This window comes from Anabaena sp. WA102 (assembly GCF_001277295.1).
GTDB lineage: Bacteria > Cyanobacteriota > Cyanobacteriia > Cyanobacteriales > Nostocaceae > Dolichospermum > Dolichospermum heterosporum.
The window spans coordinates 4231708-4462393 of record NZ_CP011456.1 but is presented as its reverse complement, the minus strand read 5'-3'; the positions used below and the strand labels follow the sequence as shown (position 1 = coordinate 4462393).

Genomic DNA, 230686 nt, shown 5'->3' with positions numbered 1-230686 from the left:
ACTACAATTGGGAGTGCCATTTTCACCCAGGTATAAGTCTTGAATAATTTTGGCATTAGGCAGTTTTTGCCGTAACCAACGGTTAATTGTGCCAACGGAAGCTACACCACCACTGAGGACGGCTTGATTAATGGCTTCGGTGGGAATACCACGAGCTACTAATAATTTGTTAAGTTCTCGATTGAGACGACGGACAAAGGGAACAAAGACTTGACTTTCCAGGTCTCGGCGCTGTAATACCCAACATTGGTCGGCAAATTCTAGGGTAAAGGTTTCTTGGTGCTGTAAAATCAATTTCAACGCTAAGGCTGCATCTAATAAAGCTTGTCCCAGGAGGGAACTTTCTAGGCGTTGTTGGAGACGAATTCGCGCTTCTGTGTCTGGTTCACCAACTTTGGGTAATGATAAGGCTTCTAAACCCAAGTTAGAAAATTGCATTTGGTCTAAACCTGGAATCGAAGGTTGCCAATGCCAAGGATTTGTGTTGGTTGGTTCATGATGAGATTGCCCGGGTTGACGGGGTTGGCGGGATTTTGGTGGTAGTAGTAATTGACAAATAATGTCCTGTTCAATGCCTTTGCCAGAGTAGGCAAAATTGTGCAGCATGAAGTCTTTATATGTCAGTTTTTCCAGATTTGCTGGTATATCTACCAAGGTCATTTCTACTTGCGTTGCGCCAATATTAATGGCTAAAGTGTTACCTAATAGGGGATAATCACTGGTTTTTAAAGGGCGTAAACCTTGATTTTCGCTAATTTGGATAGATTGACCATTAGCACTGTCTAATTCTGGCAGCAAACTGGCGATCGCTTCCTCGACAAACAAGATTTGTTGGGGATGAGAAACAAGTTCACTGGTGACAATCGCTTCCCGCACATTAAAACGATATTGTTCATTCCAACTGGAAGGACAAGTACAGATAACACCCGCGATATTCTTAATTACTCCTGAAAAAGTCGCTGTATTCATGCCCACAGCATTAGCAATTAAAGCCGGTGTGGTACTGGTTTGAATAGACCTGAGAGTTGATAATAACTTAGAAAGCGATCGCACTACCCAAATTAACGGACCTGCGGAAAACTCGTTCAATTGCAACATCGGCTCCCATTTTTGCCGTTCTTGCTGATAGGGAACTGCTATTTGCAAATAAGGCTTTAACTGTGCTGAATAAAGATGAGGGGAAAAATCTGATTCTCCACTTTTCCCCTGATGAGAACCTGAATTAGTAGGTAAATAAACTTCTGCGGGTAACCGGAATGATTGCTGAAAACTAGAACCATCAACTTGACTTTCGGCTGACCAATAAATTGGATAAACTATCAATTGAGAGCGATTTAATAAAGCCGCAGAAATTCCCGTCGTCCCAATATCAATTCCTAAATACCAACTGGCATCCAAAGTATCATTAGAAATCAGATTATTCTCTTCTTCATGGTAAATTGATGTTTGATTATTGGTAGTTGGAGATTGCTCCTCAGTGAGTGGAGATTGCTTAACATCTTCTGGTTCAGCCTCTACATCTGTCTGAGTTGTTAAACTTAAATCTACTTCCTGACCCGAAACTATATTTACACTATCAACTTGACTGGTAGAATCTAACTTAGTTATAGATTCTCCAGCATAATTTAATGGTTGATCAAAATTAGCTAAATCTTGATCTAATTGTTGCAACTGCTTGGCATCTAAAACAATTTCTGGTATTTCCGAAACATCATTATCTAATACAGACAGCAAATTTTCCCTAGCAGAAGCAGCAACAAAGTTATTCAATACTAACTGCTGATTTTCTGTTTCTGTGTCTGCATTATCTAATTGATTGATAACTTCTGACGGTAATATTTCATTACTAGTATCCACTAATAAATCAGTTAAAACTGTAATTGTATCAACAGGATTTGGTTCTTTTTGAAGTTGTCCTACTACTTCTTTTTCTTCTGGCAAAAATGGGACTTTAATTTCTGTGGGCGCAGGAGCAATTATTGTTTGTGGCTCGTGATTCTCATCATCGTATTTTGGTTCTGCTAACATAGCAGTGTCAGCTATACTAGAAAATGTTGAACTGTTAATTTCCAGCGCTGATAAATTATTACTGACCTCTTCAGCCGCAATGGGTAAACTTTCATTTTCCCTAAATTTCAGATCAGGAGAAAAGGAGAAATTTAACGATGAGGAAATTTCAGTATTAAAGAAACTTGCATAAAGTTCATCTACTTCATCAGTATTTGTTAACTGTAAATCTTTAGCAGATTGTGATTGATTCTGTAACAATTCTGTAGCCATATTAATTGGCAATATTTCCGCCTCAGAATTTTCTATAGATATATCTTCTGAGGTTTTTGATTCTTCAATAACCGAAGATTCAGCTAATGATGGTGATGTTGCCACAAGATTTTCTATAGATATATCTTCTGAAGTTTTTGATTTCTCAACAACCGAAGATTCAGCTAATGATGGTGATGTTGCCACAAGATTTTCTATAGATATATCTTCTGAAGTTTTTGATTTCTCAACAACCGAAGATTCAGCTAATGATGGTGATGCCGATACTATTTGAGGATTTAAAGGAGAGATAGAAGACTCATTAATCAAAACTTGCTGTTGTAAATATTGAGTCAAATTATTGAGGAAATTTGCCATTAATTGTTCACCCTGTATCCCCTGATCGTGCATTTTAGCTAATGCCTGAGACAAGGAATGATAATAGGCGTTAATATTACGTTCTAGTGCTTCAAAAACACTATTGACAGTTCCATCTAAAGACAGTAAACGTTGATCTAAATTCCGAGCTAAATTTGCTAACTGTTCTATCCGTTCTGCTGATTCTAAAATCGGTTGAATACCAGAAGTAATTGCGTCTAGGTTCTGGACATTAGCGTTAATTATTAACCCAGAATTTGATTGTAAATGTGGTACTAAACGACCCATGAGGACTTCTAAAAAATCAGAAATCATCTCCTGTTGATTAGGTAACTGCTGGCTTAATGAAGAGTTTTGTAGTCGCTTTTGCTCTAGTTGTCTAATTTCCTCAATCAAATCTGCTCTTTCTGCCAATAGCCTGGATAATTCTGCTTGTAAAGGCTGAAATAAAACCGTTATTTCTTGTTTGGTTTGCGCGGTTTCATCACTACTTGTCTCTGGTGGGTGTCCAGAAGACTCTAAAATAGATGGAAGGTGCTGTTGATTAAATTGTGTCAACAGAGATGAAAATCCTGGTGTGGGAGATGATTGAGTAGTTTCTGGTAGGACATCATTCTTTGATACTTCATCTTCCTCCAATTGCACTAAAAAGCTCCGCACTCGTTGTAAAATCTCTTTTTCCTGTTGTCCTTGGTTAGAAAGGAACTTAGAAAGACCTTTAGCACTATGAGACAGTAAGTGATCAATATCTGCAATTAGTTGGTGAATTTCATCAGTATGGTAAGTCACGTTAAATTACCTTAGTTAAAAATGTACGTTGATTTGTAAGAGACTGACAATTACAAAAAAGGGAACAGGGAACAGGGAACAGGGAACAGGCAATAGGCAATAGGCAATAGGCAATAGGCAATAGGTGATAGGCAATAGGTGATAGGCAATAGGTGATAGGCAATAGGCAATAGGCAATAGGTGATAGGTTATAGGCAATAGGCAATAGGCAATAGGCAATAGGCAATAGGCAAGAGTAAAGAAGTTTTCAGCGATTTTACGTTTCTTTATAGAGTTTGGTTTTATTGTGTTCACATACTTATAGCCATATTTACTGATAAAGACAGTGAAAAAAATTGTAGAAGCAATACCTTCGCCAAATTTCAAAAAGCTTTGATTCGTAGGTCATGTTGTTTACTTTAGCGTGCCGGAGAGATTAGGCACAACCCAAAAAATGCGTATTTGTTGCGCTGTCGCTCAAACCAACCTACAAAAAATGGCGAAGGTATTGATACGATTAAGGTTTAGCTAGTTTCTCAGTGTAGGATGCAGTGAATGAGATTGCGTGATGTTGGTCATGCACTCTCGTTGAGGATACACGAAAATCAAATAATACTTCTATATTAGTCAATATTGTCAATCAGTATTTACCACAACAGTGACAACAATCTCAGAAAAAAGGTTATATTAGGGGTATATTTTTACTTTTTTACATAACATAGTTAGTCCAATTTAAGACAATCTCTGTTACAATACCTTGTTCATTTTTTGTAGGTCGGGTTAAGCGACAGCGCAACCCGACGCATTTGTTGGGTTATGGCTTCGCCACACTTCGTGAACGTACCTCAATCCAACCTACAAATCAAGACTTTTTTCGATTTGGACAAGGTATTGCTGTTAGAGATGATTTTACTATGATGATGTAGGTTTAGAATCAATTACGTTCCACAACCCAACCTACCGGATAATGACTTTTTAGGCTTAACCGAGCAGTATTGGGTTTAGAATAACGATCTTAGTGTTGTGATGATAGCAACTTTAATAAACAAGATGCCCTGATGGAAGAACGATATAATACAAATAATGCATCCCATACATGGATGATTACAGCACCATTTTTTCAAGGCTTGCCAGAACTAGGCTTAGAAAAGGTTCTAACTCATCTTGTTACTCGTACTCATCCAGCTAACCAAGTAATTTTACTAGAAAATGACTGGGGAGGTTCTGTATACTTTATTATAAATGGATGGGTAAAAATCCGTACATACAATTTAGAGGGGAAAGAAGTAACGCTAAATATTATTGGTAGAGGGGAATTATTTGGGGAAATGGCAGCGTTAGATGAAGTCCCCCGTTCTACTGATGTTATTACTCTAGCAGAGACGACGATTGCGAGTATACCTGCTCAGGATTTTGTGAATTTGCTGCAAACAGAACCTTTAGCCGGCGTGAGATTGGCTCAATTAATGGCGAGAAGGTTGCGACAGGTTAACAAAAGATTACGTCTTCGGGAATCAGATAGTCAGTCACGGGTGGCTGATACGTTGCTATTTTTGGCAGAGGGACAAGGAAAACAAGAGAATGCCGGCACGCAAATTCCTAATTTACCACACCGAGAGTTAAGTAGTTTAAGTGGATTGGCACGGGAAACTGTGACAAGAGTGCTGACAAAGCTAGAAAAAAAGGGTTTGATTGTGAGGGATCAAGATAGAATTCATATTCCAGATTGGTCAGCTTTGGAAAAAACTATAGTTTAATTTAGTTGTTTGGCATGAGTATCGTTGATTCCCTACCAGAAGAACCAGAGCAAGATTCATCTCCTGAATCTCTTTCCCAACCCCGATTACAGTACCAACCTCTGAAGGTTGAAAGTACCTTAAGGATGGTGGAAACGGCTTTTTTAGCCAGTACGGCGAGTTTAATTTGGTTTATTAATTTTTATTTTCCTTTGGGTCCAGTATTGCGGGTATTTTTCCCTATTCCTATTGCTTTGGTTTATTTACGTTGGGGTAAACGAGCAGCTTGGATGGCAGCGGTGACTTCTGGGTTGTTGTTGTCTGTGTTGATGGGTCCGGTTCGGAGTTTATTATTTGTCATGCCTTTTGCCTTGATGGGTGTGCTGTTAGGGGCGACTTGGTATCGCCGTGTACCGTGGATTGTTTCTATTGCTTTAGGGACGCTGCTGGGGACGCTGGGGGTGTTTTTTCGCCTGTGGTTTTTGTCGGTGCTATCGGGGGAAGATTTGTGGGTTTATGTGATTACTCAGGTGACGGAAATTATTGAATGGATTTTTTTAAAATTGGAATTGTTAATGACTCCCAATTTACTATTAATTCAATTGGGAGCGATCGCTCTTATTCTTCTCAATAATTTTATTTACTTGTTTATAGTTCATCTTACGGCTTGGTTACTTTTAGACCGTTTAGGCAATCCCATTCCCCGTCCACCTCATTGGGTGCAGGTGTTGATGGATTATGAATAAGTAGGTTGGTGTTGAAAATTGTCGTTATGGCAAGGCAAAAGGCAAGAGGCAAGAGGCAAGAGTGAAGAGGGTTTGGGCGATTTTACATTTCTTTACACAGTTTGGTTTTATTGTGTTCACCTACTTAGTCATAACTATGATTTTTTTGATTAATTTGATGAAGATGATTAATTATAAAAGTCATAACTATGATTAATTTGATGAAGATGATTAATTAATCAGGAAAATCAGGAAAATCAGGAAAATCAGAAAAATCACAGTTTAGATATGATTAATATTTACACCCAAGTTCCCCAGGGTGAAGCATGGCTCAATCGTTATCGCGGTAAATTACCGATATTTGCCTGTGTTTTAGGATTTACAGAAACTGGTTTGATTCCTGGGATTTCTGCCGCTGGTTTGACTCCAGATGATCGCCGATATACGGCTTGTGCTGATGCGGAATTTCTCTATTACGGCGCTGAATATCAACCTAAGTACCCTCTGCCACCTTTGACTTCGGGGGCTTCTCCTGTGCTAATTTCGCGGGCGGTGGTGGCTAATTTAAATATCCCTGTTTACTTATTTAATGCCGGATTACCACATATTCCACCTGTGCCATTAATTGAGTTGGGTGGTGCGCCGGCAAGATGTTTAAGTGGGGGTGCGGCTATGAATGTAGATACTGTTAAACATTTACTAGCTGAAGGATTACGTTGGGGTTCTCAATTAAGTTCTCAATTAAATTCTGATAGGTATTTAATTATTAGTGAGTGCGTTGTCGGTGGCACAACAACGGCTTTGGCAATTTTAACTGGTTTGGGGATTGATGCTGCTGGCAAAGTTAATAGTAGCCATCCTGTGTGTAATCATGGGCAAAAATGGGATTTGGTGCAGACTGGATTGGCAAAAATTCCTCCGTCAGTTGATCCTTTAGAACTGGTGGCGGCGGTAGGTGATCCTATGCAGGTGGTAGTAGCAGGAATGGCGATCGCTGCCAGTCGAAGTTGTGGGGTATTATTAGGTGGAGGTACACAAATGTTAGCAGTTTATGCTTTAATTCAAGCGATCGCTCACAGATATGACCTATCTTGGCAACCCGCAGAAATTGTCATTGGTACAACCCGTTGGGTAGCAGAAGATTCCACAGGCGCAACAATTGACTTAGCCCAAAGTTTCAATAAAAATAGCATCCCCCCCTTGTTAGCCACACAATTGAGTTTTGCTAATTCCCGATATCCCCAATTTCAAGCTTATGAACAGGGTTTTGTGAAAGAAGGTATTGGTGCCGGTGCGGCTTGTATTGCTGCTGCTTTAAGTCGAAATTGGCAACAAAATCAACTATTAGCAGCAATTGAAGCCCAACTTGAGCAACTTAGCACCCATCAATAAACCCTCTGTTTGAGTAACTGTTCTTCTAAGGCAGCAATCCGATGATATGCGGCAGTTAACTGAGTTGTTAGCCGTTGAATTTGAATTTCTGGTGTTATTTGTTTATCTATAGCCTGATAACTCATTTCGGGAATACTATCAAGTAAAATATCCTTATGCTTCCATTCTTTTAACTCATTTGCCGGCTGCTTTTTTTCCAAATAATGCTCTATGGCTGGTAATTGCCGTAAAGATGAATCTGACAAAGCTTGAGATAGGCGCATATCAAGCCTTTCAATCACTTCATGGATGGCATTAACCTGCTGGCTTAACGTGAGAATTTGTTTTTCTAATGATTCCATTTAATACCTGCACCAAAAAAATATTTTCTCTATGTTATTCACTTTACTGACAATCTTAGTTATACTTATGAATTATTTAACTTTTGATGACTTTCATCAAATTTTAATGCCATGTATAGAAGTAAATCAATAATATTGATAAGTTGGGCAACTTTACTTTTCCTTACATATTACTCTTATGAGAAGCCGCTCCGCGTCTACGGTTTTTTCCCGTTCACCTACTTATCATCCGTAATTATACATATAGAACTATGGACAGACGATCTTTTTTATTAAGTATAAGTACCTTAGCACTTTCTCAGGCGATCGCCGGCTGCGGAACAAACCAGCAACCACTCTTAAATGTCCAATTATTAAAAAATTCTATCCCCGGTCAGGTAGTTAATCAGTTTCGGAAAACCGTAACTCAAGAGGGTAAATTAAAATTTACCCCAATTAATCAGTTGGAGGATTTATTTAAATTATTACAAACCTGGCAACAACCACCGACTAATAATCAGCAACAATGGACTCGTTATTTACCATTCAATCAAAATCAAAAATCACCAACTGCCAATTTAATCACATTGGGAGATTATTGGTTACAAACAGCAATTGATCAAAAATTAATTCAACCATTAGCAACAGCAAATATCAAAAATCTAGTTAACCTCAATCAAAAATGGCAACAGATAATTAAGCATGACCAAGAGGGTAAAATTTGGGGCGTTCCTTATCGGTGGGGAAATACAGTAATTATTTATAATCAAGAAAAGTTTCAACAATTGGGTTGGACACCAACAGATTGGAGTGATTTATGGCGGAGTGAATTGCAAAATCGCATTTCTTTACTAAATCATCCCAGAGAAGTCATTGGTTTAGTTTTGAAGAAATTAGGAGAATCTTATAATACAGACAATATCAATCAAATCTCTGCCTTAGAAACGGAATTAAAAGCATTAAATCAACAAGTCAAATTCTATGATTCTAAAAACTATCTAGAACCACTAATTATTGGGGACACTTGGTTAGCAGTTGGTTGGTCTGATGATATTATCCCCATCATCAATCGTTATCCAAAATTTGCCGCAGTTGTCCCCAAATCGGGAACAGCAATTTGGGCTGATTTATGGGTAAGTCCCACAGGTGTTAATAATGACAGTTTAGCATACCAATGGCTAGATTTTTGTTTACAACCCAATACATCTAAACAAATTGCCCTACTAACTAAAAGCAATTCTCCCATTGACAAGACTATGGTTAATGGGGATATTCAGAAGCAGTTACAGAATTTATTATTAACTGATTCAGAAACTTTTGCCAAAAGTGAATTTTTACTGCCTTTCCCTCCAGCAGTGATGAAAGAGTACGAAGATTTATTTATGAAGATCAAAAAATCCTAATTTGACAAAGCAAAACTGAAACCGACTTGACTTCGATGATTCATCTGAAGCCGACAGGAAGCAGGACTTTGAGAAAAATTGCAGGTGTACGTTGCTAAAGCTTCTTTCTGGTAGTTAAAAATTCGGATATTGTAACCAAATTTACTAGCTAGACCACCTAAACGATTCACAAAAACATACTTACCAAAATAGTCTAATAAGCCCCAAATTCGCTGATTAACAATTAAATCTGCCCGGGGTGGTTCTGTTTGCGAGGGTGGGTAAACTATCCAATTATCTAAAAGTTGTTTTTCCGAGTTTTCCTTAGCCCACCATAAACTAGGAACTGTTAATTTTTGGGGATCAATAGTTTTAGCTGTGATGATATTATCCTTTGGTTGGGTAAGTAAATCTAGCTGCAAAGGTGCATCAGAGGGGAGAAAAATATTTTCTGCTTTTGATGGGAGAATGGGTAAAAGCGAAGCAGTAAAAAACCCCATTGCTAATAATAACAGTGGTTTTTTACGGATAAATAACTTATTGTTAGTCATAGCTTTGATACTTGATATTTATTTCCCATAATGTTCATGGTTCAATCGAGAAAATCCTGATTGAAATATAAAAATTTTATGGAGGAGGAGTTCAGAAGTCAGAAGTAGGGGGAGTGGGGGGAGTAGGGGGAGTGGGGGGAGTGGGGGGAGTGGGGGGAGTGGGGGGAGTGGGGGGAGTAGGGGGAGTAGGGGGAGTTAGGAGTCAGGAGTCAGGAGTCAGGAAGAAGAAGAAAGAAGAAGGAAGAAGGAAGACGTTGCGCTCTAGGGTTAGCTTTTCAGTTATGCTCTTAACTTGACAACAGGATATACAGCAAGTTGCGTAGTTATGAGGTATAAAATCTAAATTGAAACCTATACAAAAAGCCAGTTTTACTTCTGACTCCTAACTCCTGACTTCTGACTTTTAACTCCCCTACTCCCCCTACTCTCCCTACTCCCCCTACTCCCCCTACTCCCCCTACTCCCCCTACTCCCCCTACTCCCCCTACTCCCCCTACTCCCCCTACTCCCCCTACTCCCCCTACTCCCCCTACTCCCCCTACTTCCCCTACTTCTGACTCCTGACTCCTGAATTCTGCTGTAAAATATATGAAAATTATTTCTTGTTCTCAACAACAGTGCTACGCTTGACGGTATTCGGGGCAATGGCACGATAAAATTCTATAACGATAAAATGTAATAAAGGTCTAAATGGCAGAAACACTATTTTTCAACGCCCTGCGGGAAGCTATTGACGAAGAAATGGCACGCGATTCTAGCGTATTCGTTCTGGGTGAGGACGTGGGACACTACGGCGGTTCTTATAAAGTTACTAAAGACTTACACCAAAAGTATGGTGATCTGCGAGTTTTAGATACCCCCATTGCAGAAAATAGCTTTACAGGTATAGCTGTAGGGGCTGCTATGACTGGGTTAAGACCGATTATTGAAGGGATGAATATGGGCTTTTTGCTCCTCGCCTTCAACCAAATTTCTAACAATGCGGGTATGTTACGCTACACTTCCGGTGGTAACTTTAAAATCCCTATGGTGATTCGTGGTCCTGGGGGTGTGGGTAGACAATTGGGTGCGGAACATTCCCAACGTCTCGAAGCTTATTTTCAAGCTGTTCCTGGTTTAAAAATTGTGGCTTGTTCCACACCTTATAACGCTAAAGGATTGCTGAAAGCAGCTATCCGCGATGACAACCCTGTGTTATTTTTTGAACACGTTTTACTTTATAATTTAAAAGAAGACCTACCAGAAACAGAATATGTACTACCGCTAGATAAGGCTGAGGTTGTCCGTCAAGGTAAGGACGTGACGATTTTAACTTATTCGCGGATGCGGTATCATGTGCTGCAAGCTGTGAAAGCTTTGGAAAAACAAGGTTATGATCCAGAAGTTATTGACTTAATTTCCCTAAAACCTCTTGATTTTGAAACTATTGGCGCATCAATTCGCAAGACTCACCGGGTGATTGTTGTAGAAGAGTGTATGAGAACCGGGGGTATTGGTGCAGAATTAACCGCTTCGATTAATGACCGCTTATTTGATGAATTGGATGCACCTGTATTGCGGCTTTCTTCTCAAGATATTCCCACACCTTACAACGGTAATCTTGAGCGCCTAACTATTGTCCAACCAGAACAAATCGTAGAAGCCGTCCAGAAGATGATGGCTTTGCGAGTTTAGGTATTTGTCAGTTGTCAGTTGTTCGTTGCTGTGAACCAATAACCACTGACCACTGACTACTGACCACAAGAGGAACACGGTAGCGTTGGGAGCTTCGCGTCTTCAAACCGCAGGGGAAAACGCACACGGGCGAATTGATTGCCTTCAATATTCGTGATACAATTAAATTGTCACTAAAGACATAAAAAGCTACCGGGGGACTCTCGGAAAGTTACGCTTGTCAGAGATGATTCTGCCAGTAATGGCAAACAGGATCAGGGCAAGAACCGTACATCTAAGGTAATACCTGAAAAGCGGATATTATTCGAGCAGTTGTCTTGACAATTATTCGATTAAGAATCCCCGCGTCTTTAGACCGGGGAGTGTCAACTCAAACTTCTACTCACAACGCAATCAAAGAACGTTATTATAACCTTTGTTAGTTGTGAGTGATAGTATGCAAAAACAGCGATCGCTATTAGCGTTAATTATAGTTTTGTTCATCGCCGCTATTACGGTGATTCTGACAATTCCTGTCCCCTTGGGGTTAGATTTACGGGGTGGCTCACAGCTTACTATTCAGGTGAAACCAACGGCGGAAATTCCCCAAATCACCGAAAGAGAATTGGAAGCTGTGAAAAAAGTAGTCGAAGGGCGAATTAATGGTCTTGGTGTTTCTGAGCCATTAATTCAAACTATTGGTACGGATAAAATATCCGTACAACTACCGGGTGTAAATGACCCAGAACAAGCAGAACGAGTATTAGGTGGTACAGCGCAATTAGAGTTCCGTATCCAAAAACCGAATACAGAAACACAACTTTTTGCTTTCCAGATTACACGCAACGATCTGAAAACTAAGCGAGAAGAGTTGAAAAAATCCAAAGATCAAGCCGCGATTGATAAAAATAAGGAAGAGTTTCAAAAGAATAATCAAGCGATCGCCGAATTGTTTGAAAGTACCAACCCACCCCTCACCGGCAAATATCTCAAGGATGCCTACGGTGAACCCAATCAAGGCACTAACTGGAATGTGGCTATCCGTTTTGACCAAAAGGGTGGAGAACTCTTTGCTGGACTGACAAAAGACCTGGCTGGAACAGGTCGGAGTATCGGTATTTTTCTGGATAATGAAATGATCAGTTCACCCACCGTAGGACCAGAACACGCTGCTACTGGAATCACTGGTGGTTCTGCTATTATTACGGGTCGTTTTCAAGCCCAAGAGGCTAATGATTTAGGGGTACAATTGCGCGGTGGTGCATTACCCGTTCCTGTGGAAATTGCGGAGAGAAGAACAGTAGGCGCTACTTTAGGAAAAGATAGTATTCAAAGAAGTATCTACGCTGGTATTGGTGGTCTGACTTTAGTATTAATATTTATGGTGTGGTACTATCGCCTACCGGGAATGATAGCCAATGTTTCACTAATAATTTACTCCATACTGACTTGGGCTGCATTTTGTTTACTAAGTGTTACCCTCACTTTGCCGGGAATTGCAGGTTTTATTCTCAGTATTGGTATGGCTGTTGATGCTAACGTCTTGATTTTTGAACGCACCAGAGAAGAATTACAAGCAGGTAAATCTTTATATCGTTCTGTAGAATCTGGTTTTTACCGCGCCTTTTCCAGTATTTTAGATAGTAACGTTACTACCTGGATTGCTTGTGCTGCATTATTTTGGTTAGGTTCAGGATTAGTCAAAGGCTTTGCACTTACCTTAGCTTTAGGCGTAGGGGTGAGTATGTTTACCGCAATTACTTGTAGTCGCACATTGATGTTTTTAGTTATTTCTATTCCCTCTTTGCGGAACACACAACTTTATGCTCCTAATGTGCCAGTAGCAAATAAGACAGGAGTGGCACAATGAGACTAGATATTAACAAGGCACGGGGTACTTGGTGGACTATTTCCGCTGTGATTATCCTGGTGGGGATCATCTCCATGGTGATATCCACACTCAATCCCAGCATCAAAGCACCTCTGCGTCCCAGCTTAGATTTTATCGGCGGAACCAGGTTGCAATTCGTGCGGGACTGTGGCAAACCTGGTAACTGTGACCAACCCATAGATATTAACCTAGTTCGAGAAGTCGCCAAATCCCAAGGACTTGGAGACAGCAGCATTCAGTTAATCTCGGAAAATGGACAGGAAAATGGCATTACCATTCGCACCAAAAACCTGGAAACAGAACAGCGGAGTAATTTGCAAAATGCCTTAACTGAAAAAATTGGCACTTTCGACCCCCAAAAAAATCAAATTGACTCCGTTGGTGCAACTTTAGGGAAGGAATTATTTACTTCGGGAATCTTAGCTTTAATAGTTTCTTTTGTCGGGATAACTGTTTATATGGCTTTCCGGTTTCAGTTGGACTATGCCTTATTAGCTATTGTGGCTTTGTTTCACGACATTCTGGTAACAACTGGAGTTTTCTCAATTTTAGGGTTAGTTTTCGGCGTTGAAGTAGATAGTCTTTTCATTGTTGCTTTGCTAACTATCACAGGTTTCTCTGTCAATGATACTGTGGTAATTTATGACCGCATTCGGGAAACTATTAAACTTCATCCTGAACAACCAATTGCTGAAATTGTTGATGATGCAGTTAACCAAACTTTGTCTAGATCAATCAACACCACCTTAACAACCTTACTGACATTGACTGCTATTTTCCTATTTGGTGGGGAAACGCTGCATTATTTCTCTCTGGCGTTAATTGTGGGCTTTGTAATGGGAGCTTATTCTAGTATTTTCATTGCTAGTACACTCCTGATTTGGTGGCGAGAACGCAGTGGAAATTACTCAGTTGCAACTCCTATAAGTTCTCAAGAAAGTTAAATTTCACTCACTCCTAGCCTCTGGCTTCACTCGTTCCTAGCCTCTGGCTGGGAATGTCTCCGTTGAGGCTCTGCCTCCTTACTACACTAAACCCCTTGTATCGTAATAAGGAGAGAAAAGAGTAAAATCTTAACTCAAGCAACAGAATAGGTTTTTCGTGATTTTACAAAAGTCCATGTCCCAACCGTGTTGAGTATAACTAGCGGCAGAGCCGCAATGATGAGCATTCCCAGTCGGAGACTGGGAACGAGATTTTGAACTAGATTTTATCGGCGCACAGTATATCTTTCCTATGGATAAACCTGAAGAACCACAAATTGAACCAGAGACAGTGGAATTAGACCCGGCTTTTGCTCAACAATTACAAAAACTACATAGGCTAAGAGTATATGGCAGATGGTTATTTGCCGGTTGTTTATGGCTGACTATTGCGCCTTTTTGCTTATGGAATTTACGAACTGAAATTTCTTTGTTACGAGAATATTTTACCTGGGTAGGACTACGATATACACTGATTTTTCATCCTCTATTTACACTGGGTTTAAGTTTATGTATTGGTATGACGACTTCTGTTTTAGTTTGGCAAAGTCGTAATATTATATGGGGATTACCATTACAAGAACAGGAAAATTTAAAAAAGCAACTTTATCGGATTCGTCAACAAGGATCTTCTCATCCTTTATGGAAATGGGTTTGTTAATAATCAGGGAATAGGCACGAAGCGAAGTCATTTAGGGTGCGTAATTTACAGGAATAACTCAAATGTCATATAGTGAATTTACTCTAGACAAAGTTAGAAAAGCCTTTGCTTTAACGATTATAGATAAAATTAATATTTTTGCATCTATCCCAGAAATTGAATGTCCAGATTTACTAACAGAAGTATTAAAAGAAAATCTACCTTTAGCACTTGCTAGTAATACTGAAAAATCCCGTTCTGAAATGATAATTGCGCCGATTTTAATAGCTGCTAGAAAATATTTAAACAATCAAATCAGTTTATTTTCAGGGATTGATTTTACAGTAGACACTGAACAAGGATTAAACGGTAATTGTGATTTCATTATTAGCCGTTCACCTGAATTATTAATTATTAATGCTCCCGTTGTCACAATTGTAGAAGCTAAAAAAGAAAATATTAATGCAGGTTTAGGACAATGTGTAGCAGAAATGATAGCCGCCAGAATGTTTAATGAACGTGAAGGTAATAATATTCAAACAATTTATGGTACTGTCACCACTGGTACTAACTGGAAATTTTTAAAACTTATTAATCAAGTGGTAGAAATTGACTTGACAGATTATTATATTAATAATATCGGTAAAATTCTCGGTATTTTATCTAGTATCGTGATGGAATAGGTATTTTATATGCCTCTGGAGTCAATTACTGCTGAACAAAGAACGGTTTTATATAATATAACGTTAGCTGGGATACCTTTGAAGCCTTTGAAGCCTTGTTGAAAGATACAGGTGAGGATAGGAGAACGTTTAGCGGCCAAACTAAGAGAATTGAATATTGACCCTGACATTTTATAAAAAAATACACTTTGTGTAGGTTGGGTTGACCCAAGGAAACCCAACATTTCAATACGTAATGATCACGTTTTAAGCTTTGTGTAGGTTGGGTTGACGCAAGGAAACCCAACATTTAAAATATTCGATTAATTTTGCACTGAAGACTTAGAACTGATTATTTTTGATGAAACATCAAACTTAACCATCTCACAAAACCATTAAAATCATTCCTAATTTATGGGGCGCCTAAAATTGAATATTAATAGTATCAGAAAACCAATCATCATTAATTAACTGTTCTAAAGTATAAGGACATTGCTCAGGAAAAGTGTTTTTCTTTAATCCTGTTTTTGCTATCACATACTTAATAGCTTTTTGATAATTATTTTCTTTTTCTTCGTTTAGGTGTTTTCTTAAATTCCTAGTCATATCTGTTTCTAATTCATTGCGGAAATTAACAATTTCTGCTGCCCAACGACGACGATTTATACTTTCTGCTTCCCAATATTCAATTAATAATAAATGAATGATGATTTGTCTCAAATAACTTTCCCCACTACGTTTAGTATCTCTAACCAAATTTTCTAAAACCTCACTTAAACTATCTAAATCTAAATCATTTAATTGATCATTTTTTATTTGTTCCAAAGTCATCTCATACCAGGCTAAATAGTCTGATTTATATAATTTTTTTAAGTTATTTGTGCTTAAAGTTTGCATATTTCCACCTCAAAAAATAATATAATTTGATTATACCCCATAAAAATCCTCATGCAGAATTTCCTAATTTAAGTAGGTGAGCGTTGAAAATTGTCGTTATGGCAAGGCAAAAGGCAAGAGGCAAGAGGCAAGAGTGAAGAGGGTTTGGGCGATTTTACATTTCTTTACACAGTTTGGTTTTATTGTGTTCACCTACTTACAGTGCTTTGCGGTGCTAATTTGAGTTTTTGCAGTTCTTCCTCAAGGTTTTGCAGTCGATCTAACATCTGTTGAAATTCTTGTGCTTCCTGCACTACAACCTCAGCTTTGCCATTGACAGTCAGCACCAGTGGGGATTTTGTAGACTTAATTTTCTCTACGTAGTCTTTGGCGTTACGTTTGAAATCGGTAAGAGTTTGGATATTTTGGAGATTAATTCTAGTTTGCATCGCATCTAATAAAATGCTGAATAATACACATTATAAGATTTTTTGTAGCTATTTCTGCTATAGCTACCCAAGAGATTTAGAATATAAAAAAACTTATTTGAGTAAAGTGACTCAAAAAAACGTAAATCATCATGGGGAAGTCCCACAAAGCAGCAATACTACTTATTATTCCCTGCTAGGACTCCATCCCGGAGCATCAGTAATTGATATTCGTCGTGCTTATCGGGAACTGAGTAAACTCTATCATCCAGATACGACAGAATTACCTGCTAATATTGCTACGGCTCAATTTCAGCAAATCAACACAGCTTACGCTACCCTGAGTAATCCAGAACGGCGCTTAAACTATGATTTAAAAATTGGCTATTCTCGATTTGGTGTCATTCAAGTCCCACCAGATTTAAATCACTCCGTGCATAAACCCTACGATTTTTCCAAATCAATGTATTTGGATGCAAGCGATCGCCCCTTGTCTGCTGGAGAAATATTTGTATTATTTATTTTGGGGTTAACCATTGTTGGTTGTATGCTATTAGCTCTGGCGATCGCCATTCTCCGTGGAGAAGCAATTAGTTAAACTCAATTTCCCAACTCTAAAATCACCAATAATTCTGAATTGAACTGCTTATGCTTGCCGCTGATACACCCCTGTATAGTCACTCTTTACCACAAATCGAACAATGGCTAAAAAACCAAGGTTGTCAACAAGACGATACCCAACTACATTGTTGGCGTGTCCAAAGATCTAGTTGGGAAGCGGAACTTTGGTTAGATACTGAACAAATTACAGTTCGCTATTTTCAATCAGGAGAAAACCGTCAAGATATACAACGTTCCTTTAAATATTCCCTGAGTCGGGAAGACATTGAAGAAGCCGTTTTTTCAGGACCATAATCTGGGGGAGGTAGGGGCGCAGGGCCTGCGCCCTCTTGAATTGATTGATAATTGTCACACCTTCCCAAACCGACGTTCTCGTTGTTGATAAGCAGATAAAGCTCGATGAAACTCATGACGGTTAAAATCCGGCCAAAGAATATCAGAAATATAAATTTCACTATAAGCCATTTGCCAAAGTAGGAAATTAGATAATCGCATTTCCCCACTGGTGCGAATTAATAAATCTGGATCTGCTATTCCAGCCGTATATAAATGAGCTTCAAATACTTCTTCAGATATATCATCAGGCTGTAGTAAATCTTCTTTAACCTTTTGAGCGATCGCCCGACAAGCCTGTAAAATCTCCTGCCTACCCCCATAATTAGTCGCAATTGTAAACCGGATACTCTGATTATCCTTAGTTTGATCCATAGAATGGGAAATCTCAGCCTGAAGAGCCTGTGGTAAAGCCGATAAATTACCCACAAACTGAATTTGCACATTTTCCTCCACCATTTCCCGCAGTTCTTGGCGTAAAACGCGTTGAAATAGATTCATCAAAAATTCCACCTCCTCCTCTGGTCTTTGCCAATTCTCCGTTGAAAAAGCATAGGCAGTTAGAGCTTTAATTCCCCAGTCCTTGCAACAGCGCAGCAAATCCTTGAGAGCATCGACACCAGCCTTATGACCCATAATGCGGGGTAGACCACGACTTTTTGCCCATCGGCCATTACCATCCATAATTACCGCAACGTGCTGAGGTAGTAATTGTTGTTTTAAATCAAGAGGTAAATATTGCAATTCAGTTTGTTGTGTTTTCATTTTTTATCTTGAGAAGCGGTCGTACCCCTACGGGTAGCGTGTCGAAGGCAAGGTAAGCCAAGTAACCGGGACATTAATTTTAGTGATTGATCACCAAGTTGACGAACTAAACTTAAAAGACCAGGTGCATGAGCCTCCCGATCTACAGTCGGAGAAAATCGAGTTTCTAAAGACTCTTTGAGCTTTTTAATAGTTAGTGGTCTATATAGAGTTCCCTTTTCCGCTAAGGAAATAGAACCCGTTTCTTCTGATACAACAACACAAATACAATTTTCGACCCTTTCAGTAATTCCCATTGCCGCCCGATGGCGTGTTCCCAACTGCCGCGACGCTGTGCGTCCTGAAAGTGGTAGAATTATACCAGATGACACAATGCGCGAACCACGAATTAACGTTGCTCCATCATGTAACAAAGTTTTTGGTTGAAAAATAGTTTGGATCAGTTCTTTAGAAACTTCAGCATTTAGTTTCACTCCTGGGACTGAAAAATCCTGTTCTTCGATAGGTCCTGTGGTTTCTAAAATTAGTAAAGCGCCAATACGATTTTTTGATAACTCTTTAATTGCATCAACAATTTCATCAATTACACTATCTGACTTAGGAATTGCTCTGGCATTATTTTGAAATAATTGCCAAAATTCGCCACGTCCCAATTGTTCCAAAAAACGGCGAAATTCTGATTGCAGTGCCACAGCCATAGCCACAGCACAGCCAATCACCAATTTTTCGAGAACAAAATTTAGCAAAGGTAATCCTAACTTGCCACTGAGCGCCGAGCAAAGCATTAAGACTATAAACCCTCGCACCATCCATAATGTGCGCCGTTCACTAATAATCACCAGGATCATGTATGTCAGTGCCAGCACCAACACCATATCCAGAGTCCCAAGGAGCAAGGACTGCGACCAATCTCCCAGGTTTATCAGCCATTGCTTCCACCAATCTCTCATGACATCTGGATTCTTATAGTCATTTGTCAGTTGTCAGTTGTCAGTCGTCAGTTGTCATTTGTGATTTTTTAACCACTGACCACTGACCACTGACTACTGACTATTTAAGTCTTTCTGGTAGGCGATCTTGTCGAATCAAGTCTTGATAAGTTTCGCGTTGCAAAATTAAATTTGCTTCGCCATTTGCCACTACAACTGCTGCCGGTCGAGGGAGGCGATTGTAGTTAGATGCCATACTGTAATTGTATGCACCAGTTCCCATAACTACGAGAATATCATTTGCTTCAGTTTTTGGCAGTTGGGCATTTTTAATCAGAATATCTCCTGATTCGCAATGTTTACCCGCCAATGTCACAATTTCGGTGCAAGGATCAGATATTTTATTCGCAACCACCACCCGATAAACTGATTGATAGGTAATAGGACGCGGATTATCTGACATTCCGCCATCAATCGCCACGTAGGTGCGAATTTCAGGAACCACCTTGGTAGCACCAACCGTGTAAGCAGTAACACAAGATGTAGCAATAAGCGATCGCCCTGGCTCACAGAGTAACTTTGGTAAAGGCAAGTTTTCCGATGTACAAGCAGCTTGTACAACCTCACAAATTGCCTTAGACCATTCGGCAATGCTTGGTGGATCATCAGATTCTGTATATTTAATCCCTAAACCACCACCAACATTTAATTCTGTCACCTGCAAACCATGTTTAGCCGCATCTCTTAACCACTGCACCATTACAGCGGCTAAATCTCTATGTGGTTGACGTTCAAAAATTTGTGAACCAATATGAGCGTGTAACCCCACACAGTTTAAACTAGGCTGTTGACTCACAAAAGTAAACACCTCTTGTAAATCATGGGGATCAAAACCAAATTTACTATCTAAGTGTCCAGTGCGAATATATTCGTGAGTATGGCATTCTATCCCAGGAGTTAAGCGTAGCATGATCCGAATGGGCGAAAGAAAAGAATTTTCCGTTTTCTCCCCTGCTATTTTCACCAGCATATCTAATTCATGCCAGTTATCCGCTACGATAGTACATCCAGACTGAATCGCTAAAACCAACTCATCATGAGATTTATTATTTCCATGTAAGTAAATTTTATCAGGACTCATACCCGCATTCAACGCAGTATAAAGTTCGCCACCGGAGACTACATCAATTCCTAAACCTTCTGAGGCAACAATGGCACAAACCGCTAAACAATTCCATGCCTTAGAAGCATAAAGTACCTGAGATTCTCCCTTGTAATATTCCTTAAAGGTATCTCGATATTGCTTACAAGCTGTCCGCAGGGTTTCCTCATCTAAAATATATAAAGGTGAAGCAAACTGTTCAACTAGGGTTGTGACATCACACCCACCGATTTCTAGATGATCATGATCATTAACTCTCGCCGTCAAAGGTAAGAGTTGTTGATTAGGAGAAATATCAGCACTGTCACCGCTTGTTGACTGTAAATATTGACGGCCAGAAAGTTGAACTTCGACGGGGTAAGTCGATACCATAACTAATAAGAGTTGTCTTTGTGAAAAATCAGGCCATGAGTATATGTCCTGATTTCCAGTTTACCCTCTCATTGGTATGGTAATGGATAATTGGTAATTGATAATTAACCTTCCTCAATCCTCAAAAATTGTGATTTCATCCGACTTAAAAATTCAACCTTTAACCACAGATAATTTAACTGAACTATTAGAACTAGATAAAGCCTGTTTTGATGGTTTATGGACTATGGAAGGCTACCTGCGGGAGTTAGAAAGTCCTAATAGTCATTTTTTGGGTTTATTTTCACCTTTTAATCACTCCGAATTGTTAGGAATGGGGTGCTTTTGGTCAATTTTAGAGGAAGCACACATTACAATTTTGGCAGTTCATCCCCAATATCATGGTCAAGGACTGGGAAAAGCTCTATTATATTCCCTTCTGCAAACTGCGGCTGATATTGGTTTGGAGAGAGCTACCCTCGAAGTCCGTGATTCTAACCACGTTGCTATTTCTTTGTATCAAAAATTTGGTTTCAAGACTGCGGGAAAACGACGGGGTTATTACAAAGATAACAATGAGGATGCCTTAATTCTCTGGCTGTCTGAACTACAACAACCACATTTTCTCAAAAATCTAGATCAATGGGCAACTTTTATGAGTTCACCCTTCTAGTGGTCTGTCAATCCAAAAATGACGGGTAAAGGCAAGTAGGGGGAGAAGAGGGGTAGGGGAGTAGGGGAGGGAAAACAGAAGTTTTTCCTATTATTACCCGTCAAAATAAATTTGACGAACTACTATATTCCAACTGACAACTGACAACTGACAACTGACAACTTCCTAATCTTCCAGTGATTGGGATTGCACTTCAACGGCTTTCACATCAATTGTTCCTTCTGGTGTGAAGCGTTGAAATTGAAAGTTTTTAACTAATAGTTGTTCACCACAGTTAGCACATTGTACTTGACTGTTATTTACCCCTGTTAATTCATATCCACATACAGGACACTGGTTAGTAACTAAATTCTTTTGTAACCACCAGCGAAACCCAAAGAATGCTATCACAGGCAAAAGAAACAATAAACCCAAAATAATTACCAAGGAATTAACTAACCAGCCCAATCCCAATGATGCTAATAACCAGGCGATCGCTAACAGGGTTAGCCAGGGGCGGATTTTCTCAAAATTAAATTGCAAGTTTTTAAAGGTCATGTCTCTTTCTCTGTGCTAATAAAATATTAATTCTTCTTTAAAAATTATTTCTTCGTAGAGAAAAAAGGTTTTTTAGTTTTCTCTGATTATAGCAAACACCACAAAATAACTAAAAATGTAATTATTTTGACTTTTAAATGCCGATTAGCTCACTAATTTTTAATTTTGCCGTTCTTCTAAACAATATTTAACAATTAACAGGCAATTTCTACTATCTGAATCACGTTCATATACAACTTTATCCGCCAAGCGGCGGAGTAAAAACCATCCATATCCACCCACTTGTAGAGTCCCCGGTTCTGGCTCAGTGATTACATCGGGATTAAATGGTTTTCCGTAATCCCAAATTCTCACCTCTAGCCTATCAGTCCATAAACTGACTTGAATTTCTATAGTTGTTTCCGGTGGTAAAGCATGATGAGCATGACGAACTGCGTTGGTAAAACCTTCTGCTAAAGCTAGGTTGAGACGATAAAGTTGGCTATCTGACCAGCCATATTTAGGTAAATATTGCTGACAGAATTCTTCAAACCATTGTTGTACTGGATTTAAGAGCTTAAGATCGCTCCTTACCGTCCGATGGTCTTGCTGCACTATGCTAAGCATTGACCGTGACTTAAATAGAAAGTAATTGAACAGTAGTGGTGTTTTTTGTGATTTGAGAAGTTCACATTTAGGAATGGTGATGATTAGATTAGAGATAAAACTAAATACTTTGGTTTTAACTCTATCCTCATCATTAATCAATACCTTGTCCATTTCCTATAGGTTGGGTTAAGCGACAGCGCAACCCAACGCATTTGTTGGGTTTCATGCTTCAACCCAACCTACAAATCAAGGCTTTTTCTAATTTGGACAAGGTATTGTTAATGTGAAATAATCTTCCCGCAATTCTAGTAGTTCGTCAAATTTATTTTGACGGGTAATGATCGGAAAAAACTTCTGTTCTTCCCTCCTCTGCCCCGGTGCCTCTCTTCTCCCCCTGCTTGCCTTCACGCGTCATTTTCGGGTTGACAGACTACTAGTTCAGTTAGGAACGTGGATTTATTAACTTACAATTCTTGATAACGACCGTCTAACATTAGTTAGATTACATCTAACAAGATTTGCACTTTATTTAATCCTCATTCCTTAGCGTCTGTTGATCTTCAAAAGTATATCTGTTTTAAAATACCAGTAACAATTAGACCATCAAATAATTATGGCTATTTGTTTGTCAGATATTATCCTGTATATACTCCTAAAAATCACAGACGCTACTAGATTTAGTGTTAACTTTAACTACCTTAGAATAATCCTAAAGTTAAGGATTTGTCTAATGGCATTGCAGCACCAATACCTAACCAGATGGTAACAAGAGTACCAAAAAGAAATACTGTTGTTGCTACGGGACGACGGAAGGGGTTTTGGAACTTATTCACGTTTTCCAAAAAGGGAACGAGAATTAATCCCAAGGGTACAGCAGCCATTGCTAACACACCTAATAGTTTACTAGGTAGTGAGCGGAGAATTTGGAATACAGGATATAAGTACCACTCTGGCAAAATTTCCAAAGGAGTAGCGAAAGGATTGGCTGGTTCACCGATCATCGCGGGATCTAGAGTTGCTAGAGCCACAATACAGGCGAAAGAACCCATAATGACGACTGGGAATATATAGAGCAAATCGTTGGGCCAAGCAGGTTCACCATAGTAATTGTGACCCATGCCTTGGGCAAGTTTAGCTCTCAATTTGGGATCGCTCAGATCCGGTTTTTTTTGGGTTGACATTTTTAAATGCGCTCTCCGGCTGAAGTGAAGTTAAAGTATTGGTGGAAGCTGTTAACAATGCAACTAGCTCAAGTTTCCGATAGTAGTTTATGTCTACAACTACAAGTTATTTTCTCTTTAGTTTAAAACAAACTACGATGATCTGGAAACACAAGTTTTGCCTATTTGCTAACAACTTTGATTACAAAGGTCCAGAAATACCTTGTTTGCGAATCATCAGGAAGTGGAACAACATGAAGACGGCAATTAACCAAGGAAGAACGAAGGTGTGAGCGCTATAGTAGCGGGTAAGTGTAGCTTGACCAACACTAGAACCACCACGGAGTAAATCGGAGATGAGAACGCCGACTACGGGAATGGCTTCTGGTACACCACTAACAATTTTTACAGCCCAGTAACCAACTTGATCCCAAGGCAGAGAGTAGCCTGTTACACCGAAGGAAACGGTGATAACTGCGAGGATAACACCACTGATCCAGGTTAATTCGCGGGGCTTTTTGAAGCCACCGGTTAGATAAACGCGGAATGTGTGGAGAATCATCATTAATACCATCATGCTGGCTGACCAGCGGTGAATGGAGCGAATTAACCAACCGAAGTTGACTTCATTCATGATGTACTCGACAGAAGAGAAAGCTTCAGCAACTGTAGGTTTGTAGTAGAATGTCATCGCAAATCCGGTGGCGAACTGGATCAGGAAGCATACTAGGGTAATTCCACCTAAACAGTAGAAGATGTTAACGTGGGGAGGAACGTATTTGGTGGTGATATCATCAGCAATTTCTTGGAGATCCAAGCGTTCCTCAAACCAGTCATAGACGTTAGCCATACAATCTTAAAGTCCTAAAAATAGATTGCGGTTGATAAGTTTTGTTATGCGAAGCTTAGTCAGCCATGACTATTCAACTAACCTCAGTTAGAGGGTTCGCTTCTCGCTTCATCCAAGAGAATGGGGTTCTATTTGTCCACGAGCGTAGATTTGGGTGTAACTCACCCTATTTTTGATAAATCTTCCCGTCTTCTTGTCTTTACGAGCCAACGCTAACTATGTTGACTCCAAAGATGATTTTATCGTTGATCAGGAAGAATGGGCAGCTCATAAATTTGGACTAGCAACTTTATGAGAAGAATGCACTTCTTCTATAAAAAAAGTAACATAGTCGAGAGATAGATTTCATCAGCAACTGAGCATTACAGAAATTTTTAGGGAATTTAAGTCTGAGATGGCACTGAAATTAGGGTTCATTCACAAACGGGTTTGGCGGCTAGGATGCTTACTGCTATTGCTTTTTGGTTTGGTGTTTGCAGGATATGTTCCGCCGGCTTCGGCTTTGACTCCAGAACAGAAGTTAGTTTATGAAGTATGGCGAATTGTTAATCGCTCTTATTTGGATGGAACTTTTAACCATCAAAGCTGGCTTGATGTGCGACAAAATGCGTTAAAAGGACATTTTGCTAATCATGAAGCAGCCTATACTACTATTCAGGCGATGCTAAAGAGTTTGGATGATCCTTTTACCCGGTTTCTTGATCCTGAGAAATATCGCAGTTTGCAAGTTAGCACTTCTGGAGAGTTAACTGGTGTGGGATTACAAATTACTCTCAATCCCCAAACTGGTGTTTTGGAGGTGATTACACCCATTAATAATTCTCCGGCGGATAGGGCGGGTTTAAAACCACGCGATCGCATCTTGAAGATTGAGGGTTTATCTACAGAGAATCTGACTCTTGATGAGGCGGCGGCGCAGATGCGTGGATTAAGAGGCAGCGTGGTTACGCTTTTAATTGGCAGGGAAGGAGAACAGGATCAGGAGGTTATCTTGGTGCGCGATCGCATTTCGCTGAATCCTGTTGTTTTTGATTTACGATTATCCCCCCAAGGAACCAAGATTGGCTATCTATCACTGAGTCAATTTAGTGCCAATGCTGTTACTGAGTTGGCACAAGCTATTTCTATTTTAGAAAAAAAAGGCGCGTCTGCCTATATTCTTGATTTAAGAAATAATCCCGGTGGACTCTTACAAGCAGGAATTGAAACTGCTCGTTTATGGTTAGACTCTGGCACAATCGTTTACACTGCCAACCGTCAAGGCATTCAGGGAACCTATGAAGCCTTTGGATCGGCTTTAACGACAGATCCTTTAGTAATTCTCGTTAATAAAGGAACTGCCAGTGCCAGCGAAATTCTCGCGGGTGCATTACAAGATAATCATCGCGCCCAATTAATTGGGGAAACAACTTTTGGTAAGGGTTTAATTCAATCTTTGTTTGAATTGTCCGACGGTTCTGGTTTGGCGGTGACAATTGCTAAATATGAAACTCCTAACCATCGAGATATTAATAAGTTGGGAATTAAGCCTGATCAAATTATTTCCCAACCATCACTTAACCGGGAACAAATCGGCACAAAGACAGATACTCAATATCAGGCGGCTGTAGAACTTTTGAGTAAGAATTTGGTAATGGGTAATTGGTAATGGGTAATTGGTAATGGGTAATGGGTAATTGGTAATTGGTAATTGGTAATTGGTAATGGGTAATTGGTAATTGGTAATTGGTAGGAATTTCTTTCCCTATTCCCTATTCCCTATTCCCTCTTAACTGTCACCTGTCACCTAAATTCAAGTTGGTGATTTTTTGGTAAGCTTGGTCTATACAGGATTTACCTCTAAGGTAGCCTGTATTAGCGCCAGGGCATAAATAAGTTAAAGTTTGTGGTGTGAAGCGATCGCTTAATAACTTAACGCTTTTAAGTTGTCGTAGCCAATGAAAAGTTTTAGAAGTGCGTAGTGGCATAGGTTCACCATGCTGGTTAGGAAGTAAATGCCGCCCCGAAAATAACACGCCATCAAATTCACGATAATATAAACAAGAAGAGCCTGGAGAATGGCCTGGTGTCCAAATTATTTGCGTTGTGGCATTGAGAGTGAACTCATCAGTAAAAGTGGTGACAGTTGAACCGGGCAATAAATAGGCTTCTTGTTCTTGGATGAGAATTTCGCAATTTAAGATTTGCTGATATTCTGCGGCTTTACCAATAGCACCACGATGACTGATAAAAAACCACCGAATTCCCCCATGTAAGGACAAAAAATCCTGGTTTATTTGTTCTAAAGCTGGGCAATCTATGAGAATATTTCCTTCATTGCCGATAATGAAGTAAGATGTCCCTCCTAAAGTGTCCCGATTAGGTGGAAAGGCAAAAATACTGTTATTCGTAAAAATCAGAGGATTTTCTGGCGTTGACAGGCTTTTTGTCAAGATAGAACGTGGTGGTTTAGTCTTGTAACTCGACTGCTGGGGAAAAGAAGACATAAATGAAAAAACTCAAACTGAGGAGTGGTGAACAATCAGGTTACAGTGTATTCACCATGACTGTGAACTGTGATTGAAAAATTAAGGCGTGCAGTCTTGCTTATAATTAAAATCTGTAGCAAAAATTACAGGTAAGGCATTTTATTAAACATAGTGAAAATAATATGGCATTTTGGTTTCTCCTCCTTCTGGGGTCATTGACTTATTTAATGATGCAACAGAGCGTTGCACGGGCTACAAGAACCCCTGTATGGTTATTGTGGTTGGTTTTAATGACACCTGCATTTGTATTGACTGGTTGGACGCTGATATATGGTCCTAAACAAGCTCCCCCATCAGCACTCATTCTTTGGGTATCGGGAGGTTGTTTATTATTATATTGGGTATTGTTTAATCGGGGTCGGCAATTACCCGTAAATCCAGAAAATCAATCTCCAGAAAATCTATCACCATCCAATAATACTCCTCCTGTAGAAACAGCACCTGTCCGTCCCATAGACTTAGCAGAAGAAAGCCGACTGCGAAACTGCTTTCCTTGGTCTGTCTATTATGTGCAAAATATTGAGTATCGTCCCCAAGCAGTAATTTGTCGGGGACAGTTGCGAACTATGGCTAGTGCGGCTTATGAGCAAATTAAAACTAATATTGAAGGACAATTTGGCGATCGCTTTTTAGTCATATTTCAAGAAGGGATGAATGATAAACCCTTCTTTGTATTAGTTCCCAATCCTCAAGCAGTTAAACCAAATAACCAACAAGACGCAGAAAAAATTTCCGAACCAGTCTTAGCATTACTATTGTTAGTAGCAACTTTATTCAGCACCACTTTTATCGGCTTGAAAATTGCGGGTTTTAATATCACCCAACTAGAATCTGATTTCACATTATTTTTTCAGGGTTTACCCTATGCTTTGGGCTTAATAACTATCTTAGGAACTCACGAACTAGGTCATTATCTAACAGCGAAATTCTACAAAATTCGCACCACATTACCCTATTTTATTCCTATACCTTTTTTCTTAGGCACATTTGGTGCTTTTATTAAAATCCAGAGTCCCATACCTCACCGCAAAGCGTTATTTGATGTGAGTATTGCTGGTCCATTGGCAGGATTTATTATGACTATACCTTTATTAATTTGGGGTTTAGCTCATTCAGAAATAGTAGCTTTACCCGAAAAAACCGGACTTTTAAACCCCAATGCACTCAATCCTAAATATTCGATTCTATTAGCTTTACTCTCAAAGTTGGCTTTAGGAAGTGAATTAACTGCAAAATCTGCCATTGATTTACATCCAGTTGCAGTTGCAGGTTTCTTAGGATTAATTGTCACCGCATTAAATTTGATGCCTGTGGGACAATTAGATGGTGGTCACATTGTTCATGCTATGTTTGGACAACGAACTGCTGTGATTATTGGTCAAGTTGCCAGATTATTATTACTAATGCTTTCGTTTATCCGAGAAGAATTTTTATTTTGGGCAATTATTTTATTATTTGTTCCCTTAGTTGACGAACCTGCTTTAAACGATGTCACGGAATTAGATAATAAACGTGATTTTATGGGATTAATATCAATGGCTTTGTTACTGTTGATTGTTTTACCATTACCCAAAGTTTTAGCTAATTTGTTGCATATATAAATGTAATTAAGAGGCAAGAGGCAAGAGGCAAGAGGCAAGAGTGAAGAGTGAAGAGTGAAGAGTGAAGAGTGAAGAGTGAAGAGTGAAGAGGGTTTGGGCGATTTTACATTTCTTTACACAGTTTGGTTTTATTGTGTTGACCTACTTAATTACCAATGACCCATTACCAACCTCAATATTGTAAGTAATTGGACAAAAATATTTACAGTCATTGCGAGCGAAGGGAAGCAATCACAACCCTTGGAATTGCTTCATTTCACTTCGTTCCATATGGCTAACGCCACGTAACGCTTACGCAATGACATTGTGTAATTAATTCTGTCTCACTACTTAGTCTAGGATTTTTGTGAATTAGCGGCTTCAGTAGCCTTTTTAGAAGCATCTGTGCTACCCATACGGATTTCAGAAGTGAAGGAAGCCATACTAAAGCCACCAAAACGCTTTAGCACACTTACTCGCATCCGTAAATTAGGACTGGCAAACCATAGTCTTTCTTCAGACCACATGGTTTCATACTCAGTAATTAGAGTTAAAGCACCATCGTCACCGATTTTATAGCTACCAGCAACGGGGGCTTTTTCGGCATAACCCATTTCTCGGAGTAATTTACCTTCATCTGGGTTATCTGTATTGGGGACTGTGACTAAAACAGTCGAACCCTGATGTTTTTCTTCATCCCATTCCATTGTGCCATTCCAGATAACTCGCGCCCCACAGGAAGCCGTATTTGGCGCAATTTCATACTGTTCACACAGTTTAATTACTTCTGGATGATCAGCGGCTAACATCTCAATTACAATGTCTGATTTGCCGTCTTCTGACTGCTTGAACGCTAAATGGTGACTGGTGCGATGGGAAAACCACTTTCCAGCACTTAATTCAAAAAATTCTTCAATGTTCATAAATAAAGTTGTCCTGCATCACAATTTTAACAATGCCTTTTATTATAAGAGACCCGCGTCTTTAGACCGGGAAGTGTCAATAAAAACTAGGAGGCGACTTTAAGTAGGTGAACACAATAAAACCAAACTGTGTAAAGAAATGTAAAATCGCCCAAACCCTCTTCACTCTTGCCTCTTGCCTCTTGCCTTTTGCCTTGCCATAACGACAATTTTCAACACCAACCTACTTAAGTTCAACTCAGGTTGTTGGTTTCTTCAAGTCTTTGTAGAGAAATCCTGGCTGCTTCAGCAACGTTTTTATGACTATCTTTTTCTAGATATTTTAAGGCGGAGACACTTTTAGGAGTCGGTAAATTGCCTAAAGCCTCAGCTAGTCGTTGTCGCACTAACCAATCCTCTGATTGGGCAAAACGGAGAATATGTGTGACAGAATTTATATCGCGGATTTCTCCCAAAGCTGAAATAGCCGCTTGTTGGATGACTATTTCTTCGCTATTTAACGCTTGGATGAGAATATCATGGGCGCGAGGGTCTTTGATATTACCTAAAGATACGGCAGCACTAAATCGCACTAGCCAGTCCGTATCTTCATAAAATGCCCGTGATAGCACTTCTAAGGCTCTATTATCTTCTAGATACCCCAATGCACCGGCAGCATCAGCGCGGATGCCATAATCTGGATCTGTTTCTAAAATTTTCACGAGAATAGAATAGCACTCTGGGGTTTTTTTGATTCCTAGAGCGAATATTGCCATTGAGCGCAGTTGCAGGGATTCATCATCTAGAACCTTTTTAATTAAAGGGACTGCATCATCGGCAGATATGTGACGCAAACTAGCAAGAGCTACCATGCGATCGCGCAAATTTGGACTTTCTAACTGAGTCGCAATTACTTCTAAACTTGGAGCAGCCATTTATTTGACAGCAATTTCTTAATTTATCTTTACTTTAACGTAATTGGGGCAGTCTAAACTATGATTCTTGTGATTCTGATGATTTGGATGATTTTGGCGATGAAAACCCCATTAATCATCTAAATCAAAGAGATCACACAAATCATAGTTCAGACTTTGGTATGATATCGTCACTTAAATAACAGTAAAACTTCACACCTATACTGTGTCTTTAGCAAGAGGAGAATAGATCGGAATAGACGTAGGGTTAATGGAACGACTGTTAAAGACAGCGAAATTACCATTAGGAGAATGATCATGGTTTTAGTTAGCGATCGCCCGGGTACGAAAAAAATCACCAGCTTACAACAGCAGCTTATTTATGAAATGAACATCATGTTCGATGCTGAAAATCATTTCTTAGAAGCCCAGCAAATGATGTGGCAATGTTGTCAAAACAGTAAATTGAAAGCTGTAATTGAGCCACATATTCCAGAAACCGAACAGCATATCGAAAACCTGAAACAGGTTTTATCTATTTTAGGAGAGCAACCACAGCGAATTACCTGTGATCTTGCGGCTGGTTTAATTAGTGAAGGTCAAAAATTCGTCCTTTTAGCTGCCGATAATCCCAAAATTATAGACTTAGGATTGGCGGAATGGCATAGTAAAATTGAACAATTGGAAATAGCTTGTTATCGTAGTTTAATTAAGGTAGCGGAACAAATGGGACAAAACCAAGTTGTCCAGTTGTTAGAACAAAACCTACACCAAGAAGAACAGACAGCACAAAAGCTGGAACAGTTGATGATGCAGTTAGTTCAAGAAGCAAAGCAAACTGAAGCTAAGGCTACTGCTAAGGCTCGTTAGTATGATTGGTATGTTCTAAAAAACCCAGTTCATACTGAGTGTTTTTGGATATTATAATCCCCGATTTTTCATGCTTCGGGGATTTTAATTTGCGAATTTTGGCGTTGCTGAATTGAGGTATGAAATTCCCAAATTGAACCTTTAAAACTCAAACCTCAGTGCGTCTTTGCGCCTTTGCGTGAGACTAGAATTCATACCCTTAATCAGCAACGCCCGAATTTTCATCACTCAAATCTCAAAAATCTATAAATCAGGAGGCAGAATTACGTTATCAATTGCATGAACAACACCGTTACTACCTTGGATATCTGCCTGAGTTACTTTGGCATCATTTACAGTTACACCTGTAACTGGGTCAACTTTAACATTAATAGCACCCCCTTCTACGGTTTTCACTTCCCCAGATTTTAAGTCAGTGGAGAGGACCTTACCAGATACTACATGATAAGTTAATATCTTGACCAATACTTCCTTATTTTCTGGCTTCAATAAATCCTTTAATGCGTCCGCTGGTAGTTTTGCAAATGCTGCGTCTGTAGGAGCAAAAATGGTAAAAAGACCTTTTCCTTGTAAGGTTTCTGTAAGTCCCGCTGCTTTTAAAGCTTTAGCGAGAGTTTTAAAAGATTCATTCTTCTCAAGCAAAGTCACTAAATTCACTGATGTTGACTGGGTGGGTTTGCTAACTGGTGTAGTGGGGACTTCCCTTACTGGCTGGTTGGGTTCGGCGACCGGTGCGGTTTCACTAGGTTTGCTACCACGATTGTAAGGTGGTTCATTGAAAATATTTGGTCTGGGATTGCGGACTTCTTTGGCTGGAGATGGGATAGTAGTTAAAAGAGCGATACTCATTAATCCCATAATTGCTGTGATTTTGGGCAATAATTTGCTGTAATTAGCGTTCATAAATTTTGTTTATCTTGATTGCATACAAGTTATACCAAGATTTATCACATTTTGCCAACCAAAAAGGTTCTTGACTCAGGAACAAGATTTTTCGCAAAAATTGAGGTAAGGTGATCAAAGAATCTAGAAATCAGTGGTCAGGAGTAGGAATATTTATAATATCTAAGAGTTTGTTTGAAAAGTATTAGATGAAACCTATCCCCCCTTCCCTACCTCTCCCTAACTCTCTTCTAAGAGGCTATCGTGTACACACAAGTTAAATTACCCCCCTTAATCCCCCCGATGCTTTGGGGGGAAACCGGAAAAATTAGTTCCCTCCCCAAAGCATCGGGGAGGGTTAGGGTGGGGTAATTTGAGGAATAATGGTGATTTGATAACTTGTGTGTAGACCGTAGCTCCTAAGAGGAGAGGGAAAAGGAATAACATTTAATACTGGAGAGGTTTACCAGAGGGATTTATTTATACATTAAAAACTTTTCAAACATCCTCTAACAAGTTCAACACTTTTATGCTATTTTATGCTATGAACTATTGGGAAAATTTTAAGTATCTCGAACAGTGCTAAATCAATTTATGTCCATAAAAATCCGAACCCGATTGTTGCACAAATTCGAGTGATTTCCAACTTGATGGGCAACAACTTAACCCAGAAAATGGTAAATTTACAGGAAAAATGCTAAGAATTAAAGATACAATTATAAAACTAACGACTAAACAAGTTGCCGAATATACAATATGCTAGAACTATATCAGTGGGAACTATCTCAATTTTCCGAAAAAGTTCGTCTAATCCTAGATTATAAAGGACTAGAGTATCGCAAAATCGAAGTTGCACCAGGAATTGGCCAGTTAGAATTATTTCGTTTAACTGGACAAAAGCAAGTTCCAGTGTTAAAAGATGGCAATAGATATATTGCTGATTCTACAGAAATCGCTAAATATTTAGATTCAGAATACCCAGATTATCCCCTGATACCGATAGATCCCAAAAAACGCGCTTTGACTTTATTATTGGAAGATTGGGCTGATGAATCTATAGGTGTTAAAGGTAGAAAGGTTCTATTTGCAGCTATTAGTCAAGATCAGAGTTTTCGTAAGTCGTTGTTACCAGTTTCTACTCCAGATATTCTTAGAAGTGTTGTGGAAGGTGTTCCTAGTGATTTTCTGTCAGCACTGGGTTTTGGTGTCGGTTTTACCCCAGATGTGGTAAATGCGGCTGTTACTAGCTTAAAACAAGATTTGGATATTATTACCCAATTATTAGTGGGTAGTCCTTATTTAACAGGTGATGAACCAACTTTAGCTGATTTAACAGTTGCTAGTTTATCCATGCTTTTGAAGTTTCCTGATGGTGCTTATTTGGATTTACCTGTATCTCTCAGAGGGAAAGGGTTGTCGAGTATAGCCAATAATCCTGATTATGAAGCATTTTTCGCTTGGCGCGATCGCATCTACTCTCAATTTAGAAAACCATTACCAGGAATCACACCACCCGTAGGAAATTCACCCACAAGTATTCAAATTGATTAGGCAAGAGGCAATAGGCAAGAGGCAATAGGCAATAGGCAATAGGCAATAGGCAAGAAAAATATCAATATTTCCTGTTCCCTGTTCCCTGTTCCCTGTTCCCTGCTATAACAACGAACAACGAACAACAAACAAAAATGAATTTGGGATTACCATTAGGTTCTGTTATTGAAGGTTCTCTAACTGGGGGTTTGGAGGTCAGATTACACCCAGATATTTCTGTCGAAGATATGCGGGTAGGTAAATTTCTCGTGGTACAAGGGATGCGATCGCGCTTTTTCTGTATGCTAACAGATGTATCCTTGGGTATGGCGAATGACCGCATTACAGCTAGTCCTCCCAATTGGGAAGATAGCTTTCTGCGTGAAGTATTAGCAGGTAGCGGTACTTATGGGATGATCAACCTAGCACCCATGTTGATGTTTACCCCTGAATCTCCAGAATCTGGCTTTTCTAACAATGGTAAATCCCCTAATTCTTTTATCCCATCGTCCACTGGTTTAGCATCCTTTCAACCCCAAACCAGTACGACGATGGAATTATTACCTGTGAAAACTATTCCTAGTCACTTTAGCCAAGTTTACGAAGCCAATGAGGAGGACTTCCGCAAAGTGTTTGGCTGGGAAGATGACCCTCATCGTAACAACTTTTCTATCGGTAAACCCTTAGATATGGATGTGCCGATTTGCATTGATTTAAACCGCTTTGTGGAACGGAGTAATGGGATTTTTGGTAAATCGGGGACTGGGAAATCTTTCCTGACACGGTTAATTTTAGCTGGGGTTATTCGTAAAAATGCGGCTGTTAACTTGATTTTTGATATGCACTCAGAATATGGTTGGGAAGCAGTCGCAGAAGGAAAGAACGTTAATACTGTAAAAGGTTTAAAACAACTATTTCCCGGACAAGTTGAAGTTTACACACTTGATCCAGATTCAACTAAACGGCGAGGTGTAAGAGACGCACAAGAACTATATCTAAGCTATGAACAGGTTGAAGTTGAAGATATTAAACTATGTAATCGTGATTTAGGACTTTCAGAAGCGGCTTTAGATAATGCTAATATCCTCTTTACAGAGTTGGGTAAATCGTGGATTATTCAATTACTAAATATGAGTAATGAAGATATTGAGATGTTTTGTGACGAAAAACGCGGACACAAAGGCTCAATTATGGCATTACAGCGGAAACTTTTTCGCTTAGATAGTTTAAAATATATGCGAAGTGCTTGTCCGCAAAATTATATTAAAAATATCGTCCAATCTTTAGAAGCTGGAAAAAACGTAGTTATCGAATTTGGTTCCCAGTCCAATATGCTCTCATATATGCTGGTGACGAATATGATTACCAGACGGATACATGAGCATTATGTCAAAAAAGCTGATAAATTTCTCCAAAGTAAAAATCCTTTGGATCGGCCGACACCATTAATGATTACAATAGAGGAAGCACACCGCTTTCTTGACCCAGGAGTGGTACAAAGTACAATTTTTGGAACTATTGCTAGAGAACTACGAAAATATTTTGTCACGCTTTTGGTAGTTGATCAACGTCCATCAGGGATAGATAATGAAGTCATGTCTCAGATTGGGACTCGAATCACCGCTTTGCTGAATGACGAAAAAGATATTGATGCTATTTTTACAGGTGTATCTGGTGCGGGTGGTTTACGCTCAGTCTTAGCTAAGTTGGACTCTAAACAACAAGCTTTAATTTTAGGTCATGCTGTTCCTATGCCAGTAGTCGTGCGGACTCGTCCCTATGATTCTACCTTTTATTCCGAAATTGGTGCGATCGCTTGGGAAGAAAAAACAGATGAGGAAGTATTCACCGCTGCTGAACTAGCAAAAGCAGATTTAGGTTTTTAGTAGTTTCAAGTCAATAACAGACAACAGACAACAGACAACAGACAACAGACAACAGACAACGGACAACGGACAACTAACAATTTCGTAACATCCCTCCATTATCCAAGTAGCTCAAGTTCGGTTATCCGGCTAATCAAAAGCAACTTTAGAGGGGTTTTCGCGTCACTATGGATATGCGAACACAGTTTTTGGAAGTTAAAAAAAAAATAGTTTCCATAATCATCAACTTTTTGGCTTGATTACTAGAGTATTTATTATCTGGGAACTTTACTATTGACTCTGTTTGTCGTAACATAAAACCAATGTAAACTCATACTGACTCCGGTTTCAAAACGACTACTAGATAACTTAAACAAAAGAATTCTAGCCACCAACCCAATGTATTTCTGCTAAAACTCCAAAATCAAAATTATAGAGAGGGTAAGGAGACATATTTTTAGACTAACAACATCTTCATAAGAACACCCGGTAAGTGGGAAACGAGCGCGTCTTTAGACCTGAGAGGGAAACGACACGAGCGGTTTTAACCGCTGTGGATATTAAAATTGAAACCAGATTTTTGATTGGAATCTGGAAACCAACTCCCATTTCTGGGGTAATGTTAGCTTCGACCTGTTATAAGAGCTTGTTAGGCTTGCAACACTGTTCCAGTGACCTTAGAACTGTTTAATCACAAGCGACAGAGCAGGGAACTAGCTTCGCATTCCGGGGTGTCGTGACTCAAATAACGGCTACCATGAGAGTAAACTCAGGGTGGTCTGGTCAGTACGGCTTGCTTGATTACTCTTGCAAGCCCAGTCCCTTTAGGGCTGGGTTACTGACAAAGGTTGGATCAATATCAATCATGCTTGATGGTAGCTTTTCATATCCAGTGATGTATATTGTAAGCTTACGAATTGCCTTTGTTAAAAAAATATTGATTATGTTTAAGGAGTAGAGGATAAAAGCACCAATGCCTACAGTTAAAAATCATACAGAGAATGTCAATGCCAAATTTACCGCTGATATGGTCAGAACCTATCTGCGAGAAATTGGTCGTGTACCTTTGTTAAGCCGTGAACAAGAGATTATCTACGGTAAACAAGTACAGCAGATGATGGCGCTGCTAGAAGCTAAAGAAGCTTTGAGGAAGGAAATTGATCATGAACCTAGTTTATCAGAATGGGCTGCCCGTGTTAATCAATCAGAAACAGAAATAAATCATCTGATGGTACAAGGTAAGCGAGCCAAGCAAAAAATGATTGAGGCTAATTTACGCTTGGTTGTAGCTATTGCAAAAAAATATCAAAAGCGAAATATGGAATTTCTGGATTTAATCCAGGAAGGTACTTTGGGATTAGAACGGGGTGTGGAGAAATTTGATCCTATGCGGGGTTATAAGTTCTCAACCTATGCCTACTGGTGGATTCGTCAGGCAATTACCAGAGCGATCGCCCAACAAGGTCGAACCATTCGCCTACCAATCCATATTACCGAAAAATTGAACAAAATTAAAAAAGTTCAACGGGAGTTAGCACAAAAGCTAGGAAGATCACCCTCACCGACAGAAATCGCCAAAGAACTGGAGTTAGAACCGGCTCAGATTCGTGAATATCTGAATATGGCGCGTCAACCAGTCTCTTTAGATGTGCGCGTCGGTGAAAACCAAGATACCGAATTACAAGAAATGTTGGAAGATGACGGTCCTTCCCCTGAGTATTACACTACTCAAGAGTTTCTACGTCAAGACTTGAATAATTTACTTGCAGAACTCACACCCCAACAGCGTCAAGTTGTCGCCTTACGCTTTGGTTTAGAAGATGGAAATGAAATGTCCTTGGCGAAAGTTGGTGAACGGTTGAACCTCAGTCGGGAACGAGTCCGCCAGTTAGAGCATCAAGCCCTTGCACATTTACGTCGCCGTCGAGCTAATGTCAAAGAATACGTTGCCAGCTGAAACAGTATACACGCAACAGCGTATTTTGAAGTATTTCTCTTGGTGATGCGCCTCCTGAGTTCAAAACAGGGGGCGATTTTTTTTTGAAGAAATAGAAAAGGTTCTGCAAATTTCTGATTTATTTTGCGAAATCTGTAGATGGGAAGTTGTATCTACTGGCAGATCAATACAAGAATTAAACATTGAAACAGGCTGAGAATTTTCAATCTCGATTTTACATCCCTCCGGTGGAGGATTTTATGAACTGATGGATAAATTTATTAACTAATGATAATCTGAGATTATTCCCCAAATTTACATAAATGGTGAGTTTTTGCTGAATTTAAAATTAAATATATAGATAAAACTTTTGAGGGAATCGTCAGTAATGAGTATTCAGTTATTATGGCAAAAATCCAGGAAAGAACAATAGTTAGCTTTATTACAGGAGAAATCCGATGCTTAATCATATTTCCAAATTAATGACTTCTAGCCAATTTAAATTTCCCATTGTTGGACTAATTGTTTCGGTTGGTATTTTGGGTATTAGTTATTCTAGTCAACAACATTACAAACTCCTCTCATCAACGGCCTTAACTACTAATTATGTAGTACCCATAAATCAAAGACAGATTAACTTTGATCCTGCTGTGATTAAAGAGGAAGCTATGCAAAAATCACCAGTGAATATTTCTAATCAGATATCTACTGATAAGTTAACAGAAAATATCACAGCATTATCTACAAATACGAGAGAATTGGGGAGAAAAGGACAAATCCAATTTCCCGAACAAGATGGGACTTATCTTTATGGACAATCATCCACACCAAATGAATTAGGACAAGGTTACATTCTCTTTCAAAAACAACAAAGTAAAATTATTGGTGCTTTGTATGTTCCTCACTCTGAATTTAGTTGTTTTCAAGGAACTTTAGCTAAGTCAGGAGAATTAGCAATGACAGTGAAAAGTTCTCCCGGTGAAGTTGGTGTAATGGAGGTTTCTACAGCAAGTACGATCCCTAAAGTTAATGAAAATGAGTTCACAACTTATCCTTATTCAGTAACATTACAAGACTATCATCAGTTGAGTTCTGTAAGTTCTAATGATAGGGAAATTTTGCAGATATGCCAACAAGGAAGCGATGGTTTTAAATAAGTAGGTGGACGTAAATAATTGTCCTTGGGATATAGCATTTTTTAGTGAGGTACAAGAACCCCAACCCCCTCCCCGCAAGCGAGGAGGAGGCTATAAATATACTCGATATGATTAGGAAATGCTATAAAGCAGGGAGAAATAAGTTAATGACCAATGACCAACGACCAATGACCAATGACCAATGACCAATAACTAATGACCAATGACCAATTTGAATTAATACTCAATTCCTGCTTGAGCTTTCACCCCTTGATCCTTAAAAGGATGCTTAACTAATGTCATTTCAGTGACTAAATCGGCTTTTTCAATTAATGCCGGTGGTGCGCCTCTTCCCGTGAGAATTACGTGCTTGTCTGCTGGTTTTTGAGCTAAACCTGCTAATACTTCTTCAACCTGTAAATAACCCAGTTTCAGAGCAATATTAATTTCATCGAGGAGAACTAATTTAAAGTCTGGGTTGTTGATAAATTCTAGGGATTTTTCCCAAGCAGCAGCAGCTTTATCAAGATCACGATCACGATCTTGAGTTTCCCATGTAAAGCCTTCTCCCATTGCATGAAATTCGAGTTGGTTTTCCCAGTGGCTAAAAGCACGTTTTTCTGCTGGTTCCCATGCGCCTTTGATGAATTGCACTATGGCTACTTTATGTCCATGTCCGAGCGATCGCAAAACCATTCCCAAAGCCGCAGTAGTTTTACCCTTACCATGACCAGTATTGACGATAATTAAGCCTTTTTCCGGTATGGCTTTAGCTATGCGTTGATCTTGGACTTCTTTCCGTCGCTGCATTTTTTGACGGTATTTTTCATCAGTTTGGGATGTTGATATTACCTCATCAATTAACCGGGAAATCTCTTGATCTGCTGAATCTGGATGTAATTCTTCTGGTGTGTCGCTTTTCATAAATCCTGTTGATAAATAACTGTTAAGACTAAGAACATGAAGTATAATTTTTCTGCTTCGACAAATTCATTAGTTATGATAGACCAGAAATCACATAAATTATGTTAGCTGTGATCTTAATAAAAAGTAGAAATATCTGTGAGGGTTGGCATCGGTTTCCGAGTTAATCCTCTGGGATAATCTTATTGTAAACCAAAAAGAGCGATCGCATTTTTCGACGCAGAGTAACGCTAAGTCGATCTTTTTAAGCTTTTACTCTGCTTATATTTTATATCTCAATCGGACCAACATTAAAACAAAGTTCTAATTGCTGATACTTTTAACCGAGACATTCCCCGATATCTGAGATATCGTGAATGTCCAGTACAACATCACCAACTGAGTTGGTAAAGGTGGTTACGTCGCAACAATCCCCTCACAATAGTATTATCAAAATTCTCATCAGCCAGCAGTTTCAACATACTTCCCGTTCTGCTTTCCGCACCAACAATCTATCACGCAACCCTTGGGAATCAAATCTGGCCTCATTTATTTTACGAATTTCCTGTGCTTGTTGCTGTCTTTGCTGTAAATACACTTCCACTTCTTGTTGATGATTGAGATAGAAGGCAATGGTAGCATAAATATCAGCAAGTTTAAGGGATGGATAACGATAAGCAATTTCTTCTGCTGTTGTTCCTTGTTTAAAAACAGCAATTACCGTATCGAGTGTTACACGAGTTTTACCTATCCTAATCACACCATCAGTGGTAAATTCCAATGGTGCAGGTTCGGATGCGATTCCTTCAGAGAGACTCACTAACGCTTGTGCCATAATTAATAACAAGTTAGTTATGTTTAATAATAGCAAATATTGGTTGAGATATACCTTTGGATTTGCTCAAATAGAAATAGAAAATTGGATGACTTCCGAAGTATTATCTTCAGCATTGCCGCTAATTTATATAGCTGCATAACATTTTAGCAACTTCCGTACATTTGAATACGATAACATTGTATTCGGCATATTTACTATTCAGGATTTCCCAAAAATGTCACAAAAGCCAGGTAAAAAAATTGCACCTATCCCCATGTCTAACAATGTTAGCGTGGTTGACTTGATTGATACCTATTTTACTGCTTACAACTCAGCCCGGTTGCGGGAAGCCTGTCAACTGCTAACTAAGGAAGTGTTTCAAGAGGGTGTGACTGTGGGAGTTAGCCTATCTGGGGCGATGACACCAGCTGGTTTTGGCGTTTCCGCCCTTGCGCCCCTCATTCGCAATGGTTTTATTGACTGGATGATTTGCACAGGTGCGAATCTTTACCATGATATGCACTATGGTTTGGGTTTTGAACTATTTGCGGGTAGTCCCTTTTTAGATGATGTCAAATTACGGGAAGAAGGAACAATCAGAATTTATGACATTATTTTTGGTTACGATGTACTGCTAGAAACGGACGCTTTTATTCGTAAAGTTCTCCAAGCTGAACCTTTCCAAAAACGCATGGGAACGGCTGAATTCCATCATTTACTGGGTAAGTGCGTCTGGGAAATCGAAAAGCAATTGGGTGTCAAAAATTCCTGCTTATTGGCGACAGCTTATGAATGTGGCGTACCTATTTATACTTCTTCTCCTGGAGATAGTTCCATCGGCATGAATGTGGCTGCTTTGGCTTTAGAGGGTTCAAAGCTGGTAATAGATCCTTCTATTGATGTCAATGAAACCGCAGCTATCGTCTATGGGGCGAGAGAAAACGACGGTACAAGTGCAGCGGTAATTATTGGTGGTGGTAGTCCTAAAAACTTTTTATTACAAACACAACCGCAACTTCACGAGGTTTTAGGATTGGAAGAACGGGGACATGATTTCTTTATTCAGTTTACGGATGCCCGTCCTGATACTGGTGGTTTGTCTGGGGCGACTCCTGCTGAAGCTGTGAGTTGGGGTAAAATTGACCCCGATGAGTTACCTAGCGCTATTGTTTGTTATACCGATAGTACAATTGCTTTGCCTTTGGTAACAGCATACACTCTCAATCAATGTCTACCTCGTCCCCTGAAGCGGTTGTATGATGGACGGGAAGCTTTGTTAGATACTTTGCAAAAAGATTATTTAGCAGCTAAAGATCAGCCTGTGAGTGAGAGTGGTAAGGAAAAAACAGCTACTTATCCTTGCGGTACACCTGTGAAAGGTTAGGGTTTTACTATAATACTGTGGGCGATAGCTAATCAAGCTGAATCGCCCCTAGATTTATTTATTAAATATCTCTGTCTATTACCTAAATTACCAATATTTTGGGGATATGGATTATTTTCAGCTTTGGCTTGATTACAAAAGAAAATAATCAGCATATTCCTAAATATATAAAAGTAACTAAACATTAATCTTACCTTTGATTGATGTAGATCATGTCTGTATTTTGAGAACATATAAGGTGTTTACGTGCTAATCGGAATTAATAATAATGACCATACATAAGATAAACATTGGTTTGACAGAAAAGCAGCGTCAAGGTGTGATGAATTTGCTAAATCAAGATTTAGCAGATGCCAATGTACTGCTAGTAAAAACGAAAAAGTATCATTGGGATGTTGTCGGTCCGCAGTTTCGCACCTTGCATAAACTTTGGGAAGAACACTATCAAGAACTGACAATAAATATTGATAAAATAGCTGAAAGAATTCGGACTTTGGGCTGTTATCCAACTGGTACAATGGCAGGATTTTTAAGTATTGCGACCCTCAAAGAACATAGCGATAAAATTCCTACAGCAACCAAGATGGTGACTCAATTGGTGGAAGATCATGAGCAGATTATTCGCAATTTCAGAAATCATATAGATCAGTGTAGTGAAGAATTTCATGATCAAGGTTCTGCTGACTTTTTAACTGATTTGATGGAAAAACATGAAGAAATGGCTTGGATGTTGCGTTCATTTATTGAAGGAGAAGCAGTAGAAGCGGATGGGAAAAAACAACCAGCAGCAACTAAAGTTCCGGTGGGTGTGTAATTGATATTTGTCAACACAAAATATTAGGAGTAAAGAAGTGCCAGAAGCATATCAAGCAGAGCGTACCATCTCCGCTGTATTTAAAGAAGAGAAACAAATTGATAATGTAATTCGGCGGTTACTAGATAGAAATGTCCCCAAGGATAATATTTCGGTAATGGGGCGAAATTTTCAGTCAGAAACGCGAATCTCTGGTTTTATTACAAAGCGAGATGTGATTCTCGGCGGTTTGAGAACAGGAGCAATTTTTGGTTCTTTGTTTGGTTCGTTCCTGAGTTTGCTTACAGGTGTAGGTGTATTGTTTGTTCCCTTTGTTGGGCCAATTGTGGCAGCAGGTCCAATTGGGGCGATATTATTAGGGGCTGCAAGTGGAGCGATCGCTGGTAGTGCTGGTGCAGGTTTAGTATCAGTTCTGACTGCTTTAGGAATGCCAGAAGACAAGGCTACACTCTATCAAACCCGCTTAGAAGCTGGTGAATTTTTAGTGATGGTAGAAGTACCGAGCGATCGCAGTGGCGAATTTCAATTAATTCTCGAAAGTGCTGGTGGTGAAGAAATTAACACCATTGAAAAAACACTACCCCATCCTTGTCCGGGAATCTGTAACAATCCAGATGATTTATCGCCTGAAGTTCGCACCCATCTTTCCCCAGAAGCCCAGCGGATCTTCATGCAACGTTATAACACCGCCCTGAATGAAAATATGGACGAACTTACATCTGAACAAATGGCTTGGGATGAAGTTCACAAACAATTTGATGAAGACGAAAATGGAGTTTTTTCAAAAGTTAAAGTTTTACGCTAGGAATATGCAAACAACAAATTGCACAATCTAGCAAAAAATATTTACCCAGTTATTAATCTAGAGAAATACTCTTGTGGTGCGGGCATCTTGCCCGCTATCTAGATTCAGGAAACAGGTTAATTGCCCCTACATTTATTCATCAAATGTCTATTTACTACTTTGCTGTTTAATTGCTTGTTTTACCACTTCGATATCTAACTCAAATATCCGAGCAATTTGTTCTACAGTTAGCCCCTCATTTAACAGTTTAGGAATCGTTTTTAACTTAGTTTCTAACTCCGTCTCTTCTTTTACTTCTTGATAAAATCGGGTTTGCTGCCATTCTGTTAATCCAAACATTGCTTCTAACTCCTGACGGCTATAGGATGAAAATTTGTAAACCAGCATTCTTTCTACTAATTCTAAAAGATTACGACTCTTGGCCGCATCTGCTTTTTCGACCAAATTGATCAAAGTTTTTGCTTGTTGGATAGCTTCATCTTCAGGGGCAACTACTAATTTAATAATTCCTAAACCAATTGAAGATGATGTATCAGCTATTTCATCTAAATAAACAACATGAATTAGTCCAGCAGTTAGTAAAGTTTGATATGCCAAGGGTATACCAGGGTCAAGATCCCGATTTGCCCACAATACTACCGCTTGCCATGTTCTTTGAGGTTTATTTTGGTTTAAGTAAAGAACTGCTTCTGTGATTAATCGCCAGTATAAATTATCATCGCTTTGAAATTGTACTTCTACAAAATAAATCGGGTCTTGTAGGTACTCTGGTTTAGGTAAAAATAAGCCATCTATTCGCCGGGCTAATTCTTTGATTTCCACTGAGGAAAATTCGTAGTGTAAAGCTAGTGTAGGAGGCTGTTCTAGCAGTTCAAATAACACACTGGGGAGATTTTGCAGTAATGTGTAAAATATCGTGTCTGTCTTCATATCTTGTTGTTAACTATTATTCTAACGGAAAACCGCCATATTTTTCAATAATTTGATCAATATCTTCCATAATCTTAATAGTTTCCGATATGATGGAAATTATATTTTGATAATGGCTAATATCATCAAAATTCAATTGTCTCCCTTTTCTATCTTTCAGCCATTTTTGACAAACTTGATAACCTCCAATATAAAAATTCCAAATTTGTTGCGGAACTTGATCAAAATACTGTTCAGAATTTATCCAAATTTGTTGATGATTTTCATTATATTTCACTTGTTCCACAATATCAGAACCAGGAATGGGATAAGTAGAAATTTCTGTTCCTGTTTCTTTCATGAGATGATATTTTACTAATTTATCACCTTTGATTACTAATTCCCAAAAAAGCGCAGAATTGGCAGTTAAAGGAACGCGAGGAAAATCAATCTTTAAAAATTCGGCGTAGCGTTGACGGTAAATAGGAGAATGAAAGATAGCGTAAATGTAATTAAAAATATCCTCTGGTCTAAAGGTTTTATTTTTATCTGATTTTCCATCAAACATAAATTCTAAATCTAGTTTTTGGGAAAATTCAATAATAAATTCTGGGGATAAATTCGGTTTACGTCCTCTAGGTGTATTAGTTGGGATAGAATCAAATAAAGTTGGGGTATCTGTTGGGTAAAGGTAAAGAGGGAAAATATTAACTCCACCTCTTCTAAAAATATTAGTATCAATAGGTTGGTTCGCAACTGATACCAAAGACCAGATAGGATCATTTACAGCAATTCCTTGACGACCTAAACCTAAACATAAATTATCTTTTCTAAAAACATGATCAAGTAATTCTCGTCTAGGCCTATCCATTATTAGATCACTATAATAACAGTAACGCCAATCGAAAGGGCGATATAAACAACTAATTATTTTATCTTCCCATTGATTATCTAAGCGAATTAATTGACGGACTTTATCTAATCGCCAATCTTGATGATCGTGAATATTATATTTATTGCTATAGTCTTCATTAGATAAATTAGTTTCTCGCAATTCTCTAAATTTTTGAGTAATGCTTTCCTCCTCAAAATCAATAGCAAAATGATCTCTATGGGTTTTTATACCAGCAGCATTCACTAGCATGATATCAATAACTTTCCATCCTTGTTCATACTCTGATGATAAACTGGTATTTTGAGGGTTAAATAAATAAAATTTAGCTTCAGGTTTGACAATTTTCCAATCAGTTGAACTAATATCATTTTCAGCTAACCAATGATACTTACCTCCAACTAACTCCTTATTTTCATAAACCTCTCTCATACCCCATAAATCAGCATGATAAACAGATGCTAACTTTTGCTGACTATGTTCATATTTAATAAAAATACTGATTGCTACACCTTGCTGAATATCAAATACATTTTTATCCTGTGAACCGTCAGGACAAACTTCTTTTTTCTTGCTATTACCATGTAAATCTAAAACATAAATCTCATCAAAAGTTTGCATCAAATTTTGACGCATTCCTCGAAAAGTGGGATTATCTAAATAACCATGATTTGTAATTAAAGCCACAATACCATAACCCGTTTCCGAAACCCGATGTTGAGCAAAACGGATAAACTTTACATAATCATCTAATAATCCTTTCGGGTTTCTTTCTCCTAAAGGTTTACCATCTACTTGATAATAATCTCTAACTAATCCTACAATCCAAGGATCAGTATTTATAGATTCATAAGAATAGGGAGGATTTCCTAAAATTACCATCACAGGAACATCTTGTTTTATATCTTTTGCTGCTTCTGCTTCATCTCTAATTCTGTTCATAAAACCATCAGCAGCAGGAATTTGAAAAGCCTCTTGTAATGTATTTGTTAAATAAATCCTTAACCGTTCATCAGAACTAAAATCATAACCCAATTCTTGCAACTGTAAACCTAATTTCATGTGTGCTACAGTATAAGGTGCCATCAACAATTCAAACCCAAATAAACGGGGTAATAAATGTTGACTAACATAACTTGACCACATTCCTTTTTGAGATTTAAACTTATCATAAATAAAATCAATCACACTGTGCATAAAAGTTCCCGTACCCACCGCAGGATCTAAAATCAAAACTTGATGAGTTTCGATAGTTCCCTCACCCTTGGGATTGGGGATTTTAATCTTTTTAGAATCTGCTAAACCTTTACTAATATTAAACTTATGTTTGAGAATATAATCCACACTTTTAACAATATAATCAACCACAGGTTCAGGAGTATAATAAACCCCTCTTGATTCTCGCATTTTTGGATCATATTCTGCCAAAAACGTCTCATAAAAATGCACAACAGGATCTTCTCTGCGGGTACGTTTACCAAAATCTTTAAGAATTTCTGCCATTTCCGTTTGTTGCAGAATATTCGCTAAATTATCCACAGCCCAACTAATTCTATCATCTAAATCTGGTCCTGCTATTTGTCCAAAAATACTCCTTAAAAATGGGTTAGTTTTTGGTAATTTAAAAGCTGCTGTTTCCCGTGAAAAAGTATTAACATTATCAGTATTACACCGCGCTGCAAATAACCCATAACAAATAGTTTGGGCATACATATCCGCAAATTGTTCTACCGTCAAATCCTTAATTAATACTCTTTGAAATGACTCTAACTGCTGACGTAACATTCCCCCATTATCTACATCATGTAAAGCCGTTTTAATAGCATCTCTCATCAATTGCGCTAAACTGGCCATACGTTTAGCTAAATCCTTCGGTGTGGTGACTTGGGGAACTTTAGCTAATAAAAATTGCCGTAAAAGTTGGTCAACTTCTTGTATTCCTTCTTTATCAACTTTGATTTTTTTGTTTTTATCAATTGTTCCTAAAGATGCAGTTAATTTTAATTCTCCTTGAATATACCAGCGAAATTCTAAATAATCAGTTAAAATCAAATTACCCAAAGCCTGAAAATAACGCCCCATTTGGGTAGTTTTTTCTACTTTCTTGAGAGAAATACCAATATCTTTAGCTTCAATATGTCCAATTTCTAAAATACCATTTTTTACCACAAAATCTGGCGCACCGCAAGCTATTCTTTTCGGTTCATTAATAGCTTGAATTTGAGAATCTAAAGAATCTATTAACTTCTTTAATGCTGGGCGATAAGTATGTTCTGTGGCATTTTGTTGTTGATAAATTTGCGTAATTTCTTGAATGTAGGTTTGTAGATTATTCATATATGTATGGATTTAAAAACAATTTAGATTGAATTAAGTGATAAGTAACTCAACTTTTAAAATGACCTTTATCTGCAAATCTGCCCTCAGTCATATTCTGCCACTAACTCCTGTTTCATTAATGCCATAAATATGATGAATTACATGAGGATACTTTTCTCTAGCCATTTTACTAGCTACTTCCTTATCCTGATCAATGAAATAATCACCGCTATCAGGTTCAATAGCAATATACCAACCAGAATATTTATCTAATATTTCTGGTTTTAACCGCTCAAAAATCGCCCAACAACGCTTAGAGAATGCCTGTCTTCTAGCTTTTTCCTGAGCCTTTCTTTCTTGTGTCCACTGAATTTCGGGAAATACTCGACCACGACGGACAACTCTTTGGGGTGTGGATTGTGTCATCTTCATCACCTGATTAAAGTGTATTCCTCATTTTAACATGATGTGCCATAGCTCTTAATTCATTGAAAAACATCTACACAAAAATAGGATGAGCTTTTATACCCACCCCTGATGTATTAATCTTATTTGAATAGTTGAAAATTATTGGGGTTTATTTTGTTGACGACGAGAACGCATATTTTCGCGCATTTGCTTAATTTGCGATCGCTGTTCAGGAGTTAATACCGCGTCCATTTGTTGTTTTGATGATTCTTTAATTTCTTTCATTTTAGCTTTTTGTTCAGCAGTTAAGCCTAATGAAGCAAAAATATCACCTTTTTTTCCACGTCCTTCTCTGCGTTGCTCTTGTCCTTGTTGACGTTGTGCTTTATATTCTGCCATTGTGGCTTGTAATTTAGTCTTTTGTTCGGGTGTCAAAACAGCTTCAATTTGAGTGCGGGTATTGCTACGAATTTCTTTTATTTTAGCTTTTTGTTCAGGGGTCAAATTCAACTTTTTAGCTGGACTTTCTTTTTGCCATTCCTGACCAGCTTGGGGTGAAGATGAATTTTGTTCTGCTTGAACTGCAAAGGGAGTTGCGATTAAAGTCAAAGCCAGAGTACCAGCAATTAGTGATAATGTCTTCAGTTTCATAATTACCTTTTGGTTATGTTTGTTTATGTCGGTTTTCTATGTTCCTATCTTAGAGACTAACACCCAGTAACCACATGAGGCAAAAGTCACGTCTACACCCATTACTTTAGTCATGACATTAGCATTCAGATATCTTATGCTTGTTCCATTTTAATTTAATCGTGATACAAATATTTTAAGTTAGGTTGAGGATTTCAGCCTTGTAACTATATCAACTATCAATCAATTATGAATCGTCCTATTCAGTTTAATAATCATCCTTTTCGATTTCTTTTGTATTTAGAATGGCTATTATTGGGATTTTCAGCGTTAATGGCATTAATGCCATCTCCCTCACCGCGCTTTTCGGCAATGTATCCAGAATTGACAATTTGTAGTTTAACAATTTTTGGTTTAATGGGGTTAAGATTGCCTACTTTCAATAAAACCAATAAAATTATTTATACAGCATTGGAAGTTATCTTAATTTTAATTACTGGTTTTTTCGGTGGTAGAAGTGCCAGACTTTTCCCCTTTCTCTATTTAATTTTGGTAACTCGTAGTTGTTTAATTTTTCAACTTCCCGGACGATTAACAGTTACTTTATCTTCATTTATTTTATTTCTATTTACTCTGCGACAACGGATACCTCCTGGAAGATTTTCACCAATAGCTCAGGAAAGATTTAGATTTTTCAGTTTTAGTTTGGCGGTTCTATTTGGTTTAAGTTTAGTATTTGTTTTACTACTAATGAATACTGTTTTGGCTGAACGGCAAAGTAGAGATAAACTGCAAGCTGCTAACGAAAAACTCCGTCAATATGCCTTGAAAATTGAAAGTCAGGCAACTTTGGAAGAACGCAACCGCATTGCTAGAGAAATTCATGATTCTTTAGGACATTCTCTGACGGCTTTAAATCTGCAATTAGAAACTGCTTTAAAATTATCAAAACATGATATACCTAGAGCGATGACGTTTTTAGTCACTGCAAAAGAACTTGGTTCAAAAGCCTTACAAGATGTCCGGCAATCGGTTTCTACTATGAGATACCATCCTTTACAGGGACAAACCTTAGAGGAGGCAATTAAGGTTCTTGCAGCGGATTTTCAGCGTTATAATGGCATTTTACCTAGTTGTCAAATTTCTATTATCTCTCCACTGTCTATGGAAATCAGCACTCCTATTTATCGAATCATCCAAGAATCATTAACGAATATTTCTAAATATGCCCAAGCTACAGAAGTTCAATTAGAATTAATAACAACTTTAGCAGGGTTGAAGTTAATAATTCAGGATAATGGCAAAGGTTTTGAAGTGGGGCAAAATACTACTGGATTTGGTTTACAAAGTATGCGCGATCGCACTTTAGCATTAGGAGGCGAATTTCAGATTAACAGTAGCCATAATCATGGTTGTCAAATAATAGTTGATATCCCTTATTCCAGAAGTGTTGAATGTTAGGAAAAGATTAAAAAAAAGTACCATAATTTGATACAATCTAAAAAAATCTAGATAAAGAATTATCAAATTATGCGCTTAAAGAATTTCCCAGAAGTGGTCAAAACAATATTGAAACCATTGCCCAAAAAAGATTATCCAGTTCTGGACACATTTTCATTTGTATCAGTGTGGTTACAGTATGTCATGGATAAAAGTATAGTGAGTATGAGAGATTTATTTCAAAGACTAAATAATCAAGGGATAGATTTAAAAATATCAAATTTTTCCAAGGCAAGTAAAAAGAGAGATACTCAAGTATTTTTGGAGATAATAACTGAATTAAACAATCAACTGAGAAAGAAAAAAGGAAAGGAAGAAACCCAAGCATTATTTCCTATAGATTCAACAATTATTACATTAACAAGTAAATTATTATGGAGTCAAGGATATCATCAAGTAAAACTATTTTGTGGGTTAGATAGTTTGACATCAGAAGTTGGTGGAATGGTGATTCATTTTGGGCAAGGACATGACCATAAATATGGACAAGAAACAGTAGAAGCAATTCCGTCAAAAGGAGTAGGGATAATGGATAGAGGATTTGCATCCTCCGAAAGAATATCTGAATTAAAACAACAAAAAAATAAAGCTTTTGTCTTAAGAATTAAAAATAATGTCACTTTAGAAATGCTAGAAAATGGTAATTGTAAAGTTGGCAAAGATGAAAGAGAAGTGGAAATTAGAGTAGTAGCATTTTGTGATATAGAAACTAAGAGTGAATTTCGTTTAGCAACAAACTTATTAAATGAAGGAGAAGAGCAAGTTAGTAATCAAGAGATTATGGAAATTTACATACAAAGATGGCAAATTGAATTGTTATGGAAATTCTTAAAAATGCACCTCAAGTTAGACAGACTTATGACAAAGAATGAGAATGGAATTAGAATTCAGATAATGTGCTGTTTAATCGCTTATTTGATATTGCAACTAATAGAAATACCGCAAGAATTTGGCAAAACTTTATTAGATAAACTCCGTTATCTTCAGTCCTATATGTGTCAGGAAATAAGTTATGTTCATTGGTTTAGAAAACTTATTTGGATAAGATGAAAAATAGCACTTATAGGCTAAGTTTATTTCAATATGTAAAGTTTTATTACGCTATTCAACATTTCTGCAACTGAAACTATTGTTTAACTCTCAAGTTCTCCGTCCAGTCTGTGCCTTATTTCAAATTAAAGATGGTCAGTTCAAATTTGAACCAATTACAGCTTTACCATTGGGAGAAATGACAGGTTTGAGTATGTCCGCAACCGAAGTTATATTAATCGGATTGCGAGCATTACGAGACTGGAATGCCTTAGCTGAAAAACTACCAGATCCCACCTCTGGCTTATCAGGTCTAAGTTCAAAACAGCCCAAATTACAGCTAAATGCTCAAGAATGGCAAGTATGGGAATTTGCCAATGGTGAAGTTGCCCTAGCCAAAATCGCCGATCAACTTAATCTCGCCGTAGATACAGTATTGCAAATAGCTTTCCGTCTCATTGTGATTGGTTCAGCAGAAGAACATTTTATGGTTGCGGCTACTTCTATCTCCATGACCGAGGAAGTTTCTACTTACGAAATACCCATAGTTGCACCAGTTCCAGAACCGGCTCAAAAGCCAGCAGTTAGTCAATCATTTCTCAAAAATTTAGTCGGTTTTCTGCGGAGTAAAACTGCTTAATTAATCCTGTTACTGCTACTATCTTAATTTTGAGAAATTTATATACTCTATCTTTTACAGAGTAAAAACAGACATTAATTAAATCCAGATACGACTATCAATGAAGAGAATCCTTTAACTGAGAATTTGAATTATGTCATTACGCAAAGAACTAGGCGATTTTAATAGTATTGTCTGTTTTAAATCTGCTATTACAGGTATGGAAGAAGCTCTTGGGGAAAAAGCTACAGCTATTGCCCTAACTACAGCCGGTCGTACTAGGGGTAAAAAGTTAGCTGAAGATTTAGGTTTAGCAGGATCTACACTTTCATTAGATGATGCAGCCGGTAAATTAAAACAGGCTTTAGGTAAAGAAGGTACTTGTTTGTGTATTGTTGAAAAAATTGTTGCTGACGGCGAACTTATTAGAGTCTATACAACTGAAACCTTATGTTCTGCTGGTGAAGTAGCAGGTTCACCCCGTAAATGCACTTTTACTATGGGTGCAGTTTGGGGTGCTGTTGAACAACTAATTGGTAAACGGTTGAGAGGAGTACATACTGACTCAGTCCTCAGAGGTGGTACTCATGATGTGTTTGAATTCACTCCTTTGTAGGAATACCAAATTTTGAGAAATATTGATACTCTATCTTTTATAGAGTATCAACAAAAGGGCGTTGCTGAATTGGCGTATGATTTTTGGAGGTAGAGACGTTCCATGGAACGTCTCTACAAGAGTCTTGAACGTATGCAAAATTATTTTCATCCCTAAAATCAGCAACGCCTATCAACAAAAGTTAATTAAATCCACACCTAACTATTTTTAAGGATTCATTATGGCTATTGAACCTCGCGCTTTTTTGACCACCATGGAAACTCGGATTGGTCTGACAGCTGAAGATAAAAAGGTAATGCAAGCAAATACAGATTGGGGAACAGCAGTTGCTGAAGAAATGGCAAATCATTTTTATGCTTACCTGGGACGTGATGAAGAAATGAATGGTATTTTAAATGCCACTGAGGGACGAGTTCATCGGTTACACGCCACCTTTATTGACTGGTTTAATCAGATGTTCACAGGTATGGATAATTGGGGTGATGAATATGCAAAATGTCGTTGGCACATTGGCTTGGTTCATGTGAAAATTGGTATTGGTCCTCAGCACGTAGTTCCAGCAATGGCAGTTGTGGTTGATAAAGTCGGTAAAAAACTCAAAGCTGATGGTAAATCAGATGAATTAAAAGATGCCTTGGCTAAAGTTTGTATGATTGATTTAGCTTTTATTGAACAAGCTTATGTAGAAGTTTCTTCTGCTGCGGTACTTAAAGAAACTGGTTGGTCAGCAGCCTTATTCAGACGTTTGATTGCTACTGGTGCATCTGATATGTAATAGACATTTCCAGAAATCAATGTAGAGACGTTCCATGGAACGTCTCTACAAGGGTTATAGGATACGCATATTTAATTTCTGGAGATGAAATAGTAATACTAAGATACCGGACTTCTTAAAGAAGTCCGGTATCTGTCTATTTGATGTGATTCATCTATAATAGATATCACTTCTCACTGTTTACCTCTCATGCAAATTCCTCGTTTACATCCAGACACTATTGAAGAAGTTAAACTCCGGGCTGATATTGTTGATGTAGTCTCGGAGTATGTAGTCTTGCGGAAACGGGGTAAAGATTTTGTCGGGTTATGCCCTTTTCATGATGAGAAAAGTCCTAGTTTTACAGTTAGTCCCAATAAGCAAATGTATTATTGCTTTGGCTGTCAAGCTGCGGGTAATGCAATTAAATTTGTCATGGATTTGGGAAAACGCCAATTTGCAGATGTGGTACTAGATTTAGCAAAGCGTTATCAAGTCCCGGTTAAAACTTTAGAACCTGAACAAAGACAAGAATTACAACGGCAGATATCTTTACGTGATCAATTATATACTGTTCTCGCTTCTGCTGCTCAATTTTATCAACACACTTTAAGACAATCTCAAGGACAAAAAGCATTAGAGTATTTAGAAAAAACTCGTCAATTTCAGCAAGGAACAATTCAACAATTTGGTTTAGGTTATGCTCCTGCGGGTTGGGAAACTCTTTACCGTTATTTGGTGGAAAGTAAACATTATCCGGTGCAATTGGTAGAACAAGCGGGATTAATTAAACCCCGGAAAGAAGGGGGCGGATATTATGATGTATTCCGCGATCGCCTAATGATTCCCATTCGTGATATCCAAGGGAGAGTAATTGCTTTTGGTGGCAGAACTTTAACAGAAGAACAACCGAAATATCTCAATTCTCCAGAAACAGAATTATTTAGTAAGGGGAAAACCCTATTTGCTTTAGATGAAGCGAAAGACGGTATTTCTAAAGTAGATCAAGCTGTGGTTGTCGAAGGGTATTTTGATGCGATCGCTCTCCATGCAGCCGGAATTAATAACGCCGTTGCTTCCCTTGGTACAGCCTTAAGTTTAGAACAAGTGCGGCTCTTATTACGTTACACAGAATCCAAACAATTAATCCTGAATTTCGATGCTGATAAAGCCGGAACAACCGCCACAGAAAGGGCAATTGGTGAAATTGCTAATTTGGCTTATACAGGGGAAGTCCAATTAAAAATTCTCAATTTACCCAATGGTAAAGATGCTGACGAATATCTACATAGTCATACCCCAGCAGATTATCAACAACTATTAACAAATGCGCCACTTTGGCTAGATTGGCAAATTCAAAATATTATTAAAAATCGAGATTTAAAACAAGCTACCGATTTTCAACAAGTCACCCAACAAATAGTTAAACTATTGCAGAATATAGTTAATAGTGATACACTTAATTATTATGTTTCCTACTGTGCAGAAATCCTGAGTTTAGGAGATACTAGACTCATACCTTTAAGAGTTGAAAATCTCTTAACTCAAATTAAACCTAGTAGTGTAAAATCCCTAAATTCGCGCACAAGTAAACCGCTGACTAAAACACCAAAGCTATCTTTAGTTAACACAGAACGCAGTTTACTAGAACGAGGCGAAGCATCATTATTAATAGTTTATCTTCATTCTTCCCAAGATCGGCAAATCATTATTGAAGATTTAGAAACCCGCAATTTAGAATTTAGTCTTTCTCATCATCGCTTTTTGTGGCAACAAATTGCCGAATTTCCATTAGATGAAATTGATTTAATTTCCAGTGTCCAAAATAAATATTTAGAATTATCAGAAGAATTGGAAATTGTTTCTCATCTATTTCATCTAAACGAAAAAATAAAACAGGAAATATTAGTTAATCCCCATCGTAATCCCTATATCATCCAAACAGCATTAGCTTGTATGGAGAGAGTATTTAGAGAAAAACGCTATTATTACTTTAGGGAACAATGGGAAAAAATAGATCCTCAAACCGAACCAGAAAAATCTAAATATTATGCTGAAGCCATGTATATAGAAAAAATCCATTTACACGACCTTGAGAAACAGCGACAATTTTCTATTACCGATTTAATTTAGTAGGTTGGGTTGACGCAAGGAAACCCAACATTTTCATGATTTTTCAAACATTCTCTAAGGGAGAATTAGCTTGTTGTTTTCTAATTGCACGAGCAATCAAAGGAGCTTTCTTTTCTAATCCTGTTAGGGTAAGATCACCATCAATATACAACTTATACCATTCTCGACGCTGACGAAGAACTCTTTCATCATCCTGTAAAGGTAATCTTTGTAAAGTAAATTCAGCCTTTTGGCGTTTCTCTTCTGGTACTGCATCAGTTATTACTAATTGTAGGGAAGGTAACAAAATTTCAAACCAATCATCTTCAACTTCAAACGGGTCAAGAATCTGGTTATCAAGAGTACCTTTACTACTATTAATCCAACCAGAAGCAAAACGGTAATTATTCCATTCATACGCTAAATGACGATGATTTTCACAAGATAGGAAATGGTCTACAGTACCAACAGGTTCATACATAACAGTATAACCACAAAGATTACCAAAACCATCAGCTAAATCACTTTTAAAATTTGACCAATAATCTTTTAGTCTTTTTTTATCTGGATTTTTTTCTAACCAATTATTACCTGGTTGTCGTGCTTTTGCATCAAAATTTTCTGGTTCTGGTGGAGGAATGAACTTCAACATATTTATTATAAATTTGATAACCTTGAATTTCTTTTTTCTGCTGTAACTATCCAACGTGGCCAAAATGGATCATGTCCTGGTAAAAGTCTTTGCAGTTCTTGATGAATTTGTGATTGTGTTCTCAAATGTTCAGGAAAAGTATTCATATTATCATTACGCATCCACGCTTCTGCTGCTTCAATTGCGGTTTCTGATTCTTGGGAACGTGCTTGTTTTAGTCCAAATATTTCTGATGTTAACCATCCTACAGTATCTCCTTGTTTAGTCCAGAACATTTCATTTAATTCAGCCTCTTTTCCTTGTAGTTCAAATAGAAATAATTTATCTTGTTCTTGATCAAATATTGGTTCTAATGAAGCCAGCACAAGGGGAGAATGAGTAGTAACTAAAGCTTGTATTGTGATATTTGATTTTAACTGATTGACTACTGATAAAATAGATGGTAAAATCGCTCTTTGCCAGCGAGGATGGAGATGAGACTCAATTTCATCTATTAATAAAACTATTTGATTCATTGGTTCTTGCTGCTTTAATTCAGAAGCTTTTTCGTGTTCATACCAAGTCCATACTAATAAATAAGCAAGTCCCAAAATCCGCTTCATTCCTGCTGATGCTTGGGTAATGGGAATATTACCATAAGGAAGATTAATTGTCGGAATATCACGCACATCATCAACAGATACTCGCGTTGGTTCTCCTATTTCTATCCATTCATCAGGATGAGGTGCAAGTTGTTTAATAACATTTGATAAAAGTTGAAATGGCGTTTTTTGGGGTTGATTTTGCCATGTTACCCAATCTTGAATAAGACCGTTAGAAATAACTTTTCCTTTTAATTTTAACCCATTCCAAAGTGTATCAGGGGTAAAATCATAGCCATCTTCATCGTTGCGAGCAGGATCAAAAATAGAGAAACTTCCATCAACGCGAACAAAAATAATTATTCCTTTTAATAAGGGAACACCATGAAAGGGAACATTTACATCTTGCCATTTTTGTTTAGAAAAATTAAATTTAAAGGAATAATTTTTTCCTTCATCATCATCTAGAGTGATAATTTGGGAGATAATTTCTGGAGGTGTTTCTGTATTTCTTTGCGGATAAGCAGGTTGTTCTACCCAGTTTCCAGTAAGTACCCACCAAGCAACATCTAGTAAGAAACTTTTACCTAATCCATTATCTCCAGTAAAGATATTGAGTCTATCAGCAAATTCAACATCAAATTGAGGAGATGGTCCTACAGACCTTAAATGAAGTTCTTTTAGCATTTAACTAATTCTCCAATGTATTTTGATTCACTTGCAACTAAATTTTAAATCTCACCAATAACCACAGTTTAACAAGGGGGTAACATATCAGATAAACGAATTTGCAAGTCAGGAAACTCTAAAGGTGAAACCGTTTCACTTTCCATAATAATTACCTGACTTTCATAACCGTTTTCAGTCGGGTTTCTGAAAATATGTAATTCACGTTTTACCACATCCAAAACCCAATAATCTTTAATTCCTGCCAAAGAATAAGCTTGAGCTTTAGTTTCACAATCTAATTTTAAACTACTATCTGCAACCTCAATAATTAAATAAACTTCCGATGGTGTAGGATGATGATCTGCATAGTCTAAAGGATGAATTTTCACAACGGAAATATCCGGTTCTGGTTCAGACCTATCATTCAATTTTACTGGGTCTTGAACACATATTAAAGCCCGATTTTTTAAACAATCTTGTAGTAATCTATCTATTCTTCCTACTGCTGAACGGTGCGCTGTTCCTTTTGCAATCATCCAAATAATCCTCCCTTCTAAAAGTTCCACCCGTTCATCTGGTGCAAAAATACCCGCTTCATTCATGCGGTGATATTCTTCCACAGTCCACAAGCGCAATTGTAGATTTGTTTCTGTACTTTGCATAGCGGCTTTTGAGGTTGACTAGATATAGTTTAAATATATTAGATCCCCGACTTCTTTGAGAAGTCGGGGATCTGAGAATGATAATATTTATGATTACTTCTGGGTGATATGTTTTAGCAACCCTTCACAAGCATCCATTAGTAAATCAATCACATGATTAAAGCCTTCAACTCCGCCATAATAGGGGTCTGGAACTTCCTTGAGGGTGTGTGTAGAGCAAAAATCACACATCAACCTAACTTTAGAATGATATTGCCCAGAAGGGTCAACAGCGAGGATATCATCATAATTATTACGATCCATTGCCAAAATCAAATCAAACTCTTGAAAGTCACGGATTTGAAATTGCCGAGCTTGTCCAATGAGTTTAAATCCTAACTTATTCTCTGCTGCGGCACTCATGCGTCGATCCGGTGCTGCACCAATGTGATAACCAGCAGTACCGGCAGAATCGCAAAGAATTGTATTATTTAACCTGGCTTGGTCAATGAGATGATTCATAATATTTTCAGCCGATGGCGATCGGCAAATATTACCAAGGCAGACAAACAGTAGCTTATAAGGCATAATATTTTGATTTAAGTTTTGTGTCAGTTGCCAGTTATTTTACACTACTGACCACTGACCGGGAATTTTAGATTTTAGATTTTAGATAAAAAAATTTGGTACGAGTTTCCATCCTTGAGAACGGGAAAATACTCGCTGCGCTGCGTACGCTTCGCTAACGTCAATCCCAAATCCAAAATTTTTGAGCTTCTACACTTTAGGTTGGAGTCAATCCAAAATCCAAAATCCAAAATCGTCAATCCAAAATTGAGTGACTAAGTAGTGAGACAGAATTAATTACACAATGTCATTGCGTTAGCGCAGCGTGGCGTTAGCCATATGGAACGAAGTGAAATGAAGCAATTGCCAGGGTTGTGATTGCTTCCCTTCGCTCGCAATGACTGTAAATATTTTTGTCCAATTACTTACATTCCAGGTAATTCCAGTCCACTGGTTAGATCTTCCATACGTTCTCGCATGGTTTCGGTGGACTTTTTATAGGCATCCTTCATCGCCGCCGCGACCAAATCAGAAAGCACTTCTGGACCTTCTGCTAAAGCAGATGGAGCAATTTCTACTCGTTTGGGTTCTTGGTTGCCACTGACGACGACTTTAACAAGTCCACCACCAGATTCTCCAAGAATCTCCATTTGCTCCAATTCTTCTTGCAGACGCTTTGCACCTTCTTGAACTTGTTGCGCTTTTTTAAATGCTTCGGCTAGTTCTTTCATTTTGCCTAAGCCAAAGCCAAATCCCTGTCCTTTTTCTGCCATAACTGGTTATCCGCTGTACGGTTGTTTATAAATCAAATTCAATTATAGATGCGATTAGTCATTGGTGATGGGTGATTGGTAATTGGTAATTGGTAATTGGTAATTTAATTACTCTTGCCTATTGCCTCTTGCCTATTGCCTCTTGCCTATATTTAACTGAAACTCACCCAACATTTTCACTTCTGGTTCTAGCCAAATTGACCAGCGTTCTTGCACCTCATTTTGAACATGACGAATAAGGGAGAAAATATCGCTGGCTTTAGCTCCTCCCCGATTGACGATAAAATTAGCATGAAGTTGGGCGACTTGCGCTCCTCCTAATTGATAACCCTTGAGTCCGGTTTGTTCAATTAACCAACCAGCAGAATAAGGTTTAGGATTTCTAAACACACTGCCACAACTAGGATAGCTGTAGGGTTGAGTGCTGAGTCGGTGTTTTTTATGTTCCTTAGTTCTAGCTGTCACTTGCACAGGATCTGATCCTGGTTGCAGTTGGAAGGTGGCTTGAGTCACAATCCGCTTACGACCTTGGAGGAGTGAACTCCTGTATGTGTAACCTAATTCCTCCGGGGTGAGAGTTGCCAGAGTTCCATCTGGAGAAAGAACTTGAGCGCTAACCAACATATCTGCGATACAGCTATTGTGCGCTCCAGCATTCATTACCACTGCACCGCCCACAGTTCCAGGAATACCCACAGCCCATTCTAATCCTTCCCATCCTAAAGCGGCTGCGTCCCATGCTAGAGTCGGGATAGGTTCTCCGGCGGATACAGTTAATTGACCTGTAGTTGGGTCAAAGTTTTTAGACCGGAGATGACGAGTGGCGATGACTAGACCGGGTATGCCGCGATCGCTCACCAACAAATTAGAACCAGCACCCAATACTGTGATTGCTAAATTATTTTCTTTTGCGTACTCAATACTTACTTGTAACGCCTCTAAATCATAGGGAGAAACATAGCACTCAGCCTCTCCACCAACTCGATAAGAAGTAAACGCTGACAAAGAAGTATGGGTTTTTAAAGGACAATTCGTCCCTGGTAGATAAATTAATTTACTATTATCCACATCATCTTTTGTTTGCAGTTGTGGAGTGAAATTAGAAAATTCGCAGATTTTGCCAAATCCCTGGGAAGTTATCATTTTTAATTCAATTAGTGAATTTTTGACATTTGTTATTTATAGCAACAGACAAGATAGTGAGGACATCAATTAACTGTGAAACTCAGAAGACAACAGGGTTTTATTCCTGAATCGGTGAATCTTTGTTCATGGCAGTGAATTGATGACAACACTACTAGAGTGAAGTTCTTAGTCTAAGAAGTGGCGATCGCTGGTTCACTCATGATGGTAATCAGTTCCGGAATAGCCTGATTTAAGTTACCCGCACCTAAAAACAGTGCCAAATCCCCCGGACATAAGGTTTGCAGTAAAAACTCACTAACCAAAGATAAAGTTTGTTGATAAACTACTTCAGGATTGTGTTTACTAATCGCAGTAGCTAAATCCTGTCCACTCACTTGTCCTAAATCAGGTTCACCCGCACTGTAAATATCCGTCAGCACAACTAAATCAGCATGAGAAAAAGACTCAGCAAACTCTTCTAAAAACGTTAATGTCCGCGTGTAACGATGAGGTTGGAAGATAGCAACTACCCTCTGTCCTGGTCTAGCTTGAAGACGAGCAGCGGCTAAAGTAGCGCGAATTTCACTAGGATGATGGGCATAATCATCAATAAAAGTCACCCCAGCCGCCTCACCTCGGAACTCAAACCGTCGTCTTGCACCTTCAAATGTAGCAATACCTTGGGCAATTTCTCCAAATTCTAATCCCAAAACTCTACCCACAGCTACTGCTGCTAGAGAATTGCTGAGGTTATGATGACTCAATAGCTGTAAATTTAACAAACCCAAGGCTTTACCCTTTTCCCATACCAAAGCTGTTGTGCCATCAGCACGATAATCTATATTGGTAACGGTGTAATCAGCACCTTTATCTGGGTAAAGACTATAGGTAATGGTTGGTTTAAACCTATCACGCACTGTCTCACAATCAATGCTACCCACCAAAGTTTTGCAACCTTGAGCAAAGGTTTGGAAGGTATCAACCACCTCTTCCAATGTCTCATAGTGGTCAGGATGATCTAATTCAATATTAGTAATAATACCAATCTCTGGAGCGTGTTTTACCAGAGAACCATCGGACTCATCTGCCTCTGCTACTAAATAACGGCTTGCACCCATTCTAGCATTACCTTCCCAAGCCTTAACTTCACCACCGACCAAAATTGTCGGATCAAGCCCAGCTTGCAATAGCATATAGCCAATCATACTACTAGTAGTGGTCTTGCCATGAGTTCCTGCTACAGCGATACTGTAGTAATCAGCAATCAAAGCCGCGAGAACATCAGAACGATGCCAAATGGGGCAACCTAATTCTAGAGCCGCTTTATACTCCAAATTATTAGCATTAATAGCTGTAGAACAAATCACTTGGGGTAAAGCGGTTTTCACAGCAGACAACTTTTCTGGAGCAGTTAATGGTACGGTATTAGCCGTTACTTCTGACAGAAAAAATGCCAAATTATTGGCTTCTTGTTTACTGAAAATGTGAGCGCCCAGGGATTCTAACTTGTGCGTAATATGGTTAGCACGTAAATCTGAACCGGATACTGGCAATTGGCGTTTAGTTAGAACATAAGCCAAAGCAGACATTCCAATCCCACCAATCCCAATGAAATGAAATGGTCTGCCACTAAAATCTATAGAATTACTCATTTTTATTTACCTCTTACACCACACCACACCAGAACCACATAAGACACGCGTATCATAACAGGATTTTGATTGTTACAGATCCTAACTATGCCATCCAAAATATTCATCCCTGCTGAATGATTAAATTTTGACTTTCGTTTTGCTCTGTGAGCCAGATTACCCCCCGGTCGAAAATTCTTGCTGTTTTTAATCTGCCCATAAGATTATTCTGAAAATTTCTGCTACATCGGGAAAGAAAATTGTGTAAATTTAAATACATTTTGTTATGATTGTTTTAGAACTAAGTAGCATGGGTTTAAAGACAGCAACTTGCATTACTTACTAAAAGCCTCTGTCGGAATTGACTACAATAGTACATTGGTAGTGAAATTATTGTTCAATTTATAAAAATCATCATTGGGAATAGGGAACAGGGGAAGAATTTTCTTCTTCTTTCTAACTCCTGACTCCGAACTCCGAACTCCGAACCCCGAACTCTGAACTCCTTTCTGTATTTTTTTGTTGATCTAAAACTTTCTGGTTATAAATGGCCACCCTCTTTGCGATATGATTGGGGTCAACGATATCAACTTATAGGCATAAATACAGAGGGCAAGACACTGTGATTAGAGTTGCAATTAACGGTTTCGGGCGCATTGGACGTAACTTTGCACGCTGCTGGGTGGGCAGAGAAAATAGCAATATCGAACTGGTCGGGATTAATGACACATCCGACCCTAGAACTAATGCTCACCTGCTTAGATATGACTCTATGCTAGGCAGGTTGAAAGGTGTAGATATTAGTGCTGATGATAACTCCATCACAATTAATGGAAATACAATTAAATGCGTATCTGATCGCAACCCAGATAACTTGCCCTGGAAAGAATGGGGAATTGACCTGATTATCGAATCAACAGGTGTTTTTACCAGCAAAGAAGGGGCAATGAGGCACGTAAATGCCGGGGCTAAAAAGGTTTTGATTACAGCCCCTGGTAAAAATGAAGATGGTACTTTTGTCGTCGGTGTAAATCATCATGATTATGACCACAACAAACATAACATCATCAGTAACGCTAGTTGTACAACCAACTGTTTAGCTCCTATTGCCAAGGTATTAGATGAAAAATTTGGTATCATTAAAGGCATAATGACCACTACCCACAGCTACACAGGTGATCAGCGTTTACTAGACGCTTCCCACCGTGATTTGCGTCGGGCTAGAGCAGCAGCTATCAACATTGTTCCCACTTCTACAGGTGCAGCAAAAGCAGTAGCTTTGGTACTTCCTCAGTTGAAGGGTAAGTTAAATGGTGTGGCTTTGCGTGTACCTACCCCTAACGTTTCTATGGTGGATTTTGTAGTGCAAACTGAAAAGCGCACTATTACCGAAGAAGTTAATCAAGCGCTGAAAGAGGCTGCTGAAGGTCCTCTCAAAGGCATTTTGGGTTACACCGAATTGGAACTTGTATCTTCTGACTATCAAGGTACAGATGAATCTTCTGTTGTTGATGCCAGCTTGACTATCGTTATGGGCAATGACATGGTGAAGGTTATGGCATGGTATGACAATGAGTGGGGTTATAGCCAACGTGTTCTTGATTTGGCGGAATTAGTAGCTGAAAAATGGGTTTAATTGTCCTTTGTCCTTTGTCCTTTGTTTGAAGACCACTGACTAACGGAATGGGCGCAGGCCCTGCGCCCCTACATGGGATGGGCGCAAGACCTACATGGGATGGGCGCAAGACCTGCGCCCCTACTGAGCAAAATGTTGAAATCCCTGGCTGAGGCTGAGAACTTGGTCGGGGATTTCTGCTTTTTCTTGGTGTAAAATCACGTTTGAGCCTGGGGTAATTGTGCCAATTATGGCTGCACTTGTGCCTAGTTTTTGCACTAATGCTAATGCTGGTTCGGGTGGTAAACACAGGACTAATTCAAAATCTTCGCCACCGTAGAGGACATATTCTAATGATTTTTCTGGTGTTAGCCACTCTTCAAAGGCTGATGGTAAGGGGATTTTACTAGATTCTATAACTGCACCGACTTGACTGGCTCGGCAAATTTGTAATACTGCGTCTACTAAACCGTCGCTACTATCCATGCCAGAGATAGGGAAAAGGCAGGGGGCAGGGGGCAGGGGGCAGGGGGAGGTGAGAATTTCTTTGAGTATGGGTAAGACATCTAAACGTGGCTTGGGGCGCTGGTGGGCGGTGATTAAGGCTGCCTTGGATGCTGTTTTGAGGTTGTAACCTATTTCGGGATTTAAGAGTAATTCTAAACCCGCACGGGACGCTCCATGTATACCTGTGATCACAATAGCATCTCCTACTTGGGCTGTGGAACGACGGATGATGAAATTGGGGTTGGCTTGACCAAAGGCGGTAATTGCTAAAGTGGTAATGGGCGATCGCACTATATCACCACCTACTATGGGAACATGATATTTTGATAAGCATTCTGTCATGCCCTGATATAGTCGCTCTACCCAATTTACAGTTACATCTCCAGGTAAACCTAATCCCACAGTTATGCCCATAGGAGTCGCCCCCATAGCTGCTAAGTCGGATAAATTAGCCGCCGCAGCCCGCCAACCAGCATCCTCTGGGGAGGTGGTAACATCACTAAAATGCACACCGTCAACGAGCATATCTGTGGTGACTATTAAAGATTGATTTGGTAAGGTTTCCAATACTGCGGCATCATCACCAATGATATCGGGTGGACAAAAGCGTTGTAATCTTTCTAAAAGACCTTGTTCTCCAATATCTCGAACTCGCAGGGAAGATAAATTATTATTCATAATTAAATTTACGCATTACTTTACAGATTAAAATAAAAGTATCATCTAGGAGACTATTGAGATGGTTTCTACTGTTGGCATTACAGATACCATTAAAAGTTTGAGTGATTTACAAACTCGTTGTCACTTACACCAAGCAGAAGATGAAAACTTTTTTAACGAATGGTTGACAGACTTACCCCAACTTAATACACAAGAACAATCGGGTGTTACTCGCATTAAACAGCGTTATGATTATCATCGCATTGATGGTCTATTATTAGAAGGGACAATTAATCTTTTAGTCGTTTCACCACTTTTGGAACTTGCAGGTTTTCTAGATTCACCTTACCGAATTCGTTCACCCTATGGCATAAATTTAGAAATTGAAGAACCAGAAGAAACAATTCGTGGTTTTATTGATGTCCTAGTTGTACAGGAAAAACTTTGGATTTTTGTGGTTGAATCTAAACGAAATAGCATTCCAGTTGTCGCAGCAATACCGCAGTTATTAGCCTATATGTTAACTACTCCCCACCGGGATAAATCAGTATTTGGTATGGCTACAAATGGCGATGAATTTATATTTATTAAACTAGCTATCACAGACAATCCTGAATATGACGTATCACGCACATTTTCCCTATTTCCCCGCCGACATGAATTAGCTGAAGTGTTGCAAATTTTAAAACGATTAGGAGAAGCCTGTAGGGGCGCAGGCCCTGCGCCCTCTTAATTGTATTGCATCAAGCGCGATAACCCGTACAATGGTTGGTTATGCAAGTTTTTGTCAAAATTAGGGGATACTACAGATAGTTATTTTTTTTAGTTTACCAAATGAGTGACATCAAAAGACTGCTGGTATTGTTAGGGGTGTTAAAACTGAAAAAGATTTGGCAGAACTGATAGAACATATAGAAAACCTCAGAGAAAAGGTGAGTATATACAAGCATGAAAGCTATAAATATCGTTGGTCTACAGGTTTAGAAAAAAACGTTCTAGCTAAATTAAGGAAAATAATGGATACACTCAAGAACTAATTGAAAGACGTTATTTGATTTGTGAACACTGCAAGAGTCAGATCCCCGACTTCTTAAAGAAGTCGGGGATCTTTTTCTTCAATAATTAATTAAGCTGCTTGAGGCTGAACTAAATTTTCAATTCCTTTAACAACAGTTGCTGATTCAATTTTATCACCAGCTTTGAGTTTATCTAAAACCTCTCTACCTTCAGTCAAATAACCAAAAACAGCATAACGACCATCTAAAAGATTACGTCCTGCGGGAGTAAGTTCTGGTTCAAAAAGGAAAAAGAAAACTTGAGAAGAACCACCATTAGCTTCATTTTCTGGACGTGCCATAACTAAAGCACCAAAAGATGAAAAAGGCAAAACTGGCATATCTAAATAACGCCCAGCTTCTTCGAGAGTAATACCGTAGGTTGGTTCTTTTTCGCCCTTGACCAAAATTTCTAAAGGAACAGCCCGATATTTGCCAGTTTGAGGGTCAATAAAACCGACTTCCTTACCTACAGGATCTCCGGTTTGGAGAAAGTAAGATTCTTCCGAACGGGTGAACTCTAAACCGTTATAAAAACCTCTTTGTACCAAATCAACAAAGTTACCAGCAGTCACGGGAGCGCTATAGCCATCTACAACTACAGTCAAATCACCTTTATTAGTTTTGAAAGCAATCCTAGCGCGTCCTTTGAGTTGAGGTAAGTTACTATACTCAGCCGGGACTTCAAAGGGGAATTCCTTCACCATTGATTCTTCTAACAAGCTGACAAGATTGAGTAATTTAGCTCTACCGTCAAGAATGGGTTCTTTTCGTTTAGTTTTAACCACTTCTTGCAGTTCTATGATGCCAGATTTCAATTCAGTCATCCAAGCTTCGGCTTGAGGTTGGCGTTCTTCCGGAACGCTTGCTAATATTTGGGAAGGTTTATCGAGTATCCGCAATGCCTGCTTGAGGTCATTATTAACTGCACCCCATCGTTTATTTGCCCGCAGTTGGTTAGAAATATCCTCTAAACTGGCTTGCAGTTTACGGACAGGTTGATTATCTATTGGCAGTGCATAGCGCAACAAAGCCTTACCTTCGGTAATTGCGTTTCCTGCTGGTAAGCCGGCGTTACTAGCGGGAGTCCACCCAGCCGTACTTGTGCCTAAAAATATTGTTAATAGCAATATTACCTTTAGGCTGTTCTTCACCCAGGACTTAAATAAGTTCAACATGAAATTTCCCTTTCTTCAGCATCAAAGTGTTGACTGGAAGTAACTTATTGATTATCTTCCCACATTGGGGGACTGGGGATTGAAGAGGCAGGGGAAGTAGGGGAAGTAGGGGAAGTAGGGGAAGTAGGGGAAGTAGGGGAAGTAGGGGAAGTAGGGGAAGAAATATTAATTTTGCCTGTTCCCTGTTCCCTGTTCCCTCTTCCCTGACAAATAACAACTGACAAATAACAACTAACCAATTATGACGCTGGAAGGGTACAATAAATGCCGATTGTCTTGCAAAATTTGAAAGTTTCATGATCTCTAGTAACGACTTTCGACCTGGTGTTTCAATTGTATTAGATGGTTCGGTTTGGCGCGTGATAGATTTCCTTCACGTTAAGCCAGGCAAGGGTTCTGCCTTCGTGCGGACAACACTGAAAAACGTCCAAAGTGGGAAACAGTTAGAAAAAACTTTTCGGGCTGGAGAAAGCGTTCCCCAGGCAACTTTGGAAAAAGTGACGATGCAACATACCTATAAAGAGGGCAATGAGTTTATCTTTATGGATATGGAAACCTATGAGGAAGGTAGATTAACTTCAGCGCAAATTGGCGATCGCGTCAAGTACCTCAAAGATGGTATGGAAGTTAACGTGATTCGCTGGGGCGAACAAGTCCTAGAAGTAGAACTTCCTAATTCTGTAGTTTTGGAAATTGTGCAAACAGATCCCGGTGTCAAAGGTGATACTGCTACAGGTGGTACTAAACCCGCAATCCTGGAAACTGGGGCAACTATCATGGTTCCTTTATTTATTGCCCAAGGGGAACGGATTAAGATTGATACCAGAGAAGATAAGTATTTAGGCAGGGAATAATTTTCCTATTTTTTTGATACCAATTTGGAATAGTGAGGAATACAGCAGGAGTCAGGAATTAGGAGTCAGCGTCAGGGGTAAAACCCTGTTGTGGCATAAGTTTAATTCATGTCAATTGAGTTCCTAATCACCTGGAAAGTTGCCACAAAATCCAAAATCTAAAATCGTTCGACTGAGCGAAGTCGACTGAGCGAAGTCGAAGTCCAAAATCTAAAATTGGTGCTAATGATTTCAATCCCTTTTTTATAGAGGGATTAAATCCCTGCCTTACTTAGAATTTTAATTTAACAGTTAGGTCGAGGTAAAATAATTGTGACATTAGACTTTAATGAAATCCGTCAGCTATTAGTAACTATTGCCCAAACAGATATTGCGGAAGTTACCCTCAAAAATAATGAATTTGAGCTAACAGTCCGAAAAGCTGTCAGTTTTAGCAATAATGCTCCAGGAACAGTTAGTGGTGTGGTGAGTGCTGGTGTAACCCAGTTGGTATCTACAGCCTTACCAAGTTCCACTGAGGGGGCTGTAACCAATAAAGTTGTTGATAATTCAGTCGCACAACCTCCTCATTCTTCTTCACCAATTAATCAAAAATTAGTTGAAGTACCATCACCAATGGTAGGGACATTTTACCGTTCCCCAGCCCCAGGAGAAGCAGCGTTTGTGGAGGTAGGCGATCGCGTCAAAGCTGGTCAAAGTGTCTGTATCATTGAAGCTATGAAGCTAATGAACGAAATTGAAGCCGAAGTCTCTGGACAGGTGATGGAAATTTTAGTTCAAAATGGTGAACCAGTAGAATATGGTCAGCCTTTAATGAGAATTAACCCTGATTAAGTATTAAATGGGGAAGTCGGGGAAGTAGGGGGAGTAGGGGGAGTAGGGGGAGTAGGGGGAGTAGGGGGAGTAGGGGGAGTAGGGGGAGTAGGGGGGAGTAGGGGGGAGAAAGAATTTTCCCAATGACAACTAACAACTGACAACTGACAACTGACTAAAGCGGATAATTTTTCTGAAAACTTTCGCGGGTGAGAGGTTGTTGTAATTCCACACCTTCACCCCCTAAAACCTCTAAAAGTTTGCCATTGACTTCAATATATACTTTGGCTTGAGGATTTAAACTAGTAGCAGTATATACAACTTGTCCGACACGCCCCATCATAGAAGTGCTACCTCCACCAGTGGTAAAGTTTTCAGACAAATTCACATGAACATCATTATTTTCTGCTTTGAGTCCCAATAGTTGAGTACCCTGGGGAATAGTAGTAGAGTCTGTGCCTTCACTTGGACCTGCTAATAAAGTTTTAAATGCTGCTTCTAAAACTTGATTGGGTTGGGTAGCAGCAACTTTAAAGGGTTGGGGAACTAAATCCAGGCGATTTTCCTTGGATCTGAGCCAATATATACTAGCAGTCTGTTCATTACCTTGTTGAGTTGTTGATTGCTTGATAGGCTGTTTAATGGTTTGTGAAGAGTTATCAGGTGTAGAATTATTAGGAGTATGGGCAGAAAACCAAGCCATACCACCGCTTACCACCACCACTGCTACGGAAATAGCTGCTATCAGACCAGAAGAAACGCCGTTAGTTCTTTGTTGGTTATTCATAAAACCTCGCGGTAAGTGGGAAACTCAGCGTCTTTAGACCTGAGAGGGAAGCGACACGAGCGGTTTTGACCGCTGTGGATGTTAAAATTGAAACCAGATTTTTGATTGGAATCTGGAAACCAACTCCCATTTCTGGGGTAATGTTAGCCTTGACCTGTTATAAGAGCTTGTTAGGCTGAAAGCACTGTTCCTGTTACCTTAGAACTGTTTAACTTACAGCGACAGAGCCGGAAACTGGCTACGCATTTCGAGGTGTCGTGACTCAAATAACGGCTACCCTTGGACTACGCTTAGGGTGGTCTGGTCAGTACAGCTTGCAATTTCTTGCAAGCTCAGTTCCTTTAGGGCTGGGTTACTGACAATATAAAACCTACTAGATTGAGGATGGAAATAGTATTTGTAAGATAAGTAGCCTGTTTATAAACGTTATTCCCCGGTGCAAATCTTGGCTTTTGATCTGGACATGAACTGTTATTGCTAGTTTTGCCTCTTGCCACTCCAATTGTAGAGTGATCTTTACAAGTCCGTTACCTTTCCCTTTATCTAAATCTTATGGTTTCTTGAAAAAACTTTTAAAGGCTCTTCGGTACTTGTTATGCTAAATTATTTTTTTTAAATCCCAAGATCCTTGTTATATAAGGATTTTACATTAATTTATTGGTTATTTTGAGAAATTTGGTATCAAAAACAATAAAATCCTTTATTTATATGGGTTGTGGGGTAAATAAACTCATATTTGGCATAACAGGTACGGAAGAACCCTTTTAAATTAGACTTCAGTAAAATATGGTAAGCAAATCAAATAAGTAGGTTGGCGTTGAAAATTGTCGTTATAGCAAGGCAAGAGGGTATCAGTGTTTTATAAGGAAGAACGCCGAAAACCCTTGAAAATGTGGGTGACTCAGGAAGCCACATTTGGGCTTTAGACAAGGGATGAAGGCTAGAGGCAGGATTTATCCTGCATTGATTTTAATCCATATTCGTGATATAACTACATTGTCACTAAAGACATAAAAAGCTACCGAGGGACTCTCGGAAAGTTACGCTTGTCAGATATGATTTCGCCCGCCAGGGCAAACGAAATCAGGGCAAGAACCCAAATATTTAAGGCAGTGCCTGAAACTGGGATAACTGAGGGATATAGACTGAAACTCTCTATAGAATCTCCGCGTCTTTAGACCGGAGAGTGTCAACGGAAAAACTAGATGTGCAATTTGGTAAATAGACACAGGACATAGCCGCAATTAGAATACTCTGATGAAAAATCTTGTATGCGGATATATACAATACAACCAATTAATCAACTAAAATCGTAGAGGGCATCATGGATTTTGCTTGGAACAATCAGCAAATTGAATTTAAAAAAAAGGTGATTCATTTTGCTCAACAGTCATTAGTATCCGATCTGATTGAGCAGGACAAAGAGGGGATATTTAATCGTGATGTCTGGCAAAAATGCTGCGATTTTGGTATTCACGGATGGACTATTCCTGCCCGTTATAAGGAAGAACGCCGAAAACCCTTGAAAATGTGGGTGACTCAGGAAGCCACATTTGGGCTTTAGACAAGGGATGAAGGCTAGAGGCAGGATTTATCCTGCATTGATTTTAATCCATATTCGTGATATAACTACATTGTCACTAAAGACATAAAAAGCTACCGAGGGACTCTCGGAAAGTTACGCTTGTCAGATATGATTTCGCCCGCCAGGGCAAACGAAATCAGGGCAAGAACCCAAATATTTAAGGCAGTGCCTGAAACTGGGATAACTGAGGGATATAGACTGAAACTCTCTATAGAATCTCCGCGTCTTTAGACCGGAGAGTGTCAACGGAAAAACTAGATGTGCAATTTGGTAAATAGACACAGGACATAGCCGCAATTAGAATACTCTGATGAAAAATCTTGTATGCGGATATATACAATACAACCAATTAATCAACTAAAATCGTAGAGGGCATCATGGATTTTGCTTGGAACAATCAGCAAATTGAATTTAAAAAAAAGGTGATTCATTTTGCTCAACAGTCATTAGTATCCGATCTGATTGAGCAGGACAAAGAGGGGATATTTAATCGTGATGTCTGGCAAAAATGCTGCGATTTTGGTATTCACGGATGGACTATTCCTGCCCGTTATAAGGAAGAACGCCGAAAACCCTTGAAAATGTGGGTGACTCAGGAAGCCACATTTGGGCTTTAGACAAGGGATGAAGGCTAGAGGCAGGATTTATCCTGCATTGATTTTAATCCATATTCGTGATATAACTACATTGTCACTAAAGACATAAAAAGCTACCGAGGGACTCTCGGAAAGTTACGCTTGTCAGATATGATTTCGCCCGCCAGGGCAAACGAAATCAGGGCAAGAACCCAAATATTTAAGGCAGTGCCTGAAACTGGGATAACTGAGGGATATAGACTGAAACTCTCTATAGAATCTCCGCGTCTTTAGACCGGAGAGTGTCAACGGAAAAACTAGATGTGCAATTTGGTAAATAGACACAGGACATAGCCGCAATTAGAATACTCTGATGAAAAATCTTGTATGCGGATATATACAATACAACCAATTAATCAACTAAAATCGTAGAGGGCATCATGGATTTTGCTTGGAACAATCAGCAAATTGAATTTAAAAAAAAGGTGATTCATTTTGCTCAACAGTCATTAGTATCCGATCTGATTGAGCAGGACAAAGAGGGGATATTTAATCGTGATGTCTGGCAAAAATGCTGCGATTTTGGTATTCACGGATGGACTATTCCTGCCCGTTATGGCGGACAAGAGCTAGATATACTTACTACGGCTTATGGCTTGCAAGCACTAGGTTATGCTTGCAAAGACAATGGATTGATGTTTGCAATGAACGCACATATCTGGGCTGGTGAAATGCCCCTGTTGGCCTTTGGGAGTGAAGCACAAAAGCAAAAGTATCTCCCATTGCTTTGTCGAGAAGGTTGGATTGCAGCCCACGCCGCCACTGAACCACAAGCGGGGTCTGATATCTATAGCCTCAAGACAACAGCCCAAAAGAATGGAGATAAATACATTCTCAACGGACACAAACACTATGTAACCAATGGAACTTTTGCAGACCTCTTCATCATTTTTGCTACCTTAGATCCAGCTTTGGGGAAAGAGGGTTTGACGACATTTATGATCGAAAAAGATACGCCTGGTCTGGTTGTCCACAAACGTATGTCTACTATGGGAGTACGTACCGCTGAAATAACAGAACTAACCTTGGAAAATTGCGAAGTATCTGTCGCTGATCGCTTAGGTGAGGAAGGAGCAGGTCTAGCCATATTTAATCATAGCATGGAGTGGGAGCGGGGATTTATTCTGTCCTGTGCTGTGGGAACAATGGAACGATTGCTGGAGCAGTCAATTCGTTATGCTAGAAACCATAAGCAATTTGGTCAAGCAATTGGCAAATTCCAATTAGTTGCCAACAGGTTAGTAGAGATGAAGCTGCGGTTGGAGAATGCCAAGTCTTATTTGTATAAAGTTGCTTGGATGAAACAAAATCGGCAAATGGCTCTTCTAGAAGCCTCCATGGCCAATCTGTATATTAGTGAAGCTTGGGTTCAGTTATGTATGGAAGCGATCGAGGTTCACGGTGCGTATGGTTATTTAACGAATACAGAGTTAGAACGAGAATTGCGAGATGCTATCGGTAGCAAATTCTACTCTGGTACCTCCGATATTCAGCGACTCGTTATTAGCAAATTCTTAGGATTGTAAAGCAGCACCACTATGCTATATTTACTACACCATCTTCTCGCAAGTAGCGCTCGAACCCATAGCGATTCCGTTGCTATACAGCAGCAAGAGCGCGCCATTACCTACACTCAGTTAGACGAAATAAGTAACCAACTGGCAAATACCTTGAACTATGCAGGGATAGAACGGGGAGACCGAGTTGGCATTTACTTAGATAAGTCAATTGAATCTGTTATTGCTATATTTGGCATATTAAAGGCTGGCGCCACCTATGTACCGCTAGACTCTAACGCCCCAGTTAAACGGATTGCCTTTATTGTTAAAAACTGCCAGATTAAGATACTGATTACGACCAAGCAAAGAATAGATGCTTTAGGAAACACTTCCTTGGCAGACTTACATAGTCTCAGTAGTGTAATTTTGACAGATGAGGATGAGCGAACAAGTGAGTTGTTCGGAAAAGTCTTCCCATGGTCAGAGGTTTTACAAGCTCCTTGCAGCCCGCCACTAGACCCACATCTGATTGAAAACGACTTAGCTTATATTCTTTATACATCTGGCTCAACAGGAACCCCCAAAGGGGTGATGATTAGCCATCGTGCCTCTCTTACTTTTGTAAATTGGGCCTATGATACGTTTCAGGTGACTGCGGAAGACCGTGTCTCCAGTCATGCACCGTTCCATTTTGATCTTTCCATTTTTGATATCTTCACAACTATCAAAGCAGGGGGTACGGTCATTTTGCTCTCGGCGGCTTTATCAGTCTTTCCAATTAATCTGGCCAAATTTATTGCCGCAGAAAGGATTTCAATCTGGTATTCAGTCCCCTCTATTCTGACAAATTTAGTCCTATATGGTCGGTTAGAGCAACATACCTACCCCGATCTTAGAAGCATTCTGTTTGCAGGTGAAGTTTTTCCTAACAAATATTTGCATCAGTTGATGGTGCATATTCCAGATGCTGGCTATTACAACCTCTATGGTCCGACGGAGACAAATGTCTGCACATATTACCGAGTCTCACCGCCCGATATTGAAACAAGTGAAGCAGTTCCTATTGGACAAGCCTGTGCCAACACTGAAGTTTTTGTCTTGGGTACAAGTAATGAATTGGTAGCTAGAGGTGAAGTGGGTGAGCTTTGCGTGCGCGGTCCTGGGTTGATGACAGGCTATTGGGATTTGCCTGAAAAGACTGCTCAAGTCCTTGTTCCTTTTACATTGCATCATGGATTGGGATCGGAGATGATTTACCGCACGGGGGATCTTGTTAAACAATCTCCAGAGGGTGATTATATCTTTTTAGGTCGTAGAGATCGCATGATTAAGAGTCGGGGCTACCGGATTGAATTAGGTGAGATAGAGAGTGTTTTATATAGCCATCCCGCACTCGCAGAAGTCGCAGTAATTCCCATTCCCGACAATGAGATTAGTAACCGGATCAAGGCTTTTGTAGTAACGCGTGGTGATAACAAAGACACGGAAATTCTTAATGTACAGACTTTAAAATCCTTTTGTGCAGAACGGCTTCCTAAATATATGGTTCCCGATTTGTTTGAGTTCCGTAGCTCTTTACCCCAAACTTCCACTGGCAAGATAGACAAAGTTCAATTATCTCAGGAAACAGTATCATGACCGAAAACACTACCATGACAGCAGAAAATATCGAACAAATGCTCAAAGAATTTATCAGCCAAGAGTTAGCATACGACCAACCCAACTTGGTTCTAACCAACAATTTAAAGATAATTGAGCAAAGGATCGTTGACTCAATGGATCTTTTTCGATTAGTTCGCTTTGTTGAAGAAGAAATTGGAATTTTTTGGGAACCTGAAGAACTTGTATTAAAAAACTTTGAAACAATTGACAATATTACGGCTTATATACTCCGCAAATTGATGTCATAGCATGACTGAATAGTCAGAAAACTTACTGCTCTTAACCATGTTTCCAAAAAATCAATTATGAACAAAATAGATTATTCAGACCATGAGTCTAAGCCTCTGGAAAATCCTCATGAGGAACCAATTGCGATTATTGGTATGGGATGTCGCTTCCCTGGAAAGGCTGACACCCCAGAAGCATTCTGGCAATTGTTGCGTAATGGTGTAAATGCTGTCACAGACATTTCCTCTTCTCGCTGGGATCTTGAGAGATACTATGATCCAACTCCTACACCTGGCAAGATTTATACACGTGCTGGAGGTTTTTTAGATACAAATGAGATAGAAGACTTTGATGCCGAGTTTTTTCGCATGGCATCGCGAGAAGCAGCGAGTTTAGATCCACAACAACGGTTGCTGCTAGAAGTAAGTTGGGAAGCTCTCGAACACGCTGGAGTTCCACCTACATCTTTGGCAGGTAGTCAAACAGGTGTGTTTGTTGGTATTCATTGGGATGATTACTCGGCAGAGCGTTTTTATACAGTGAAGCCGAGTGAAATTAATGCTTACCCCACCTTAAGTAATTTACGAAGTCTATCAGCAGGAAGAATTGCATATCTGTTGGACTTGCATGGTCCAACGATGCAAACTGATACAGCTTGTTCCTCCGCATTAGTATCAGTCCATTTGGCTTGTCAATCTCTGCACAATCGGGAATCTAACCTAGCTATAGCTGGTGGAGTCAGTCTACTACTCTCTCCTAAGCTAGCAGTCGGTTTCTGTCAAATGAATGTCTTAGCCAAAGATGGTCGCTGCAAAACCTTTTCAGACTCAGTAGATGGATTCGTCCAAGGAGAGGGTTGTGGTATTGTTATTCTCAAACGTCTCTCTGATGCTCTGCGCGATCGCGATCCGATCCTGGCTACAATTAAAAGTTCAGTAGTCAATCACGATGGGTACAGCCTAACCCTGACAACACCTGCTAGTGTCTCCCAGGAAGCACTGCTGCGCCAAGCCGTAGAAAATGCTGGCATCGAACCTAAGCAGATGCAATATGTTGAGACCCATGGAACAGGAACGCCTTTAGGCGATCCCATTGAAGTCATAGCTTTGGCAAAAGTATTAGGTCAAGATCGTCAAGACCCATTGATCATTGGATCTATGAAGACCAATATGGGTCACATGGGAGCAGCAGCAGGTGTAGGCAGCTTAATTAAAGTTGTGCTTTCACTTCAGCATAATCATATTCCTCCTAATTTACATTTCGATAAGCCTAACCGACGCATTCCTTGGCATAAATTGCCAGTTACCGTACCAACTGAATTGATGCCTTGGCCAGAACATGAACCCAAGCTGGCAGGTGTTAGTGCATTTGGGATGAGTGGAACCAATGTTCATGTAATTGTAGAAGCAGCACCACAGCTACAGCAAGTTGAGCTTTCTAGCCAGGGAATTGAACCGTCATCCCATTTACTTACTTTATCTGCCAAGAGCGAAAAAGCCCTAAACGATCTCGCACATCGTTATTTAACCTTCTTAGAAAAAACAGAGGATGCTTTAGCAAATATTTGCTACACAGCTACCACTGGACGCTCCCATTTTGCCCATCGTTTAGCTATTGTTGCTAGATCGAAAGAACATAGTCGGGAGCAACTGGATAGTTTTATCAAGGGTGAAAAAATTACAGGCACAATTCAAGGTGATGCTTACCAAGCAGCACCGAAGATCGCTTTCTTGTTCACCGGACAAGGCGCTCAATACGTTGATATGGGGCGCGAACTTTATGAAACGCAAGCTGTATTTCGCCAAGCGTTGCAGCGATGCGATGAAATACTGCGCTCTCATTTAGACCGACCCCTGTTGTCCATACTTTATCCCGATCAAGCAGAAAATATCATCGATCTGACAGCCTATACACAACCGGCGATGTTTGCCTTTGAATACGCCTTAGCCGAGTTGTGGAATTCCTGGGGGATAGTCCCGGATGTCGTCATGGGACATAGTGTGGGTGAGTATGTCGCAGCTTGTGTGGCAGGAGTGTTTAGCTTAGAACATGGCTTAAAGCTGATAGCAACCCGTGGAAGAATGATCCAGCAACTGCCACAAGAAGCAGATGGCAAAATGGTCAGCACCATGGCCAATGAAGACTTAATAAACTCTGCGATCGCATCCTATGGGACAAAAGTTTCTGTGGCCGCAGTCAATGGTCTACAGAGCATAGTTATCTCAGGTGACAGCCTATCCATAGACTCCATTGTAGCCGAACTGAAAACTAAGCAGATCAAGACTCACGAATTGATAGTTTCTCACGCCTTCCATTCGCCGTTAATGGAGCCAGTTTTACAGCCGTTCTCTCAAGTCGCGGCGGAGGTTTTATACTCTGTACCGAAAATACCCCTGATATCCAATATCACAGGCGACCAGGTAACGGACGATATAGCAACCGCTGATTATTGGGTTCGTCATATTCGTCAACCCGTGAGATTTGCCGACGGCATGAATACCCTCCAAAAAATGGGGATAGAATGTTTTATAGAAATCGGACCCAAACCAATTCTCTTGGGGATGGGAGCTAGTTGCCTGATTGATGAAGAAAAACGCCTCACATGGCTACCTAGCATCCGTCCTGGTGCAGAATCATCCACCATCGCCGAAAGTTTAGCTCAATTGTATGTTCGCGGTGTCAATATCAATTGGCAAGAGTTTTTCCCAGACGAACACCGTTGGAAAGTGGTGTTACCAACTTATCCCTTTCAAAGAGAACGCTGTTGGGTTGAGGTAAAACAGGAGCGCGTTGCTAGAAAGAGTAGTGAAATATCTGCTCATCCCTTGCTACAAGAGAGGATCTATTCATCTGTACTCAAGCAGGGAGAAGTTCAGTTTGAGGCTTATCTTTCTACCGACGATCTGCCCTATTTGTCAGAACACCGCGCTTTCGGTCAAGCAATTATGCCTGCTAGTGCCTACTTCGAGATGGTTTTGGCAGCGGGAAATCAACTTTTTGGCAACCGCCCTATCACCTTTAAGGATGTAGCAATTGAAAAAGCTCTCAAGCTGGAAGAGCCTCAGACAGTGCAGTTGGTCTTAACTCCCGATCAAGACGGCTATTCATGGCAAATTTTCGGTTTGGTCTTCATTAATGAAGAGCCAACTTGGACGCGCTACGCCGCCGGAAAGATTGCTATAGGGAAAGATATATCAATTTCCGAACTAAACGCAAATTTAACTGCTTTACAAGCTGGACTGGAAGAATACAAGGACATAAAAGCTTTCTATCAAAAAGTCGCCACTCAAGAAATGGTCTATGCAGGAAGCTTCCAAACCGTGCGCCGCTTATGGCGTTCTGATGGAGAAGCCCTTGGACAAATTCATCTGTCTAAAAATTTTCTTAACCAGCCCTATTATTGGCATCCAACTCTCTTGGATGGATGTTTCCAAATCCTTTTAGCGGCACTACCTGCCGACTTTTCAGAAACTTATTTACCAATTGGCTACCCGCATTTCACATTTTGGCAGCATCCCAACAAAGAGGTTTTCAGTTACGTTAAACTTCATTCTCAGCCTGGTCAAGAAATCTTGAAGGCGGACTTGCAGTTAATTGGCAAAGATGGTCAAGTTTATGCCGAAGCTCTCGGACTGCAACTGAAAAAGGCTCGATCACAAGCATTACAGCAGAAAGACCCCTGGAAAGATTGGCTTTACAAAGTGGACTGGAAAGAAGTCAAAAAGACAGCAGGGACTGCAAACCCAAAAACCAAAGGTGATTGGCTAATTTTGGCAGACCGCACTAGTCTAGCTGAAACCTTGGCTGAATTGTTAAATGCCAGTGGAGAGCGATCGCACCTCGTCTATACCAAAAAGGCTAATGGGAAATATCAGCCAGAGCAACATACTATTAACTGGACAGACCCATCCGACTGGCAGCAATTGTTGGCTAATAGATCCTATCAAGGGGTGGTGTACCTTTGGGGTCTTGATGAAAATGACTCCTGTGATTCTAGCTGCGAGCAAATACTACATCTAATTCAAGCCTTGACTTCAGCCAAGATATCCCCTCAATTGTGGTTGGTTACCCAAGGGGCGCAGTTGGCCCTCAAGGATGATGATATTGCTGTCTGGCAAGCTCCTATCTGGGGACTGGGTAAAACAATCTCTCTGGAACACCCCGAATTTTCAACTACTTGTTTAGACTTGCCCTCTGGTCAACACTCCCATGAAACAGCTAAGTCTTTACTCCAAGAACTACTTGCACCGGATCGAGAAGACCAAATTGCCTACCGAAACGGGACACGCTATGTAGCTAGATTAGAGCCTTTCCACCCTATACAGGCACCAAGCATTGCTCCTGTAGCACTGAAACTGACCAGCTACGGCACCCTCGACAACTTGACCTTGGTTCCCCTGGCTACCTCAACCTTGGCACCTGATGAAGTCGAGATCAAAGTTCAGGCGAGCGGACTTAATTTTAGAGATGTGCTGCGTGCGTTAGGCATGATGCGGGAAATCGAAGAGTCTTTAGGTATTGCGGCAACGGCCAGCGATATATTGTTTGGATTTGAGTGTGCAGGCACGATTGAGCGCGTTGGCAAACAAGTATCTGGCTTCAAGGTGGGCGATGCTGTCATTGCCTACGCATCAGGTAGTTTAGCAAGTGTGGTCAAGGCTAAAGCAAAATTGGTAGTTCCCAAGCCACCTGAACTCAGTTTTGCAGAGGCGGCTACAATTCCTGTTACTTTTTTGACAGCTTATTACGGACTAATAAAACGCGCTCAAATTGGTCCAACAGACCGAGTATTGATTCATAATGCGGCCGGAGGTGTAGGTCAAGCGGCTCTTCAATTAGCGCAATTAAAGGGAGCAGAAGTTTTTGCGACGGCCAGCCCCCCCAAGTGGGATTTTCTCAAGTCACTTGGAATTAAACATATATACAGTTCACGCAGCCTTGAGTTTGCCGAGCAGGTAATGACTGACACCAATGGCAAAGGCGTGAATGTCATCCTTAATAGTCTAGCTGGCAAGTTTATCGATCAAAGCTTTGACGTGCTTGCTCAAGGAGGGCGCTTTGTAGAAATCGGTAAATTGGGAATCTGGGATGAGCAGAAATTGCAAGCATTACGCCCTGATGCTGCTTATTTCCCCTTTGATTTAGGAGAGATGAATGGGTCGGAGATCATTCCTGCCATGTTGTTGGAACTGATGACTTTGTTCAAGGAAGGTAAGCTCAAACCATTACCTGCCAAAGTTTTCCCAATTACTGAATTTGTCAATGCTTTCCGCTATATGCAGCAAGCCAAGCATATCGGTAAAGTGGTGTTAAGTTTTCAGAATCCAGAAAATTGCTCGGTTCGTCAAGACGGCAGCTACCTAATTGCGGGAGGATTGGGCGCATTAGGATTAAAGGTGGCTGAGTGGCTGGTGGAACAAGGTGCTAAACATCTAGTTCTGACAGGACGAAGCAGTGTCAAACAAGCAGCAAATGAAGCCATCAGAAAATTAGAGCAGGCAGGTGCTAAAATCTCCGTCATTAATGCGGATATTTCTAATCAGGAGGATGTCAAAAAAATACTGAATGAATGTCCTAATTTACGTGGAATTGTTCATACCGCAGGTGTTTTAGATGATGGTTTGTTGAAGGAGCAAACACCTACTCGCTTCAAAAAAGTCATGGCATCCAAAGTACAAGGAGCTTGGAATTTGCATACCTTGACTCAAGATTTACTCTTAGACTTTTTTGTCTGTTTTTCCTCAGTTGCCTCTTTGATAGGCAATGCAGGTCAAAGCAACTATGCCGCAGCTAATACATTCCTTGATGCCTTAGCTCATTATCGGCGATCGCAAGGATTACCAAGTTTGAGTGTAAATTGGGGACCTTGGGGTGAGGTAGGAATGGCAGCCACTCTTGCTGGTCGCTTGAAAGCCCAAGGTTGGGGTATTATTCCAACTGAACAAGGCTTGCAAGCATTAAACTACTTGGTCAAGAACGAAGACAGCGCTCAAGTAGGTGTACTGCCTATGAACTGGCCGAAATTTTTGGAACGACTACCAGAAATTACGCCATTCTTAGAAAATTTCCAGACAAATATTACATCATCTCAAGAGCGACCAGCCTTAGTTTCCCAACTAAAAGCTACTCTGGCTCATGAGCGCCGAACAATTTTGATGGAGCATATTCGTGCGGCTATTAGAAATGTGATCGGATTAAATGCCAGCACAAGGATTGAACCGCGACAGTCTTTGTTTGACTTAGGACTTGACTCCCTAATGGCGGTGGAATTGAGAAACTATCTGGAAAAAAGTGTCGAACATTCCTTGCGCTCAACTCTACTCTTTGACTATCCAACCTTAGAAGCATTGGTGAATTATCTGCTGCAAGAGGTTCTAGTTCTAGAGGATATGAGTGTCCAGCAAACAGAAGACCAAACGACATCCACCCAAGTATTTGAAGAACTTCCAGAAGAGGAAGCGGACATCTTACTTGCTAGTAAGTACGAAGAACTCAGTAAACTACTAGGTAATATTTAACATGACACAAACTCCCGCCAAACCAACAACATTACAGTTGCTCAACGCCCTAGAGGAAGCACGTACTAAACTACAGGCAGTTCAGCAAGCAAAAGAAGAACCGATTGCCATTATTGGCATGAGTTGCCGTTTTCCAGGCGCAAAAGATACAGAATCTTTTTGGCATCTGCTCTCAAATGGCGTAGATGCGATTCAGGAAGTACCTGCCAACCGATGGAAGATTGATGCCTGTTACGATACCAATCCAGACGCGCCCGGCAAGATGTCTAGCCGTTATGGTGGCTTTTTATCGGAAGTGGATAAGTTTGACGCGCACTTCTTTGGGATCTCGCCACGGGAAGCAATGTCCCTTGACCCACAACAGCGGCTACTGCTAGAAGTAAGTTTTGAGGCCTTAGAAAATGGCGGTCAGTCATCAGAAAAGCTATTTGGCACTCCCACTGGCGTATTTATTGCCATTAGCACCTTTGACTATGCTATGCGTCTGTCGGAAGCGCGATCGCAAATCGACGCTCATCTAGGCACAGGAACCCTTTTGAGTCCAGCAGCAGGGCGCTTGTCTTATAGTTTGGGATTGAAAGGAGCAAGCATGGTAGTAGATACAGCTTGTTCTTCCTCCCTCGTGGCAGTGCATCTGGCAGCCAACAGCTTGCGTAACAAGGAATCCGACCTAGCTTTAGTCGGAGGTGTGAACTTACTCCTAGCACCAACCCTCAGCATCAATTTCACAAAGGCACGGATGCTGGCGGCAGATGGTCGTTGTAAAACCTTTGATGCTAGTGCAAATGGATATGTCCGTAGCGAAGGCTGTGGCGTTGTTGTTCTAAAGCGTCTTAGTCAAGCTATCCGTGATGGAGATAACGTTTTAGCATTAATTCGAGGTTCTGCCCTCAATCAGGATGGGGCAAGTGGGGGACTGACAGTACCTAGCGGACCTTCTCAGGAAGCAGTAGTTCGTCAGGCATTGAAAAATGCAGGTATTAAGCCCCAGGAAGTTAGCTATATTGAAGCCCATGGTACAGGCACTTCCTTGGGAGATCCAATTGAAGCAAATGCCTTGGGTAGCCTCTTTAGCGATCGGGAAGAACCCTTAATCGTCGGCTCCGTTAAAACCAATATCGGACACCCAGAAGCAGCGGCTGGTATGGCAAGTCTGATCAAAGTTGTTCTCTCCTTGCAACACAAAGAGATTCCGCCTCACCTACACTTTGAGAAACCTAACCCTTATATTGCTTGGGATCAACTACCGCTCAAAGTTCCCACCGAATTAACCCCTTGGTCAACAGTTAATAATCAACGAATTGCTGGAATCAGTTCCTTTGGGTTTAGCGGTACCAATGCTCATATAGTCCTTTCCGAAGCACCGCCAGTTGCAGGAAAAAGCGAGTCCGAAACTGCCCTGCGCCCCCAACATTTGCTCACCCTCAGTGCCAAAACCAAACCCGCACTGGAGCAGATGGTTCGCAACTACTCAGAACACCTAGCCACTCATCCCCACTTAGATTGGGCTGACATCTGTTACACAGCTAATACTCGGCGAACTCATTTCCACGAACGTTTAGCTGTGGTTGCTGATTCAGTTTCTCAAGCAGAGGAAAAGTTATTAGCTCATCTGGCAGAAGCGGAAACCACTCATCTGTACGGAGGCAGCAAGAGCGAAAGTCAACCTGAAATTGCCTTTTTATTCACAGGTCAAGGTTCCCAGTATCTAGGGATGGGACGGAAGCTATACGCAACACAACCAACATTTCGGAAATCCCTAGAGCGGTGCCAGGAAATTTTAAATACCATCGGCAATCAAGAGCGATCGCTACTCTCAATCCTCTACGAAAATGACGACAATTCCCTTTTAGAGCAAACTGCTTACACCCAACCAGCTTTGTTTGCCATAGAGTACGCCCTAGCCAAATTATGGAAATCCTGGGGCATTGAACCAAGCGCAGTCATCGGTCATAGCGTTGGGGAATATGTAGCAGCTTGCGTAGCAGGGATTTTCTCCTTAGAAGACGGTTTGAAAATGATTTCAGCCAGAGGCAGTTTAATGCAAAAACTGCCAGCCAACGGCGAAATGGTATCGCTATTAGCTTCGCCAGAACAAGTATTAGAAGCACTGCAAGGACTCGACTCAGTCAGCATCGCAGCCATCAACGGTCCCAATAGCGTCGTCATTTCTGGTGCAGGGGAAGCAGTACGTCGGGTAGTGCAGGAATTAGAAAGCAAGGGCATAAAAAATAAGCGATTAAAAGTTTCCCATGCCTTCCATTCAGCATTGATGGAGCCAATGCTGGCAGATTTTCGCCAAGTAGTGCAACAAGTAACATTCCACCAACCCAAACTCAACTTTATCTCCAATGTCACGGGCAATTTTGAGCGCGTTTTACCCACAACCCCAGAATATTGGGTAGATCACGTCCTCAAACCAGTAAGATTTGCCTCTGGAATGGAGACATTATACAGAGAAAGGGTAGAGATATTTGTGGAGATGGGGCCCCAGCCAATATTACTGGGAATGGGTCGTCAGTGCTTGCCATCAGGGTATGGAACCTGGCTGCCGACACTACAGCTAGAGCAAAGCGATTGGCAAGGACTGCTTCAGGCAGTGGGTCAATTGTATGTACGAGGTGTGGCGATTGATTGGGAGAGCTTCCACCGCGACTATAGCCACCGCCAAGTGAGTGTACCAACTTATCCTTGGCAGCGAGAGCGCTACTGGATTGATGTTGCCCAAAGACAACCTCAGACGGAATCGGGAATGCAGAACGGGCATCATCCTCTACTGGGTCAAAGAATTCGGAGTGCAGCACTAAAAAATCAACAAATAGTTTTTGAAAGTCAACTCACCTCAGATTTCCCTGTATATTTAGCGGATCATGCTCTCTATGAGAAAGTCATTTTCCCCACCGCAGCTTATGTGGAGATAGTCCTAGCCGCAGGAGCGCAAATCTTTGGAGCGGGGGCGCAGGAGAATCACCCATCATTGCTAGTTGAAGAGTTTCTGATTGAGCAGTCGCTAGTTTTGAATCCTGAAGAAACAGTCTCCGTTCAATTAGTATTAACACCCAATGAATCAGGGTATGAATTTGGGATTTTTAGCCGCAAAAACTCAGATGATGTTGATGTTGATGAAACATGGACTCGTCATGCCCAAGGTTATCTTTTGAGTAGAAAAGCTCCGGTGGCAAAAGTACCGCTAGATTTGGCCGCCCTGAAGCAAACAGTTAACCAAGAGCTTGAAATTAAGGACTATTACCAGAAATTCAGCGATTTGGGGGTAGAGTACGGCCCCAACTTCCAAGTAATTGAGAAGTTGTGGCGTTCTCAGGGTGACTCACAAGAAGTGCTAGGTAAGATTAAATTACCTGAGATGGTAGAGAGTAGTGTAAATAACAGCTTGCATCCACTGCTGTTAGATGGTTGCTTGCAGCTTTTGGCGGCGGCTCTTGAAGATGGCCCTGATAGCGATACCAAGACTTATTTTCTAGTCGGCTTAGAGCGTCTGAGTTTCTTCAAGCAGCCTAGTACAAGCATTTGGTGTCACGTTCATCAGTCAAGTCAGCGAAGCCCCGGTATACTGACTTCCTTCGATTTACATTTGGTTGATGAGAATGGAATAGCAGTAGCCGATCTGATTAATTTACAGGTGCGGCGTGCTAATCAAACTGCGCTCCTAGCCAATCAAACAGATGATTGGTTATACAGAATTGGTTGGGAAGTAAAACCGCGTGTTTTGGCAGCAAGCTCGTCCTTTGCTAAGGCGAATAACAAAACCTCTAAAGCAGGTAATTGGCTGATTTTCAGCGATGGAGGAGAAGTAAGCAGTTCCCTAGCCGATATGCTCAACAAACAGGGCGAGCGCTGTATTTTCGTTTCACAAGGATCGTCTTTTTCATTATTAGAGAGCGATCGCTATCAAATCAACCCTGCCGAACCAAAAGACTTCCAGAATCTACTTTCCGCAATAGTCAAGCAAGATCAGTCAGTCTGCCGTGGGATAGTTTACTTATGGGGTCTTGATCAAAAGCTGGAGATGTCAGATGTGCCAACAACAGCACTAAATTTATGTTCTAGTGTGTTGTATTTGGTTCAAGCATTATCTGCAATTCCTCCCCATCATTGGGGCAAAAAGATACCTCATTTATCCTTGATCACTCGCAATGCCCAAGCAGTGACAAAAACCCCCCTACAAGTAGAACAATCGCCATTGTGGGGACTAGCCCGCGTGATTGTTTTAGAACATCCAGAACTGGAAACTGTCTGTATAGATATTGGCTCAGACCAAGTTAGTGAAATCGAAATGCTGCTCCAAGAAATGCTCTTCCCAGAAAAAGAAGAGCAAGTAGCTTTTCGGAATGGAGAGCGTTATGTCGCTCGATTAAAACGTGCTGAGGCTAAAACTATCAGCCAATTAGCAAAAATTGATTCATCAGGTAGTTATTTAATCACTGGTGGATTTGGAGCGTTGGGTCTTCAAGTGGCCAACTACCTTGTGGAACAAGGCGCACGCCACCTGCTGCTAGTGGGACGACAAGGGGCAGTATCCCCAGAAGCACAAGCAGGAGTCAAGCAGTTAGAAGATAAAGGGGCGTTGGTAAAGATTGTCAAAACTGATATTTCCCAACCCGATAGTGTAGCAATGCTAATTGCCGCAACTGATATCCCCTTACGGGGAGTGGTTCATGTAGCAGGTGTTTTAGATGATGGAATGCTCAGGAATCAAACCCGGCAGCGCTTCTTAAAAGTGATGAACCCCAAGGTTCAAGGTACTTGGAACTTGCACAAACTGACCAAAGAAATGCCATTAGATTTCTTTGTCTGCTTCTCCTCTATGACTTCAGTTATAGGCGCGCTAGGTCAAGGAAATTATTCTGCGGCCAATGCCTTTATGGATGCACTCTGCCATCACCGACACGCATTGGGATTACCCGCTGTCAGCATCAACTGGGGCCCTTGGGCTACCTCTGGGATGGCCACTCAATTGGATGCAAATATTCAAAGTCGTTGGGAGGCAATAGGTTTTGGGATGATTCCGCCCAGTCAAGGAGCGCATCTATTTGCTAACTTGTTCACCGCCAAGGCACCACAAGTGGGCGCGATGCCAATAAACTGGTCGAAATATACGGTAGAAAGTGCGTTCTTCACTGACTTCCGCAAAACTACTGATCAAAAGAAAGAGCAACAAAAAACTTCACTTAATTTCCTGGAAACGGTAAAGGCTGCTGAAAAAGAGCAACGCCAGCCACTTTTAGTGGCTCACATCCAATCTCAAGTATCCAAAGTCTTGGGCTACCAGAAAGATCGCGTATTCTCTGTTTCAGAAGGGTTTTTTGACTTAGGAATGAGTTCTTTGACCTCTGTAGAGTTGAGAAACAATTTGCAAAATAGCTTAGGCTGTCGTTTGCCCGCTACGCTAACTTTTGACTATCCAACTATTAAAAAGTTGGTTGATTATCTGATGGCAGAGTTCATAGAAGAGGCTGATGAAGATGAGGATGTAGATGTCTCCGAGCAGTCCTTCCAAATAGATAGTAAAGCCCTCACATTCCAGCCCCTAGAGGAAAATGATGATGCCGATGAAATTGCAAAACAATTTGCAGAACAATTAGGTATGCAATGGGTTAACTAGATGAACCCAAATCTAGATACTCATTTAGGTGAGTATCTAGCTAGATGAGTGAAAATAATGAACAGCGCTATGTTCATATCGTAAGAGTTCAGGAGTATGGCTAACGCCACGCTTCGCTATCAGGAGTTCAGGAGTTCAGAAGTATGGCTAACGCCACGCTTTGCTATCAGGAGTTCAGGAAGAAGGAATAACATTTTTCTTTTATCTTCCCTGTTCCCTGTTCCCTGAATTCTTACTTCATATCAATGAATGTAGAACAATTAAGCAGTATATAATGGGGTTAATCAAATGAGTGAAAATAATGAACAACGCTATGTTCAATTGATGAAAGTAGCGTCCCAAAAAATTGCTGATTTACAATCCGAAATTGAGCGATTAAAGCAGAAAGAACGCGAACCAATCGCCATTGTTGGTATGAGTTGTCGCTTGGCAGAAGCCGATAATCCTGAAGCATTTTGGGACTTACTTGCCAATGGTGTAGATGCCATTCGAGAAGCCCCAAAGGGTCATCATTCATATCTAGATCCCTATTACGACCCAGATCCAGACGTGCCAGGCAAGGTGTATATCCGGCGTGCAGGATTTCTCAACCAATCTCCCACAGATTTTGATGCTAGTTTTTTCGGGATTTCCGCCAGAGAAGCAGCAAGTTTAGATCCCCAGCATAGACTGGTGATGGAAGTAGCTTGGGAAGCCTTAGAAAACGCTGGATTTGTCCCCGAAAAATTGGCAGGCAGCCAGACAGGTGTTTTTATGGGGATATGTGCCAATGACTACGTTTGGCAACTTGTCAAACAAGACCCTGTAGAAACAGATTTCTACATAGGATCAGGGAACGCCTATAGCCCAGTGGCAGGCCGCCTTTCTTACTTCTTCGACTTTACAGGTCCTTGTCTCGCCGTTGATACTGGCTGTGCTTCTTCATTGGCTGCCATTCACTTAGCAGTTACCAACTTGCGAAGGGGAGATTGTAACCTGGCATTGGCTGGAGGCGTACAGCGATATGTCTCGCCAGAATATTGGCTCAACCTTTGCAAATCCCGAATGTTGTCTCCAGATGGGCGTTGCAAAACTTTTGCGGCAGGAGCAAATGGTTATGCTCGCGGTGAAGGTTGTGGCATAATCGTTCTCAAACGCCTTTCAGATGCAGTAGCTGATGGTGACAATATTCTAGCCTTAATTAGAGGCACAGCACATGGGCAAGATGGAAGAACCAGCGGTCTAACTGTACCTAGCGGTTCTTCTCAGCAAAATGTGATTCGCAGAGCGATCGCCAATGCAGGTATTAAGCCCAAAGATGTCAATTATATTGAGGCTCATGGTACAGGTACTTCTCTGGGAGACCCAATTGAAGCAAATGCTTTGATCAAGGTCTTTCGCCAACGAGAAGAACCTCTGATCTTAGGTTCCGCGAAAACTAATATCGGACACTTAGAAGGAGCCGCTGGCGTAGCAGGTCTGATCAAAATCGTTCTGTCCTTACAAAATGAGTTGATTCCACAACACCTACACTTCCAAGAGCCTAGCCCTTATATTGCTTGGGATGAGATGCCAATAAAAGTGGCAAGCGAACAGATACCCTGGCCAGCAACAGATAAAACTAGGTTTGCTGGAGTTAGTTCCTTTGGTTTTACGGGCATCAATGTCCATGCTGTCCTTTCAGAAGCACCACCAGTAGCAACAAAAAGTGAGGCAGAAACTTGGAAGCGCCCCCTACACCTGCTCACCCTCAGTGCCAAAACCAAACCTGCACTCGAACAGATGGTTCGCAACTACGAGAAGCACTTAGCAACTCATCCCAACTTAGAGTGGGCTGATATCTGTTATACCACCAACACTCGGCGGACTCATTTCCACGAACGTTTAGCTGTGGTTGCTGACTCAGTTTCTCAAGCACGGGAAAAATTATTAGCTAATTTAGCAGGAACAGAAAACACCAACCTGTTTAAAGGTAGCAAGAGCGAAAGTCAACCTCAAATCGCTTTTCTATTCACAGGTCAAGGTTCCCAGTATTTAGGGATGGGACGGGAGCTATACGAAACACAACCCATTTTTCGTCAGGCATTAGACCGCTGTCAGGAAATTTTAAATGCCATTGGGAATCAGGAAAAATCGTTACTCTCCGTCCTCTACCAAAGCGATGACAGTTCACTCCTAGAGCAAACCGCTTATACCCAACCAGCGCTATTTGCCTTGGAGTACGCCCTAGCCTCGATGTGGAAATCTTGGGGTCTAGAACCAACCGCAGTCATTGGCCATAGTGTCGGGGAATATGCAGCAGCTTGTGTAGCGGGGATTTTCTCCTTAGAAGATGGATTGAAACTGATTGCTGCCAGAGGGCATTTAATGCAAAAACTCCCGGATAACGGAGAAATGGTGTCTCTATTAGCTTCGGTTGAACAAGTGACAGAAGCAATCAAAGGTACGGACTTAGTTAGCATCGCGGCTATTAACGGGCCTGAGAGCGTGGTCATTTCTGGCGAACGGGAAGCGGTACATCTAGTAGTGCAGAAGTTAGAACATAAGGGAATTAAAACTAAGCGCTTAAAGGTTTCCCATGCCTTCCATTCAGCATTAATGAAGCCAATGCTGGCTGAATTTCGCCAGGTGGTGCAAGAGGTAACTTTCCACCAACCCAAACTCAATTTTATCTCCAATGTCACGGGCAATTTTGAGCGTGTTTTACCCACAGACCCTGAATATTGGGTAGATCATGTGGTCAAACCAGTAAGATTTGCCGACGGTGTGGAGACATTACACAGAGAAGGAGTAGAGATATTTGTGGAAATGGGCCCCCAGCCAATATTGCTGGGTATGGCACGTCATTGTTTACCGTCTGAATATGGAACATGGCTGCCGACGCTACAGCGAGAGCAAAGCGATTGGCAAGGGGTGCTTCAGGCTGTAGGCCAATTGTATGTAAGGGGCGTGGCGATTGATTGGGAGGGCTTCCATCGTGACTATGGCTACCGCCAAGTGGGAGTACCAACTTATCCTTGGCAGCGAGAGCGCTACTGGATTGATGTAACACATACACAACCTCTAACGCAATCTGGCTCCCAGAGCGTTGCCCATTCTCTGCTCGGTCAACCATCACCTCAGCAAGCCACTGGAAAAGATTTTGCCGATCAGGTGGTGTGGAAACCACAACCTCGTTATGGCTTACCTGCTGATTATTTGGCTTCTCCGAGCGAACTAACCAGAAACAAAGAGGATCAACCTCTGGCGAGAAATTGGCTCATTTTTGCTGATGATCATGGGGTTGCTCAACAATTGGCGACAGAGATGAAAACAAAAGGCGATTTGCCAACAGTCGTTTTTCCAACCGAATCTCTTCACCCATTAGGGACAGAAACGGCCTCTCCACTGGCCAAATATCAGGACTTAATCACAGATCAAAAATGGCATGGGGTGGTGCATTTGGGGAATTTAGATTCTCCGGGGAATGAACTTGATGTTAACTTGGTGAAATCCCTTGTAAAATCCGGTTCTTCACCTAGATTCTGGTTAGTAACCCAAGGGGTACAAGCTATCGAAGCAGCGCAGACAGACTTGGTGCGATCGCATTTATGGGAAATCAGCCAAGTTATCCAGTCAGAGCCAGATCATCCCGAACTTTCATTTGTACTTCTAAATTTAGCTCCCGAAGGAGTTGATAACCGAGTACAAACAATTCTAGATGAAATTTGGATCGAACCTGCTTCTTCAGTAAAACTGGTTGCATTTCGTGACAAAGAACGTTTGGTTGCCCAATTGGTAAACCCAGAAAAGTCTGGGACAGAGGGTATTCTCAAACAGAAAGGGAGAGAAGAAACTTCACTCAACTTAGTCGAACAATTAAAGGCAACTGAGAAAGAGCAACGCAAAGCACTATTAATTGCTCATATTCAATCTCTATTGTCTCAGGTTTTGGGAGACAAACAAGAGAGGACTTTCTCCCTATCACAAGGATTTTTGGACTTAGGAATGGATTCTATGACATCCATAGAGCTAAGAAATCGCTTGCAAAACTCGATAGGCATCCCATTGTCATCAACCTTGTTTTATAAATATCCAACACCAGAGGCATTAGTTGACTATTTGATTCAAGATGTGCTTGCTACTTTTGTAAAGTTTGATGATTAATAGGGGTTAAACTGCTCCCCGGAGTCGCTTCCGGGGCAGTGTTTTCGCCTCCAAACGAATAGGCGGCAATGCTTGGCCATTAGGCTATAAAATAGACTCTGTAATGGCAAGCATATAAACAGGAAAATGGGAAATTATGGGTGACGCGAATAGAAGTTTTAATTTGTCCGAAATAGACCAAACGGATAATTTTTTAAGTATAGTGCCGATCCAAGAAGATTGGGGGGGAGATGGGAGTGGACGCTTACACCTATCAGGAAGGTGTACGGACATATCGAAAAAGTATGTGCCGCGTCAGTATCAATTTTTCAATACAAATACCGTGCCAGAAGAACCAGGATGGCGAATCAGTGGAATGTCTGATCAAGTCCTAGCAGGAAGACGAAGATTGCTGACGTGGCATGATTGTGGTGCATCTACTTCCAGAGTAATCCTACCGCCCAAATTTGCGGCGCCATCTGGGATATTCACTGCTGACTTGGAAATTTTTATTCTTGCTGGCAAGATTCAAATTGGTGAATGGGAACTAGATCAACATGGTTACTCCTTTATTCCTGCTGGAGTAAAAGTAGAATCTTGGCAAGTTTTAGGTGAAGAGGAAGCGGAAATTCTTTGGATGGAAAACGGGCCAGTTCCCCTCCAATACCAAGATGCAGAAACCAATTATCCAGGTGCGAGAATAAGTGAATTTATTCCAGCTTTGGATAGCAAATTCTTGCCTTGGAGTGATACAGAGAAAGTAACAATCAAGAAAAAGTTTTTAAGGAAACATAATAACGGCGGCGAAACATTGATATTTGCCATCTTGCCACATCATGTCACTCATGATGCAATGATTTATTCCTACAATGAAGAGGCATATATTTTAGGTGGATATTGTGATCTAGGAAGTTACCGACTTGCAAAGGATCACTTCTGCTATTGTCCTAGCTATAATATTATCCCTAGAGAGAAAACGGTTGATGGATTTTTTGGTTTTGCCAGAATTGATAGAGATGGCTCCCAAACGATTTACTCATCACATAACATAAAAAAATATTAGAATATTTGTCAAGCAAATGATGCGTTTACAGAAAATGACAGTTTAGGCTATAAAATAGACTCTGTAATGGCAAGCATATAAGCAGAAGAATGGGAATTATGGGTGACGCGAATAGAAGTTTTAATTTGTCCGAAACAGACCAAACGGATAATTTTTTAAGTATAGTGCCGATCCAAGAAGATTGGGGGGGAGATGGGAGTGGACGCTTGCACCTATCAGGAAGGTGTACGGACATATCGAAAGAGTATGTGCCGTATCAGTATCAATTTTTCAATACAAATACCGTGCCAGAAGAACCAGGATGGCGAATCAGTGGAATGTCCGATCAAGTCCTAGCAGGAAGACGAAGATTGCTGACGTGGCATGATTGTGGTGCATCTACTTCCAGAGTAATCCTACCGCCCAAATTTGCGGCGCCATCTGGGATATTCACTGCTGACTTGGAAATTTTTATTCTTGCTGGCAAGATTCAAATTGGTGAATGGGAACTAGATCAACATGGTTACTCCTTTATTCCTGCTGGAGTAAAAGTAGAATCTTGGCAAGTTTTAGGTGAAGAGGAAGCGGAAATTCTTTGGATGGAAAACGGGCCAGTTCCCCTCCAGTACCAAGATGCAGAAACCAATCATCCAGGTGCGAGAATAAGTGAATTTATTCCAGCATTGGATAGCAAATTCTTGCCTTGGAGTGATACAGAGAAAGTAACAAATAAAAAAAAGCTTTTAAGGCAACATAATAACGGCGGTGAAACATTTATATTTGTCACTTTACCACACTATGTCACTCACCATGGAATGATTTGTTCCTACAATGAAGAGGCATATATTTTAGGTGGATATTGTGATCTAGGAAGTTACCGACTTGCAACGGATCACTTCTGCTATTGTCCTAGCTATAATGTTACCCCTAGAGAGAGAACGGTTGATGGACTTTTCGGGTTTGCGAGAATTGATAGAGATTTATCCAAAAGCACTTGAGTGAGATACAGTCATAAGCCCCCTCCTCGCTTGCGGGGGTGGAGTTCTTGTATTTAACTCAACCGATAACCGCTATAGCTAATTGTTTACTACCTTCTTACTGTCCAAAAATTTATAATCAACTAATGGTGAGAATAGCCCATGTCTTCCTCCGAAATGAATACAAATCCTATTGACGATAGCATCATCGCTACAAAGTCGGCTCAAATCAATCCTTCAATAAAACATAAGGACATTCAGATCAGAACTGCATCAGCTTCCGACCAGAGACATATTAATGCTGCAATGGTTCTAGCCTTTAACAACGATCCTGTTGCCCGCTGGCTCTTTCCTGACCCCGATCAATATCTCACTTATTTCCCACTCCTATTTGAAACATATATTAACGAGTCCTTAGCCCATCAGACTTCTTATTATGTTGATGGTTATGGAGGTGCAGTGCAATGGATTCCGCCAGGGATAGAATGGGATGCAGAACCATTAAGGAAAGTATTTCAAGAAGGTATCGCTGAGTCACGCCAAGCAGAGGCATTTGAATTGTTTGAACAATTGGGGAATGATCATCCTAGTCAACCTTACTGGTATCTGTCCTTTCTAGGTGTGGAGCCAATTCAACAGGGTAAAGGCTTTGGTCTAGCCCTATTGCGGCCTATTCTCAGACAATGCGATCGCGATAGTATTCCTGCCTGTGTGGAAACCTGCGGCTGCATTCCAAGAAACATAGCATTCTATAAAAAGCAAGGGTTTGAGTTAATTAGCCAGTATCAAGTTGGTGATGCACCGATTATTGTCAGAATGATTCGCCAGCCACAATAGCCCGTTGGTGATCTTTATATAGAGTTCCTACGAGTTATTCGGTAAGCTGTGGGGCGTGATCGTGATTCGTAGGCGAGCGATCGCACCCCCGCAATATTCCTTAAGTTGACACCAATGATAGCTGTTGCGCCCCTACACATTTTCTTAGGTGAGCAGATTCAGTCTTTCATCCTGTAAATCAGCAACGCCACTTAGAACAAGTCTTCCTCATCAAAATTTCTATTCTGGAACTTCTGCATTCCGATTGAATCAGTTAGGTATGCCATTAAGAACTCGTGAAATCGGTGTACCATTGGTTCTTTGCTAGGAGATAACGGACCAGCAGATGAACGAAGGAAAGCTAGCTCATTCTGTATTTTTGGCAATAAACTTAAATCCTGGAGTTGTATCTTATCATACTCCTCAACTAGTGATTGAACATTCTCTGCAGATTTTGCTTCTGTGGTATTAGGAACTAACCAAGTCCAACGGATTCTTGTTTGAGATACACTGATTGGATCAATTAGAAACACTAGTACAAGATTTGGCAGACAAAATAGGCAAAAATTCGGCCAAAACGATAACCAGAAATAACCTTGCATCAATTTAGGAGGTAATCCTTCTATGACTGTACCCGGTTCTATCTCTTCTTTTGTCGAAAAGGAAGAATATTCTACGTAGTAATTATCTTTTCCTTGAAAAAAACTCTTTACAGGGGAGACCCAGTCAAGTTGAGGTATTTCATTAGTACCTTTGTGAAGAAATGGTACATGATAATTCTCAACGGTATTTTCTACATAAAGCTTCCAATTAATATTGGCTTGATAATCATGGGTATGAACATGACTCAATTCACTAATTTTATAATCATCAAATAGTTTAGGTAGTTTGCCAAGCTGTGTTTTTAAGGGAGAACAATTGGGATCAAGATTAACAAATATAAAGGGTCCCCAAGTATCAATATGAAAAGATGACAGTCCATATTTTGACATATCAAAATCTTCATGTTTTTCAAATTCAGTGACGCCTGTTAATTTTCCTTCTAGGTCATAGGTCCAACCATGATAAGGGCACACAAAACAATTAGCCTTACCATTTTCTAAAGCTAGGGGTGTGAATCGATGACTACAGATATTACGAAAAGCACGTAAATTACCTTCCTCATTTTTAACAATCAGTAGAGAAATATTTGCAATACTCACAGTAAAATAAGATTTAGGTTTTTCCAACTGATTGGTAAAACCAACAAAGAGCCAGGAACGACTAAATAATTTCTCTCTTTCCAGCCGATAAACCTCATCAGATACATACATGAATGCTGGCAAGCATACTGCTCTTTCCACTGGGTGTGGCTGCCAATTGTTCAGATAATTTAGTAATTCTTTATCCTTGATAAAATCGACATTGTTTAAGTGGTTATTTGCCGTAGCTTCCATTTTTCTTCTCCTATTGAATATTGTTTGTTGTGGCTACCAATCTATTTGACAACGTAGACAGATAGGACTTGTGTGTACACCGTAGCCTCGCTTGCGGGGAGGGGGTGGGCGGATGCTTCTGTCAAATAGACAACTACAAGAAGAATACAAGATACTTTCTTGATTTGTTAAGGGATAGCGATCACCTAAAAAGTGTGCAAGTTCATATAACTCTTTAAACAAATCTTCAGGAATATAGCCGCGATCGCTTGAATAGTTAACCAAAAATATCTTCTATATCACAAAAAGTGCAAGGTTTTGGCTTATTGCGTCTTAAAAGAGTTGCATTTTTCCCTGTGGGATATGGGAAATTGAGGATATCCAGATAGCTGAAAACCAAGTCAGGATTGCTGATATAAAGTCGTTCAAAGGCAATCATTTCACCATCTACGCCGTTGGGATTAATTCGGACTCCCACCCGGTTGGCTGGCCACACCGTCAGAACCGCCTCTACTATCTCCTTAATCTGGAGGAAGATATGTCCGCCTTTAGCATGAATAGCATCGACGACCTGTTTCCAGCCACTGGTTTGCTCATCGGAATAGATGCCGGGTGAGTTCAGCCAACCGTTCGCTTGTTCTGAAATCGTGGTTGCTTCACCAATGATTAGACCAGCCGATGCCCGTTGAGCATAGTATTCAGCCATCAGTGCGTTGGAAATCCGCTCCACTCCAGCCCGCGAACGAGTCAAGGGTGCCATGACCACGCGATTCTTTAAAGGTAGATCACCCAACATGAATGGGCTTAATAAGTGAGGAGAGATACTTTCAAAAGTCATAAAGGTTATGTCTCTGCATTTATTGTCTCATGTGTCAATGCGTAAGTTCTAGTATCTTTCCTCACTTATTAAGCCCATTCATGTTGGGCGATCTACCTTTCTTAGCCTCCCAAAAAATTGGTTTCTCCAGAACAAATCGCACTTGGAGGTATCCCGGTTGCACTCCTATTTCACCTCTAAATTCGTAACCGAGACATCACTGGCATTAATATCATCGCCAAATGTACTGGGCAGATTTACCAAAAACATCACCATTCTGACTGCATGAAATAAAGATACACTTAACCACAAGATATGGTTGCTGGAAAACTTAATGGCAGCGAAACTGGCAGGTATAAACCCAACTACAAGAGCAATTAAGCTAACATTGCGGAGGGTGTATCCTTGGGCTAAACCTAAGAAGTATCCTTCCATCGCAAAACTGATTGAACTAAAAGCTAAGGTAAGTTGTAACCAAGGAAGAAAAGTATTTATATTTGAGGTTACTTCAGTGTGGTTAGTGAACCAACTAAAAACAGTATCTGGAAATAGCACACATACTCCACCAAAAAACACTGCTACCACGAGAGCAGCTAAAATAGAAAAACCTACTAAGGGAGGTAATTGTTGTCGAGATCCTTTTCCTTTAAAGTTTCCAACCAAAGCTTCTGTACCGAATCCCATTCCCTCTACAAAATATGTATTAAAGCTAAATATTTGCCACATTAAGGTATTTTGAGCATAAATCAACGTTCCCAGTTGGACTCCTTGATAGCTGAATATGAATGTGGTAAGCAGACAAATACAATTGCTGATCAGGATATTCATATTGAGAGCTAAGTTAGATTTTATAGCTGAAATGTCCCATATTTTTCCAGATAAAGATCGAATTTCCAACCACTGAAATTCCTGGCAAAAAAATATCAATCCCATGAATAAAGATAAATATTGGCTTGTAGCAGAGGATATTCCTGCCCCTGTACTTTCCCATCCCATGTGGATAATAAATACATAATCAAGTACAATTTTGCTGCCATTACCAAGGACTGAAATTAGCACAACTAAGCTATTTTTTTCTCGTCCTAGAAACCAACCTATCAATACAAAATTGAGTAAGATTGCAGGCGCTCCCCAAATTTGGGTGTTGAAATAGGCAAGGCCCGAAGATTTTATCTCTGGGTCAGCATTTAGCAGAGCAAACCCAAGTTCTCCTAAAGGATATTGTAAGAGGATGAGGGTGATACCTATGACTAGAGCAATCAAGCCGTTACGCAGCCCCACCAACAACATCTCTTCTCGGTCATCCCGTCCAACTGCCTGTGCTGTGAGTCCAGTAGTTCCCATGCGTAAAAAGAATAAAGCCAAATAGAAAAAATTCAGCAAGTTTCCAGCAATGCTCACTCCAGCGAAGTGACGGATGTCTTCAAGATGACCCAAAAAGATGACACTGACTATATTTGCCAGTGGAATCATAATACTGGATAGGACGTTGGCTAGAGCCAGTCGGAAATAGCGGGGGATAAAGCTATATTGCGCTGGAAGTGTTTGGTTCATAGATCGAGAAGTGAGTTATGGGCAGTGTTACTGAGCATTGGTGACAAGTTACAGTTATTGTCCATTTATCAACAAGCAATTATACTTAATAAATCTTGATAATTAAGCTGAAAAACATGATTTTCAGGATGGGATACCTTCGATCAGCTTCGCTATCGCATTCTAAAAATCCAGTATTGATGTTAATCTAAGTACATTATTTTGCCTAAATTCAAGTATAGCTACTGATTAATAAAGGCGGCTTTTGTTTGACTTGTCACCAATGGTTATTGAGGACGATTTTTAAAAGGTCAAAGGTTGAGTCAAAGAGCTATCAAGCTACAATGACTTTGTGCAAGTTATAAGTCTTTCAGGGTTTGAGACATAAACTGCAACAAAGCTTGTCTATTTTCATTGAGGTAGAAGTGTCCACCTGGGAACATCTCTATTGAAAATGAGGAACGGGTGTAATCACGCCAACTAACAAGATTATCGTAACTGGCTTCCGGATCTTCAAGACCACCCAAAGCAAAAATGGGACAATCAAGAGGCTCGACTTGGGAATGGATATATGTTTCTACTAAAGTCATGTCTGCTCGCAAGGTAGGCAAGAACAACTCCATAAGTTCTTGGTCTTGTAGGACTACTTCTGGTATGGCAGAGTAAACATTGGTTAATTTTTCAATAAATTCTGCATTAGGTAACAAATGAAGGGGCGGATATAATTCAGGTATGTTAGGGGCAGGACGACCTGATAAAAACACATAAACCGGATTGACGTTTCTTTGCCGGAGTTTTCTAGCTAGGTCATAAGCAATTAGCGATCCCATACTATGACCAAAGATCGCAAATGGCTTATCCAAATGTTGCAGTAAGACATCTACTAAGTTCTCTGTCAGAATTTCAAGATTTGAAATTGGTTTTTCTTTGATGCGATTTTCTCTTCCAGGCAGTTCAATCGCACAAACCTCTACATTTGAGGGCAATTCTCGAGGCCAGAGACGAAAAATGGATGTCCCACCTCCTGCATAGGGTAGGCAAAATAAGCGTAACTTGGCTTGGGGATTGGATTGGGGGCATTTAATCCAAAGATTAGGTATTTCTGGTTTCATAAATAATATTTGTCTTATGAGACACGATTGAATCTGTAAATACAACGCTTGTTTACCAGAGTGGTAGATTCTCAACGAGTGGTTGGTAGTATCTCTGGAAACAAGAGTGGCAAATTTTAATTCGGAAAATGAGGCAGTTTACATCCATGCCTTTTAATTTACTATCAATAGCAATACCTTATCCAAATCAACAAAAGTCTTGATTTGTAGGTTGGATTGGGTTACGCGACAGCGTAACCCAATCCAACCTACAAAAAATGGACAAGGCATTGCAATAGTGTAGCTGTTTTTCCCGATAACGTTTGGGAATTCCGTGAACTGTTATTTTGAAAAGCGCTCCCAAGTTATAAAGGGAGTTTGTAGCTTGCCATCCATCATCTCTGGAGCATGAGTCAATACTAGCTTGCCATTCTCAAAACTATAAATGCGTACTTGATTTGTACCAACATAATTTGGAAACAGGCTGACTTCAACACGATGAACCACTTTACCTTTTTGGAGTTCATATTTACCGCAATAGGTAATATATGTTTGTACTGCTTTTGCCTGTTCTTCTAGCGTTCCCCCCAAAATATCTCCTGAAGGAAAATTAGGACGTTTGTTTTTTGAAAAGGTTACACACATATGTCCATCGGGAGTGTACATAAGGTAACCAACAGAATCTTTCCCAAATGGATGGGTAACGTTCCCCTTTGCATCCTTATTTATCCAGGATACCAATCGCCAGCTTCCTACAAATTGTTTTTGTTGGGCTGTCAACTCACCACGGGAAATCTTATAGGAAGAATTGGGTTCCAACTCGGAGGGGGTGGAGCCTTGCTTAGGTGAAATTCCGTCCTGTTTTAAGTTGGTAACACCTTCTTGAGCGGCAGTAGGTTTTGATGTTTCTGCCTTAATTGCAGCCCCACCATAGGACAAAATTAAGGCTGCTGTTAAGCCTCCAGAAAACCATTGAATAGAGCGCTGGATAGGACTCTTTTTTGCTTTCTTGCGCTGTTCAACACTGGCATCAATCGACTCATTAGAAATAGGATTCATAATTCTTCCTCAATAATTTGGTGATCGTCCCAGGCATTATGTAGCAATGAGCCTCTGGGGAAATTAGACAGAAGCTCATTGCTGTGGCTGGTGTCTCAGAAGATACTACCATAGGAACATTCATTGTGTCTACATATTAAAGTCAAGAACAGCAATTCTCATTTTGAAAATAAAATAAGATAAAGTTGTGTATCAACCTTAAATTGTGAGTCCAAAATATTCAATTTTGGATTGTTTTCTCTTGTTTATTTATTGTCAATAATCATTGCTAATTGAGAAAAGCCTGATATAATTAGTTTTCAGGATGATTATTTATATCGAACTCAGGTCCTTTCAATTCATTATGTCTACGAAAGAAGATGATCTAATTTCCAGAGCGGAACTGCTGCAACAAGCCATTGCGACGTTGCAACTGATGATTCAACAAATTAAGGCTGGTGGAGAAATAGCACCATCTGGTTGCTGTGTTTCCCGTTACCAAGCACGGGGTAAACAAGGGGTTTATTGGTACTACAAATTACACGCTAATCACCCAATTTTTCCTACCACTCAACCCGACAAATTGAGTAAATACAAGCATTTAGGCAAGGCTGGAAGTCCGGCTCACGTTGATGCAGTCATGCAAGTAGCTAGGAGAACCCAAGTTGATTACTTACAATCATGTATTGATTCTCTCCGACAAAATTGGGTTGATTTGTACGATAGCCTCAAAAAGAAAAAGTAAGTCTCTCAATTTTTTTGTTCTCGTAAATAAAACGCGAACACTTTTCTATTGGTTTTACTCCCCATTTTCCTTAACCGAGCAGTATTGAGGCAAGAGGCAAGAGTAAAGAAGTTTTCAGCGATTTTACGTTTCTTTACACAGGTTGGTTTTATTGTGTTCACCTACTTGGCATTAAATTTTCAATAATGGTGCGTTGCGCTGTCGCTCTAAGAAGCGTAGCCATGCCCTCAATGGCTTTACACACCATACATATCTGCTATATTAATCAACTTTTCCAGGGCAATTTCCCGAAAAATGAATTGATAAATACTATAATAGGTAATTAATCCCTTATTTGTGGTTGTTATGGTTGTTACTGCTTCGACCCACAAGATTACCTGGGAACTCTTGCCTGAAGATTTTGTTTTAGAAGATGAACCAGTGGATAATGTTAATCAACCTTCTTTAGCCGCTGCACTGACGGAAAGCCTGCAACTGGCAGGGAAACTCCCAGAAACAGCCCTGGCTACGACCAATTACGGCATTTGTACCGTAGTTAATGGCAAAATTGTCATCAAAGCACCTGATTGGGCTTACATACCCAAAATTACTGTGCCTAGAGAGCAAATACAACGTAGTTATACTCCTCACAAACAGGGTGAAATACCGGTTGTGGTGATGGAATTTCTTTCTGACGCAAATGGGAGTGAATATTCCAGTAAACGGACTTTTCCCCCTGGTAAATGGTTTTTTTATGAAGAGGTGTTAGAAGTTGCAAATTATCTGATTTTTGCACCTGATACGGGTGTTTTAGAATTTCATCGCTTACAAAGTTCAGGAAAATATCAATTACGTTCCCCTGATGAAAATAACCGTTATTGGTTAGGGGAAATGGATTTATTTATTGGTGTATGGCAAGGAAAGCGCGAAAACCGTGATGGTTATTGGTTGCGCTGGTGGGATCAGGAAGGTAATTTGTTATTGTGGGGGTTTGAGTCGGTTGAGAAGGAACGCGCAGAAAAAGAACAAGAAAGACGAGAAAAAGAACAAGAAAGACGAGAAAAAGAGCAAGAAAGACGCGAAAAAGAACAAGAAAGACGAGAAAAGGAGAGAGCTTTACAACGGTTAGCGGAGTTGGAGAAACGATTACGAGATGCGGGAATTGAAGATTAGGAATTAGGCAGAAGAACACGCGACTCGAAAACCACTACCGTAGTTACTGCCACCAGCAACTATGTAGTTACGATAGGCACAACGGCAGTTCCCAGCCTCTTGAAGCCAAGAACCACCGCGCAATATGCGTTTGCTATCGTTACCAGTCCAAGCACTACCGTCACTGGGTGCATTTGTATAGTCCTTATGCCAAGAATCTTCGCACCATTCCCATACATTACCGTGCATATTATATAAACCAAAGTTGTTAGGGGGAAATTCGCCTACATCTGTGGTCTGTTTGTATTTGTTATTATGATTAACTACATCTGTATTAATGGTTTCACCGAAGTAAAATGGAGTTGTAGTCTTGGCTCTACAGGCATATTCCCATTCAGACTCGCTAGGTAAGCGATACATCTTACCTGTGTGTTCCCCCAACCTAGCACAAAATTCCTGGGCATCTAACCATGATATTTTTTCTACTGGCAGATTTGCACCTTGGAAGTATGAGGGTTTAGGGTTTAAATCTATGTTTATTTTCGGTAAACTGGCGATTTTTTGCCATTGTGCTTGGGTAATTGGGTATTTTCCGATATAGAAAGGTGAAATTGTCACCTGATGTTGGGGTTTTTCATTTTTATATCCCTCTCCTTCTGGTGAACCCATAGAGAATGTGCCACCAGGAATACCGACCATTTCCAAAAATAAATTATTTCCTAAATTGTCTCTAAAAACTATGGGTTGTTTTGGGGAAACAATTGTTGTAGTAACTTGCCGGGAGTGATTAGGAGAAATGGTTATTGGTGAAACTTGCTGTGGTTGCAATACTGATAAAATTTCTGTTGCAGACTGAAAGCGATTTGAGGGTAGGTCTTGCAGCATTTTATCTAATATTATTTCTAAGTCATGATTCACAAATATATATTTTTTCCATATCCATTGCATGATTGTTAAATCAAATAGTAGATCAGTACCATCAGGTTTTTGGAAATATCCTGTTAATAATCGAATACAAGTTACAGCTAAACTATAAAGGTCGCTGTTGGGATAAACTATGCCGCGAAATTGTTCTGGTGGTGCATAACCAGGTGTACCTGTAACTGTTCCCAGTTTGGTGAGAACGTTGTTACCTACCTCTTTGGAAACTCCAAAATCAATTAGGAATAAAGCGCCTGTTTGCGAATGTTTAATAATATTTTCTGGTTTAATATCTCTATGAATTACTTTATTGTTATGAACAAATTGTAAAATATGTAATAATTCAATTAGGATTTTTTTTACTTCAAATTCGCTAATTTTCCCCTTTTGTCGCAGTTCGTTTAATAAATTTTGACCTTCGATAAATTCTTGAATTAGATACAGTCTGCCTTCTTGGGGAAAGAATGCGAGTAAATCTGGAATATGGGGATGTTTCCCTAAATCGTTGAGTCTGAATGCTTCTTGTTCAAATAGCTCTGTAGCTTTTTTGAGCGCAGCACTTCCTGATTGTTGGGTTAGAAATTGCTTAATAACGCAGCGGGTATCTAATCTTTGTTCGTCTACTGCTAAAAATGTCCGCCCAAAACCACCTTCACCAATAATGCGGATAGCGCGATACCGTTCTTTCAGCACTATTTGACTACCACAGGATTGACAAAGGATAGTTTTTGGTGGGTTTTGCTGTAGACACACGGGGTTAAGGCACTGACTCATAAATCCGGTTTGCAGTTAATTATCTCAGTATAATGATAGGATGAGTTTAGGTAAAAATTATTTTAATTGATTAAAATTTTTCTCTGTAATACTTAAATTTCTGATGATTTCATGAAATACAGGGGTTGTTGTTCTCATAAAATGCAATCTAGAGTGGGGAGACCCCACCCCTACGGATTTGAGACAAAAAACTGTACCTCATGACAGCAGGAAGGTTAATACTTCGACTGATTTAGTCTCACAATACCCACTTTACGAGAGTTAAAGTTCACTTTCTATTGTGTCTTTAATCCATTGTTGCAATGTATTGATAACTTCGTCAATGGCAATTTCTTGAGATTCACGGGTTGCGCGTTTGACTACTTCGACTTTACCATTTGTAATGGCTCTACCGGTGACGATTCTGAAGGGGATACCGATTAAATCTGCATCTTTGAATTTTACTCCTGCCCGTTCGTCTCTGTCATCTAATAAGGTTTCTATTCCTGCTTGGTTGAATTCTGTGTAAAGTTTTTCGGCAACGGCGATTTGTTGGGCATCTTTAATGTTAGGAATAGTGATGATGGCGTGATAGGGGGCGATCGCTACTGGCCAAATTATGCCATCTTTATCATAGGATTGTTCTACGGCTGATTGTGCTAACCGTGACACACCCACACCATAGCAACCCATGACTAAAGGCTTTTCTTCCCCTTGTTCGTTGGTATAAGTTGCACCCATCGCCTCAGAGTATTTTGTACCCAGTTGGAAGATATGACCGGCTTCGATGCCTCTAGCTGTTTGTAGGGTTTGGCTTGGGTCATGCAGGGAGCGATCGCCTAATTTAGCTTTACGAATATCTACGGTTAGTGTAGGTAGCTTAAATTGCTCACCCCAATTTGCGCCAACTACGTGAAAACCAGCTTCATTTGCACCAGTAACAAAGTTTTTTAACTCCACAGCGGTTTTATCAACCAACCGCATAAACTGAGAATTTACCTGTTTACTTTCCGCAATATAATCATCACTAAGATCAGGTGCTATGTAACCCAAAGGCAAAGATTTTGCTTGCCATGTTGCTTGAGCCTCAGCATTTGGTACAGTTAAAGTCAGAATAGTTTTAGCACCAAATTGAGGAGCTAACTTAGTTAATTCATTTTGTAATTTAACTTCATTAATTTCCTGATCTCCGCGAATATTTATCAAGACCAAAACAGTTAACCCGTTATCATAAACAATTTGATATAAAACGTTTTTGACAATTTGGGTAGGAGAACATTTCAATAAATTACAAACTTTGTTTATAGTTTCTGTTCCCGGAGTTTCTCGTTTTTCGTAAGTTGTAAAAGGTGAAGTTTCCGCATCTGCTGGTAAAGAAACTGCCTTCTCTACGTTTGCGGCATATTTACCATCTTCAGTGTAGAGAACTTCATCCTCTCCTGCTTCTGCTAAGACCATAAATTCTGTAGAACCAGAACCACCAATAGCCCCAGAATCAGCTTCCACAGCCCGAAAAGCCAAACCAGAACGCCGCAACATATTACTATAAGCAGTGTACATTTCCTGGTAAGTTTTTTTCAAACTTTCTTCATCAGCATGGAAAGAATAACCATCTTTCATGATAAATTCTCGTCCGCGCATTAAACCAAACCGGGGACGAATTTCATCACGAAACTTAGTTTGAATTTGATATAAATGGACAGGTAATTGACGATGGGAACGAATCATATCACGGGCAACTGTGGTAATTACTTCTTCGTGAGTTGGTCCTAGTCCTAATTGTTGTTCTCTTCTATCCACAAGAGAAAACATAATTCCCTCAGCCTTAGTATAGGTGTCCCAGCGTCCCGATTCTTGCCATAATTCCGCAGGTTGTAACTGTGGTAATAAACATTCTTGTGCGCCGGTAGCATTCATTTCTTCCCGGACAATTTGGGAAACCTTTTGCAAAACCCGCCACATTAGGGGAAGATAAGCATAAATCCCACCACCAATGCGACGGATATAACCAGCGCGGAGTAATAATTTATGACTGGGTATTTCCGCATCAGCCGGATCATCCCGCAGTGTAACAAATAACATTTGTGATAATCGCATTGTTTTTACCTTTACTTGCTAATTTTGTCAATTATTGAAGATTAACCTATGTCACGCGATTTTGGATTGATGATTTTGGATTTTGGATTAACTCCACCCCCAAGTGTAGAACTTGAAAATTTGGGATTTGGGATTTACGTTAGCGAAGCGTACGCAGCGCAGCGAGTATTTTTCCATCCTCAAGGACGGGACTTGTAGCAAATTTTTTGAATCTAAAATCCAAAATCTAAAATTCCCGGTCATACCTAAAGATGAAGCTGCATAGAATAAGATTTCCAGAATAATTAACCGCAGATGAACGCAGATAAACGCAGATAAATATGATTGATTGTTATTCTGTGCAGCCTCACATAAAATTGGTATCACCTGTCACTTGTTATAACTTGAGGAGATAATTACTGTGTCTGAAGCAATGTATCAAGCACAACCACCTTTAGAATTTATTCCGCCAGCTTTTAACCCTTTGTTGTTAAAGTTGGTACATTTTGTGCTACCTAACTGGATTCGCTGGAAAACACCTATTAGCAACATTGAAGCAGAAAATGTTGAAGTTTTGGCGGATTGTTATCAGCGGTTTCAAGATGGTAAAATCCGGTTTATGTTGGCGTTTCGTCATCCTCAAACAGCAGACCCTCTTTGTTTAACTTATTTACTGTCCCAAATCTTGCCTAAAGTAGCACAAGTTGGGGGTACACAGCTACAATATCCGCTTCATGCTCATTTTATCTATGATCGGGGCATTCCTCTCTGGGCTGGTTCTCAAGTTGGTTGGGTAATTTCCCATTTGGGGGGAACTCCGATTCAACGCGGTAAAGCTGATTGGACTGGGTTGCGTTCGGTGCGTGATTTGTATGCTAATGGTCAGTTTCCGATGGCTGCTGCGCCAGAAGGTGCTACAAATGGTTTATCGGAGATTATTAGTCCCTTAGAACCGGGTATCGCACAGATGGGTTTTTGGTGTGCGGAAGATTTACAAAAAGCAGGAAGAGATGAGGAAGTTTTAATTTTACCAATTGGCATTAAATATAGTTATGTTAATCAGCCTTGGGATAATATAGCAAATTTGTTAACTGAATTAGAAGCGGCTAGTGGTTTGTCTGTGAATCAGGATCAAACTGAGGCTAATTTTACTGCGCTTTATCCCCGATTGTTGGGTTTGGCGGAACATTTATTATCGGTAATGGAGCAATTTTACACTAAGTTTTATCATCAAACATTACCAGATGAGAAAATTACTAATGGAGAAATTACAGATAGAAATGAAGCGTTAGCTTATCGGTTACAATCTGTGATGAATATTGCTTTATTTATTGCTGAACAATATTTTGATTTGCCATCTAGGGGGAATTGGAATGATAGATGTAGAAGGGTGGAACAAGCTGGTTGGAATTATATATTTAGGGAAGATTTTAAGGATATTAAATCATTATCACTCATTGAGAAAAGTTTGGGAGATAGAGTTGCTGAAGAGGCATATTTTCGGATGTGGCACATGAGATTGGTTGAGAGTTTTGTGGCTGTTTCTGGGATGTATATCCGCGAAAAACCAACGGTGGAAAGATTTGCAGAAATGACTTTACTTTTATGGGATATGGTTAATAAAATTAAGGGAAATATTTCTTTAAATCGTCCACAATTGGGTAAGCAGCAGGTGAGAATAACTGTGGGTGAACCCATTTCTATTTCTCAACGTTATGCGGTTTATAAAGGTAGTCGCGTCGCTGCTAGACAATCGGTGGCTGAGTTGACGACTGATTTACAACAGGTTTTGGAGGGTTTGGTGGAGAAGGGATGATAAATAAATTGTCTCACGCAAAGGCGCAAAGGCGCAAAGGAAGGAAGAAATACAGAAATTAAAAGTGTGATTTAAATCCCCAACTTCAATAGTTGAGGATTTGGGTTAGTTATTTGGCGCTATTTTTTAATTCGTTCCAGGCTTTGACAACTTTATCTAGTTTGTTTGGTATTTGAGATTGCGAGATGTCATTATATTGGGTTGTGGCTTTTTGACTGGTTAGGGGTAGGAACAGCTTGATAATTTCTCCCCATAACTATCCATATATTACTGTTTGTCCAAGTCTTCAATTAGTTGATCAACAAATTCCCTTAACCGTTGCTGCCAATCAGGGACGGTTTTAATTTTTTCTCTGACCCCAGGCAACACCTTAAACTGCAAAGGTGATTTATCGTACGCTACTTGATTTTGTGGTTTAAATTTAGTTTTAGGCATTGCTAAATCCTAGAGTATCGAGTATACTAAATATTGTAACACAACATTGAAGGTCGAATCAATGCTTTTATCATTCAAAACCGCGTTAATTCCAAATAACGGACAGGTTACAGCTTTTCGTAAAGCATCTGGAGTAGCTAGACACGCTTACAACTGGGCAAATGCTCAAGTTATAGATATCTTAGTTACTCAAAAAGAAGGCGAAAAACTTAAATTACCATCAGCGATTGACCTGCATAAAAAGTTAGTTGCTGAGGTAAAATCTGAGCATATTTGGTATTACGAAGTTAATAAAAATGTTCCTCAGAAGGCGTTAGCTGATTTACGCCAGGCTTGGGATAGGTGTTTCAAAAAAACATCAAAACAACCACGATTCAAGAGAAAAGGACAACACGATTCTTTCTATTTAGAATCAGGAACTAAGGCGAAACCAGCGATTAAAAATGATGGTAAAAGAATTAAATTACCGTCAATTGGCTGGGTACGTTTAGCAGAACCTTTACCGATTACAGCAACTCATAATTGCGTGATTTCTAGACAGGCTGATAAATGGTTTATTTCTGTCAAGTACGAGATTGAAAAACCTCCTATACTTGCAGATAGACCGACCATCGGCGTTGACGTAGGAATAAAGGAGTTAGCAGTTTGCAGTAATGGTGAAATATTCAAAAACCCCAAAGCCTACCGCCGGATGAGTAAACGCATGAAACGTTTACAGCGTAGCGTTACCCAGAAGGTCAAGGGGTCTAATAATCGTAAAAAAGCTGTGAGAAAATTGGCTAAATTACACGCCAAAGTTTCTAATATTCGCAAGGATTCTATTCACAAATTAACCTACTATCTAGCTAAAAACCACAGCATAATTAAGATAGAAGATTTGCACGTTAAGGCATTTTTGAAGAACCACAAATTAGCAGGTGCAATTGCAGATTGTGGGATGTATGAATTTCAAAGGCAATTAGAGTACAAAACTGAGAAATTCGGGAGTGAACTAATCCTTGTGGATAGGTTCTTTCCTAGTTCCCAAATATGCTCTAACTGCGGTAATCATCGTCATAAAATGCCATTAAAAAACCGCGTTTATATTTGTCCTGATTGCGGACATACAGAGGATCGTGACCTCAACGCCGCTAAAAACATTGACCGATGGTTTGCGGATATTTTTATCCCTGTAGCGTAGCGGTTCTTTTTAGGAACTACGGTCAGAAACGGTAAGTTCTACCGAGATAGCCTGTGGAGCGGACAAACCTCTTAGAAGTCATTCTAAGACCGTGATTAAACAGGAAATAAGCACTAAGGTTATCGCTGTCCAGATGTGTCTAGACTTTGGTAATTTTGGGTAAGTTTTATAGAACGGTATAGGTGATATAATCTGCTGAACCTGGAGGTGCTGGGAAACTCAATTTGTTGAATTGTTCAAATTTGTCTTCGGTTAATGATTTTTCGGCGTTGCTGAATTGAGGTATAAAATTCCCAAATTGAACCTTTAAACCTCAAACCTCAGTGCGTCTTTGCGCCTTTGCGTGAGACTAAAATTCATACCCTTAATCAGCAACGCCGGAATTTTAAAGCCTAAAAAAGCAGCAATGTTGAGTCATTTGGATACTTTGCGTCAGGAATGGGAAAGATGAGATGTGTTTATGATACTAGTATTTTTATCTACTATCTAGCCGAAGTCGAGGCAGAGCCTCTGTGATAGCATTCCCAGTCAGAGACTGGGAACGAGATAATTCAAGCAAGATAGTATACTTTGTGACGCTACATCAACCACTTAAATGATTCTCTAGCAAAGATGCGATCGCCTCTGGCTGAACTTTCTTGTATTGTTTTTTACCTAACATTAAAACACAATTGGGGGCGCTGCTACAGCGTTTTTGACAATCGGTATGTTCAATAGTTACTTTATCAGATAAACCGCGATCGCCTAAAGTTTTTTCTAAGTCTGACAATAACCCCTTTCCACCCCGTTTCAGACAACCAGATTTTTGACAAACCATAATTTTGGCTTTGGGTTGCGGAAGGAAATTTTCCAGCACACAAAAACCAATGGCTTGAATTTGATAAAGTTGCAGTTTGAGTTTATTGTTACGGAGATTTAATTTACTAATAGCATCTATGCGAATTTGTTCACCAGGAACTAAGGATAAACCTAGCGAACAACGTAAATTTTTCGGAATTTTTAGTTTGATATTTCCCCCAGGAACTGCTAACTGTAAATGTTTACATTTCCCAGCATCTTTACCCACAAACCCTAAAAACTGTCCTTCAATATTCAATTCCGATAAGGTCAAATATTTTTCACCCATTTGCGATAACCCAATTTTTTCAAGAGAAAATAATCAACCCCACATTACCAATTGATAATTAATTCATGTCCCCCTCCTCGCTTGCGGGGAGGGGTTAGGGGTGGGGTTTGTATCTCACTCAATCGAGAACCATAGTTAACGATTGACGGCTGAATTCTGACGTTAAGAAAGACGTTTAGCTTCCACTGTTACTGGTAAACGACTTTTATCGGGAAATTCACTAAATTCTAGTTCCCAACCATTAGTTAAAGTGAGAATTTTACCTGCTTCACCATCTCTTTCTTTGACTACTTCTTCTTCTAAATCTTTTTTAGGGACGTAGACAACTAAAGTACCAGCATCATTCATTCGGAGCATTACTTTCATGTGTTTCCTCAGCAGATTCTAGTTCTCTTTTTCGACAACCGATGATGTACCCTGTTTCCAAAAAATGTACAGCATAGATATAATAAGCTTGCAAAAATGTGCCAATGCTGGAGACATAACCAACATCACCAATTTTTGCTAAAACTTCCCCAATTTCTCTACCGGGAAAAGTTCCATCGTTTTTGATTAGTTTCTTAACTCGAACTTTTTGACCAATTTCAAAAATGGGTTGCGAGTCCAGTTCTATTTCATCACGTTGCATGGGAATACCTTTTTTCGCTGACTAAATTTAATAATTCTTCTGTAGTGAGACTGCGTTTTTTGAGGATTGATTGCTGACGGACTACATCTAAAATAGCTTGGGTTTCTTGAGAATCGAGAAAGATGCCATGCTGTTCTAAGAGATTAGATAATGAATGCCGACCAGAATGTTTACCTATGACTAAACGCCGTTCCCAACCCACATCTTCAGGAGCATAAGGTTCATAAGTAACGGGGTTTTGCAGAACACCATGAGCATGAATACCAGACTCATGAGCAAAGGTATTTTCACCCACAATTGCTTTCCAAGGTTGAACATTAGCACCGGAGGCTTTAGCGACTAATTGAGATAGTTTTAACAAGTGTTGAGTTTGAATTCCTAAGTCAACACCGTAAATACATTTTAGAGCCATGATTACTTCTTCTAAAGCGGCATTTCCGGCTCTTTCTCCTAGTCCATTAACGGTAGTATTTACAGATACAGCACCAGCTTTGATTCCGGCTAAGGCGTTAGCAGTTGCTAGTCCAAAATCATTATGGGTGTGAATCTCAATAGGAATTGATAGAGTTGATACTAAATGCTTAACTTTAAGGTGAGTTCGGAAGGGATCAAGTACCCCAACTGTATCACAAAACCGAAAACGTGATGCTCCCCATTCTTGCGATAACATGGCAACATCTTGGAGAAAGTTTTCGTCGGCTCTAGAAGAATCTTCACCACCAACTGATACCCAAAGACCTTGATCTAAGGCGAAGCTAATACAGTCTTTGAGCTTTTGTAAACTTACTCGCCATTGTCCATGAAATTTAGCGGCAATTTGCACTCCAGACACAGGAATAGCAATATGTACTCGCTCTAGTCCACAGGCTATAGAAGCTTTTATATCTGATAATACAGCGCGATTCCAACCTAATAGTTTAGCGTTTAAATCTAAGTTACGAATGGCAACAATGGCGCGAATTTCTTCTTCTCCCATTGCCGGAATTCCCACCTCTAATTCATGGACACCAATGGTATCGAGGAATTGAGCGATCGCTACTTTTTCTTCTAAGTTAAAAGCAACACCCGCTGCCTGTTCCCCATCACGTAATGTCGTATCATTAATCATGATTTGATACATTTTCAAAGTCCCTCTAGCGGAGTTTTTTGTAATATCCTTGTTCGCTACAATTCTTCATAGTGGTAGATGGCTAATGAATTGTTAATTGAGCGAATAAATCATGATTCATGATTTACGATCCTTAATTATTAACTAAATATTGCTGTTGCATCTGTATGACAAGAAACAAAAAATAAGTATAATTTAGCCAATATTTTTTGTGGTATTATTTGTGGATTTCGTTAATAGCCAATAACCCATACAAATATTAGTAAATCCTGTAAAAAATAACATACTCATGCCAGCAATCAAACTAGTAATCATAATTATTACCTCTTATGTTTACTGGTAATTTTTCATCTACCTCAATTCAGGATGTTCTGCAAGCCAATCAAAAATTCTGTCTAGTTGTTGCAAATCCACTAAACCATATTGCCAAAGCAGCATCGGTAAAGGTCCATGATTGAACTCAGGATGTCGTGTTGCTACAGCAATATCAGCCTGGGAAAGTGCCAGTTCTTTTTGGAGAAATTGCAGTAACTTCCTATCAATACGATTAATTACCATAATTGGACATTGACAATTGAAATCAACATAAGGTACAAGTTATTCCCATCAGCAATTACTAATTTTTTAGTTTTAGTAACCTGGGTGAACCTTAGCTTATGTGAATTATCTGGAATATGCAAGATAGTTTGTGAGTGAATAATGACTTGAGATCAATCAGACTTGCATTAAAAATTAACCTCTGATATGCTTTGGATTAGACAGGGCTAGAATTATTAATTGTTATCAGTCGTACTAATCAAAAAAAACATGATTGTTTCCAGCAATCTTTACTCAACACCGTTGCACAAACAATTCTCTAACCATGTCACCAATTGATGACGAGAAGCAAAAAATTGCATCAATGTACTACGAACAAGAATCGCTTCTTCTAGGTTATTAACTTGCACGCGCAAAGACCCATCCGGGGGACAGGAACAGGAAATCATCAACTCTTGCAACCGATGATAAATACACCATCTATCACCTAAAGGAACTTGCAAAATTTGTTCACCGACAGTTAAAAAGTTACAATTTGGTGACATCAGTAATTCACAATTTATGGAGTTAACTTTATTGATCATCTTGGTGATGATTAGTGAGAGTTTGGACTTGTTGTTCTAACTGCTCAATCCGCGAGAGTAAAGAACGAATCACACCTGCCTCTATATCGGGTAATTTGCCATGTTCTAAGGGGGAAATGGGGTTACTAGACTTAGGAGCGATAATCCGGCCAGGAATGCCCACCACAGTGGCATCTGGAGGCACATCACGCAAGACAATTGACCCTGCACCAATACGGACGCGATCGCTAATTTGAATATTTCCTAATACTTTTGCACCTGCACCGACAACAACATTACTACCCAATGTCGGATGACGTTTACCGCTTTCTTTGCCAGTTCCTCCCAATGTTACACCCTGATAAATGAGTGTATAATCTCCCACAATGGCAGTTTCACCAATGACAACACCCATGCCATGATCAATAAATACACCCTTACCAATTTTTGCTCCTGGATGAATTTCAACACCTGTGAAAAATCGTCCCCAATGAGAAATCAACCGGGGAATAAAACTCACATTGTGGATATGTAACCAATGTGCAAGACGATGTAAACACAGAGCATGAAAGCCGGGGTAACAAAATATGACCTCTAACCAATTACGTGCTGCTGGATCACGCTCAAAAATAATCCGAAAATCACTGATTAATGGTTCTAAAAAAAATCTAAAACCTTCATGTTTACGTAGCTTTGTATTTACAGTCTCAGTCTTAATGATCCTGTTTAATGACTGGTGCATTGGTATTGTTAGGTGAAAAAATCCTGTACTGTTTTCATGCTTATATCAGATAACTTCCAAACAGACAGAATTAGCAACGCAGATTAGATTTATTAAATTTATTAAGCTTGTACTCAATATGTTTAACTGCCTATTTAACAGAACTTTACATTTTCTCTTGGGGTAGGGGTACTAGCTTTTGATCACAGGGGTACTGGTATTTTCAGATCAGGGATGCAGCTTTTTTGTACTCACCAGAAACCTCTTAACCTGTAGGACTTTACAGCTATTTAGGCAAGATATTCTTCCATATATTTAGTTGTACTCATTTCCTGATAAACACTGTTTTGATGACAGTAAATATAGATTTTATGTATTACCTACTACTATTATTATTTTATTATTTTGGTAGTGGAAAGGTGGATTTCTTTATTTTATTTTCGGATTTGTTTGCTGTATGTGGGGATACAAAATTGTAAGAATTCAGGTGAGGCGATAAGATCCCCGACTTCTTTGATTCATTCTGTCCATAAATAATAAATCAATGTTAGAAGTCGGGGATCTGGGTATGAACGATTGCTATATCAATCAAGAACCAAAGAAATATTTCATCTTAATCTTAATATCAGTAGTAGTTTTAGATACAGCAACAGCCGAATCATTAAACTTAGGCGGTCCGGTGAAAACCTCTGGATTATTAGAAAACCCAAAACCTTCTATGGGCGCACCAAAAGAACCAGTATCGAGATTACCATTTTCATTGGCATCATGAATTAATCCAACAGCATAACTACCCGCTCTCAAGTTATCGAAAGTCAGTTTTTGAGATATTTTTGTGATCTTGATACATTGGGATTGTAAAGCATTTTTACTATCACTAGGAAATCCCTGACTTTTATCAAAAAGCGTAGCACAAATTTGTCCAGATTTGTTTCTGAGTCCCTCTACTTCAATTGTCAGACTACTATTCAACTCTGCCTTAGCATTAGCTAAAAAGAGTAAATTTCCCAATATAGGGAGTAGTAACATTAGCCCCAGACTTGATGTTTTATGCAACGCAATCTTTAACTTTTTCTTCACTAATTTACCCTCTATTAAATAGGACTAATATTTTACCTAGCCATATTATCAAGTTAGATTTTCTGAATTACCTAACAGACACTTTTGTAAATATAACAGAAAGTAACGAAATGTCAAAAATCAATAACTAAATCTGCATTCAGCAACTTTACCGAATCCAAATTTTGAGAACTACAAACATCCGTCACGTCAGCTACAGAGATATCTGTATACTAATCCGATAAGTCTATTTAAGCTTACACTACGTAGAAATAAATTAAAGCTAGTAAGGTAACAGTATCCGCTTCATAATTATCATCAAGATGGATAACAAGGGAGTATCCCAAATATGCAAATTTACCCAAAATATAGAATCCATGCGGCTGGAAGTCACGACTACACAGGCAAAACCCACCTGCGTGGGTTTTACAGCGATTTCCAATCATATAAGGTACATCTTAGCCCCCTCATCGCTTGCGGGGAGGGGGTTGGGGGTGGGGTTCTTGTTCCGGGTTTGATGACAATTTGCTGTAAATTTCCCTAGTCCCAGTCAGCAATTCTCATTTTAAGGTTTCATGACATTTAAACCCTTACATTCATAGGGTTTTACAATTCTTAACAAATCCGGGGATAGCGAAGCGCTGCTGCAAGCAGTTCGCTGAAATGGCGCAAACTCGTTTCAAAATGAGAATTGCTGAGTCCCAGTAGGCGGACTTTGTTTGTAAGTAATTGGACAAAAATATTTACAGTCATTGCGAGCGAAGGGAAGCAATCACAACTCTTGCGATTGCTTCATTTCACTTCGTTCCATATGGCTAACGCCACGCTGCGCTAACGCAATGACATTGTGTAATTAATTCTGTCTCACTACTTATAGCCGTGATTTCCAATCGCCAGCTTATTTCTGCAAAATTGGGATGCTCCCGATAATAATAGCTTTGATCACATTTTTCCTAATGTGCTTTGTTTACTATATTTATAGCGTAGTGATGGGGGAGAGTTCATGGCTAACATAATTGTCAATATCATCAAAAAATAATGATCAAAAAATTAAATCTTTTGCAAATCATCTGCATTAATATAGATGGTGTAATTAGGCTGTATTTATTGTATAGCAAGCAATACAGCTATAAAAATATCATTAACAATCAAAAACTTAAAAAAATATAAATTGCATTTTTACTCTAAAAAAAAATGATAGGTTGTATACAGAATTGAATTTCGCACGTATCTGGAGTAATCGGGTTGATTTTACTCCAGTTTTTTAACCTCAAATCTCTGAATAACAAGAGTTTCTAGGAGAATTTGCAGGAAAGTTGAGTACAGTCAAATATCAAGAAAATTCGCTAAAAATATAGCCAAAACCCTTGCAGGTATTGAGTTTGAGATGAGTACAAAGAAATCCTGAACCCCTAACTATAAATACTCGTACCCCTAACTATAAATACTCGTACCCCTACCCGAAAAAATCTTTTTTAATTTTTGTATCGTTGCAATGCAAGGATTTAAGGATTTGAGTACAAACATAATAAATCCAATAAGTTCTATCCTGGTGTAAACCAAGGAGGGCAAAAAAAAGGGCTGCTATAAATCATTTATCGCCAATCACTTAACGCTCCTTAACAAAACCAAGTTAGTAGTCAAAAGTGAGTGGAGGGATGAGATTAGCACCATGTCTAAAATAATTTAGGTATTGGCAGTAGTAAAAGCATCTCCCACAGTGGCTCTCAAGTCCACCTCCAACAGCGAAATTCAATGACACTACCTGCTACAGATATTCTCACCTCCGACTTTCAGAATGCCATTATCACCCCCGCTACATCTGCTGCTTGCGGTTGCGACAGCACCACAACTCCAGAAATGGACGAAAAACTCATAGAACGCATTTCTAAACACCCTTGCTATAGTGAAGAGGCTCATCATCACTATGCACGGATGCACGTTGCCGTCGCTCCAGCTTGCAATATTCAATGTAACTATTGTAACCGCAAGTATGACTGCGCTAACGAAAGTCGTCCTGGAGTAGTGAGTGAATTACTCACACCGGAAGAAGCTGCACATAAAGTGTTAGTAATTGCCGGAAAAATTCCCCAAATGACTGTATTGGGAGTTGCCGGTCCTGGTGATCCTTTGGCTAATCCAGAAAAAACTTTTCGGACTTTTGAATTAATTGCAGACAAAGCACCAGATATTAAATTGTGCTTATCCACAAACGGTTTGATGCTGACAGAACATATTGATCGCATCAAACAATTAAATATAGATCACGTTACTATTACCCTTAATACCATTGACCCCGAAATAGGCGCACAAATCTATTCTTGGGTTCACTATAAACGCAAGCGTTACAGAGGGGTAGAAGGAGCAAAAATTCTCCTAGAAAAGCAGTTGGAAGGATTGCAAGCTCTCAAGGAAGCTGATATCTTATGCAAAGTTAATTCCGTGATGATTCCGGGAATTAATGATCAACATTTGGTAGAAGTTAATAAGGCTATTCGTGAGAGAGGCGCATTCTTACATAACATTATGCCGCTAATTTCTGCACCAGAACATGGGACTCATTTTGGTTTAACTGGTCAACGTGGACCAACAGGAAAAGAACTGAAGGAAGTCCAAGACAATTGCTCTGGTAACATGAAAATGATGCGCCACTGTCGCCAGTGTCGAGCCGATGCGGTAGGATTATTAGGAGAAGACCGTAGCCAAGAATTTACTAAAGATAAGTTCATGGAAATGGCTCCAGAATATAACTTTGAAACTCGTCAAGAAGTTCACGAAGGGATTGAGAAATTTAGAGAAGAAATTAAGGCTGCCAAAGATAAAGCATCAACTGGCAAAAAATCTGCTAATAGTCCTAAAATCTTAGTTGCAGTAGCAACAAAAGGTGGTGGATTAGTTAACCAACACTTCGGACACGCGAAGGAATTTCAAGTGTATGAAGTTGATGGCAATGAAGTTCGTTTTGTTAGTCACCGCAAGATTGATCAATATTGTCAAGGTGGTTACAGCGAAGAAGCTACCGCAGACAATATAATGAAGGCAATTGCAGATTGTAAAGCAGTCTTGGTATCAAAAATAGGCAATTGTCCCAAGGAAAAATTAGAAGCAGCAGGAATAAAAACTGTTGAAGCCTATGATGTAATTGAAAAGATTGCTTTAGAATTTTACGAGCAATATGTTCAGGCTAATGGGTAATTGGTAATAGGTCATAGGTCATAGGTAATATTGTTCCAATCACTAATCACCAATCACCAATCACCAATCACCAATCACCAATCACCTATTACCTATTACCTCTTCACCAATTCCCACAAAGGTAAATAATCATGGCTTACGAAATTACTAGCCAGTGTATTTCCTGCAAGTTGTGTTTATCTGTTTGTCCTACCGGTGCAATTCAAGAAGTTGACGGTAATTACTGGATTGACTCGGAACTTTGCACAAATTGCGCTGGTAGTATTCACACCGTACCTCAATGTAAAGCCAGTTGTCCTACTGTTGATGGTTGCATTAAACAACCTAGTGATTATTGGGAAAGTTGGTTTGCTACTTACAACCGTGTGAGAGCAAAGTTAACCAATAAGCAAGACTATTGGGAGAATTGGTATAAATCTTATTCCCAAAAGATTGCCCAACAATTGCAAAAGCATCAAGGACAAATAGTTATATAGGTGACAGGTAACAGTTAAGAGGAAATAGGGAATATTTATATTGATCTTTCTTCTGAATTTCTGACTCCTGTAAGGGCGAAGCATTGGGAAAATAGTCTTGGACAAAACCGATAATTTATCGCCCGAATGCTTCGCCCCTACTTTATACTTTTATATGGAAAATCATGCAAAATAATTGTATCTATCTTGATAATAATGCCACCACTAAAATAGATCCTCAAGTTGTTGAGGCAATGATGCCTTATTTGACGGACTATTATGCTAATCCTTCTAGTATGCACACTTTTGGTGGACAACTTGGGAAAGCTGTAAAAATAGCTAGAGAACAAGTTGCTGCTTTACTGGGAGCAGACGAATCAGAAATTGTTTTTACCAGTTGCGGAACTGAGGGCGATAATGCTGCTATTCATGCTGCTTTATTAGCTCAACCTGAAAAACGTCATATCATCACTTCCCAAGTAGAACATCCGGCAGTTTTAAATGTCTGCAAACAATTAGAATCTAAAGGTTATCAAGTTACCTATTTGTCGGTAGATTCTCATGGACAAATGGATTTGAGTGAGTTAGAAGCTGCTCTAACTGGTAATACTGCTTTGGTAACAATGATGTATGCCAATAATGAAACCGGCACGATATTTCCAATTGAAGAAATTGGTGCTATGGTTAAGGAATACGGCGCTCTCTTCCACGTTGATGCAGTGCAAGCGGTAGGCAAAATACCCTTGAATATGAAGACCAGCACCATAGATATGTTAACTATATCTGGTCACAAAATTCATGCTCCTAAAGGTATTGGTGCTTTGTATGTGAGACGTGGGGTTCGTTTCCGTCCTCTCTTAGTTGGTGGACATCAAGAACGAGGACGCAGAGGCGGTACAGAGAACGTTCCGGGAATTATTGCTCTTGGCAAAGCTGCGGAATTAGAACTGTTACATTTAGAAGAAGTATCTCAGAGATTAACAAAGTTGCGCGATTATTTGGAAAAATCTCTTCTAGCTAAAATTCCTAATTGTGAAGTAAATGGTGATATCAAACATAGATTACCAAATACTACAAATATCGGGTTCAAATATATTGAAGGTGAGGCAATTTTGCTCTCTTTAAATAAGTACGGTATTTGTGCTTCTTCTGGTTCTGCTTGTACTTCTGGTTCTCTTGAACCTTCTCATGTTTTACGGGCAATGGGTTTACCCTACACTACTTTACATGGGTCAATTCGCTTCAGTCTTTCTCGCTACACAACCGAAGCTGAAATTGATCAAGTAATAGCAGTAATGCCGGAAATTGTTGACCGTCTTCGAGCTTTATCTCCCTTCAAAAATGATAACGCCGATTGGTTACAACAACAATCCGTAGGGGCGAAGCATTCGGATGATCAATTATCGGTTTCTCCCAAAGGCTTTTCTCCGAATGCTTCGCCCGTACATTAGTCATTAGTCAGTTGCCAGTAGTAAGTAAAAACTGACTGCTGACTAATCAAAAATTACGAATCACCAATCTAAAATCCAAAATCTAAAATTAACTATGTGGGACTACACTGATAAAGTATTAGAGTTATTTTACGATCCCAAAAACCAGGGTGCTATTGAAGAAACTGGCGAAGCTGGTGTGAAACTGGCAACTGGTGAAGTGGGAAGTATTGCTTGTGGTGATGCTTTAAGATTACATTTGAAAGTTGAAGAAGCAACAGATAAAATTCTCGATGCTCGGTTTCAAACTTTCGGTTGTACCAGTGCGATCGCATCTTCGAGTGCTTTAACTGAAATGGTCAAAGGTTTGACTTTAGATGAAGCTTTGGGAGTGACAAATAAGGAAATTGCTGATTATTTAGGTGGTTTACCTGAAGCTAAAATGCACTGTTCTGTTATGGGTCAAGAGGCTTTAGAAGCTGCCATTTATAATTATCGTGGCATTCCTTTAGAGGCACATGACGATGAAGAAGGTGTCCTCATCTGTAGCTGTTTCGGAATAACTGATGCTAAGATCAAGAAAGCAGTTGCACAAAACAATCTCTTCAGTGCAGAGCAAGTAACAAATTATGTAAAAGCTGGTGGCGGATGCGGTTCTTGTTTAACGAAGATTGATGATATAATAAGAGAAGTAAAGCAGGAAGCCGCCAACAAAAATCTCTACAGCTACAAGGCAAAAGCTAAAACAGAAATTCCCAGTTCAGAGCCACAAAAACCATTAACTACAGTTCAAAAAATTGCTCTGATTCAAAAAGTATTAGATGAAGAAGTCCGACCTGTTTTAATCGCCGATGGGGGAGATGTAGAACTTTATGATGTCGAAGGCGATAAGATTAAAGTCATTCTTAAAGGTGCTTGCGGTTCATGTTCTAGCAGCACTGCTACTTTAAAGATTGCGATTGAAGCGAGATTACGCGATCGCATCAGTAAAGAAATTATTGTCGAAGCAGTTTAGAAAAAAACAGCTAATGGTAAGGGTTTACGCCGTAAACCCCTACAACTGACAAAGAAAAAAATCCTTACAACCTCATAAATACTATGAACACCACTCGATTTTCTGTAGAGCGATCGCCTCCATAGATAGCGACGTTCTACAAACGCTCACCGCCGTAGAACTTGGCCGTGAGAACCAACAAAACCACCAATCAACTAATTCTAGGAAACACGAACAATGACTGAAGAAAAAATTAGACAGATAGCTTTCTACGGCAAGGGCGGTATCGGTAAATCTACCACTTCTCAAAATACTTTAGCCGCTATGGCTGAAATGGGTCAACGCATTATGATCGTAGGTTGCGATCCTAAAGCTGACTCTACTCGTTTTAACAATTTGGACACCTCTCACAGCCACTGAGATTTACGCTTACCGCGAACTCCTGTAATCCTGTAATATAGATATCGTCGGTACTAGAGAAACGACAGCTATGAACCCTATTTTGCAACAAATTCAACACCATGCCGCCGCTCTAGAACAAAAAGCACGAGAGAAAACGCCTATCACTTCAAACCAAGTAAGGCGCGAAGGTTTGGCGCAAGCATTGGCGCAGGCGGTGGCGTTAAATCCTTTTGCAGAAATTGCTGATCCAGTTGTTTGGCAGCGTGAACAACGTCAAGATCGCAATTTATTCGGGAGAGACGATGCTGATTGATAGCAATTTGATTATTTATGCTACTCAGCCGCCATATTTTATTTGTATTCTTTGAGTTGCAACTTTTGCAGTTATTCAACCTTTGATTATCTTGATTAGACATTTGGAAACTCCCTAATTTGTAAATCTTCTGGAAATTCAGATAAAATTCCACCTTTTTTATCGCTGATTTTATAGGGTTGGTTATTCAATATCGGTTTAGCACCAAGTTGTTTGATAAATGGAGGAATGTTGGCTTTTTGGCATTGATTCAGCAGCGAACGTAAATGTTCAAGATGAGTAGTTCTAGCATTTGCCCCTGACTCTCCCCCTAATATGACCCAATATAGTCTGGGAGCGCATTGATCACAAATTGCCGCACCACATACAGGATAAGCATCAACACCGTATAGTTGACTTTTTTCCTTTCCGCAACCATCACAGATACCCGCACCAATGAACTCGCTTAACCATTCTGATAAATCAATGTCTTCCAGAACCGGTTCACAACTGAGAAACCGAATCTTCGCAGGGGTTTTCAGTAGATAATAAACGTCTTCAGCGTCTTTCTGTGTGCAAACTGAATACCCCAACCACAGATGATCAAATGGTAACTTGAGTTCCGTTTCCTCTAAGAATCTGCAACGCCAATTACAGGTGATCAAGATTTGTTGATTCTTTATCCTTATCGGGGAATATTACCAATTTTAAGCCCGTCGGATTTTGTTAGGGGTGATGTTGACTGAAAAGTACCTTTAAAAGGTTAATTTTTAGACGGATAGAATATGTAAATCAGCAACAGTAGGATATGTTAGCGTAACGCATAAATATTACAAATTAATCATAATTAAAAGTAAAAAGGTGCGTTAAGTAACACACCTTACAGTATCGTCAATGGTGCTTTTATTTAAATTTTAAAAATTTATCATATTGTTCGCTGTTAATAGCATTAGGCAAATAAAGACACTCATCAATAAATTCATTAACAGCATTAATATAACTACGTAATTCACTAACTCTGTCTAATAAATGTTGTCCTTCTCCTTGAATTTTTAACACCTCTATGTTTTTGTCGAATTTTTGAAGATTTTCAAGGTTTAATAAGTGTACTTCTTGGCGCATCTTATGCTCTCTTAGGTTGTTCAATTTTGATTTTAATTGTTTTAATTTTGGTGTAAGAATACTTTTGTTGATGTCAACTAATTTATCATAATCAGAGAAAATGGTAATATATTGAGGGCAGGGTTCATTTCTAATACGTTTTTTAAAATCCATAAAATCTTCGATTAAGGTATCAAGACTCATTACTAATTTTTCACTATTGCTTGGCTTTCTAAAAACACTAACTTGGCTAGAAAACTTCTTTAATACTTCTAGTTTTTCTGTCTTAGAAGATACACTTAATTCAGCTTCAAACATAATCTTATTGACTGCCGCATTGATTTCTCCATAAGTATTAACTTGATCTCGTTTTTTAACGTCAAAAATTTGTATTAATGCCGTATATTCTGCACCTGTTTTAAACCCAATAATAAATTCATCTCCAAATTTTTTTCTAAACTCTCCAGAATCAGAGGAGCTATTTAAAATATTATTAGCTTCAACTGACAATCTGGGGTTTATTAATCTGTATGCAGTATTGAATAACTGATATTTCAATAAAATATAAAGATTTTCTTCTTCTACCTGATTTACACTAAAATGCTCTCCCCTCATGCTAGCGGCTATTGACAATGGACCGAAACTTCCTTTTCCAGAAACGGAACCAGAAATATTAAACTGTTCTGCAAGCATTTTTTGATCTTTTATATATTTAAAATCAAACATATCTTGCGCTTGCATCTTCTGCGATTGTTCTTCATTCTTACTTGTATCTATTGCAGAATTTGGGCAGAGTTTTTCTTGCAAAGAATCAAAACCCATACCCAACATTTCTCCTAAGTTTAAAAATTCTCTTTCTTGCATAATAAATAAATTGCTGTTTAACAACCCCCAGGAAAACGGATTTATACGGGAATTTTGTCACAAGAACTCAATAAAAAACGGAAAATATCAGAAAAAATGGGATAAAAGTCGGCTATAATGCCTCAAATACTTATCTTGTATAGTTTCAATGGATGTAAACGATGTGTTACAATTTGTGGATCGATTAATGGTTGAAGACGGCTCAATTACATATCTGCTAAAGGTTTACTGAGGCCAATCTCTATTCCTGTGAGTCGTGATTTTTGGGCGATCGCTGGTTGATTTTTTGCGGAATTGCGATATAAATGTTATGCTTAACGTAATATATAACACTTGCCTATGCCTCAAAAATATAAAGACCTATTCAAAAACTTAAATCCGTAGTTTTCTCTGTTTCCTGTTTTGCTATTTCAGAATCAAAAAACAAATCTTGATTTTCTCTAACTAAAAAAAAGAGCCGGGATTTCTCCCAGCCCAAAACCTGAAAAGAGGCGATTTCTTACCAATTTCTCTACAATGTTGTAAAATTTCTTGTTGTTGAGATTCGGAAAGATATTGTTGTAGATGTAGCATAAAGATGTCCTAAAAAAATAAACTAAATTCTCTTAGCGGTAGCTGCAATATCGTAAAGAATTTAGTAATTCATTAAAAAAAAGCCTTAATTCCTATAGGAATCAGAGCTATTAAAAATCAGAATCTATATTGTTGCTAAAATCTGACCAATTTTGTCATAGATTTCATTGTCAGAAATGCTTCTAAATTCTCTGTTTTTAACGTAATAATTACCATCAAAAATCATACATTTATCGTGATAATACAAAAATATGTATTTATCGGGATAACATGATACTAATTGTTCTAAATGTGGTTTGATCACTTCATTGAAATATTTAGTATTTTCTGCTAATTTTCTGAATGCTGCTTGAACAGGTGTTTCACCAGGTTTTCTATCAATCGGCTGTTGTTTAAATTTTCTTACGAACTTGACCATTATTTTTCTCCAGTTGTAATTAACAAAAAAGCTTCTAACCTCATATAGAGATTAGAAGCTATCAAATCAATCAATCAAATATTTAGTATGGAGGATACCCATATTCATCATCTCCATCTTCACTTTCTTTAAAGCCATTCGTTTGACTAGTCTCATAACCAAACTCTCTAGCTTTCTTAGCTGCTACTCGTTCTTGAATTAGTTTCTTCTCAGAATAATGTTCTGATCTGACACTTAATAATTCATCAACGGTAAAACCTAACTCTTGGATAAATTCAATCAATTCATCTAAAGATTTATCGTGAATTGGATCTATTTTCCATTCATCACCAAATTCTGTATTATAACCTTCTAAGCCACGTTTATAATTAGGATTATCAAGCTTATGCTGTTCCCAACTCATAACTCGAATAGCATCCAATAAAGTTAAACGTTGCTTTTCAATAACTTGAACTTCTTGTTGAGATTTTGTGACAAATTTAATAGCCATGATGAAACTCCTAAAAGAAAATAAAATGAAAGAAAAAAGAAAAGGAATCAATTGACTCCCAAAATCTCTTCGCGGTAGCGTCCATATTCAATAAAATGCTGAAATAAATATTCAATAAAATTCCTAGTAGCACTCACAATAATTTGCAAATGCTACCAAAATAAAATCACTTATAATACTCGCTATACGCCTGTTTAAACCAATCTTGCTGAATTATCCAATTCACACACCTAATAATTCCATCACCATGACATTGTAAAGGACTACACCAACAAGTAAAGATTATATTTACACCCTCAAGAACTTTAAAAATTATGTCTCTGAGAGCGATTGTTGTTTCATCAAGTATTCCCTCATTCATCCAAAGTTTAACTTTGTCGTACAAATATTTATCGAACATTTTACAACTTTCAAATCTTTCTTTCTCGCTGCTAAGTTTAAATGGATTATGTAAAGGACTTTCTTGTAAACCATAAAACTTATTAGCTCTACCAATATAAATTTTATCTTGACCAATAAAACCATCGCGTTTACCATTGATTACTTTAATCATAATTCATTTTATTTTATTAATTCAATCACTGCCAGAATTAACTAGCAGTAGTGTTACATTATCTATTCATCTTTATCATTTAGATGATTAGAAATTACTCTCACAAGACTGTCGATATTTGATTGATTAAGCATTTTATTCTTAACTATCAAATCAAATACATAAATTAACTGCATGGGGTTTAATTGTTTGAGCTTTTTAACAACATCACTCCAAACACCATTAATGATTTTATTTGACAATTCTTCAGCAAAATACCAAGCTTCTGATGCTTCAATATACATTTGATTCACCTCTTGTCTAAACTAAATTATTCAGAATTTCGTTGTTTGGTAAAAAATTACAAACTCATTGTTTCTCACTTCTAAACAAATCACAAACTAAAAGCGGTAGCAAAGAAAAATCATGTTTTTAGTTGGTGTTACTAAAAAATCAATAACACCAACTTGTTTTGTTATTACATCTGCACTAATTCAAAAACTGACTCAGCTATTAAACCTCTAACTTTTATCTCCAATGGAAAGCTAGAATGTTTAACACGCTTGGCTTCTCTGGGAGTTCCGTCGTCACCTTCAAAATACCCATTATTCAATGCAACCCATTCAGCAAAGTGTTGATATTCTGAATAAGATTTTAACCCGATATAGGTGATAAAGCTCTTGAATCCAGAATTAGAATCAGGCGATTCCTGCCAGTGAAAGCGATTACTGAAAGTTCCTACAATTGTAATGCGATCGCTCAACTTAACTACTGTATAATTCCCATGAGGTGAAACACTTTTTATTTCACCTTCAATTCCTGCAAAAATGATTCTGTTCATGATAAAATATTCCTAGTTGTTACTTTCGGGAATAGTATAAATTCAACTATTTACTTGCAATTTATTTGGCTCGCTTTTTAGCGGTATATACAAAACTTTCTAATTCTAGCTGGATATAAATTGCAGACTGTTCAAGAGAATCGCTAGGATATTTTGCGGATAAGTTTCTGATTTTCTCCAAGATTTATGCAACATCATTTTCAAGCATCTTCAACATATTACTATCCATCGGTGGTTCAACTGATTTAACTAATTCCATGGCTCTAAACAACAACAGCAAACTCTAAAGGCGGTAGCACAGAAATGATTTTGCTATGATTACCTGTATTGATTACTTCGCTGGAATTGGTGCGTGGGAATTAGCTGCTGAAATTCCTGAACAAATTTATGATTATCAGGTTTTCACAACTTACCAATTTGTAGAGATTCTTCCTTCTGCTCAACAAGTATTACGTTCACACTATCCACTAATTCCTATTCACTCTGAGATTAAAACTTACACACCGCCACAAAATATAGATGTCTACTTCGTTTCCCACCCATGCACAGGCACATCTAACGCAGGTAAAAGAACCGGACTTGCACACCCAGAGTCAAACTTATGGTTTGAAGCCCTCCGGTGTATCTGCCTTGGCAAGCCCAAATTTGTCGTTATTGAGAACCCTGAAGGATTTATCCATAGAGGATTACGAGCGTGCCTTGGAGGACTCAGAATGGCAGGATACTCTACAGAAGTTGAAATTATCTCAGCGTCAGAGTTTGGAGCGCCGCACCTTCGTAAAAGGGTATTCGTTGTTGCCCACACTAACCACTTATCCTTGCAGCAACGGGAAGGGTGGAAATGCTGGAGCGAACAAATTGGAGAGGACATTGAAACAACAAGGTCGTTTGGAGAGCGATAGCGAAGCGCTGCTGCAAGCAGTTCGCAAGCTTTCAGTCAAAGCAGCACTGTGGAAGATGGGGTTCCCATCTGGTTATCTGGATTGTCTTATTCAGGGTGGTGGAAAAAGAATAACCCCCCATTAGATTGTGGAGTTCCTAGAAACACGCCGGGACGTAGGGAAGCAATTAATTTAATTGGTCGTTCAATTGTGCCGTTGCAAGCAGCAATTCCTTTGATAAGAGTAAAGTTTTTAGCAAGTCTATGAATGGGCGATTACCTCCTTCGCAGAGTTATTTTTTGGTATTTTCCAAATTAAATTTCGTAATACCAAATATCCTCTTGTCTCACGATAATTCGATGCAGGGGAAGTCTATCAATCAATCCCTCCTGTTCCAATTGTCCCAGCAGACGAGTGATAGTTACACGAGTAGAACTGATCAGTGCTGCTAAATCTTCATGAGTTAGACGCATATCAATTAAACGCCCTTGTTCTACTTCTGAGCCAAATTTTTTGGATAACCATCCTAATAGTTGAATCAGCATAGTCTCTACTTTTTTATGGCTGCGAATCACCATTAATTCTTCCGCTTGTTGAATGTGATACAGCAAAGTTTCTGTGAGTTGATGCCAATCATCCACAGGTAAAACAGTGGCTTCTACTGTGGTTAAACATTCCATCCGATAGAGTTTTATTTTCGAGAGAACTTCACCAACCACATCTCCCGGACCCCATAATCCCAAAGCTACTGTTGTACCGTCTTCTAGATAAGTGTATGTCATCACAAAACCGCTTTCTATTTGCCACACAGCATTTTTTTTAACGGGCAATAGCGATCGCCTGGTGAAAATCTTTGGAGTATTGTTAGTAGATGATTGAATTAAACCTGTGTATAATGACATCAGCGTATATATTACTAATTTCCGATGTAGTAACCGTAGTATACATTATTCTTGATTTAAAAAATATTGTATTAAGATATTTTCCCGAAAATATTCAGCAATTTTGAGAATCTTGCATACAATCACCTTAAATCCGATAGAGTTATGGTATTTTATTTATTGTAAGTGTGGTACTATCACATCTAACACCCAAAAGTAAAATAATTGCGGTTAATAGCCGATAAATCTATAAATGTACAGTAGTATTTTGAATACAGATTTGAATAGTCAAAACTACGCTCTTCTGGATCTTTCTGCAAAAGTGGAATACGCACTCCTAGCACTGTTAGAACTAGCCAGTCATCACGATAAAAAAGTTCCTTTGACTATGAGTGAGATTGCGGCCAAGCAACCCATACCAGAACGCTATCTCGAACAGATTCTCACTCAAGTGCGGCGTGCGGGTTTAGTCCACAGTCAACGTGGCTCAAAAGGCGGTTTCGTGTTAATGCGTGAGCCTTGGCAAATTACTTTGCTAGAAATTGTCACCTTGGTGGAAGGTGAACGGAAAGAGAAAGAAAGCGCTGAGACTCCGACGATAGAAAAAACTTTGGTTCTGGAAATCTGGGAAAAAGCTAATGCGGCTGCAATTGAGGTTTTGCGTAGCTATACACTCCAAGATTTGTGTCAAGAAAGAGAGACTCGCGCCCAAAATAATCCCATGTATTACATTTAGTTATCAAGAGGTATAGCAATGCGAATAGCCAAAAATATCACCGAGTTAGTGGGCAAAACACCCTTAGTACAGTTAAACAAAATTCCTCAAAGTTTAGGAGCATTGGCGCAGATTGTTGTCAAACTAGAAAGTATGAATCCTGCGGCTTCTGTTAAAGACAGAATTGGCGTGAGCATGATTCAAGCAGCAGAGGAACAAGGCTTAATTATTCCTGGTAAAACTACTTTAGTTGAGCCAACTTCTGGGAATACAGGCATTGCTTTAGCTATGGTTGCAGCCGCTAAAGGCTACCGTTTGATTTTGACGATGCCAGATACTATGAGTCAGGAAAGAAGACTCATGCTAAGAGCTTATGGGGCGCAATTAGAGTTAACACCGGGGGTAGAGGGAATGCGGGGAGCGATCGCTAAAGCGACAGAAATAGTTGCTATCACCCCCAATGCTTATATGTTGCAACAATTCAGCAATCCTGCTAACCCCCAAATTCACGCTCGCACCACCGCTGAAGAAATTTGGCATGATACAGATGGAGAAGTTGACATCCTTGTGTCAGGAGTAGGAACTGGGGGAACAATTACGGGTGTTTCCGAAGTAATTAAACAACGCAAACCCAGCTTTCAAGCAGTTGCAGTTGAACCAGTTAATAGTCCAGTATTAGCAGGCGGAAAACCAGGTCCACACAAAATTCAAGGTATTGGCCCCGGATTTATTCCCGCTGTTTATCGTTCAGAACTGATAGATGAAGTCATTCAAGTCTCAGATGATCAAGCGATTATCTACAGTCGGCGGTTAGCGAAAGAAGAAGGACTGTTATCAGGAATTTCTGCTGGTGCGGCTTTATATGCGGCATTGCAACTAGCTAAACGCCCAGAAAATGCCAATAAATTGATAGTTATGGTGCAGCCTAGCTTTGGTGAACGCTATTTGAGTACCGTATTATTTCAAGATACCAATGAGAATGAATGGTTAACTAAACTTTGAAAATTTAATCATTGGTGATAGAAACAATTATTTCCTCTTCTCCTTTATCTTGGTTAATATCATTTCTCTTCACCAAAAACAATAAACAAATACAACTACCAAGGAGTTTTAACGGACTTAACGCTTTACTTTTCCATATAATGACTACTCCTAAACCCATCAGCACAAATGGCACAAGATAATTACCATACTTGGTCAAAAAATCAGCTATTTTATGCTGATGGGTTAACTGATATGCTGCATAACACCAAATGCCTAACAGGAGAAAAAATAAACTGATAATTATTAAAAACCCCTCTAATTGAATGCTAGAAAATAACGGTATATAAATGCTAATATTATCACTACCATTAGCCACCGTTATCGCTGCCACAGTGTAAATTTGTGGATTTAAAAAAGATGATGTTATCTCCTCTGTCATATCAGCTAATTGTTCAGTTTCTTTATTCACTAAACTACTGATACCAATAGCAATAGGAATTAAGCCTAGTAAACCAATCCATGATTGAGGCAGAATCAGTCCACCAAATAATCCAGGTAAACTGAAGATGACGAGAATAGTAAAACCTAAATATTGACCAACAACAATTTGCCAAGGGCGAAAATTTTTATTTACTTGCGAAAAAATACCAACAGAATCAAAATATCATCAATATTAGTTGCTATGAAAGCAACTACCCCGGTAATAATTGCTGTCAATAAATTATTCATTTTAGATAATTTCAATAGTGATTACTTAAATCATGTAGGTTGGGTTGACGGAAGGAAACCCAACATTTCCGATATCTCTAATATTCCTGGTATTTTGTTGGATTGCGCTGTCGCTTAACCCAACCTACATTTTTTTAATTGAACCTGAAACTTATGAGATTAAATTTAGTGATCCAAATATTGCTATCTTAATACTCCCGGTTCGCCCATTTTTGCGAGAGTTAGAAGAATTCTACTCAGGAGTAAAAGATTGACCACTAAGCTGAGTATAAATAGTAGGGGGAAACCCAAGTAAAACAAGAATACGCTGCTGTAAAGGGGAAAGAGTAGTTAAATGAGTGTAGACTTCATTGTTAACCTCAATTAATATCAATGTGATTTCTTTAAATGCAACAAGAAGCATTTCAGCAGTAGGACGTGCCGTTTTACGCTGAGGATTACCAGCATAAAGTCCAGCCAATTTTTCTTGATTTTTGTCAAGATGGCGACGAACCTGAAACTCTAAAAGAGTCAAAACTCGCAAACCAATTGAAAGTAGTCGGATCAAACCAGTAATATGGTCTTCACGTTGTAAATAAATTGGAGTTAAAGAAAGAGGAAAGCCTTTAAGTCGAGCAAATCCTCGTTCTGTCAAATACTCATCTCTATAAGCACGAACTGCTTGTTTCAAACTCAGGTTAGCTTCAGTTTCATTAGTGACATAAACTCGCCAGCCTAACAGTTGAACTTGTTGTTTTACCGCGTCTTCATTAATTTTAAAATCTAAATTAAAGGAAACTTCTTCTATTATTTGAGATTGACGTTCGCCATATTGTCTTTTAACTTTTTCAACTCGCTGAGTTTGAATATCAATTTCAAATAATCCCCCAGTCCGATAACGCTTGAGAATCTCAGCTACAGATAACTCCCACTCTGGAAATGATGTCAGCTTTTTCTTGCCGCGTTTGGGGATTTTTAGTTGTTCAAGAGCATGAACGGTTTTCTGTATGCGTTCACGTAGATATTTTTCCTCTGTCTGGGCAATGGCATAAGAACGGACTACTAATTGTCGCTCTTCCCAAGATATTTCTTGCTCGTTAATCTTTTCTTTTTGGAGCAATTTTAGTTCAAATCCTTCAGCAATCTCTCTCGTTTTTCCATCTGCATAATCATAATTGATAGTTGTCAATTCTTGTTTTTCATCCCAAACTGGTTGCAGATATTCTCTTAATTTTTCTGTCGGTGTTTGCTTGGCATTTAAAGGACATAGATAAAAATCTCCCCCTGATACAATATGGATTCTTGTCCCCATTGATGCCATTTTACAGTCCCCAATATACAGTAATCCTGGCTGTTTTAGCGTCGAACGGACTCTCTCAATTGCGGGGATATATAAAGGGTCATCTGCTTTTTCTCCCGATAATATTTCTGTTGCTATTGGCATTCCTAATGGGTCTAATGTTGATAGCATGATTTTGACTTGTGCCAAATCTGGACGATGGTCTTTGCTATGACCCCATTGAAATAGCCCTTCAGTATTCACCCCGCAATAACTTGAAGCTGTTGTACTATCCAGTCTTACCCGTTCTGGTTTGATATCATACACTTGCAACAAATTACTTCCCAGTTCTTCCTCAAACGCATACCAGTTCTCGTCACAGTTAAGGTAACGCAATACTGCTTCTAATCGGTCATCGGTTAGGTCAAGTTCGTTTAAGCTTTCACCAATCAATTTTTTCAATGTTTCTAACCGTTTACCAGCCCAGGCTTGAACTTGATTTAAACGGTGGTCTGCTTGCGATAAGATATGTGTTAACCAGATCACTGCTACATTCCCCAAGCTTTGTCCTCGCCAATTTCCATGGGTGGGGAAGTTTTTATCTATTAGCTTTTGTACACCCATCCGTTCTATCTGTGTGAGTAGTACGGGTATGTCATCTACTCGTTCGTTTGTAATTATGGATTCAGTTGCCATAACGTCGAACATATACTTACTTAGCTTATTTTGTATAACCTGTCTCTGATTATACTTTTATCTGCACATTTTTCCTAACTCCCTAAAAAATGGGCGAACCGGGAGTTAATAAATAGTATATTTTTGAATTTTACCATGAACAAGTTTGCTACTGCTTTTACAGAAGGCATAATTGCCTTTGCTGCCACTAATATTGACGATATCATGATTCTGCTCTTATTTTTTTCGCAAATAGATCGAAATTTTCGGCGTAGACATATTTTTATCGGTCAATATCTTGGCTTTACAGCTATTATTATCCTCAGCTTACCAGGTTTTTTTGGTGGCTTAGTCATCCAGCGAGAATGGATTGGATTATTAGGAATATTACCAATTGCAATTGGGATTAAGCAATTAGTAAATCGTGAAGCAGAAAGTACAGAAGTGCAGACGGTGAATATTGAACAGAATAGCCCTCAATCTTCTTTTTTATCAAGTATTTTACATCCAAATACTTATAAAGTTGCAGCTGTGACAGTTGCTAATGGGGGTGATAATATTAGTATTTACATACCCCTATTTGCAGGTCAAGATATTGTTGGGTTAGGAATAATTTTAGCGGTATTTTTTGGTATGGTAGGGGTTTGGTGTGCTATCGCTTATTTATTAAACCGTCAAGCTAACATTAGTTGTATTTTAAGTCGCTATGGACAGGCTATTGTCCCTTTTGTATTAATTGGTTTGGGGCTATTTATTATGTATGAACGAGGGACATTTAACCTATTATTTGGACAGGTAAATTAAAAAGCTGATGGAGGTATAGATAATCATGCCTGTGAAACTAATTTCCAACTTACCATCATTAAAATGCTATAGATAATAAATCTTAGTGGACGTTGAGGGGTAATCTCACAAAGTTTAGCACCAATAAGAACTCCGGGAACAGAACCTATCCAAATAGGGATTACTAAACTCCAATCAACAGTTCCTAAAGTTAGATGTCCCAGGGATGTAAATATTAGTAAAATGGCGGCTTGAGTAATATCTGTACCCACCAATTTTCGGGCATCTAATCGGAAAAAAGCTATGATAGCTAAGGCAAACATAGAGCCTGATGAAACACTTGTCATTCCCACAGAAAAGCCTAAAATTGCGCCAATGAGTAAAGTTAGAAAACGTCCTTGATTGGTTTTTAAATTTAATTTTGGCAATTCGGGTAAGTTGATTTTGGGAAAAAATGTCATCAACAACATTTGGATTAATGCTGTAAATGTAACTATCAAAATCATGACTCCTAGTAACCGCAGTAAGAGGCTATCTAGATTATGTTCTCCACTTTGTCTGAGTTGATGTAAAACTCTTACTCCCAACAGCGAACCAGAAACGCTACCCATTGACAGCCATTTAACTATTTCTAGATCAAGGGTTTTTTGTTGCCAGTGTTTTACTCCACCGACTACTTTCATTAATGTGGCTGCAACCACATCAGAACTAATAGCAACAGAAGGTGGTACTTGAAACACAAAAATCAACATAGGAGTGATCAAAGATGCACCACCTATTCCTGTTAAACCCACAATGATGCCAATAAAAAAGCTGAAAGCTGGTAGTAATAAATAGTCCATACTGGTATGAGTGTAAGGTTGTTGAGAAATGAAGAAGATAAGCTTGAATAGACTCAATTTTATGAATACAAAAAATCGCTGTCTAAGTTTGTTCAGAATGACTTTTTATAAATCTTGTAAATAGACTTTTATTACTCCTGAAGGGTAATTTTTTAGCCTAAGTGTTGAAAGATACCCTAGTTTTGGCAATTTTTCATAAAACTACAGCATCTCTATCAACTTACTGTATTATAAACTCATAAATAATAAAATGTCTAGTACCAGTATCTATAAAGTTCTTTTAGTGAAGATCTTCTGATTTTTACCACTCCGCAGCCAATTATTTCTCTTGTCTGGGGCTTAATCATTTGATTCCATAGGTAGAGGTAAAGCAAAAGCTCATTGGTGTTAAGCTGTTACGCAAAATCTTCATCCCGCAAGGAACTCAAGTTCCTTGCTAATAGCGAAAGTCATCTTTTAGTGCCACAAATATTGATGATTTAGTCATCCTGACTTTGTTTTTCTCTCAGGTGGATGCTAAGTTTCGCCGCTGGCATATTATTATTGGTCAATATCTAGGTTTTACAGCCTTAATTTTAACTAGTTTGCCTGGTTTTTTTGGCGGATTAATTTTACCCCGTCCCTGGATTGGTTTATTTGGCTTAGTTCCAATTATCATTGGTATCAAGAGTTTAATGAATCAAGAAACAGATGAATTAGAGGATGCAGAGACAGAAACAAAAGTTTCTCAGGAATCGCCAATAGCGAGATTTTTTAATTTGCAAACTTATAGTGTTGCGGCTGTTACATTTGCCAATGGAACGGATAATATTAGTATTTATGTGCCGATATTCGCCAGCAGTAATTGGCAAAGTCTACTAGTAATTTTGGGTGTTTTCTTTTCATTAGTGGGGATGTTGTGTTATGTAGCACATAAGTTAACTCGCAATCAAGCGTTGGCTACGCCCGCCGAAGGCATCGCTGATATCTTTACTAAATATGGAAATCTTTTTATGCCCTTTATCTTAATCGGATTAGGTACTTTTATCTTCCTCGATAGTCATAGTTTTAGTCTCCTCAATCTTCTGTATAGATAAACGAAGTTCTCTGTTTACATCCTGCTGACAAAAATTATCTAGGCATCATAAATATAGATTAAACAAAAGGGGAATTCAAATTGAGCATATTAGCATTTTCTTTACTGGTTTGGTTGGGATCATTTAGTGCCGGCTTAGTCGGAGCATTAACTGGGTTAGGTGGTGGAGTCGTCATAGTTCCGTTATTAACTTCCGTCTTTGGTGTTGATATTCGCTATGCGGTTGGGGCATCATTAGTATCAGTGATTGCGACATCATTAGGTTCAGCTTCTACATATATTAAAAAAGGCTACGCTAATCTGCGATTGGGGATGTTTCTGGAGGTAGCCACCACCATTGGCGCTCTGATTGGGGCTTTAATTACCACTCATGTAACCGTAAAAATACTTTCCTTGATTTTGGCAATTGTGCTAATTTATTCAGCATATCTGTCTCAACGCCCCAGACCAGAACAAACAGAAATTGCTCCACCAGACCCCTTAGCAGAATATCTCCAACTTAATGGGACTTACCCCACTCCTGATGGTGTAATTCCTTATCAAGTTCATGCCTTACCTGCTGGGTTCAGTATTATGTTAGTAGCAGGAGTGCTTTCTGGTTTATTAGGAATTGGTTCGGGGGCATTCAAGGTATTGGCCATGGACCAAGCCATGCGTCTCCCTTTTAAAGTTTCTACGACCACCAGCAATTTTATGATTGGTGTCACAGCCGCAGCCTCAGCAGGTGTTTATTTAACCCAGGGATACATAGATCCAGGTTTATCTATGCCGGTGATGTTGGGAGTGTTACCAGGTGCTTTTTTAGGAGCGAGAATTTTAATTGGTGCTAAAACTCAAATTCTCAGAATTATCTTCAGCTTTGTATTGGTAGTAATGGCGTTAAAAATGGTCTATAACAGTCTAATAGGAGGGCTGTAATTATGTATAAGTTAAATTCTGGTTTTCGCTGGACTTGCACAACACAGATAGAAAGAAAAGTTGGAGCTTTCACTTTTGAATTAGAGGAGCAAGATTGTGATATTCAACAGCTAGAAGAACAGCATCTCAATCATTATGATGAAAATGTTAATCATCAAAAATTCACAAAATCAGCCAATGAAAAACAATTAGAATTTTTACTTAGTAACCTCCTTAAATATGGAGTTTTAATCGCTAGTTCTATAGTATTATTCGGAGGTATATTGTATTTAATTCATCATGGTTATGAGCCTGCTGAATATCAAATATTTCGAGGTACACCATCTGAATTTCATTCCCCAACAGGTGTAGTAAATGCTGTTTTGGCAGGTAGCCGCCGGGGAATTATTCAATTAGGATTGTTGATACTCATTGCTATTCCTATTTTGCGCGTGATCATTTCTTTCTGCACTTTTCTTTTACAGCGAAATTTTGTCTATGTAATTATTACGTCATTAGTGCTTGCTAGTTTAACTTATAGCCTGGTTGGCGCATATTACTAATATTTTTCACAAATAGACGGTGTAGAAAATATTGAATTTGATCAAAAAAAACAGTATTGGTTTTGGAGAAACAAATGGACAAAAAAAGGCTAGGTATTACCCTAGCCAAAAATCCACATCAACCGCAAACTATTATTGCTATTTTCAACCAACTAGTTACTGCTAATTAAACAATTACCATCGGTTTAAAACCATTTTATAATCCCACGAACTCAGGTATTTATCAATTTTGAGTCCAGGTTATTTCCCCTGGAGAGAATGTAAATAATTTAGTTGTGGGAACTGCTCGCTTGCAATTCTACGACAATTTTGATGATGAAATATGCAAACGATGGTAATTTTTTTGGGTTTATTAGTTGGGGTAAGATCCCCGACTTCTTATTTGATGATGTCAATTAAATTATTAACCAATGATAGAAGTCGGGGATCTCCTTTTTTTAGCAAATTAATATTTTTTTCTTGGACATTTTTAACTGTTTCCAGAGAATACGTATTTGTTTATAAGCCTCTTCTGAGGAAAGTTTACCACCAGTTTGTAGACCAGAAATATAGTTCACTCGTTGTGAAAAATCTTGAAGTTGGGCATTAAATTCTAAATGTTCTGACTTCAAATCTCCATAATAAGGACTACGAGGATAAAGAAAATCAGAGAGTTCCGATAGCAAATCAGAGTATTGATTCATAAATACCTTTAGTTACTATATGCTAATTCCTTGATATCAGGTTGGGATTTATTAACAGCTTGGATAAATTCGGTTAAAACTTCTTTGAGACGTTGATCAATTTCTTCATCCAATTGCAAACTACCATCAGCTTGAATTTGAATTTGCTTATCTACTGCGTAAACTGTACTTAAAATATGCCTTGCACCTAATTCACCTAAAACTGGTTTCAAAGCATATTCTATTGATAATAAATGAGCGATTGTACCACCAGTAGCTAACGGTAATAAAACCTTACCATTCAAAGCTTTTTCAGGTAATAAATCTAAAAAAGATTTGAGTAACCCTGTATAAGCAGCTTTATAAATTGGGGTGGCAATAATTACACCACTTGCTTGTTCTAATAATGCTTTTGGTTTTTCTAAAGCTGGACTGTTATAACGTCCATAAACTAAATCCTCAGCAGGTAAATCTCGCACAGAAATAATATTTGTTTCTAAGCCTTGTTCAGAAAGAATTTGAGTTGCATATTCCAAAATTCCGTAGGTTCTAGAAGGATGAGAAGGACTACCCGCGATCGCTAAAATATAAGCCATTTGACAAAAACCTCTTGATTTAATTAATTTTTAACTAATCTACAGTTGCTACTGTTGTTTCTCTAAGTTGTTCTTTAAGCTGTTGGGGAAATTCTCGGTTAGCAACAATTTCACCAAAAGGACTTAATAATTGTGGTTCTACTGTTGGTAAATTATCCAAAGGTAAACGAGGGAAAAGCAATTCTGCTACTCGATAAGCTTCCTCTAAATGGGGATAACCAGAAAAGATAAAAGTATCAATTCCTACGTCTGCATATTCCTGCATTCTTCTAGCAACAGTATCAGGATCACCTACTAATGCAGTTCCCGCACCACCCCGAACTAAACCAATTCCTGCCCATAAATTAGGGCTAATTTCTAATGCTTCTCGACTGCCATTATGTAATTCCTTCATGCGTTTTTGTCCTTCAGAATCCATGCGAGAATAAGCTTGTTGGGTTTTAGCGATCGCATCTTCATCTACATAACGAATCAAATCATTAGCAGCATCCCAAGCTTGACTTTCAGTTTCTCTGACAATGACATGAAGACGAATCCCAAAGCTTAATGTTCTCCCTTGTGCTTGAGCTAAACGTCTCATGGAGGCAATTTTTTCTGCTACTTGTTGAGGTGGTTCACCCCAAGTTAAATAAACATCAACGTGCTTGGCAGCAATTACTTGAGCAATGGGAGAAGAACCACCAAACCACAAAGGGGGATGAGGTTTTTGAACATTAGGAAATAGGATTTTCCCTTCTTTAATATTGAGATAGTCACCTTCAAAATTAGAAATTTCACCGCCAGCAATTTCTCGCCAAACTGTTAAAAATTCATCAGTTAATTGATAGCGATCATCATGACTAAGATGCAAACCATCACCAGCTAATTCAACAGGATCACCACCAGTCACGACATTAATTAATAGTCGTCCACCAGAAATTCTATCAAAAGTTGCTGCCATTCTTGCCGCTACTCCTGGTGACATCAACCCCGGACGGATTGCTACTAAAAACCGCATTTTTTTAGTGTGCGTTACCAAAGTTGAAGCCAAAATCCAGGCATCTTCACAAGAACGACCGGTAGGTAATAAAGCCCCTGTAAACCCTAATTGATCAACCGCTTGGGCAATTTGTCGCCAATAATCAAAATTAACTGAACGACCACCTATAGCAGTTCCTAGATAGCGTCCATCACCATGTGTGGGAATAAACCAAAGAACTTGCATGATATTTAAGTGTAAAATTTTTCAATCAATAACTACGCTAACTCTATCGGTAAACCGTATTATTTGGGTAATGACTAAGAGTATTACATAAATGGATTAAGAAAACAATACTTTTACCAAAATCAACTTTAATCCTATCGGGTATTAGTAGATTAACCCTTTAAATAACTGGGATTCCATTGCAACCAGTAGTTTTCCAAAGCTTTAGCAATTATATCAGCCAGTTTACCGAACAAGGCATAGATTACAATACTTAAAACTACAACATCAGTTTGCATAAATTCTCTAGCATTAGTAGCCATGTAGCCAATACCGGAATCGGCAGCAATAGTTTCTGCAACAATGAGCGTTAACCACATAATCCCTAAAGAAAACCGCACACCAACTAAAATTGAAGACATTGCCCCTGGGAGAATAATTCGCCAGAATAAACCCCAAGTATTTAAACCGTAAATCTTACCCATTTCAATCAATCCGTGATCAACACTACGAATACCATGAAAAGTGTTTAAATAAATAGGAAACATGACACCTAAAGATACTAGAAATAATCTTGCCTCATCACCAATTCCAAACCATAAAATTACTAATGGAATTAATGCTAAGTTGGGAATATTCCGCAGCATTTGCATAGATGTATCTAGTAACTTTTCTGCAATAGGAGAAATACCATTAAGTAAACCTAAACTAAATCCAATACTGCCTCCAAGTAAAAATCCAGATACTGCTCTTAGAGAGCTAATACCAATATTTTTGGGAAGTTCACCGCTTTGAGTTAATTTAATAGCAGCAGTAACAACTGCTAAAGGTGCGGGTAATATTCTGGTGGGAATGACACCAATAGAAGACAAAAACTGCCACACTACAATTATTGTAATTGGCACAAGCCAAGGGATAAACGATTGAAAATAACGATTTTTGATAAACTTAAACTGGAACTTATTTTTTTTAGTTCCATACTTTGAGGAAAAATCAGTAGCAGGAGAAGAAACTTTCATAATAATTTATTAAGTGATCAGGAAAATAATCATGGCGGTGTTTAGCCGCCGTGGTAAAAATCAGAATAACTACAGGTTATTTCTTACTAATTCTTTGGGGTGTAATAGTTGCATATTGTTGAGAACTTAAAACCGACTCTTTAATGGAAATTTGTTTAGGAATAACACCTTCTTTATAAAACAAATCTGCAATGCGTTGTTGTTCAGCAACAAGAGATGAGTTAATTGGGCGGATACGGAATGTCCGTCTCCGAACTACCACAGATAAAAGTGCAGGATCAAGTTTTAGTTCAGGTGCAAGAATTTTTACAACTTCATCAGGATTAGATTCTGCCCATTCTCCTAATTTATCTACCTCCTCTAAAACTATCCGCACAACTTCTGGATTTTCCACAGCAAAACTCCGTCTAGCCATGTAAAATCCGCCTTGAGTGGCAATTCTAGAAGCATTTCTTAAAACACGAGCATTAGCATTTTTTTGGACGAATGCAACAAATGGGTCCCAAGCAACCCAAGCATCAATTTTCTTTTGAATAAAAGCATCACGGGCTTCTGCTGGAGTTAAACTAACTGCTTGGATATCGCTATATTTCAAACCAGCTTCAGCTAATGCTCTTAGGAGTAAATAATGTGATGCTGATCCTTTTTGAAAAACAACTTTCTTACCTTTAAGATCCTTAACTGTCTTAATAGGAGAATCTTTTTGAACAACAATAGCACTACCTTCTCCACTACTAGGTTTACGTCCAGCAATATAAGCTAATTGAGCGCCAGCAGCTTGAGCAAAAATCGGTGGAGTTTCTCCCACAGAACCAATATCAACTTTGTTTGCATTCATGGCTTCCATTAGTTGTGGTCCAGCAGGAAACGGAGACCATTCTACCTTGATACCTAAAGGTTCAAGACGCTTATCTACCACTCCTTTGATTTTCACAATATCACCAGATGTTTGATAAGCAAGTCGGACTACTTTTGTCTTAATTCCTGCTTTATTAGTTGTATTTTGGGCTTCGACTATATTACTAGCAATGGGAACAGAAAGGAAAACCAAAGCTAATGCTGAATATTGAATAATTTTCTGTAAAACTGTGCGTCGTGGTAAGTTAAAGTTCATAATTATGTCTCCTCACTTAATTTCAATTCAAATTGTTTTATTACTGTTTGACTACAAAACCTAAAATGGGCGACTACCCGCTAAACTAATCCGTTTTAAAACTCGACGTTGATTAGGATCAAAAGCTTGGCGATAATGCAATGTAGATTGATTATCCCAATAGACAATATCGCCTACAGACCATTGATGTTGATAATAAAATTGAGGTTGATGCAGATGATTTCTCAACTGTTCAATTAATTCTTTTCCTTCTTGGGGTTCTAAACCGACAACTTCAACTTCTGTGGTGTAATCTAAATACAAAATCTTCTTACCACTTTCTGGATGTGTTCTCACCAATGGGTGGGGAAAGACAGGACTAATGAGAGGAATATTCTTATTCTCACGATATTTTTGCCGAGGTTCTCCCGGCTTATTTAAAAATGGATTATAAGTAATCAACCGTAAATCTGCAATTCGTTGTTTGGTTGATTCATCCAAAGTTTCATAAGCCAAATTGAGATTTAACCAAGAAGTATCTCCACCCTCAGATGGTACTTCTAAAGCATAAAGTAGAGAACCACTGGAAGGATAGGGTGTCCATTTATGATCAGAATGAAATGCTAATTCACCTGTACCTGTGTAGCCACCATCAACATTGGAAACGGGAATTATAACTGGTGTTACTCCTGGTTGAGAAGCGAGAACTGGAACATCATCTGGTGGGACAAATAATGAACCAAAATTAAAACTAAAGTTCAAAAACTGCTCATCATTAAGATGTTGATTTTTGAAGATGAGAATATGATAATCTCTAAGTGCTTGTTTTAATTGTAAAATTGCTTCAGGTGCAACAGATTTACTAGCATCTAGTTCATTAATAACTGCTCCTAATGGTGCATTAAGAGGAGTAATTTGGAAATTAGTTAAAGTAAGTGTCGGCATAGTTAAAAATCAAATTCATTCAAATTATATAATTGTGTCAAAAATCAAGTTAAGTTTTATTTTTTTCCATTGTTTTTAACATAAAGAAGAAAGAATAAAACTACTACAAATTGCTATTTCTTAGCAAGCACTTCCTTCGGAGTAATTGCAGCATATTGTTGAGGAGTTAAAAACCCATCTCTAACATTTACTTTCTTAGGTATAAGCCCCAAGCTATACCATTTATCTGCAACATCTTGTTGTTTTTTGATGACTTTTTCGTTGATTGGTACTAATGCAAAATCATATTTGTCGTGCATTTTTTCTAAAGTTGCTGCATCAAGTTGAGTTGCACTAGTTAGTAAATGAAGATCCAGATATCAATTCTGTTTGTGATGATTCTTGTTTACCCATAACTCTATCTAAAATTCTCTCTACGAGCTTCGCAAACTTTGCATCTCCTCTAGCCCGTGGACGGGGCAGATCAATTTTCGCATTCAGACTAATTTGACCATTTTCAATCAAAATTACTCTGTCTGCTAATACCACAGCTTCTTCCACATCATGGGTAATTAATAGTGATGTAAATCCTTGTTCTTGCCACAAACGTTCTAATAATTGCTGCATTTCAATTCTAGTTAAAGCATCCAACGCTCCCAATGGTTCATCTAGTAGTAATAAAGAAGGTTTACTGGCCAAGGCTCTGGCTAAAGCTACCCGTTGTCTTTGTCCACCGGAAAGGACGGAAGGCCATTCATGAGCGCGGTCTTCTAATCCTACTTCACGCAGCACTTGTAAAGCCGTTTGCTTGGCATAAACTTTGGAATTAGTACCTATTAAACCTAACTCTACATTTGCCAATACTCGTTGCCAAGGTAACAAACGAGCGTCTTGAAACATCATGCGGATAGCGGGATTAATGGGTTTATCAGAATATTTGCCATTTAACAAAACATCACCGCCACTGGGAGCATCTAACCCAGCAACTAGACGCAACATTGTACTTTTACCGCAGCCACTGCGACCAACAATAGCCACAAATTCTCCTGGTTGAATTTCTAAATCAATTCCTTGTAAAACAGTTTTATTTCCAAAGGACTTTCTTAGTCCTTCAAGATTTAATTGCATTCCTTTTACTTGATTAGTCATGATCAAAACCTCTTAGTTGTGGATGTTTGATTGGTTATTTGGAGTAAATCTGTCAAATAAAAATAGACAACGCTTGTGTAGGATTTTTCTGAGCCGAAATCATGAGAAAATTAATATATTTATTTTCCGGCTTGAGGAAATTTTAAGATTGACAGAAATTATTCGCTTTTATTTACTTGAATCTCTCTGGACAGAAAGCTTTAGTAAACAAGCATCTGGTATTAATACCAGTCTGCTTGTTGTTCCAATCTGTGTTTCCCAGGAAAATCTACTATAAATCGGTAGGAATACCGTAACTTTAATTTAGTGTGGCATAACTAGATAAAAATTGCAAGTATTTTTGGGAAGAAATTTATGAAAAATACCCATAAAAAAATCCCCACTTGTTTATGAGGATTTATTTCACAGAAAATTTGGCAATTAATATATTAATTGCTGACATCAAACAATAAGAAAAATTTATTTTTGACTATTAGTTAACAAATTTTTGTGATTTATATTGTTGTTACAAAACTTAATTATTGTAATTTAAAACCCAAATTATTTAGAATTTCCTTTAATCTATGCCGACCAGATAAAGATTCAGCCGATGCTACCCTTTTACTAGAATGTTCCGACCAATCACCAGGAATATTCATATGTTGTGAATTATAAAAGTTTGCCATGATTTGGTTATATTCTGATATTCCTTGTTCTTGTTGGGCAAGTTGATATGTTTCTCGATGTAAGACTACAGATTGAGATAAACGTGGTTTAATTGCCACATTCACAACTGGATCAGCATAGCCTACACACAAACCAAACACAGCAACTACATGAGGAGGTAAATTCAATATCTGCGCTACCTCTTCTGGTTTATTTCGTAATGCACCGATATACACAGTTCCCAACCCGATAGATTCTGCTGCGACTACCGCATTTTGTGCTGCTAATGCGGCATCTATGGCCGCCATCAAAAACATTTCCAAATAATCTAAACCTTCATGAGGTAGTCCGCGATTTTCGGCGATGTATGTTGGTCTTGCTAAATCGGCTAACCACACTAAAAATAAAGGACTTTGACGAATATGTGCTTGATTATTAGTTAGTTTTGATAATTCTTCTTTGCGATTTACATCTTCAACTGCTACTACACTCCAGGTTTGGAGATTGGAAGAAGTAGAAGCAGATTGAGCAGCAGCAATTAAAACTTCTAAAGTTCCTGGGGGTAAGGCATCAGGTAAATAAGCACGAATTGAACGATGGGATAACAGAGTTGCTAAGGTGTCACTCCAGGGAATATCTGGATTGAAGTTATTATGACCATAGCGATGATTAAGTAATTCAGTTGGGTTAGTCATAAAAAAAGATTATGAAAGATGAAAATGTCTGAATCAGGATTTACAGGATTAAAGGATTAACGGGATGAAACTGTCTGAATCAGGATGTCCAGGATTTAAGGATTAACAGGATGAAACTGTCTGAATCAGGATGTCCAGGATTTAAGGATTAATAGGATTAAAATGTCAGAATCAGGATGTCCAGGATTAAAGGATTAACAGGATTAAAGACTTTTAATAAATACGAAATCCTGCAAATCTTCAAATCCTGATTTATGCGTTAAAATCTGAAGGTGGTACGTAGCCAACCCACTATACTAGCAGGATTAGTAGTATCTGAATTTGGCGCTGTTACCCAAATAAATCCAGGTGTAACTTCAATATTGTTAGTAAGTTTATATTGATACCATCCCTCAACGTGCAGAGAGGTATCTTTGTCGGCTTGACCCTTACCTGCTCCCAAATCTACATTTTTACTAAGTGTAGTTAGTGTTGGTGCTACACCCACAAAAATAGCCCCTAAGCTACCTTTTTTTCCTAAATCGGGAGATGTTAGTCCTACTCCCCAGTTCCAGACTTGACCATCTCCTTGTCCCAAATAACGATGGGCTGAATAACCAACAAAACTATTGATTGCTAGTCGGGGATTAAGTTTATATAATGCCCCAAGTCCATAAAGATTTCCTACTGTTCCTTTATCAACAATGCCCCTAGCTGCGTTGGCTGGGTTAGTTGAAATAGTGCTGTTTGCTAGGTTACTTCCAGCCGCAGGACCAAAGTTTGTTCCCCCTTGACCTAAAACACCCGCTGGACTATAGGTGTTAGCATAACTTAAACCTAGCCGGAAATTCTTTTTGGGGCTAAAGTATGTTACCTGTCCAAATGCTACATATCTACCTGTAAGTAAGCCATTATTAGGTGCGGGATTATCACCATTAGGCGCACTGTATGATGCCCCTAATTGCCACTGTTTACTTAGGTCGTGAAGTATGGCAATTCCAGGGCCTGTATCTCCATAGTTATAGACCATATTCCGCCGGGAAAATCGAGAAATCCCGTTAGAAGCTGACCCTTCAAATGGGTTTGTTGGACCACTTAAACCAATCTCGTTTGCTCCATCAGATTGGGCAAAAATGTTAAATTGGGTCTTTTTACCAACTGGAAACCGATAACGGATACCACCAACAGAAATCTGATTTGCGCCAAAACTAGGACTGGCATTATCGGCAGTTCTACTGTCAAATGTACCAAATATTCCGCCAGTGGGATTATTTGTGCTAAGTCCTGTTCCAGTTCCTCTAGGATTAGGTACTCCACCTAATGAGTTAATATTTCCACCGGAAAGTGTTAATCGTAGTTGATCTTTACCAGTAAAACTACTACTTAATATTAAGCGAGTCCGCTGGGAAAATGTAATGGTGCTGGGTGCGGGTTGTTTGGTAACGACGTTATTCCCGGCTAAAACTCCACCAACTACAAACTGCACTTCACCTTGTAGCTTAGTTGTTGTTGAAAATTGATTACCTTCTAATTCTGTGGTTCGTGCTTCTATTGTCTGTAATCTTCCGCGTAATACAGTAAGTTCGGTATTAAATTCTTCAGTTAGTCGCTGTATGGTTTCCAAATCTGCTTTTAGAGCCAAATCAGATGTAGATGCAGCAATAAGTTTGTTGACTTGATCTAAACAAGAATTTAACCCTGCGGCAAATTCATAGCGAGTCAAAGCTCGATTACCACGATATTTAGTATCAGAACCCACTAAGCAGTTATAACGTTCTATAAGAGATTTTAAGGCCTCATACGCCCAGTCAGTGGGTTGGACATCTGAAAGCTGGGATACAGATGTAACTTGTGATTCATCAGATGAAGAGGAAGGTTCTTTTTGGGCAATTATTTGAGTAATGTTGTTAAAGTCAGGAGTATTGATGCTGACTGATGATAAAGTCTCTTTATTTGTTGTTTCATGTTCTCCTCCTATTTCGTTAGCAGAAGTTTTTGTACTAGCTGCTAAGACTAATAGGAATACAGACATGGGCAAAGTAAGCAATAAATTCCAAGCAGTTTTTTTCATTTTGATAACCTCACACACGCAAAATTTAAGGCAGTACGAAATCATCAATAATTTCGGACTTACCATAGGAAAGATAAAGGAACTTCTCAGATAGAAATTTTCGGTAATAGGTCTATTGAGACTGGTTTTGTATTCGTAATGACACGAAAGCCTATAGTAGTAACTAAATTACCCTATGTTAGATAATCCGGTAATTTGGTCAAGTTACTGTAGTTAATCTTTGATAGATAGCAGTATTTCACAAAAAATCTAGAATTTGAGTATTGGTGGATACATTTTTTATAATTTTAAATTAATTGCTACAAAGGGTTGTATATCTAAAATTTGTATGATAGTATGCTTTTTCAGGTATTAACTCCGTTAAATCAGTAGATTTAGTGTAGTTTCATGGAATAGTGATATTTTTAGTTTTTGTAGCAAAATAAAATGAGGAGAATCATTTAAACGTTATGAAATACAACCAACTTGGTGCAAGCGACCTTAAGGTTTCAGAAATTTGCTTGGGAACTATGACCTATGGACATCAAAATAGTATTGAAGAAGCACATGAGCAACTTGATTATGCTGTTTCTCAAGGAATAAATTTCTTAGATACTGCGGAAATGTATCCCGTCCCTCCTCGTGGTGAAACCCAAGGGAAAACTGAGGCTTATATTGGTGAATGGTTGAAGAAACAACAACGAGATAAATTAATTGTAGCTACTAAGATTGCTGGTCCGGGTCGTCCTTTTTCTTGGTTGAGGGGTGGAAATAATAAAGTTGACCGTGATAATATTACACAGGCAGTAAATGATAGTTTGCAGAGATTACAAACTGATTATGTAGATTTGTATCAAATTCATTGGCCTGATCGTTATGTTCCGACATTTGGACAAACAAGTTATAATCCAGAATCAGAAAGGGAATCTGTGCCTATTGCGGAACAGTTACAGGCTTTTGCTGATGTGATTAAAGCTGGGAAGATTCGCTATTTGGGTTTAAGTAATGAAACGCCTTGGGGGGTGAGCGAGTTTGTTCGCATTGCTAATGATTTGGGATTACCTAAAGTTGTGACAACTCAAAATGCTTACAATTTATTAAATCGTAATTTTGAATCAGGTTTAGCTGAAGTTTCTCGTTATACAGGTGTGGGTTTGCTGGCCTATAGTCCGCTGGGTTTTGGGTTTTTGACTGGTAAGTATATCGAAAACCAACAATTAGAAAATACGAGAATAACTCTATTTTCAGGTTTTGGACAACGGTATTTAAAACCCAATGTCCAAGAAGCGGTTAAGGCTTATGTGGAGATTGCTAAAAAGTATAATCTCTCACCTGCTCAATTAGCGATCGCATTTGTTAAAAGTCGCTGGTTTGTGAAAAGCACAATTATTGGCGCAACAACTTTGGCACAATTGCAGGAAAATATAGATAGTGTCAATGTGGTTTTAGATCAAGAGATTTTCGCGGAATTGGATGCAATTCATACTCGTTATCCTAATCCAGCACCTTAACCAGATTTTGTAAAAAATACAAAGCGGGATTCTCACCTCACTTAATAAGTAGCTTGACACAATTAAATATAAAACCTCTCCCTAACCCTCTCCTACAAGGAGAGGGAAAAGGAATAAATCTTGATACTGGAGAGACTTTGACTCCCCCTTCCCTGGTAGGGAAGGGGGGTGGGGGGTTAGGTTTGTATTATATTTTTTAACGCCCACTTACTTATTAATGATAGTGAGAGTTACTTTATGAAAAAAAATGTTATTATCTGATTCTGTTACTATTACTGATATACAAGCAGCGCAAAAAAGGCTTTTAGGCATTGCTCATCAAACACCAGTAATTACTTCTAATACTTTCAATAAACTGACTAAAAGCCAAGTATTTTTTAAATGCGAAAACTTTCAACGGACAGGAGCATTTAAGTTTCGTGGTGCTTATAATGCCTTAGTCCAATTATCAGTAAAGCAGAAAATAAAAGGGGTGATTACCTATTCTTCAGGAAATCATGGACAAGCGATCGCTCTTGCTGGCAAATTACTTAACATTCCCACAATTGTAGTTATGCCTGATGATGCACCGATAGTCAAACAAACTGCAACTCGCGGTTATGGTGCTGAAGTCATTTTGTATAACCGTGACACAACTAACCGGGAAGAATTAACCAAAAATCTCGCAGCAGAACGCCAATTAACTTTAATTCCCCCCTATGATCATCGTCATATAATTGCTGGACAAGGTACAACTGCATTAGAACTAATTCAGGAAGTGGGACAACTAGATTACTTATTAGTATGTTGTGGTGGTGGTGGATTAATTTCTGGTTGTGCAATTGCGACAAAAGCAGTTTTACCTAATTGTAAAATAATCGGTGTAGAACCGGAATTAGCCGATGATGCTACTCGTTCCTTTTATACCAAAACCCTGCAAACTGTCCATAATCCCCATACCATTGCTGATGGTGTCCGAACTCCCAGCTTGGGTAAAATCACCTTTCCCCTAGTCTTGCGATACGTAGATGATATGGTGACAGTATCGGATGCAGCCATCATTCGCACCATGTTCTTGATTTGGGAACGCTTAAAAATCGTTGTTGAACCTACCGGAGTTATAGCCGCAACAGCATTATTAGAAGGTGTAGTTAAAGCACCGGGCGCGAGAATTGGCGTAATTATCAGTGGTGGAAATGTAGATTTATTGCAAGTTAGTCAATTGAAACAACTTGATCATCTTTTGCATTACTAGCTTAATTATCTAACTACTTGATTTTCTCCAAATTGATATGGTAGTCTGTATTTATATTTAATCTACGGTTTTTTGATAGACTTACCGTATTTTATGTTATAGTGATCAAAGACACTGTTGAGAATCTGAATTTTTAGCAATCGGAAATCTTCTTTTATGCCAAAAGATTGGTTAGAATGGCACGATCTTTACAATAGCGAAGCAAAATTGCAGCAACGGCTAGAAATCGTGCAGGAATATATTTCCTATAGTTTGGATAACTCCCCAACAGGGGCTATTCGTATAGTTAGTGCTTGTGCTGGTGATGGACGAGATTTATTAGGAACATTAGCAAATCACCCTCGTGCTAAAGATGTATATGCAAGATTAGTAGAAATCAATCCTGAGTTAGTTGAACGTGGCCGCGCAACTATAGAATCATTGGGTTTAACAAAGCAAATTGAGTTTATCAATGGTGATGCAACTGCTGCTGCTAACTATGTAGGAGCAGTACCCGCAGATATTGTGATTGTTTGTGGAATTTTTGGAAATTTAGCTGATGAAAATGAACTCAATCGGTTATTAGGAAACTTGAGTTTTCTGAGTAAAAAAGGTGCTTTTGTTCTCTGGACTCGTGGACATTCTAACGGTATTGCTTATTCAGTAACCGTGCGTAAATACTTGCGTAATTTTGGATTTGAGGAAGTTAACTTTAAATTCACAGCAACAGGAGATATGGGAGTAGGGATTCATCGTTATTTAGGTGAAAATTTACCTACACCCAAAGAAGAAAAACTATTTGTATTTTCTGGCGTTCCAAATAAGGCAAGGTAACAAATGTCTATTGCAAGCACTACCATATCTAATTGGGAACAACTGTTAGAAACTGCTCGACAAAATACCCCCGCCCGTCGAGTTAAAAGACCAGGACAAGCACCTTCTACTGCTCCTATTCCTAGTAGTTTAGATAAACTTACAAGCAATCAAAAACCACCAGTATTATTATATCGTGATAGTAACTCTTGGTGTCCTTTTTGCGAACGGGTTTGGTTTGCTTTAGAAGAAAAACAAATTCCCTTTGAAACAGAATTTATTGATCTGAGTAATAAACCGAAATGGTACACAGATTTAGTGCCAACAACCCTTGTCCCCGCAGCAAATATTGAGGGCAAATTCGTTTATGAATCAAAAGATATTCTTTTAGAATTGGAAGAACACTTTGGAGAAACATTGTTACCTGAAAATCCAGAAGAAAATGCGATTGCTAGAGAATGGGTTGAAGATGCAGAAACTAATGGTTTTCGGGATATTGCCTATAAATTTCTGAGACAACCTCCAGAAGATGCCAAAGAATTAGCAAATTTACAGGCAGAATTTGAAGCTAAATTAGATGAAATTGAAAAAACTTTAGGGAGATATCCAAAACCCTATTTTTTATCAACATTTAGTTTAGTAGATATTATGTATAGTCCCCATTTAGATAGATTGGCGGCTAATTTACCAGTATATAGAGGATATCACATCAAAGGAAATCCTCGTTTTCCTCTCATCAATGTTTGGTTTGCAGCACTTAAAAAACGTCCTGCTTACAACAGAGTTAAATCAGACAATATTACTAATAATTTACTTTTACGCCGTAGATTTGGTGTAGAACCTATTGGTAATCCCTTACCTTTAGATTTATTTGATGCTGAATTTATTGAATATCGGGCTGAAGCAGCAGAAAGATTAAGTGATAATCGAGAAACTGCTATTGGCGATATTCTCAAAAATTCAGGAGTTCAATCTTTAGGTGATATCTCAATAATCAAAGAAATTGTTGATTTTCACCTCAGACTATTAGCTGATTATCTCCTTAATGGTAATAACGAACTATTACTAGGAGGAAGAACAGGTGGAAAAGAAAGTATAGATCCAATTATCGCGGCTACAGGGGCTATTACACTGGCTTATGTGAGAAATAGGATTTGTGCGCCACGAGATATGAGTGCTGGTGCTGCAACTGCATTACGAGCCGCAGCAGATAAGGTTTTGGCATCTATTTATTGATTCCATTTCATCCAAAGAGGAATTAAAATGACTGATTTTAAAAAGATTAATGATGATTTGAGTATCGCTGGACAAATTTCTGCTGAGGAATTAAGAAAATTAGCAATTGAGGGTTTTAAATCAGTTTTGAATTTACGTGATCCTGATGAAAATGGTTTTTTCCATGATGAAAAGCAAGAAGCACAAATTGTAGGATTGGAATATACAAACATTCCTTTAAATTCTCAAGCACCAAATCAAGAATTAACAGCAGAAGCAATTCTAGAAATTGATCATTTACCCAAACCAATTTTAATTCACTGTGCTGGTGGTGCAAGAGCCGGAGGAATAGCCTTAATTGCAGAAGCAATTCAATCAGGTTTTACTTATGAAGAAATCGCTCAAAAAGCTAATGAATTGAGCATTAATTTAGAACAGCCACATCTCAAGCAATTTCTCGTAGAAAATTTTGCAGTTAAGCAAATTTAGGTTTTCTGTGATTATTTTGTTTGTAAATTTATCAAAGGTGCAATTTCTATGAGTTTAGAACTAAATCTGTCAGGTAAAACAGCAATTGTTACAGGTGGTAGTGCAGGAATTGGGTTAGCTACAGCTAAAGCTTTATATAGTGAAGGTGTGAATGTAGTTATTGCTGCTCGCAATCAAGAAAAACTTTATCAAGCAGTAGTTGATATTCAATTTTTACCTAATGCAGAGGCTAAAGTTATTGGTGTTAGTGCTGACTTAACCAAAGCAGAAGATGTTGAGAAAGTTGTCTCTACAACAATTGAACAATTTGGTAAAGTTGACATCTTGATTAATAATGCTGGTTCAGCCCGTGCGGGTTCGTTTTTAGAATTGAGTGATGAAGCATTTTTAGATGCTTGGAATTTAAAACTTTTGGGTTACATTCGATTAGTTAGAGCCGTTGTTCCCTACCTGAAAAATCAAGGTGATGGACGCATTGTTAACATTATTGGTGGTGCTGGACGCACACCCCGCCCCAACTTCCTGCCAGGAGGAACATCCAATGCGGCCCTACTCAACTTTACAAGAGGCATTTCTAAAGAATTAGCCCTAGATAATATTAGAATTAATGCCATTTCTCCAGGATTAACAGACACAGAAAGAGCGAAAACTTTAGCAGTGCAAAATGCCCAAAGTTTGGGTATTACTGTAGATGAATATAAAGCCCAAGCAGTGAAATCAATACCTTTAGGAAGAATAGCTAAACCTGAAGAAATTGCATCTCTAGCTTTATTTTTAGTTTCTGATTTAGCTGCTTCTATTACTGGTGTAGAAATTCAAGTTGATGGTGGTAGTACACCAGGAGTTTAAACCAACATACAATTTTCTTAAACTTTGCGTCTTTGCTCCTTTGCGTCTTTGCGCGAAATATAATTCATACCTTGATTCAGCAAAATCCAAAAATTTCATTTTTCAACCATAATCTTAACAAAGAGGAATTTCCATGACTCAAAAACAATTATTTTCCCAAGATAGTGATGTTGATCCCACCTTATTAGCTGATGTATTAGTAATTGGTGGTGGACCTGCTGGTACTTGGTCAGCGTGGAGTGCTGCTAATGCTGGTGCTAAAGTGGTTTTAGTAGATAAAGGCTATTGTGGTACAAGTGGCTGTGCCGCCGCATCAGGTAACGGTGTATGGTATGTTGCACCAGAACCAGACAGTCGAGAGGCTGCAATGGCTTCTAGAGAAGCTTTAGGAGGATTTTTATCTAGCCGTGATTGGATGCAACGGGTACTAGATCAAACCTATGCGAATGTCAACCAACTAGCTGACTGGGGTTATCCTTTCCCTACAGATGAAGAGGGTAAACCCTATCGGCGCAGTCTGCAAGGTCCAGAATATATGCGTTTGATGCGGCAACAAATAAAACGGGCAGGAGTGAAAATTTTAGATCACAGTCCGGCTTTGCAGTTGTTGGTAGATGCAGAAGGGGCTGTAGCTGGGGCGACGGGGGTTAACCGTCAGACTGGCGAAAAGTGGGTTGTGCGATCGCATTCAGTGATCATTGCCACCGGAGGCTGTGCTTTCTTGAGTAAAGCCTTGGGTTGCAATGTGCTAACAGGCGATGGATATCTCATGGCAGCCGAAGCGGGTGCAGATATGTCGGGAATGGAATTTTCCAATGCCTATGGCATCGCACCTGCTTTTTCTTCTGTCACCAAAACCTTATTCTATAATTGGGCAACTTTCACCTACGAAGATGGTACACCCATCCCCGGTGCTGGTTCACAAAAAGGGCGTTCTGTGATTGCCGAAACTTTGATAACTCAACCAGTTTATTGCATCATAGACAAAGCCTCAGAAGAAATGCAGGTAACAATGCGGTTATCTCAACCCAATTTCTTCCTACCCTTTGATCGTGCAGGTATTAATCCCTTTACTCAACGCTTCCCTGTAACTCTGCGTTTAGAGGGGACTGTCCGGGGTACAGGTGGCATTAGAATTACCGATTATACTTGTACTACTTCTGTGCGTGGACTTTATGCCGCTGGCGATGCAGCTACAAGGGAATTAATTTGTGGTGGTTTTACTGGTGGTGGTAGTCATAATGCAGCCTGGGCGCTATCTTCAGGGTATTGGGCAGGACAGTCTGCGGCTACATACTCCCATAATTTAGGTGTGCAAGCCAACCAACGACCAGTTCAAGCTGTAGGTAGTGTAGGATTTATTTCTGGTAGTGAAAAACAAATTCACAGTGAAGACATCATCAAAGCCACTCAAGCGGAAGTTTTCCCATATAACCGCAATTATTTCCGCAATGAACAAACTTTAACGGAATCATTGCAAAGATTACATTCTCTCTGGGATGAAATTCGCAATAGTCAAGTTGCAGATAATAGCAATATTCTCCGCACGAGGGAAGCTGCGGGAATGGTAGCCACAGCTAGATGGATGTATAGCAGTGCCTTGGAACGCAGAGAAACAAGAGGTATGCACAAACATTTAGATTATCCAGAACAGGATACTAATCAACAACATCATTTAATTAGTGGTGGTTTGGATCAAGTTTGGGTGAAAGCTACACCTATACAGGATACAAAAGCAAAAGAACTTGTAACTGTTTAATTGTAGGTTGGGTTGACGCTCATGTTACCCAACATGATCAAAACTTTTGCTATGTTTCATTCTCCTCAACATGATCATAACTTGTGTTGGGTTTCACTTCGTTCTACCCAACCTACATCAATATTAATTTTGGATTTTTATTATGATTGAATTAGTTAGTGAATCCCGGTGCATTGAATGTAATATCTGTGTTAAAGTTTGCCCGACAAACGTATTCGATAAAGTACCAAATGCACCTCCAAGAATTGCCAGACAAAGCGATTGTCAAACCTGTTTTATGTGTGAATTATACTGTCCGGTAGATGCGCTTTATGTTGCACCCGATGTAGAACCATTAACAGGAATTAACGAACAATCATTAGCAGAAGCTCAACTTTTAGGAAGTTATCGCAAAAATATTGGTTGGGGAAAATCTCTCACAACTACAGCTAAAGAAGATTCAACATATCAATTATTGCAGAAGATGAAATAGAACATCAAAAATAATCGAAGTTATCAATTATGAAACTGATTTTACCAGTAGAAACTGCCGATGAAATTGAGCCACATTTACCTGAAGGTACTGTTGTAGTGCGTGTGGATGGTGAAGGTAATATAGATGGTGATGCCACAGATGCCGAAGTTTACTTTAGTTACTTTTATCTCAAACCTACTACTTTACATCGAGTATTAGATGCTGCGCCTTTGCTGCGTTGGCATCATGCCCCAAATGCAGGTGTAAATCATATTTTGACACCAAAATATTTGGAACGAAATTTAATTTTAACTAATGGTTCTGGAGTACATGGTATTCCCATTGCTGAATTTGTGATTGCTTATTTATTGGCTTATTCTAAGCGATTACCAAGTTTATATAAACTACAAAATGAGCATAACTGGCAAAGAGGTTTACCAATTCAAGAATTATTCGAGAAAACTTTATTAATTATCGGTGCAGGTGGAATTGGTCAAGAAATTGCTGTTCGTGCTAAAGCATTTGGAATGCGTATTTTTGGCAGTTCTCGTCATCCAAAATCATTACCAAACTTTGATAAAGTAGTGGGTGCAAATGAATGGAAACAACTACTGCCAGAAGCAGAATTTGTGGTAATAGCTACACCTTTAACTCCAGAAACAAAGGGAATGATTGATGTGGAAATCCTGCGTTTATTCCGCCCTGATTCCTATTTAATTAATATTGCACGAGGGGCAATAGTTGATGAATCAGCACTGACTACAGCTTTACAGGAAGGCTGGATTACTGGTGCGGCTTTAGATACAGTATTTACTGAACCATTACCAGCAGAAAGTCCCTTGTGGACATTGCCAAATGTGTTTATTACACCCCATTGTTCTGGAAATACTCCTAGAGTTAAGGAGAGAACACTTGCCCTATTTCTTGATAATTTCAACCGCTATCGTCAAGGACAAACTTTACGCAATGTAGTAGATAAAACTGCTGGTTATTAGGGATTTTTATTCGTCAAAATAGGAAAACCAGATTTTTTTTGATATAATCTACGGTAAGCCTATCGAGTTGCTGTGCTTTAGTTTTTTATTGACAAGAGAATTTATCATGACATTAGCCCAAGACATTAATATTCAGATCCATCAAAAAGCATATCCTCATGTTTTAGGGAAGGTATCAGAACTAGGAGTATCCTTATTTAAGGGGACATGGTGGTATATTCATCCTTATATAATAGTTTTCAAAATCATGCTGCTTGCTTTTGCTAGTCTCAGTTTTTTATATATTCATTACTCTAGGCAAAAGCTAATTAAAATTTTCCAAAATAGCAGTGTTTAAAAAAAAGAATGACTAAGATTACAAAATTACAGGCTGTATCTTATTTAGCTCCTAATTATTTTGGACTATATCAGGAGATTACAGCTTATTTAGGTCGTGTTTTACAAGTAGAAATTGCACTACATCAAAGTAAATACGACCCCTTAAAAGACACTCTATTATTTAAAGACCAAATAGACTTGGCTTTTATTTGTGGATTACCACTAATTCGTTATAGTCAAATAGCACCAAATCAATTACAGACATTAGTTGCGCCTGTGATGCAATCATCTCGATATGGTGATTGTCCTGTATACTATGCAGATGTGATTGTTAAGACTGATAGCAATATTCAGAAGTTTGCTGATTTATCAGGGAAAACTTTTTGCTATAATGACTCTGGTTCTAATAGTGGTTATCATTTACTTTGGCGGTGGTTGAGTCAAGAAAAATATCCACCCAATTTCTGGGGAAAATCTCTAGAATCAGGTTCTCATCAACGTTCTATTCGTTGGGTAGTTGAAGGACTGGCTGATTGTGCAGCCATTGATAGTGTTGTATTAGAACAAGAATTACGGGATTTTCCTGAATTATCACACCATTTACGTGTGGTGCAAATAATTGGACCTTCTCCGATGCCACCATTGGTAACAGCGCGGCGTTTAGGTATCTCTTTGATTCAGCAAATGCAATTGGCTCTACTCCAACCAGATGCTCAGTTGCAAGAAATTATGAAACAATTTAGTGTTAAGCGTTTTGATGCAGTGAAGTTAGAAAATTATCTGGTACTTAATCAGTGCTAATAATATAGGGACGGGCAAGACTTGTACTGAGCTTGCCGTAGTATGCCCATCCCACAAAATTCTAAGCACTGATAGGATAAATTCGATGCTGCTTTTGTTCGCACAAGAGAGCATCTTGATAAATTTCTGCAAATAATACTCGCTGTGCATGACTTCCCCCAATCTCATGCAACCGCGATAATACAAATTTGAGTTCGTTAACAGTTGTCTGGAAATCACCTTGAGCATGAGCTACCATGCCCTTAGCTGCGGGAATTGCTATCTTTACCCAACTCCTGCGGAGAAAGGGATTAATACTCAAGGCGTGATGTTCCATACTTTGAAGCATTTCTTTTACCCAGTTATTGTGTCCAGCTTTGGCAAGGGCATAGACATAATGCAAATCCTGGAATGGTAATGCGTGTTCATCAATGCGACTGTAAAGATAAGGACTGATATCTTGCCAACGGTTGCCTACATCTACTCCACGTAATTCTAGCCGTAATAACATGGAAATTGCCCCTACTTGGTCTTTGGGAGATTGTTTGTTAGCACGTTGCCAAATATGCTCATCGTAGATTTTCAGAACCTTTTCGTAGTTTTCTAATTGCCAATAATACAGTGCTATATGCCACCAGTTGTGGGTATAAAGCATAGAGTTACAGTTGTCCCAGGTATATGCAAAATTCTCCATCCAAATTATTCCCTCCTGAGTTCTTCCTTGGGTTTCCATTACATGACCAATAGCATGATGCGCCCAAGGATCATATCTATTTAAGGCGATCGCCTCAAGTGCCATTTTTTCTGCTGCTGGTAATTGGTGACATTGTTCTAAGCCAAAGGCCACCATCCCATATAGATAATCTTTTTGGGGATTGTTAGGTAAAACTTTTTGGGCAATTTCTAGTAATTTTTCTTTATTACCTGTATAAAAATAGTGATATTGCCCCTGCTGCACGGAAATTAAATCAGTGGGAAATTGATTGGTAATCTCTTCATGAAGGGCTATTCCTACATCAATCTCTTGATTTGCCCAAGCTAAAATTGCTTCTACGTATAACTGTTCTCTGGCAGTAATTTTGCCTAAATTTCTGTGTGCGACTTGCAAATATGGTTGTGCCTGTTGCCAATCTTTTGTACTTTCTTGACTCAGATGATAAGCGGCTGCATAAGCATTAGCTAAAGCACAATTTGGATCAGCCTCAACTGCTTCTAAAATCGCTGTTTTTGCATCTTTACCATAAGCAAGGGATTGATCAATAAAACGGTTAATAGCAGCGATCGCTTCGGCTGAACCTGTTGTCACTAACAGCCCTTGTCCATCTTTAAGCATGATGAATTCCTTACAGCAAGATTTAAATTCTTAAACTACGGCAACTTGGTCGGAATACCGGGGTTATTGACTAGATTATGCCACAGCCTCTCCCAAACCGCAAGTAAAAACTACGGTAAGTTGATAGAGTTACTGGATAAATATACATTTTTGCAAAGCTTTATTTCCGAGAACTACCTCGATGAATGAATGCTGTTGATTGGGTTCAATCTAAATAAATACAAAATTACTGTATAATAGTTAAGTCATTTGAATTGAGTGTTATTAATGCAGTCACTACATTATTAAGTCCATTCAACTCACCAACTCCCGACACAGAGGAAGCTTAATCTGAAACTCTGTTCCCTTTCCAGGCTCTGAGAAAAAATCAAGTTTGCCACTGTGTCGTTCTACTACTATTTGATAGCTAATTGATAATCCTAGTCCTGTTCCTTGACCAACTGGTTTAGTTGTAAAGAAGGGATCAAATACTCGTAGCTTCGTTTCTTCACTCATACCTAATCCGTTATCTGCAATGTAGATCAAAACCCAACGATTATCTATCACATTAGTCCGAATAGTAATGGTAGGAATAAAATTATTTGGCTGATGGGTAATAGTTTTCTCTAAAGCATCTATGGCATTACTCAAAATATTCATAAATACCTGGTTAAGTTGTCCTGGAGAACAATCCACAATCGGTAAATTTCCATATTCTTTATTAAGAATAATAGTAGGTTTGTGAGAATTACGTTGCAAACGATGCTGCAAAATTAATAATGTATTTTCAATTCCTTCATGAATGTTGACTGCTTTGATTTCTGCTTCATCCAAGCGCGAGAAATTTCGTAGAGAATGGACAATATCTCTAATTCTTTCGCTACCCACCCGCATAGAATTGAGTAGTCGAGGTAGATCGTTACTAACAAATCCAAGTTCAAATTTTTCCATTGCTATCTGAACTGCATTTAGAGGTTGTGGATAACATTGCTGGAAAGTTTGAACTATATTTAATAATCCTTGAACATATTCTTCTAAATAGTTGAGGTTGCCATAAATAAAATTTGCTGGATTATTGATTTCATGAGCAATTCCCGCTACCAATTGTCCTAAACTGGACATTTTTTCACTGTGAATCAATTGCATTTGCGTTTGTTGCAATTCTTTCAATGCTTGTCGTAAATTCTGAGTTTGGGTTTTTAGTTGTAATTCAGATTCTCGTAATTCTTCCTCAGCTTGTTTGCGTCGGGTAATATCTGTGTGAGAACCTGCCATGCGGTATGGTTTATTCCAAACATCTCGTAACAGTATTCCTCGGCAAAGTACCCAAAGATAGTTACCATTGCGATGTTGTAAGCGATATTCTTGTTCATAAGTGGAAAGTTGCCCTTCAAAGTATTGCCGAAAAGTTGTTAAAACGCGATCGCTATCATCTGGATGTAACCGCTGTTTCCACTCTTGAAAAAGATTCGGAATCTCAGCTTCAGCGTACCCTAACATTTCTTTCCAGCGGTTAGAAAAGAAGACTTCATTTGTTTCCAAATTCCAATCCCATAATCCATCGTTTGATCCTTTAACTGCTAATTCAAAACTAGAAGTTGTCTTGCCAAAATCTTTATAAGGATGAACTTGTAAAACTTGAAAGCATTCATGAAATGATTGATAATTGAGAGGAATTGTCCAACCTTCCGATTTTGCTGCTTTCGCTGCGGGATGATCTTTTGGTAATTTTAGTAATGCGATCGCTACTTGTTCTGCTAATTGACTCGGAGTTTCTTGGGTAACAGCAAAAGGCCATTCAGGATATAACTGGGTACTCAAAGCAAAGGGAAATTTTTCTCCATACTGCGTTTGCTGATTAATGATTTTGAAGTTTTTCAAATCAACTTTTCCCTCTAAAGCCATCTGTTCCAATACATTTGTAGAAATAGTTCCTGCATCTGCCTTACCTTCCCCAATAGCATATATCACTGCATCATGACTATTGGTAAATTGCAAACTTTGAAAATCCCGGTAAGGATTTATCCCTGCTTCTACAATTTCTCTCCATGCTGATCTCCAACCTCCAAAAGAATTTTCCGCAACAGCAACAAAGTTTTTACCCCGCAAATCCGTCAAACTCTGAATATTGTCACAATGAGCATTACAGAAAATTACTCCACCAAACATGGTATAAGCTCGTCCCATCCGCAACTGCTTTAAAGTTGCCGGCCGATTTACTCCATAAAGGGCTTCAAATTCCACATATATTCCCGGACTAGCAATTACAAATTCCACTGCATTCTGTTCAATAGCAGCACCAATCTGGGTGAAATTTAGAGGAACAATAGTAAAGTCATATTCAGAAAGTTCTGTGGTCAGATAATCTGCTGTTTTTTGCCAAGTTTGTAGCGTGTTCTGGATATCTCGATGTGCTAAAACACCAATTTTCATAAGGAGTTTCATAGCTTAGTATTAATTGTATAAAGATGGAATTGAGCCTCCGGGCATAATTTTTACTGTCGTACTGATAGAATGACTAGTTATTAATTATTAATTAGACAAGTATTTTGTGACTTATTTACTATTAATCATCATCAGTAATATCATTTAGCTGTGAAGCAAGTTCTTGACTATTTTGACCAATTAAAAACCTCAGAAATCGATCAAGCCGCTTTACACCACTGAGGGTAATTAAAGTCAATAATCCTCCCAATAATCCCATTTGCCACAAACCACAACCAATGGCTGCTCCCAATCCTGCCGCCGTCCAAACACAGGCTGCTGTAGTCAAACCCCGCACTTTTGGCACTTCAGATTTTCTAGGAGATTCTTGCAAAATTAATCCTGCACCAAGAAACCCTATACCTGTAGTTACACCTTGAATCGTGCGACTTACGGCATTAGTGGTTGCGAAGGAACTATCACCTTCAGCTTGCAAAGGAATCATCACAAATAGTGCTGCTCCCATACTCACTAACATAAATGTCCTCATCCCTGCTGGTCTACCACCTTTCTGACGGTTCAATCCAATGATGCAACCGACTAAAAGCGCCAATATTAGTCTAAAACCTATATGTACCCAATCATCGGCAGCCAGAAACATTGCACTCATGGATTGATTCCTCTGTAAGATGGAATGGAGTTTTGCACCTATTACCCGCAGGGAGAAAGATTACCCACTCTTCATTGGTGTCAATCCAACTCCGGTAAGTTGATAGGCTTAAAGTAGTTTGTTGCTACTTTAGCAGAAAATTAAAAATAAGTAAAATAATTGAAATTGAGAAAAATTCATCCATATCTAGGTGACAGGGAACAGGTGACAGAATTCAAAGTCAGTTTGAGATACAGATATTAATGATAAAACCCTTGTAGTGCGAGCAAGATGCTCGCAAATAGTGTACCTCAAGCAGATGGAATATCCAGTAACTGAAAAATTATTTCAGCCGTTTAGGTGTAATAGCTTCAGTTAATTGAGGTGAAAGAGTTGCTTCCTTGACATTTATCTTGCGGGGAATAACTTTTTCGTCAAAATAAAAATCAGCTACTCGCTGTTGTTCAGCAATAATGCCAGGTGTCAGTTTTCTTAACCGATATGTCCGTCGACGGGCCACAGTTTCTAACACTGATTCATCTAATTTCAGTTCAGGTGCAAAAGCTTTGGCAACTTCTTTAGGGTTCTTATCAGCCCATTCTCCCACCTTATCTGCTTCTTCTAAAAACACTCTTGCCAATTCAGGATTTTTGGTAATAAACTCCCGTCTACCCAGATAAAATCCGCCGAGAGTATTAATCCCTGAAGCATTTCTGAGATTACGAATAGGGATGGTTTTTTCGACAAGAGCTAAAAAGGGATCACCACCTACCCAAACTTCAACTTTATTTTGAATAAAAGCATCGCGGGCTTCAGATGGAGTTAGTCCCACAACTTGAACATCACTAATCTTTAAACCCACTTCTTTTAAAGCTTTAGCTAATAAATAGTGGGCATTAGATCCCCGTTGAAATGCAACTTTTTTACCCTTAATATCCGCTAATTTATTAATCGGAGAATTGGCTCTGACGATAATACCTTGCCCTAGTCCTCTACTGGGTACACGCCCAGCAATATAAATGATTTCTGTGATACCAGCAGCTTGGGAAAATATTGGGGGTGTTTCTCCCACTGTACCGATATCAATCTTACCTGCATTCATGGCTTCTATTAGTTGTGGACCTGCTGGAAATGGTCCAACCCAATTCACCGTTACACCTAATTCTTTAAAACGTGGCTCAACAACTTTTTTAACTTTGACAATATCCCCAGAGGTTTGATAAGCTAAGTTGATAACTTTAGAACTAAATCCAGATTTTGTCTGGGCTTGGCTTGTTTGTAATAAACTACCTGTCAAGGGTGTAGATAGAGTAAATAATCCCAGTAGTGAATATTGAATAAATCGGTTTAAAACTATGCGCTGTTGTGGCAAAAATGGTATTTTCATGGCTGAAATATTTGGAGTTTACAAAATTGATAATTTTTATTCTGTTAAAGCAAAAACTCTCGTATTCTTATCGAAATTACGTATTTAAATATTATCTTTACACAAAAAATCTGAAAATCAAGTATTTTCCAATACATTTATTATTTTTTTCAAGATTTATTTGAAGTATTTAGGTAATATAGCAATCCTAAATTTTATGAACAACAAGATCCCCGACTTCTTAGAGAAGTCGGGGATCTGAATTTGAATGAAATAGGCTGTACTCAAAAAATCACCAAAGTAGGGATAATTCATAAATTACCCATACACACATAATAATCACGGCTTCGATAACATCATCTGTAAGTTCTATGCTGACTAAGAAATTAATCCCATTTCTTGATATATGGGGTTTACCACTGTTCTAATCTCTGAGATTTGTCTAGTAAAAAAACAAGCTCCCAAAATACAACAAACACCACCAAATAATAAGGCATTAGCAACGCCAATATAATTTGCTAATCCTCCAAAAAATAAATTACCAAAAGGTAGTATTCCCAAAAAAGTAGTCATAAATATACTGGTTACTCGTCCTCTTTTATCTTCTTCCACAAGAATTAGTTGCAGAAAATTACTAATTGAAGCTAGAGTTAAGGTGTTAGTTAATCCCACAATAAAGATTAATACCAAACAAATTTCTAGCTGTGTTGAGAGAGAAAATAATATTAATGATACTCCCAAGACTAAAGTAGAAATTGCCATAACCTTTTCTAGTCCTATTACTTTCTTACGCTGCATGAGATAAATCCCCGAAAATATAGAACCCAAAGCTGTAGAAGTCATCAGAAAACCCATTGTTTCTGCATTGCCTTTTAGCACTTCTTTGGCAAATATCGGTAGAAGATTTACATAAGTCATTGCCATAAAGCAAATTATAATTTGCAATATTAAAATAGATTTAATAGGCACGAAATTATAGACAAAAATAAATCCTTCTTTCAAGTTATGCCAAATTTTTGGAGATTTTGATGTAGATAAATTATTGATATTTGGTTTTATCCGCATAGTTAAGATAGCTACTATAAAAGGCAAATAGCTAATAGCATCTACTAAAAAACATAAACCTGCTCCATTTCTAGCAATTATCAAACCCCCAATCATCGGACTGACAAATTTAGCTGTATTAATTAAAAATGAATGCACAGCCATTGCACTATAAGTATCACTTCTATTTTCTACTAATCTAGGAATAGTTACTTGACGTGCTGGTAAATCAAAAGCTTTGACTATGCCTTGAAGAATACCAATGATAATAATATCTGTAAAATTTATCTGATTACTAATAGTTAAAAAAGTTAGTAATGAAGATAAAAGAATAGATACTATCTGAGTAGTTAATAAAACATACTTTAAATTCCATCTATCTAGTAATACTCCTACCAATGGCGTAATCACCAAACCCATAGCTTGATTGCTAAAGCCAGCTATACCAACTAACATGGCTGAATTTGTCAATTGATAAACCATCCATACTAAAGCAATTTGTGTCATCCAAGAGCCGAAAAAAGACACGCTTTCTCCAATGAGAAAACCAGATAAATTGGGTGATTTAATTGCAGGTGAAATTTTCAAAAAAGCAAATATTTTGTTGCTTTTCTTTAATGATGTGCTATTTTCTTCTAACATTAATATTACCTATTTTCAGGTATAGTCATTACCGATCTTGCTGAGTTGGACGAATTAAGATTTCATTTACATTTACGTGCTGTGGTTGGGTAACAGCATAAACTATTGCTGCTGCGATATCTTCACTTTGTAATGGTGTAATTGCTTTCCGTCTGGCTGCAATTTCCTGCTTTGCTACTACATCGGTAATATGCTGATCAATTTCTGTTTCTACTAAACCAGGCTCGATGATAGTAACGCGGATATTGTCTTGATATACTTCCTGTCTTAATGCTTCCGAAAAGGCATTTACACCCCATTTAGTTACATTGTAAGCTGCCATTCCTGCACGGGCAATGCGTCCAGCGACGGATGAAATATTAACGATATGTCCTGATTTTTGCGCTTTAAAAATAGGTAAAACTGTGTGAGTTGCGTACATTAACGCCAAAACATTAATATCAATCATTTTCCGCCAGTTTGACGGATCTGCATTTTCAATCCTACCTGGAAATGATATACCTGCATTATTTACCAAAATATCGACGCGCCCAAATTCTGCATGAGCTTTTTGGATCAAATTTTTAACTTGTACTTCATCGGTAATATCTGCAACAACAGGTAATACTTGTCCACCATTTTCAGTAATATGTTTTGCTACTGCTTCTAAACGCTCTCCCCTTCTAGCTGCAATTATTACTTTTGCTCCTTCTGCTGCGAGTGAAATAGCTGTAGCTTCCCCAATTCCCGAAGAAGCCCCGGTAACAATGGCGACTTTTCCTTCTAATTTACTTGCCATAGCGAACATCCCTTGATTAGTTAAAATACGGTATCTTGATACAAATACTGTTGATTTAAAATCAAGCATCTCACAGATCACTAGAAAAAGCAACAAAAATAACCTCTATGTGATACTCTAAGAAAAAAATACGGTAAACTGATTGATATACTGTAGTTTTGTGATAAATTAACTTGAGTCCAAATATTCTATTGACCTTAACACCAGAGTAATGTTGACTAAATTTTCTCCATTCCGACTATTGGAAGCTGGAATCACCTTCCTAAAAAAATATCAAAAGCAGAACATCCACACTCTTTCCTTACTATTTGCAGTTGGACTAAGTTTGACTTTTGTTATTTCGGCTTGTTCTCCTAACACAAGCGAGAATACTGGGACAACTCAGACAGCGCAAACAACTAAAACCGCTATTTCAAGTCCAACTTCTAACAGTACAGTGGTTCGTATTGGCTATCAAAAAGCTGCAACTGTCCTCTACGCATTAAAAGCCAAAGGGGAATTAGAAAAAGCTTTAAAAGCCTCTGGTGCTTCTGTCACTTGGACTGAATTTCCCGCCGGTCCACCCATGTTAGAAGCTTTAAATGCGGGAAGTATTGACTTTGGTTACACAGGAGAAGCGCCCCCTGTATTTGCCCAATCAGGAGGTACACCGTTTGTTTATGTTGCTTATGATCCATTGAGTACCAAAGCTGAAGCGATTATTGTTCCTCAAGATTCACCTATTAAAAGTGTGGCTGATCTCAAAGGTAAAAAAGTTGCTTTTGCTAAAGGCTCTAATACTAATTATTTAGTAGTAAAAGCATTGGAAAAAGCAGGATTACAATATAAAGATATCGAACCTATGGGTCTTAAACCAGCCGATGCTCGCGCTGCTTTTGAAAGTAAAAAGGTGGATGCTTGGGCTATTTGGGACCCCTACTTAGCAGCAGCCGAGAAAGCAATAAGTGTCCGCACTTTAACAGATGCGACTGGATTAGCACCTAATCGTGGTTATTATCTGGCTGCTAAATCTTTTGCTGATAGCAATTTAGATACTCTGAAAACGGTTATTGATGAAGTTAAGAAAGTAAGCGACTGGACAAAAAATAATCCACCTGAAGTTGCTAAGTTACTATCACCTATATTAGGTATAGATGCTGCTGTTTTAGAAATAGCCGAAAAGCGGCGTGAGTATGGTGTATTACCCCTAACAGATGAAATAATTACGAAACAACAAGAAATTGCTGATGCTTTCTATAAGATCAAATTGATTCCTAAAGAAGTCAAGGTTAAGGAAATAGTTTGGCAAGCTAATAAATAATTTGGTAATTGGTAATAGAAAAATTACTAATTATCAATTATTTCTAAAAATCTGCCTTTACTCTCTCTGTGTCTGGAGCGCCTCTGCGTGAGAAAAAAATAAATCAAGGTAATTAAAAATGATCAAAGAAATAACACGGCGTGAATTTATTGCCACTGCTGCCTTAACAACTGGTTTTGCTTTAGCCGTACAACCTGTTTTTGCTAAAGTAATTACCACAGATACAAAAGGATTAATTGCGGGAGGGGTGAAAATTCCCGTTGAGGGTGGGGAAATTCCGGCATATAGAGCGCAACCAGAAAAAGGTGAAAATTTCCCCATTGTTTTAGTAATTCAAGAAATATTTGGTGTTCATGAACATATACAGGATGTTGTTAGACGCTTTGCTAAATTAGGGTATTTAGCGATCGCCCCTGAACTATTTATCCGTCAAGGTGATGTGTCAAAATTAAGCAATATTGACGAAATTCGCGCAATTGTGTCCAAAATTCCCGATGCTCAAGTCTTATCAGATTTAGATGATATTGTTACTTGGGCTGTAAAATCAGCCAAGGGTAACGCTGATAAATTAGCAATTACGGGTTTTTGCTGGGGTGGTCGAATCACTTGGTTATATGCAGCACATAATCCCAACGTAAAAGCAGGTGTGGCTTGGTATGGAAGATTGGTAGGCAATGTAACCGAACTACAGCCTAAACACCCTGTTGATATTGCTTCTGAGTTAAAAGTCCCCGTGCTGGGACTCTATGGAGGTCAAGATACAGGTATTCCTGTGGACACAGTAGAACAAATACGAGAAAAACTCAAATCTAGTAGCAATAAATCAGAGATAATTGTTTATCCTGATGCACCTCACGCCTTTTTTGCCGATTATCGCCCTTCTTACCGCGAAAAAGAAGCCCAGGATGGTTGGCAAAGACTCCAGGTATGGTTTAAACAGTATGGAGTGTGAGTTTCAATATTTCTAGAACTTACGCAGAAATTACGGACAAACCAACCGCAGAGGCGCAGAGGACGCAGAGAAATAAGAGTTTGAGAGGTTTTGCGTAAGTCCAAATTTCATGTTTTGATAGTCAACCTATTTAAATACTAACTATGTCAGAAAATTATCGTTTTGAAACCCTACAAGTCCATGCTGGACAAAAACCTGCACCTGGTACTAATGCCCGTGCTGTACCAATTTATCAAACCACTTCCTACGTTTTTGATGATGCTGAACATGGAGCGCGGTTATTTGCTCTCCAGGAATTTGGTAACATTTATACCCGGATTATGAATCCGACAACGGATGTATTTGAAAAAAGAATTGCAGCATTAGAAGGGGGTGTAGCAGCTTTAGCCACTGCAAGCGGTCAAGCGGCACAATTTTTGGCAATAAGTACGATCGCTCAAGCAGGAGATAATATAGTTTCTACCAGTTTCCTTTATGGGGGAACTTATAACCAGTTCAAAGTTACTCTTCCACGATTGGGAATTAATGTCAAATTTGTGGAAGGAGATGATCCAGAAAATTTCCGTCAGGCAATTGATGAAAACACAAAAGCCTTGTATGTCGAAACCATTGGTAATCCCCAATTCAATATCCCAGACTTTGCTGTTTTAGCTCAAATTGCCCATGAAAACGGCATTCCTTTAATTGTAGATAATACCTTCGGTGCAGGTGGATATGTAGCACGACCAATTGAACATGGTGCAGATATTATCGTAGAATCTGCTACTAAGTGGATAGGTGGGCATGGTACATCTATTGGTGGTGTCATAGTTGATTCTGGTAAATTTGATTGGGGTAACGGCAAATTTCCCCTCTTTACTGAACCTTCCCCTGGTTATCATGGATTGAATTTTCAAGAAGTATTTGGGAAAGGTAGTCAATTTGGTAACATTGCTTTTATTATTCGTGCCAGAGTCGAAGGATTACGAGATTTAGGAGCAGCATTGAGTCCATTTAACGCTTTTCTATTACTGCAAGGATTAGAAACTCTTTCCCTGCGTGTAGAACGTCATATCAACAATGCTTTAGAATTAGCCAAATGGTTAGAACAACAAGAGCAAGTAGCATGGGTTAATTATCCAGGACTTCCCAATCATCCATATCATCAACGAGCAAAGAAATATCTTCGACATGGCTTTGGAGGAGTTCTTAATTTTGGTATCAAAGGTGGATTAGAAGCAGGTAAAGCTTTCATTAGTAATGTGAAATTAGCTAGTCATTTGGCAAATGTCGGTGATGCAAAAACCCTTGTTATTCATCCTGCTTCTACAACTCATCAACAGCTAAGTGATAGTGAACAAATTTCGGCTGGTGTGACACCAGATTTAGTGCGGGTATCTGTGGGAATTGAACATATTGACGATATTAAGGAGGACTTTGAACAGGCATTTAAGAAGATTTCTGGCTAATATACCAAAAGAAAAAGATCCCCGACTTCTTTAAGAAATCGGGGATCTGGGGATCTATAGCTAATTGCTAATTTTATGAAATACTTAGACTTCATTTCATCAAAAAACCAGTTTTACCAATTGTCAGCACCATTTTCATTAGAATCTGGTGAAGTATTAATTGATGTTCAGGTTGCTTATCGCACTTGGGGAAAATTAAACGCAAACGGCGATAATGGAGTCTTAATTTGTCATGCTCTAACTGGTTCTGCTGACGCTGACGACTGGTGGGGAGATTTGTTTGGTTCAGGAAAAGTCTTTGATTCTGACCAGGATTTTATTGTGTGCAGCAACATTTTAGGAAGTTGTTACGGTACAACTGGAGCAACTTCTATTAACCCAAATACAGGAAATATTTATGGTGCATCTTTTCCCAGAATTACAATTAGGGATATGGTTCACCTCCAAGCTGCATTACTAGAATATCTGGAAGTTAAATCTCTACGGTTAGCAATTGGTGGTTCGCTGGGTGGAATGCAGGTTTTAGAATGGGCTTTATTATATCCAAAAAAGGTGAGAGCGATCGCACCAATGGCATCACCTGGAAGACATTCAGCTTGGTCTATTGGCTTGAGTGAAGCCCAAAGACAGGCAATTTATATAGATCCAAATTGGCAAGGAGGAAACTATACAATTGATGCACCACCAGTCCAAGGATTAGCAGTAGCGCGGATGATGGCAATGATTACTTATCGTTATTGGGACAGTTTTACAAATCGTTTTGGTAGACAGCAGGATGAATCTAATAAGTTTGCGATCGCTAGTTATTTACAATATCAAGGTCAAAAACTAATAGAACGTTTTGATGCTAATACCTATATTACATTAACTCATGCAATGGACAGTCATGATGTTAGTTGGAACAGAAAAGATTATCAATCAGTTTTGCAAAGTATCAAACAACCAACTTTAATTATCTCCATTGATTCTGATGTTCTTTATCCTCCAGTAGAACAACAAGAATTAGTAGATTTAATTCCTCATGCTCAACTAGGATTACTGAAATCAACTCACGGACATGATGCTTTTTTAATTGATATGGAAGCATTGAATGAAATGGTAGTCTCTTTTAGACAAGAATCAGATGATGAGCAATTAAAAAAATTCAAAATTTAGCTAGTTGAAAATGTACAAATTTGCTGCTGCTTGGGAACAAGAAACTATAGTATTTGGTGCTTCTCAACCTGGATATTCTAATCAGCAAGTAGAAGACTGGATTAAGTTTATGAAATCCCAAAATATCAAGGGAGTTTGCTGTTTACTTAGTGAAAAACAACTAGCTAATTATGCCCATCTTTTAGATACATATCGGCAAGAATTTGGTAATCAACAAGTTTGTTGGACACCAATTGAAGATTTTCATTTATCTGATTTAGAAACACTCACACAAAAAATATTGCCTTTTTTAATCACAGCAAATCAACAAAATGAAAAAGTAGTTGTGCATTGTGCTGGTGGAATTGGACGGACTGGACATATATTAGCGGCTTGGTTAGTTAGTGTGCGGGGATTTTCTAATCAAGATGCAATTTCTGCTGTTATAAGAACAGGGAGAAATCCTCATGAAGCTGTAATGTTAAGTAAAAATCCGTTACAAGTTGCACAAGAATTAAATGTGCTGCTGAATAATTGTCGTCTAGCATTCTTAACTAATTGATGAATATTGCATTTGCATGAAGAATCAGCAATTCCTACACACTTTACCTTTGATAAAATAGGTGATTATCAAAATCATTGTAAAATTGCAACCGGGCAGTTCCCACAACTAAATCATTCGTTTTCTCACCAGAGGAAATAACATGAACTCGAAATAGATAAATACCTTCGCTGGTGGGATTATAAAAAGGTTTTAAACCGATAATAATTGTTTGATTTGCAGAAACTGGTTTATCAAAAGTAGCAATGATAGTTTGTGGTTGAGTTGAACTCTTTGTTAGGGTAATACCTAGCTTTTCTTTTTGTCCACTTGCTTCTATGAAAGCAAAACTGTCTTTCTGATTGAATTTAATATTTTCTACACCTTCTATTTGTGTTAAAACAACCTGTTGCAGTTGCCAATTAGCCAGAGATTCTGGTAATTTGATTTTGAAATAATAAGTTGCGTCCCAAGAACCTGTTTGATTATAGGTTGTTTTGGCAGTTAACAAGGGTTTTGGTGGTATCCCGTAGGTAGTAGGCACAGATAACAAAAAGATTCCTGTACTAATAGCTAGGGTTTTACAAAGAGTTTTAAAGTTGTTCATGTTTTTAGGATTTGATATTTTAAATAGGTTTTTCTATTGAATTATACCCCTTCATTTTAGCAAGTGGAAGTCACTAATGATTACAATACTGTTTAGTTAAGAGTTTTTGTAGGTTGGGTTAAGCGACAGCGCAACCCAACAAAAGTCTGTAAGTGTTGGGTTTCCTAACGTCAACCCAACCTACCTGATTTAATGTTTTTAGATTATGACAAGTATAGGTTGTTTGAAAAATGGTTCTAATTGCATAATTAACTCCCTAATAATCAAAATGAATTAAATTGAGTGTTGGGTTAACCAAGCTTCTAAATCAGCAACACTAGAAAAGTCTAATAATGCCTCTCCTAAATTTTCTAACTGTTCAATTGATAATCCTGTAATTCGCTCGATTAATAACGCATCAATTTCCCCAATCCGACGATGTAGTAGACGCAGTATTAAGTTTTTTTCTCCTTCTTGCTTTCCTTCTTGCTTTCCTTCTTGTCTTCCTTCTTGTCTTCCTTCTTCTTTAGCTTGTTCTCTATCTCTTTGATAAAATGGTTCTAATCGCATAATTAACTCCCTATCATCTGTTTCTAGTTCTTGATTTACTCTCAAATTTTCGCGCAAGTTGTAAACTAATTCCAGGGTGGCTTTTTGGTAAGGGTGATCTAATGGTAACGCCTGCAACTCGATAATTGCTTGTGATTGTACGCTTCCCCTACCCAAAAGCCTCAACCATAAAGTCTCCTGTGTTTGTGGTAGTTGGTGTATTGCCACAATTGCTGTTCGCAAGGCATCTGCTAAAAAATGTACTCCCGATAACCAATCTTCTTTTTGGATAGTTCCAAAGCTAGATAAACGAGTTTCAGATATGGTGGGGGTTAAAATCCACAATTTAGGAATTTCTGACTCCTGAAGTTTGATTTTATTGGCTTTGGCTTCTCGTCGCAATGAAGCCTTGACTTCTAATAACTTGAGAATACAGTCGCAGATTTCATCGCTAGAAGCTGGATTGCGGTATGGTTCTATTATTGCAGGATTTTCGGCAAGTCTTCCTAGTAAGCCCAGTATTTGTAATTTAGAAGTTTGTTGTTTAGCAGGTGTGAATAAAACATCTATTTCTTTAATTTCTCCTGAGACTTTTTCTGATGCTTTGACTTCTCCGTAATCTTTTAATAATTCTTCTAGATAGTCTTTAGCGAATTTATCATGTATAAACCTAGTCATTAAATTTGAATTTTGAGTAAAATCTGGGAAATAATTTGGAATTCTATTATGTAGCATTTAGCAATTGATTATGCACAAATTCTAAAACCTGCTTTATCTTCTGAACAGGAAACTTGGATAAAGGAGATTTTAGATAATATTTATACATTGTAATTACAGGTAATACTTTAGCTTGCAACCTTTCCTAAAAAACTGTCGAAAGAATTGCTATTTATTAACCCATTTTCTGCCAATACTCGACGTACAGCTACCAAATGCACAGGTTGAACATAAGCCCGTTGTTCGTAAGCTGGTAAAATGACCAAAGTTCCTGACAATGGATATTGATAGATTTGCTGAGAACCTGTTGTTGGTACTTTAGTAAAACCTATCTTGAAAAGCAACTGTTCTAGGTCACTAAACTGAATATCTCTAACCATGATGACGAATCACTCCTTTTAACTGGTTTAGAATATCATTCCGGTATTGGGCAAATTTTTTGATTGCTTCTTGATCTAGTATATTTGTTTTAGGCAAGTGAATAGTAACTCTTGGGTGAGGGATATTTTGAAGAAAGATAGGATATAAATTCTCAATTCTCAACATTATTTTTGAGTTTATCTAGCATTACTGAAATTAGTTTGTCTCTCTCCAACAATGAACCATCTAACCCGGTAACTTGACAAAAAGTATCATCAATAATTTTTCTACCCCCTTGATAAATGTGAACATGAATACCCATTTCTTGGGGTTGATTGCTAGTCCAGAGAATAGCTGGTGTTGAAGCCCAAACTTTTAGCTGATGATCTTGATAATCTCTAAGATCAAGGATACGATCGCTATTGACAAAGTTAGTATTTTGTGTAAATTTATCTACTAATTCCTTAATTGGACTGCTGATCATTGGTTCTTTTGACCAATTAGAATCAACACCGCAGTTGCCACAAAAATGTTTTTTATGAGGGTTCTTTGCAAAATCACCTAAGTCTAAATGTGGGTGATGGCATTTGTTACAGTTAAGTATGCCTAAAGGAAGATTATTAATCAATGCTTCTAGATATGCTAGTGCTGCTGGTGGAGCAATAACAACTCTTTTTTTATCCTCCATAACACCAAGTAAGGGTAATATATCATTTGCTGTTATTACCACTGCTGGATAATTAGTATCAATAGTCTTTTTACCACCTATTTTGGGGCGTGCATGGACGTGAATTTTGACCTTATCAATGTCCATCTCGTCTGTAGTGTTAATTGCTGTTGGTAAAGCTGCCCAAATACCAATTCCCCCTTCATAATCACCAGGATCAATCACCAAAGGTTTCTTGGTATAATCCATCGGCTGTTTTGCATTTGCACATTTGATGCCCTCTTCACCCTCTCGCGCAGCTTGTAGCAAATCTGCTTTAGTTCCCCAGTGAACCTGATGAGTGCGACACCACCAACGCTGCGCTCCATTGCGAAATTTGCCGCAGTTCACAATATCGCATGGTAAAATTACGCCTTCATCGCTTTCTGCTGGTGGAAATTGCCCTATAACAGTTTCGCTAAATGGGACAGCATTTCCTAGCGTCCTTTCCTTTCCCCAGACCACTGCAAACTCCTTTGTCATTTTGCCAATAGTAGCTGACTCTTCTACCCCCAGAGATTTAATCCTTTTTTTCTCAAAACACTTCTTTTCTTCGTTGTAGCGTTCTTCCATAAGATATAAGTATGTGATTCCATCTTTAGTTTTGCGCTCAATCAACATATTATTTACCTTCTTTGAGTTTATGTATAAGGAAACTAGAACTATTTTACTAATAGTTGCTGCAATTTATGAACTTATTGGACTCACTTTTTCAGCAAGCCCTAACTAAAAATATATTCAATATGATATAAAAACTGACATGGACAAAAATGATAAACAAACGACTAAGCAAGTACGATGAAGATATACAAGATTAGTATTATGGATGAAGCTAAAAGAAAACGTCTAGAACAAAAGGGCTGGAAAGTTGGAAATGTTTCCGAGTTTTTAGAACTGACAAAAGAGGAAACTGCTCTGATTGAGACTACTAAAATCTCAGAATTTTTCCGTCAATCCCCCTTGACTGCACTAACTGAAGAACTGGACTTGAACCGCGATCGCAGTCTACCCCGTGGTACATTCACTCCATGACCCTCCTTTACTCGTAACGAAAAAGATTTTGCTGGTGCTGGAGTTGTCATCATTAATCCTTGGTCTTGACTTTTAGAAAAAATATGTCAAACTAATATTTAGATAGTCTAATTATTTGAACAAGGAAGTAAATCCGACTCGTGACGAAACTTACGGGAAGAATAGAATCTGCGGAAATACCTGCACAAGTTCCAAAATCGGTAATATTACAAACCTTGGAACTGACGCGCCGCTTTGAAAAATCAACAGCCGTTGATACTTTAAATATCTCCGTAGCATCAGGAGAAGTTTTTGGTTTACTTGGTCCCAATGGTGCGGGAAAAAGTACAGTAATTAAGATGTTAACTACCTTGCTACCAGTCAGTAGCGGGAAAGCATACTTAGCCGGTTATGATGTGACTCGTCAACCTGATGCAGTGAGAAGAGTAATAGGTTATGTACCCCAGGCTTTATCAGCAGATGGGACTTTAACAGGTTATGAAAATCTGTTAATATTCTCTAAATTGTATGATATTCCTCCTCGACGCAGAAAACAGCAAATCGCTGAAGTGCTGGAATTCATGGGTTTGGAGGATGTAGCACATCAGTTAGTGAGAACTTTTTCTGGGGGAATGATTCGGAAACTGGAAATTGCTCAAGCCATTTTACATCAACCCCAAATCTTATTTCTAGATGAGCCAACAGTCGGATTAGATCCAGTTGCAAGAACCCAAGTATGGCAACTTGTACAACAACTTCGTGTTGAGTACGGTACAACCATCTTTTTAACTACCCACTTTTTAGAGGAAGCGGATCATCTTTGTAATCGAGTCGTGATTATGAATCAGGGTAAAGAAATTATCACCGGTTCACCGTCAGATTTAAAAGCCGCTATTGGGAAACCAGAAGCAACCTTAGATGATGTCTTCATCCACTACGCAGGAAATCAATTAGTATCAGGAGTGAGTTATCGTGAGACTGCAAGAACCAGACGTACCACTCAACGGTTGGGCTGAACCTAGATATAATCGCCCCAAAGGGATTTTTTCTAATATTAAAGAACTATTTACTAAAACCCTGGTAATTACTGAATTGGAAGTGCGGAAACTTCGCCATGATCCTAGTGATTTAGTGATTCGGGCTGTACAACCGGCTTTATGGCTGCTGATATTTGGGCAAGTATTTACTCGGACTCGTGCTATCCCTACAGGTAATTTACCTTACTTGGATTTTATGACTCCCGGTATTTTGGCTCAGAGTGCGCTGTTTGTTGCTATTTTTGCTGGGGGAATGACATTAATTTGGGAACGGGATTTAGGGATTTTGCAGAAATTCTTAGTTGCACCCATACCCCGTGCAGCGATTGTCTTGGGTAAAGCTTTTGCGGCTGGGATTCGTTGTTTTTCCCAAGTGGTGTTTATTTACCTTTTAGCGTTTTTGCTGGGTGTACATCTCAATCTCAATCCTTTGGCTTTCCTGCAAGTTGTGCTAGTCATATTTTTGGGAGCAGCTTGTTTTTGCACTTTTTCCTTAATCATCGGCTGTTTGGTGAAATCGCGGGAAAGATTTACGGGTATTGGGCAATTAATCACCATGCCGTTGTTTTTTGCCAGTAATGCCATCTATCCTATTTCATTGATGCCAAGTTGGTTAAAGGTCATTTCCCACTTGAATCCTTTGACGTATGAAGTGGATGCTTTACGGGGTGCAATGCTGGCGAATGGTTCAAGTATTTATGGATTCGGGTTAGATTGTACAATTCTCTTGCTAACATTAATAGGTTTAACCTACATCTGTGGCCGACTTTATCCACAGGTGGCGATTTGACACTCTCACTGGCTAAAGCCGGTGAGATTCTTGGTTCATCGAAACCACTTAATTTAGATTCCTTGCGTTCTCTAAAACAGAGGTGGGGTTCTCCCCAAGCGACTTCGGGTATGCCCTACCCTAGTTGCCTTACGGCAAGTTCTTTTTTTGTTGAAGCAAATGCGCTTCAAAATCCTGAGTGCCTAGCACCTGTAAATCTTTTACCTATTACCAGGAGGAAGCTAGAACAATGTAATAGAACCCAATAGATTTAATTGTCAAGGTACAGTGTCTGCGGTTTAGGCAGCAATCGGGTTTTTAGACAGGTTAATTACCCTTCCTGTATAGGTAACATTATCCATAAAATGCTAAATTATGGCAAGAGAAAATAGAAATTGATGACGGGGATTAAAATCTCACGAGCCGCTTATATCTCTTTCTCTAAAGCCTCTGAGCTTTACGCTTACCGGGCATTCCTGTAATCTAGAGAAAAATGATAGATATTATGAGTTTGGATAAACCCTCTGAAGAATGTGCCGCTAGGGTGATGGAAACTGTCCCCTTATTGATGCGGTTTATCCGAACCGAAATGCGATCGCACAGTTCTGACTCTTTATCTATACCACAATTGCGATCGCTTGCATTTCTGAATCGCAATCCTGGTGCTTCCTTGTCTGAGGTAGCAGATCATCTCGGAGTCACCTGTGCTACAGCATCCACAACTATAGAAAAATTAGTCCAACGAAATCTGGTGCAACGGACAGATAATCCTCAAGAACGACGACGAGTAGTCCTGAATTTGACGAGAGAGGGAAAACTGCTTTTAGAGCAATCCCAGGAAAAAACTCGCGGGGAAATTGCGGAAATTCTAGAAGGTTTGACACCAGAGCAAGTATCACATATTGAATCAGGCTTGACTCTACTAAAAAATGTCTTCGAGCAAACAGAAACCAACTCACCATAACAGTAAGGCTGCACAACACGATCCTTTGGCAGCCATGAGATTTCGAGATTATCGGCTATTTACCATTGGGCGTGTAGTCCTCTTCACAGGGGGACAAATGCAGACGGTAGCGCTGGGCTGGGAGCTATATGAGCGAACAGATTCAGCGATGGCCTTAGGGGGCATCGGGCTGGCGCAGGTTTTACCAATGATTGCCCTAACTTTGATTACGGGACACGTTGCTGATAAAAATGACCGAAAAAAGATTACTTTATTTGCAATGCTGCTATTAATGTTTTGTTCTCTAACTTTAGCGGCTATTTCCTATTATCAAGGTGCAGTTTTTCTAATTTATGCTTGCTTATTATTAACAGGTGTAGCCAGGGCATTTCTCAAACCTGCTGGTGATGCGCTGATGTGGCAGTTAATACCTACCAGTGCTTTTACTAATGCAGCGACTTGGAATAGTAGTAGTTTTCAATTAGCGTCGGTCATTGGGCCAGCTTTGGGAGGATTGAGTATTGCTCTGTTCAAGAGTGCGACAGGAGTATATATATTAGCAGCGATCGCAGCACTATCATGTTTTTTCCTCACCGCAGCCATTAAACCCCAAAAAACCGACTTTAAAAAAGAACCAATATCCCTGAAAACTCTAGCTGCTGGGGCTGAATTTGTTTGGAATAATCAACTCATTCTCGCAGCTATCACTCTAGATTTATTTGCTGTTTTGCTGGGTGGTGCAGTGGCATTATTACCCGTTTTTGCCAAAGATATTCTGCACGTTGGTCCGGTGGAATTGGGCTATTTACAAGCAGCCCCATCAATAGGTGCGTTGATTATGGCAGCATTGTTAGTATATTTACCACCTATCCGCAAAGCTGGACCAGCCCTTCTTTGGTCGGTTGTCGGGTTTGGGATTGTGACAATTATTTTTGGACTGTCTCGTTGGACATGGTTGTCGTTGTTGATGTTGGCATTTAGCGGGGCGTTAGACAGCATTAGCGTGGTGATTCGTCATACTTTGGTGCAAATTCGCACTCCCGACCATTTACGGGGTCGTGTTGCGGCCATTAATAGTGTGTTTATTAGTGCTTCTAATGAGTTGGGTGGTTTTGAGTCTGGTTTGACTGCGGCTTTATTTGGTCCGGTGTTTTCTGTTGTTGGTGGTGGTATTGGGACGATTTTGGTGGTGGTGGCAACAGCCGCAATTTGGCCGGAGATTAGGAAGTTGGGGGAGTTGCATGAGGATTTATAAAGGAATGAGTCTCACGCAGAGGCGCAGAGTCACAGAGAGGAAGAAATGAGGTAAGATAAAAGTTGGAAATATAATTAGGGATTCAGTATGTCGGCTAAAGATGTCTTTCATGAAGTTGTCAAAAAAGCTCTACAGAAGGACGGTTGGCAGATTACTCACGATCCCCTATCAATTAGTGTAGGCGGGGTAAATCTGTCTATTGATTTAGCCGCAGAAAAATTGATTGCGGCAGAAAGAGAAGGAGAAAAAATTGCTGTTGAAATCAAAAGTTTTTTGGAGAGGTCGTCTGCAATTTCGGAATTTCATACAGCGTTAGGACAGTTTATTAATTATCGAGGTGCATTAAGAAGACGACAGCCAGATCGTGTTTTGTATTTAGCAGTACCTTTAACAACTTATAAGACATTTTTTAATCTTGATTTTCCTAGAGATATGATTGAAGAGAATCAAGTCAAAATGATTATTTATGATGTAGAGCATGAGGTGATTGCAGAATGGATAAACTAACTAGATATCGCCAGCTTGTACAGCAGATTTTACAAGAATATAGCGAACAAAAACCTGCTAACGGGAATATAGAAGTTGAGACAATTTTTGATACACAACGTGACCACTATCAAATAGTTCATGTAGGTTGGGAAGGTCAAGAATGGGTACATAGTTGTATTATTCATATTGATATTAAAGGTGAAAAAATTTGGCTGCAATGGAATGGTACTGAAGATGATATTGCAGAAAATTTAGTTGCTGTGGGAGTTCCAAAGGAAGATATTGTCTTGGGTTTTCAGTCTCCTTTTATGAGGAAGTTTACAGAATATGCTGTGGGTTAGGTGTCTTGTTGAAAATGTCGAGGATTTCGCGTAGTGGATTGCGAGTATAAATAAAAGCAATTAAGCTTAGATCACCAAGATGATTTAACTCATTATTCAATTCGAGCAGATTATGAAAATTTTTCTTTCAAAGAAGATTATAAATCATTTTCATATCTTATGGGAAAAAAGCTGATTACTCCTCTTCCCATTGAACAATCTAGAATCTGGCCATTTTCTGACAAAGAAGAAAATTGTGTTGAGTTCGTTAGCGGCTTTATTTGGTCCGGTGTTGTCTGTGGTTGGCGGGGGTATTGGGACGATTTTAGTGGTAGCTGCGACGGCGGCGATTTGGCCGGAGATTAGGAAGTTAGGGGCGTTGCATGAGGATTAATTGTCAGAATCAGGATTTCTAGGATTTGAGGATTTACAGGATTTAATTTTTTCATCCTGTTAATCCTGGACATCCTGATTCAGACAAGATATAGATTAGATTATCTAGGAAATCTCATGAGAGAAATTGATTTATGGAAACTGAAAAGACGATTCTGAACCGAAGTTTTCATAATGATGAACCCAACATTCAGTTATATACTTTTCCATTCCTTCTGGAATAACTGCTTGATGCCAATTTTCGCCAGCAAAATCTTCGACAAATTGCTCATTTTCCCAAATTGAAATCATCACATATTCTTCGGTTGCCCATTTTGTTGGTCTGCCAATAGTGACAGACACCAAACCTTGATATGACTTAACAAGTGGGATTGATACCTTCAGGAATTTTGACTCAAATTCTTGATGAAATTGCAATGGAACTCTGACCCGAAAAATGCGGCTGATCATTTAAGTTTTTGGGTATTTAGGTTACTGATAAAATATCCTACAGAAAAATAACAGTAATATCAGCAGGTATTGGTAAAGTTTCACTTTTTATCCATAAAATCCCTAACTACCCAACCGTCACCGGAACTTTATAATAAACCGGCTCATTCCCCGCTTTCCATTTGATATTACAACCAATACTCGGCTTTTGCTGCCAAATAATTTCCTGATCTGCTAAAACATAATTAATCGCTTTCCGTAAATCTTGTCCAGTCACAGGTAAATCATTTTTTGGACGACTATCATCTAATTGTCCTCGATAAGCCAGCTTTCTATTAGCATTAAATACAAAAAAGTCAGGAGTACAAGCTGCAAAAAAATCTTTAGCCGCTTTTTGACTTTCATCATAAAGTAAAGAATAAGATAAATCTAATTCTTGAGCAAAATCTTTAAGTAATTCTGGTGCATCATGAGGATGAGTATTAATATCATTAGAACTAATTGCTAAAAAACCCACATTTCTATTTTTGTAATCTTGTCCTAATTTTGCTAATTCAAATTTGATATGTTGCACAAAAGGACAATGACGACTAACAAATATAACTACTAATACTTTTTTATCAGCAAAGTTTGCCAATGAAATCGTTTTACCTGAAACCACATCTGGGAGATTAAATTTAGGTGCTAAAGTTCCCAAAGGTAACATTGTCGAAGGTGTTAAAGCCATAAAATCCAACTCCTTAAATTATCAAATTCATGATCAAAATGGTGTATTACCTTTTGCGGTAACACACCCTCTAAAGTTAGCCTGTGATTAAGCTGCTACAAGATTGGGAATATATGCCGAAGAATCTCCTTTAATTACTTGACTATACTTACCGTCAATACCTAAAGGAAGATCACCAGCAATGGTTACACGCTGCACACGACGGGGTTGATCTCCATAGTCGTCAATGGCATAATGTTGAGTAGCACGGTTATCCCAAAAAGCCACATCACCGACTTTCCAGCGCCAACGCACGGTATTCTCAGGTCGTGTAATATAAGATTGCAACAAGCGAATAATATCCCCTGATTCAGTTGGAGATAAACCGCGAATTTGCCGCACAAAACCACCAATAAACAAGCCCTTTTCCCCAGATTCAGGGTGAATTCTCACCACTGGATGCAGGGTTTCATACACCGTTGAAGTAAACACATCTCGGTAAGATTTCACTTCTTCAGGTATATCAAAGGCTGTGGCATAATCATAAGTATTGCTATGTACAGCCCAGAGTTTGTCAGCTAAATTACGCAAATGCTCCGGTAAATCTTGGTATGCAGTCACCGAATTTGCCCAAATAGTATCCCCTCCCGCTGACGGAATTACCAACGCCCGCAAGACCGAGCCAAGGGGCGGACGATCTACAAATGTGACATCGGTGTGCCAGTTATTGGCACGAGCAACAGTGCGGCTGTAATCTAAATCCAATACTTCTGGATGTCCAGGAAGTGATGGAACTGTCGGATGTGCGGTAGTGATTTCACCGAAACGACGGGCAAAATCTACTTGTCCATTAGCATCAAGTTCTTGTCCACGAAAGAAGATGACTTTATATTCAACTAAGGCTTTTCTAATTTCGCTGATGATTTCATCACTGAGGTTTTCAGCTAGATTAACACCTTTAATTTTTGCCCCAATACGTCCAGCAATTGGTTTAACTTCTATGTTTTGATAACTCATAAATTTGTGTTCTCAATTTAGGAATAGTTGAATATAGCGTTTGACTAAGCAGCCACAGGAACAGGAGCAGCAAATTTAGCATATCGCTCAATATAGAACTCTTTGGAGTGAGCGATCGCTTTCACTGATTCACGTTCTTTAAGCGCGTGTTTCCACTGTTTCAAACGAGTGAATTCAGCAGGAATACCAAAGCCACGATAATGTTTAAGAGCAGCCCATCTTTCAAACCAGGGGAAAAAGGTAAAATCAACCAAACTGATAGATTCACCAAACCAGTAGGGACCATCTCCCGAAAGTTTTCCTAAACCTTCATTTTCAATAAATTCTAGATGTTTGTAGAGTTCTTGTTTAGCTTCCTCTTGCTTTTGAAAATCTGGACTACGTAATAGAGTAGAAAAAGCAGGAACTAATCTAGTATTAGCAAAATCTATCCAAATTCGAGCTTGAGCTTTTGCAATGGGGTTGGTAGGTAAAAGCGGTGGGTTAGGAAATACTTCATCCAGATATTCATTAATAACTGCTGATTCCCAAACTCGGTTTTCTCCATGAGTAATTGCAGGTACTTTTCCATAAGGAGAAACTTTTGTAAAACCTGCTGGTTTATTCTGCAAATCAATTTCAATCAAATCGAAATCAATACCCTTTTCTTGAAGTACCAAGCGGGTACGGTGAGCATAAGGACAAACAACCGCACTATAAATCTTAATGTCAGCCATGTTGGAGTTCCTTTGTAAATTAGGATTTGTGTTGGGGTATGGGGAATTTGTTGACATCAAAAACCCAAATCTTAAATAATTTAGATGTAGAGACGTGACCTGGGTAGGGATTCTCGTCTCTACATTCTTTTCCACCAGATGTCTAATACCAAAACTAGCGCAGACATGACTATTGCCAGTTATCTGTGCATCACCCGTGACGGGTTGGGACAAAATAAAAACTACAGTTTGTTGACCGACTTATCGGTGTTTGTTTTAGTAGTATTACATGACCAGAAAGAAAATTCAAGTGGTTTAACTAAATTTATGGCTGACTAATGATTAGTATATCTAAATAATTGTTAAGTTATACTTGAGGATAAGAAGTAAAATCAAGAACTATGAATACAAATACTGATATTGCTGGTTTTCATGCACATATTTACTTTGATACCGCTAGTCGTGAAACGGCTGCTCGTGTAAGAGAAGGTTTAGGTGCTAAATTTGATGTAAGATTGGGACGTTGGCATGAACAACCTGTAGGACCACACCCCAAATCCATGTATCAAGTAGCTTTTTTACCACATCAGTTTGGTGAAGTTGTGACTTGGTTAATGCTTAATAGAGAAGGTTTAGATATTTTGGTTCACCCAGAAACGGGAGATGATGTCAAAGATCATACAGATAATTCTCTGTGGTTGGGAGAAAAACTACAGTTAAATATTGAGTTTCTACAAAGGTTAAAAACTATTTGAACTTACAAAAATGCTTTCTCACACAGTCCTTTTTGACCTAGATGGAACTCTCACTGATCCTAAACAGGGGATTACTCGCTGTATTCAGTATGCTTTATCGGAACTTGGTTATAAACCACCAGATGCTAATGAATTGCTTTGGTGTATTGGACCACCACTGAAAAGCAGTTTTTCCCAGTTATTGCAAACCGCTGATGACACATTACTGGAGAAAGCAATTTTACTATATCGTAGTCGCTTTTCTACGATTGGGTTATTTGAAAATTCTCTTTATCCGCTAATTCCCGAAACTCTAAAAACTATTCGTGCTGCTGGTTATCAGACTTTTGTAGCAACTTCTAAACCTCAAATTTATGCTACACGCATTATTGAATATTTTGATTTAGCACCTTTTTTTGATGGTGTTTATGGTAGTGAATTAGATGGTAATAGAAGTGTGAAAGGTGATTTAATTTCCTACATTATAGAGAGGGAAAGTCTTTTACCTTCTACTGTAGTTATGGTAGGCGATCGCTTACATGATATCATCGGAGCTAAGAAAAATAATATTGCTTCAATTGGTGTGACTTATGGCTATGGAAGTAGGGAAGAATTGGAAACTCATAAAGCTGATTTAATTGCTGATTTTCCAGATGAGATTCCTACATTACTACCTTTGATTTGATCGCTCAACTCTGATCACTATTAAAAGCGATACTTACAGAAAATTATACTATGGCTAATAAACATCATTATGACTCTTCACTTAAATAAGATTGGCGACTATTACGAACATGAATAATGGCGATAATATCTTCTTCGACTACAAACAAAACTCGATATTTTCTTTGTTTTCCAATCCAGAGTTGACGAACTTCACCACCAATTACTTTTGCTTCTGGTGCTATGGTACAGCGATTAGGAAATTTTTTTAATGATGCTATAGCATCTTCAAGTTCATAGTACCAATTGTTTGCTACTTCAGGACTCAGATTATCGCACATCCAACGATAAGCAGTTTCTATTTCTTGAAAAGCTGTAGGTTGAATAATAACTTGGTAATTCATGAGCGAGGAGGAATATTAAATTTGTTTTTTAGGGTTGCTAAAGCTTGATCCGCTGGTATTCCTTCACCTTGCTTAAATTCATCTAGTCCTTTACGAATACCTACTATTGTTTCTAAGTAATCAATTCGTTCTAAGAGTTCTTGATATGTACTTAGAGGCTGTTTTGAGGTTGTTTTCAGTGATTGTAAAAAACTCAGCAGATCCTCTAGGAGTTCGTTGGGGGTGTTGTCAATTTCTTGTAAGAGTAACTCTTTGATAGTCATTACAGTTAACTGTGAAGATTGATGTTTCTATTATAGTAATATCTTGGCTGTGATCGTGTAAGGAATATCGTAAGCGTTCGATAACTGTATAGAAAGTGCAATAGCGAAGCTCCGTAGGAATCTCGAAATGCTGCTGTACGCAGATCGCCTACATGATATCATCGGAGCTAAGAAAAATAATATTGCTTCAATCGGTGTGACTTATGGTTATGGAAGTAGGGAGGAATTGGAAAATCATAAAGCTGATTTAATTGCTGATTATCCAAAGGAAATTCCTACATTACTGCCTTTGCGAGAGCGTTCAATAACGGTATAATCCGTAAGTTCTTGTATAATCAAAAAAGCAATTCCATAGGCTGCCTGTTCTAATGAAATTTACTGGAGACTCTTCTGGATGGATTTACGCGACGATTTTTCTCCAAAAACTAAAGATTTACTTGCAAAACGTGTTGGTTATCGCTGTTCTAACCCTTCCTGCCGTAAGCTTACTAGTGGTCCTCACGAAGATGTAATGAAGGCAGTCAATGTTGGCGTTGCTGCACACATTACAGCAGCATCATCAGGAGGTCCTCGTTATGATAAATCACTGTCTTCTGAACAGCGCAAGTCAATAGATAATGGAGTTTGGTTGTGTCAAAATTGTGCCAAACTTGTAGACAATGACCGAAATCGCTACACTCTGGAAGTGCTAAGTGGCTGGAAGCAAGTAGCTGAAAAAACAGCAACTCTTGAGATTGAGGGTAAAGTTCCTAAATCTGTCGTTTCGGATAATTTACTTGATAAACAGATAGAGGCTTATCAGAAGTTATATTATGCAGTAAAAAAAGCTTCAGGCATAATTGGTGATCTGTTTGCAACAGAAGAATTATCAAATGAAATTAAGCAAGCAATTGCTTTTCATGTCGGGTTAGAAATTGCTGAGTTGACTGATTCTGAAAGCTTTTTTCTGGATCATGAGGTTATTGTTCATACAGTGGCTACTTTTGTTGGCTTGGAAGATATCTTTGATATAAATAATCCTGTTACTCGTCAAGCTGAAATTGATAAATTCAGAAAAAATATTAGAAATGCTTACAGGATGATTGAATCCATTAGAGATACTGGAAAAATAGATCAATCAATTAAAAGCCCCATTGTTGAGTATTTTGACTCTTTAAAACAGATCCAAGATAGAGAGGATCAAATTTACTAGGTGATCACGGACTGACAGTTCACGGGAGGAGAAAGACGAAAAAAAGAAGTTAGTAAAGAGCAAGCAACTGACAACGATAATAGAGAAAAGAGGTAATTATTATGGCACTTACTAGAGACTTTACAGAAACTGTTAACGCACGGGTACAAAGAGATCCTGAGTTTGCGATCGCTCTACTTGATGAAGCTATTTCTCTCTTTCTCAATGGTGAACCAGAAACAGCAAGACTGATTTTAAGAGATATTGTCAATGCAACAGTAGGGTTTGAACAGTTGGCAATTGAAACTTCTAAACCAAGCAAGAGTTTACATCGAATGTTATCCGCAAAAGGTAATCCAACTATGGATAATTTGACTGCAATCTTTAATGTTTTGCGTAAAAATATGAATGTTAATATTAATGTTCAGACAACAGGGGTAAAAACTATTTATGTCAAATCTTGAACAAAAAGCTACAAACGCCCAGACTGATTATAGCCTGAGCGTTTGACCATTGGGTCGCAGATAAACTTCTGCAAGTAAAGAATAATTAAACAGGCATCATTTGCATGGATCTGCACGATTCTGCACATCTACGGCAAGCAGCAGCACATTCCATCATCTTGCTATCATCGCTCATTTTTTCGCAGGTTATTGCACAGCGATCGCACATTTCCGCACACAACATACAAGTGCGATCGCTGAACTCAGAACCAGCCATCATCATATTTGTACACATCATGCACATTTCTGCACAATCTCGCAGCATTATCATCATGGTTATATCCATGTACTTACCACCTTTAGTCATACAGTAAGTCATGGTTTCTAGGCACATTTTATGACATTCCATGCAAGCGTTCACGCATATTTGCATTTCATTAGTCATAGATTTAGTCATCATCATCATCATACTAAATACTCCTTGATTTTTTGATATGTATCTTCAGTCCTGAGCCGGACTAATTACAACGCTAATTAAAAGTTTTTCAAAAATCAATGGGTATGCAACTCTAAATTAAAATTGATAATTCCGATAGAATTGTCGGAGTTTGTGTAGCATTGCTAGATAAATTAATGATATTTTTTTGATGAAGTTCTGATTAAATAAGGGTTACAAACTTTATTTTAAAATTTTTGATTCAGTAAAGTTATCAGCTTTTCAATTAGATATATCTATACATATTGATTTATTAGAAAATATTGATATTTATTATTTCTTAATATAAGACAAAAAACAGCGTTAATTTTTTCTATAAAAGCAGAAATTATTAACTTTTACTAATACACTTCTGCCTTTTTTCTCTCTATCTTATTGCTGATTATCAAGATAGAGAATTTTCTAAATCAGCTTGCAAATCTAGATAATGCTCAATTCCGACTGACAACCTGACCAAATTATCCTTAATACCCCGTTTAAGTCTTTCTGGTTCTGGAAGTGAACCATGAGTCATTTTGGCAGGATAGCAAAGAAGTGATTCAACACCTCCCAAACTCTACTGTATTTGCACTCAGTAGTTAAATAGTGCATTTGAACTATACGCTGTATTCAAATTGAGCGGTCGTACACACTGCACACTGTAGAGTCATCAAATACTTAGAATATCTAACAATTAGCTGCTAACAAATTTAGTTAATCAATTTTTTCTTAAAAGGTACTTGCTTTTTCATGAGAGTTGTGAGATTCTACTATTAATGTACGATAAATCAGTCGAGATACAGTAGTTTATTAATAACCCACCACTAACGCTAATGCGTACAGCTATGGCTAAGGAGTTGAAAAAGCTTTGCTAATAACTAAATATGCAGCAGTTACAGTGGCATAACTGACAACTGCTATCCCAGAAAATCATTATCATCCTATATTCATTTAGTAAAAAATATTACTTGGAGTCTGATATGGGCAAACAACAAAAACAACTAAGACTAGGTGCATTTTTACCCGGAGCAGGTCAGCACGTTGCAGCTTGGCGACATCCCCAAGCACGGAGTAATGGCGCTCTCAATTTTGAGCATTATAAGCAGATAGCCCAGACAGCCGAGCGCGGTAAATTCGACGCATTTTTTCTCGCCGACGGTTTAGCCTTACAACAACGCCGTGGTGCGGAAGGACGCACAGCCTTCGGTGGCGACTTTGAACCTGTCACCCTCTTCTCAGCCTTGTCTGCGGTGACAGAGAAGATTGGTTTTATCGCCACTGCTTCTACTACTTATGAAGATCCGTATATTCTCGCACGCAAATTTGCTTCCTTAGATCATATTTCTGGAGGAAGAGCAGGCTGGAATGTAGTCACAACTGGTAGTAGTGAAACAGCCGGTAATTTCGGTTTGGAAAACCATCCTATTCACGCAGATCGCTATATTCGCGCCCATGAATTTATTGATGTAGTCAAAGGTTTGTGGGATAGTTGGGAAGACGACGCTTTTGTTCGTGATCAGGAAACAGCTTTTTACTACGACCCTAATAAAATACATGAACTGAACCATAAAGGTAGATTCTTCTCCGTGCGCGGACCATTGAATATTGCCCGTCCGCCCCAAGGTTATCCTGTAATTGTCCAAGCAGGTTCTTCTGAAGATGGAAAAGAACTGGCTGGTAGAACTGCGGAAGTTATATTTACTGCTCAACAAACTCTAGAAGATGCTCAAGCCTTCTATGCAGATGTTAAAGGTAGATTAGCAAAATATGGCCGCACACCAGACCAACTCAAAGTTATGCCGGGTGTCTTTCCCGTAGTTGGGATTACAGAAGCAGAAGCAAAAGCCAAGTATCAGGAACTACAGGATTTAATTCATCCTCAAGTTGGTTTAGCTTTATTACAGGGACTTATAGGCACGGATCTTTCCTCTTATCCCCTTGATGAACCACTGCCAGATTTACCAGAAACCAATGATAACAAAAGCCGCCAAGCATTATTAATTGATATTGCCCGCAAACACAATTTTACCATTCGTGAGCTTTATCAATGGATTGCGGGAGCGCGTGGTCACTGGACAATTATTGGGACACCAGTGCAGATTGCAGATCAACTAGAAAGCTGGTTTGTCAATGATGCTGCTGATGGCTTTAACATTATGCCTCCTTATCTTCCTGGTGGACTAGATGATTTTGTTGACTTGGTAATTCCTGAATTACAACGGCGGGGCTTATTCCGTACTGAGTATGAAGGAACAACTCTGCGTGAAAATCTGGGTTTATCTCGTCCAGTTAATCAATATCAAAAGGTATTAGCAGCAGTTTAAATAATTGGGTTTCGCGCAGAGACGCAAAGGAGCAAAGGCGCAAAGTTTTAGATTTTAAATCTCAGGTTGAGCCAATTTGCAATTACACCATACAAAGATAAAAATATATGAGCGCAAAACGTCAGTTTCGGTTAGGTGCATTTATTCAAGCTACTGGTCATCATATTTCTGCTTGGCGACACCCGAATACACAAATAGATGCAGGTTTGAATTTTGAGCATTACAAGGAAATTACTCAAACTGCGGAACGGGGGTTATTTGATGCTGTTTTTTTAGCAGATAGTCCAGGAATTTGGGGTGGTTCTCCTGAAACTCAAAGTCGTAACGGTAAAATTGCCCATTTCGAGCCTGTTACTCTATTTTCGGCTTTATCCTCCGTTACCAAAAACATCGGTTTTATTTCCACTGCTTCCACTACCTACGAAGAACCGTACACATTGGCACGGAAGTTTGCTTCCCTAGACCATTTGAGTAATGGCCGGGCAGGATGGAATGTAGTCACCACAGGGAATGAGAATGCGGCGGCTAATTTTGGACTGGAACATCATCCAGAACACAGCCAACGTTATGAACGGGCTGAAGAGTTTGTGGAAGTGGTGCAAGGATTGTGGGATAGTTGGGAAGATGATGCCTTTATCAGAGATAGAGAATCTGGTGTTTATTTCGATGCCGACAAACTGCACACATTGAATCACAAGGGCAAACATTTTTCTGTTAGGGGTCCGTTAAATGTTAGCCGTCCACCCCAAGGTTATCCAGTTATTGTTCAAGCTGGTGCTTCTGAACCAGGGAGAGATTTAGCCGCACGAACTGCTGAGGTAATTTTTACAGCTAATCAAACTTTAGCCGATGCTCAGGAATTTTACGCGGATGTTAAAGGGCGGTTGGCGAAATATGGACGTTCTCCAGATGATCTTAAAATCATGCCTGGTGCTTTTCCCATCATAGGGCGAACGGAAGAAGAAGCTCAGGAAAAATATGAGTTTTTGCAATCTTTAATTCATCCCGATGTAGCTTGGGGCATTCTCAAAAATTATTACAAAGGCGTGGATTTATCACAATACTCTTTTGATGATTTAGCGCCAGAATTGCCTAGTGATACTAATAATAATAAGAGTCGCTTAAAACTGGTGAAGGATTTAGCTAATCGTGGCGGTCTTACCTTACGTCAATTGTATCTATCTTTGGCGACTGCGCGGGGTCATCGTACCATTTTGGGTACTCCTGAAACCATCGCTGATCAATTAGAAGAATGGTTTATCAATGGTGCGGCGGATGGTTTTAATATTATGCCACCTATCTTACCTACAGGATTGGATGAGTTTGTGAATTTAGTCGTTCCTGTTCTGCAAAAACGCGGATTATTTCGCACTGAATACGAGGGTAGCACCTTGCGTGAAAACCTTGGTTTACGTCGTCCAGCTAATCGTTTTGCTGTTCAACAACAGGAAAAAACATTGGCATTTGCGTAAATGATTCCTACAGATCCCCGACTTCTTTGAGAAGTCGGGGATCTAAACCATCCCGTCAGCACAGACGTTAAAAGCCTACCGGAGTCCATGCAAACTATCGGAAAGTTAAGCTTGTTTAAAAGACAAGAATCTTCAATCTCACGTTCAACACTCAAGTCAAAATCAACAGCACAATCTCCCACAGATTCCCGATTTCTTGAAAATTCATAACTTTTAGATTCTGCAATTGTTTGAGAAGTCAGGGATCTAAGTTGTCTTGTAACTTTTCTAAGGAAAATATGACTAAATATAGCAAATTGAAAAGCTCTCCTTCCGCCGCAGTTAGAGCTAATCTCGATTATCCTGTCATTGATACTGATGTTCACACTAATGACTTTACTCCTGCTCTTGAGGATTATATAGCTCACTACGGCGGTGTGAAGCTGGTAGATGAATTACGCAAGGCTGAATCTTCTCGTCTCAATCCCAAGAGTGAAGGTAAGGACTGGTATCAACAAACTCCAGAAGAACGTCAGAGTAACCGCACAATTCGATCTCCTTGGTGGGCTAGAGTTACCCGTAATACCCTAGATTTGGCTACTTACACTCTCCCCGCATTACTCTACGAACGGCAAGCGGAACAAGGCTCAGACTATTCGGTACTATTCCCCAATAATGCCTTAGCTGCTGCTGGTGCAAGTAAGGAGAATCGGCAATTATTGCAACGGGCAATCAATCACTATCATGCTGATATTTATCGCAAATATAGCGATCGCTTGACTGTAGTAGCTGGTATCCCCATGACTACTCCCCAAGAAGCGATTGAAGAGTTAGAATTTGCGGTAAATACACTAGGTTTGAAAGTTGCAAATATTCCTGGTGGTGTGAAACGTCCAATTAAGGCGATCGCTGATAAATACCCAGCCGAGCAATTTCCTGAAATCGGCAAATATGCTCCTCCGATGTTGGTCACTGGGATGTACCCGATCTTACCGCACCTTTAGCTGAAAGCTGGGATTTGGTCAGAGAAGGCGTGATTTCCGAAGATGACTTCAAGGCTTATGTATTCGGCAATCCTTATAAATTCTACACCCAAGCTAACCCTGATTTCTTCAAAGGTACAGCAGTAGAATCCAAACTACCTAAAACCGAATCTCAACCAGTAGAAAAGGAATTAGTAGCTGTGTAAATGACCTTGTAAACCACTAGGGTAGAGACGTTCCATGGAACGTCTCTACATCAATAGATAATGAAGAAAACGAACCACAGAGGCACAGAGGACACGGAGAAATTAAGAAGAGAGAAGATTAGATCGTAGACGTTCCACTTAACTTCTTTACAAGGCTTCTGGAAAATGTAGATTTAATTTTCACCAGATGTTTATTGTCAGGTATTTGCGAACCCACATTTGAGGATTTAAAACTATGTCAGTTGAAAAAAGATCCCACGACACCAGCAATAGTTCATTACCTTATATTTTCTCCCCTGCTAACACCAATAAACCCGCCCCTCTAGTATTATTTCTGCATGGAGCAAAAGACAGAGGAACAGATATTAATGTTTTACTAAAATGGGGTTTCCCTCTTTTCGTAGATTCATCAGCATCCTTACCCTACGTCTTTGTTGCTCCTCAACTTCCTGAAGGACAAACTTGGGTAGATAGAGCCGAAGATGTAATTGCTTTACTTGATCATATCATTGCCACCCATTCCATAGATCCATCCCGTGTGATCATATCTGGATTCAGCTTAGGCACTGCTGGAGCTTGGCATATCGCCGCTTCCTATCCTGGACGCTTTGCTGGTTTGGTAGCTACATCAGGTCGTGTACCCCAAACATTAGAAGCAACCCAACTAGCTGCACTCAAAGAAATTTCCATCCAAATATTCCAAGGTGCAAAAGACGAAAAACTTTCAATTGAGGGTACACAAAATGTTGTTGATACCCTACGCGAAGCAGGAACAAAAGTAGATTTTACTATATTGCCTCAAGGCGATCATTTTATTGCTGATGAAGTTTACAGTAACCCAACATTGCAACAATGGCTAGTTTCACAAAGTAGTCGCCAGCCGGCTGTAGTAAGTTGAATCAGAGAATTGTAAGAGCAACACCCTTATACCAAATATTATATGAGGCTGCACAGAATTATGAAATCAATAAATTTATCCCTCTTTATCTGTGTTCATCTGCGTTTATCTGCGGTCAATTATTATTGATATCTTATTTTATGCAGCTTCAAATTAATTTGGTACATATATTTAGACCATACTCTTGCATCTCTATTTCTCCGTGCCTGGAGCGCCTCTGCGTGAGATAAAAATTCTACAACTAACATTCTATGACATTACCAACCACCAAACTCGGTCAAACCGGACTCACCGTTTCCCGACTCGTTCTCGGGACAATGACCTTCGGACTACAAACCGATGAAGAAACCTCTATAAAAATCCTCGATACCGCAGCCGAAGCTGGAATCAACTTTCTCGATACAGCCGATGTTTATCCCCTTGGTGGTGGACTACCCACTGCTGGACGAACAGAGGAAATCATTGGCCGCTGGTTAAAAGGCAAACGCGAACATTTTATTGTTGCTACTAAAGCCGTCGGTAAAGTCGGTTCTGCACCTTGGGATCAGGGATCTTCACGCAAACATATTCTCGATGCCATTGATGCTTCCCTGAGACGATTGGGAACTGATTATGTTGACCTGTATCAATTGCATTCTGATGATGCTTCAACTCCCCTCGATGAAACTCTAGAAGCACTCGATACAATAGTTCGGGCTGGTAAAGTCCGCTATATCGGGGTTTCCAATTTCTTAGCTTACCGACTAGCCCGCGCTTTAGGTCGCGCAGATGTCCGTCATTTGACTCGCTTTGTCTCCATTCAACCCCGCTATAATCTCTTATTCCGGGAAATTGAGCGAGAATTATTACCCCTAGCGCAAGAAGAAGGACAGGCTGTAATTCCCTACAATCCTTTAGCAGGTGGACTGCTGACAGGTAAACATAATCTGACTGAAGGACCCACCACAGGTACTCGTTTTACATTGGGTGCAGCCGCAGAACGTTATCAGGAGCGTTATTGGCATGACCGTGAGTTCAATACTGTGGAAGAATTACGTACAGTGGCGGATTTGGCAGGATTATCTCTCACTACTCTAGCTTTAGCTTGGGTTCTGGCCAATCCGATTATTACAGCCCCCATCATTGGTGCTAGTCGTCCAGAACAACTTTTTGACAGTCTCAAGGCTTTGGAAGTAACACTTGATGACAATTTGAAACAAAAATTAGACGATATCACCGCAGAATATCGTAGGGGAGATTCTCTGCGTTAGGTGGCTTTTGGATGATTTTATTAAACTTTACCGGACGGTTGTTCCAGCCGTCTATTTTTATTTTTTACAGCAGATAAAATGATGAAAAAAATCAAACTTTCTAAATCTTTTCAACGCGCTCCTAATGCGCCAGAATTACCAGATACTCCCTTCCAATTTATTTGTCATTTCGTTAATCAGTTCCGCTGGTGGTATGTGTTAATGGTGTCTCTGGAAATCATACACGCCACCTGTGGGATTATGTTACCCTATGCGATCGGCGAAATGATCCGCAGTGTCACACGCTCTACAGGAGACAGCAAACTCATTTTTGATAGCTTGAAACAACCCCTGATCCTGTTCACGTCCTTAAGTATAGGTGAGGTAGTATTTGGACGTTCTGCGGGATTGTTACAAACTATTCTCCATCCTATCCACAGACAGCATATTGTGCGATCGCTATATGCCTATTTACAACAACATTCCCATCGCTATCTTAGCAGTAGTTTTGCTGGAGCATTAGCCCATCGTATTGCAGAAACTTCTTTGGGTGTCACCCAAACCATGCAAATGATGATTACTGAATTTATGCCAGTAATTATCGTCTATATCGTTTCTACGGCATTACTCTATCGTGCCTATCCTCCTCTAGCTGCATTTGTGGGAATTTGGGCAGTTTTGTTTATCAGTATTTCCTTCTGGTTGGCGACTCGTTGCCGAATTTATGCCCGGAAAGCCGCCGGCGCTAGAAGTGAAACCACTGGCATTATTGTAGATTCGGTGACAAATCTCACCAGTAGCAGACTTTTTGCTCGTTTGGGTTTTGAACGCCGCTATTTGAATGACCAATTAAAGAGTGAACTCAAAGAGGTAAGAAAGTCTAACTGGTATTCTGAACGAATCCGCTGGTTTCAGTTTATCTCAGCAGCCGTTCTGAAAATCGGCACATTGTATTACTCACTTTCTCTTTGGAGTCAAGGAAAAATTGCTACGGCTGACTTCGTTGTTGCAACCAGTTTATCACTTTTAATCATTAGTGAAGCCCGCAATTTAAGCAAACGGTTTTTAGAATTTTTTGAACATATTGGTAATGTAGCTAATGGTGTGAATACTATTATTCAACCCCATGAAATCATAGATCGGGATAATGCCATAGATCATGCCATCACTAAAGGTAGTATTGAGTTTCGGCAGGTGCATTTTGGCTACTCATCAGAGAAAACTGTATTCACTAATCTCTCTGTCACCATTCAACCAGGAGAGCGCGTCGGATTGGTGGGTTTTTCTGGTTCTGGAAAATCTAGTTTTGTAAATTTGATTTTGCGTTTATTTGACCCCCAATCGGGACAAATATTAATTGATGGGGTGGATATCAAAGATATGACTCAGGAAGCCCTACATTCGCAAATTAGCCTGATTCCTCAAGATCCTTCTCTGTTCCATCGGACTTTGTTGGAAAATATTCTTTATGGACGTTTAGAAGCTTCAGAAGCGGAACTGATAGAAGCAGCACGGAAAGCTTATGCTGATGATTTTATTGCCCAGATGAGGGAGGGTTATGATTCTTTGGTGGGGGAACGTGGTGTTAAACTTTCTGGGGGACAAAGACAACGAATTGCGATCGCTCGCGTTATCCTCAAAAATGCACCTATCTTAATCTTAGATGAAGCAACTTCTAGCCTTGATTCCATTACGGAAAAAGCGATTCAAAATACCCTAGACACAGCAATGAATGGAAAAACGGTAATTGTGGTGGCACATCGTTTATCTACTATCGCGCATTTAGACAGAATTTTGGTATTTGATCATGGTCGCATTATTGAAGATGGTTCTCACTCTAAGTTATTGGCTAAGGGTGGAGCTTATTACAGATTATGGCAAATGCAAGCGGGTGGATTTCTGCCACAGGAAGAAGCCTTGATTAATAAATAACTAAGGGCTTTCAGCAGATTGATTTGGAGACTCAGTAATTAAATTACTATCGTGAGTTTCCAACGACTCTTTGCTTCATATTCTCAAAATCAGGATGTCCAGGATGAAAACAGGAATTTTATCACCAATTGCCAATTGCCAATTACAAATTACTAGCTTCAACTAGACAGATTAGAGAAAATAATAGCGAGTTTTATTATTAAATAAACAATGCTAGAGAAACATTAAAAAGTTCTCCTAAAGCTTTTGCTTGAGCTTTACTAATTGCTCTTTTTCTATTCACAACCTCAGAAACCACGCCTTTAGAACCAATAATTCCTACTAAATCAGATTGTTTAATTCCCCTAGCATCCATTAAATGTTCTAGCATTGCATGGGGAGATGATTGTTCAATAGGATAGTATTTAGTTTCAAATTCTTCAATGAGAGTGACTAATAATTGTAGGATAGCAGTTTGTTCTGGTGTACGTTGTTGATCAGCCATTAATTTTTCCACAGTTTCTAATGCTTGATCATATTCTGCTTCGGTGGTGATGACTTTGGGTTGATATTCTACTAATAATTGACTGTAGGTGATTTTATCTAAGGAAATAGTCATGATTAACTCCTGTTAAAAGAAAGGATCATTTTTCCATTTTTCTTATCATACAAGGAACACAAACTAACACATTTTCATCATTTTTTTTACTTCACACCTGAAATAACCTGGCCAATATCTTGAGGAGTTGCACCAGTGGCTAAAATTGCCCGAACTAATAATTCAATTGAAACTGAAGCATCGCCATTTTCAGCTTTAGCAATTCGAGGTTGGCTGGAGCTAATTTTAGTAGCCAGTTCACTTTGAGTCATCAATTTTTGGCGACGTTCCTTCAAGTTTTTACTGAGAGCTAGTTTAATTTCCACAAAGATACTTTCTTCAGTTGTTAACTCCAAAAAATCGGAAACTGTGCCAATTTTCCAGCCTTTAGATTCTAAACGTTCTTTCTTAGCTTGATCCATCACATTACTCCTGTTGATCATTATCGTATTTGCTCAATCGCTTTTTACAAATTTCCATCACTTTCTTGGATGTTGTTCTGGTTGTTTTATTAAAGACTTCAATAATCAAGATTGCATCATCATCAATTCGATAAATAATCCTCCAGTTTTTATCTGCATCTCGAATACGTAATTCATGACAGTGAGTTCCTATACTTGACATAGGGCGTGAATGTGGCAACCCAATGGATTCACCTTCCTGTAATTGCCTGAGCAGAACACCAGCTTCTATTCGTGCTTCTTGACTGAAAGGTGGGGTTTTAACTTCACCATGCAACCAAATTAAGGGTTTACTTTGAGCTTCCATATTGTATTTATATCATATCTGATATAAAACGATGTCTAAAGTTTGAACATAGCGATCGCTTATCTTGTCGCTTACGCGAGAGAAAACCCGGTATCTTACCTTCTGCCATGGCAAGGTTTGACCAACAGAAATCTACCGTGTACACTTATATTTAATCTTCCATCTAAACCTAATTGATATGAATGCTCTCAGTAAACCACCATTCCGAGGTATTGAATTACACTGTACGGGCTATTTCCCAATCTGTTTTCTTGATAGATGTGAAGATTATGGGACTACGCTCAATATGTTTAAGGTTTCATCTGAGTTTGTTGATAATACAAACATTTTGAATCGTCCTACTCATGTTTTTCGTAATTCACCAGCAGTATTTGAGCTACTAAGACAAAAAGCTATTGAAGATAAAGACTTTATAAAGGTAGAAATTGTTGAAGATCACTCCGATGTAGGATTCCCCTGATACTTTTATGCTAAACACAAATCAGGCGAGGAGATTATATTCGATGGAGTAATTTTTAGAATTAGCCGAAAGATAACTGATGATGAATTTCATCTAAAAGACGCAATTTCTCTTATGAGTTATCCGTCTCATCCGAGAGCTATACAGTCTCTTAATAAAGCAATTATCAAAGTTAAACCGGATTTTCCTTATTCTGTTTATACATTTCGTAATTTTTACACAGCCTTAAAAACTGACTGGCAAATTTTAGGAATAAAGGCTGAAGGAAACCCATCAATGCAAATATCTATAAATGATCAAAATTTACTCACAGTTACGTCTTTGGATTATGTCGAGTATGGGAAAAAATATAATTTTTACATAGGCAGCCATAAAGAAATATTGCAGATCATAGCTCACGACTTATATCAAAGTATTGAGATTGGAAATTGGCGAAATTATATTTCTTTAAAAGTTGATCAAGCCAACAATTGCTTTCAACAGTCATCTGATGCTTTCGCAGAGCTTTCAAAGCCTTTTCATCATATTAAATCGAAATTGAAAACTTGGTCTGAAGCAAAGCAAGGATTTATCTATCTTCTTCAAGAACTTCCACTACTCTATCGGTATAAACTTCTCATTGAGACTTATGAAAAAATAGCTAATGATAAATTGAGTAGTATTAATGGAAGGAGGCAGATTTTCATTTATGAAGACGAATATGATAATCGTTCTGCCATTGCTAATTGGGCAAAGTATTTTTTTAGTGGAGAAATTAAAAATGAGAAAATTTCAAACATATCTAATGAACCTATTAGCCCAGGTTATACAAACGATATTCAATTATTGAAGAATGATATTAAAGAATTGGAAAGAACTGTTCAAGACCAGAAGTGTTGAATGTTAGGAAAAGATTAAAAAAAAGTACCATAATTTGATACAATCTAAAAAAATCTAGATAAAGAATTATCAAATTATGCGCTTAAAGAATTTCCCAGAAGTGGTCAAAACAATATTGAAACCATTGCCCAAAAAAGATTATCCAGTTCTGGACACATTTTCATTTGTATCAGTGTGGTTACAGTATGTCATGGATAAAAGTATAGTGAGTATGAGAGATTTATTTCAAAGACTAAATAATCAAGGGATAGATTTAAAAATATCAAATTTTTCCAAGGCAAGTAAAAAGAGAGATACTCAAGTATTTTTGGAGATAATAACTGAATTAAACAATCAACTGAGAAAGAAAAAAGGAAAGGAAGAAACCCAAGCATTATTTCCTATAGATTCAACAATTATTACATTAACAAGTAAATTATTATGGAGTCAAGGATATCATCAAGTAAAACTATTTTGTGGGTTAGATAGTTTGACATCAGAAGTTGGTGGAATGGTGATTCATTTTGGGCAAGGACATGACCATAAATATGGACAAGAAACAGTAGAAGCAATTCCGTCAAAAGGAGTAGGGATAATGGATAGAGGATTTGCATCCTCCGAAAGAATATCTGAATTAAAACAACAAAAAAATAAAGCTTTTGTCTTAAGAATTAAAAATAATGTCACTTTAGAAATGCTAGAAAATGGTAATTGTAAAGTTGGCAAAGATGAAAGAGAAGTGGAAATTAGAGTAGTAGCATTTTGTGATATAGAAACTAAGAGTGAATTTCGTTTAGCAACAAACTTATTAAATGAAGGAGAAGAGCAAGTTAGTAATCAAGAGATTATGGAAATTTACATACAAAGATGGCAAATTGAATTGTTATGGAAATTCTTAAAAATGCACCTCAAGTTAGACAGACTTATGACAAAGAATGAGAATGGAATTAGAATTCAGATAATGTGCTGTTTAATCGCTTATTTGATATTGCAACTAATAGAAATACCGCAAGAATTTGGCAAAACTTTATTAGATAAACTCCGTTATCTTCAGTCCTATATGTGTCAGGAAATAAGTTATGTTCATTGGTTTAGAAAACTTATTTGGATAAGATGAAAAATAGCACTTATAGGCTAAGTTTATTTCAATATGTAAAGTTTTATTACGCTATTCAACATTTCTGGTTCAAGACAGCTTTTCCTTGAGTAAAGATTTATTTGCTTCAGCGCAAACAGAATTTTCAGCTTACTCAATTTGGCTCGCAATTACAGCAATAATTATTTCAGCAATTCTAGGAGTTATCCCATTTTTCATCTCATCTTCAACAAATGCTTCAGGACAGTCAAGAAATCAATCTGAATTGAGTTTACCTTCATCAAGACTTTAATATACTGCCGTTCATAAGATAAATTATATGTATCGGCTGATAAGTCGCAACGGTTGTTACATCCGTTGCATTTTCTCATTATTTATCCCCTAATAAAAAAGTAAGTAGTCATACTAAACCCAACAACAATTACAAATATCCGCACTAAACGAGGGTCTAATCTCCGAGCATAATGAGCGCACAAATAACCACCAAGAGAACCACCCACAGCCATTAAAATAGCCTGATGCCAAGCAATTAAACCAGCGAACATAAAAGGAAAAATAGCAATACCGTTGATACAACTACCAAGAAAGGACTTAAAAGCATTCATGGTGTGAATATTTTTAATACCTAAAAAACTTAAAGTTGCTAACATTAAAATTCCTAAACCTGCACCAAAAAAACCTCCATAGATAGATATTGCTAATTGTGCAATCACGAGAATTAATAAAGGTGGAGATTCTGATGATGATTTCTTGCTTTGAAATTGTAGCCACATTTTTAAGGGTTCGCTAAATGTAAATATCAGCGTTGCTGAAAGTAACAGATAAGGAAGTAGCTGTTTAAACACATCCGCTGATGTATATAACAAAATAATAGAACCAATTCCCCCACCAATTAAACTGGTAATACATAGTATCAAAAGCTGTCGTCGCGGAATATGTAAATTGTGACGATATGCACCCGCACTGGCCATAGCTGCAATCCATAAAGCAGTATTATTTGTAGCATTGGCAATAATTGGCGATACACCAGTAAATATTAAGGTGGGGAATGTAATAAAACTACCACCTCCCGCTACAGCATTAAGTGACCCGGCAATAAACGCGGTACTGAAAAGAAGCAAGCTATGGACAAGTGTTAAATTGTTGGGCATTTTGGCTCTATGTTTGGAGAAGAATGTTTGCTAAAAGACTTGTTTTTTAGTAAAAACTATGGAATACTTCTAATATAGTACGCTAATCCGACCAATAAACCGTAGTTAATGTAAAGCCCTGGTAGTTTGCCAGTTAAAAAATTTAAATCGTAGGAGTGAAATTGCTTCACTTCTATCTTTGGCTGTCATGCAACTACTAATTTTTGCAATTAACTAAAAATTCACACAAATCCTAATCAACAAAATGAGTAACATTCAACTTTATTACACTAAAGGTTCTACTTTCTCCCAAAGAACTCGTGTGGTTTTACTGGAAAAAGGAATTGATTTTACACCCATTGAAATTGATTTACAGCACAAACCAGAAGGTTTTACCAATATTTCTCGTTACGGTAAAGTTCCAGCGATTAAGCATGGAGATGTAGAAATATATGAGTCCGCAATTATCAATGAGTATTTAGAAGAAGTATTTCCTGAACCCGCTTTGTTACCTCATGATCCTGCTAAAAAAGCAGTTGCGAGAATTTGGATTGACTACGCTAATACTCGTTTAGTCCCAGCTTTTAATAAATTACTGCGTGGTAAAGATACCCAGGAACAAGAACAAGGACGAAGAGAGTTTTTAGAGTCTCTTTTATATATTGAGGAAGAAGGATTAGGTAAACTTTCTGGTAATGGTCCTTACTGGTTAGGAGAAAATCTGAGTTTAGTGGATATTAGCTTCTATCCTTGGTTTGAAAGATTACCAGTTTTAGAAAAGTTACGTAATTTTACACTGCCAACAGAAACACCCAAATTGCAGCAATGGTGGGAAAATTTGCGCCAACGTGAATCCATTCAACAAGTTGCTAATCCTACAGAATTCTATGTAGAGAGATTTGCTAAAATTCTCGGTTTAACAGTCCCAACGGCGTAAAATGCGGTTTCTAATATTGCTACTAATTCAAGTAGTTGCACTCATATCACTATTCACCAATTCACCAGCATTAGCAGATACCGTTAATCCCTGTCCTCCAGGAATGGTAATGATTTCTGGAGGTATATTCAAAATGGGAGCAGATGATTCTGGTTTTGAGGAAGAGCGAACAGGAGAAAACGTGACAGTTAGCTCCTTCTGCATTGATAAATATGAGGTAACAAACGCCCAATTTGCTGAGTTTGTCAATGCCACAAATTATGTAACAGTTGCCGAACGTCCATTATCAAAAGAACAGTTTCCTGACTTACCAGATGAGCAGCGATTACCAGGTTCTCTGGTATTTCAAATGCCCGAACCAGGAGTTAAGCAAGTTCAACTTCTCAGTTGGTGGCATTGGACACCCGGTGCTAATTGGCAGCATCCTTTTGGGACTGATAGCAGCATTACAGAGAAAGAAAACTATCCAGTTGTGCATATTGCCTACGAAGATGCTCTAGCCTACGCCCAATGGGCAGAAAAATTACTACCAACAGAAGCACAGTGGGAATACGCCGCTCGTGGTGGATTAGACAGCGCAACTTATACCTGGGGTAATCAATATTCTGCCAAAAAAGCCAATACTTGGCAGGGAATCTTTCCCTTTTTTAATACCAAAGCCGATGGTTATGTAGGAACAGCAAAAGTAGGTTCTTTTCCAGCTAATGCTTATGGACTTTACGACATGACCGGCAACGTTTGGGAATGGACTTCCGACTGGTTTAGTTTAGGACATGACAACAAAGCCCACAGCGTCAACCCCACTGGACCAAATAAAAGTTTTGACCCCAAAAAACCAACAGAAACTGCCCTTCATGTCATCAAAGGAGGCTCTTACCTATGTGCGCCAAACTATTGTAGCCGCTACCGTCCAGCAGCACGAGAATCAGAATCTCCCGATACCGGAACAACTCATATCGGCTTTCGATTAGTAAAAAACCTGAATTAAAGAACACTCTCTTAATTCCTCTCTGTGCCTCCGCGTCTCTGCGTGAGAAAAAAATATGTTAAATTTAATTTTGCGAGCGATCGCATTATCTCTTTCCATCATTTTCCTAATCACTACTAGCCCCGCACTAGCAGATACAGGAAAAGTATTACCGATTAATCCACCATCTTTTAAAGGTAAAATCGGCATTACTTACAAAGAATCAACACCGGATTTTCCTGCACCAATTAAAGCCCCGGAAAAAGCCCCCAATGTATTATTAGTATTATTGGATGATGTGGGTTTTGGGCAAGCGAGTACCTTTGGTGGTGCTATAGAAACCCCGAATTTGACTCATTTAGCGGAAAAAGGATTACGTTATAACCAATTTCACACCACAGCCCTTTGTTCACCTACCAGAGCAGCTTTATTAACTGGACGCAATCATCATTCAGTGGGTACAGGTGTAGTTGCAGAGTTAGCATCAGGCTTTCCTGGTTACACAACTATTTTACCTAAGAGCGCTGCTACTGTAGCGGAAGTATTACGGCAAAACGGCTATAACACCGCAGCTTTTGGTAAATGGCACAATACACCAGATTATGAAACTAGTGCGGTTGGACCCTTTGACCGCTGGCCAACAGGGTTAGGATTTGAGTATTTTTACGGCTTTTTGGGTGGTGATACTAACCAATGGAGTCCGGCTTTAGTCGAAAATACCAAGCGGATTGCACCACCAACCAATAATCCTGATTACCATTTGACACCAGATTTAGTAGATCATGCCATTAGCTGGATTCATTCTCAACAGTCTATAGCCCCCGATAAGCCTTTCTTTACCTATTTGGCTACAGGTGCTACCCATGCACCTCATCACGCTCCTAAAATCTGGATAGACAAGTATCAAGGCAAGTTTAATCAAGGCTGGGATAAATTACGAGAAGAAACCTTTGCCCGACAAAAACAATTGGGTGTAATTCCTGCTAATGCCCAACTTACTCCCCGTCCGAAAGAATTACCAGCGTGGGATTCCTTATCTCCAGATGATCAAAAAATCTATGCCCATGAAATAGAAGTATTTGCCGGTTTTTTAGCATATACAGACCATGAAGTAGGAAGATTAATTAATGCCATTGACCAAATCGGGGAATTAGACAATACCCTAGTTTTCTACATTGTTGGTGATAACGGTGCTAGTGCAGAAGGTGGTTTAGCAGGTAGCGTCAATGAATTAAAAGTTTTCAATAAAGTACCCGAAAGTCGAGAACAACTGTTAGCTTCTTTAAATGATTTAGGTAGTCCCAAAACCTTTAATCATTATCATGCAGCTTGGGCTTGGGCTGGTACTACTCCCTTCCAATGGACAAAGCAAATAGCTTCTCATTTTGGTGGCACTCGTAACCCCTTAATTATTGCATGGGGCGATCGCATTAAAGATCAAGGCGGACTTCGTAGCCAATTCCATCATGTCATTGATATTACGCCAACTATTTTTGAAGCTGCGGGAATTACTGCACCTACAAAAGTTAATGGTGTGAAACAACAGAAGATTGAAGGTACTAGCCTACTTTACACCTTTGATGATCCTGAAGCTGCTTCTGAGCGTAAAACTCAGTATTTTGAGATGTTCGGAAACCGGGCTATTTATAATAATGGATGGATAGCTGCGGCTCGTCATCCTCGATTACCTTGGCAGGGTACAATTAATGCTGACTTCGAGAAAGATCCTTGGGAACTATACAACATTGATGAAGATTTTAGCGAAGCGAATAACTTAGCATCTGAAAATCCAGAAAAACTGCAAAAACTGCAAAAGTTATTTTTATCAGAAGCGCGTAAACACAAAGTTTTACCATTAGATGATCGCCTTTCTGAACGTTTTGATGTCCAAAGTCGTCCTTCCCCAGCCGCAGGACGGACAACTTTTACTTACTATTCTGGTGCAGTTAGTATTCCCGAAGGTAGCGCCCCAAGTCTGAAAAATAAATCTTTTAGCATTACGGCTGATGTGGAAATTCCAGAAAGTGGTGCAGAAGGTGTTCTATTAACCCAAGGAGGACGTTTTGCTGGTTGGGGATTTTTCCTCGAAGATAGTAAACCAACTTACGTTTACAACTTTGCTAATTCCGAACGCTACATTATTCAATCTTCTGAAAAATTAGCATCAGGTAAATCAACAATCAAATTTAATTTTGATTATGACGGTGGTGGAGTTGGTGCTGGTGGAATAGGGAAGTTATTCATTAATGATCAACAGGTGGCTGAGGGTCGAATTGAAAAAACTTTACCCTACCGTTTGGCTTTAAATGAAACTTTTGATGTGGGTCGAGATACAGGTACTCCGATTGTGGAAACCTATCAAGTACCATTTGCATTCACAGGTAATTTACAGAAGGTTACTTTAAATTTGAAGTAATTGTTGTCTCACTCAGAGGCGCAGAGAGAAAGATTGAGAGGATATTTTAAAAGTCATACTCAATTATTTTCTTCTCTCTGTGTCCTCTGTGCCTCTGTGGTTCGTTAAAAAAAGAGTTTCAGGCTTAACAGAATCATATTGAATATTCCTTTCTTCTTTGCCTATTGGCGCGAAATAAGAAATTTATGAACGAAATTATCCCCATCCTTGACAAAATTGCATTTTTGGCTTTTGTTGTTGCTACTATGTTTGGTACAGGTTTAAAATTAACTGTACAACAGATTTGGCAACCTCTTCGTAATATCCGTTTGGTTGTTTTATCGCTATTAACAAATTTTGTTTTAGTGCCACTTTTTGTATATTTGCTGGTGCAAGTAATACCTGTTAATGAACCTGTGAAAGATGGTTTGATAATTATGGCATTAGCATCAGGTCCTCCAGCCTTACCTAAACTTGCCCAAATAGTTAAGGGTAATTTAGCTTTTTCTACAGGGTTAATGATGATGTTAATGTTCGGCACTGTTTTTTATATGCCAATTGTATTACCATTAGTTTTGCAAGGTGTAGAAGTCAATTCTTGGGATATTGCCAAACCTTTAATATTGATGATGATAACACCATTGGGAATTGGGTTATTAATTAAGGCAACATATCAGGATATCGCTTTAAATCTCCAAACAATTACTTTCAAAATATCTAATTTTGGATTGCTTTTAGGTTTAGGAGTGAGGTTGATAGTACACTTCAATGAAATTATTGTTTTATTGAAAACTGGAGTGATCTTTGTTTGTGCTATTTTTATTATATTCTCTTTTACTGTGGGTTATTTATTGGGTGGTCCTGGTATTGATACTCAAAGAGTTTTAGGAGTAGGAACTGCACAACGTAATTTTGCCGCAGCATTGTTAATAGGTACGAGCAATTTTAATGATCCGAATGTAATCAGTGTGATTATGGTGACAAGTTTATTAATGATGGTTTCAGTTCTAATTTTGGGTAAAAAGTTACCAGAATTAGATCAAGAACAGGGTGCGGAAATAAAGCAGCTTGAAGTTTAGTGATGACATAGGAGGGAAAATGATGTATATAAGAGCCAAATAATAATTGACAATCTTTCATGTATTTTTGAGTGTCTAGCAGGTGACAATGCCAGACTTGATCTATAAGTTGACTAGGAACGAAATAATTGGTATTAGGATAGAGCCAAAACAACATCAAAAAACATATATATTGCGCGATCGCCCAATCAGCTTGTTTATCAGTCAAACCGCACCCAGACTCAGGCTTCATGAGCCGATATTTTACAGAACTAAATTCCGGCTGACTAGGACTTTGATGAATAAATTGTAATAACTTTTTGTTCACAATGACACCTGTTATAACTACATTATTGAATCAGAAAAGCATATTGGCGTTATTGCTATTGCTCTGAGTGATTCCTAGAGTTCTATCAGCAGGTTTATCGTCCGTTATGCAAATTTAGGTAGTGATCCGAAAGTAGTGAAAGAGATAAAAGCTATGCCAATCGCATATTATAGTCTTATGTAACAATACCTGACAGGATGAAAAAAATAGTTAAGATACCCATAGAATAAGACGCATAGCTCTCTCACTCTGTTGATAATACTTCTGCTTATTAGGAAATAATCTTAATAATGATCTAACTGAAAGCCAATAAAATCGTGACGATATCAATAGGGTTTCAGGACTTTGGTGAAGGTATAAGGTATTGTTAACTAACATCATTTAATTATCGGTAAATTCCACTGTTATAGTGTTAATATTTTTCAGAACTATGTTATAATACATAAATAGTTATTCTGTAAAACTATGACACCAGAAGAATTATTAAATCAAATATCAGACGGCATTTGGATTAATAAAGGTGGGTTGAAAGTTCCCGATGATGTTGTTCAGGCTTTGCAACGAAAAGAGGACTGGTTTGATGGATTAAACCCTGTTGTTTATTCAAAAGACAATCTTCCTGATATAAAAGGAATTTTAAATTTTTTCTCCGAACAGGAATTAGATAAAGAGGTTGGTTTCGCTGCAACTGAGATTTTGCAATCTTGCTACGGTGTGAATAAAGTAGTTAATTCAAAAATTCACGATAATCCCCAAGCATCAGGAGAGAATAAATTAGATTTACTTGCTGGTCAAGCTACTAAACCGGACGATTACACAGCAGCAGTAGAAGTAAATAATTTATTTATGAATTGGGGAAATATTGTCAAAAGTAATTATACAAATAACAGTGATGATATTTTTCTAAGAATCAAAAGCATTGAAGAGACTAATAAAAATTGGTTTCAAGATAAAGTTGATGATTTGAAGGCACAAGTATTAGCTGCTTATGATGATTTAATGTCCCGATTTGATGAACAAGAAGATCCTGTACCCCAAGAAGTCAGGAATCATTTTATTGCAGTTAGAGAAAAAACTGAACAGAACTTTTCTGAAGCCATAACTGACTTTCCACAAGATAATGACAATTTAGTAAATATATTTCTAGGATTATTTAACAAACTCAAAGAAGAATTGAATAATATACTTCAGCAAATTAAAGAAACAATATTTGGTAAGGATGAATCTAAAGCAGCCAAGGCAGAGGCCAGACAAGAAAATAAAGGCAAAGTAGCAGAATTGATACCTACTGAGTCTTGTATGGCTAACGCCACGCAAGCTATCAAAAATCAAATAGGAGTCCTATATAGTACAAAAATACCCCTGTCCAAAAAGGATAGAGGTATTTTTTTGAGAGGATTAATTAATCAATTTCAACGTTACGGAGTTAATATTTTTAATCCGTATAATTTACCGTCAAAACCATTGAAATTTCCTATAACCAGTCCGTTTGTAGTGTTGTATGTTTGTGTAACTGGTTTTGATGCTGAAACTCCATTTACATCCAGTGTTACTACATTATTGGATCTAATTATTTTGATAGTGTCTGGGGAATTAATACCAGATACAGAATTGGGGATTGTGATGACATTATTCTGCCCAACACCAACATCAAAGCACCAATTTGAGCCATCTGGGCGCAGATTTAATAATCCATCTGGCTCAACTCCCATGATATTAGAATATTGGGGATCAATTGCTAATTTAATTTCTATGGCGAAATCTGCATTAAAGTTTTCCTCTATACCCTTAATGGTTAAAGAAGATGATCTTTTGACAAAGGACAGATGCTCACCTAATGAATCTATTCCAGCAGTTATATTATTAGCCAAAATGCTCAAACCATTGGCTAACATAGTAGCCATATTTAATTGGTAGGATTTATCAAAAAGCGTAGGTGTAGGTGTAGGCGTTGGTGCAGGTGTAGATGGAATAAACACCTCACAGACCTTGACAACACCATACAAGGGATCTGAACCAAAGAAGGCGACATCACAAGTCCCAGACCCACTCACTGTTTTTTCAATCCAGGTGTTGTTGCGTCCATAACGAACGCGCTGCGACTCGCCGACAGTAAAAGCACCCCCTTCTCCGGCCACTTGTACCCACGAACCTGACGGAGGCGTTGGTGTTGGTGTGGGTTTTGGAATTGACTGTAAAATGAGCGATTTAATATCACCAAACTTCACTCCTTTTGGACCGCCCAGAGTGGGAACAAGAGCAATCAGAGTGTCATCCTTAATAAGGTTAGGTGCGATAGCTACGCTGACCGAAGGTATCGCTTCACTCGCTCTATCCACAATAATTAATTGGGCTGTTTTCACTGGAGCATACTTAGCTCCTTTGATAGAACCGAGTATAAGTTGAACTGTTTCTTCCCCTTCCTCGTAAGCATCTTGTACCACGCTCACAGGAACGTATTTATTGTCACTTTCACCATCTGCCCAGGTTAGAGTAACGCTGACTTTTTCAATATCTTTGCCTACAGTTGCACTTTCGGTTTTAGCAGTTACTTTGACACTTGCAATTCCAGATGTACCACCAGTACGGCTAACTGCTATTCTGTCACCTACCCAAGTACCAGATTCAGTGATTTTATAGGTAGGTTTGGTAAATTGAAGAATTCCCGTTGATAGAGTTGATGTGGTTGGCATGAGTTTAATTCCAAAAAATCAATAGTTTGTATTAATAAGGTGGGTATTACCCACCTTAAAATAGTTAAAAATTAAGTTTGGACTAATAAACCGCAAGCAATTACCAAACCATCTGTTGCCTTGCCAATAATATGAACAGATACATAAGGATCATTGTCTGCATCAACATAGACAACATTAATATTATCTAATTGAGAAAAGATATTTTTAATGTCAATGGAAAAATCCAAAGATTTAACAGGCGTTGCTAAATCTGCCAGAGTTGCAGCAGGGGTTAAAGGTGTGATAGTTGCACCAGTTGGTACTAAGTCTGGATATAAAGAGTAAGCTTTTTCTAACAATTCTTGAACAGCCATTTTATTGCGATTAGCAAATGCTTGTTCTAAGGTTTCATATCGGATTGTGCGAGTTTGAGGAACTACATAACCGGGAGGAATTAACCCAGTTTCATCAAGTGCATCAGTTCTCGTTTCAGACTTGCGAAGTGAAGCATCTAAAGACAGATAGCGTTTTTCATCCAAGATTAAATTTGTTGATGTTTTGACCGAAAGAGGTGCGCCATTGCTAGATTCGGTTTTTTCAAAGTCGCTGGCATCATCACGAATAATCTTGGTGCGAAGCAAAGTAGAAGCGTCTTTCTTGGTTAATGTAGTAGCCATTTATTTTTACCTAAAATCTAAAATTCTTAGATTATTCTAACATCAGAAAGCCGAAAATAGTCAACCCTAAAAATCAGCTAAAGTATTGCTATAAATGGTTCTTATCTCATACTAAACTGGTTTATTTTATAATTAATGATTAATCAAATTGATTTTGTTAAACCAGTTTTATTAGCTCCATTTCCCAGCAATTATCTTAATCTCTCCATTTTCTTCAGAGATAGATTCAATATTAAAGCCATTAGCAGCTAGAGAATTTAAGGCATTTTCACGGGCATAGTTAAAGGTTAAAGTTCTCATAAATTTTTCAGCATGATGATTAGCTCCAGCGTAATTGAGAAACTTGAATTCATCTTCTAATTTCACAAATCCGAAATCACTAGAATCATTCCAGTGAGACTTAGCTTGTGGTCTATGAATAACAAAATCAATTGTTTTGTAATTCTCGAAACAGTGAGTAGTAACGTTTTTCTCTAGGGTTGCGCCAACAAGAATATTTTCGAGTCCATTCTCAATCATTTTTCTAAGCACAGATTCTAAAACTTCAGCGTTTTTGATTGTAGTTCTGATGTGGGTTAAATGTGACATTGTTAATTCCCTATTTTGAATGGTTCTGAAAATACCAGCTTTTCCTATTACCCAATTGTGTAAGCTTTCTCTACCTTCTGTTTTTGGCATCGTTTGGCGTAGTTTGTGTCAATAACGTGCTGGATTGCAAGCTGTGAAACCCTCAAGTATTCTTGACTGGGTTTTTTATCTATTTCTTGTCCTGGTCGGTAGTTTTTGTAAACCAAAGCCTGTAAATATGTTGGTACTAATTTCCAATGATTACTACACATCAGGTATTGGGGTTTCACTTTCATACAACAGTTTGGAAGATGGCAGTAATGGCACTGAGAAATTAATTTCTGTTCTACTGGTTTAGCCATAAATTATCGTCTTGTTTAACATAAATTTCTGGGTTTTGATATATGGCTTCACCACGCAAGCTATCAGGTAATAATTCCTGAGATTCAATATTGCCTAGAGATTTTTCTAAACCTGCGGTTAAATTAATGCAATTTTCACCATCACCATTAATTATTCGCTCTGTGATAATTCCGTCTTTACCGATGGTAATTTCAATTTGTTTGTATTGCATCTGAAAATCCTATCCTTTGGTTTATTAAAAGGTGGTAGCTAACCACCAATTACGCTACTTTCTTTACTGATTTAATGAGTCAATAATTTCTGAGATTCAACTGGGAAATTGTGGGGTTATTTGATGTCATATAATCCTTGGAAAATTCTGAATAATTTCCAGGGTACTGTCAAGAAACCTATTAATTAACTCAATCCTTACTTCATAAGATATATTGGAATTATCCAGATTTTCAATTTGAAATTTTGCCGCTAACATATTATTGATGGCTATTGATAATTTCCTCTTTATTTCATTAATTACCTCTTCATTAATTTCTGTATTCTTAGTTAAAGTTGCACCTTGAATTAATTCACCAATTTCTGATATCGTAGGTTTATATTGCCAACTTGAAAAATCTCTGTCTGATGCCATATCAAATACCTCAATCATCAACCTCTATAAGTGGTAGCCATTGAATAAAGCTAATTTCAGCAATTAGTCGGTTGCCTTAAAATTCTAATTTCGTGCATTTTAGTATTGCTTTAAAAGCAGTAAGACGGGGCAGTTTAGCAAAACTACCCCTAATTTTTTTAATGTTCAGATGGTAGTAAAAGAATGCTATTCTCAACGTATAGCTTCATTTCTGTTAAAGGAAAATCAGTAAATTCAATATCTTGTCTAATTACTGGTTTTACTCTCTCAACTGGCGTATCTTCCCAGCAAGTTAATACTGCTTTATGATTAGGGTTGGGATTTATAAAACCGTATTTTTGAGGTAATTGATTTTCGGTATTAGTGACAGTTAGTAACCATAGCTGAAAATATCTCAAGTTTTCATTAGACAGTAATCTCTTGGTTTGATGGGAAGCGATCGCATCTATTAACCAATATGCTTGGGCTTTTTCTGCTAAATATTTTACTCCTGTAGTGTATTTCAACACTTTGCTCCAATGTAAATAATACTGTTCACTTCCAGTAAAATTAGCTAAATCCTGAATCAATTTTGTGGCTGAAATCATGGATTATTCCAAATAATTATCAACCTCTAAAGGCGGTAGCACAAAATTAATTTCACTCACTTTTAAACTGGCACTTTTAGCACCGCTATATTCTGCCCATTTAGTTAAGGATTGAATTTGAGTTTGGGAGATTTGAGCTAATGGTATACAACTAGCAATAGAATCCAACAAATCACCTTGAGTAAATTCTTCATTGCGACTGAAAGCATTTTGCATCCCTTCATAAATCACTTGTTCAATTTCAGCCCCAGAAAAATCTTTTGCTCGACTGGCTAATAGTTCAAAATCAAAATCAATGCGATTAGGACGCAGACGGTTTAGATGGACTCGGAAGATTTGCGATCGCTCTGTTTTGCTAGGCAGATGTACAAAAAATATTTCATCAAGTCTACCTTTACGAATTAATTCAGCAGGAAGCAATTCAACATTATTAGCAGTGGCAATAATAAATACTGGGCTGGTTTTTTCCTGCATCCAAGTAAGCAATGTGCCGAACACACGCCTAGATGTACCAGAATCACCGTCACTCCCAGTATTAATATTGCCAAATGCCTTATCAATTTCATCCAGCATTAGACAACAAGGAGATATAGCCTCAGCTAGTCTAATTACCTGTCTTACCCGGTTTTCACTTTCTCCAACAATGCCACCAAATAGCCTTCCTACATCCAATCTGAGTAACGGTAATTTCCACTCAGCAGCAATGGTTTTAGCTGACAAACTTTTCCCAGTCCCTTGAATCCCCGCAAGTAAAACCCCCTTGGGACTGGGTAAACCATACTCACGCGCCGCATTGCTGAAACTATTTGCTCTGATTCTCACCCATTGTTTGAGATTTTCCAGCCCCCCAACCGACTCTAAACCAGCTTGTACAGGGATAAACTCTAGAATCCCAGTCTCTCTGATAGTTTGCCGCTTTTCCTCGATGACAGCAGCGATCGCACTCTCATTAATTTTGCCTGATTTGGCTAAACATTTCGCCAAAACCCGACTAATCCGACAACGACTCAACCCCTGGCAAGCTTTCACTAACTGCTCATAACCAGGGTCGTCTAATTTAATCTTGCTACCAACCAACTTAGAAATTAAATCATAAATTTCATCGGTATCTGGAAGTGCAAAATCAATAACGGTGCTTTCTTCCCGTAATTCTACAGGCAATCTCAATTCATGAGTTAGTAGTACGAGTGTACGCTTGTCCCGTGAAATATCCCTGGCCAAATTTTTGATTTCTCGAATTAAAGGTAACTGTGCAGGGGTAATTTGACCGTTACCTGTGGGGGCTATCAAACTGGCCACATCTTTGAGAACAAATATCGTTGATTGATTAGCAGATGATTTTGCTACCCTTCCCAAAGCATCCATAGGATTCCCTTTACCCTGCCCATCTTCACTCCAGCCACGCACGTAATCCCAGAAATATATTTGTGATTTTCGTGATTGGCATAACACAATTAATTCTTGTTCTGCTATTTCTTCCTCTGGAGTTACTACATAAATTAAAGGAAACCTAGCAGATAAAATCAGTTCCAGTTCTAATTCTGGGGAATAATTGGTGGGAGCATCCACTTTTGGAAGAAACATAATTCTCGCACTCCAAAAACCCTACTATATGGTTCATCTAAAAAAGGCTATTCTCTCCCAAAAATGAGAGAGTTTAAAATGTAATAAAATCTATGCTGCAACTGGTTTTTTAGACCTTTTATGCAACTGAGACTCTAATTCTTCAACGCGCAACTTCAACAAATCTCTCTCGTCCGTTAATTCCCTAATTTCAGCATTAAACACATCAACATCAATATCTACTTGCAGTTCAGATGTAGATTTTTCTTGTAGTTGTGCTTGAAGTTTGGTAATAGTTTCGTTGGCTTGTCTGACTTGCTCTTGAGAAGTCGTTAATTGAGACTCAATAACCAACTTTTGACCAGATTCCCCTTGCAAGGCTTGAACCTGTTCACGCATAACTATCACTTCACGTTCACGAGCCTCTAACGCACCGTTTAATTTAGCAATTTCACCTTGGCGTTCTTGTTCACGGGTTTGAACTTCTGCCAATTCAGTTAGTTGTTTAGCAAATTCATTGTTTTTGAGAACTAAATCATTGCGCTCATTCTGCACTGTTTCTAATTGCAGTCTGAATGTCTCAGAATCAGCTAATTGCTGTTTATTAATTGATAAATATGCTTCCTGCAATTCTTTACGCTGACGCTCATATTCAGCCTTATAAAAATCCAACTGCATTTGAAACTGAGGAAAATCTTTGAGTTGAGATTTTAATAAATCATTCTCTTCTGCTAAAGTTTTAATGCGAACTGCTTGCAGCAGCGCTTCGCTATCGCCACTAATGGTCGTATCAGCCTTTTGATGCCCAAATGTATAAAGAATAATTCCAAGTTGCTTTGATAATTGGTGAACCTCTTCAGGAATTTCCGTTTCATCTAAAGTTTGGTCATCATTTAAAATTTCTGCAACTAAATTTTTCTCACCTTTGCTGGCTTTAAGTGCCTGAGTATTATCTTTCCGCCATTCTTCCAAGAATCTACAAATATTCTCAGAACTTCCACCAATCCCGTAAATTTCCTTGAGAGCCGCTTGTACAGAACGGACAACAATCCGAATACGATTTTTTTGCAGCACGGCACAAGCTTGATCAACCATCTCCCGATTGACGCTGTTGTACCTGATAGTTTTATCGAACTCAAAACCAGATAAATCCAAGGCTGTAAATGTTGTTGGTAGCTTGGTCATAGCAGAAACCAATATGGTGCTTGTAAAAACCATGCTACCACAGCTACCATCTTGGTGTATACGCTAATTATTAAATTTTGTTAAGCACCAGGCATAGAAAAATAACGTATTTGACGCAGATTCTACGCCATAAGTTTCAAAAAGTGAAACTAAATATTTTCTAACCGAGTTGCAATTTGCCTCAAAAGAGATACTAGTTGTTCTTTAGAAGCCCCTGAAATCATTGCTGATAAACGTTCATAATGAGATAAGGCTTGTCTTCCCTCCAGATAATCCATAAGTTCATTTACTGTTTCACCCCTTAATCTAGCGATTTTTTCTAAATTAGGACGTTTTGGGATCGTGTTACACGATTCCCAGTCAATAATTGTACTGTGCTGTACACCGAGTTCTCTGGCAAAACTCCTGAGATCCCTGCCAGCCCTTAGATTTACAATTATTTCAGCAAATCTTTTTTTAGCCTCTAAATCCACTTGATTACACCCTTGATATCTATTGGATGTATCAGAAAATTAGATACTTTTGTGGTTGTCATAGAAACCAACTTGGATGATAATGAATATACAAAAGATAGAAACCAGGATGGTGTTTATCATGAAAACTGAGAACGTAAAAAGAAGAAATCGTACTCGCAAAAACAAAGAATTTCAGCCTAAACAGTTAAAAGTGCAAAATCGTGGTGACGGGAAGGTTCAAAAAACGCTTTCTATTAGGCAAGAAACACATCATGCACTGGCAAGAATTGCCCATGACAGGAATCTCTGGGAGTCCGATTTGGCGGAAATGGCTATTTGTACATATTTGGGGATTGAACCGCCACCACCGCCCATGGAAAAAAGTAAGCACATTAAGAATATGGGCGATCGCAGAAAATTCCCAAATCCAGCAGGATTTAACAACTTATCAAAAATAGAATCAAAAGAAATTACTCCGTAGACAGAACTTCTTATTGTCCACCCTTAAATAATTTCAAGAAGTAACAATGTTTGCTAGAGAACTCCCAACATTTTCAATATTCGACCACCTAGATAAATTGCAAATAGTCAGACAGACTCGAACTGCTATTAGAGCTATTTGTCCAATTTGTGGTGGTAACAATCTTGAGATCACAACATCTGGCAAAACTGCCGGACGTTACGCTTGTTATTCCAATATTGGATGTACATCAGAACAGATTAGAGAAGCGATCGCTCCGTTAGTCCAAGGCAACGCACCCGGATCAGAAGCCTTTGAAAAAGCTGGAAGTCATTATAGGGGTTTGGGCAGACGGATAAACCTAAGAGTTTTACCTGCACCGCTCAAACTCTACAAGCCTGTACTTTTACCAGCAGGTGAAATAGTTCTGGCCACACTTCCAGAAGATGTAGATGTTGTACCAATAGTTCAAAAAGGACTTAACACAGAAATTATCTATCACTACAGTTGTGAACAGTGGGTATTAAGAACTGACTTTTATAACGAAGCCGGAGAACGCACCCATAAAACGACGAAGCCTTGGCATATCAACGCAGACAGTAAGAACGTTAATTCCAAGGGTGAAAAACCATGGCCAATTTACAGAATCCATGAAGCTGAACAATTTGCAGTTGATCAATGGGTGTTGGGTGTTGAGGGTGAAAAGTCTGTGGAATCAGCCCGTTTTCTTGGTATTTGCACCGTTACTTGGATGGGTTCAGCCTGGTCCGATGTTGATTTAGAAAGTGGGTTGATTTCTCTCAAAAAGGCGGGTGTGGCTGGTTTAATCTACTGGCCAGACAATGATGAGATTGGGGTGAAAAAGGCATTAGCGATCGCCAATGCAGCAGCCAAAATCCAATTTCCTTGTCTCGTATTGAACCCACATTCCGCACCCTTGACTGTCACAAACGGTGATTACGGAGGTAAATTGATGAAAAATGAGTAAAAGAATACATTTATCTATAAAAAAACAAATTTTAGATAGGAAAATTGATTCAGATACATTCTCAATAAGAAGCAATAAAGAATGAGGGTGGTTTCTGGCAGAAAATATAATATAATTTTATTGTTAGTCTATCAAGACTTAATCATAACTTATATCCTTCTAGAAATAAACTTAAAAACAGCATTAAAACTTAAACTCATTAATAAAATCAATGAGTCAAATTGTATAATTAAACTATTAATAATGTTGATAAATCAACTTATATATCTGTAGTAATTACGGCAAGCTTCTGGGAGGAATAGGAGAATGTACTTCATTTCTGATGTCAAATTATAAAATTCTCTTTTTCCTTGAAAAGTCACAAGATGAACTGATTGAAAACATTGAAATATCCACCGCATAGTTGGATTGTTTATGGCCTTTCCTAATTGATTTTTTACAGTATAGTTTAAAGATTTTAAAGCTGCTCTAATTTCTCTTTGTGCTAGAGTATAAACTAGCAAACATAACCCCATTATCATTGCCAATGCTTCTATTCTTTCTGGGCTTTTTAGAAAAATACTATCTGCTAAAAATAAAGGATTTTTGAGAAAACTAAATCCCCTTTCACAGGATTGCTGCGCTTTATATTCAGACAGCATTTTATCTTTACTCAGTTCCTTTTCTGATAAAACATTGGTGGCAATTATAAACCTTCCTGCACTTGACATTTCTTGCTCAATAGTATCTTTATTTTCAACAACTGTTGCTAAGATTTGATAGTATTTTGATTGATTTTCTTCTTTGATTTTAGGACTTTTTTCGATAACTTCAATATTTTCTACTTGATGATATTTAAATTCTTTACTTATTTTTGTTAATTCCTTTCTAGCATCAGCCGCACAAGCAAATTTTTCTTGCGATAGGTTTTTTAACTTACTTTGAGTATTAGTCAAAGCTTTTTCTATTCTCTTTGATAATTTCTTTAAGTCAGATTTTTTTCTATCTTGACTTTGTACGATTAACCATCTTTGCTCTATATCTCCATAAGTTATTTTCTTCTCGGCATAAGAATATCCTGCTTTTTCACTTTTAACAAATTCCGATTCTGCTAAACTCATCACTAAGTTTTTTGCTGATTTTATCGTTAAGGGTACTCTGGTTAACCATTTGAGACTCGACATTAACTTGATATTTGATTCTGTATATAATGCGCTATCTGCTACTATCAAACTATCAACTTGTATTCTTTTCTGATATTCAACTGCGATTTCTCCAAATTTTTTAGAATCAACTTCATTCCCTGATACTGCTTTTATATATATTGGTATATCTCCATCTCCTGAACATACTAATTGTGTAATAAATTGTTTTAAATCTGGACGATGATCTCTAGAATAACCGTAAGTCAGCTTTATCGCTTGAGGTGATTGACTCTCTTCATTTTCTTTTTCTAATGAACCTGATTCTTTTGAATCTTCAAATATTACTGATGGTAAACTATTTTCATATTCTCCATGTACATGAAATGATGTTGAATCCAAGTGTGATGATGAGAGTGATATCTGATATATTTCTACTGCATTTAAACTGACGGCTAAAAATACTGTATCTAGTCCTTTTATAAATAATTTATCTAATACTCTCCCCAGCTTGTCATCATTGAGATATTCTGCTTTTACTCCTACACCAATTAAATGTTCACAAGCAATTAATTCAAAGAATTTTGGAAACATATATAACGGCTGTGACATCATACTTAAGCCGTTCAAAATCATCGCCTTTACCACCTGACCTGCACTGACTTTTTCTCCTGGCTCTGAACCTACTAAATTATTAATTATTTCTACAATCCCTATTGAATCTACTATTCCTGCTACTATCCCTAAATGGTCTATCTTCTTCAATTCCAGGTCTTTTGTACTAAACATGGTAACAGAAACTCCATATAAGTATCTGTTACCATGTTCTCATTTTTCTGTTGATTTAAAACGTTTTTTTAGTTTTTTATAGTCATTGAGGATAAAGCTTTCAATGATTCTGGACTAGGTTTTCCATTACAATCACCTCAGAATCAAAATTTCGTACTTAGTCGTTTTATTGACTATATATCTGCTTTAATAGTAATTATTCCTATTTAGCCTCAATAAATTTTAATCACCCCTCACAGGTATTAGTTCTTATGTACTAAATATATCGGTTTTCTTGGGGTGTGACACTTGGGGGTGCGGAATGTGGGATGTAGAGGAAGAACAATGGTACAGATATTCTGCAAACATTGATGGTATTTGGGGATTAGAAACCTCGAATGCTGTCTCATTGATTTGTGAAACAGAAATTAAACCTTACAAGTATTATTTCTGTGACAAATATGGTAGACCTCACCCTATCTCACACGGGTTCACTTCGGGAGTCGAGCGCAAATTAAGAGCAAAATTAGCCGTCAAAGAATGGGATGAAATTACGGGTTTCATTCCTATGATTAACGGGCTGTTAAATCCTACAACTCTTGAACTTACCCCCCACTGTCCCGCCCATAGACTGACTTGGTGTTTACCTTATCAATATTCTGCGATTCCTACGGAGCGCTTCGCTATCGCAACTTGTCCACCTATCGAAGCATGGTTTAATTCTCAAGTTCAAGACCAGGGAACTATAGATGTTTTACGGGCTTATCTTTATGCTGTCGCCAGTGGTAAATCAGAGTGGCAACAATATTTAGAAATCATCGGCAAGGGTGGGACTGGTAAGGGGACTTATACCCGATTAGCACAAGCACTTGTAGGACTTAGAAACACCCACTCTACAAAACTGCAAAAACTAGAAAAATCTAACTTTGAATCTGCTTCACTCAAAGGTAAACGCCTATGTGTGATCACAGACTCAGAAAGATTTGCAGGTGAGGTTTCAATACTTAAAGCCATGACTGGTTCTGATTTAATTCCCTACGAAGTCAAGGGTAAACAATCTACATCAGGTTTTATATATCCTGGGATGATAATTATTGCTGGTAATGAGGCGATCTGCTTGCAGCAGCGCTTCGCTATCGCATCATCAGATTATACATCTGGTACAGAACGTCGTCGAATTGGTGTCCGGTTTGATCAACAGGTTGAGCGTAAAGACCAGCAGATTCTACTAGATTTTCGGACTAACGGCGAAATGTTTGGGGAGTTTGCCGGATATATCCCAGGGCTTCTTAACTGGGTTTTGAGTATGGGTGAAGTTCGTGCTAAGGAACTTCTGAAAAATCACTGTGAAGCTTCCCAATTACTCTGTCAGCAAAAAGCAACCATGCTAACAGAAACTAATCCTTTAGCAGCTTGGGCAGATGAAGAACTTGTACAAGAAACTGGATATAGAAATTATGTAGGTATTGCCCAACAAATCAGATTTACAACAGGTGATATAGGTCAATCTGAATCCTGGACTGCATATCGCAACGCTAATACTTGGCTTTATCCTAACTATTGTCAATACGCGCAAAACACAGGCACAAATCCGTTATCTCAGAAACGTTTCACCAGTTTGTTACTTGATTTGTTACAGGCACAGTTAAAGTTGCCAATTTCCAAAGGAACAGATAGAAAAGGGTCTTATTTTGAAGGCATCAAAATAAGAACAGGTAGCGATGATGACATTTCTACATTAATCACAAAGTTGTCTGAATTAGAACCAAATAATAGCAATTTTAATACTGAATCAGAAAAATGTGATCGGTCGTGTGATGGGTTGATGATGGGTGATGTGATGGTTGAAACTCTTATAGAACAAGCCTGTGATGGGTGTGATGGCAAAATTGACAATTATTCAATCGAGAATGAGAACATCAAAAATACTCTAAGTATGAATACTGGTACAGCCTTACAAGGAAATTTGGCTTTTGACCCATCACAACCCATCACACAGGTAGTTATAGAAATACCTAAAACTACTGCTGTAATTGAGGTTGAAGCTACTGTGATGGGTGAATCTGTACCATCACAATTACAAGAGTTGCAACGATCAGGAGAAGTTGCCAATACTGAGACAGAAAAAGCAGAAGAATTTCTTGTACTGAGCGAACTTGTACTGACTTGTGCCGAGCGAAGTCGAGGTAGCGAAGTCGAAGTAGTCGAAGTAATCAATGTAGAGGCTGTAATTGCTGAAAGAAACAACAAATTCCCCATCGGTTCTTATGTTTACTACAAGGATTCAAGGTTTAAAGGATTTGGGGAATTAGGAAGCAAAAGACTATGCCAAGTAATTGCACATTTAGATTGGTGTCCAGAACATATTCAAGTTAAAGGTAAAGGCGTTGAAGGAATTGTAGCCTGTGCTGATTGTCAATCTTTAACCCGACACGAAGAATTAAAACTAGGCTTGTCCAGAAAAATACGTTAATTGTCAGTGGCATTTAAACAAAGGACAATTAACAATTAACAACTGACAACTGACAATCATGAAAAAATGTGTAAATGAAGATGAATTAATGAGGCACAGACAAGATCTAAAAAATCACTGCCATGAATTAATTGATTTGATATTCCGACATCGCTATGGAATTAAATTACTCTTGTCCGCTAGTAAAGCCTTAGAAATGATTGCTGATTACAAAGCTAACCGTAATGGGAACTATGTTAAAAAATTTCCCCTGAATGTTCAAGATGTAGACACATTGCCAACGGTGGTTAAGGAATAGTTTAGAATCAGAGAACACTGATAAATAATTCATACAAAACAATATGAAAATATTGATTCTTGAGAAACACAAAACTTGATTTGATATTTGATTTTGTGTCTGAATAATAAATTTGTTCATCATAAACAGACAAAAATATCAAAAACTAGCTAGACTAGTTACAAGACTTCACCTATTATGATATGCAGGAAACAGCGACTCAAGTATTGATTCGTGTCTCTAAAAAATGGTATAGGATTCGGTATTTAGATCCTTATACCAGAAAGAGATTAATGTTATTATCAGAAGAAGAATTTGAAGTAGAACTTCAAGGGCTGCTTAAACCCGCAGCTTGACTTCTTTGATTTCACCATTGGCAACTTTTACGTAATCAATTAATTCTTTATATATTAAGGATTTATCCGCCCAGGGTGTTTCATCCCAAAAATTAATATTGCTACAACAAAACGCAAGAATATCAAATAGTTCGCTGTTGATTTTATTAACTACGGTTTCTTTTTGTTTGATTTTATTTATCTCTAAAATTGTTTGGTCAATAGCATCTTGAATTATTGGGTTTTTAGGTAAAAGTCTCAGTGATTTTAGTTGTTCTTGTCTAGCAATCAATTCCGGGCTATCCTGTGTTTCCACATTTGAATTTGTAATTGCATATTCCTTAATTTCCCTGTGCCGTTCTACTAAGGTTTGATCTACCGTTAAAATAATATCTGGTAGATAGGTACTAATTTTGTTGCTACAAAAATCATTTCCCATGTTTTCATGTTTTTTGCAACGGACTCTATATGTCGAATTTCGTTTCTTACAAAAACATTTATAGCCGCAGTCAGCACAAATAATCTGCCCAGCTAGGGGGAAAATCTCTGTTTCCTTTTTTTCTCTACCGTAGCTGTATTTAGATTTATTTTCGTCAAGTTTTCTAACTATGCGTTTGAATATATCCTCAGTAATCAAAGGTTGGTGAGTATCTTCATGAATATCCCAGTTCTCAGGTTTATTTAAATTGTCCTTGATATTGTAGGCGGTACATCCTCTGAGTACAGGGTTTAAAAGCCAGTAACGCAGTCCGGCAGCAGTCCACTTGAGATGATAAGTTTGCAGTAAATATTGACCCGTACTCCTCAATGTAGCCCCATCACCGAGGAAATATTCAATCATCTTGTGAGCGATCGCCCATTTACTAATTCCATTCATCTCAGATAAATCAGGAGCATACTTTTCATCCACGCGACAATACCCAAAAGGTGGCCGGGGAGAAGCCTTTTTCTGCTCTCTAAAAAAGTTCATACCATTTTTGATCCGATTAGCAAGTAGCCTAGATTCAAATTCAGCCAATCCAGCCATCTGGTTCACAGAAAACCACCCAAAGGGGGAAGATGGGTCAACGGGGGCATCCAAAACCGTGAGTTTGACCTTGTATTCCTCAAAGATGGCGATCGCTTTGTGAATCCCCACCACGCTGCGTCCTAGTCGGTCAATTCTAGTACAGATGACTTCGGTAATCTTGCCTTGTTTGCACTGAGCAATCATTTTATTAAATTCTTTCCTCTTGTCGCTGCGCCCGGACTCAACATCTGAGAAGATGACAATAGCGCCCGCCCTTTCTACTCGTGCTGTTTGTTGTTCCAAAGCATTACCTTCATCCTGTTCACGGGTGGAAACCCTCACATAACCTGCTTTCATCATCATTCCTCATACTGCCCATATTGTTAATATAACTCTACTCGTTTGATGCTTCACTCCAAGGCTCAAACAACCGTTCTTCACTTGGCTGCTGAAAGAGGATCTGTTGAAGACCTAGAACTTCATGAAGTAATGCTCAAAGGTTTCCGCGACGTTAAATGCGTGGAATCCGGTGGTCCAGAACCCGGTGTAGGTTGCGCCGGTCGTGGTATTATCACCGCTATTAACTTCCTAGAAGAAAACGGTGCTTACACAGATTTAGATTTCGTATCTTACGACGTACTAGGTGACGTTGTATGTGGTGGTTTTGCTATGCCTATCCGTGAAGATTAAGCTATTTTGTCTGGGGTTTTTGTAAATGCAATTGGTTGGGAATTTTGATTTTTTTTATGCCCTATTTTTGCCCTGGGAAATTTTAGATAAATGGGGTTTTTGTTAGGATTTATTCTTTTATTTACCCTATTTTGTCCCTAGTGTCAAGGGGGATACATGATTTTTGATAAATGGGTTACTAATTGTCATAATTTTTCAATGTCTAAATCATCATTAACTGCTACTAACCACGAACTACGATTAATGGAGTATTGTATGACGGTTATTTCTCTGGCGTTACAGTTTTCAGTAGGGTTATGAATCCAGTATATCGGGTTTTGTGACTCCACTCTAAAGTTCTCAATGATAGCCAACCAGTAATCTGAACCATATTCTTTTGCTTTTTGCCACTCTCTTTCAGTTAAAGTTGGAGAACAAGAACCTAATGAACTTTTAACTTCAATATATTTTCGTTTGTTACCCTTTTCAGCCAAAAGGTCATATCCACATCTTTGCTGAGATACATCGTATACAATCCAATCATTATTTCGTAAAACCTCCATTACATATTGTTGAGCGCCCCAACCACTATTTGATCCTGGTTCAGGTATTTCTACTTCTGAAAGTATTGGATTTGGAATCTCTTTAATCTGTCTATCAGATGAAAGTTTTGAAATTGCTGGAACTGAAACAACTGCCTTTAATAAGCTTTGTGAAATAGGGGTGTAATCTACTGACGGAAAATTTTCCAATAGTTGTAGATTATACTGATTCTGTTTCTTATCCTCAAAGTATACGATTAATTCTTCTTGAGAGAAGCCATAGTCACTTGCAAAATCATTAATATCAACTTCCTTGCGACTAACATAAATACCAGGTAATGGGTCATGATACAAGGCAACTATCAAAGGTAATATAGGTATACGTTGCCCATTTGGGGCTATATGTGGTAGAAAATTTTGTATGTTTGCCATATCTACAAGAGAATAGCTTTCTCCCCGCACAGTTGTTTCGGCGCGAAGCCATTTTGGTTGTTCTTCGCCTCGGTATTTAGCCTCACTTTGACATAATATACAAGTGGCATTTTTTAAGCTACCTTGTTGTACAGGTTGAAGATATCGGCAATTCAAACGATTTTGATTCAAAAAATCATGGTCAGCTAAATCTTTTGAAGAGGCATAACAAACTATTCCTTTCTGAAGGCGGAAGTTGTTTCTCCAAGTATTTTGAGGAGAAGTATTCCCAAGACCAACAACACCAGTTTTAGCCAGATAGTTGTTATCAAATAACCTGAGTACGCAGTTATTTGATGGTCTAGATTCTTTACTGTATAAGTCATCTATATTTTTCTGAATAATTAAGGCTGAGACAGATTGATCGGAGAAAATACTTGGGATTTCACTTCGCCAAAATTTCAATGCCAGAAAAACCTGAGTTAAGCGACCTTTGAAATTTCGCCCTACACTGTTTCCATACTTTTGGAGTTCTTTTAACGATGCCTCGTATAAGTCTTTATTCGTTATGTCAATCACTTTTAAGCATCTCCTAGTATATTACTTTTTGACTTAATTTAAACCTTGAATAGAGACAGAAGTGTAAATTTCTTTATCGTGCAATTTTTTTAAATACTGTGCAGGTGTGATTATATTACGCATTAAGGATTGGTATTTAGTTAGTGCTGGCATTATGTAATCAAGATGTTCTCCATCCTGTCCAGCTTCTAAAGGTGGTAGATCACTGATGGCTTCATCAACTCTGACTACTGGTGAAAGACCTAGTAAACCGCTTCCATCTGAATCACATACAGGTGTGGGAGGTGGAATAGGCTGTTTTTCTTGCTGCAAACCGATCAAAATTACACGCTTGCGCCTTTGTGGAATTCCATAATTTGCTGTATCTACTTTCCAAGTTGAAAGATTATCTGTTACTGATTCAAGAGCAGTTTTTATTTGCTGAAAAACTAAACCATTTTCCATACTTAATAAACCCATAACGTTCTCAAAAACAAAACCATCTGGATTTATTGCTTCAATAATTCGTTGATAATTTTTAAATAGTGAATTACGCTCATCCTGCATTGACCTAGCATTACCAGCAGTAGAAAATCCTTGACATGGTGGACCTCCCAAAACAAACAATTTAGAATCAGGTTTACTTTGTCTTGCAGCAACAGCTAATGAAACAATTTTTGAAAAAACTTGATCATCCCTAATATCTCCAACAATTACAGAAGAATCAATATTTTTAGCATAAGTTTCCAGAGCTATGCGCTCAATATCGTTAGCGACTATAGGTTGCCAACCAGCCCATTTGAATCCTAGTGCTAACCCCCCTGCTCCTGAGAAGATATCTACAAACATTCCCGGTGATCCTAAATGCAAGGCGATTTGATATGCCAGAAGTGGTGGAACAGCATTACCTATTTGTGTATTAATCGCAGTACGAGATCCCAGGAAACAAAAATTATCTGGGAAGCTTTGAAGCCTTGCTGCTTCACGTTGGCTAATGACCCGATGCTGACCACCTGCATAGTCATAATGGAGATGACAGCCATTACCAGGACGATTAAAGTAAGTGTTGATTGTGTAAGCTGGTGCATCTGGGTGTAATCGCCCATAGTAAGTAGAGCGGCTTCCCTTACCCTGAGCATAACTTTCTCGAATTTGAACTAAACGTTGAGATGGTATGGAAGTTGGAATATTTTTCCAATTACCTCCAGGTGGAATGTGTACCACCATTGCCAAGTCAAGGTCACTGAGTTTTGCTGAGTAATGATTTGGAATCATGAGGTTCTCCACATTGGATGATCAAGCAAGTTTTGGCACTCCTCTGGAGTAAGTTTAGGGAAAGATTGCATAATTTCAGCTAACCCTTGACTATCTAAACCATAAGCTTTAGCAACAACAATCTCAATTTCTACTTCTGCTGTAACATCCCCGGCTAGTTTTCGCTCAATCATTGGAACTAATTTTGTAGTCAATTCAGAGGTAATTGGTGGTATGCGAGTCTTGCGTAACACCCCTACAGAAACATGAGAAGTTGATAGCATCGAGCGAACTTGAAACTCAAAAGGTAGTGAGGACATAATACCGAGAAGAGTGTAAAGCTTTGAAAAATTATCTGTTCGGAAATGCGCTACACCAAGAGAATTACCTGTAACCCAGTTTTTAGGAATAATTGTTGCCTGAACCCTTCGCTTTTGAGTAGTTCGGCTCACATCTCTCCATACAATTCGTGGATATTTGACTGACGAAGGAATACTTAGTTTTTTGTCTGGATCAATAAACATAGAAGGTTGGTTAACTAAAGTTAACCTGTTGATCATTTTTCCTTTAAGAAATGGATAATAACCTTTTAATGTTAAATAGCTTGTATGCCCTGTTTCATCTAATTCTCGACCTGTCCATAGTTGCCCTTCACAATCGCCTTGTAAATCTCCAAGGGTTTTTAGTTCTGAAAAACTAAGTAGATGATTGAGTTGTGATTTATTAGAATAAACAGGAATAACATAAGAATTTGATTTTAAAAAGCTTTCAGATAAATTAAGTTCTTGATGATATTCTATGCAACTTAAATCTTTGTCAAATTTGTAAGTAAAAGTTTTTTGTCCTGGATTATTTGCTTGAATTGTGATATTAACACAAGTTTGATCAACACCTTCAAAAAGTCTGGATTCAGAGGGAAAGTAATCTATATATTTAATTGCATGATTTGTCAGTAACCACTTTCGTAAAGGTTCAGAATTTTGATCGCTAAGGAAAGATATCGGTGAAACAATTCCTGTAACTCCATGATTTGTTGTCAAATGGGTGGCAACTTCCAAGCCAATACGAGCAAGATTGATACCCCAACCCGCGAACATTTTTCTCGGCATTGACAGTGGAAAATTATTTTTTAGTTTTTGTGATAACGCTCGCAACGATTCAATATACATTGACTCTGTTTGCTCATCCAATCTTTCAAGGTCACGGCGATCTGGCTTAATAACTTCCCAGGGAGGATTGGTAATTGTAATGTCGAATTGTGGTTTATTATCTGTTTGTCTTCCTCTAAATTGGGATATAAAATAAGCAAAGCTATCGTGAGAAAATGCGCTCAGAGTAAAATTAATGCCGATATAATTGGCCATTTTCTCAATAGCCTGCTTTGCTTGAATGACTGCTTGCTCATCACAGTCCCATATTTCAATTCGCCATGATCGATTTGTCAGACTAGGAAAAATTAAAACACGCTCCAAAAGCCAAACAATTAATCGCCCGTCACCGCAAAATGGATCAATAACAGATAGCTCTCCAGTATTTTCTGTACGAGATGCAACAGTCAGAACACTATCAACCAGCCGTTCACCAATGAATTTTGGAGTGTAAAACTTACCAGTTGTCTTGATTAGAAGGTTATCTCTCCCAAGTCCTACTTGAGCAGCAGGTGTAGACTGAAGTATTTCTAGGTGATTCACGGTTGACTCTCTGGTTCAAAGTTGTTAATAATTTTAATTATATTCTATTTAGAATATAAATCAAGCATCTGGTTTGTCGGATTTAGGTCCTGGTTTGGGACTCCTATCTATATAATTGCGTAGGCTAGAAGCATCAATTAACCAGATTCCACCTGCACGACGAGCTTTTATTAGTTCTTGACGAATAAGTAGCCGAATGTGCTGGGGTGTATAACCTGATTCAAGAGAAGCTTCTGAAACAGTAATCATTTCGGTGTCAGTCATCTTTCCACAAGATTTTTAGTTATGTGTTGCGTTGTCCGCATTTATTAGTTTTGATCTAGAGTTAATTTTACTCTACTAATCTCCAGCTTTTTATAAAGTTGAGTTGATCGTATTTCCGATTTTATTTTGAGGAAGGAGAGCGATCGCAACGCACTCCGCAGGAATCGCATTTCTGGTGTTGTGAGTTTTGAGAGCGATCGCTTAAAAAAAATATATAATACTTATATTCTCAAGGATAATGCTCATGGAAATCCAAGAACTTAAAGCAATAATCAAAGAAAGCATCCGCGAAGTTTTGCGAGAAGAAAGAATGTTGCTCTGTCAAGTCCTTATACCCTATGTAAGTGATGAAGAACAAGAAGAACTAGATGAAATGCTTGATTCACCATCAGACTATGAAGATAAAGAATTAGTTGATATGACAGAGTGGGTGAAAAATGGCCATAAAATTTCGTAAGAATGCTATTAAGTTTTTAGAAAAAGCAAATCTTGAAGATGCTGAGAAAATCCAGGAAAAAATATCCCAACTTCTATATTTTGTCGAAGAACAAGCCATTATTCCCTTTACAGAACTTGATATTAAAAAAATGAAAGGAGATTGGGAAGGATTTTATAGATTACGTATTGGTAAAATCAGAATTGTCTTTACAGTTAATACCCAATCTGGTGAAGTTGAAATTTTCACAATTGGTACAAAAGGAGATGTTTATAATTAAATCAAGAGGAAGAGTAATTATGAATCACCATTACAGTATTTTAATTCAGTGGTCAGATGAAGATCAAAAATATGTAGTCAGTTTTCCAGAGTTTGGTCCTTATGCCCATACTCACGGAGAAAGCTATGCAGAAGCTCTAAAAAATGGAGAAGAAGTATTAGAACTTTTAATGGAAGAATATCAGTTACAAGAAAGATCACTTCCACAGCCTTTAATGGTAGGTTCTTCTATGACAATTGGTTAGTAACTTTTAATTGCTGAATTACCCGCCATTTTGCATCATCCAAACTAACATACCCAAAATTTCTTCCACAGGAGGTAGAGAATAATCCATTAAATCAATAGTAACAAGATCATTTTCCAACTTCAGGAAACGCCATTGTGTACCACTACTAATTACACCATAAATAACACGAAGGGGATTATTTTTAGCAGCATTAAATCTTTGCGCGGCCACCATCTCTGCAATACATTGTCCAAACCCAGTTCTTAAATCAGCCTTTTTTGCTTCAACAATGACAATTACCGGGGCTTCAATTTCTAACACTTCAGGAGAACTACTTAATAGAAAATCGCAAATTCCATTAAGTCCTACGGACTCATCAACTGTAAAATCTTCACCGGAAAATAAGCTAATTTGCCGATTTAAAATCTTTCTTACTTCTAATAAAACTGGGTAAATAATTCCTTCAGAACGAGCTTTTTCACTAGCAGAAGAAGAAATTGGTATACTTTCTTCAAGATATGCCTTGAGTGTAGCAGATGGTTCAATTTTTTCAATAGCAGGAATAAAACGCCCACCTTCCTGAGTTTTTAAACCAAAAGCTTCTTTAACCTTACCAATAGATGTAAATTGACTATAAGACATATCTTGTAACATTCCTAGTTTTATAAAATTACTCTTTGCGCCTCTGCGTGAGGCTAACTCTTATCCTAACTCAATTTTTATCAAACTGTGTCCCATCTGCAACCTCAATCTTTCATTGTCAATTCTCAACCTCTCATTTTCCTGTTCCAATCTAATTACAATATCTTGTAGATCTTCAACTTTTGATTTTTTCTTAATTGCTTCCTCAATTGCCACCTTGCGATTTTCCAAACTAAACCACTTTTGATAAATAGATGTGTGCATATTCACAGAATGACCCAAATTATCAGCAGCAGCTTTAATAGGAATCCCCATCAAATGCGCTCGAATTGCCCAAGCATGGCGTAAATCGTAAGGTTGAAAGGGAATCCCCACAAATCTAAACCATCTATCTGTACCATGTCGTACAGCGTTGATTTCTCTACTGGTAATTTTATTTTGGATTTTTGCTTTTAATAGTGCGATCGCTTCCGTATCCCCTTTTAAATTAAAACTTTCCACCCAACGCGGATATAATGGTAAAGCTTCCCTTTCTCCCGTTTTACATTCTTGATTCACACGCCATGTATTCATCGTATTTTCTGATGATAACCACCAATTTAAATCAGGATTAACAAAAATTTCAATCGGTCTTAATCCATAGGTTGCTAACATCCCATAAACCCAACGCCAAAGTTGCCAATTATTTCTATCTTCCCTAGTTGTCAACTTACTAGGACGATTAATTGCATAGGTTTCAAACTTGAGATATTCTGTTTCTATCTCTGCATCAGTAGGAATATCACGCTTACGTTGAGAAATAGCTTTGATTTTTAAATTACTTAATTCTGGAACTTCTAAACCAGAGCATTTACATAAAACCCTAATTACCTTAATTAATTCATTTTTTACACTATCGGAAGATGGGCAAAATTTCACAGCATCAATAAAATTGGCATTTATTGCTAATTTATCTTTTGGCAAATGTGTTTTAGCAATGTAGAAATAACTATTAAAAGTATTGTTACTTTTGAGAGTGCGTTTCCTAGTTTGGAAATAGTTATTTTCAAACTCAGAAACCAACTCAAACATGGTGAGGAACTTAGCTTTAAATCTAGTTTTGCCTAAATATTTATCAGTCCAAACAAATTGTTTTCTGGCAATTAATTTTCCCAACTCATTAGCTTCTTCTTCTGCCGTATTTAAACCATCAAAACTAAAAGGAATACCCAAAGAAATATCATATTGCTTTGTGCTGCTACCGTT

Annotated in this window: 220 protein-coding genes and 6 pseudogenes (2 of these 226 running past the window's edge); 116 read left to right on the top strand and 110 right to left on the bottom strand. The window is 38.7% G+C overall.

The window, feature by feature from the left end:
• Nucleotides 1–3426, bottom strand: partial view of a hypothetical protein gene (locus AA650_RS19590; protein WP_053540313.1) — the 5' portion only. The gene continues 462 nt to the left of window position 1, outside the view; only the first 3426 of its 3888 coding nucleotides appear in the window; the start codon lies at nucleotides 3424–3426; its stop codon lies off the left edge, out of view.
• Between the two features lie 1037 nt (nucleotides 3427–4463).
• Here AA650_RS19590 and AA650_RS19585 point away from each other — a divergent pair.
• The 3 genes from AA650_RS19585 to cobT all read left to right on the top strand — a co-directional run bounded on the left by AA650_RS19585 (nucleotide 4464) and on the right by cobT (nucleotide 7258).
• Nucleotides 4464–5162: a Crp/Fnr family transcriptional regulator gene (locus AA650_RS19585; RefSeq protein ID WP_053540312.1), complete on the top strand. Its 699-nt coding sequence runs from the start codon at nucleotides 4464–4466 to the stop codon at nucleotides 5160–5162.
• A gap of 14 nt (nucleotides 5163–5176) precedes the next feature.
• Nucleotides 5177–5887: a DUF2232 domain-containing protein gene (locus AA650_RS19580; RefSeq protein WP_027404394.1), complete on the top strand. Its 711-nt coding sequence runs from the start codon at nucleotides 5177–5179 to the stop codon at nucleotides 5885–5887.
• 267 nt (nucleotides 5888–6154) lie between these two features.
• On the top strand, nucleotides 6155–7258 hold the full coding sequence (gene cobT, locus AA650_RS19575; protein ID WP_053540311.1) for a nicotinate mononucleotide-dependent phosphoribosyltransferase CobT: 1104 nt from the start codon (nucleotides 6155–6157) through the stop codon (nucleotides 7256–7258).
• On the opposite strand, the gene AA650_RS19570 is transcribed toward cobT, so the two are convergent.
• Entirely contained in the window at nucleotides 7252–7599 is a 348-nt protein-coding gene (locus tag AA650_RS19570; RefSeq protein WP_053540310.1) for a hypothetical protein, read from the bottom strand. The genes cobT and AA650_RS19570 overlap by 7 nt on opposite strands.
• Before the next feature lie 251 nt (nucleotides 7600–7850).
• Between AA650_RS19570 and AA650_RS19565 the strand changes: the two genes are divergently transcribed.
• Complete coding sequence (locus AA650_RS19565) at nucleotides 7851–8981, top strand: extracellular solute-binding protein (protein ID WP_053540309.1); 1131 nt, start codon at nucleotides 7851–7853, stop codon at nucleotides 8979–8981.
• Here the strand turns inward: AA650_RS19565 and AA650_RS19560 are convergent.
• Nucleotides 8978–9511, bottom strand: a complete 534-nt coding sequence (locus AA650_RS19560) for a hypothetical protein (protein ID WP_053540308.1) — start codon at nucleotides 9509–9511, stop codon at nucleotides 8978–8980. The two genes, AA650_RS19565 and AA650_RS19560, sit on opposite strands and share 4 nt — an antisense overlap.
• Before the next feature lie 690 nt (nucleotides 9512–10201).
• Between AA650_RS19560 and AA650_RS19550 the strand changes: the two genes are divergently transcribed.
• The 5 genes from AA650_RS19550 to AA650_RS19530 all read left to right on the top strand — a co-directional run bounded on the left by AA650_RS19550 (nucleotide 10202) and on the right by AA650_RS19530 (nucleotide 15361).
• Nucleotides 10202–11185, top strand: a complete 984-nt coding sequence (locus AA650_RS19550) for an alpha-ketoacid dehydrogenase subunit beta (RefSeq protein WP_039204864.1) — start codon at nucleotides 10202–10204, stop codon at nucleotides 11183–11185.
• A 436-nt stretch (nucleotides 11186–11621) separates the two neighbouring features.
• Nucleotides 11622–13034 carry a protein translocase subunit SecD gene (secD, locus tag AA650_RS19545; RefSeq protein ID WP_053540306.1) on the top strand — a complete coding sequence of 471 codons (1413 nt, stop codon included), beginning with the start codon at nucleotides 11622–11624 and terminating at the stop codon, nucleotides 13032–13034.
• The gene (secF, locus tag AA650_RS19540) at nucleotides 13031–13999 is read left to right on the top strand and encodes a protein translocase subunit SecF (protein WP_053540305.1); all 969 of its coding nucleotides are present in this window, start codon (nucleotides 13031–13033) and stop codon (nucleotides 13997–13999) included. Before secD ends, secF begins: the two co-directional genes overlap by 4 nt.
• Before the next feature lie 292 nt (nucleotides 14000–14291).
• Nucleotides 14292–14699 (top strand): hypothetical protein, encoded by a 408-nt coding sequence (locus tag AA650_RS19535; RefSeq protein ID WP_053540304.1) that lies wholly within the window; start codon nucleotides 14292–14294, stop codon nucleotides 14697–14699.
• A gap of 62 nt (nucleotides 14700–14761) precedes the next feature.
• Nucleotides 14762–15361, top strand: coding sequence for a hypothetical protein (locus AA650_RS19530; RefSeq protein WP_039204858.1), 600 nt, complete (start codon nucleotides 14762–14764; stop codon nucleotides 15359–15361).
• A gap of 402 nt (nucleotides 15362–15763) precedes the next feature.
• On the opposite strand, the gene AA650_RS19525 is transcribed toward AA650_RS19530, so the two are convergent.
• Nucleotides 15764–16237, bottom strand: a complete 474-nt coding sequence (locus AA650_RS19525) for a DUF29 domain-containing protein (RefSeq protein WP_039204855.1) — start codon at nucleotides 16235–16237, stop codon at nucleotides 15764–15766.
• A 215-nt stretch (nucleotides 16238–16452) separates the two neighbouring features.
• A pseudogene (locus tag AA650_RS19520) lies at nucleotides 16453–16665 on the bottom strand (type II toxin-antitoxin system Phd/YefM family antitoxin); the annotation flags it as partial.
• A 106-nt stretch (nucleotides 16666–16771) separates the two neighbouring features.
• On the opposite strand from AA650_RS19520, the gene AA650_RS19515 reads away from it, so the two are divergent.
• Both AA650_RS19515 and AA650_RS19510 read left to right on the top strand, forming a co-directional pair.
• Nucleotides 16772–17242 (top strand): J domain-containing protein, encoded by a 471-nt coding sequence (locus AA650_RS19515; RefSeq protein WP_039204865.1) that lies wholly within the window; start codon nucleotides 16772–16774, stop codon nucleotides 17240–17242.
• A gap of 50 nt (nucleotides 17243–17292) precedes the next feature.
• Nucleotides 17293–17559 carry a DUF3143 domain-containing protein gene (locus tag AA650_RS19510; protein WP_053540303.1) on the top strand — a complete coding sequence of 89 codons (267 nt, stop codon included), beginning with the start codon at nucleotides 17293–17295 and terminating at the stop codon, nucleotides 17557–17559.
• Between the two features lie 54 nt (nucleotides 17560–17613).
• Here AA650_RS19510 and AA650_RS19505 read toward each other — a convergent pair whose 3' ends face one another.
• The 3 genes from AA650_RS19505 to lysA all read right to left on the bottom strand — a co-directional run bounded on the left by AA650_RS19505 (nucleotide 17614) and on the right by lysA (nucleotide 20826).
• Entirely contained in the window at nucleotides 17614–18363 is a 750-nt protein-coding gene (locus AA650_RS19505; RefSeq protein ID WP_053540302.1) for an isoprenyl transferase, read from the bottom strand.
• Nucleotides 18360–19313 carry a diadenylate cyclase CdaA gene (gene cdaA / locus AA650_RS19500; protein WP_053540301.1) on the bottom strand — a complete coding sequence of 318 codons (954 nt, stop codon included), beginning with the start codon at nucleotides 19311–19313 and terminating at the stop codon, nucleotides 18360–18362. The genes AA650_RS19505 and cdaA overlap by 4 nt, the downstream gene beginning before the upstream one ends.
• A gap of 100 nt (nucleotides 19314–19413) precedes the next feature.
• A complete protein-coding gene (gene lysA, locus AA650_RS19495; protein WP_053540300.1) occupies nucleotides 19414–20826 on the bottom strand; it encodes a diaminopimelate decarboxylase in 1413 nt (470 codons plus the stop codon).
• 130 nt (nucleotides 20827–20956) lie between these two features.
• On the opposite strand from lysA, the gene rimI reads away from it, so the two are divergent.
• Nucleotides 20957–21478, top strand: a complete 522-nt coding sequence (gene rimI, locus AA650_RS19490; RefSeq protein WP_053540299.1) for a ribosomal protein S18-alanine N-acetyltransferase — start codon at nucleotides 20957–20959, stop codon at nucleotides 21476–21478.
• Nucleotides 21479–21643: 165 nt separating this feature from the next.
• Here rimI and AA650_RS19485 read toward each other — a convergent pair whose 3' ends face one another.
• From AA650_RS19485 to petB, 4 genes are all read right to left on the bottom strand, one after another.
• On the bottom strand, nucleotides 21644–22015 hold the full coding sequence (locus AA650_RS19485; protein WP_053540298.1) for a hypothetical protein: 372 nt from the start codon (nucleotides 22013–22015) through the stop codon (nucleotides 21644–21646).
• Nucleotides 22016–22174: 159 nt separating this feature from the next.
• On the bottom strand, nucleotides 22175–22621 hold the full coding sequence (locus AA650_RS19480; protein WP_053540297.1) for an ATP-binding protein: 447 nt from the start codon (nucleotides 22619–22621) through the stop codon (nucleotides 22175–22177).
• Between the two features lie 680 nt (nucleotides 22622–23301).
• Nucleotides 23302–23784, bottom strand: a complete 483-nt coding sequence (gene petD, locus AA650_RS19475) for a cytochrome b6-f complex subunit IV (RefSeq protein ID WP_053540296.1) — start codon at nucleotides 23782–23784, stop codon at nucleotides 23302–23304.
• Between the two features lie 181 nt (nucleotides 23785–23965).
• Nucleotides 23966–24613, bottom strand: a complete 648-nt coding sequence (gene petB, locus AA650_RS19470) for a cytochrome b6 (protein ID WP_015083377.1) — start codon at nucleotides 24611–24613, stop codon at nucleotides 23966–23968.
• A gap of 394 nt (nucleotides 24614–25007) precedes the next feature.
• Here petB and ctpA point away from each other — a divergent pair, with 394 nt between their 5' ends.
• A complete protein-coding gene (gene ctpA / locus AA650_RS19465; RefSeq protein ID WP_053540295.1) occupies nucleotides 25008–26261 on the top strand; it encodes a carboxyl-terminal processing protease CtpA in 1254 nt (417 codons plus the stop codon).
• Nucleotides 26262–26388: 127 nt separating this feature from the next.
• Here ctpA and AA650_RS19460 read toward each other — a convergent pair whose 3' ends face one another.
• Nucleotides 26389–27099: a hypothetical protein gene (locus AA650_RS19460; protein WP_053540294.1), complete on the bottom strand. Its 711-nt coding sequence runs from the start codon at nucleotides 27097–27099 to the stop codon at nucleotides 26389–26391.
• Nucleotides 27100–27263: 164 nt separating this feature from the next.
• On the opposite strand from AA650_RS19460, the gene AA650_RS19455 reads away from it, so the two are divergent.
• Nucleotides 27264–28742 (top strand): site-2 protease family protein, encoded by a 1479-nt coding sequence (locus tag AA650_RS19455; RefSeq protein WP_053540293.1) that lies wholly within the window; start codon nucleotides 27264–27266, stop codon nucleotides 28740–28742.
• Nucleotides 28743–29077: 335 nt separating this feature from the next.
• Here AA650_RS19455 and AA650_RS19450 read toward each other — a convergent pair whose 3' ends face one another.
• Together AA650_RS19450 and AA650_RS19445 are read right to left on the bottom strand one after the other, a co-directional pair.
• Nucleotides 29078–29644, bottom strand: a complete 567-nt coding sequence (locus AA650_RS19450; RefSeq protein ID WP_039200243.1) for a phycobiliprotein lyase — start codon at nucleotides 29642–29644, stop codon at nucleotides 29078–29080.
• A 233-nt stretch (nucleotides 29645–29877) separates the two neighbouring features.
• Nucleotides 29878–30558 carry a HEAT repeat domain-containing protein gene (locus AA650_RS19445; protein ID WP_039200245.1) on the bottom strand — a complete coding sequence of 227 codons (681 nt, stop codon included), beginning with the start codon at nucleotides 30556–30558 and terminating at the stop codon, nucleotides 29878–29880.
• A gap of 297 nt (nucleotides 30559–30855) precedes the next feature.
• Here AA650_RS19445 and AA650_RS19440 point away from each other — a divergent pair, with 297 nt between their 5' ends.
• Nucleotides 30856–31407: a YciE/YciF ferroxidase family protein gene (locus AA650_RS19440; protein WP_053540292.1), complete on the top strand. Its 552-nt coding sequence runs from the start codon at nucleotides 30856–30858 to the stop codon at nucleotides 31405–31407.
• 243 nt (nucleotides 31408–31650) lie between these two features.
• On the opposite strand, the gene AA650_RS19435 is transcribed toward AA650_RS19440, so the two are convergent.
• Nucleotides 31651–32310: a fasciclin domain-containing protein gene (locus tag AA650_RS19435; protein ID WP_053540291.1), complete on the bottom strand. Its 660-nt coding sequence runs from the start codon at nucleotides 32308–32310 to the stop codon at nucleotides 31651–31653.
• Nucleotides 32311–33045: 735 nt separating this feature from the next.
• Here AA650_RS19435 and AA650_RS19430 point away from each other — a divergent pair.
• From AA650_RS19430 to AA650_RS19415, 4 genes are all read left to right on the top strand, one after another.
• Complete coding sequence (locus AA650_RS19430) at nucleotides 33046–33840, top strand: glutathione S-transferase family protein (RefSeq protein ID WP_053540290.1); 795 nt, start codon at nucleotides 33046–33048, stop codon at nucleotides 33838–33840.
• Between the two features lie 134 nt (nucleotides 33841–33974).
• Entirely contained in the window at nucleotides 33975–35705 is a 1731-nt protein-coding gene (locus tag AA650_RS19425) for a helicase HerA domain-containing protein (protein WP_039199949.1), read from the top strand.
• Between the two features lie 952 nt (nucleotides 35706–36657).
• Nucleotides 36658–37641, top strand: a complete 984-nt coding sequence (locus AA650_RS19420) for an RNA polymerase sigma factor, RpoD/SigA family (RefSeq protein ID WP_039199951.1) — start codon at nucleotides 36658–36660, stop codon at nucleotides 37639–37641.
• Between the two features lie 437 nt (nucleotides 37642–38078).
• Nucleotides 38079–38777 carry a hypothetical protein gene (locus tag AA650_RS19415; RefSeq protein WP_053540289.1) on the top strand — a complete coding sequence of 233 codons (699 nt, stop codon included), beginning with the start codon at nucleotides 38079–38081 and terminating at the stop codon, nucleotides 38775–38777.
• A gap of 216 nt (nucleotides 38778–38993) precedes the next feature.
• Here the strand turns inward: AA650_RS19415 and cobO are convergent, their stop codons facing one another.
• Both cobO and AA650_RS19405 read right to left on the bottom strand, forming a co-directional pair.
• Nucleotides 38994–39680, bottom strand: a complete 687-nt coding sequence (cobO, locus tag AA650_RS19410; protein ID WP_053540288.1) for a cob(I)yrinic acid a,c-diamide adenosyltransferase — start codon at nucleotides 39678–39680, stop codon at nucleotides 38994–38996.
• Nucleotides 39681–40134: 454 nt separating this feature from the next.
• Nucleotides 40135–40494, bottom strand: coding sequence for a DUF433 domain-containing protein (locus tag AA650_RS19405; protein WP_053540287.1), 360 nt, complete (start codon nucleotides 40492–40494; stop codon nucleotides 40135–40137).
• A gap of 19 nt (nucleotides 40495–40513) precedes the next feature.
• Between AA650_RS19405 and AA650_RS29150 the strand changes: the two genes are divergently transcribed.
• The 4 genes from AA650_RS29150 to AA650_RS19390 all read left to right on the top strand — a co-directional run bounded on the left by AA650_RS29150 (nucleotide 40514) and on the right by AA650_RS19390 (nucleotide 43479).
• Nucleotides 40514–40636, top strand: a complete 123-nt coding sequence (locus tag AA650_RS29150) for a hypothetical protein (protein WP_257720878.1) — start codon at nucleotides 40514–40516, stop codon at nucleotides 40634–40636.
• A gap of 75 nt (nucleotides 40637–40711) precedes the next feature.
• On the top strand, nucleotides 40712–41860 hold the full coding sequence (locus AA650_RS19400) for a homospermidine biosynthesis protein (protein WP_053540286.1): 1149 nt from the start codon (nucleotides 40712–40714) through the stop codon (nucleotides 41858–41860).
• A gap of 274 nt (nucleotides 41861–42134) precedes the next feature.
• Complete coding sequence (locus AA650_RS19395; protein ID WP_199924460.1) at nucleotides 42135–42674, top strand: Dps family protein; 540 nt, start codon at nucleotides 42135–42137, stop codon at nucleotides 42672–42674.
• Nucleotides 42675–42711: 37 nt separating this feature from the next.
• On the top strand, nucleotides 42712–43479 hold the full coding sequence (locus AA650_RS19390) for a ChaB family protein (RefSeq protein WP_053540284.1): 768 nt from the start codon (nucleotides 42712–42714) through the stop codon (nucleotides 43477–43479).
• 147 nt (nucleotides 43480–43626) lie between these two features.
• On the opposite strand, the gene AA650_RS19385 is transcribed toward AA650_RS19390, so the two are convergent.
• The 4 genes from AA650_RS19385 to AA650_RS19370 form a co-directional block, all read right to left on the bottom strand.
• Nucleotides 43627–44409 (bottom strand): Rpn family recombination-promoting nuclease/putative transposase, encoded by a 783-nt coding sequence (locus AA650_RS19385; protein WP_053540283.1) that lies wholly within the window; start codon nucleotides 44407–44409, stop codon nucleotides 43627–43629.
• A gap of 16 nt (nucleotides 44410–44425) precedes the next feature.
• Nucleotides 44426–47617, bottom strand: a complete 3192-nt coding sequence (locus AA650_RS19380; protein WP_053540282.1) for a type ISP restriction/modification enzyme — start codon at nucleotides 47615–47617, stop codon at nucleotides 44426–44428.
• Nucleotides 47618–47707: 90 nt separating this feature from the next.
• On the bottom strand, nucleotides 47708–48025 hold the full coding sequence (locus AA650_RS19375) for a hypothetical protein (protein ID WP_053540281.1): 318 nt from the start codon (nucleotides 48023–48025) through the stop codon (nucleotides 47708–47710).
• A gap of 141 nt (nucleotides 48026–48166) precedes the next feature.
• Nucleotides 48167–48658, bottom strand: coding sequence for a Spy/CpxP family protein refolding chaperone (locus tag AA650_RS19370; RefSeq protein WP_053540280.1), 492 nt, complete (start codon nucleotides 48656–48658; stop codon nucleotides 48167–48169).
• A 228-nt stretch (nucleotides 48659–48886) separates the two neighbouring features.
• On the opposite strand from AA650_RS19370, the gene AA650_RS19365 reads away from it, so the two are divergent.
• From AA650_RS19365 to dnaG, 6 genes are all read left to right on the top strand, one after another.
• Nucleotides 48887–50098: a sensor histidine kinase gene (locus AA650_RS19365; RefSeq protein ID WP_053540279.1), complete on the top strand. Its 1212-nt coding sequence runs from the start codon at nucleotides 48887–48889 to the stop codon at nucleotides 50096–50098.
• Nucleotides 50099–50167: 69 nt separating this feature from the next.
• A complete protein-coding gene (locus AA650_RS19360; protein ID WP_053537527.1) occupies nucleotides 50168–51187 on the top strand; it encodes a transposase in 1020 nt (339 codons plus the stop codon).
• Nucleotides 51188–51266: 79 nt separating this feature from the next.
• A complete protein-coding gene (locus AA650_RS19355) occupies nucleotides 51267–51806 on the top strand; it encodes a DUF4388 domain-containing protein (RefSeq protein WP_234413226.1) in 540 nt (179 codons plus the stop codon).
• Nucleotides 51807–51939: 133 nt separating this feature from the next.
• On the top strand, nucleotides 51940–52401 hold the full coding sequence (locus tag AA650_RS19350; RefSeq protein WP_053540278.1) for a hydrocarbon-binding protein: 462 nt from the start codon (nucleotides 51940–51942) through the stop codon (nucleotides 52399–52401).
• Nucleotides 52402–52621: 220 nt separating this feature from the next.
• Nucleotides 52622–53176: a protoglobin domain-containing protein gene (locus AA650_RS19345; RefSeq protein ID WP_039199993.1), complete on the top strand. Its 555-nt coding sequence runs from the start codon at nucleotides 52622–52624 to the stop codon at nucleotides 53174–53176.
• A 189-nt stretch (nucleotides 53177–53365) separates the two neighbouring features.
• Nucleotides 53366–55288 (top strand): DNA primase, encoded by a 1923-nt coding sequence (gene dnaG, locus AA650_RS19340; RefSeq protein WP_053540277.1) that lies wholly within the window; start codon nucleotides 53366–53368, stop codon nucleotides 55286–55288.
• A 43-nt stretch (nucleotides 55289–55331) separates the two neighbouring features.
• On the opposite strand, the gene AA650_RS19335 is transcribed toward dnaG, so the two are convergent.
• From AA650_RS19335 to murC, 7 genes are all read right to left on the bottom strand, one after another.
• The gene (locus tag AA650_RS19335; RefSeq protein WP_053540276.1) at nucleotides 55332–55919 is read right to left on the bottom strand and encodes a hypothetical protein; all 588 of its coding nucleotides are present in this window, start codon (nucleotides 55917–55919) and stop codon (nucleotides 55332–55334) included.
• Nucleotides 55920–55924: 5 nt separating this feature from the next.
• Entirely contained in the window at nucleotides 55925–57187 is a 1263-nt protein-coding gene (locus AA650_RS19330; RefSeq protein WP_053540275.1) for an AAA family ATPase, read from the bottom strand.
• 68 nt (nucleotides 57188–57255) lie between these two features.
• Nucleotides 57256–57831: a Uma2 family endonuclease gene (locus tag AA650_RS19325; RefSeq protein ID WP_053540274.1), complete on the bottom strand. Its 576-nt coding sequence runs from the start codon at nucleotides 57829–57831 to the stop codon at nucleotides 57256–57258.
• 93 nt (nucleotides 57832–57924) lie between these two features.
• On the bottom strand, nucleotides 57925–58398 hold the full coding sequence (locus AA650_RS19320; RefSeq protein ID WP_081424273.1) for a low molecular weight protein-tyrosine-phosphatase: 474 nt from the start codon (nucleotides 58396–58398) through the stop codon (nucleotides 57925–57927).
• Nucleotides 58399–58802: 404 nt separating this feature from the next.
• The gene (locus AA650_RS19315; RefSeq protein WP_027404347.1) at nucleotides 58803–59150 is read right to left on the bottom strand and encodes a YbaB/EbfC family nucleoid-associated protein; all 348 of its coding nucleotides are present in this window, start codon (nucleotides 59148–59150) and stop codon (nucleotides 58803–58805) included.
• 132 nt (nucleotides 59151–59282) lie between these two features.
• Nucleotides 59283–60293, bottom strand: a complete 1011-nt coding sequence (gene murB, locus AA650_RS19310) for a UDP-N-acetylmuramate dehydrogenase (protein ID WP_053540272.1) — start codon at nucleotides 60291–60293, stop codon at nucleotides 59283–59285.
• Between the two features lie 173 nt (nucleotides 60294–60466).
• Entirely contained in the window at nucleotides 60467–61927 is a 1461-nt protein-coding gene (gene murC / locus AA650_RS19305) for a UDP-N-acetylmuramate--L-alanine ligase (protein ID WP_053540271.1), read from the bottom strand.
• 601 nt (nucleotides 61928–62528) lie between these two features.
• On the opposite strand from murC, the gene AA650_RS19300 reads away from it, so the two are divergent.
• On the top strand, nucleotides 62529–63542 hold the full coding sequence (locus AA650_RS19300) for a type I glyceraldehyde-3-phosphate dehydrogenase (RefSeq protein ID WP_053540270.1): 1014 nt from the start codon (nucleotides 62529–62531) through the stop codon (nucleotides 63540–63542).
• Between the two features lie 120 nt (nucleotides 63543–63662).
• On the opposite strand, the gene thiL is transcribed toward AA650_RS19300, so the two are convergent.
• On the bottom strand, nucleotides 63663–64706 hold the full coding sequence (thiL, locus tag AA650_RS19295; protein ID WP_053540269.1) for a thiamine-phosphate kinase: 1044 nt from the start codon (nucleotides 64704–64706) through the stop codon (nucleotides 63663–63665).
• A 61-nt stretch (nucleotides 64707–64767) separates the two neighbouring features.
• Between thiL and AA650_RS19290 the strand changes: the two genes are divergently transcribed.
• Entirely contained in the window at nucleotides 64768–65421 is a 654-nt protein-coding gene (locus tag AA650_RS19290) for a type I restriction endonuclease subunit R (RefSeq protein WP_053540268.1), read from the top strand.
• Between the two features lie 157 nt (nucleotides 65422–65578).
• Nucleotides 65579–65725 (top strand): hypothetical protein, encoded by a 147-nt coding sequence (locus AA650_RS28205; protein WP_199924301.1) that lies wholly within the window; start codon nucleotides 65579–65581, stop codon nucleotides 65723–65725.
• A gap of 89 nt (nucleotides 65726–65814) precedes the next feature.
• Here AA650_RS28205 and AA650_RS19285 read toward each other — a convergent pair whose 3' ends face one another.
• Nucleotides 65815–66921: a peptidylprolyl isomerase gene (locus tag AA650_RS19285; protein ID WP_053540267.1), complete on the bottom strand. Its 1107-nt coding sequence runs from the start codon at nucleotides 66919–66921 to the stop codon at nucleotides 65815–65817.
• A 296-nt stretch (nucleotides 66922–67217) separates the two neighbouring features.
• On the opposite strand from AA650_RS19285, the gene efp reads away from it, so the two are divergent.
• Together efp and accB are read left to right on the top strand one after the other, a co-directional pair.
• On the top strand, nucleotides 67218–67775 hold the full coding sequence (efp, locus tag AA650_RS19275; RefSeq protein WP_053540265.1) for an elongation factor P: 558 nt from the start codon (nucleotides 67218–67220) through the stop codon (nucleotides 67773–67775).
• 312 nt (nucleotides 67776–68087) lie between these two features.
• Nucleotides 68088–68609: an acetyl-CoA carboxylase biotin carboxyl carrier protein gene (gene accB, locus AA650_RS19270; protein ID WP_039201845.1), complete on the top strand. Its 522-nt coding sequence runs from the start codon at nucleotides 68088–68090 to the stop codon at nucleotides 68607–68609.
• A gap of 154 nt (nucleotides 68610–68763) precedes the next feature.
• On the opposite strand, the gene AA650_RS19265 is transcribed toward accB, so the two are convergent.
• A complete protein-coding gene (locus AA650_RS19265; RefSeq protein ID WP_053540264.1) occupies nucleotides 68764–69375 on the bottom strand; it encodes a GerMN domain-containing protein in 612 nt (203 codons plus the stop codon).
• A gap of 1324 nt (nucleotides 69376–70699) precedes the next feature.
• Here AA650_RS19265 and AA650_RS19260 point away from each other — a divergent pair.
• The 11 genes from AA650_RS19260 (at nucleotide 70700) to AA650_RS19210 (ending at nucleotide 94085) form a co-directional block, all read left to right on the top strand.
• Nucleotides 70700–70939, top strand: coding sequence for an acyl-CoA dehydrogenase family protein (locus tag AA650_RS19260; RefSeq protein ID WP_053540263.1), 240 nt, complete (start codon nucleotides 70700–70702; stop codon nucleotides 70937–70939).
• A 398-nt stretch (nucleotides 70940–71337) separates the two neighbouring features.
• On the top strand, nucleotides 71338–71577 hold the full coding sequence (locus AA650_RS19255) for an acyl-CoA dehydrogenase family protein (protein WP_053540263.1): 240 nt from the start codon (nucleotides 71338–71340) through the stop codon (nucleotides 71575–71577).
• A gap of 398 nt (nucleotides 71578–71975) precedes the next feature.
• Nucleotides 71976–73121, top strand: coding sequence for an acyl-CoA dehydrogenase family protein (locus AA650_RS19250; protein WP_053540262.1), 1146 nt, complete (start codon nucleotides 71976–71978; stop codon nucleotides 73119–73121).
• Between the two features lie 12 nt (nucleotides 73122–73133).
• Nucleotides 73134–74732, top strand: a complete 1599-nt coding sequence (locus AA650_RS19245) for an amino acid adenylation domain-containing protein (RefSeq protein ID WP_053540261.1) — start codon at nucleotides 73134–73136, stop codon at nucleotides 74730–74732.
• Complete coding sequence (locus AA650_RS19240; RefSeq protein WP_199308362.1) at nucleotides 74729–75004, top strand: acyl carrier protein; 276 nt, start codon at nucleotides 74729–74731, stop codon at nucleotides 75002–75004. The genes AA650_RS19245 and AA650_RS19240 overlap by 4 nt, the downstream gene beginning before the upstream one ends.
• Nucleotides 75005–75061: 57 nt before the next feature.
• A complete protein-coding gene (locus AA650_RS19235) occupies nucleotides 75062–81502 on the top strand; it encodes a type I polyketide synthase (RefSeq protein WP_053540260.1) in 6441 nt (2146 codons plus the stop codon).
• Nucleotide 81503: 1 nt separating this feature from the next.
• On the top strand, nucleotides 81504–87125 hold the full coding sequence (locus AA650_RS19230) for a type I polyketide synthase (protein WP_053540259.1): 5622 nt from the start codon (nucleotides 81504–81506) through the stop codon (nucleotides 87123–87125).
• 288 nt (nucleotides 87126–87413) lie between these two features.
• Complete coding sequence (locus AA650_RS19225; RefSeq protein WP_053540258.1) at nucleotides 87414–91250, top strand: type I polyketide synthase; 3837 nt, start codon at nucleotides 87414–87416, stop codon at nucleotides 91248–91250.
• Nucleotides 91251–91386: 136 nt separating this feature from the next.
• Complete coding sequence (locus AA650_RS19220; RefSeq protein WP_053540257.1) at nucleotides 91387–92292, top strand: DUF4437 domain-containing protein; 906 nt, start codon at nucleotides 91387–91389, stop codon at nucleotides 92290–92292.
• A 284-nt stretch (nucleotides 92293–92576) separates the two neighbouring features.
• Nucleotides 92577–93269, top strand: coding sequence for a DUF4437 domain-containing protein (locus AA650_RS19215; RefSeq protein ID WP_325064574.1), 693 nt, complete (start codon nucleotides 92577–92579; stop codon nucleotides 93267–93269).
• 141 nt (nucleotides 93270–93410) lie between these two features.
• Complete coding sequence (locus AA650_RS19210; protein WP_053540256.1) at nucleotides 93411–94085, top strand: GNAT family N-acetyltransferase; 675 nt, start codon at nucleotides 93411–93413, stop codon at nucleotides 94083–94085.
• Nucleotides 94086–94276: 191 nt separating this feature from the next.
• Here the strand turns inward: AA650_RS19210 and AA650_RS19205 are convergent, their stop codons facing one another.
• The 6 genes from AA650_RS19205 to AA650_RS19185 all read right to left on the bottom strand — a co-directional run bounded on the left by AA650_RS19205 (nucleotide 94277) and on the right by AA650_RS19185 (nucleotide 99979).
• Complete coding sequence (locus AA650_RS19205) at nucleotides 94277–95500, bottom strand: aromatic ring-hydroxylating oxygenase subunit alpha (protein ID WP_053540255.1); 1224 nt, start codon at nucleotides 95498–95500, stop codon at nucleotides 94277–94279.
• A 33-nt stretch (nucleotides 95501–95533) separates the two neighbouring features.
• The gene (locus AA650_RS28195; RefSeq protein ID WP_168635025.1) at nucleotides 95534–95764 is read right to left on the bottom strand and encodes a hypothetical protein; all 231 of its coding nucleotides are present in this window, start codon (nucleotides 95762–95764) and stop codon (nucleotides 95534–95536) included.
• Nucleotides 95757–96317: an oxidoreductase gene (locus AA650_RS19200; protein ID WP_053540254.1), complete on the bottom strand. Its 561-nt coding sequence runs from the start codon at nucleotides 96315–96317 to the stop codon at nucleotides 95757–95759. The genes AA650_RS28195 and AA650_RS19200 overlap by 8 nt, the downstream gene beginning before the upstream one ends.
• A gap of 165 nt (nucleotides 96318–96482) precedes the next feature.
• On the bottom strand, nucleotides 96483–97850 hold the full coding sequence (gntT, locus tag AA650_RS19195; RefSeq protein WP_053540253.1) for a guanitoxin biosynthesis MATE family efflux transporter GntT: 1368 nt from the start codon (nucleotides 97848–97850) through the stop codon (nucleotides 96483–96485).
• Nucleotides 97851–98188: 338 nt separating this feature from the next.
• The gene (locus AA650_RS19190) at nucleotides 98189–98941 is read right to left on the bottom strand and encodes a thioesterase II family protein (RefSeq protein WP_053540252.1); all 753 of its coding nucleotides are present in this window, start codon (nucleotides 98939–98941) and stop codon (nucleotides 98189–98191) included.
• A 321-nt stretch (nucleotides 98942–99262) separates the two neighbouring features.
• Nucleotides 99263–99979 (bottom strand): lipocalin-like domain-containing protein, encoded by a 717-nt coding sequence (locus tag AA650_RS19185; protein ID WP_053540251.1) that lies wholly within the window; start codon nucleotides 99977–99979, stop codon nucleotides 99263–99265.
• Nucleotides 99980–100322: 343 nt separating this feature from the next.
• On the opposite strand from AA650_RS19185, the gene AA650_RS19180 reads away from it, so the two are divergent.
• Nucleotides 100323–100703, top strand: a complete 381-nt coding sequence (locus AA650_RS19180; RefSeq protein WP_053540250.1) for a hypothetical protein — start codon at nucleotides 100323–100325, stop codon at nucleotides 100701–100703.
• A 345-nt stretch (nucleotides 100704–101048) separates the two neighbouring features.
• On the top strand, nucleotides 101049–101855 hold the full coding sequence (locus AA650_RS19175) for a hypothetical protein (RefSeq protein WP_053540249.1): 807 nt from the start codon (nucleotides 101049–101051) through the stop codon (nucleotides 101853–101855).
• 3 nt (nucleotides 101856–101858) lie between these two features.
• Here AA650_RS19175 and AA650_RS19170 read toward each other — a convergent pair whose 3' ends face one another.
• Nucleotides 101859–103529, bottom strand: coding sequence for a bifunctional serine/threonine-protein kinase/formylglycine-generating enzyme family protein (locus AA650_RS19170; RefSeq protein ID WP_053540248.1), 1671 nt, complete (start codon nucleotides 103527–103529; stop codon nucleotides 101859–101861).
• A gap of 261 nt (nucleotides 103530–103790) precedes the next feature.
• On the bottom strand, nucleotides 103791–105605 hold the full coding sequence (locus AA650_RS19165) for a proline--tRNA ligase (protein WP_053540247.1): 1815 nt from the start codon (nucleotides 105603–105605) through the stop codon (nucleotides 103791–103793).
• A gap of 412 nt (nucleotides 105606–106017) precedes the next feature.
• Here AA650_RS19165 and AA650_RS19160 point away from each other — a divergent pair, with 412 nt between their 5' ends.
• Nucleotides 106018–107400, top strand: a complete 1383-nt coding sequence (locus tag AA650_RS19160) for a 1-acyl-sn-glycerol-3-phosphate acyltransferase (protein ID WP_199924458.1) — start codon at nucleotides 106018–106020, stop codon at nucleotides 107398–107400.
• Between the two features lie 267 nt (nucleotides 107401–107667).
• Here the strand turns inward: AA650_RS19160 and AA650_RS28185 are convergent, their stop codons facing one another.
• A complete protein-coding gene (locus AA650_RS28185; protein WP_199924299.1) occupies nucleotides 107668–107835 on the bottom strand; it encodes a hypothetical protein in 168 nt (55 codons plus the stop codon).
• A gap of 61 nt (nucleotides 107836–107896) precedes the next feature.
• On the opposite strand from AA650_RS28185, the gene AA650_RS19155 reads away from it, so the two are divergent.
• A complete protein-coding gene (locus AA650_RS19155; RefSeq protein WP_199924298.1) occupies nucleotides 107897–109015 on the top strand; it encodes an RNA-guided endonuclease InsQ/TnpB family protein in 1119 nt (372 codons plus the stop codon).
• Nucleotides 109016–109598: 583 nt separating this feature from the next.
• Here the strand turns inward: AA650_RS19155 and AA650_RS19150 are convergent.
• From AA650_RS19150 to AA650_RS19115, 8 genes are all read right to left on the bottom strand, one after another.
• Nucleotides 109599–110141, bottom strand: coding sequence for a (2Fe-2S) ferredoxin domain-containing protein (locus AA650_RS19150; RefSeq protein ID WP_053540245.1), 543 nt, complete (start codon nucleotides 110139–110141; stop codon nucleotides 109599–109601).
• Nucleotides 110142–110303: 162 nt separating this feature from the next.
• On the bottom strand, nucleotides 110304–110507 hold the full coding sequence (gene nifT, locus AA650_RS19145; RefSeq protein WP_053540244.1) for a putative nitrogen fixation protein NifT: 204 nt from the start codon (nucleotides 110505–110507) through the stop codon (nucleotides 110304–110306).
• Nucleotides 110482–110769: a nitrogen fixation protein NifZ gene (locus tag AA650_RS19140; RefSeq protein WP_015078853.1), complete on the bottom strand. Its 288-nt coding sequence runs from the start codon at nucleotides 110767–110769 to the stop codon at nucleotides 110482–110484. The genes nifT and AA650_RS19140 overlap by 26 nt, the downstream gene beginning before the upstream one ends.
• Nucleotides 110759–111889: a homocitrate synthase gene (gene nifV / locus AA650_RS19135; RefSeq protein WP_039201681.1), complete on the bottom strand. Its 1131-nt coding sequence runs from the start codon at nucleotides 111887–111889 to the stop codon at nucleotides 110759–110761. The genes AA650_RS19140 and nifV overlap by 11 nt, the downstream gene beginning before the upstream one ends.
• A 339-nt stretch (nucleotides 111890–112228) precedes the next feature.
• The gene (locus AA650_RS19130) at nucleotides 112229–112435 is read right to left on the bottom strand and encodes a DUF2949 domain-containing protein (protein ID WP_027404318.1); all 207 of its coding nucleotides are present in this window, start codon (nucleotides 112433–112435) and stop codon (nucleotides 112229–112231) included.
• Between the two features lie 269 nt (nucleotides 112436–112704).
• The gene (locus tag AA650_RS19125; protein WP_027404317.1) at nucleotides 112705–112959 is read right to left on the bottom strand and encodes an Asr1405/Asl0597 family protein; all 255 of its coding nucleotides are present in this window, start codon (nucleotides 112957–112959) and stop codon (nucleotides 112705–112707) included.
• A gap of 28 nt (nucleotides 112960–112987) precedes the next feature.
• Nucleotides 112988–113719, bottom strand: coding sequence for a serine O-acetyltransferase (gene cysE, locus AA650_RS19120; protein WP_053540243.1), 732 nt, complete (start codon nucleotides 113717–113719; stop codon nucleotides 112988–112990).
• A 567-nt stretch (nucleotides 113720–114286) separates the two neighbouring features.
• Nucleotides 114287–114727 (bottom strand): DUF2141 domain-containing protein, encoded by a 441-nt coding sequence (locus AA650_RS19115; protein WP_053540242.1) that lies wholly within the window; start codon nucleotides 114725–114727, stop codon nucleotides 114287–114289.
• A gap of 1785 nt (nucleotides 114728–116512) precedes the next feature.
• Between AA650_RS19115 and nifB the strand changes: the two genes are divergently transcribed.
• From nifB to AA650_RS19085, 6 genes are all read left to right on the top strand, one after another.
• Nucleotides 116513–117952, top strand: a complete 1440-nt coding sequence (gene nifB / locus AA650_RS19110) for a nitrogenase cofactor biosynthesis protein NifB (protein WP_039201673.1) — start codon at nucleotides 116513–116515, stop codon at nucleotides 117950–117952.
• 131 nt (nucleotides 117953–118083) lie between these two features.
• Nucleotides 118084–118428: a DUF362 domain-containing protein gene (locus AA650_RS19105; protein WP_053540241.1), complete on the top strand. Its 345-nt coding sequence runs from the start codon at nucleotides 118084–118086 to the stop codon at nucleotides 118426–118428.
• Between the two features lie 164 nt (nucleotides 118429–118592).
• Nucleotides 118593–119858 (top strand): cysteine desulfurase NifS, encoded by a 1266-nt coding sequence (gene nifS / locus AA650_RS19100; protein WP_053540240.1) that lies wholly within the window; start codon nucleotides 118593–118595, stop codon nucleotides 119856–119858.
• A gap of 94 nt (nucleotides 119859–119952) precedes the next feature.
• Complete coding sequence (gene nifU, locus AA650_RS19095) at nucleotides 119953–120852, top strand: Fe-S cluster assembly protein NifU (protein ID WP_015081226.1); 900 nt, start codon at nucleotides 119953–119955, stop codon at nucleotides 120850–120852.
• 216 nt (nucleotides 120853–121068) lie between these two features.
• Complete coding sequence (locus AA650_RS19090) at nucleotides 121069–121251, top strand: AAA family ATPase (protein WP_053540239.1); 183 nt, start codon at nucleotides 121069–121071, stop codon at nucleotides 121249–121251.
• Between the two features lie 70 nt (nucleotides 121252–121321).
• Complete coding sequence (locus tag AA650_RS19085; protein WP_053540238.1) at nucleotides 121322–121546, top strand: hypothetical protein; 225 nt, start codon at nucleotides 121322–121324, stop codon at nucleotides 121544–121546.
• 95 nt (nucleotides 121547–121641) lie between these two features.
• Here the strand turns inward: AA650_RS19085 and AA650_RS19080 are convergent, their stop codons facing one another.
• The 7 genes from AA650_RS19080 to AA650_RS19050 all read right to left on the bottom strand — a co-directional run bounded on the left by AA650_RS19080 (nucleotide 121642) and on the right by AA650_RS19050 (nucleotide 126344).
• Entirely contained in the window at nucleotides 121642–122190 is a 549-nt protein-coding gene (locus tag AA650_RS19080; protein WP_053540237.1) for a DUF5131 family protein, read from the bottom strand.
• Nucleotides 122191–122428: 238 nt separating this feature from the next.
• Nucleotides 122429–123490 (bottom strand): hypothetical protein, encoded by a 1062-nt coding sequence (locus AA650_RS19075; protein WP_053540236.1) that lies wholly within the window; start codon nucleotides 123488–123490, stop codon nucleotides 122429–122431.
• Nucleotides 123491–124187: 697 nt separating this feature from the next.
• Entirely contained in the window at nucleotides 124188–124481 is a 294-nt protein-coding gene (locus AA650_RS19070; RefSeq protein ID WP_015080860.1) for a hypothetical protein, read from the bottom strand.
• Between the two features lie 82 nt (nucleotides 124482–124563).
• Complete coding sequence (locus AA650_RS19065; RefSeq protein ID WP_053540235.1) at nucleotides 124564–124971, bottom strand: hypothetical protein; 408 nt, start codon at nucleotides 124969–124971, stop codon at nucleotides 124564–124566.
• 166 nt (nucleotides 124972–125137) lie between these two features.
• Nucleotides 125138–125524 (bottom strand): DUF4326 domain-containing protein, encoded by a 387-nt coding sequence (locus AA650_RS19060; protein ID WP_053540234.1) that lies wholly within the window; start codon nucleotides 125522–125524, stop codon nucleotides 125138–125140.
• 62 nt (nucleotides 125525–125586) lie between these two features.
• Nucleotides 125587–125808 carry a hypothetical protein gene (locus AA650_RS19055; protein ID WP_053540233.1) on the bottom strand — a complete coding sequence of 74 codons (222 nt, stop codon included), beginning with the start codon at nucleotides 125806–125808 and terminating at the stop codon, nucleotides 125587–125589.
• 173 nt (nucleotides 125809–125981) lie between these two features.
• The gene (locus AA650_RS19050; protein ID WP_053540232.1) at nucleotides 125982–126344 is read right to left on the bottom strand and encodes a hypothetical protein; all 363 of its coding nucleotides are present in this window, start codon (nucleotides 126342–126344) and stop codon (nucleotides 125982–125984) included.
• A 314-nt stretch (nucleotides 126345–126658) separates the two neighbouring features.
• On the opposite strand from AA650_RS19050, the gene AA650_RS19045 reads away from it, so the two are divergent.
• Nucleotides 126659–127246, top strand: coding sequence for a DNA cytosine methyltransferase (locus AA650_RS19045; RefSeq protein WP_053540231.1), 588 nt, complete (start codon nucleotides 126659–126661; stop codon nucleotides 127244–127246).
• 293 nt (nucleotides 127247–127539) lie between these two features.
• Here the strand turns inward: AA650_RS19045 and AA650_RS19035 are convergent, their stop codons facing one another.
• Nucleotides 127540–128127, bottom strand: a complete 588-nt coding sequence (locus AA650_RS19035) for a Crp/Fnr family transcriptional regulator (RefSeq protein ID WP_053540229.1) — start codon at nucleotides 128125–128127, stop codon at nucleotides 127540–127542.
• A gap of 232 nt (nucleotides 128128–128359) precedes the next feature.
• Between AA650_RS19035 and AA650_RS19030 the strand changes: the two genes are divergently transcribed.
• Nucleotides 128360–128842, top strand: a complete 483-nt coding sequence (locus tag AA650_RS19030; protein ID WP_053540228.1) for an RrF2 family transcriptional regulator — start codon at nucleotides 128360–128362, stop codon at nucleotides 128840–128842.
• An 18-nt stretch (nucleotides 128843–128860) separates the two neighbouring features.
• Nucleotides 128861–129823 carry a cysteine synthase A gene (cysK, locus tag AA650_RS19025; RefSeq protein ID WP_053540227.1) on the top strand — a complete coding sequence of 321 codons (963 nt, stop codon included), beginning with the start codon at nucleotides 128861–128863 and terminating at the stop codon, nucleotides 129821–129823.
• 4 nt (nucleotides 129824–129827) lie between these two features.
• On the opposite strand, the gene AA650_RS19020 is transcribed toward cysK, so the two are convergent.
• Nucleotides 129828–130412 (bottom strand): cadmium resistance transporter, encoded by a 585-nt coding sequence (locus AA650_RS19020; protein WP_442853966.1) that lies wholly within the window; start codon nucleotides 130410–130412, stop codon nucleotides 129828–129830.
• A gap of 75 nt (nucleotides 130413–130487) precedes the next feature.
• Between AA650_RS19020 and AA650_RS28180 the strand changes: the two genes are divergently transcribed.
• Nucleotides 130488–130652 (top strand): hypothetical protein, encoded by a 165-nt coding sequence (locus AA650_RS28180; RefSeq protein ID WP_199924469.1) that lies wholly within the window; start codon nucleotides 130488–130490, stop codon nucleotides 130650–130652.
• 114 nt (nucleotides 130653–130766) lie between these two features.
• Here AA650_RS28180 and AA650_RS19015 read toward each other — a convergent pair whose 3' ends face one another.
• On the bottom strand, nucleotides 130767–132488 hold the full coding sequence (locus tag AA650_RS19015; protein ID WP_053538855.1) for an IS1634 family transposase: 1722 nt from the start codon (nucleotides 132486–132488) through the stop codon (nucleotides 130767–130769).
• Nucleotides 132489–132623: 135 nt separating this feature from the next.
• Here AA650_RS19015 and AA650_RS19010 point away from each other — a divergent pair, with 135 nt between their 5' ends.
• Nucleotides 132624–133271, top strand: coding sequence for a cadmium resistance transporter (locus AA650_RS19010; protein ID WP_053540226.1), 648 nt, complete (start codon nucleotides 132624–132626; stop codon nucleotides 133269–133271).
• A gap of 23 nt (nucleotides 133272–133294) precedes the next feature.
• Here AA650_RS19010 and AA650_RS19005 read toward each other — a convergent pair whose 3' ends face one another.
• Nucleotides 133295–134092, bottom strand: a complete 798-nt coding sequence (locus tag AA650_RS19005; RefSeq protein ID WP_053540225.1) for a sulfite exporter TauE/SafE family protein — start codon at nucleotides 134090–134092, stop codon at nucleotides 133295–133297.
• A 467-nt stretch (nucleotides 134093–134559) separates the two neighbouring features.
• Between AA650_RS19005 and AA650_RS19000 the strand changes: the two are divergent.
• From AA650_RS19000 to AA650_RS18990, 3 genes and pseudogenes are all read left to right on the top strand, one after another.
• Nucleotides 134560–135168 (top strand): annotated as a pseudogene (locus tag AA650_RS19000) (cadmium resistance transporter); the annotation flags it as partial.
• An 80-nt stretch (nucleotides 135169–135248) separates the two neighbouring features.
• Nucleotides 135249–136085 (top strand): sulfite exporter TauE/SafE family protein, encoded by an 837-nt coding sequence (locus AA650_RS18995; protein WP_053540223.1) that lies wholly within the window; start codon nucleotides 135249–135251, stop codon nucleotides 136083–136085.
• 2 nt (nucleotides 136086–136087) lie between these two features.
• Nucleotides 136088–136627: a DUF1634 domain-containing protein gene (locus AA650_RS18990; protein WP_053540222.1), complete on the top strand. Its 540-nt coding sequence runs from the start codon at nucleotides 136088–136090 to the stop codon at nucleotides 136625–136627.
• 437 nt (nucleotides 136628–137064) lie between these two features.
• Here AA650_RS18990 and AA650_RS18985 read toward each other — a convergent pair whose 3' ends face one another.
• The 10 genes and pseudogenes from AA650_RS18985 to AA650_RS18935 form a co-directional block, all read right to left on the bottom strand.
• Nucleotides 137065–137310 (bottom strand): DUF7219 family protein, encoded by a 246-nt coding sequence (locus AA650_RS18985; RefSeq protein WP_053540221.1) that lies wholly within the window; start codon nucleotides 137308–137310, stop codon nucleotides 137065–137067.
• 8 nt (nucleotides 137311–137318) lie between these two features.
• Nucleotides 137319–137885: an NADPH-dependent FMN reductase gene (ssuE, locus tag AA650_RS18980; RefSeq protein ID WP_053540220.1), complete on the bottom strand. Its 567-nt coding sequence runs from the start codon at nucleotides 137883–137885 to the stop codon at nucleotides 137319–137321.
• A 34-nt stretch (nucleotides 137886–137919) separates the two neighbouring features.
• On the bottom strand, nucleotides 137920–139089 hold the full coding sequence (gene ssuD / locus AA650_RS18975) for an FMNH2-dependent alkanesulfonate monooxygenase (RefSeq protein WP_053540219.1): 1170 nt from the start codon (nucleotides 139087–139089) through the stop codon (nucleotides 137920–137922).
• A gap of 152 nt (nucleotides 139090–139241) precedes the next feature.
• Nucleotides 139242–140087: an aliphatic sulfonate ABC transporter permease SsuC gene (gene ssuC, locus AA650_RS18970; protein WP_053540218.1), complete on the bottom strand. Its 846-nt coding sequence runs from the start codon at nucleotides 140085–140087 to the stop codon at nucleotides 139242–139244.
• A gap of 76 nt (nucleotides 140088–140163) precedes the next feature.
• Entirely contained in the window at nucleotides 140164–141201 is a 1038-nt protein-coding gene (locus AA650_RS18965) for a sulfonate ABC transporter substrate-binding protein (protein WP_053540217.1), read from the bottom strand.
• 60 nt (nucleotides 141202–141261) lie between these two features.
• On the bottom strand, nucleotides 141262–142125 hold the full coding sequence (locus AA650_RS18960) for a TauD/TfdA dioxygenase family protein (protein ID WP_053540216.1): 864 nt from the start codon (nucleotides 142123–142125) through the stop codon (nucleotides 141262–141264).
• 113 nt (nucleotides 142126–142238) lie between these two features.
• Nucleotides 142239–142469: pseudogene (locus tag AA650_RS18955) on the bottom strand (aliphatic sulfonate ABC transporter substrate-binding protein); the annotation flags it as partial.
• The gene (locus tag AA650_RS18950; protein WP_053540214.1) at nucleotides 142459–143253 is read right to left on the bottom strand and encodes an ATP-binding cassette domain-containing protein; all 795 of its coding nucleotides are present in this window, start codon (nucleotides 143251–143253) and stop codon (nucleotides 142459–142461) included. The pseudogene AA650_RS18955 and the gene AA650_RS18950, both read right to left, overlap by 11 nt.
• Nucleotides 143254–143771: 518 nt before the next feature.
• On the bottom strand, nucleotides 143772–144593 hold the full coding sequence (locus tag AA650_RS18940) for an NADPH-dependent oxidoreductase (protein WP_053540212.1): 822 nt from the start codon (nucleotides 144591–144593) through the stop codon (nucleotides 143772–143774).
• Between the two features lie 259 nt (nucleotides 144594–144852).
• The gene (locus tag AA650_RS18935) at nucleotides 144853–146643 is read right to left on the bottom strand and encodes an iron uptake porin (protein ID WP_053540211.1); all 1791 of its coding nucleotides are present in this window, start codon (nucleotides 146641–146643) and stop codon (nucleotides 144853–144855) included.
• Between the two features lie 449 nt (nucleotides 146644–147092).
• Between AA650_RS18935 and AA650_RS18930 the strand changes: the two genes are divergently transcribed.
• From AA650_RS18930 to AA650_RS18880, 11 genes are all read left to right on the top strand, one after another.
• Nucleotides 147093–148133 carry an NADP(H)-dependent aldo-keto reductase gene (locus tag AA650_RS18930; RefSeq protein WP_053540210.1) on the top strand — a complete coding sequence of 347 codons (1041 nt, stop codon included), beginning with the start codon at nucleotides 147093–147095 and terminating at the stop codon, nucleotides 148131–148133.
• Between the two features lie 247 nt (nucleotides 148134–148380).
• On the top strand, nucleotides 148381–149367 hold the full coding sequence (locus AA650_RS18925) for a threo-3-hydroxy-L-aspartate ammonia-lyase (RefSeq protein WP_053540209.1): 987 nt from the start codon (nucleotides 148381–148383) through the stop codon (nucleotides 149365–149367).
• 156 nt (nucleotides 149368–149523) lie between these two features.
• Nucleotides 149524–150180, top strand: coding sequence for a class I SAM-dependent methyltransferase family protein (locus tag AA650_RS18920; protein WP_053540208.1), 657 nt, complete (start codon nucleotides 149524–149526; stop codon nucleotides 150178–150180).
• Nucleotides 150181–150183: 3 nt separating this feature from the next.
• Nucleotides 150184–151395: a glutathione S-transferase family protein gene (locus AA650_RS18915; protein WP_053540207.1), complete on the top strand. Its 1212-nt coding sequence runs from the start codon at nucleotides 150184–150186 to the stop codon at nucleotides 151393–151395.
• Nucleotides 151396–151422: 27 nt separating this feature from the next.
• Nucleotides 151423–151863 carry a beta-lactamase hydrolase domain-containing protein gene (locus AA650_RS18910; protein ID WP_053540206.1) on the top strand — a complete coding sequence of 147 codons (441 nt, stop codon included), beginning with the start codon at nucleotides 151423–151425 and terminating at the stop codon, nucleotides 151861–151863.
• Between the two features lie 48 nt (nucleotides 151864–151911).
• Complete coding sequence (locus AA650_RS18905) at nucleotides 151912–152712, top strand: SDR family oxidoreductase (RefSeq protein WP_053540205.1); 801 nt, start codon at nucleotides 151912–151914, stop codon at nucleotides 152710–152712.
• A gap of 133 nt (nucleotides 152713–152845) precedes the next feature.
• Complete coding sequence (locus AA650_RS18900; protein ID WP_053540204.1) at nucleotides 152846–154471, top strand: FAD-dependent oxidoreductase; 1626 nt, start codon at nucleotides 152846–152848, stop codon at nucleotides 154469–154471.
• Nucleotides 154472–154613: 142 nt separating this feature from the next.
• The gene (locus tag AA650_RS18895; protein WP_053540203.1) at nucleotides 154614–154943 is read left to right on the top strand and encodes a 4Fe-4S dicluster domain-containing protein; all 330 of its coding nucleotides are present in this window, start codon (nucleotides 154614–154616) and stop codon (nucleotides 154941–154943) included.
• A gap of 29 nt (nucleotides 154944–154972) precedes the next feature.
• Entirely contained in the window at nucleotides 154973–155920 is a 948-nt protein-coding gene (locus tag AA650_RS18890) for a D-2-hydroxyacid dehydrogenase (RefSeq protein WP_053540202.1), read from the top strand.
• Nucleotides 155921–156026: 106 nt separating this feature from the next.
• The gene (locus AA650_RS18885) at nucleotides 156027–156257 is read left to right on the top strand and encodes a hypothetical protein (protein WP_053540201.1); all 231 of its coding nucleotides are present in this window, start codon (nucleotides 156027–156029) and stop codon (nucleotides 156255–156257) included.
• Nucleotides 156258–156265: 8 nt separating this feature from the next.
• Nucleotides 156266–157039, top strand: a complete 774-nt coding sequence (locus AA650_RS18880; RefSeq protein ID WP_053540200.1) for a phosphate/phosphite/phosphonate ABC transporter substrate-binding protein — start codon at nucleotides 156266–156268, stop codon at nucleotides 157037–157039.
• A gap of 61 nt (nucleotides 157040–157100) precedes the next feature.
• Here AA650_RS18880 and AA650_RS18875 read toward each other — a convergent pair whose 3' ends face one another.
• From AA650_RS18875 to AA650_RS18850, 6 genes are all read right to left on the bottom strand, one after another.
• Complete coding sequence (locus tag AA650_RS18875; RefSeq protein WP_053540199.1) at nucleotides 157101–158351, bottom strand: tetratricopeptide repeat protein; 1251 nt, start codon at nucleotides 158349–158351, stop codon at nucleotides 157101–157103.
• 294 nt (nucleotides 158352–158645) lie between these two features.
• Nucleotides 158646–160775 carry a sensor histidine kinase gene (locus AA650_RS18870; RefSeq protein WP_053540198.1) on the bottom strand — a complete coding sequence of 710 codons (2130 nt, stop codon included), beginning with the start codon at nucleotides 160773–160775 and terminating at the stop codon, nucleotides 158646–158648.
• A 121-nt stretch (nucleotides 160776–160896) separates the two neighbouring features.
• Nucleotides 160897–161424: an MgtC/SapB family protein gene (locus AA650_RS18865; RefSeq protein ID WP_053540197.1), complete on the bottom strand. Its 528-nt coding sequence runs from the start codon at nucleotides 161422–161424 to the stop codon at nucleotides 160897–160899.
• Between the two features lie 322 nt (nucleotides 161425–161746).
• Nucleotides 161747–162790 carry an aliphatic sulfonate ABC transporter substrate-binding protein gene (locus AA650_RS18860; protein WP_053540196.1) on the bottom strand — a complete coding sequence of 348 codons (1044 nt, stop codon included), beginning with the start codon at nucleotides 162788–162790 and terminating at the stop codon, nucleotides 161747–161749.
• 357 nt (nucleotides 162791–163147) lie between these two features.
• Nucleotides 163148–164455 (bottom strand): MFS transporter, encoded by a 1308-nt coding sequence (locus tag AA650_RS18855; protein ID WP_053540195.1) that lies wholly within the window; start codon nucleotides 164453–164455, stop codon nucleotides 163148–163150.
• A gap of 28 nt (nucleotides 164456–164483) precedes the next feature.
• On the bottom strand, nucleotides 164484–165233 hold the full coding sequence (locus tag AA650_RS18850) for an SDR family NAD(P)-dependent oxidoreductase (protein WP_053541346.1): 750 nt from the start codon (nucleotides 165231–165233) through the stop codon (nucleotides 164484–164486).
• A 211-nt stretch (nucleotides 165234–165444) separates the two neighbouring features.
• Here AA650_RS18850 and AA650_RS18845 point away from each other — a divergent pair, with 211 nt between their 5' ends.
• The 5 genes from AA650_RS18845 (at nucleotide 165445) to AA650_RS18825 (ending at nucleotide 170629) form a co-directional block, all read left to right on the top strand.
• Nucleotides 165445–166533, top strand: a complete 1089-nt coding sequence (locus AA650_RS18845) for a sulfonate ABC transporter substrate-binding protein (protein WP_053540194.1) — start codon at nucleotides 165445–165447, stop codon at nucleotides 166531–166533.
• Nucleotides 166534–166654: 121 nt separating this feature from the next.
• On the top strand, nucleotides 166655–167485 hold the full coding sequence (locus AA650_RS18840) for a dienelactone hydrolase family protein (protein WP_053541345.1): 831 nt from the start codon (nucleotides 166655–166657) through the stop codon (nucleotides 167483–167485).
• A gap of 143 nt (nucleotides 167486–167628) precedes the next feature.
• Nucleotides 167629–168933 (top strand): O-acetylhomoserine aminocarboxypropyltransferase/cysteine synthase family protein, encoded by a 1305-nt coding sequence (locus tag AA650_RS18835; RefSeq protein ID WP_053540193.1) that lies wholly within the window; start codon nucleotides 167629–167631, stop codon nucleotides 168931–168933.
• A gap of 75 nt (nucleotides 168934–169008) precedes the next feature.
• Nucleotides 169009–170088, top strand: coding sequence for a homoserine O-acetyltransferase MetX (gene metX / locus AA650_RS18830; protein WP_053540192.1), 1080 nt, complete (start codon nucleotides 169009–169011; stop codon nucleotides 170086–170088).
• A gap of 10 nt (nucleotides 170089–170098) precedes the next feature.
• Nucleotides 170099–170629, top strand: a complete 531-nt coding sequence (locus AA650_RS18825; protein WP_053540191.1) for a protein-tyrosine phosphatase family protein — start codon at nucleotides 170099–170101, stop codon at nucleotides 170627–170629.
• A gap of 43 nt (nucleotides 170630–170672) precedes the next feature.
• Here AA650_RS18825 and AA650_RS18820 read toward each other — a convergent pair whose 3' ends face one another.
• From AA650_RS18820 to AA650_RS18805, 4 genes are all read right to left on the bottom strand, one after another.
• Nucleotides 170673–171215: a DUF2808 domain-containing protein gene (locus AA650_RS18820; RefSeq protein ID WP_053540190.1), complete on the bottom strand. Its 543-nt coding sequence runs from the start codon at nucleotides 171213–171215 to the stop codon at nucleotides 170673–170675.
• 273 nt (nucleotides 171216–171488) lie between these two features.
• Entirely contained in the window at nucleotides 171489–172421 is a 933-nt protein-coding gene (locus AA650_RS18815; RefSeq protein ID WP_053541344.1) for a DUF4351 domain-containing protein, read from the bottom strand.
• Nucleotides 172422–172588: 167 nt separating this feature from the next.
• Nucleotides 172589–172840, bottom strand: a complete 252-nt coding sequence (locus AA650_RS18810; protein WP_053540189.1) for a type II toxin-antitoxin system HicA family toxin — start codon at nucleotides 172838–172840, stop codon at nucleotides 172589–172591.
• Between the two features lie 152 nt (nucleotides 172841–172992).
• Nucleotides 172993–174147, bottom strand: a complete 1155-nt coding sequence (locus AA650_RS18805; protein WP_053540188.1) for a hypothetical protein — start codon at nucleotides 174145–174147, stop codon at nucleotides 172993–172995.
• A gap of 201 nt (nucleotides 174148–174348) precedes the next feature.
• Here AA650_RS18805 and AA650_RS28795 point away from each other — a divergent pair, with 201 nt between their 5' ends.
• The 8 genes from AA650_RS28795 (at nucleotide 174349) to AA650_RS28170 (ending at nucleotide 179744) form a co-directional block, all read left to right on the top strand.
• Nucleotides 174349–174558, top strand: coding sequence for a hypothetical protein (locus tag AA650_RS28795; protein WP_053540187.1), 210 nt, complete (start codon nucleotides 174349–174351; stop codon nucleotides 174556–174558).
• 140 nt (nucleotides 174559–174698) lie between these two features.
• Nucleotides 174699–175553: an ATP-binding cassette domain-containing protein gene (locus AA650_RS18795; RefSeq protein WP_053540186.1), complete on the top strand. Its 855-nt coding sequence runs from the start codon at nucleotides 174699–174701 to the stop codon at nucleotides 175551–175553.
• Nucleotides 175510–176364: an ABC transporter permease gene (locus tag AA650_RS18790; protein ID WP_053540185.1), complete on the top strand. Its 855-nt coding sequence runs from the start codon at nucleotides 175510–175512 to the stop codon at nucleotides 176362–176364. The genes AA650_RS18795 and AA650_RS18790 overlap by 44 nt, the downstream gene beginning before the upstream one ends.
• A 484-nt stretch (nucleotides 176365–176848) precedes the next feature.
• Entirely contained in the window at nucleotides 176849–177307 is a 459-nt protein-coding gene (locus tag AA650_RS18780) for a MarR family winged helix-turn-helix transcriptional regulator (protein WP_053541343.1), read from the top strand.
• Nucleotides 177273–178541, top strand: a complete 1269-nt coding sequence (locus AA650_RS18775) for an MFS transporter (RefSeq protein ID WP_053540183.1) — start codon at nucleotides 177273–177275, stop codon at nucleotides 178539–178541. The genes AA650_RS18780 and AA650_RS18775 overlap by 35 nt, the downstream gene beginning before the upstream one ends.
• Nucleotides 178542–178628: 87 nt before the next feature.
• On the top strand, nucleotides 178629–179048 hold the full coding sequence (locus tag AA650_RS18770; RefSeq protein ID WP_053540182.1) for a XisH family protein: 420 nt from the start codon (nucleotides 178629–178631) through the stop codon (nucleotides 179046–179048).
• Nucleotides 179036–179371, top strand: a complete 336-nt coding sequence (locus AA650_RS18765) for a XisI protein (protein WP_053540181.1) — start codon at nucleotides 179036–179038, stop codon at nucleotides 179369–179371. The genes AA650_RS18770 and AA650_RS18765 overlap by 13 nt, the downstream gene beginning before the upstream one ends.
• 235 nt (nucleotides 179372–179606) lie before the next feature.
• On the top strand, nucleotides 179607–179744 hold the full coding sequence (locus AA650_RS28170) for a hypothetical protein (RefSeq protein WP_199924297.1): 138 nt from the start codon (nucleotides 179607–179609) through the stop codon (nucleotides 179742–179744).
• Between the two features lie 131 nt (nucleotides 179745–179875).
• Here the strand turns inward: AA650_RS28170 and AA650_RS18755 are convergent, their stop codons facing one another.
• From AA650_RS18755 to AA650_RS18740, 4 genes are all read right to left on the bottom strand, one after another.
• On the bottom strand, nucleotides 179876–180193 hold the full coding sequence (locus tag AA650_RS18755; RefSeq protein ID WP_053540179.1) for an antibiotic biosynthesis monooxygenase family protein: 318 nt from the start codon (nucleotides 180191–180193) through the stop codon (nucleotides 179876–179878).
• Nucleotides 180194–180299: 106 nt separating this feature from the next.
• Nucleotides 180300–180899, bottom strand: a complete 600-nt coding sequence (locus AA650_RS18750; protein ID WP_053540178.1) for a thioredoxin family protein — start codon at nucleotides 180897–180899, stop codon at nucleotides 180300–180302.
• A gap of 87 nt (nucleotides 180900–180986) precedes the next feature.
• Entirely contained in the window at nucleotides 180987–181895 is a 909-nt protein-coding gene (locus AA650_RS18745; protein ID WP_053540177.1) for a TauD/TfdA dioxygenase family protein, read from the bottom strand.
• Nucleotides 181896–181939: 44 nt separating this feature from the next.
• Entirely contained in the window at nucleotides 181940–182611 is a 672-nt protein-coding gene (locus AA650_RS18740) for a glutathione S-transferase family protein (protein WP_053540176.1), read from the bottom strand.
• 138 nt (nucleotides 182612–182749) lie between these two features.
• Here AA650_RS18740 and AA650_RS18735 point away from each other — a divergent pair, with 138 nt between their 5' ends.
• From AA650_RS18735 to AA650_RS18725, 3 genes are all read left to right on the top strand, one after another.
• Nucleotides 182750–182929 carry a hypothetical protein gene (locus AA650_RS18735; RefSeq protein ID WP_053540175.1) on the top strand — a complete coding sequence of 60 codons (180 nt, stop codon included), beginning with the start codon at nucleotides 182750–182752 and terminating at the stop codon, nucleotides 182927–182929.
• 62 nt (nucleotides 182930–182991) lie between these two features.
• Entirely contained in the window at nucleotides 182992–183345 is a 354-nt protein-coding gene (locus AA650_RS18730) for a DOPA 4,5-dioxygenase family protein (protein ID WP_053540174.1), read from the top strand.
• Nucleotides 183346–183355: 10 nt separating this feature from the next.
• Nucleotides 183356–184009, top strand: coding sequence for an HAD family hydrolase (locus tag AA650_RS18725; protein WP_053540173.1), 654 nt, complete (start codon nucleotides 183356–183358; stop codon nucleotides 184007–184009).
• Between the two features lie 67 nt (nucleotides 184010–184076).
• Here the strand turns inward: AA650_RS18725 and AA650_RS18720 are convergent, their stop codons facing one another.
• Nucleotides 184077–184391: a type II toxin-antitoxin system RelE/ParE family toxin gene (locus AA650_RS18720; RefSeq protein WP_053540172.1), complete on the bottom strand. Its 315-nt coding sequence runs from the start codon at nucleotides 184389–184391 to the stop codon at nucleotides 184077–184079.
• Nucleotides 184388–184654 carry a hypothetical protein gene (locus AA650_RS18715; RefSeq protein ID WP_053540171.1) on the bottom strand — a complete coding sequence of 89 codons (267 nt, stop codon included), beginning with the start codon at nucleotides 184652–184654 and terminating at the stop codon, nucleotides 184388–184390. The genes AA650_RS18720 and AA650_RS18715 overlap by 4 nt, the downstream gene beginning before the upstream one ends.
• 88 nt (nucleotides 184655–184742) lie before the next feature.
• Between AA650_RS18715 and AA650_RS18710 the strand changes: the two genes are divergently transcribed.
• The 3 genes from AA650_RS18710 to AA650_RS18700 all read left to right on the top strand — a co-directional run bounded on the left by AA650_RS18710 (nucleotide 184743) and on the right by AA650_RS18700 (nucleotide 186289).
• Nucleotides 184743–184970, top strand: a complete 228-nt coding sequence (locus AA650_RS18710) for an HAD hydrolase-like protein (RefSeq protein ID WP_335337451.1) — start codon at nucleotides 184743–184745, stop codon at nucleotides 184968–184970.
• 78 nt (nucleotides 184971–185048) lie between these two features.
• The gene (locus AA650_RS18705; protein ID WP_053540169.1) at nucleotides 185049–185846 is read left to right on the top strand and encodes a hypothetical protein; all 798 of its coding nucleotides are present in this window, start codon (nucleotides 185049–185051) and stop codon (nucleotides 185844–185846) included.
• Nucleotides 185847–185947: 101 nt separating this feature from the next.
• Complete coding sequence (locus AA650_RS18700) at nucleotides 185948–186289, top strand: helix-turn-helix domain-containing transcriptional regulator (RefSeq protein WP_053540168.1); 342 nt, start codon at nucleotides 185948–185950, stop codon at nucleotides 186287–186289.
• Nucleotides 186290–186374: 85 nt separating this feature from the next.
• Here the strand turns inward: AA650_RS18700 and AA650_RS18695 are convergent, their stop codons facing one another.
• Nucleotides 186375–186737, bottom strand: coding sequence for a four-helix bundle copper-binding protein (locus AA650_RS18695; RefSeq protein ID WP_053540167.1), 363 nt, complete (start codon nucleotides 186735–186737; stop codon nucleotides 186375–186377).
• Between the two features lie 412 nt (nucleotides 186738–187149).
• Complete coding sequence (locus AA650_RS26855) at nucleotides 187150–187317, bottom strand: PLP-dependent transferase (protein WP_257720877.1); 168 nt, start codon at nucleotides 187315–187317, stop codon at nucleotides 187150–187152.
• 406 nt (nucleotides 187318–187723) lie between these two features.
• Between AA650_RS26855 and AA650_RS18690 the strand changes: the two genes are divergently transcribed.
• The 6 genes and pseudogenes from AA650_RS18690 (at nucleotide 187724) to AA650_RS18665 (ending at nucleotide 195766) form a co-directional block, all read left to right on the top strand.
• Nucleotides 187724–189067 (top strand): LLM class flavin-dependent oxidoreductase, encoded by a 1344-nt coding sequence (locus AA650_RS18690; protein ID WP_053540166.1) that lies wholly within the window; start codon nucleotides 187724–187726, stop codon nucleotides 189065–189067.
• 107 nt (nucleotides 189068–189174) lie between these two features.
• Nucleotides 189175–190539, top strand: a complete 1365-nt coding sequence (locus tag AA650_RS18685) for an LLM class flavin-dependent oxidoreductase (RefSeq protein ID WP_053540165.1) — start codon at nucleotides 189175–189177, stop codon at nucleotides 190537–190539.
• 278 nt (nucleotides 190540–190817) lie between these two features.
• Nucleotides 190818–191707 (top strand): annotated as a pseudogene (locus tag AA650_RS18680) (hypothetical protein).
• Nucleotides 191708–191942: 235 nt separating this feature from the next.
• Nucleotides 191943–192605 carry a PHB depolymerase family esterase gene (locus tag AA650_RS18675; RefSeq protein ID WP_039203915.1) on the top strand — a complete coding sequence of 221 codons (663 nt, stop codon included), beginning with the start codon at nucleotides 191943–191945 and terminating at the stop codon, nucleotides 192603–192605.
• Between the two features lie 251 nt (nucleotides 192606–192856).
• Nucleotides 192857–193855 carry an aldo/keto reductase gene (locus tag AA650_RS18670; RefSeq protein ID WP_053540163.1) on the top strand — a complete coding sequence of 333 codons (999 nt, stop codon included), beginning with the start codon at nucleotides 192857–192859 and terminating at the stop codon, nucleotides 193853–193855.
• A 78-nt stretch (nucleotides 193856–193933) separates the two neighbouring features.
• Complete coding sequence (locus AA650_RS18665; RefSeq protein ID WP_053540162.1) at nucleotides 193934–195766, top strand: ABC transporter ATP-binding protein; 1833 nt, start codon at nucleotides 193934–193936, stop codon at nucleotides 195764–195766.
• A 199-nt stretch (nucleotides 195767–195965) separates the two neighbouring features.
• On the opposite strand, the gene AA650_RS18660 is transcribed toward AA650_RS18665, so the two are convergent.
• From AA650_RS18660 to AA650_RS18650, 3 genes are all read right to left on the bottom strand, one after another.
• On the bottom strand, nucleotides 195966–196364 hold the full coding sequence (locus AA650_RS18660) for a helix-turn-helix domain-containing protein (RefSeq protein WP_053540161.1): 399 nt from the start codon (nucleotides 196362–196364) through the stop codon (nucleotides 195966–195968).
• Between the two features lie 86 nt (nucleotides 196365–196450).
• Complete coding sequence (locus tag AA650_RS18655) at nucleotides 196451–196765, bottom strand: helix-turn-helix domain-containing protein (protein ID WP_053540160.1); 315 nt, start codon at nucleotides 196763–196765, stop codon at nucleotides 196451–196453.
• A 4-nt stretch (nucleotides 196766–196769) separates the two neighbouring features.
• Nucleotides 196770–197111, bottom strand: a complete 342-nt coding sequence (locus tag AA650_RS18650) for a type II toxin-antitoxin system RelE/ParE family toxin (RefSeq protein WP_053540159.1) — start codon at nucleotides 197109–197111, stop codon at nucleotides 196770–196772.
• 178 nt (nucleotides 197112–197289) lie between these two features.
• Here AA650_RS18650 and AA650_RS18645 point away from each other — a divergent pair, with 178 nt between their 5' ends.
• The 3 genes from AA650_RS18645 (at nucleotide 197290) to AA650_RS18635 (ending at nucleotide 199546) form a co-directional block, all read left to right on the top strand.
• Nucleotides 197290–197571 (top strand): hypothetical protein, encoded by a 282-nt coding sequence (locus AA650_RS18645; RefSeq protein WP_053540158.1) that lies wholly within the window; start codon nucleotides 197290–197292, stop codon nucleotides 197569–197571.
• A 114-nt stretch (nucleotides 197572–197685) separates the two neighbouring features.
• The gene (locus tag AA650_RS18640) at nucleotides 197686–198450 is read left to right on the top strand and encodes a hypothetical protein (RefSeq protein WP_053540157.1); all 765 of its coding nucleotides are present in this window, start codon (nucleotides 197686–197688) and stop codon (nucleotides 198448–198450) included.
• 76 nt (nucleotides 198451–198526) lie between these two features.
• A complete protein-coding gene (locus AA650_RS18635; protein ID WP_053537527.1) occupies nucleotides 198527–199546 on the top strand; it encodes a transposase in 1020 nt (339 codons plus the stop codon).
• A gap of 353 nt (nucleotides 199547–199899) precedes the next feature.
• Here AA650_RS18635 and AA650_RS18630 read toward each other — a convergent pair whose 3' ends face one another.
• Nucleotides 199900–200676 carry a sulfite exporter TauE/SafE family protein gene (locus AA650_RS18630; RefSeq protein WP_053540156.1) on the bottom strand — a complete coding sequence of 259 codons (777 nt, stop codon included), beginning with the start codon at nucleotides 200674–200676 and terminating at the stop codon, nucleotides 199900–199902.
• A gap of 244 nt (nucleotides 200677–200920) precedes the next feature.
• Between AA650_RS18630 and AA650_RS18625 the strand changes: the two genes are divergently transcribed.
• From AA650_RS18625 to AA650_RS28790, 5 genes are all read left to right on the top strand, one after another.
• On the top strand, nucleotides 200921–201592 hold the full coding sequence (locus AA650_RS18625; RefSeq protein ID WP_053540155.1) for a glutathione S-transferase family protein: 672 nt from the start codon (nucleotides 200921–200923) through the stop codon (nucleotides 201590–201592).
• Nucleotide 201593: 1 nt separating this feature from the next.
• Entirely contained in the window at nucleotides 201594–202580 is a 987-nt protein-coding gene (locus AA650_RS18620) for a formylglycine-generating enzyme family protein (RefSeq protein WP_053540154.1), read from the top strand.
• Nucleotides 202581–202635: 55 nt separating this feature from the next.
• Complete coding sequence (locus AA650_RS18615; protein WP_053540153.1) at nucleotides 202636–204975, top strand: arylsulfatase; 2340 nt, start codon at nucleotides 202636–202638, stop codon at nucleotides 204973–204975.
• A gap of 185 nt (nucleotides 204976–205160) precedes the next feature.
• Nucleotides 205161–206033, top strand: a complete 873-nt coding sequence (locus AA650_RS18610) for a bile acid:sodium symporter family protein (protein WP_053540152.1) — start codon at nucleotides 205161–205163, stop codon at nucleotides 206031–206033.
• A gap of 772 nt (nucleotides 206034–206805) precedes the next feature.
• On the top strand, nucleotides 206806–208257 hold the full coding sequence (locus AA650_RS28790; protein WP_053540151.1) for a hypothetical protein: 1452 nt from the start codon (nucleotides 206806–206808) through the stop codon (nucleotides 208255–208257).
• 473 nt (nucleotides 208258–208730) lie between these two features.
• Here AA650_RS28790 and AA650_RS29500 read toward each other — a convergent pair.
• From AA650_RS29500 to AA650_RS18565, 10 genes and pseudogenes are all read right to left on the bottom strand, one after another.
• Nucleotides 208731–209033: pseudogene (locus AA650_RS29500) on the bottom strand (Calx-beta domain-containing protein); the annotation flags it as partial.
• Between the two features lie 71 nt (nucleotides 209034–209104).
• Nucleotides 209105–209692, bottom strand: coding sequence for a hypothetical protein (locus AA650_RS18600; RefSeq protein WP_053540150.1), 588 nt, complete (start codon nucleotides 209690–209692; stop codon nucleotides 209105–209107).
• 171 nt (nucleotides 209693–209863) lie between these two features.
• Nucleotides 209864–210370 carry a DUF1257 domain-containing protein gene (locus AA650_RS18595; protein WP_053540149.1) on the bottom strand — a complete coding sequence of 169 codons (507 nt, stop codon included), beginning with the start codon at nucleotides 210368–210370 and terminating at the stop codon, nucleotides 209864–209866.
• Nucleotides 210328–210621, bottom strand: coding sequence for a hypothetical protein (locus AA650_RS28160; protein WP_199924295.1), 294 nt, complete (start codon nucleotides 210619–210621; stop codon nucleotides 210328–210330). Before AA650_RS28160 ends, AA650_RS18595 begins: the two co-directional genes overlap by 43 nt.
• Nucleotides 210606–210833: a DUF2997 domain-containing protein gene (locus tag AA650_RS18590; protein WP_053540148.1), complete on the bottom strand. Its 228-nt coding sequence runs from the start codon at nucleotides 210831–210833 to the stop codon at nucleotides 210606–210608. The genes AA650_RS28160 and AA650_RS18590 overlap by 16 nt, the downstream gene beginning before the upstream one ends.
• 126 nt (nucleotides 210834–210959) lie before the next feature.
• Nucleotides 210960–211247: a hypothetical protein gene (locus AA650_RS18585; protein WP_168636856.1), complete on the bottom strand. Its 288-nt coding sequence runs from the start codon at nucleotides 211245–211247 to the stop codon at nucleotides 210960–210962.
• 158 nt (nucleotides 211248–211405) lie between these two features.
• Nucleotides 211406–211834, bottom strand: coding sequence for a DUF6876 family protein (locus AA650_RS18580; protein WP_053540146.1), 429 nt, complete (start codon nucleotides 211832–211834; stop codon nucleotides 211406–211408).
• A 3-nt stretch (nucleotides 211835–211837) separates the two neighbouring features.
• On the bottom strand, nucleotides 211838–213418 hold the full coding sequence (locus AA650_RS18575) for an AAA family ATPase (RefSeq protein WP_053540145.1): 1581 nt from the start codon (nucleotides 213416–213418) through the stop codon (nucleotides 211838–211840).
• A 90-nt stretch (nucleotides 213419–213508) separates the two neighbouring features.
• Nucleotides 213509–214582, bottom strand: coding sequence for a hypothetical protein (locus AA650_RS18570; protein ID WP_053541342.1), 1074 nt, complete (start codon nucleotides 214580–214582; stop codon nucleotides 213509–213511).
• Nucleotides 214583–214731: 149 nt separating this feature from the next.
• A complete protein-coding gene (locus tag AA650_RS18565; RefSeq protein WP_053540144.1) occupies nucleotides 214732–215055 on the bottom strand; it encodes a transcriptional regulator in 324 nt (107 codons plus the stop codon).
• 121 nt (nucleotides 215056–215176) lie between these two features.
• Between AA650_RS18565 and AA650_RS18560 the strand changes: the two genes are divergently transcribed.
• Both AA650_RS18560 and AA650_RS18555 read left to right on the top strand, forming a co-directional pair.
• Nucleotides 215177–215518: a hypothetical protein gene (locus tag AA650_RS18560; RefSeq protein ID WP_199924294.1), complete on the top strand. Its 342-nt coding sequence runs from the start codon at nucleotides 215177–215179 to the stop codon at nucleotides 215516–215518.
• A gap of 46 nt (nucleotides 215519–215564) precedes the next feature.
• The gene (locus tag AA650_RS18555) at nucleotides 215565–216485 is read left to right on the top strand and encodes a hypothetical protein (protein ID WP_053540142.1); all 921 of its coding nucleotides are present in this window, start codon (nucleotides 215565–215567) and stop codon (nucleotides 216483–216485) included.
• A gap of 254 nt (nucleotides 216486–216739) precedes the next feature.
• Here AA650_RS18555 and AA650_RS18550 read toward each other — a convergent pair whose 3' ends face one another.
• The gene (locus tag AA650_RS18550; protein ID WP_053538824.1) at nucleotides 216740–218395 is read right to left on the bottom strand and encodes an IS1634 family transposase; all 1656 of its coding nucleotides are present in this window, start codon (nucleotides 218393–218395) and stop codon (nucleotides 216740–216742) included.
• 301 nt (nucleotides 218396–218696) lie between these two features.
• On the opposite strand from AA650_RS18550, the gene AA650_RS18545 reads away from it, so the two are divergent.
• From AA650_RS18545 to AA650_RS28155, 3 genes are all read left to right on the top strand, one after another.
• Nucleotides 218697–220847, top strand: a complete 2151-nt coding sequence (locus AA650_RS18545; RefSeq protein WP_053540141.1) for a DNA primase family protein — start codon at nucleotides 218697–218699, stop codon at nucleotides 220845–220847.
• A gap of 58 nt (nucleotides 220848–220905) precedes the next feature.
• Nucleotides 220906–221145 carry a hypothetical protein gene (locus AA650_RS18540; RefSeq protein WP_053540140.1) on the top strand — a complete coding sequence of 80 codons (240 nt, stop codon included), beginning with the start codon at nucleotides 220906–220908 and terminating at the stop codon, nucleotides 221143–221145.
• Between the two features lie 182 nt (nucleotides 221146–221327).
• A complete protein-coding gene (locus AA650_RS28155) occupies nucleotides 221328–221480 on the top strand; it encodes a hypothetical protein (RefSeq protein ID WP_160170653.1) in 153 nt (50 codons plus the stop codon).
• On the opposite strand, the gene xisF is transcribed toward AA650_RS28155, so the two are convergent.
• Entirely contained in the window at nucleotides 221464–222831 is a 1368-nt protein-coding gene (xisF, locus tag AA650_RS18535; RefSeq protein ID WP_053540139.1) for a fdxN element excision recombinase XisF, read from the bottom strand. The genes AA650_RS28155 and xisF overlap by 17 nt on opposite strands.
• 27 nt (nucleotides 222832–222858) lie before the next feature.
• Between xisF and nifH the strand changes: the two are divergent.
• A pseudogene (gene nifH, locus AA650_RS18530) lies at nucleotides 222859–223152 on the top strand (nitrogenase reductase); the annotation flags it as partial.
• Between the two features lie 191 nt (nucleotides 223153–223343).
• On the opposite strand, the gene AA650_RS18525 reads toward nifH, so the two are convergent.
• Genes AA650_RS18525 through AA650_RS18510 form a run of 4 tightly spaced genes read right to left on the bottom strand, consistent with a single transcriptional unit; the run spans nucleotide 223344 to nucleotide 227857 of the window.
• Nucleotides 223344–224669 (bottom strand): DUF3883 domain-containing protein, encoded by a 1326-nt coding sequence (locus AA650_RS18525; protein ID WP_053540138.1) that lies wholly within the window; start codon nucleotides 224667–224669, stop codon nucleotides 223344–223346.
• Between the two features lie 33 nt (nucleotides 224670–224702).
• Nucleotides 224703–225923 carry a DNA (cytosine-5-)-methyltransferase gene (dcm, locus tag AA650_RS18520; RefSeq protein ID WP_053540137.1) on the bottom strand — a complete coding sequence of 407 codons (1221 nt, stop codon included), beginning with the start codon at nucleotides 225921–225923 and terminating at the stop codon, nucleotides 224703–224705.
• Complete coding sequence (locus tag AA650_RS18515) at nucleotides 225920–227593, bottom strand: Alw26I/Eco31I/Esp3I family type II restriction adenine-specific DNA-methyltransferase (protein WP_053540136.1); 1674 nt, start codon at nucleotides 227591–227593, stop codon at nucleotides 225920–225922. The genes dcm and AA650_RS18515 overlap by 4 nt, the downstream gene beginning before the upstream one ends.
• A 60-nt stretch (nucleotides 227594–227653) precedes the next feature.
• The gene (locus AA650_RS18510; protein WP_053540135.1) at nucleotides 227654–227857 is read right to left on the bottom strand and encodes a helix-turn-helix domain-containing protein; all 204 of its coding nucleotides are present in this window, start codon (nucleotides 227855–227857) and stop codon (nucleotides 227654–227656) included.
• A gap of 244 nt (nucleotides 227858–228101) precedes the next feature.
• Here AA650_RS18510 and AA650_RS18505 point away from each other — a divergent pair, with 244 nt between their 5' ends.
• The 3 genes from AA650_RS18505 to AA650_RS18495 are packed head-to-tail and all read left to right on the top strand — an operon-like array spanning nucleotide 228102 to nucleotide 228817.
• On the top strand, nucleotides 228102–228314 hold the full coding sequence (locus AA650_RS18505; RefSeq protein ID WP_053540134.1) for a hypothetical protein: 213 nt from the start codon (nucleotides 228102–228104) through the stop codon (nucleotides 228312–228314).
• Complete coding sequence (locus tag AA650_RS18500; RefSeq protein WP_053540133.1) at nucleotides 228295–228573, top strand: type II toxin-antitoxin system RelE family toxin; 279 nt, start codon at nucleotides 228295–228297, stop codon at nucleotides 228571–228573. The genes AA650_RS18505 and AA650_RS18500 overlap by 20 nt, the downstream gene beginning before the upstream one ends.
• 19 nt (nucleotides 228574–228592) lie before the next feature.
• On the top strand, nucleotides 228593–228817 hold the full coding sequence (locus AA650_RS18495; RefSeq protein ID WP_053541341.1) for a type II toxin-antitoxin system HicB family antitoxin: 225 nt from the start codon (nucleotides 228593–228595) through the stop codon (nucleotides 228815–228817).
• An 18-nt stretch (nucleotides 228818–228835) separates the two neighbouring features.
• On the opposite strand, the gene AA650_RS18490 is transcribed toward AA650_RS18495, so the two are convergent.
• Nucleotides 228836–229441 (bottom strand): hypothetical protein, encoded by a 606-nt coding sequence (locus AA650_RS18490; RefSeq protein WP_053541340.1) that lies wholly within the window; start codon nucleotides 229439–229441, stop codon nucleotides 228836–228838.
• A gap of 60 nt (nucleotides 229442–229501) precedes the next feature.
• Nucleotides 229502–230686 carry the 3' portion of a site-specific integrase gene (locus AA650_RS18485; RefSeq protein ID WP_053540132.1) on the bottom strand. 243 nt of this gene lie beyond the right edge of the window, so only the last 1185 of its 1428 coding nucleotides appear in the window; its start codon lies beyond the right edge, outside the window; it ends in the stop codon at nucleotides 229502–229504.

What these genes read in the sequence shown, in the direction of transcription:
- AA650_RS19240 (WP_199308362.1), top strand. Translation starts at nt 74,729, where the DNA reads ATGACCGAAAACACTACCATGACAGCAGAAAATATCGAACAAATGCTC.
- AA650_RS18825 (WP_053540191.1), top strand. Translation starts at nt 170,099, where the DNA reads ATGTACAAATTTGCTGCTGCTTGGGAACAAGAAACTATAGTATTTGGT.
- AA650_RS18640 (WP_053540157.1), top strand. Translation starts at nt 197,686, where the DNA reads ATGAGTTATCCGTCTCATCCGAGAGCTATACAGTCTCTTAATAAAGCA.
- AA650_RS19220 (WP_053540257.1), top strand. Translation starts at nt 91,387, where the DNA reads ATGGGTGACGCGAATAGAAGTTTTAATTTGTCCGAAATAGACCAAACG.
- AA650_RS18665 (WP_053540162.1), top strand. Translation starts at nt 193,934, where the DNA reads ATGATGAAAAAAATCAAACTTTCTAAATCTTTTCAACGCGCTCCTAAT.
- AA650_RS19190 (WP_053540252.1), bottom strand. Translation starts at nt 98,941, where the DNA reads ATGAAACCAGAAATACCTAATCTTTGGATTAAATGCCCCCAATCCAAT.
- AA650_RS18550 (WP_053538824.1), bottom strand. Translation starts at nt 218,395, where the DNA reads ATGTTTAGTACAAAAGACCTGGAATTGAAGAAGATAGACCATTTAGGG.
- AA650_RS19010 (WP_053540226.1), top strand. Translation starts at nt 132,624, where the DNA reads ATGAACAAGTTTGCTACTGCTTTTACAGAAGGCATAATTGCCTTTGCT.
- AA650_RS18835 (WP_053540193.1), top strand. Translation starts at nt 167,629, where the DNA reads ATGTCAGAAAATTATCGTTTTGAAACCCTACAAGTCCATGCTGGACAA.
- AA650_RS19420 (WP_039199951.1), top strand. Translation starts at nt 36,658, where the DNA reads ATGCCTACAGTTAAAAATCATACAGAGAATGTCAATGCCAAATTTACC.
- AA650_RS18555 (WP_053540142.1), top strand. Translation starts at nt 215,565, where the DNA reads ATGTTTGCTAGAGAACTCCCAACATTTTCAATATTCGACCACCTAGAT.
- nifT (WP_053540244.1), bottom strand. Translation starts at nt 110,507, where the DNA reads ATGAAAGTAATGCTCCGAATGAATGATGCTGGTACTTTAGTTGTCTAC.
- AA650_RS19055 (WP_053540233.1), bottom strand. Translation starts at nt 125,808, where the DNA reads ATGTATATTGAAGCATCAGAAGCTTGGTATTTTGCTGAAGAATTGTCA.
- AA650_RS19480 (WP_053540297.1), bottom strand. Translation starts at nt 22,621, where the DNA reads ATGCTTAGCATAGTGCAGCAAGACCATCGGACGGTAAGGAGCGATCTT.
- cdaA (WP_053540301.1), bottom strand. Translation starts at nt 19,313, where the DNA reads ATGAGAGATTGGTGGAAGCAATGGCTGATAAACCTGGGAGATTGGTCG.
- AA650_RS18880 (WP_053540200.1), top strand. Translation starts at nt 156,266, where the DNA reads ATGACTAAGATTACAAAATTACAGGCTGTATCTTATTTAGCTCCTAAT.
- AA650_RS28160 (WP_199924295.1), bottom strand. Translation starts at nt 210,621, where the DNA reads ATGGCTAAACCAGTAGAACAGAAATTAATTTCTCAGTGCCATTACTGC.
- AA650_RS18930 (WP_053540210.1), top strand. Translation starts at nt 147,093, where the DNA reads ATGAAATACAACCAACTTGGTGCAAGCGACCTTAAGGTTTCAGAAATT.
- AA650_RS18645 (WP_053540158.1), top strand. Translation starts at nt 197,290, where the DNA reads ATGAATGCTCTCAGTAAACCACCATTCCGAGGTATTGAATTACACTGT.
- AA650_RS19035 (WP_053540229.1), bottom strand. Translation starts at nt 128,127, where the DNA reads ATGTCATTATACACAGGTTTAATTCAATCATCTACTAACAATACTCCA.
- AA650_RS18705 (WP_053540169.1), top strand. Translation starts at nt 185,049, where the DNA reads ATGGATTTACGCGACGATTTTTCTCCAAAAACTAAAGATTTACTTGCA.
- AA650_RS19140 (WP_015078853.1), bottom strand. Translation starts at nt 110,769, where the DNA reads ATGCAACGTGATGAAATAGAACTGGACTCGCAACCCATTTTTGAAATT.
- AA650_RS18865 (WP_053540197.1), bottom strand. Translation starts at nt 161,424, where the DNA reads ATGAGTGCAATGTTTCTGGCTGCCGATGATTGGGTACATATAGGTTTT.
- AA650_RS18990 (WP_053540222.1), top strand. Translation starts at nt 136,088, where the DNA reads ATGTATAAGTTAAATTCTGGTTTTCGCTGGACTTGCACAACACAGATA.
- AA650_RS18500 (WP_053540133.1), top strand. Translation starts at nt 228,295, where the DNA reads ATGGCCATAAAATTTCGTAAGAATGCTATTAAGTTTTTAGAAAAAGCA.
- AA650_RS19050 (WP_053540232.1), bottom strand. Translation starts at nt 126,344, where the DNA reads ATGAACAGAATCATTTTTGCAGGAATTGAAGGTGAAATAAAAAGTGTT.
- murB (WP_053540272.1), bottom strand. Translation starts at nt 60,293, where the DNA reads ATGATAACTTCCCAGGGATTTGGCAAAATCTGCGAATTTTCTAATTTC.
- AA650_RS18675 (WP_039203915.1), top strand. Translation starts at nt 191,943, where the DNA reads ATGTCAGTTGAAAAAAGATCCCACGACACCAGCAATAGTTCATTACCT.
- AA650_RS18670 (WP_053540163.1), top strand. Translation starts at nt 192,857, where the DNA reads ATGACATTACCAACCACCAAACTCGGTCAAACCGGACTCACCGTTTCC.
- AA650_RS18890 (WP_053540202.1), top strand. Translation starts at nt 154,973, where the DNA reads ATGAAACTGATTTTACCAGTAGAAACTGCCGATGAAATTGAGCCACAT.
- cobO (WP_053540288.1), bottom strand. Translation starts at nt 39,680, where the DNA reads ATGAAAAGCGACACACCAGAAGAATTACATCCAGATTCAGCAGATCAA.
- AA650_RS19345 (WP_039199993.1), top strand. Translation starts at nt 52,622, where the DNA reads ATGGCTATTGAACCTCGCGCTTTTTTGACCACCATGGAAACTCGGATT.
- thiL (WP_053540269.1), bottom strand. Translation starts at nt 64,706, where the DNA reads ATGAATAATAATTTATCTTCCCTGCGAGTTCGAGATATTGGAGAACAA.
- AA650_RS19370 (WP_053540280.1), bottom strand. Translation starts at nt 48,658, where the DNA reads ATGAAACTGAAGACATTATCACTAATTGCTGGTACTCTGGCTTTGACT.
- AA650_RS18775 (WP_053540183.1), top strand. Translation starts at nt 177,273, where the DNA reads ATGTCTTCGAGCAAACAGAAACCAACTCACCATAACAGTAAGGCTGCA.
- AA650_RS18580 (WP_053540146.1), bottom strand. Translation starts at nt 211,834, where the DNA reads ATGATTTCAGCCACAAAATTGATTCAGGATTTAGCTAATTTTACTGGA.
- AA650_RS19065 (WP_053540235.1), bottom strand. Translation starts at nt 124,971, where the DNA reads ATGGCTATTAAATTTGTCACAAAATCTCAACAAGAAGTTCAAGTTATT.
- AA650_RS19290 (WP_053540268.1), top strand. Translation starts at nt 64,768, where the DNA reads ATGGTTTCTACTGTTGGCATTACAGATACCATTAAAAGTTTGAGTGAT.
- AA650_RS18940 (WP_053540212.1), bottom strand. Translation starts at nt 144,593, where the DNA reads ATGACTAACCCAACTGAATTACTTAATCATCGCTATGGTCATAATAAC.
- AA650_RS19350 (WP_053540278.1), top strand. Translation starts at nt 51,940, where the DNA reads ATGTCATTACGCAAAGAACTAGGCGATTTTAATAGTATTGTCTGTTTT.
- AA650_RS19285 (WP_053540267.1), bottom strand. Translation starts at nt 66,921, where the DNA reads ATGTTGAACTTATTTAAGTCCTGGGTGAAGAACAGCCTAAAGGTAATA.
- AA650_RS19090 (WP_053540239.1), top strand. Translation starts at nt 121,069, where the DNA reads ATGACTGAAGAAAAAATTAGACAGATAGCTTTCTACGGCAAGGGCGGT.
- secD (WP_053540306.1), top strand. Translation starts at nt 11,622, where the DNA reads ATGCAAAAACAGCGATCGCTATTAGCGTTAATTATAGTTTTGTTCATC.
- efp (WP_053540265.1), top strand. Translation starts at nt 67,218, where the DNA reads ATGATCTCTAGTAACGACTTTCGACCTGGTGTTTCAATTGTATTAGAT.
- AA650_RS28795 (WP_053540187.1), top strand. Translation starts at nt 174,349, where the DNA reads ATGGATGAAGCTAAAAGAAAACGTCTAGAACAAAAGGGCTGGAAAGTT.
- AA650_RS18820 (WP_053540190.1), bottom strand. Translation starts at nt 171,215, where the DNA reads ATGAACAACTTTAAAACTCTTTGTAAAACCCTAGCTATTAGTACAGGA.
- AA650_RS18660 (WP_053540161.1), bottom strand. Translation starts at nt 196,364, where the DNA reads ATGACTATTTCCTTAGATAAAATCACCTACAGTCAATTATTAGTAGAA.
- AA650_RS19360 (WP_053537527.1), top strand. Translation starts at nt 50,168, where the DNA reads ATGCGCTTAAAGAATTTCCCAGAAGTGGTCAAAACAATATTGAAACCA.
- AA650_RS19375 (WP_053540281.1), bottom strand. Translation starts at nt 48,025, where the DNA reads ATGACACAATCCACACCCCAAAGAGTTGTCCGTCGTGGTCGAGTATTT.
- AA650_RS18960 (WP_053540216.1), bottom strand. Translation starts at nt 142,125, where the DNA reads ATGCCGACACTTACTTTAACTAATTTCCAAATTACTCCTCTTAATGCA.
- AA650_RS19565 (WP_053540309.1), top strand. Translation starts at nt 7,851, where the DNA reads ATGGACAGACGATCTTTTTTATTAAGTATAAGTACCTTAGCACTTTCT.
- AA650_RS19485 (WP_053540298.1), bottom strand. Translation starts at nt 22,015, where the DNA reads ATGACCTTTAAAAACTTGCAATTTAATTTTGAGAAAATCCGCCCCTGG.
- AA650_RS19005 (WP_053540225.1), bottom strand. Translation starts at nt 134,092, where the DNA reads ATGGACTATTTATTACTACCAGCTTTCAGCTTTTTTATTGGCATCATT.
- AA650_RS18510 (WP_053540135.1), bottom strand. Translation starts at nt 227,857, where the DNA reads ATGACTGACACCGAAATGATTACTGTTTCAGAAGCTTCTCTTGAATCA.
- AA650_RS18595 (WP_053540149.1), bottom strand. Translation starts at nt 210,370, where the DNA reads ATGCCAAAAACAGAAGGTAGAGAAAGCTTACACAATTGGGTAATAGGA.
- AA650_RS18750 (WP_053540178.1), bottom strand. Translation starts at nt 180,899, where the DNA reads ATGGCTTTAACACCTTCGACAATGTTACCTTTGGGAACTTTAGCACCT.
- AA650_RS19205 (WP_053540255.1), bottom strand. Translation starts at nt 95,500, where the DNA reads ATGGAAGCTACGGCAAATAACCACTTAAACAATGTCGATTTTATCAAG.
- AA650_RS29150 (WP_257720878.1), top strand. Translation starts at nt 40,514, where the DNA reads ATGTTTAATAATAGCAAATATTGGTTGAGATATACCTTTGGATTTGCT.
- AA650_RS18875 (WP_053540199.1), bottom strand. Translation starts at nt 158,351, where the DNA reads ATGCTTAAAGATGGACAAGGGCTGTTAGTGACAACAGGTTCAGCCGAA.
- AA650_RS18540 (WP_053540140.1), top strand. Translation starts at nt 220,906, where the DNA reads ATGAAAAAATGTGTAAATGAAGATGAATTAATGAGGCACAGACAAGAT.
- AA650_RS19335 (WP_053540276.1), bottom strand. Translation starts at nt 55,919, where the DNA reads ATGTTGAAGTTCATTCCTCCACCAGAACCAGAAAATTTTGATGCAAAA.
- AA650_RS19320 (WP_081424273.1), bottom strand. Translation starts at nt 58,398, where the DNA reads ATGCCTTATAAGCTACTGTTTGTCTGCCTTGGTAATATTTGCCGATCG.
- AA650_RS18630 (WP_053540156.1), bottom strand. Translation starts at nt 200,676, where the DNA reads ATGCCCAACAATTTAACACTTGTCCATAGCTTGCTTCTTTTCAGTACC.
- AA650_RS19230 (WP_053540259.1), top strand. Translation starts at nt 81,504, where the DNA reads ATGACACAAACTCCCGCCAAACCAACAACATTACAGTTGCTCAACGCC.
- AA650_RS18715 (WP_053540171.1), bottom strand. Translation starts at nt 184,654, where the DNA reads ATGACTATCAAAGAGTTACTCTTACAAGAAATTGACAACACCCCCAAC.
- AA650_RS19570 (WP_053540310.1), bottom strand. Translation starts at nt 7,599, where the DNA reads ATGGAATCATTAGAAAAACAAATTCTCACGTTAAGCCAGCAGGTTAAT.
- AA650_RS18910 (WP_053540206.1), top strand. Translation starts at nt 151,423, where the DNA reads ATGACTGATTTTAAAAAGATTAATGATGATTTGAGTATCGCTGGACAA.
- AA650_RS18560 (WP_199924294.1), top strand. Translation starts at nt 215,177, where the DNA reads ATGAAAACTGAGAACGTAAAAAGAAGAAATCGTACTCGCAAAAACAAA.
- AA650_RS19245 (WP_053540261.1), top strand. Translation starts at nt 73,134, where the DNA reads ATGCTATATTTACTACACCATCTTCTCGCAAGTAGCGCTCGAACCCAT.
- AA650_RS19260 (WP_053540263.1), top strand. Translation starts at nt 70,700, where the DNA reads ATGGATTTTGCTTGGAACAATCAGCAAATTGAATTTAAAAAAAAGGTG.
- AA650_RS18905 (WP_053540205.1), top strand. Translation starts at nt 151,912, where the DNA reads ATGAGTTTAGAACTAAATCTGTCAGGTAAAACAGCAATTGTTACAGGT.
- AA650_RS18735 (WP_053540175.1), top strand. Translation starts at nt 182,750, where the DNA reads ATGTCTAATACCAAAACTAGCGCAGACATGACTATTGCCAGTTATCTG.
- AA650_RS19130 (WP_027404318.1), bottom strand. Translation starts at nt 112,435, where the DNA reads ATGGTAATTAATCGTATTGATAGGAAGTTACTGCAATTTCTCCAAAAA.
- AA650_RS19180 (WP_053540250.1), top strand. Translation starts at nt 100,323, where the DNA reads ATGTCTACGAAAGAAGATGATCTAATTTCCAGAGCGGAACTGCTGCAA.
- AA650_RS18490 (WP_053541340.1), bottom strand. Translation starts at nt 229,441, where the DNA reads ATGTCTTATAGTCAATTTACATCTATTGGTAAGGTTAAAGAAGCTTTT.
- AA650_RS19165 (WP_053540247.1), bottom strand. Translation starts at nt 105,605, where the DNA reads ATGCGATTATCACAAATGTTATTTGTTACACTGCGGGATGATCCGGCT.
- AA650_RS18810 (WP_053540189.1), bottom strand. Translation starts at nt 172,840, where the DNA reads ATGGTTAGAGATATTCAGTTTAGTGACCTAGAACAGTTGCTTTTCAAG.
- AA650_RS19445 (WP_039200245.1), bottom strand. Translation starts at nt 30,558, where the DNA reads ATGGCTGCTCCAAGTTTAGAAGTAATTGCGACTCAGTTAGAAAGTCCA.
- AA650_RS19435 (WP_053540291.1), bottom strand. Translation starts at nt 32,310, where the DNA reads ATGAACGCTAATTACAGCAAATTATTGCCCAAAATCACAGCAATTATG.
- AA650_RS19105 (WP_053540241.1), top strand. Translation starts at nt 118,084, where the DNA reads ATGGCTTACGAAATTACTAGCCAGTGTATTTCCTGCAAGTTGTGTTTA.
- AA650_RS18950 (WP_053540214.1), bottom strand. Translation starts at nt 143,253, where the DNA reads ATGACTAATCAAGTAAAAGGAATGCAATTAAATCTTGAAGGACTAAGA.
- cobT (WP_053540311.1), top strand. Translation starts at nt 6,155, where the DNA reads ATGATTAATATTTACACCCAAGTTCCCCAGGGTGAAGCATGGCTCAAT.
- AA650_RS19430 (WP_053540290.1), top strand. Translation starts at nt 33,046, where the DNA reads ATGCTAGAACTATATCAGTGGGAACTATCTCAATTTTCCGAAAAAGTT.
- AA650_RS18720 (WP_053540172.1), bottom strand. Translation starts at nt 184,391, where the DNA reads ATGAATTACCAAGTTATTATTCAACCTACAGCTTTTCAAGAAATAGAA.
- AA650_RS18860 (WP_053540196.1), bottom strand. Translation starts at nt 162,790, where the DNA reads ATGAAAATACCATTTTTGCCACAACAGCGCATAGTTTTAAACCGATTT.
- AA650_RS19365 (WP_053540279.1), top strand. Translation starts at nt 48,887, where the DNA reads ATGAATCGTCCTATTCAGTTTAATAATCATCCTTTTCGATTTCTTTTG.
- AA650_RS19325 (WP_053540274.1), bottom strand. Translation starts at nt 57,831, where the DNA reads ATGCAAAGTACAGAAACAAATCTACAATTGCGCTTGTGGACTGTGGAA.
- AA650_RS28185 (WP_199924299.1), bottom strand. Translation starts at nt 107,835, where the DNA reads ATGCCTAAAACTAAATTTAAACCACAAAATCAAGTAGCGTACGATAAA.
- xisF (WP_053540139.1), bottom strand. Translation starts at nt 222,831, where the DNA reads ATGATGATGAAAGCAGGTTATGTGAGGGTTTCCACCCGTGAACAGGAT.
- murC (WP_053540271.1), bottom strand. Translation starts at nt 61,927, where the DNA reads ATGAGTAATTCTATAGATTTTAGTGGCAGACCATTTCATTTCATTGGG.
- petB (WP_015083377.1), bottom strand. Translation starts at nt 24,613, where the DNA reads ATGGCTAACGTCTATGACTGGTTTGAGGAACGCTTGGATCTCCAAGAA.
- AA650_RS18740 (WP_053540176.1), bottom strand. Translation starts at nt 182,611, where the DNA reads ATGGCTGACATTAAGATTTATAGTGCGGTTGTTTGTCCTTATGCTCAC.
- AA650_RS19560 (WP_053540308.1), bottom strand. Translation starts at nt 9,511, where the DNA reads ATGACTAACAATAAGTTATTTATCCGTAAAAAACCACTGTTATTATTA.
- AA650_RS19250 (WP_053540262.1), top strand. Translation starts at nt 71,976, where the DNA reads ATGGATTTTGCTTGGAACAATCAGCAAATTGAATTTAAAAAAAAGGTG.
- AA650_RS19030 (WP_053540228.1), top strand. Translation starts at nt 128,360, where the DNA reads ATGTACAGTAGTATTTTGAATACAGATTTGAATAGTCAAAACTACGCT.
- nifU (WP_015081226.1), top strand. Translation starts at nt 119,953, where the DNA reads ATGTGGGACTACACTGATAAAGTATTAGAGTTATTTTACGATCCCAAA.
- AA650_RS18870 (WP_053540198.1), bottom strand. Translation starts at nt 160,775, where the DNA reads ATGAAACTCCTTATGAAAATTGGTGTTTTAGCACATCGAGATATCCAG.
- AA650_RS19510 (WP_053540303.1), top strand. Translation starts at nt 17,293, where the DNA reads ATGCTTGCCGCTGATACACCCCTGTATAGTCACTCTTTACCACAAATC.
- AA650_RS19460 (WP_053540294.1), bottom strand. Translation starts at nt 27,099, where the DNA reads ATGTCTTCTTTTCCCCAGCAGTCGAGTTACAAGACTAAACCACCACGT.
- AA650_RS19070 (WP_015080860.1), bottom strand. Translation starts at nt 124,481, where the DNA reads ATGGTCAAGTTCGTAAGAAAATTTAAACAACAGCCGATTGATAGAAAA.
- AA650_RS18845 (WP_053540194.1), top strand. Translation starts at nt 165,445, where the DNA reads ATGTTGACTAAATTTTCTCCATTCCGACTATTGGAAGCTGGAATCACC.
- AA650_RS19405 (WP_053540287.1), bottom strand. Translation starts at nt 40,494, where the DNA reads ATGGCACAAGCGTTAGTGAGTCTCTCTGAAGGAATCGCATCCGAACCT.
- AA650_RS18920 (WP_053540208.1), top strand. Translation starts at nt 149,524, where the DNA reads ATGCCAAAAGATTGGTTAGAATGGCACGATCTTTACAATAGCGAAGCA.
- AA650_RS18805 (WP_053540188.1), bottom strand. Translation starts at nt 174,147, where the DNA reads ATGTTGATTGAGCGCAAAACTAAAGATGGAATCACATACTTATATCTT.
- AA650_RS19530 (WP_039204858.1), top strand. Translation starts at nt 14,762, where the DNA reads ATGTCATATAGTGAATTTACTCTAGACAAAGTTAGAAAAGCCTTTGCT.
- AA650_RS18725 (WP_053540173.1), top strand. Translation starts at nt 183,356, where the DNA reads ATGCTTTCTCACACAGTCCTTTTTGACCTAGATGGAACTCTCACTGAT.
- AA650_RS18925 (WP_053540209.1), top strand. Translation starts at nt 148,381, where the DNA reads ATGTTATTATCTGATTCTGTTACTATTACTGATATACAAGCAGCGCAA.
- AA650_RS18495 (WP_053541341.1), top strand. Translation starts at nt 228,593, where the DNA reads ATGAATCACCATTACAGTATTTTAATTCAGTGGTCAGATGAAGATCAA.
- AA650_RS19150 (WP_053540245.1), bottom strand. Translation starts at nt 110,141, where the DNA reads ATGGGTGAAAAATATTTGACCTTATCGGAATTGAATATTGAAGGACAG.
- AA650_RS19225 (WP_053540258.1), top strand. Translation starts at nt 87,414, where the DNA reads ATGAGTGAAAATAATGAACAACGCTATGTTCAATTGATGAAAGTAGCG.
- gntT (WP_053540253.1), bottom strand. Translation starts at nt 97,850, where the DNA reads ATGAACCAAACACTTCCAGCGCAATATAGCTTTATCCCCCGCTATTTC.
- AA650_RS19525 (WP_039204855.1), bottom strand. Translation starts at nt 16,237, where the DNA reads ATGCAAACTTTAAGCACAAATAACTTAAAAAAATTATATAAATCAGAC.
- AA650_RS18610 (WP_053540152.1), top strand. Translation starts at nt 205,161, where the DNA reads ATGAACGAAATTATCCCCATCCTTGACAAAATTGCATTTTTGGCTTTT.
- ctpA (WP_053540295.1), top strand. Translation starts at nt 25,008, where the DNA reads ATGGCACTGAAATTAGGGTTCATTCACAAACGGGTTTGGCGGCTAGGA.
- ssuD (WP_053540219.1), bottom strand. Translation starts at nt 139,089, where the DNA reads ATGCAAGTTCTTTGGTTTATTCCCACACATGGTGATGGACGCTATCTA.
- AA650_RS19045 (WP_053540231.1), top strand. Translation starts at nt 126,659, where the DNA reads ATGATTACCTGTATTGATTACTTCGCTGGAATTGGTGCGTGGGAATTA.
- AA650_RS19425 (WP_039199949.1), top strand. Translation starts at nt 33,975, where the DNA reads ATGAATTTGGGATTACCATTAGGTTCTGTTATTGAAGGTTCTCTAACT.
- AA650_RS18600 (WP_053540150.1), bottom strand. Translation starts at nt 209,692, where the DNA reads ATGGCTACTACATTAACCAAGAAAGACGCTTCTACTTTGCTTCGCACC.
- AA650_RS18935 (WP_053540211.1), bottom strand. Translation starts at nt 146,643, where the DNA reads ATGAAAAAAACTGCTTGGAATTTATTGCTTACTTTGCCCATGTCTGTA.
- AA650_RS18575 (WP_053540145.1), bottom strand. Translation starts at nt 213,418, where the DNA reads ATGTTTCTTCCAAAAGTGGATGCTCCCACCAATTATTCCCCAGAATTA.
- AA650_RS18900 (WP_053540204.1), top strand. Translation starts at nt 152,846, where the DNA reads ATGACTCAAAAACAATTATTTTCCCAAGATAGTGATGTTGATCCCACC.
- lysA (WP_053540300.1), bottom strand. Translation starts at nt 20,826, where the DNA reads ATGGTATCGACTTACCCCGTCGAAGTTCAACTTTCTGGCCGTCAATAT.
- AA650_RS18755 (WP_053540179.1), bottom strand. Translation starts at nt 180,193, where the DNA reads ATGATCAGCCGCATTTTTCGGGTCAGAGTTCCATTGCAATTTCATCAA.
- AA650_RS18885 (WP_053540201.1), top strand. Translation starts at nt 156,027, where the DNA reads ATGACATTAGCCCAAGACATTAATATTCAGATCCATCAAAAAGCATAT.
- nifB (WP_039201673.1), top strand. Translation starts at nt 116,513, where the DNA reads ATGACACTACCTGCTACAGATATTCTCACCTCCGACTTTCAGAATGCC.
- AA650_RS28180 (WP_199924469.1), top strand. Translation starts at nt 130,488, where the DNA reads ATGAAAGCAACTACCCCGGTAATAATTGCTGTCAATAAATTATTCATT.
- AA650_RS18585 (WP_168636856.1), bottom strand. Translation starts at nt 211,247, where the DNA reads ATGGCATCAGACAGAGATTTTTCAAGTTGGCAATATAAACCTACGATA.
- AA650_RS18505 (WP_053540134.1), top strand. Translation starts at nt 228,102, where the DNA reads ATGGAAATCCAAGAACTTAAAGCAATAATCAAAGAAAGCATCCGCGAA.
- AA650_RS18850 (WP_053541346.1), bottom strand. Translation starts at nt 165,233, where the DNA reads ATGGCAAGTAAATTAGAAGGAAAAGTCGCCATTGTTACCGGGGCTTCT.
- AA650_RS18780 (WP_053541343.1), top strand. Translation starts at nt 176,849, where the DNA reads ATGAGTTTGGATAAACCCTCTGAAGAATGTGCCGCTAGGGTGATGGAA.
- AA650_RS19400 (WP_053540286.1), top strand. Translation starts at nt 40,712, where the DNA reads ATGTCACAAAAGCCAGGTAAAAAAATTGCACCTATCCCCATGTCTAAC.
- AA650_RS19455 (WP_053540293.1), top strand. Translation starts at nt 27,264, where the DNA reads ATGGCATTTTGGTTTCTCCTCCTTCTGGGGTCATTGACTTATTTAATG.
- AA650_RS19235 (WP_053540260.1), top strand. Translation starts at nt 75,062, where the DNA reads ATGAACAAAATAGATTATTCAGACCATGAGTCTAAGCCTCTGGAAAAT.
- nifV (WP_039201681.1), bottom strand. Translation starts at nt 111,889, where the DNA reads ATGTATCAAATCATGATTAATGATACGACATTACGTGATGGGGAACAG.
- AA650_RS28155 (WP_160170653.1), top strand. Translation starts at nt 221,328, where the DNA reads ATGCAGGAAACAGCGACTCAAGTATTGATTCGTGTCTCTAAAAAATGG.
- AA650_RS18615 (WP_053540153.1), top strand. Translation starts at nt 202,636, where the DNA reads ATGTTAAATTTAATTTTGCGAGCGATCGCATTATCTCTTTCCATCATT.
- AA650_RS19060 (WP_053540234.1), bottom strand. Translation starts at nt 125,524, where the DNA reads ATGATTAAAGTAATCAATGGTAAACGCGATGGTTTTATTGGTCAAGAT.
- ssuE (WP_053540220.1), bottom strand. Translation starts at nt 137,885, where the DNA reads ATGGCTTATATTTTAGCGATCGCGGGTAGTCCTTCTCATCCTTCTAGA.
- AA650_RS19170 (WP_053540248.1), bottom strand. Translation starts at nt 103,529, where the DNA reads ATGAGTCAGTGCCTTAACCCCGTGTGTCTACAGCAAAACCCACCAAAA.
- AA650_RS19185 (WP_053540251.1), bottom strand. Translation starts at nt 99,979, where the DNA reads ATGAATCCTATTTCTAATGAGTCGATTGATGCCAGTGTTGAACAGCGC.
- AA650_RS19505 (WP_053540302.1), bottom strand. Translation starts at nt 18,363, where the DNA reads ATGAAAACACAACAAACTGAATTGCAATATTTACCTCTTGATTTAAAA.
- AA650_RS28790 (WP_053540151.1), top strand. Translation starts at nt 206,806, where the DNA reads ATGACACCAGAAGAATTATTAAATCAAATATCAGACGGCATTTGGATT.
- AA650_RS19550 (WP_039204864.1), top strand. Translation starts at nt 10,202, where the DNA reads ATGGCAGAAACACTATTTTTCAACGCCCTGCGGGAAGCTATTGACGAA.
- AA650_RS19085 (WP_053540238.1), top strand. Translation starts at nt 121,322, where the DNA reads ATGAACCCTATTTTGCAACAAATTCAACACCATGCCGCCGCTCTAGAA.
- AA650_RS18915 (WP_053540207.1), top strand. Translation starts at nt 150,184, where the DNA reads ATGTCTATTGCAAGCACTACCATATCTAATTGGGAACAACTGTTAGAA.
- AA650_RS19415 (WP_053540289.1), top strand. Translation starts at nt 38,079, where the DNA reads ATGCTTAATCATATTTCCAAATTAATGACTTCTAGCCAATTTAAATTT.
- AA650_RS18815 (WP_053541344.1), bottom strand. Translation starts at nt 172,421, where the DNA reads ATGACTAGGTTTATACATGATAAATTCGCTAAAGACTATCTAGAAGAA.
- ssuC (WP_053540218.1), bottom strand. Translation starts at nt 140,087, where the DNA reads ATGAAAGTTTCTTCTCCTGCTACTGATTTTTCCTCAAAGTATGGAACT.
- AA650_RS19125 (WP_027404317.1), bottom strand. Translation starts at nt 112,959, where the DNA reads ATGTCACCAAATTGTAACTTTTTAACTGTCGGTGAACAAATTTTGCAA.
- AA650_RS18730 (WP_053540174.1), top strand. Translation starts at nt 182,992, where the DNA reads ATGAATACAAATACTGATATTGCTGGTTTTCATGCACATATTTACTTT.
- AA650_RS18770 (WP_053540182.1), top strand. Translation starts at nt 178,629, where the DNA reads ATGTCGGCTAAAGATGTCTTTCATGAAGTTGTCAAAAAAGCTCTACAG.
- dcm (WP_053540137.1), bottom strand. Translation starts at nt 225,923, where the DNA reads ATGATTCCAAATCATTACTCAGCAAAACTCAGTGACCTTGACTTGGCA.
- AA650_RS18765 (WP_053540181.1), top strand. Translation starts at nt 179,036, where the DNA reads ATGGATAAACTAACTAGATATCGCCAGCTTGTACAGCAGATTTTACAA.
- secF (WP_053540305.1), top strand. Translation starts at nt 13,031, where the DNA reads ATGAGACTAGATATTAACAAGGCACGGGGTACTTGGTGGACTATTTCC.
- AA650_RS18855 (WP_053540195.1), bottom strand. Translation starts at nt 164,455, where the DNA reads ATGTTAGAAGAAAATAGCACATCATTAAAGAAAAGCAACAAAATATTT.
- AA650_RS18985 (WP_053540221.1), bottom strand. Translation starts at nt 137,310, where the DNA reads ATGAATCAATACTCTGATTTGCTATCGGAACTCTCTGATTTTCTTTAT.
- AA650_RS19585 (WP_053540312.1), top strand. Translation starts at nt 4,464, where the DNA reads ATGGAAGAACGATATAATACAAATAATGCATCCCATACATGGATGATT.
- AA650_RS19580 (WP_027404394.1), top strand. Translation starts at nt 5,177, where the DNA reads ATGAGTATCGTTGATTCCCTACCAGAAGAACCAGAGCAAGATTCATCT.
- AA650_RS19155 (WP_199924298.1), top strand. Translation starts at nt 107,897, where the DNA reads ATGCTTTTATCATTCAAAACCGCGTTAATTCCAAATAACGGACAGGTT.
- AA650_RS19075 (WP_053540236.1), bottom strand. Translation starts at nt 123,490, where the DNA reads ATGCAAGAAAGAGAATTTTTAAACTTAGGAGAAATGTTGGGTATGGGT.
- AA650_RS19200 (WP_053540254.1), bottom strand. Translation starts at nt 96,317, where the DNA reads ATGACTTTTGAAAGTATCTCTCCTCACTTATTAAGCCCATTCATGTTG.
- AA650_RS18545 (WP_053540141.1), top strand. Translation starts at nt 218,697, where the DNA reads ATGTGGGATGTAGAGGAAGAACAATGGTACAGATATTCTGCAAACATT.
- AA650_RS19315 (WP_027404347.1), bottom strand. Translation starts at nt 59,150, where the DNA reads ATGGCAGAAAAAGGACAGGGATTTGGCTTTGGCTTAGGCAAAATGAAA.
- AA650_RS19210 (WP_053540256.1), top strand. Translation starts at nt 93,411, where the DNA reads ATGTCTTCCTCCGAAATGAATACAAATCCTATTGACGATAGCATCATC.
- cysE (WP_053540243.1), bottom strand. Translation starts at nt 113,719, where the DNA reads ATGCACCAGTCATTAAACAGGATCATTAAGACTGAGACTGTAAATACA.
- cysK (WP_053540227.1), top strand. Translation starts at nt 128,861, where the DNA reads ATGCGAATAGCCAAAAATATCACCGAGTTAGTGGGCAAAACACCCTTA.
- AA650_RS18965 (WP_053540217.1), bottom strand. Translation starts at nt 141,201, where the DNA reads ATGAACTTTAACTTACCACGACGCACAGTTTTACAGAAAATTATTCAA.
- nifS (WP_053540240.1), top strand. Translation starts at nt 118,593, where the DNA reads ATGCAAAATAATTGTATCTATCTTGATAATAATGCCACCACTAAAATA.
- AA650_RS19015 (WP_053538855.1), bottom strand. Translation starts at nt 132,488, where the DNA reads ATGGCAACTGAATCCATAATTACAAACGAACGAGTAGATGACATACCC.
- AA650_RS18700 (WP_053540168.1), top strand. Translation starts at nt 185,948, where the DNA reads ATGGCACTTACTAGAGACTTTACAGAAACTGTTAACGCACGGGTACAA.
- AA650_RS19115 (WP_053540242.1), bottom strand. Translation starts at nt 114,727, where the DNA reads ATGTTACTACTCCCTATATTGGGAAATTTACTCTTTTTAGCTAATGCT.
- AA650_RS19175 (WP_053540249.1), top strand. Translation starts at nt 101,049, where the DNA reads ATGGTTGTTACTGCTTCGACCCACAAGATTACCTGGGAACTCTTGCCT.
- AA650_RS19160 (WP_199924458.1), top strand. Translation starts at nt 106,018, where the DNA reads ATGTATCAAGCACAACCACCTTTAGAATTTATTCCGCCAGCTTTTAAC.
- AA650_RS18745 (WP_053540177.1), bottom strand. Translation starts at nt 181,895, where the DNA reads ATGAGTTATCAAAACATAGAAGTTAAACCAATTGCTGGACGTATTGGG.
- AA650_RS19380 (WP_053540282.1), bottom strand. Translation starts at nt 47,617, where the DNA reads ATGAATAATCTACAAACCTACATTCAAGAAATTACGCAAATTTATCAA.
- AA650_RS19255 (WP_053540263.1), top strand. Translation starts at nt 71,338, where the DNA reads ATGGATTTTGCTTGGAACAATCAGCAAATTGAATTTAAAAAAAAGGTG.
- AA650_RS19265 (WP_053540264.1), bottom strand. Translation starts at nt 69,375, where the DNA reads ATGAATAACCAACAAAGAACTAACGGCGTTTCTTCTGGTCTGATAGCA.
- dnaG (WP_053540277.1), top strand. Translation starts at nt 53,366, where the DNA reads ATGCAAATTCCTCGTTTACATCCAGACACTATTGAAGAAGTTAAACTC.
- AA650_RS18590 (WP_053540148.1), bottom strand. Translation starts at nt 210,833, where the DNA reads ATGCAATACAAACAAATTGAAATTACCATCGGTAAAGACGGAATTATC.
- AA650_RS19440 (WP_053540292.1), top strand. Translation starts at nt 30,856, where the DNA reads ATGGTTTTAGTTAGCGATCGCCCGGGTACGAAAAAAATCACCAGCTTA.
- AA650_RS19330 (WP_053540275.1), bottom strand. Translation starts at nt 57,187, where the DNA reads ATGCTAAAAGAACTTCATTTAAGGTCTGTAGGACCATCTCCTCAATTT.
- AA650_RS18650 (WP_053540159.1), bottom strand. Translation starts at nt 197,111, where the DNA reads ATGGAAGCTCAAAGTAAACCCTTAATTTGGTTGCATGGTGAAGTTAAA.
- AA650_RS18895 (WP_053540203.1), top strand. Translation starts at nt 154,614, where the DNA reads ATGATTGAATTAGTTAGTGAATCCCGGTGCATTGAATGTAATATCTGT.
- AA650_RS18620 (WP_053540154.1), top strand. Translation starts at nt 201,594, where the DNA reads ATGCGGTTTCTAATATTGCTACTAATTCAAGTAGTTGCACTCATATCA.
- AA650_RS18655 (WP_053540160.1), bottom strand. Translation starts at nt 196,765, where the DNA reads ATGGATCAAGCTAAGAAAGAACGTTTAGAATCTAAAGGCTGGAAAATT.
- AA650_RS18685 (WP_053540165.1), top strand. Translation starts at nt 189,175, where the DNA reads ATGAGCGCAAAACGTCAGTTTCGGTTAGGTGCATTTATTCAAGCTACT.
- metX (WP_053540192.1), top strand. Translation starts at nt 169,009, where the DNA reads ATGAAATACTTAGACTTCATTTCATCAAAAAACCAGTTTTACCAATTG.
- AA650_RS19385 (WP_053540283.1), bottom strand. Translation starts at nt 44,409, where the DNA reads ATGAAGACAGACACGATATTTTACACATTACTGCAAAATCTCCCCAGT.
- AA650_RS18690 (WP_053540166.1), top strand. Translation starts at nt 187,724, where the DNA reads ATGGGCAAACAACAAAAACAACTAAGACTAGGTGCATTTTTACCCGGA.
- petD (WP_053540296.1), bottom strand. Translation starts at nt 23,784, where the DNA reads ATGTCAACCCAAAAAAAACCGGATCTGAGCGATCCCAAATTGAGAGCT.
- AA650_RS19450 (WP_039200243.1), bottom strand. Translation starts at nt 29,644, where the DNA reads ATGAACATTGAAGAATTTTTTGAATTAAGTGCTGGAAAGTGGTTTTCC.
- AA650_RS18635 (WP_053537527.1), top strand. Translation starts at nt 198,527, where the DNA reads ATGCGCTTAAAGAATTTCCCAGAAGTGGTCAAAACAATATTGAAACCA.
- AA650_RS18695 (WP_053540167.1), bottom strand. Translation starts at nt 186,737, where the DNA reads ATGATGATGATGATGACTAAATCTATGACTAATGAAATGCAAATATGC.
- AA650_RS19535 (WP_053540304.1), top strand. Translation starts at nt 14,292, where the DNA reads ATGGATAAACCTGAAGAACCACAAATTGAACCAGAGACAGTGGAATTA.
- AA650_RS18570 (WP_053541342.1), bottom strand. Translation starts at nt 214,582, where the DNA reads ATGACCAAGCTACCAACAACATTTACAGCCTTGGATTTATCTGGTTTT.
- AA650_RS18625 (WP_053540155.1), top strand. Translation starts at nt 200,921, where the DNA reads ATGAGTAACATTCAACTTTATTACACTAAAGGTTCTACTTTCTCCCAA.